Genomic DNA, 198704 nt, shown 5'->3' with positions numbered 1-198704 from the left:
TAACACCACAGTGTGGTGGCGATAGCGAGAAGGATACACCTGTAACCATGCCGAACACAGAAGTTAAGCTTCTTAGCGCCGATTGTAGTGAGGGGTTGCCCCTTGTGAGAGTAGGACGTCGCCACGCTGATGTTATTCCGGCATAGCTCAGTTGGTAGTAGCGCATGACTGTTAATCATGATGTCGTAGGTTCGAGTCCTACTGCCGGAGTAAAAGTAGATGTAAGAAATATCATACTGTAGGCAAAAGTATCAGTTTCCTCTTTACTAAGAGTGTAGACTGATACTTTTGTCTATTTTTGTATAATAAAAAATATGAAGACATATGATCCCACTGCCAAGTGACCAATTTTTTCAGATTCATTTCGGCAAAAACAAGCATCGTATGCACCTGATTTTTTTCTAAGCCTCGATACCTGATGCAACGCATTCCATGCTTTTTCCCATAAAACGAAAAAAGATGAGCAGGAAGTCAAGATAGAAGTCAGCTTTGAAATCTATTTCAAACAAGTTTCTGGTGGACCTGTGGCTTATCCTGTAGAAGATTACAATTATCTTTTTAATGGGGGTAAAACTGTAGAAGTTTTTGCAGGTGTTGCTATTACATGTTGTGATCATTTTTTTTATCATTACTAAAGAAATCAGAACAGATCTCATTGAAAAAGTTGAACAATTTCACCTTGTCCCAGTTAAGTTTTCGTATTCGTGAATATACACAAATGCTTTCAATGGTCGCTATGCGAATTGCTTAAACAATCGATCCGTAAAGAAGTAGGTGTGTTATTCTTAGCACCAGGAATCTTAGGTGTAGTCCATGTCTTGTTCGGGTTACAAATGTTTGGTCTATTCATGCAAAATCCATACAAAAATATTTAGGTGCCATTTACGATCTTCTTCGAATTGTATTTCATCTACTATGTATTGACGACATGGTTATATACAAGAATTGTATTACAAGACAAAAATAAGTAGGTATCATTTTGCTAATATGAACAAATATCAAGACCAATCAGAATTTGGCTTAAGAATTTTTTACCCTAAATACTGACAATTAAAATTTTTACATTTGTCAGTGTAACTTAAATTTATTTTCTACTTGCAAATGCCTCTTATCTAAAAATTAGCATCGTGTTTGTTAACTAGAAATTTGTTAAACTTTTTAATGAAACTTCAATTTAACCAATGAAATTAGAATAAAGGAAAGGTTATACTAATATCTTATTGTCATTTGAAAAATTAGCATATACGGCCATAGTAAGGCAAAAAAGAAATATTACAAAAAATAAAAAGGGTCTTTGTAACATTAACCAAAGTGTTACAAAAGATTCTTTTTGTTTTAAATAAATTACGGAATGCTTTCACGCACAGATCAACAAACTATTAGGTGAGAAAAACGATATTTACTATAAAAGAAACATAGTATAACGAAAATTTGGTTTATTTTAACAGTAATGAGGTTAAAAAGGCTGGCTGCTAAATGGCAACAATTAAAGAAGTTTTTTAAAACAATGGTATCGGTTAAATCGCATCCTTAAGTCTTTAAGCAATTTAAGATTGTTAGTGTAACTTGTTACTTAAAATGTAACAAGTTTTCTTTAAATGATTTTGATTTCTAAAGTTTTAAATCCGCTTTCATAAATCTCAAAAGACGCTTATTCTAAATATGTCAGATATATTACTCGAGTAAAAGACAGATTAATTAAAAATTTCGAAGGAGCGTTAATTATGCAGAAAAGAGATTTTATCGATACAAATGATTTTACAAAAGAAGAAATCGATTACTTGATCAAATTAGGATTAAAAATCAAAAAAAGTATTAAGTATGGTCATTACCCATTACTACTTAAAAATAAAACACTAGGGATGATTTTTGAACAGTCTTCCACTCGAACCCGTGTTTCCTTTGAAACCGCAATGGAACAATTAGGAGGACACGCCCAATATTTAGCACCTGGTCAAATACAACTAGGAGGACATGAAAGTCTTGGTGATACTGCACGAGTATTATCACGTTTAGTAGATATATTAATGGCTCGAGTTGAACGTCATGAATCAGTGGTTTCGTTGGCAAAGAACGCAACAATTCCAGTTATTAATGGTATGAGCGATTACAACCATCCTACGCAAGAACTAGGCGATATTATTACGATGACTGAACATTTACCAAAAGGAAAAAAATTATCTGATTGTAAAATTGTTTTTGTTGGAGATGCAACGCAAGTTTGTGTATCTACCATGTTTATGGCAACAAAAATGGGAATGGATTTTGTTCAATACGGACCAGAGGGATTCCAAATTAAAGAAGAAGCATTAGAAATAGGGAAGGAAAATGCAAAAAAATCAGGAGGAAGCGTGCAGATCACAGAAGATGTTAATGTGGCTCTTAAAGATGCGGACTTTGTCTATACGGATGTGTGGTATGGCTTATATGAAGCGGAATTATCTGAAGAAGAACGGATGAATATTTTCTATCCAACCTACCAAGTAAATAATGAATTGATGAAAAAAGCTTCACCACATGCAAAATTTTTGCACTGCTTACCAGCAACACGCGGCGAAGAAGTTACAGATGAAGTGTTAGATGGTGAACAATCTATCGTATTAGATGAAGCAGAAAATCGATTAACAGCTATGCGGGCTTTATTAGTTTATTTTTTGAATCCATATTTGGATTATGCCGATCAAGCTTTAGCAGAAAAATTTGATGGGGAATTGCAATGTATGCTGAAACCTAAACGTCAATTAGAACGAAGAGATTAGCAAGAACTTGCTTAAGCAGTAGAAGAGTCGTGTAAATCTTTTACTAATTCATAGAGAGTAAAAAATTTACACGTACTTTTCATAAAAGGCTCATCGAAAGGAGCACAATAATGAAAGAAAAAAAGAGATTCCGTTTATTTGATGCAGTATTGATGGCCGTTGTAGTTATCTTAGTAGTAGAGTCGGCAGCACCAGCTGCTGCAATCGGCTCTTCGCAATTTTTTTGGTGGGGTTTATTATTGATATTATTTTTCTTACCTTACGGATTAATATCAGCTGAACTTGGCACGACATATGACGGCGAAGGAGGGATTTATGACTGGGTTAAAAAAGCTTATGGAAGAAAGTGGGGTGCTAGAGTCGCTTGGTTTTACTGGATTAATTTTCCTATTTGGATGGCGAGTCTTGCCGTTTTATTTCAAGAAGTATTAACTCAAATTTTTCAATTAAATTTTAGTACACCTCTACTGATTATGTTGCAGTTGGTATTTGTCTGGATTGTTACGATAATTAGCTGTTACCCTGTTAGTGATAGTAAGTGGATCTTAAATATCGCTGCATTTGCGAAAGTGGCAATCATGATATGTCTTGGTGTTTTAGGTATCTATCATGCATTAACAAAAGGAATGGCTAATAACTTTTCTGGAACAGCTTTGTTACCTAAACTAGATATTCAAAATTTTAGTTTTTTATCTGTTATCTTGTTTAATTTTTTAGGATTTGAAGTGGTCACTACTCTAGCAAATGAAATGGATAACCCTAAAAAACAAATTCCACAAGCTATTATTTATGGTGGTGTTTTGATCGCCTTTTTCTATTTGTTTGCTGCATTTGGAATGGGAGCGGCGGTACCAGCAGATCAATTATCTGCTTCTGGAGGATTAATTGACAGCTTTATTTTGCTTGTTGGGGGATTGAATCCTTTTGTTGTATTAATCGGTATTCTCTTCATGTATACGCTGGCAGCAAACTTGATTTCTTGGTCCTTAGGAGTAAATTATGTCGCTTTGTATGCTGCGAAAAATCATGATATGCCTCTAATTTTCGCTAAAAAAAGTCAAAAGAATGATATGCCAGTAGGAGCTTCTGTCATTAATGGTATTATTGCTTCACTTCTAATTGTTATTGCACCCTTTATCCCAAATGAGAATATTTTTTGGGCATTTTTCTCACTAAATGTAGTAGCGTTGTTACTTTCTTATATTATGATGTTTCCAGCATTCTTGAAGTTAAGAAAAATCGATTCTCATGTTGTTCGTCCATTTAAAGTCCCTGGACCCAATTGGTTGTTAAAATTAATGACGATTATCCCAATGTTGTTGCTAATCGCGACACTGCTTTTTTCTGTAGTTCCTCTAGATTCGAGTTCTTCAGAGATAAATACTAAAATACCCGTGTTGCTCGGAACAATTTTTGCCTTTGTTATTGGTGAAATCGTGATTCACTATTCGTCAAAAGAAAAAAAAGATAAGGGAGTGCTTACTGATGAAAACAATTGATAGTTCACCTAAAAAAGATCATTTTAGAATGCCCGGAGAATTTTCGGTGCATGAAGGAGTATATATGTTGTGGCCACAACGTCCTGATAATTGGCGAGATGGAGGAAAACCAGCCCAGCGAGCTTTCGTAGAGGTTGCTAGAGCGATTGCCAATTTTGAACCTGTTACAATGGGCGTGAATTCGGATCAATATGATAATGCTCGCCACATGCTTCCCGAACATATACGGGTGGTAGAAATTGCTAGTAATGATTCATGGGTTCGAGATTGTGGTCCTACTTTTGTTACAAATAGTCAAGGAAAAGTTCGAGGTGTGGATTGGACATTCAATGCTTGGGGCGGGCTGGAAGATGGACTTTATTTTCCTTGGGATCAAGATGATCAAGTTGCACAAAAAATTTGTGAAATTGAATGGAAGGACCGTTATCGTTTAGATAATTTTGTTTTGGAAGGGGGATCTATCCATGTTGATGGAGAAGGTACATTAATTACCACAGAAGAGTGCTTATTATCAAAAGGACGCAATCCACAGCTATCAAAAGAACAAATTGAAAATATTCTAGGAGAGTATCTAAATATTGAGAAGGTAATTTGGTTAAAGCACGGAATTTATTTAGATGAAACGAATGGCCATGTAGATAATATTGTTAATTTTGTAGCACCTGGTGAAGTCGTTTTAGCTTGGACAGATGATAAGCAGGATCCACAATATGAAATTTCTAAAGAGTGTCTAGAAATTCTGGAAAACTCCGTAGATGCAAAAGGTCGAAATATTCATGTAACAAAATTGCATGTGCCTAAGCCTATACTGATTAACGAAAAAGAAAGTCATGGAGTAGATACTATAAATGGTACACTCCCACGTCAAAAAGGAGATCGTTTAGCGGCAAGTTATGTAAATTACTATACAGCCAATGGAGGAGTTATTTATCCATTATTTGATGATCCAATGGACGAAAAGGCAAAGGAAACATTGCAATCCTTATATCCTGATCGTAAAATTGTGGGTGTTTATGCTCGAGAGATCTTATTAGGTGGAGGAAATATTCATTGTATCACGCAACAAATCCCTAAAGGAGAAAACGTGTTATGACAAAGAAAATAGTTGTGGCATTAGGGGGTAATGCAATATTAACAAATGATCCTACGGCCATAGGACAACAAAAGACTTTAGCTGAAACAGCTCAGTCATTAGCTGCTCTAGTTGAAAAAGGCTACAAGCTACTTATTACTCATGGTAACGGGCCTCAAGTAGGTAACTTATTATTACAACAAAAAGCTGGAGCAACCCAAACGAATCCAGCCATGCCACTTGATACCAACGTTGCTATGACTCAAGGCAGCATAGGATATTGGCTAGCACAGGCATTAACGAATGAATTAAAGAAGCGTGGTATAGAAAAATCCATAGTAGGATTGTTCACTCAAGTTATTGTTTCTGAAGAAGACCCAGAATTTGAACAGCCTACTAAACCAATTGGACCATTTATCACGAAAGAACAGGCTGAAAAAGAAATGAGAAGGACCGATTCTATCTTCAAAGAAGATGCAGGAAGAGGATGGCGTAAAGTAGTGGCTTCTCCTAAACCTATAGATATAGTTGAATCAAAAGTTATAAAAACGCTAGTTGATTCAGATGTAATTGTAATTGCAGGAGGAGGTGGAGGTATTCCGGTAATTCAAACTGGTGAAGGCCTAAGAGGTAAAGAAGCTGTGATAGATAAAGATTTTGCTTCTGAAAAACTTGCTGAAATCATTGATGCAAATGAACTGATTATCTTAACTGGTGTGGCAAATGTTGCTGTCCATTTTAATACACCGCAACAAAAAGAACTGAAAAAAATTGATATCGAGACGTTAGAAAAATACAAAGATAATGGTGAATTTGCTCCAGGCAGTATGTTGCCAAAAGTGGAAGCTGCCTTAGAATTTGTTAAGAAAAAACCTAATGCGCAAGCTGTAATTACTTCTTTAGAAAATTTAGATAAATTACTAAAAGAAAATGCTGGCACAATTATTTACAGCTCGCAAAATTTAGAACAAAAAAGTCACTTAGTAGATATAGTATCATATGAGTAACAAAAAGTAACTGTGCGAAATAGAACATCTAGTTGTTTCTATTTCGCTTTTTTAATCCTATTATAGATATACTTAAAATGTTATAGTATGTTTAAGACAATACCTTAAAATTTAGTTGATTACTAAAATGTTGGTTTATTTAAAGGAGGAGCATTTATGTTAGAGTCGTCACCAAAAAAAGATGGATTTCAATTGGCACCAGAGTGGACTTTTCATAAAGAATGCTATTTGATTTGGCCAGAACGTCCAGATAACTGGCGCTTAGGGGGGAAACCTGCACAAAAAGCATACGCTGAAGTCGCTGAAGTAATTGCACGATTTGAAAATGTAACTATGCTCGTTTCGCATCAACAATTCTTGAATGCACGTTATCAATTATCTGAAAAAATACGTGTACTAGAAGTAAGTAATAACGATGCATGGATAAAAGACACGGGACCATTATATGTTATGAATTCTTTGGGACAAGTACGTGGTGTCGATTTTCGATTTAATGCTTGGGGCGGTTTGTTAGATGGGTTATTTTTTCCGTGGGATCAAGATGATTTGTTAGCTCAAAAAATTTGTGAACAGGAGAGAATTGAATATTACCAATTACAAGAGTTTGTTTTAGAAGGTTGCTCAATACATACAGATGGGGAAGGAACGCTTTTTGCAACAGAAGAATGCTTGTTCTCAGAAGGACGTAACCCTCAATTAGATAAAGAATCAATTGAAAAAATTCTAAAAGAGTATTGTGGCATAGAAAAAATCGTTTGGTTTCCTCGAGGTTTTTTCTTGGATGAAACAAACGGTGATATCGATAATTTAATCAATGTTGTACGGCCTGGTGAAATTATTTTGAGTTGGTGTGAACAACCAAATGATCCAATGTACGAAATCGTCAGAGAAGCAGAAGAAGTATTGATGAAAGAAAAAGACGCAAAAGGAAGAAGCTTCATTATACACAAGATAGAATTACCGAAACCTTTATATATTACAGAGGAAGAGGCTGCTGGTGTTGATCCAGTAAATGGTATGTTGCCTCGATTTTCCGGTGATCGATTGATTGCTTCTTATGTAAGCTATTATACAGCAAATGGTGGTATTATTTTTCCACTTTTTGAGGACCCAAATGATAAAAAAGCAGAATTACTATTAAAAAAAATATACCCAGAACATGAAATTATTGGTGTAATGGCTCGTGAAATTTTACTTGGTGGAGGAAATATTCACTGTGTTGCTCAAGGAGTACCTCAATAAGAAAGGAGAGATAGGCAATGGATTTTTTTGAAATAGCCAATAGTCATATTTCAGAACTGACTAAGAATGAACAAATTCTTTTTGATTATGTCATCAATAACCTAGAAAACATTAAAGGTAAAAGTATCCGCGAAGTTGCTGATGATTGTTTTGTTTCAACAACCACTTTTCTGCGTTTTGTCAGAAAGCTAGGATTTTCTGGATTTAGTGAATTTACTACTGTTATTAAATATACTTTGCTTTATAAAACTCCGTTTCCCGAGAGTTCACCTTTTGTCGTTAGCCAGAAAGACTATCGCGAAGAGTATTTAAAAAATTTAGTCGAATCTGTTCGCGTAATAGATACAGATAAAGTGAAATTAATTGTAGAACAACTACAAAAGCAGCCTAAAATTTTTTTATTTGCTAAAGGATTGAGTAAAGAAATTATGCGTTATATACAATACTTGTATAATACAGCCGGTTTTTTTGTAATTTTTCCTGAAGATCATCAAACTCGTTCTATTGCACAAAAGCAAGTTAAAAAGAATGATATAGCCTTTATATTTAGTTACAGAGGTGAAGATTTAGAGTTGATCGAAACAATTCGAAAAATAAAGGAACAAGAGCATCCTTTAATCGTTTCAATTACTGGAGCAGATAATAACTTAATACAAAATTTTAGTGATATTAATCTTTATTTGTTTACAGATGAAATCAGCTTGAATCATCTAGATATTACGTCACATATCTCAATGATTGCATTAATGGAATTAATTTTGTACCAATTTATCGAAAGTAGTGGAACAGACACTTACCATCTTGTTTTTCGCTGAATGTTTTAATAGATTTGATGAGAAGTAGTCTATTCTGCTTTCCTCGTAATATTATATTCATAGGAAATGATGTACCACAATATGTGTGAGATACTTTAAAAATGTAATTTACAAGCAATGAAAACGTTGACTAAGCAAAGGAAATATAGTATATTTTCTTTGTAAGAAGAGAAAAAAGAACTTGAGATAGCGACGCAGTTATCTCTAGAGTTATGTTACTGATAAATCAGGCAGAACTCAGAACTAATATCAAGTAAAGCTTTGTGATCAAAAGCTTATTTGATATTGGATCTGAGTTCTTTTTTCTGGAAAGGAGCAACTAATGAAAGTTAAAAAGATTATCAATAACAATGTAGCTTTAATTGAACGGGGAGGAAATGAAGCAATTATCTATATGACAGGAATTTCTTTCAAAAAAAAGGTTGGCCAACGAATTGATGATTCCGAAATTGAAAAAACATATGTTTTAGATTCAAAAGACCGTTTAGAACATTTTAGCTATTTGTTGTCACATTCTGATGATAGACTGCTCTCTATAATCAACGAGCTCGTTAGTTATGGAGAAAAGGAAATCGGTAAAAAAGCAAATGATTATCTTTATTTAGCTTTATTAGATCATCTCTCCTTCGCATTGAAACGCTCAGAGAAAGGACAATATCTTAGAAGTCCGCTTTTTTGGGAAGTTAAAAAGTTTTATCCAGTTTATTACAAAATCGGTTTGGAAGCTTTAAAAATGATAAAGAAATATTTTGATCATTCCTTTCCCACAGATGAAGCTGTTTCAATTGCCTTACACTTTGTTAATCTTCAAGAAAATCAGGTCAATTTTGATGAACAGATAGAAGATATGGAGACACTAAGAGACATGTTGAATATTATCAAATATCATTTTAGTTTATCTATTGACGAAGAGAGCATCAACTACATGAGGCTAGTGACACATTTACAGTACTTTATTGAACGATTAAGAAAAAAACAAGCATACGTTGAAAATGAATCTCAGTTATTTGAACAAGTAAAAAAACTATATCCTAAAGCATATACAGCTGTAGAAAAGATAGAAATATATGTAAAGGGAAAGTTCAACACCTATTTATCTCAAGATGAATACACTTATTTGATGATTCATGTTAATCGCGTAGCGGAAAGAGGCGACAATAATGGATAAATATCATGATTTTAACAAAAATATTATTGAACTTGTTGGAGGAAAAGAAAATATAGAGGCAGTAGTTCACTGTATGACACGGTTGCGTTTTACTCTTATCGATAAAACGAAAGCGCAAACAAATAAGCTTAAAAACTTAGACGGTGTGATTGATGTAGTTAGCAATAACGTTGCTTATCAAATCATCATAGGTACACATGTTAACGATGTATATAAAGAATTGATGACGCAATTGGAACTATCCCCAAAAACTACTTTAGAAGAGCAAAGTGGGAAAAAAAATCCAATAAAAGCAGCATTAGATGTCATATCGGAGTCTATGACACCGATACTTGAGCCTATTATTTGTGCTGGATTACTTGCTGCTGTTTTATCCATTGCTTCTTTAACTGGGATAATCTCACCAGACAGTTCAACCTATCAGATTTTTGATGCTTTGCGGTCTGCTGTATTTTATTTTCTACCTATTTTAATGGCTATGAGCTGCGCAAAACGATTAGGAGCAAGTCCTTATTTAGCAGTAGCACTTGCTGCTACTATACTTTCAAGTTCTATCAATGATGTGAAAGGACTGGAGTTATTTGGTATTGGGTTACCGCAAATTACGTATTCTAATAGTTTTATCCCTATTTTACTAGCTATCTGGTTTATGGGGTACGTAACTAAAGTAGTTAAAAGAGTTATACCTAACACACTCCAATACTTTTTAACCCCTTTGTTCGTAATGTTAATTACTTTACCGGCAACGTTGTTGGTTTTTGGGCCTTTAGGATTTTATATAGGAGAAGGAATCATTGGCTTTTTTAATCTACTGATGAAATATGTAGGTAGTTGGTTTGTCATGATGTTATACTCTGCTCTTCAACCATTTATTATCATGTTGGGCGCGGGAAACTTTATCATGCCGGTTGTAGCTTCTCTAATTGCAGCAAATGGGTATGACCCTGCCTTTATATCTTCATGTACAATTTCAGATATTGCTGTTGGAGGCGCAATGCTAGGGTATTTCTTAAGAGCTCGGAACTTAAAACAAAAACAATTATTTGGGACAGTAACACTTTCTGCAGTACTTGGTGTGACTGAACCTGCTATCTATGGTGTCTTTGTTAAATACCGTCGGCCATTTGTTGCAGTAATGATTGGAGGAGGACTCGGTGGATTATTTGCTGGTTTGACTGGTGTTAAAGCTTATTCTGTTGCTTGGGGATTATTTGGCCTCCCAGCGTATATAGGTGAAGGAGACTTCATGAACTTCTGGTTTATGTTAGCGGCAGTCGTGATTAGTTTTGCTGGTTCAGCTGTAGCTGCTTATCTCTTAGGCGTTCCTACACAAGAAGAGGATCAGGAGACAATCAACCATGTAGTAGCTGAAAAGGGGAAAGATAAAAATCTGCGAACTTCTTCATTAGGGAATGTAGTAAAAGGAGAAGTTATTTCTTTAAATGAAGTTAAAGATCAAGCTTTTTCAACAGGAGCATTAGGAAAAGGAATCGCAATCAAACCAACAGGTACACATCTTTATTCTCCAGTAGATGGTGAGATCACGGTAGTTTTTCCTACGAATCATGCAATAGGTATCCAATCACAAGATGGAATTGAAATACTGATCCATATTGGGATCGATACAGTAGAGTTAGAGGGGAAATATTTTAATTTAAATATAAAACAAGGAGATAAAATTCAAAGAGGACAACTCCTTGGAACAGTAGACTTTGATAAAATACAAGAAGCTGGTTATGATACATCTACTATTGTAGTTGTCACGAATACCGATAGTTATTTAGACGTCATCCCTTCAAATTCAGAACAAGTAATAAAAACAAATAATCTACTAAACGTCATTTTATAGAAGGTGAAAAAATGAAATTGAAAAAGAATTTTTTATGGGGTGGAAGTATTGCTGCACATCAATGTGAAGGAGCCTGGCAGGAGGGAGGAAAAGGACCAGCTATCATGGACTATGTCAGACAAGGAAGCTATCAGGTCCCACGCCAAATCGATATAATGATTTCTTCTGAAGCTACGTATCCCTCACATATGGGTATTGATTTTTATCATCAATACAAGTCAGATATTCGTCTGTTTAGTGAAATGGGATTTACAGCATTAAGATTATCAATAGACTGGTCTCGTATCTTTCCTAATGGAGATGATGAGCAGCCGAATCAAGAAGGAATCACGTATTATATAGATGTTGTGGATACGTTGTTGTCTTATGACATTGAGCCAATTGTAACATTATATCACTTCGAGATGCCAAAAAATTTAGTTCAAAAGTATGGTTCATGGACCAATCGAAAAGTAATTGAACTTTATTTGAAATTTTGTCAAACCATGTTTGAATCTTTAAAAGGAAAAGTCCACTATTGGGTTACGTTTAATGAAATGAATCATATTGATCCTCAAACAGAAGCCACAGATATTTTTACGTATATTATCGCAGGTTTGAAGTATTCTGAACTCGAAAATAAATCTCAGACATTGGCTGAGATCGGATACAATATGACAGTGGCTAGCTGTTCGGCAATAGTTTTAGGAAAAAAAATAGATCCAGAAAACAAGATTGGTTGCGTATTTGGAATCGAACCTGTTTATCCAGTAGATTGCAATCCCACAAATGTGATGAATGCTTTTAAACAGATGGATCGAGATTTCTATCAAATAGATGCTATGTGTACAGGCAAGTTTCCAGAGTATAAAATCAATGAATATGCAGACCAAGGAATAAAGTTGACCATAACAGAGGATGATAAATATATGTTTTCTAAAGGAACACTTGACTTTATTGGTATGAACTATTACGCATCATCTGTTGCGAAGTACGAAGGAGCGGCTGAAGAAAAGAGTGCCTTATTTGGCGGTCTTCAAAACCCGTATCTTGTGACTAGTAAATGGGGGTGGACCATTGATCCGATGGGATTACGATATCTGCTGAATTACACTTATAGAAAATATGGTCTCCCTATCATAATTACAGAAAATGGATTAGGTGCCATAGATGATTTGACAGATGATAAAAACATACACGATGAATATCGCATCGAATACTTAAAACAGCATATTCAACAAATGAAGATTGCAATCGAAAAAGATCAGGTGGATTGCTTTGGGTATCTCACGTGGGCACCCATAGATTTAGTAAGTGCTACAACAGGCGAAATGAAAAAAAGATATGGGTTTATCTATGTGGACAAAGACGATGAAGGAAATGGCACCTTAGAAAGGTACAAAAAGGACTCTTTTTATTGGTACAAAGAAGTGATTGGTTCCAATGGAGATATTTTGTAATACCTGTCTAACATAGAAGGAGTTATATTCATATAATAAGTAGTTAGCTTAGAGTAATATTACTAAAGGACCAAAGTTCTATCTTAAAAAAATAACTATCTTTAATATATAAAATCAACAAATCATAACCACCCTTTAAAAAAGAGGGGGGCAGGGTGTAGACAAAAGTATCAGTCTACACTCTGAGATGTAAGAAATATCATAAGATATTTCTTACATCTTTTTGTTTTGAGCAGGACTTTAGATAATTTTATTAATATATGCTAGCATGCTTTTGTAAATAAAAGAAAGAGGGCGTTTGAATATGTATCTTAAAATTACGGATCAAGCACAAGAAAGATTACAAAAATATATTGATGAAGGCGCGACAGTTATTTTGGATTTAGATGATGGTGTGGGTGAATATTCTAAAATGGGTGTTTGCTCTTTAGATACTAGTTTCCGTTTACTTCTTCTTGATAAAGAACAAGGAAAAAATGATTATAAACTCCAATTAGATAGTGATATTGGGGAAGTTTATATCAAAGATTATTCAAAAATGTACATGGATGAACACATGACTCTTTCTTTAGATCCACGTCTAGGTGTATTTACTCTTGAAAGTCCAAGTGGTTCTTTAGACAGCCATGTACAATTAGTCGATCTACGACCAGAAAAATTCTCTGGTATGAAACAATAATTTTCTCCTCATTGATCCATGATCCATAAAACTAGTCTCAATCGAGCTACATTGAAAAACAAGACAACATTCTTAACTTGGTAAATAAAAAAGACGACACATTTTGTCGTCTTTTTTATTGATTAGCTATTTTTGATAAATGATCGCATAGCTTGTGCCGTTATTTCTGGCTTTTCTCTATTCAATTCCTATTTTCCGTTTTCGATAAACAGGAGACGGCTATTAGCTGAAACTTTATATAACTGTTTTGCTCCAGGCTTGTTTGCATAATCTTTTGTACCGCATAAAATCAATTTAGGAAGTCGTGATGTACGAAGCTGTTTTTTGCAATCTAATGTTTTAAGTAAACGAAGTAGGGTAAGGCTTTGCTTTTTAGACCAACCTAATTTTTTAAACATTTTAAAAGGTACGTAGTAAAAATAAACATTCTAGAAAATAAGCAATAAGCGATTAGGAGATTCAAATTGTGGATCAATTAAATCGATGGAGTACTCGGGGGCACTGAAACATCCATAAAGCAAGTAGCCCCGCTATCGATTGTCAACAGAGTCACTTACTTTAATGTGATTCCATTAATTTGTAGAATAAATGAACTTTCACTCTACTACGATGGTCATCCTGAAAGAATTATCAACATCGGAAGACCTAACATTTCCTTTCCCAAACCAAATTGATATACAACAAACTCATAACTTCTCGGATCACTTGGCGCTTTGAAAGAAATCTTTCCATTTTGTGGAGTAATTTTATTAGTTTTAGAATCTTTCGATAACCGAATAGGCAAGTTAGAAAGACCATTTAGTTCAATTTGCTTGTTTCCTAATAAGACAACAAGGAAGTATTCCTATAATCCCTCAATACTTGGACCAACTAAGAAGTTTAATTCAACCATTTCTCCTATTGATACATTCAAATAAGGACTTGGATTATTTATTAACTCACTTTTAGAATCTGTAACATTTAATCCATATTAAAGTATTCGCAGATTAACTGAAAAAGTCGTTTTTTCTTTATTTAAAATAAAAACAGTTTTGTGGGATTTTCGTGGCATAAAATAAAAAACAGCGCAGACACATTGTTAAACCAACATGTTGCACTGTTTAAGGAAGCCACTTGCCGGGCTTGAACCGGCGACCTCTTCCTTACCATGGAAGCGCTCTACCAGCTGAGCTAAAGCGGCATTATCATTAATACAAATAATAGGATAACGAATATTAATGTATTTGTCAATATGTTTTTTATCAAAAAAATGTGTTTTTGTACTAATGAAACAATTCTTAGAAAAAAGTAAAAATAACAAAAAATGCTAACGGTTTCTTCTAGAATATAGTAAAAAAATTCAAAAAAAGTATTGCGTTATTTGAAAGAAATTGATATTATATTCATGTACTTGATTCCGGCATAGCTCAGTTGGTAGTAGCGCATGACTGTTAATCATGATGTCGTAGGTTCGAGTCCTACTGCCGGAGTAAATAAAGCTTATGCAAAGAAAAAGAAATCCAATCACTTGGGTTTCTTTTTCTTTTATTATTATGATGAATCAAGCTTTCTGTTTTTGTCACGTATGTTGTAAGCTTTACGAGAGAGTAGAGTTGGCTACTCATAATCAACCATACTTCCCATCATCGCTAAATACGAAATAAATCAGCATTCCTACACCAATCAAAGCACAAGCTGCACCAAGAAAAGGGATGATATTCCCAAAGTTTTCTGTATTCATAAGTATGCCACCACCCACAAACAAAAAGCCGCCAGCAATCAGGTTTTTCATTTTATTCATTCTCCTTTCTTATGTTATAGTAGTTCCTTCTTTCAATGAGTATTTTGAAAGCTATCTTATTGTATGATGTTCTTCTAGGCCTCTTCTTTATTATACAGGCCATTTTCGTTATCTCATAGAAATATTCCTTTTTATCTGAAAATTATTGTATACCATATGATATTTTTCTTCATGAAGTTGTAAGTATATTCTCATTCAAATGAAAATTTCATCATAGAAGAGATTGTATTTCTAAATTCTTAAGAGTAAAATACGAAGTGTAACTTGGATTTGGAAGGATGATTGGATGAAAGCTATTACACCGGATATGACAACAAAATTTGACAAACAGTTTCAAGCAAATAACAAACAGCAGGCATTGCAGCGGGCTGTCGTGAAGAACGGGATTACTGCTTCTGCTGAAAATATTTCAGCACATGTGGCGAATACACCAGTATTTTCTATTGATTTGGCTACAGGAAAAGTGGCTAATCAGATGCAATCGGGCCGTTGCTGGATGTTTGCTGCATTGAATACGTTCCGTCACAAAATGCTGAATCAATTCCATTTAAAAGAGTTTGAATTATCACAAAATTACACTTTTTTCTGGGATAAATATGAAAAGGCAAATTACTTCTATGAAAACATCATTGCAACTGGAAAAGAGGCTATTGATAGCCGAAAAGTGGCTTTCTTGCTAACTACTCCTCAACAAGATGGCGGTCAATGGGATATGATCGTTTCATTATTCCAAAAATACGGTGTTGTGCCCAAATCGGTAATGCCGGAAAGTGCGAATAGTTCAAATTCTCGAGATTTGAATAACTATTTGAACAAACTACTGCGTAAAGATGCAGTTGTGTTACGCGAAATGGTTGCTCAAGGAGAAACATTAGACGCTATTGAAGAAAAAAAAGAAGAAATGCTAGAAAGTATTTATAACTTCTTAGCCATCTCATTAGGAACACCTCCAAAAGAATTCGATTTTGAGTACCGCGATGAAGAACAGAACTATCATCTTGACCGAGGACTGACACCACAAATTTTTTATGATAAATACATCGGTGTAAAATTAGATGATTATGTTAGTGTGATCAATGCACCAACAAAAGACAAACCATTCAATCGTTCTTATACAGTAGAGATGCTAGGGAATGTCGTTGGTGGGAAAGAAGTTAAATACCTGAATGTTGATATGGAAACTTTCAAAAAATTAGCGATTGCTCAGCTTGAACAAGGAGAATCTGTATGGTTTGGTTGTGATGTAGGACAATCTTCTACTAGAACCAGTGGCATCATGGCCTTAGATGCTTATTCGATGGATGATCTATTCGATACGGATTTCACAATGACTAAAGCTGAACGTTTGGATTTTGGTGAAAGTTTGATGACCCATGCGATGGTATTGACTGGCGTTGATTTAGTGGACGGACAATCAACAAAATGGAAAGTCGAAAACAGCTGGGGCGAAAAAGTTGGAAAGAACGGTTTCTTCGTTATGAGTGATGCCTGGATGGACGAATATACGTACCAAATCGTTGTCAGAAAAGATTTGTTGATGAAAGAGCAACTAAATGCGTTCAATGAAGAACCAATTGTGCTAGCTCCATGGGATCCAATGGGTGCTTTAGCATAGGTAAATAGTTCAATAAAGAGTATGCATTATAGATAAAAAAGAGCTGGCTTAAGTCAGCTCTTTTTTATCTATAAAGTCCATCTCCTGCTTTTTATGGTCTCTGTGCTATAATTCTAAATAAAGGGATGAGGATTGGAAATAATCCTTTTATCATGAAACAAGTATGATGACAAAATAGAATAAAATTGGGAGTAGGGGGGAAAGTCATGGATATCCAAACTGTTTTATCTGATCTGAAACTAAATGGGAAAGTGATTCCAGTTGTTGGCGGCGATGTGAATCAAACTTATCGTATAAAAACAGAGCAGCGTGCTTATTTTTTGAAAATCCATCCGAATGTAAAAAAAGGTTTTTTTGAAGCAGAAGTAGACGGGTTAAAAGAGCTAGCTGCATTCGTACGTGTACCAGATACGTACATGCTGGGTGAAACAAGTGAAGGCGCTTATTTGTTAATGGAATGGATCGAGCCGGGAAAAGGAGATCAACGAGATCTTGCTGCAGCTTTAGCTAATCTCCATCAGCAAACAGCGCCGCAATTTGGTTTTCGAAAAGATAACTATCTAGGTACACTTATTCAGAAAAATTCTTTTGAAGAAGATTGGTGGATTTTTTTCTTTAAAAATCGGCTTGAAGCCCAGATTTCTTTAGCAGAAGAAACGAATCGTTGGAATGTACAGCGGCAAGAAAAGTATCTGCGATTTAAAGAACGAGTATTGAGATCGGTTGAACCCAAAAAGATCACTCCACGCCTCTTGCACGGAGACCTGTGGAGTGGTAATGTGTTCTTTGACCAGCAAGGACAACCAATTTTTGTCGATCCGGCTGTTTCTTATGGGAATCGGGAACAAGATATCGCAATGAGTCAATTATTCGGCGGTTTCCGACCGGAATTTTTAGATGCCTATCAAACTATATTTCCATTAGAAGAGGGATGGGAAGATCGACTGCCGATTTACCAGTTATATTATCTTTTGGCACATTTGAATATGTTTGGAGAAAGTTACGGTTCCCAAGTAGATCAATTACTAGAAAGTTTTTAAGAGGAGGGCGTGTTTTTGGCAAAGAAATATACCAAAAAGCATGAAGTTTCATATTATGAGTGTGACATCAATCAAACGATGACATTTCCTTCGATGTTAGGAGTAGTTATCAAAACATCTGAAGATCAAAGCGACCAGTTGGGAAGAGGCAGTGAATTCGTCAATAGCTTTGGACTGACTTGGGTCATCACGAATTATTCTATGGAGATTAAACGTTTACCTAGAGTCGGTGAAGTAATTTCAGTAACGACTCAAGCCATGGAGTACAATAAGTTTTTCTGTTATCGGAACTTCTGGATCCATGATGAAGATGGGGAAGAATTAGTCAAAATAGAATCTGTTTTTGTATTGATGGATTTTGTGAATCGAAAAATGAGCAGTGTTAATGAAGAGATCATTGCTCCTTTTGAGAGTGAGAAAATCAAGAAAATCAAGCGTCAGGAAAAAATTGAAAAGATTGATTCGGGCTTCATGCTGCCATATCGTGTTCGTTTTTATGATATCGATAGTAATCAGCATGTTAATAATGCGATGTATTTTAATTGGATCATTGATGTATTGGGATATGACTTTTTGACTACGCATGTTCCAGAAAAAGTAATTATTCGATTTGATAAAGAAGTAGAGTACGGGAATGAGATCGAAAGCCATTTTGAACAAGTCCCAATTGAAAATGGTGTCAAAACAAAACATGAAATCCGAATGCAAGAACAGCTGTATTGTGAAGCCAATATTCTATGGAAAAATAAATAAAAAAGAGGTTGTGACAGAAATGGTCAGCTTCAAGAAATAAGAAGAAGTTTACGAAAATTGTTTCTCAAATTTTTGTAAAATTTCGGCTTAGTTTTCGAAGAAGCTACTTTTGTCACAGCCTCTCTTTTTTAAGTTTAGCTATCAGATATTGATGTTTAGTTTTGGATAAACGAAATCAATTCTTCACCCGTCAAACCATAGTTTACGGCAATCAATAGTTTTAAACGTGCTTTTTGACTATTGATACTGTTGCAGAAAATAATCCCCATTTCTTCTAGTTCTTTTCCTCCGCCTTCATAATCATAAACAGGCTCTGCGATTCCATTGAAACAACGAGAAACAAGTACTACAGGGATTTTTTGGACAAGGAGCTTTTCTAAAGCTGCTAGGGCTTGAGGAGGGAGATTTCCGGCACCTAAAGCTTCAATGACTAGACCGTCTACTTTCGTATGGGCGATTGCTTCCAATAAGTCTCCTTGCATCCCAGCATATGCTTTAACAATTGGGATAGTCCCATTTACAGCGGAAATATCCAGCCGCTTTGTTTCTAAAAGTTCTTGTAAGAATAAGATTCGATTCTTAGTTACTAAACCGATTGGTCCCAATGTAGGCGTTCGGAAAGTAGCAACATTTGTGGTGTGGGTCTTTGTCACGTAGCGTGCAGAATGGATCTCATCGTTCATGACAACTAATACACCCTTATCTACCGCTTCTTCACAGCTTGCGACGCGAATAGCACTTTCAAAATTATAGAGGCCGTCACTTCCAAGTTCGTTACTTGAACGCATTGCCCCAGTCAAAACAATTGGTAATTTGTCACCAATCGTTGTATCAAGAAAAAAGGCAGTTTCTTCTAATGTATCCGTACCATGTGTAATCACCACTCCGAATATACCTGATTCATAAGCGGACAAGATACGTTCTTTTAATACCAACATGTGAGAAGGCATGATGTGTGGTGAGGGAAGATTGAAGATATCTTCAACTAAGAGTTCCACATGCTCAGGTATCGTGATTTCTGCATCTAATAACGGATTTGCCACATCAGGACTAACACCGCCAGTGAGCATGTTTTCTTTCATGGCGATCGTTCCGCCGGTGTGCAGTACAAGTATTTTTTTCATTTTACAGACTTCCTTACGAATAATTTTGCATAGCCGTTAAATCTTATTGTATACTATATAAAAGAGTTTTGCTATCAGTGAAGAATAACAATAGCCAGACTTATTATAAAAAAGCTGCCCTTACTTAAACGAAGAAGACTCGACCTTGACCTCTTAATGCACGGAGTATTTGGTTGAGTTTCTTTTACAAAAAAGCAGTCAAGGGAAAACAATTACGAAGGTGGTCGAAAATGATCAGAATCGGATTAACATCGTTTAAAGAACATGACAAATTAACTGGCAAAAAGAATAACACTCTGTATGAATATGCCGGATTTCTACCCTTAGTGGAATTAGATACTGCTTATTATGGGATTCCTCGAAAGTCCTCTGTTGAGAATTGGATAAACGAAGTACCTGAATCTTTTCGCTTTGTAGTCAAAGTCTATCAAGGAATCAGCGGTCAAGGAGATTGGAAGCCTTATTATCAGACCGAAGAAGAGATGATTACGCATTTTTTAGATGTCATGTCGCCAATGGTAGAAGCTGGAAAGCTTTTTTGCTTTTTAATTCAATTCCCCTCTTCATTCAAATGTACAAAAGAAAATGTCCAATACTTGCGCAAACTTAGAAAGTGGTTTGAGAGTTATCCTGTTGCCGTAGAATTGCGGGATTATTCTTGGTACAGCGATGAATTTCTTGAACGTACGAGAAACTTTATGTCTCGAGCCGCTTTTTCTTTAGCCATCATCGATGAGCCGCAGCTGCTGAATACAACGATCCCTTTTGATCCATTTGTAACCAATCCGAACTTTGCTCTCTTTCGATTCCATGGCAGGAATGCTCAGGGATGGCAAGCAAATGATAAAGATTGGCGCAAAAAAAGAACATTGTATCGTTATTCAGAAAAAGAACTGCAAGAACTAGCACGTGAAGTCAAAGCAGTTGATTCTAAGACAAAAGAGATAGGTGTGATTTTTAATAACAATTCTGGTGGGGATGCGGCTGAAAATGCATTAGCACTGCAAAAAATATTAAATATCAAGCCGGATGGACTTAATCCAACTCAAATGGATCTGTTTTAAAGGCTTATTTTATTCATGAAAGGGGCGAAGTCTATGATCAAAGCTATTTTTTTTGATATTGACGGAACATTGGTCACCAATCGTTCAAAAGCATTGGAATCAACAAAACAAGCAATTAATTATGCTCGGAAAAACGGCATTTTATGCGGTGTAGCAACGGGTCGCAGCCCAATAAAGATCAAAGAAATCATTGATGAATTGGAATTAGATATGTATGTCGTGTATAATGGCCAACTGGTTTTTACTGCAGATCGAACGATTATCGACCACCCTTTTGAACAAAAAGTATTGGAACATATTGTTGAATTTGCAGATGAGAACCATCGACAAATCGTTTTTGGTGCGAGAAATCGGCTAGATGGATCAACGACGATGCTATTAGGACAATCGATTTTTATCAAGCGGCTAGTCAGCTTTTTACCGCGTAAATTCCCGGTACGTCTGATGAAAAAAATCCTCCAGCTTTTTAGCCCTCACCGGCAAAAGGACCGTTATGAAACATTAGAGATATTAAAAGAACCAATTTACCAATGTATACTGCTTAGTCCGGAGTCAGAACAGAAAAAGTTAGAACATCTATTTCCTGAGTGTACCTTCCAACGTTCAAATACGTATACTGTAGATATCATCCCAAAAGGTGGTTCAAAATTGCTAGGCATCCAAGCTTTCGCAAATGCTGTCGGAATCGAGATGGAAGAAATCATGGCATTCGGCGACCATTACAATGATATCGAGATGCTGAAAGGTGTAGGAATTGGAGTGGCCATGGGAAATGCTCAGAACGAAGTAAAACATGCCGCAGATTTTGTGACCCAATCAAATGAAGAAGATGGCATATACGAAGGATTAAAACACTTTGGTCTGATTTATTAGTCAATGAAAGAAGGAAAACATTAGTATGGAATCAGAGACACCTTTTCAAAAAGTAGAAGCATTTCACAAAATTTTTGATCCAAGAAGACCAGAAATCCCCACAGCTTTTACTGCGATGGAGGCTCATACACGTGCTGCATTCAAAATGGAAGAACTTGTTGAATTTGTTGCAGCTACCTCACCAAGTAAAGAACAACTACATGAAGCTGTTACTCTGCTACACGAAGCATTAGATAAAGCAGAAGAAAAAATACTTGATAAGACAGAGTGGGGAAGTGACCCACTGATTGAACAAGTAGATGCACTGACAGATATCCTTTACTTTACTTATGGTTCTTTTTCATTATTGGGAATAGCGCCTGATCGAATATTTGATATCGTCCATCAGGCAAATATGGGAAAATTGTTTCCAGATGGAAAACCTCATTATGATCCTGTAACAAATAAAGTATTGAAACCTGAGAACTGGCAGATAGAGTACGCGCCAGAGCCTAAAATCGCGGCAGAAATCCAACGACAGATTCAAGAAGCTCTTGCTGGGAAAAGCTCTGCTGATAGGAGTGCATGCACAAACGAAAGAGAGTGATCAGTACTTCACTATTTTTGTTATCTTTATACGATGAAAAACAAAAGATTTTCGTTTAAGTTAGTGAATGCATGAAAATAGTATGCTATAATCTAGAATAGATGTCTTTTGCACGAGAGACGTATTATTTGGATTTATGCCAAGCAGAACGCCATCTGTTGCATAAAAAGATGCATACTGAAAACGGAGGAACCATAAATGGGAAATAATGTTATCATCGGAATCGTCATTGCAATCATTATAGTCGCCATTGTCGTCTTTTTGGTTAGTTACTTGATGAAGAAAAAAAACCAAGATCGATTGGATGCCTTAGAAAAACGCAAGGAAGAATTATTTGACTTGCCAGTGATTGAAGAAGTCGATGATGTAAAAAAAATGCATCTGGTTGGGCAAAGCCAAAATACCTTTCGTGAATGGAGTCAAAAGTGGAATGACATATCTACTTCCTCATTCGCTGAATTAGAAAGTCAAATTTTTGAAGTGGAAAACCTCAATGAAAGTTTTCGGTTCTTAAAAGGAAAAAAAGCAGTTGTTGAAGCAGAAGCAACAATGGACCAAATGGAGAAACAAGTAACGGAAATCCGTGAAGGTCTGAAGGAATTGCGAGAAACAGAAGAACGCAACTCATTAGCTGTCCAGCAGGCGCTTGATGTCTATGAAGAACTGAAAGAAAAAGTCAGAGAAGACGAGCATGAATATGGACCAGCTCTTTTTGAATTGCAAAAACAGATCAAGATGATCGAAAAAGAATTTACGCAATTCGTGACTTTAAATACTTCCGGCGATCCTGTAGAGGCCCGCGAGGTTTTAGATAAAGCAGAAAAACATACGTATGAAGTGGAAGCTCTGATGAAAAAAATTCCACCACTGTATGAAGATCTCCATACGACTTTCCCTGAACAACTTGAAGAAATCAGTGATACTTATGAGAAATTAATGGAAGAACAATATGTATTCCCTGAAGAAGATCTTGCTGAAGATATCGCAAAAGTAAGTCGAAGAATTGAAAATTCATTAGCCAATCTTGAAAAAACAGAAGTTGAAACGGTCGAATTCGAAAACCGAGAAACAGCTGATTTGATTGATTCGCTATATGACATCTTAGAACGGGAAATGGAAGCTCAGAGATATGTAAAAACTAACCAATCAACGATTGCAGAGTATATCAAACATACAACGAAGAATAACCGTCAATTATTGATTGAGTTGGATCACACCGCTCAAAGCTATACATTGAATCACAATGAAATTGGTCGTGTACGAGGTTTCCAAACTGAAGTGGAAGAAATGGAACGTCAAAATGAACAGATGATTCCACAGATTCGCCAACACGAAATCCCTTATTCAGAAGTGCGTACGTTCTATAAAACAGTCTTCAAGGTCTTAGAAGATATCGAAACGCAACAAGTAGAGATCGACGACTCATTACATGAATTGAGAAAAGGCGAAAAAGAAGCGCAAGAAAAGATCGATACATTCGAATTTAAATTGCGTAGCTTGAAACGTTTTGTAGAGAAACAACGTTTGCCTGGCTTGCCGAATGATTACCTAGAATTCTTTTTTGTTGCTACTGATCGTATTGAAGAACTAAGTGTTGTCTTGAATAAAATTCGAGTAAACATGGAGGAAGTCAATCGTTTAGTTGCTCTATGCGAAGAAGATCTAGAATTATTAGATAAGAAGACACATGATCTAGTAGATGCAGCAGCACTAACGGAGCAAATGCTCCAATATGCAAACCGTTATCGTCATACACACGAAGAAGTGCGAGAAGCAATTGATAAAAGTTACTATTTATTCAATAAAGAATATCATTATCAAGAAGCATTAGACGAAATTGGTACAGCATTAGAGCGAGTAGAACCAGGTGCTTTCAAACGTATCGAAGATTTTTATTTTAATCATCCAGACTTAGTATAAAGCAAAAAAGCAGCAATCATGCAAGAACAAGACAACCATCCGTCTTGTTCTTGTCTTTTTTTATGTCTATCCGAAGGACGAAACAAGTGAAAATTCCACCTGCTCTTGAAAGCACCTTGGACAACCGTTATAATAGAAAAGAATTTCAAAAAAGAGGGGTTTCTTATGATATATTTTGATAACAGTGCAACGACCCCAATCTTTCCGCAAAGCTTAGATGCATACGTAAAAACCAGTCAGCGGATTATTGGGAATCCATCAAGTCTTCATGATTTGGGCAATCAAGCTAATCGGTTGTTGCAGCAAGCAAGAAAGCAGATCGCTGATTTGATCCATGCAGAACCAGAAGAAATCTTTTTTACTTCAGGAGGAACAGAAGGAGATAATTGGGTATTAAAAGGAACGATGATTGAAAAAAGAGAGTATGGGAATCATATGATCATTTCAGGAATCGAACATCCGGCAGTCAGTGAGACGGCCGAACAATTAAAAGAATTAGGAATCGAAGTAAGTATCGCCCCAGTAGATAAACGCGGTTTTGTACGTGTTGACGAATTGAAAAAATTAATAAGAAAAGAGACAGTTTTGGTCTCTGTTATGGCTGTGAATAATGAAGTAGGATCGATTCAGCCCATCCAAGAAATCAGTGATCTTTTGGATGATTTCCCTAAAATTCATTTCCATGTAGATGCTGTTCAGGCAATCGGAAAAGTACCATTCTCGCAATGGTTGACAGGGAGAGTGGATTTTGCAACATTTTCAGCCCATAAATTCCATGGCCCACGGGGAACTGGTTTCATTTATTGGAAAAAGGGTCGTCGTTTAGCGCCATTACTGACAGGTGGAGGACAGGAAAGAAATCAGCGAAGTGGGACAGAAAATGTTCCAGGTATTGTGGCTATGGCTAAAGCTTTACGTTTATCATTAGAGATAAAGGAACAAAAATCTGAGCAGACACAACGCTTAAAAGAAGCTTTGATCCATGCGCTGAAGTCGTATGATAAAGTGACGATCTTTTCAGAAGGAACCGACTATGCGCCGCATATTTTATGTTTTGCTCTAAAAGGAATTCGTGGTGAAGTTCTCGTCCATGCATTAGAGGAAAAACAAATATTTGTTTCTACTACTAGTGCCTGCTCCTCACGTAAACATATGGCAAGCAGTACATTGCATGCGATGCATGTACCAAATGATTTGGCTACATCTGCTATTCGAATCAGCCTAGATGAAAATAATTCATTAGCAGAAGTGGAGCAATTTATGATTATTTTCAAGCAGCTTTATAAGAAATTTTCTGCAATCAATTAAAAGAGGAGTGTTCTTGTGAAATACAGTGAAATTATGGTCCGTTATGGAGAGCTTTCGACAAAAGGAAAGAATCGAAAAAGCTTTATCATGCAACTAGCACAAAATGTCAGACAAGCTTTGAAAGAATTTCCAGAAATCAAAATCCATGCTGATCGCGACCGGATGCATCTTTTGTTGAATGGTGCAGACAGTCAGCTAGTTATTCCAAAACTAGCAAAAATATTTGGGATCCAAAATTTTTCTCCGAGTATTCGGGTAGAAAAAGATGTCGAAGTTTTGAAACAAGCTGTTCAAGACATCATGAAAGAAATTTATACAGGGAAAGAAACATTTAAAATTATCGCTAAAAGAAGCGATCACCAATTTGAATTGACAAGTAATGAATTGAATCAAACATTAGGCAATGCTGTTTTTGATATTTTCCCTCATATCCAAGTTCAAATGCGTCAGCCCGATATTCCATTACGTGTAGAGATTCGTCGTGACGGCGCTTATCTGTCGTATGAAACGATCAAAGGAGCTGGCGGGTTGCCTGTAGGAACAAGCGGAAAAGGAATGCTCATGCTTTCTGGCGGGATTGATTCTCCTGTTGCAGGATATTTTGCAATGAAGCGGGGAGTGGAAATCGAAGCTGTTCATTTTGCTAGTCCGCCGTATACAAGTGAACAAGCACTGCAAAAAGCAAAAGACTTAACAGCGAAACTAGCACCTTATGTAGGAACAATCCATTTTATTGAAGTGCCATTTACCGAGATTCAAGAAGAAATCAAAAAATCAGTGCCACAAGGATATTGGATGACGATCACTCGTCGAATGATGTTGCGGTTGACCGATGAAATTCGCCGTATTCGTCATGGTCTAGTTATTTTGAATGGCGAATCATTAGGTCAAGTGGCTTCACAAACCTTGCAAAGTATGGTGGCTATCAATGAAGTAACGAATACGCCAATCATTCGGCCTGTAGCGACAATGGATAAACTTGAAATCATTGAAGTAGCAGAACAGATCGATACATTTAATCTTTCTATCCAGCCTTTTGAAGACTGCTGTACGATTTTTGCTCCTCCACAGCCAAAAACACGCCCTCAACTGGAAAAGGTCCATCAATATGAAGAGCGTTTAGCAATAGATGAAATGATCCAACGAGCACTAGCTGGCTTGAAGATGGAAGAGATACAAGCAGAATCTTCTAATGAAAAAACTGAAGAATTTTCAGAATTGCTATAGGTTGTGAAATCAGTGTTTTTACCTGAGTATTAGAGAAACAAAACGGAAAAATAGCTCCATATATTTTACCGTTTTTGAACTAATGTCGAAGATTAGCTGATAAATGATAAAAAAGAGAATTTTCCATGAAATAGCGACCCAAATAGTTAATTTTTGGGTCGTTTTATTTGTCTCATACCCTTTTCCTTCCTACCTGTAACCTTGCTCCCGGGTTAGAAACATGTTACACTAAATATGTGAAATTATTAACAAGGAGCGTCGTTATGCGAGAAAAAACAGATACACTGCCAAAAGCAACTGCGAAAAGGTTACCTTTATATTTACGCTATTTAAAGATGCTGGATGACTCAGGCATAAGTAGAATCAAATCAAATGAGTTCAGCGAAATCACCCAAATTCCTTCTGCAACGATCCGCAGAGACTTCTCGCAATTAGGCGAGCTAGGCAGAAGCGGATATGGCTATGATGTCCCTTTCCTTATCGATGTATTCAATAATATCCTTAATACTAAAGAAGAAAAACGAATCGCATTAGTCGGATACGGAAATCTTGGCAAAGCATTGAAACACAACAATTTTAGAAGAAATGAAAATCTAAATATCGTGTGCGTCTTTGATAATGATCCAGCACTGATCAATCAAGTAATTGATGGAGAGATGATCTATCCGATTGATCGTTTCGCGGAGATAGCCAAAGCAAAAAATGTGACAGTAGCAATCTCTACGGTACCAAGTAAATATTCACAATCTGCTATTGATGAAATTGTCAAAGGGAATGTAACCGCTATCCTTAACTTTGCACCTGACCGAGTAACTGTCCCAGCTTATGTCAATGTTCAATACATTGATTTGACAACCGAGTTACAGACGCTTATTTACTTTGATGAGAATTACTCAGAAGTTTTTTCTTAGGAAAATTTGAGTAGGCTTATTGATCTTGCGAGGATCCATTGTAATTCTTTCAAAAATTTTTTAATACTAAATGAAGTGGTTTTTTCACGACCACTTGTTGACTAAAAAAAAAAACCATTGTAGAATGAAGCATAACGCTGAACAAGAGGAGTAACTGGCACATTCATTCTTAGAGAGAGAACTATCTGCTGAAAGGTTCTCAATGACAACCAGTGAAGGTAGCTTGGGAGTTTCTGTCTTGAATGGAGTAGAGATAGACGAGTCGTGATCGTTAACTCACTGGAGAGGCAATAATGATTGATTATTGCAATTTAGGTGGTACCGCGTAAATCATACGTCCTAAAATACGAAAGTATTTTAGGACGTTTTTTAGTTTAAAGGAGGAAAACAGCATGACGGAAGAAAATAACCTATCAACAAAATATAACTCGCAAGAAGTTGAAGCTGGACGTTATCAGCATTGGTTAGAACAAGATTTGTTTAAACCGAGCGGAGATAAAAAAGCAAAACCTTATTCAATCGTGATCCCACCCCCAAATGTTACCGGAAAGCTTCATTTAGGGCATGCTTGGGATACGACCTTGCAAGATATGCTGATTCGTCAAAAGAGAATGCAAGGATATGATACTTTATGGTTGCCTGGTATGGACCATGCAGGAATCGCGACACAAGCAAAGGTAGAAGCAAAGCTTAGAGAGCAAGGAATTTCTCGCTATGATCTAGGTCGTGAAAAGTTCATCGATCAAGTGTGGGAATGGAAAGAAGAGTATGCAAACCATATCCGTGAACAGTGGGCTAAAATGGGCTTATCTTTAGATTACAGCAGAGAACGTTTTACATTAGATGACGGATTATCTGAAGCAGTACGTAAAGTTTTTGTTACCTTATATGAAAAAGGGTTGATCTATCGCGGTGAATACATCATCAATTGGGACCCTCAAGCACGAACAGCTCTATCTGATATCGAAGTTATTCATAAAGACATCGAAGGCGCCTTTTACCATATGAGCTATGAACTGGCAGATGGATCAGGCGTAGTAGAAATTGCGACGACTCGGCCAGAAACGATGTTGGGAGATACGGCGATTGCTGTTCACCCAGAAGACGAGCGTTATCAAGCGCTGATCGGCAAAAAAGTGATTCTACCTTTAGTCAATAAAGAAATCCCAATCATTGCAGATGAATATGTAGATATGGAGTTTGGGACAGGTGTAGTAAAAATCACTCCAGCACATGATCCAAACGACTTTGAGGTAGGTAATCGTCATGATCTCCCACGAGTGAATGTGATGGATGATGATGGCACGATGAATGAACTAGCAGGAAAATATGCTGGAATGGATCGTTTCGCTGCTCGTAAAGCAATCGTGCAAGATCTAAAAGAAATCGGCCGATTGATCAAAATCGATACGATGGTCCATAGTGTGGGACATTCCGAGCGGACAGGTGTCGTTGTCGAACCTCGATTGTCTACTCAATGGTTTGTAAAAATGGCGCCGTTAGCAAAAAAAGCCATTGATAACCAAGAAACAGATCAAGCAGTGGAATTCTTCCCTCCAAGATTCAATCAAACATTTTTACGTTGGATGGAAAATGTCCATGACTGGGTAATTTCACGACAATTATGGTGGGGACATCAAATCCCTGCATGGTATCACAAAGAAACAGGTGAAATGTATGTAGGGATGGAAGCACCAGCTGATAGTGAAAACTGGGTCCAAGATCCGGATGTTTTAGACACTTGGTTTAGTTCAGCATTGTGGCCTTTTTCAACGATGGGCTGGCCAGACACGGAAAGCGAAGATTATAAGCGGTACTTCCCTACTAGCACCTTAGTAACTGGTTATGACATCATTTTCTTCTGGGTAAGCCGAATGATCTTCCAAAGTTTGGAATTTACTGGCGAACGACCATTTGAGAATGTCTTGATCCATGGATTGATTCGTGACGAACAAGGGCGGAAGATGAGTAAATCATTAGGTAATGGGATCGATCCGATGGAAGTAATCGAAAAGTATGGAGCAGATGCTCTTCGTTGGTTCTTATCGAATGGTTCTGCACCAGGGCAAGATGTTCGCTTCAGCTATGAAAAAATGGATGCTTCATGGAACTTTATCAATAAAATCTGGAATGCTTCACGTTTCGTTATCATGAATATCGAAGGTATGACCGTAGAAGAGATCGATTTATCTGGAGAAAAATCAGTGGCTGACCGTTGGATTCTTACTCGTTTGAACGAAACAGTCGCACGTGTAACTGAATTATTTGATCGTTTTGAATTTGGTGAAGCCGGTAGACAACTGTATAACTTTATCTGGGATGATTTTTGTGACTGGTATATCGAAATGAGCAAAGAAGTACTTTATGGAGATGATGCTGTTTCAAAACAAACAACACGTAGTATCCTAGTCCATACCTTGGATCAGATTTTGCGTTTGTTGCATCCAATCATGCCATTCGTCACAGAAGAAATATGGGAACATATTCCTCATCAAGGAAATTCTCTAGTAGTAGCAGAATATCCTGTGGTACGTCCAGAGTTTGACGATGAAACTGCTTCTAAAGGAATGGAAGTATTGAAGGAATTGATTCGAGCCGTTCGAAATATTCGTTCAGAAGTGAATACACCATTGTCTAAACCAATCACGTTATTAATCAAAACAAACGATGCTAAAATCGATCAATTTTTAGTTGAAAATACAAGCTACATCGAACGCTTCTGCAACCCAGAAGAGTTGACGATATCAAGTGAGATCACTGCACCAGATCTAGCGATGTCAGCTGTTCTGACAGGTGCAGAAATCTTCTTGCCGTTAGCAGGATTAATCAATATCGAAGAGGAAATCAAACGATTAGAAAAAGAACTGGAAAAATGGACAAGCGAAGTGAAACGTGTCCAAGGAAAACTTTCTAATGAACGGTTTGTTTCTAATGCGCCGGAAGAAGTAGTAGAGGCAGAACGTGCAAAAGAAAAAGATTATTTAGAGAAGCAAACGGCTGTCAAAGAACGAATCGAAAGTTTGCGTACTATTCAATAAAAGCGGGGAACACCACTTATTCCGAATAAGGGGATGTGACATGATTATTGTCGCATCCTCTTTTTTAGTCTACTCTGATTACTTAGAAAAAAGAGCGATTTATCATGTATCCGGAGCAGATTTTTCTCTCTATCGTCCTTTTATTTTTCTTATGTCTTCTATTTGTTATAATAAAAGAGAAATGGGGGAATTGTTGATGACGATTGAAGAAGCAATAGAATGGATCCATAGTCGATTACCATTTGGTTCACGTCCTGGTCTTGACCGAGTCGAAGCTTTATTAGAAGTGGTAGGTCATCCGGAGAGGAAAGTAAAAACGATCCATATCGCTGGAACAAACGGAAAAGGGTCTACTGTAGCCTATTTGAGAAGCCTATTAGAAGAAGCTGGTCTGATAGTTGGAACGTTTACTTCACCTTATATCGAAACGTTCAATGAACGGATTGCAATCAATGGCAAAAGTATCCCAGACAATGACTTGATCCAGCTTGTAAAAAAATATCAGCCGCTGATCAAACAACTTGATCAATTTGAAGCAGTAGCTGGTATCACTGAATTTGAGACATTAACAGCCATGGCATTTGATTATTTTTTGATGAAGAAAGTAGACGTAGCGATTATTGAAGTGGGCTTAGGTGGCTTATTGGATTCTACCAATGTAGCTGTACCGATGCTAACTGGAATAACAACGATTGGGCTTGATCATACCGAGATACTTGGAGAGACGATTGAAGAAATCGCTGCGCAAAAAGCAGGAATCATCAAACAAGGCGTTCCAGTTGTCACAGGAAACATCGGCCCAGAAGCTTTTAATGTCATCAAACAAACAGCTAAAGAAAAAAATGCGATGCTTTATGTATACGGGGAAAATTATAAAATAAACTATCTGCATCCTGATGAGACTTGGGGAGAAGTATTTGAATTCTTTAATGAAGCAGGGAAAATCCCTCAACTAACCACGCCGCTTTTAGGGCAACATCAAGCTGAAAATGCAGGAGTAGCCATCGAATTGTATTTTGTTTACTGTCAATTGGAAAAGCTGCCTTTCCGAGAAAAAGATGTTTTGAAGGGGTTGAAGAAATCTCGATGGCCAGGAAGAATGGAGCGTTTGAGTAACGAGCCATTAGTTGTTTTAGATGGTGCCCATAATACGCATGCAATGAACCGGCTTGTTGAGAATTTGAAAAAAGAATTCAAAGGATATCAAATCAACATTTTGTTTTCCGCCTTACGAACTAAAAATGTTAGAGAAATGCTAGAACGACTGCAACAAGTACCAAATGTCCATATTTATTTGACGACCTTTGAACATCCAAAAGCCATCGAATTAAGTGAAGTATCAGATTTAGCAAGTGAGAGAGTATCAATCGTTTCATTGTGGCAATTCGGATTAGCAGATATATTGGAAAAGATGACAAATGAAGATGTATTAGTTGTGACCGGTTCGCTTTATTTCATTTCAGAAGTTCGTCATTTATTAATACAATTAGGAGGAGACCATGAAGTATAATGCAGTGATTTTTGATATGGATGGTTTATTGTTTGACACAGAGTTAGTATATTACGAGGCTTCACAAGTAGTAGCAGATAGGATGGGTTTTCCATATGATAAAGACCTGTATTTAAAATTCTTAGGTGTTTCCGATGAAGAAGTGTGGGCGAATTATCATATGATTTTTGCGGAATTCGGTAAAACAAGCGTACAAAGATTCATAGACGATTCATACCAGGAAACGCTTGAGCGCTTTTCAAAAGGAGCCGTACAAATGAAGCCCGGTGTGTTGGAACTCCTCTCTTTTTTAGAAGAACATCAGATTCCCAAAGTTGTCGCTTCCAGTAACCAACGAGCTGTCATTGAACTTTTATTGAAGAAGAACAATCTGTTTGAACGATTTGAGACGATTGTTTCCGCAGAGAATGTCCAACGAGCAAAACCAGATCCGGAAATTTTTTTATTAGCCAATCAGAAATTAGGTACAGCTAAGAAAGAAACATTGATTTTAGAAGATTCACAAAATGGTATTTTAGCAGCTTCTGCGGCTGAGATCCCTGTAGTCATGGTTCCAGATTTGCTTCCGCCTTCCCAAGAATTGATCAAAAAAACGGCTGGGGTCGTTTCTTCTTTGCATGAAATCCCTGCATTGATAAAATAAAAATCCATCTCTTTTCGTATCTTATTTTAGAAAAGATAGAAAGGAGATGTTTTTTTGGAAAAACGATTGATCAAAGAAGTACCAACTAGCTCTTTACCAAGGGAACGTATGGAAATTTATGGAGCTGAAGCTTTATCGGATCAGGAGCTTTTAGCAATTTTACTGCGTACTGGTCAGCACCCTCATAGTGTGATGTCGATTGCCGGCAATCTGTTAAAAACGTTTGGAGGATTGGCTTCTTTACGACAGGCTACTTTGCATGAGTTAGAAGAGATTCGAGGGATAGAACGTGTGAAAGCAATCGAAATCAAAGCCTTGATCGAGTTAGGCCGCCGCATTCAGACGGACCAAGAAAGAGCATCTCCCGCCATTCGTACTAGCTATGAACTGGCACAACAATTGATTCTGGAAATGAAAGATCACAAACAGGAACATTTGATTTGTATTTATTTGGACACGAAGAATCAAGTGATCTTAAAAAAGACAGTGTTCATCGGTTCGCTGAATCAGTCAGTCGCTCATCCTAGAGAAATATTCCATTATGCCGTACGTTACTGCGCGGCAAGAATCGTTTTAGCACATAATCATCCTTCTGGTAATGTTATTCCATCACAACAGGATATGAATTTTACTAAAAGGATACAAAAGTGCGGAGAAATGATGGGTATCACTGTACTGGATCATTTGATCATCGGACGTAAACGATATTTTAGTTTGAGAGAAGAAGGATTAATGGAAGAGAAGTAAGTTGCTTTCTTGCAAAAAAAATGAAGCAAGTGTACAATTATATTGTAATTTTGTTTGGGAATAGAAGTTGAAACATCTGTTGCACCTCTATCGTACACGAGCAATGTTACAATTTAAATAAGTGCTTTTGGCACGAGGAGGATATTATTATGGAAAACGGAACAGTAAAATGGTTCAACGCTGAAAAAGGATTTGGATTTATCTCACGTGAAGATGGAAGCGACGTATTCGTACACTTCTCTGCTATCCAAGGTGACGGATTCAAAACATTAGAAGAAGGTCAAGCAGTGACTTTTGACGTTGAAGAATCAGACCGTGGCCCACAAGCTGCAAACGTTGTAAAAGCTTAATTTTATCTGTAAATCAAATTGATGGTAGGCATCAATTTTTACGAGAGAACAAAGCGAGTAACAAAAATACCTGCCACAAGAGGAAATTTCTCTTGTGGCAGGTATTTTTTGTATGAAAAAGTAAATAAATTTTAAGAGGTTGTGAAAAAGCTGCCCTGTATCAAGCAATAAGAACAGCCAAATAAAAACAACTTGTCCTGTTTTCCGTTCGGTTTCTCTTATACTCAGGTCAGGGCACTAATTTCACACCCTCTTACTTATTCTTCATCTGGTGTCATGACCATCGGTAAAATCATTGGATGTCTTTCTGTACGTTCGAATAAGAATGGCTGAAGTGCGCCAGTCATCGCTTCTTTCAATTTATATTCTGAACAGTCAGGTCCATTTAAACATTCTCTTAAAGCATGGAATAAGATTCGCTGAGCTTCATTGATCATTTCTCCTGATTCTCGCATGTAGACAAATCCACGAGAGAGAATATCTGGACCAGCCAAGATTTCTTTTTTCTTGATATCTACTGTTGCAACAGCTAATACAAGACCTTCTTCTGAAAGCAAGTGACGGTCACGTAAAACGACATTACCGATATCGCCGATCCCGCTACCATCGATATACACATCTCCAGCCACAAAATGCCCAGCAGGACGTGCAGAATCGCTAGTTAACGCTAAAACATCGCCATTTTCCATGATGAAGCAGTTTTCTGCAGGAACACCTACATCTTGTGCTAGAGAAGCATGGACTTTCAGCATGCGGAATTCTCCATGGACAGGGATAAAATATTTTGGTTTCATCAAGCGAAGCATCAATTTTTGTTCTTCTTGTCCACCGTGACCGGAAGTATGGATGTTATTGATTTTTCCATGGATTACTTCTGCGCCAGCTTCAGACAGCAAGTTGATCAAATGATTGACACTTGTTGTATTACCAGGGATAGGTGAACTTGAAAAGATCACTGTATCGTCTGGCTGGATTTGGATTTGACGGTGGGTACCATTTGCAATACGGCTCAAAGCGGCCATCGCTTCCCCTTGAGAACCTGTACATAGGATCATCGTTTCGTTAGCAGGCAAGCGATTGATTTCATGTGCATCTACAAATGTGCCGTCTGGAACTTTGATATATCCTAAACGTTGGCCATTGACAATGGCATTTTCCATGCTACGTCCGAAAACAGCGATTTTACGACCAGTCGCCACAGCGGCATCTGCTGCTTGCTGCAAACGGAAGATATTAGAAGCAAAGCTGGCAAAAATAATACGACCTTCGATTTTTGAAAAGATCTTCAAGATAGAATGACCAATCGTTTTTTCTGATTTAGTAAATGTTGGAATCTCAGCATTTGTACTATCAGATAAAAGGCACAAGACACCTTCTTCCCCGATACGAGCCATTTTATGCAAGTTTGCTGGTTCGCCGACGGGAGTGAAATCAAACTTGAAGTCTCCAGTCGCTACGATATTACCAGAAGGTGTTTTTACCACGATCCCTAATGCGTCTGGGATACTATGAGTCGTTCTGAAAAAGCTGACAGAAGTTTTTCTAAAACGAATAATCGTATCTTCATTGATTTCATGAAGCTCTGCCTCTCGAAGCAAGCCATGCTCATCTAATTTGTTCGTGATCAACGCTAATGCGAGAGGACCAGCATAGATAGGAATATTTGCTTGTTTTAGCAAGTAGGGTATTCCGCCGATGTGGTCTTCATGTCCGTGAGTAATCACTAGGGCTTTTACTTTGTGCAAGTTTTGTATGATGTAGCTGTAGTCGGGAATGACATAGTCAATTCCAAGTAGATCGTCTTCCGGGAACTTGATCCCGGCATCAATCAAAATGATTTCATCTTGGAATTGTACCCCATACGTATTTTTCCCGATTTCACCTAATCCACCAATAGCAAAGACGCCTGTCTCATTATTTTTGATGGAAAGTTTCATATTAAAACTCCACTAATGAGAAATCAGCATTTTCTTTTTCGTATTCTAGATGACTTCCTTCTAGAAGTTGAACGAATTCAATATTGTATGGGGTATTTTCTTCCACACGTTGGCGAGCGTCTACATCGCTTTTTGCCTCAATGTAAAGAGATTTTGTTTCTTCCCGTTTAGGGTTACGTACTTTTGTTTCTTGATAATAAACTTTATAGATCATTGTTTTGTCTCCTTTATCTGCGTAAAGCAGTGATTTAGCTAGTTGATTTTTTTAGACAACACAAAACGAGGGGACAAGCCACCTAGTTTTTCATATGCTTTGACTAGAATACTGGATTCGAGTCAAAGAGACAAGCCTCGTTTTTGCTCATCTGTTCGGATATTTTTTCAACCGTACCTTCTGTATAAAAAATATACAACAATTAATTGTTATTCTAGCATAAAACAGCAAATAAGTATAGAAATCAACTAGATTGAAAGAAAAAATCAACGTTTATCATTTTACTATAATCATAATGACTTTTTTATGAGAGAAGTGTTCTATTAATAGGTTCGTTGTGCTATCATTTTTAGTAATGAAAATGTAACAAAAGATTAAAAGGAGATGAGAAAGTGAAACTAATGTGGCATTATACCATGCGTTATAAGAAATTCTTGTTTTTCAATTTTATATGCGTATTCGGTTTTATTTTGATTGAATTAGGACTTCCTACGATTTTAGCACGTATGATTGATGTAGGAATCCGCAATGATGATTTTGATTATGTGAAACAGCAAGGGATATTTATGATCGTTATTACCGTAATCGGTATTATTTTGAATATCTTGTTAGGTTATTTTGGTTCGAGGATCACGACCAATATCGTAGCAGATATTCGAGATGACTTGTTCGAAAAGATCCAAAGCTATTCGCATCAGGAGTACGAAAATTTAGGCGTATCTTCCTTGATCACTCGTACAACAAATGATGCTTATCAGATCATGTTGTTCCTGCAAAATATTTTACGTATCGGTTTCATGGCGCCGATGATGTTCGTTGTCAGTTTGTACATGGTCATGCGTACAAGTGTGACACTCAGCTTGTATGTAGTAGGCGCATTGCCTTTGCTATTATTGGCGGTCGTAGCGATTGCTAAGGTGTCTGAGCCGTTATCTAAAAAACAACAAAAAAACTTAGATAAAATCAATAGTATCTTGCGGGAAAACCTTTCAGGATTGCGTGTGATTCGTGCCTTCGTCAATGAAAAGTTTGAAGAAAAACGCTTTGCTGTAGTCAATGAGAATTATGCTGCTAGTTCGAAAAGCTTGTTCCGTTTGATGGCTGTTGCACAACCAGGTTTTTATTTCTTATTTAATATCGTGATGGTATTGATCATTTGGAGCGGGGCAGTGCAAATCGATGCTGGCGAACTTCGGGTAGGAGATTTGATTGCATTTATCGAGTATATATTCCATGCCTTATTCTCATTCATGTTATTTGCCAGTGTGTTCATGATGTATCCAAGAGCAGCCGTTTCAGCTGGACGTATCCAAGAGGCACTAGATGCCAAACCTTCTATTGTAGAAGATCCAAATGGTATATCAGATACGAAGACTAAAGGGTATATCGAATTTCAAAATGTAACATTTGCTTATCCAGGCCATTCGCAAGAGCCAGTGATTCGAAATGTCAGTTTTACAGCCTCTCCAGGAGAAACCGTTGCTTTTATTGGAAGTACCGGTAGCGGAAAATCTACGTTGATTCAATTGATTCCTCGCTTTTATGATGTGAGTGAAGGAAAGATCTTGGTCGACGGAGTAGACGTGAGAGATTATCGGTTAAGCAAGTTGCGAGACAAGATTGGATTTATTCCGCAAAAAGCGCTGCTATTTACTGGAACGATTGCCGATAATTTGCGATACGGGAAAGAAGATGCCACACAAGAAGAAATGGAACGTGCAGCTGAGATTGCTCAAGCTTCAGAATTCATTTCTCGAAAACCAGATGGATTTGACGAACATTTATCAGAAGGTGGTTCCAATTTTTCAGGCGGACAAAAACAACGATTGGCAATAGCCAGAGCCATCATACGCCGTCCGGAAATCTATATTTTTGATGACAGCTTTTCTGCATTAGATTATCAAACGGATGCGAAGTTACGTGCTCGTCTGAAAAAAGAAACAACAGAGTCTACTGTATTGATCGTAGCACAACGTGTGGGAACGATCATGCATGCAGATAAGATCATCGTATTAAATGAAGGAGAAGTCGTCGGTATGGGGACACATCGGGAGTTATTGGAAAAATGCCCGATTTATTATGATATTGCCGCTTCTCAATTATCAAAGGAGGAACTAGCATGAAAAAAACCTTTTCTTCCTTAAAACGTTTAGCTCGATATATCAGACCGTATCGTGGGACTTTTCTTCTAGTGATCCTATTTACAGTTCTGACAGTGGCTTTCAACGTGGCTTTGCCATATGTTACAGGACTTCCTACTACAGAAATCAGTCGTAATATTGCCAATGGCGAATCAATCAATTTTTCTTATATATTCAAATGTCTTATTTGGATCACAGTGGTCGGAATAGGGTATTGTATTTCGCAATTGCTTTCTGGGGTTTTGATGACAAATGTCGTTCAAAGTGCCATGCATGATTTGCGAAGAGACATAGAAGAAAAAATCAATCGTCTTCCGGTTTCTTATTTCGATAAAAACCAGCAAGGAAATATTTTGTCTCGTGTGACGAATGATGTAGATGCAGTCAGCGGTGCTTTACAACAAGCTTTTATTGGTATCGTAAATGCGATATTGGGAATTACGTTGGCTGCAGCAATGATGTTTTATATCCAGCCGATGATGGCGCTGATCTCTATGATCATGATTCCAACATCGTTCTGGATCTCCAAACGAGTGATCAATGCTTCGCAGAAATATTTTCAAAGCATGCAGAATTCGCTTGGTGAGCTAAACGGCTACGTTCAAGAAAATATGACAGGTTTCAGTGTATTGAAAGTATACGGACGCGAAAAAGAAACATTGGAAGGATTCAAAAAAGTAAATCATAGCTTGAAATACTTTGGGTTCCGCGCAGCGTTCATTTCTGGGTTGATGATGCCATTAGTCCAACTAACTGCCTATGCTACTTATATTGGTATGGCTGTTCTAGGAAGTTTCTATGTTATTACTGGAGCAATCGTTGTTGGTCAACTTCAGGCGTTCATCCAATATATTTGGCAAATCAGCCAGCCGATGGGGAACGTGACACAATTGTCTTCTGTTTTGCAAAGTGCATCAGCGGCAACAAAACGTGTATTCGAGATTTTAGATGAGCCAGAAGAAAAAGAAAACAAAGTAGATGTTTCACTGCCAGAAACGATTTTAGGAGATGTGACATTCGATCATGTCGATTTTGCGTATGATCCGAAGAAACCATTGATTCAAGATTTGAACTTTGAAGTGAAAGCAGGTCAAACCGTGGCTGTCGTCGGTCCAACCGGTGCCGGCAAGACGACCTTGATCAATCTATTGATGCGTTTTTATGACGTAGACAAAGGAGCTATCAGGATCGACGGGATTGATACCAAATCAATGAGCCGTAGTGATGTCCGTTCCCTGTTTGGTATGGTCTTACAAGATGCATGGCTCTATCAAGGAACGATTGCCGATAATATCCGTTTTGGAAAGCTTGATGCGACAGATTATGAAGTAGTAGATGCTGCAAAAACAGCAAACGTAGACCATTTTATCCGGACAATGCCAGATGGATATGAGATGGCCATCAATGCTGAGGGAGACAATGTGTCTTTAGGACAAAAACAGTTGCTGACGATTGCCCGAGCAGTGGTTTCAGATCCTAAAATTTTGATTTTGGATGAAGCGACAAGTTCAGTAGACACTCGTTTAGAAGCGTTGATTCAAAAAGCGATGGATCGCGTGATGGAGGGGCGGACAAGTTTTGTCATTGCTCACCGTTTATCGACGATACGCGATGCAGATCTGATTCTAGTGATGGACCAAGGTCAGATCATTGAAAAAGGAACACATGAGAGTTTATTGGCACAAGGCGGATTTTATGAAAAACTGTATAACAGCCAATTTGCTGAGGAAGCAGGATAAATCATAGAAGGATAAAACAGTTTGAAACTTATTTTTTGTTCTCCTTTCTTGATAATGGTAAAGTAAGGTTATCAAAAAAAGTGAGGGCACGGAGATGGAACAGTTTTTAAATGAAAAAATCACTGAAGCCAAAAGAGAAATTGATCGTTTAACGCACGTCTGTCAGACAAAACCATTTGATTCAGCTGATTTTTTTGAAAATGAGTTTCAAATCGAACGCTTGGCAGCACAAATCGAAGTGTACGAATTAGTTTTGAAGAAAGTAATAGAAGAAAATATAGAGGTACAATAAACAGGTAAAACGTCAGTTTACCAGATAGCGCAAATAGGCATCTGGACTGAGCAGGTTTTACCTGTTTTTTTCTTATAAAATAAATATATGCTATGATACATTTATTCAATAGGATTAGTTTCTACAAAAAAACGAAAGGAGAAAATAGAGATGGAACGGTTTATAGCATCAAATGCTACAGTGATTGGTGACGTGACATTGTCAGAAGATGTGACGATCTGGTATCAAGCAGTTTTACGCGGGGACAGTAATTGGATAAAAGTAGGACAAAGAACGAATATCCAAGATGGTACAATCGTCCATGTCGATCATGATGCACCTGTAGATATTGCGGAGAATGTGACGGTAGGACATCAGTGTATGCTACACGGCTGTACAATCGAAAAAGGGGCGCTGATCGGGATGGGAACCACGATATTGAATCATGCGGTTATTGGTGAGAATAGTTTGATTGGTGCTGGATCATTAGTAACAGAAGGAAAAGTTATTCCTCCTAATGTCTTGGCTTTTGGTCGTCCAGCTAAAGTGATCCGCCCTTTGACAAAAGAAGAAATACAAAAAAACAAAGAAAACATCCAGCATTATGTCGAAATAGGTCGGATGCATGCGCAAGGAAAATTCAAGGAGAAAAGATAGGCAGTAGCATCCATAAAAATAAAAAAAGGATGGTCAGTTTGAGCTGGCCATCCTTTTTTATTTGGTTTAGATAAGAAGTCTTAAAAAACTTCCTTTGAAACAGATTAATTTAATGAAGAACTGTTTTCCATGACTTCATCGATCAATCCATATGCTTTTGCTTGTTCAGCTGTCATATAGTTGTCACGGTCTGTATCTTTTTCAATCACTTCAAGCGGTTGGCCAGTGCGTTCAGCTAAAATTTTGTTTAAGCGTTCGCGTGTTTGTAAAATATGACGTGCCGCAATTTCGATTTCAGTTGCTTGACCTTGAGCGCCGCCAAGAGGTTGATGGATCATGATCTCAGCATTTGGTAAAGCAAATCGTTTCCCTTTTGTACCAGCTGTCAGCAAGAAGCTTCCCATTGAAGCAGCCATACCCATAACGATTGTTTGGACATCTGCTTTGACAAAGTTCATTGTGTCGTAGATAGCCATACCTGCTGTAACTGAACCACCAGGAGAATTGATATAAAGATAGATATCTTTTTCAGAATCTTGAGCATCTAAGAAAAGCAATTGGGCGATGATCGAATTAGCAAGATCATCAGTTACTTGACCGCTTAACATGATGATACGGTCTTTCAATAAACGTGAGTAGATATCGTAAGCTCTTTCGCCTCGTGATGATTGTTCAATGACTGTAGGAATTAAATTCATAATAGAGTTCCTCCTTGGTTTCGTTTAGAAATAGTGTACCATAATTTAGTTTCTAATACCTAAAAAGTAGTATACATTTTTGGTCAAAAAAGGTCAAATAAAAAACTTAGGCAAATTAGTCGCATAAACCTGCTTTATGGTATGATAAGCAGAGAAGCAAAACAAGGAGGAACAACAGATTGATAGTTGGTATTACCGGTCTTATCGGCGTGTTGACGGGTGCTGTAGTTGTCTATATCGGCATGATACTGCAAATGCGTCACTTGGAAAATAAAGAACAGCGTAGACGTGAATTGGAATTGAAAGTCAAAGAAATCGAGACGCTGAACCAATTAAATAAAAAGATCAACGAGATCTTGCAAAAACGGACGACGCTGATGGAAGAATATGTCAGCTTTGATGCATTCGATGATTGTTATATCACGATTGACGATTTTGCGTATCTCCAATCATTTTCAGCGCAGAATAGTTTTTATCTGCCAAATTATATTTTAGATGAGCTGTTTAAGAACATCTCCCATCGAAAAGTGATTTTATCTCCAGATGAAACAATGAAGATTGGTGGATATGCTTATAAAGGCGGACGCGTGATTTTAGAGAATTTTACGGATAGTTTGACTGAAATGATCAATGAAAAAAAAGCACAGTTGAAGACTATGACGCGCCAGCCGATTGGTTTCTTCTCGAAAGATGATGTTTGGAGCTGATATTTTGAAGTATTGCCGTTGCACATGAGAGCGTGGCAATGCTTTCTTTTTTTCTTAATGATACAATAGAACTGAACGGAGTGAAGAAAGATGTTACAAATCTATGCTCATCGCGGAAGCAGCGGTACCCACCCAGAAAATACCCTTCCTGCATTTGCAGAAGCTGTACGAGTAGGTGCAGATGGTATCGAACTAGATGTTCATCTAAGCAAAGATGGTTATTTGATCGTTATGCATGACGAAGAAGTGGATCGGACGACTAACGGTAAAGGGCTGATTCGAGAAAAAACATTGGAAGAACTCAAAAAATTGAATGCAGGAGGCAAATTCAGCAAAGAATTTCCAGCAGCTAAAGTCCCTGAATTGAAAGAAGTTTTAGGACTGCTTCTCCAAAAAAATTACCGAGGGATGCTAATGATCGAAATTAAAACTGATCAGTATGAATATCCCGGTATCGAAGAAAAATTAGCCGAAACATTAAAAAGCAGAGATTGGCCTTTTCAACATGCATATTGCAGCTTTCATTTGGCTTCTTTGGAAAAAATCGCGTTATTGGAACCAGAGATACAGTTGGACTTATTGATGAGTACTTCTGATAAAAAGATCCAACTAGCAGCAGAAACCCCTTATATAGAAGGAGTACATCCAAAAAATACTTGGTTGTTCGAACATCCAGGCCAAGCAGCTGATTTTCCAAAAGCAATTCGTGCATGGACGATCAACGATGAAGAAGAAATGGCCAAATGTCAAAAACTCAAAATAGATGGAATAATAACTGATTTTCCGGAGAAAGCTCTTCGGTGGAAACAAACAACGAAAAGTAGGTAAAATATGGAAAAAGTATTAGTGATCGTCGGTCCGACAGCAGTCGGTAAAACAGCGCTAAGTGTGGAACTCGCACAACTATTTGGTGGAGAGATCATCAGCGGTGATTCATTGCAAATCTATAAAAATCTGGATATCGGTACAGCAAAAATCAAAGAAGAAGAGATGAATGATGTTCCGCATCATTTGATTGATGTGATCGAACCTACTCAACGTTACTCAGCCGCTGATTTTCAGCATTCAGGTCGACAATTGATTACTGAGATTGCGAATCGAGAGCATCTACCTATCATAGCTGGTGGCACGGGTCTGTATATCCAATCCCTTCTATACGATTACCAGTTAGGGGCGACAGAAGAAGCGAATCCTGAGATTAGAAAAAAGTATGAAACGTTAGCCGAGACAATTGGTTCCCAAGCGTTATGGAATCAGTTGAAAGAAAAAGACCCGGCAGCTGCTGAGAAAATCCACTGGAACAATCAACGCAAAGTGATAAGAGCTCTGGAAGTTTTGGAGACGACAGGGCATAGTATCACGGCACCTAAAGAAGAGCCAAAGCGATTATATGATTACCTCATGATTGGGTTAGATACGAAGCGTGATATCCTGTATGATCGAATCAATCACAGAGTCGATTTGATGCTAGCAGAAGGCTTGGTAGCAGAAGCACGTAAGGTATATGAGCTTGGAGAAGTCCAAGCCAGTCAAGGAATTGGATATAAAGAATTTTTCCCTTATTTTGAAGGGAAAGAAACATTGGAAGAAGCAACAGAACAAGTCAAACTACATTCGAGAAGATACGCGAAACGTCAGTTAACGTGGTTTCGTAACCGTTTGGATGCACAGTGGTTTGATCTTATAAGTGAGCCAAATCAAAAAAGTCAGATTGAGCAAACAATCAAAAAATGGCTGGAGGCGGAATAAAATGGAAGAAAAAGTGATCATCGTAGGGGTAGAAACCGAAGCAAACCAGCGTTACTTTTCAGAGTCAATGGAAGAGCTAGTTCAGCTGACGAACACCGCATCAGGAGAAGTCGTATTCACAATTACACAGAAAAGACCACAAGTAGATCGGCAAACGATTATCGGTAAAGGGAAAGTACAAGAATTAGTTCAACAAGCAGATGCGCATGAAGCGGATTTGATCATCTTTAACCATGAGCTGACTCCGAGACAGAGCCAACTGATTACGGATGCTGTTGGCCTTCCGGTGATTGATCGAGTACAGCTGATCCTAGATATTTTTGCGATGCGTGCTCGTTCGAAAGAAGGAAAGCTGCAAGTTGAACTTGCTCAGTTAGAATATCTTCTGCCTCGTTTAGTGGGGCAAGGGAAAACATTGTCTCGTCTTGGTGGTGGGATTGGAACAAGAGGACCAGGTGAAACAAAGTTAGAAACAGACCGTCGACATATACGGAATAAAATTTTTGCTGTTAAGAAAGAATTGAAAGAAGTAGAAGCCCATCGAGAGCGCAACCGTCAAAAAAGAAAAAACAGTGAGATTTTTCAGATTGGTCTTATAGGCTACACGAATGCTGGGAAATCAACCATCTTGAATTTATTGACACAAGCGGATACTTATTCAAAAGACCAGTTGTTTGCAACGTTAGATCCATTGACTAAAAGATGGCGTTTTGCTGAAGGATTTGAGATTACAGTAACAGATACCGTCGGGTTCATCCAAGATCTGCCTACGCAACTGATCGATGCTTTCCATTCTACACTAGAAGAAAGTCAGAATATGGATCTTTTGTTGCATGTAGTCGATGCCAGTTCTCCAGATCGCATTTTACAGGAGCAGACTGTACTAAAATTGATGGATGAATTGAATATGAAAGAAATGCCGATACTGACTGTTTACAATAAGGCAGACCAGATTGATCCAGCGATGTTTACGCCCACATTATTCCCTAATGTCTTGATTTCTGCTCAAACGAAAGAAGGGAAGACGGCATTGATCGAAGCAATCAAACGTCAACTGATGGAACTGATGACACCTTATACACTGTCTGTGCCAAGCAATGAAGGACAGAAATTAAGTGAGTTGAGAAGACAAACGATGGTTTTGGACGAAGCCTACATGGAAGAATCAAACGAGTATGAAGTGAGAGGCTTTGCAAAAAATGATTCAAAATGGTTGAGAAAAAGCAAATAAAATTTTGTTTTTTTACAATAAAAATCACTGGGAAAGAATAGCATAGTACAATAAAAGTAAAAGGTATCTGGTACGAAAATCAACTAGATACCTTTTTTTGCGTTCATGTTTTTTGTTATTTTATAAAAAAATAGAGGTCTCATGTTAGAAAACCTAACATATGCAGTTGACAATATTTTTTTTAATTGGTACACTTTAGCCAACTTATAAAACGAAAGGGGACGTCTGATGGGAGAAAAGGAATTGCGCCGATCTATGTCCGTATTTCCAATTGGTACAGTTATGAAGCTGACTGATTTGTCTGCTCGGCAAATTCGTTACTATGAAGAACAAGATTTAGTTCATCCGGAACGAAGTGAAGGAAATCGCCGCATGTATTCGTTGAATGATATCGATATGCTGCTTGAGATCAAAGATTATCTTTCAGACGGGTTAAACATGGCTGGGATCAAACGTGTATACGAAATGGCACAGGCGAAAAAACAAGAAGCAAAAAGCAAGAAGCCGTTGACAGATCATGACGTTCGACAAATTTTTCGTGATGAGATTTTGGCGCAAGGTGGGTTAAGCAAAACAGGTCATTATCAGTCGCAAGGATTGCAAAGACAATTCTTTGACTGAATAAATTAAAAAAGGAAGAGGGATACCATGGTAAAGAAACAGATAACAGGTGAAGAGATCAAACGAATCATTGAGGAAGAAAACGTACGATTTTTACGATTGATGTTCACAGACATCTTAGGTACGATCAAAAATGTAGAAGTTCCAGTTAGTCAGATCGATAAAGTGTTAGAAAACAAAATGATGTTTGACGGTTCTTCGATTGAAGGATTTGTTCGAATTGAAGAAAGCGATATGTATTTGTATCCAGATCTCTCCACTTGGATGATCTTCCCATGGGAAAGTGCTCATGGAAAAGTTGCTCGTTTAATTTGTGATATCTATAATCCGGATGGGACACCGTTTGCCGGCGATCCTCGCGGGAATTTGAAACGAGCATTGAAAGACATGCGCGACCTTGGTTTTACCTCTTTCAATTTAGGACCTGAACCAGAATTCTTCTTATTTAAATTAGATGAAGACGGTGGAATCACGACGACCTTGAATGATAAAGGTGGTTATTTTGATTTTGCACCAACAGATTTAGGTGAAAATTGCCGCCGAGACATCGTGTTGGAATTAGAAAGCTTAGGCTTTGAAGTGGAAGCTTCACATCATGAAGTAGCGCCAGGACAGCATGAAATTGACTTTAAATATGCAGATGTGGTAGATGCTTGTGATAATATCCAAACCTTCAAGCTCGTTGTCAAAACGATTGCACGCAAGCACGGACTTCACGCAACTTTCATGCCGAAACCGTTATTTGGAATCAATGGTTCTGGTATGCATTGCAATATGTCTTTGTTCAATGATGAAGGTAATGTCTTCTATGATAAAGACGGTGAATTGGAACTAAGTGAAACAGCGTATCATTTCTTAGGCGGGTTGCTGAAACATGCTCGTGCCTATACAGCCGTTTGCAATCCAACAGTCAATTCTTATAAACGTCTCGTTCCAGGTTATGAAGCGCCTGTTTATGTCGCATGGAGCGGTCGTAATCGTTCGCCATTAGTACGTGTACCAGAATCTCGCGGTTTATCCACACGTTTGGAATTGCGTTCAGTTGATCCATCTGCAAACCCATACTTGGCAATGGCAGTGTTGTTGCAAGCAGGACTAGACGGTATCCGTAATCAGATCACACCGCCAGCCGCTGTTGACCGTAACATTTATGTCATGGATGAGGAAGAAAGAGAAGCTGCACATATCCAAGACTTACCTTCAACTATCCATAATGCTATCAAGGAATTACGTAAGGATAATGTAATGATTGATGCATTAGGACAACATATCTTCTCAAATTTTGTTGAAGCAAAACGTCTCGAATGGGCGGCATTCAGACAAACTGTTTCCGAGTGGGAAAGAGAACAATATCTAGAACTTTATTAAAACAGGAATAACGTGAATTAGAGGTTGTGAAATCAGCGTTTTGACCTGAGTATTAGAGAAACAAACGGCAAAATAGTTCCTCATATTTTGCCGTTTTTTGAGCTAATACCGAGGGTCAGCTGATTGAACACCGTTTAGTGGAGAGGTTGTGAAAAAGACGTTTAGTTTCGAGTATTAAGAAAAATTTTGTGAAAATGGTTCCTCAAATTTTTGCATAAATTTGGCTTAATACCGAGAAACTGGCTTTTGAACACCGTTTATCAAGAGGTCGTAAGCCTGCCGTTTAACTCTGAGTCACAAGGAACAATTTCCAAAAACAGCTTTTCATGTTTGCTGGATATTGTGACTTGTGAGCGAGGAGTTGGCAGGAGAACACCATTTATTTAGAAATAAGGGGGGGCACGACGTTTGTCGCCCTCCTTATTTTTTTATCTATTGTTTCACTTGAAATTTTTCAGTAAGATTTCCTGATTTGTTTAAGTTTAACGTTAGCCATGTTTATCTCAAGCCTACTATGTGGGTTAAATTTTTTTGCACTCATAAAGGACTTAAGAAATAATTTCTCAAAGGATACCGAAAAAGAAAAATTGTAAGCGGATAGTCTTCATTTGAGTACTTGACTTTCCCTCAGTCAGCTTGTATTATACACCTTGGGCACCCTTTTAAAGGGTCAGAAGTTTACAGAAATTTCGGCTCCCTATTCTTATTGAAGAATAGGGAGCTTTGTTTATTTTCTGAGACTTTTCCTGCACATAAATTAAAAAGGAGTTTTTGAACTTATGACAAAATATATTTTTGTGACCGGCGGTGTCGTTTCATCAATCGGAAAAGGGATTGTTGCAGCTTCTTTAGGACGCTTATTGAAAAACCGCGGCTTAAAAGTAACTATCCAAAAATTTGATCCATACATCAATGTGGATCCAGGGACGATGAGCCCATATCAGCACGGAGAAGTATTCGTAACAGATGATGGTGCTGAAACAGATTTGGATCTGGGCCACTACGAACGTTTTATTGACATCAATTTGAACAAATACTCCAACGTGACGACAGGAAAAATCTATTCTGAAGTTTTGCGTAAAGAACGTAAGGGCGAATACTTGGGAGCAACAGTTCAAGTTATTCCTCATATTACAAATGAGATCAAAGAAAAAATCATGCGAGCAGCTAAAATGACTGATTCAGATGTGATCATTACAGAAGTAGGAGGAACAGTAGGGGATATAGAATCTTTGCCATTCCTTGAAGCACTTCGTCAAATGAAAGCAGATGTCGGTACAGATAATGTTATGTATATCCATACAACATTGATCCCTTACTTGAAAGCTGCTGGAGAAATGAAAACTAAACCAACACAGCACAGTGTAAAAGAGCTACGCGGTTTAGGTATCCAACCGAATATTTTGGTGGTACGTACAGAGCAACCTGTTTCTCAAAGCGTGAAAAACAAATTGGCACAATTTTGTGATGTCGAGCCAGAAGCAGTCATCGAGTCGCCAGATGTAGATACACTTTACTCCATCCCGTTAGTTTTACAAGCACAAGGAATGGATCAAATCGTTTGCGACCATTTGAAACTAGATACACCAGAAGCAGACATGACAGAATGGAAAGAATTAGAAGAACGTGTCTTGAACTTGAAGAAAAAAGTACGGATCGCACTTGTCGGTAAATACGTCGAGTTACCAGATGCATATATCTCAGTAGTTGAAGCGTTGAAACATTCTGGATTCGCCTATAATTCAGATATCGAGATCGATTGGATCAAAGCACAAGAATTAACGAGAGAAAATGTAGAAGAACGTTTGAAAGATGCAGATGGAATCTTAGTTCCTGGCGGTTTCGGCGATCGCGGAGTAGAAGGGAAAATCGAAGCGATTCGTTATGCTCGCGAAAATGACGTTCCGTTTTTAGGGATTTGTCTTGGTATGCAGATGGCTTGTGTCGAATTTGCACGTAACGTCGTTGGGTTGGAAGATGCGGCATCAGCTGAAACGAATCCAGATACAGCAAACAACATTATTGATTTAATGGCTGACCAGGAAAACATCGAGAATTTGGGTGGAACTTTACGCCTTGGATTATACCCATGTAAAATCAAAAAAGGAACGAAGACGGCTGAAGCATATGATGGAGCTGATGTTGTGCAAGAACGCCACCGTCACCGCTATGAGTTCAACAACAAATATCGTCAAATGTTTGAAGAACAAGGGTTAGTCTTTTCAGGTGTCTCACCAGATAACCGTTTAGTAGAAATCGTAGAACTGCCAGAGAAGAAATTCTTTGTGGGATGCCAATTCCACCCAGAATTGATTTCTCGTCCAAATCGTCCGCAAAAATTAATCAAAGCATTTGTCGGAGCATCATTAGCAGATCATGAAACAAAATAATTTTTTAGCTTGATAGAAAGAGAAAAGCAGCAAGAGAAGGGGATAAGCAATTTTCTTGTCACTTTTCTCTTTTTCTGATTTGTTATTATTTATAGGAAAAAAGATAGGAAGTAAAAGACTTTTTTTGAGTAAAGAGCGATTAAGCATTTTATTTTTTGCAAAAAACTTCTTGAAAATTTTCATTTTCATTGATTTTAGTAGAAAACTACCGAAATGTTTGGTAAAATAGGGTCGTTGGTTAAGAATTGTCTTAACAAATTTAGTTTTACAAAACTTAGGAGGAATTTTATTATGCCAGTAGTATCAGGAGCTGAATTTTTAAAAGCTGCTCGTAAAGGCGGTTACGCTGTCGGCGGGTTCAACACAAACAACTTGGAATGGACTCAAGCAATTCTTGAAGCGGCTGAAGCAAAACAAGCACCAGTACTTATCCAAACATCAATGGGTGCAGCTAAATACATGGGTGGTTACAAAATCTGTAAAGATTTGATCACTGATTTAGTTGAAGCAATGAACATCACTGTTCCAGTTGCTATCCACTTAGACCATGGTGACTACGAAGCTGCTTTGGAATGTATCGAACTAGGCTATACTTCAGTAATGTTCGATGGTTCACATCTACCATTCGAAGAAAACTTGAAATTAGCTAAAGACGTTGTTGAAAAAGCACACGCAAAAGGTATCTCAGTTGAATGTGAAGTTGGTTCAATCGGCGGAGAAGAAGACGGAATCATCGGTAACGGCGAATTAGCTGACATCGAAGAATGCAAACAAATGGTTGCTACAGGTATCGACTACTTAGCTTGCGGTATCGGTAACATCCACGGTCAATATCCAGAAAACTGGAAAGGATTAGCATTTGACCACTTACAAGCAATTGCTGATGCTGTAGGTCCAGACATGCCTTTAGTATTACATGGCGGATCAGGTATTCCTCAAGATCAAATCGAAAAAGCTATCTCAATGGGTATCTCAAAAGTAAATGTTAACACTGAATTCCAATTATCATTTGCTGCAGCTACTCGTAAATATATCGAAGCTGGTAAAGATAAAGAAGGTAAAGGATTCGACCCTCGTAAATTATTAGCTCCAGGTAAAGCAGCAATCGTTGAAGATGCGAAAGCTCATATCGACTGGTTTGGTTCAGCTAACAAAGCGTAAGCATCCACATAACAGATACGATGTATAGGAATGGAGAACGACTTTTGAAGTCGTTCTCCATTCTTTTTTACTTAAAACGGCAGACCATGCTCGTTTCTTTTTTTTATCTATGATAAAATACAAGCATATCCATGAAAAAAGATTAATAAACAAGGTGGAAACAGATGAAAAAAATCGTAATCAAAGGAAACCAACCTTTAGCTGGTGAAGTAACGATCAGCGGTGCAAAAAATAGTGCAGTCGCATTGATTCCAGCTGCAATCTTAGCTGATTCCCCAGTGATTTTGGAAGGTGTGCCGGACATACAAGATGTTCATTCATTAATTGAAATATTAGAGATCATGGGCGCAACGGTCCATTTTTCCAACAACATATTAGAAATTGACCCGCGGGAAATCGTATCGGTTCCGATGCCGCACGGAAAAATCAATAGTTTGCGTGCGTCTTATTATTTTATGGGAACACTGCTTGGTAAATTTGGCGAAGCGGTAGTAGGCCTGCCTGGAGGCTGTTATTTAGGTCCTAGACCGATTGATTTACACGTCAAAGGATTTGAAGCTCTAGGTGCTGAAGTGACAAATGAACATGGTGCCATGTATTTACGGGCAAAAAATGAAGGGTTGCATGGCAATCGGATTTTTATGGACGTGGTTTCAGTCGGAGCTACAATCAATGTGATGTTAGCTGCTGTAAAAGCAAAGGGACAGACAGTAATTGAAAACGCTGCACGAGAACCGGAAATCATCGACGTGGCAACTTTACTGAATAATATGGGGGCAAAAGTTCGAGGAGCGGGTACAGATGTGATCCGTATCGAAGGAGTCGAAGCATTACATGGCTGTCGTCATTTCATGATTCCTGACCGTATCGAAGCAGGAACCTATCTGGCATTAGCAGCTGCAGCAGGAAAAGGTATCAAAGTGAAAAATGTGATTTTTGAACATTTGGAAAGTTTTATAGCAAAATTGCAGGAAATTGGCGTCCATATGAAAATCAGCGAAGATGAAATCGAAGTTTACCCCTCAAAAGAATTAAAAGCCGCAAATATCATGACCTATCCTTATCCAGGATTTGCCACAGATCTGCAGCAACCACTCACTGCGTTGCTATTGATGACCGTAGGCACTTCAGAAATCATCGATACGATCTATGCGAAACGGGTGAATCACGTGCCTGAATTAGCTCGAATGGGCGCTGATATTACCGTGGAAGGAAATATGATCATCGTGAATGGTCCAAATAAACTTCACGGGACAGAAGTCGTGGCTTCCGATCTTCGGGCAGGTGCTTGTTTAGTGATTGCCGGACTATTAGCAGAAGGAACAACGACGATTTATAACGTAGATTATATCTTACGCGGTTATGATCATATTATCGAGAAACTAACAGCCTTAGGGGCATCAATCGAAATGATAGAGGAAGTGGGAGCTGAATGAGCGATTATTTGACAATGGCAGAACTAGAGAACAAAACGTTAAAAGAAGTTTATAGTTATGCCAAAGAATTTAAAATTCCTTATTACAGTAAGATGAACAAAAAGGAATTATCTCTAGCTGTGATTCGTGCACAAGCTGAGAAACAAGGATTTTATTATATGGAAGGGATATTAGATATCGTTGGTCAAGATGGTTACGGTTTTTTACGGCCAATTAACTATGGACCAAGTGCAGAAGATATCTATATTTCTGCCTCACAAATCAGACGATTCAGTTTGAGAAATGGGGACAAAGTGGCAGGAAAAGCCCGTCCACCTAAAGAATCGGAACGTTATTATGGTTTGATGCACGTGGAAAGCGTTAATGGAAAAGATCCGGAAGAAGCAAAAGAACGTCCGCATTTTCCAGCCTTAACACCTCTTTATCCGCAAAGACAGCTTCAACTGGAAACAACACCGCAAAGACTATCTACCCGAATGATCGATATCTTCTCTCCAATCGGTTTTGGTCAGCGTGGATTGATCGTCGCACCACCAAAAGCAGGGAAAACTTCTGTATTAAAAGAAATCGCAAATGGTATCACCGAAAACTATCCGGAAGTAGAATTGATCGTTCTACTGATTGATGAACGTCCGGAAGAAGTAACGGATTTAGAACGAAGCGTGAAAGGCGACGTGGTATCTTCTACATTTGATCTGCAGCCGCAAAACCATACTCGAGTTTCTGAATTAGTATTGGAACGCGCCATGCGTTTGGTCGAAGATAAACGAGATGTCGTTATCTTGATGGATAGTATTACTAGACTTGCTCGGGCCTATAACTTAGTCGTTCCACCAAGCGGACGTACATTGAGTGGCGGGATTGACCCAGCCGCATTGTATAAACCTAAGAAGTTTTTCGGGGCGGCAAGAAACATCGAAGAAGGTGGCAGTTTGACGATTTTAGCGACCGCTTTAGTCGATACAGGAAGCCGCATGGATGACGTGATCTATGAAGAATTCAAAGGAACTGGAAATCTAGAATTACAACTTTCACGCGAGTTATCCGAACGTCGGATCTTCCCAGCCATCGATATCAAAAAATCAGGTACCCGAAAAGAAGAATTATTGATGCCAAGTGAAGAACTAGAAGAAATTTGGAAACTTCGAAAAAATATGACTGGAGATTCATTAGAATATACGGAACAACTGATCCGCTTTTTGCGTAAAACAAAAAACAATCAGCAATTTTTCAAAGAATTTCAAGATGTCTCCTTTGGTAAAAAAAATCCGACCAGAAATCTGAAAAGATAATTGCAACCTTGACTGAAACATGTTAAGATGTTAATGTTGTAAATCGACAAATCAACTCTGGTTCAGCAAATGGAGCAGGGCAAAGGAGCGAAAAAATCATGAAAGAAAACATCCATCCAGATTACCACCCAGTAGTATTCATGGATTCAACAACTGGTTTCAAATTCTTGTCAGGTTCAACAAAAACTTCACAAGAAACAGTTGAATGGGAAGACGGTAATACATACCCAGTCATCCGTGTCGAAGTAACTTCTGACTCACATCCATTCTACACTGGACGTCAAAAATTCACACAAGCAGACGGACGTGTGGACCGTTTCAACAAAAAATACGGTCTCAAAGACGCAAACGCTGCGGAATAATAAAAACGCTGATAACTCAACGTTTAGCAGACTATCCGATAGGGATAGTCTGTTTTTTTCGTTTTTGACCATAATGAATAGATGGATATCGTTACTCAAAAATGGGTGGGATACAGTAAATTTTTTCGAATTTTATTAAATCAAATTTAAATTCATTGATTAAACTATCCATCTCTAATAATTCTAGTCCTTGTAAAATTTTCATTATTCGTTTTCGTCCTTTGATGCTATCTCCTTCTATATGACAGATTAATGCCTTATAAAATTGAATGGATATCTGAGTATCTTTTGCAAACAATAATCTATGATGAGTAGCTTCAAATTTTTGTAAGTATTGTTTAGAAAAGTGAATATTTTTGCGTTCTAACATTAAAAGGAAAGCATTATTATAAAGACTGGATAATATCGGATGAAATATTTCAAAATCGTTGTATTTTTCAATTTTGCGTTCGATTTCTGTAAGCCTTTGGGAAATATAGTTTGTATCAAAAAGAAACAGTAATGAGCTAAAACTGATCATTTCAAATCTTCCCCACTCATTTACTTTTTCTAAATAATTGGCAAAGTGATCCAGGTGTTCTTTATCATTTTTATTCAGCTTACGTTTTTCTATGGGCAGAGTATACCAATCAAAAGTTTTTATGATTAAATAGTTGCGAATATCAACAATGTCTCGTGTAGTATTTGCTTTTTTTCGAATGATTTCTAAAGTATACTTCCGTGATCCTCTATTCTCTCTAGTAGCTTTAATAAAATCTTTTATCTTTTTATTTTTCTTTCGTATGCTATCAAGCTCTAGATATAAGACAAATTCATCCATGGTTATATTCAATTTATCAAGAAATTCCAATAAAATAACAAAAGGTATGCTATTTTTTCCAGTTTCATATCTAGATAATGTATTTCTTGTTGTTATATTGTGAGCTAAATTTTTTTGAGAGATACCTCTTTCTACACGCAACTTCTTAAGCAATTCCCCGCTATCCATATCACCGCTCCGTTCTTTTATAATTGTTATGCGCAAATTAATCACAAAATGAAAATAATACGTATTTTTAATCATAATAACATAGTAGATAAAATAAAAACACGGGAGGTGTGTATTTAATATTGAAAATCGGAGATAGGTTGTTACTTGGATGGTGGATAGATTGTCGATCGATTATTTATCCCAGTTCTAAATGTTTCTGCAAGCAAAGTAGTTAATTCTAAGACAACAAATGAAAAAATGATTTCAGATTTTACGGATGAAAAATTAGATATATTCACGAAGTTGTTTGATATTACGGAAACTACAAAGTTAGTAAGTACAATAGTAACTAATGATATGAAGTCAAGATTTCAAATGAATTACGCAATAGAAATATGATTATTCATGTACCAAAAAGCTCGTTGGATTTAACAAACGCAAAAGTTCTACAAGTTACAGAAAATTCAAAGGATTTATATACGATCACGGTGCCCATAGTAGATGATGATTATAATTTATTTAGTAATTTGACGGTTACTTACAGTCAGAATGGAGAAAATGAAGGATATCAAGAAACTATTATTAGTCGAGGGTTGAACAATAAAATTCAAATTGAATCTTATGTAAACGGTAAATTGATGAAATCTGATTTACTTAATGAAGAGTTTTTATCTAACGAGCAAATTAAGAAGGACATGCAAAATGTATAAAAGCAAGGAGTTTTGTTACCTCAGAGTAGAGGTGTTGCTGCTAAAATTGCTTGTATTGTTGTTGTTCTTGGTATTAGTAAATACGTTGCGACTATCATTGCAGGAGCTTGTGTTGCTCCGTGCCCAGCTATACAAGTTATTTGTGCTGCTTGTATTGGAGGTTTTGCAGCTTTAGGCACTGGGACGATGAGTTTCGTAGTGGCTTGTTTTAAACTTTGATTGGATTGATGAGATGTGAAAAAGTCGATTAAAACTAGCAGAATAATTATATCGTTTCTATGTCTCTTTGTAGTAGCATTCTCGTTGATTTTTTTTCAAACAGGCAGATTTGGTATGAATAATATTCTACCTGTGATAAAGACAGAAATGTTAAAATCAAAGCTTGAAGGTTCTGATACTTTTTTATTATATGTAGGTAGACCGACTTGTATTCAATGCCAAGAAATCGAACCTACCGAACCTACCCTTCGGAACATATTAAAAAGTGTAGAAATAAAAGCCAGCTACTATAGAACTGATATAGCTCGAAACGAAGATGAAAAGAGCTTAGAGGAAGTAGCTGAAAAGCTTGATTTAACTGTAGTACCCTCATTATTAATCATTTCTAAAGGTGTTTTAGTTGATAGATTAGATGGTGTTTACACTGAAAAAGCTATTTCTGAATTTTTAGAAAATAATAAAACTATTTTTGAGGAGGATGCATAGTTGTTTATCCCTATATATAGCATGATACTTCTAGGCTTATTTTTAGTATTTTGTCTTTACGCTCTGAAAATACTTCAAAAAAATAATGATGATACGCGACGACAAATAGCACAATTAAGAAAAGATATTGAGTTGATCTTGGAAAAAATTAGGGAAAATAATTAAAATGGTGGATTTACGTTACTTAGATAATTATTCTAAGCGAGTGTTTTTGTTAGCGGTTTCGTTTGTCTCTGGATGCTTTATCAGTCCTAGCGAATTAAAATTAAGTAATTTCAATTTTCGTACATTGACAAATGAGTGCGAGAACAAATTTATTTTTAGCTTATTTACGGATAGTCAAACTATTGATAGGTTATCCAAAGCATATGGACAAAAGTATCTAAACTTGGATTTTCTTGAAAATCAAGGGAAAACTTCATGGTGTGCAGCATACGCTACTACAAATAGCATTAGGGGTGTTAGGAGTGAAGTATAAAAAAATTTCTTCTCTTATTCTAGTAACAATATTATTATGTACGGCTTGTTCTTCTCCCGCTAGTCAACCGAAGAAAAAAGAACTAGAATTATCAAAGGAAGAATGGGAGCAGCTAACTTTTTTTTGTGGAGAATGGGTATATATGGGAGATGAATCAATGTGGACAATCAACGTTGATAAACATTCAATAGACATTTCGTATGATAAACACCAGTTTAATGGTGCTTTCACAGGCATAAAAGTAAATGATGGGTTGACGATATATTGTGAAGATAATCAATGGGCCTACACATTGGATAAGAGAGATGATGAGCGGATATTCGTTATACGCAGTAAGCTAGATTCTGGAACGACTTCAAATGCGATGGGAATAGAGTTAACGAAAAAGCCAAGAAATTAGAATAATTATAAATGAGAGCAAATTCAAGAGTTTGCTATAAGACAAGTGATAAAAACACCATATATTAACGAAATGAAGAGGGGGTATTTCGAAGTAAAAAACCATTTACCTAAAATTAGAAGCTAAGCTTTCCTTTCAAGGAAGGCTTTTTGTTTTGTTATAGAATTGCGATTGTTTATGAGCTGAATCGTTCATTTTGATGACTGAAACACTAGGATGATGGGTCTTTTTCCTCTGTTCATTCATAATATTGAACGGTACAGCTAGCGATGCTATACTGACCTCAGTTCCAAGAAAACGTTAACATTTTTTGTGGGGGAGAGGTTTTATATGAGGTTTGATCAATTGATCGCAGAAGAACTGATTGTTTTCGATCCATCGATAGATTCAAAAGGATCATTATTTGAGCGAATAGGGGATGTGTTGGAAAAAACAAATAAGGTAAGAAATGTTCAAAAAGTCGTTAAGGCACTATTCAAACGAGAGGAGGAGATCTCCACAGGGATAGAAGATGGATTTGGGATTCCCCATGCAAAAAGCAAGTATGTGACAAAACCAGCGCTGTGTTTTTTTCATACAGCCAAATTAACGGACTATAGCGGGATAGACGGAATGCCAATTGAATATATTTTTGCCATCGTAGTTCCTGAAAAATCAGCAGATATGCATCTAGAGATTCTCAGCACACTCTCCAGACGATTGATGAATGCAGATTTTAGAAAGGGAATAAAAGAAGCCACTACGCCAGCAGATATCATCAGACAGATTAGTCAAGAATGAAAATAGTAGAGTCTTTGTCCGAGTAGCGATAGTAAAGAAAAAGGAGGAAAACAACCATGAAAATCGTTGGTGTAACTGCTTGTCCAACTGGAATTGCTCATACTTATATGTCGGCAGAAAAATTAGAAGTAACAGCAAGAAATCTAAACCATCAAGCAAAATTCGAAACACAAGGTGTAAAAACAGAAAATCAGTTATCTGAACAAGAAATCAAAGAGGCAGATGCAATCATTCTTGCAGTAGATAAAGAAATCGAATTGGACCGATTTGCCGGGAAAAAAGTAAAGCGTGTCTCTACAAGCCGAGCAATCAAAGAACCGCAAGTAGTGATAGACGAAGCATTGAGAAATATTGGCGTATTCGTTGTGTCTAATGAAAAAGAACAAGTTGCAAATGAGAAAAAGCCGACAATCTATAATCATTTCATGAATGGTGTGAATTACATGCTTCCATTTGTGATCGCAGGCGGAATCATCATCGCACTGAGTTTTGCCTTTGGGATTACAGCGGCTGATCCCAACTCAGCAGACTATAATGTGTTAGCAGCTGCATTTTCAAGGATCGGAGGAGATACAGCGTTTGCCATGATGGTTCCTGCGTTAGGCGCGGGGATTGCTACATCGATTGCTGGAAAAGCTGGTTTTGCCCCAGGAATTGTTGCCGGATTACTGGCCTCTACAGGTGGTTCAGGTTTTCTTGGCGGAATGATTGGCGGCGTGATAGCAGGGTATATCTGTGATTTTCTGGCAAATAAAATCAGCGTAAAAAAAGAATTTTCTGCTATTTATCAGCTGATTGTCGTTCCCCTTTTATCGATCTTAATAATTGGGCTGTTAATGGTATTTGTGATTGAACAACCAATCACATGGGTGTTGGATGCTTTGACAAATTGGCTGAATAGCTTGGGAAATACATCCGGGCTATTGTTCGGATTACTTATCGGTATCATGATGGCAGCTGATATGGGTGGGCCGATCAATAAATCGATTTCGACTTTCTCAATCGGTTTGATGTCAGCTGGGGTAAATGCACCGATTGCTGCCTGTATGGCTGCAGGAATGACGCCTCCCCTAGGTATTGCTTTAGCCACTTTATTATTCAAACATAAATTTACTAAAGAAGAACGGACTTCAGGACAATCATGCTGGATTTTAGGCGCTTCGTATATTACAGAAGGTGCTATACCGTTTGCGGTATCTGACCCGATCCGCGTGATACCTAGTTTGATGACAGGTTCAGCAGTTGCTGCAGGGATTTCCATGGCAGCAGGAGTAACTTCAATGGCACCTCATGGAGGAATTTGGGTGATGCTAATTCCAAATGTCATGAACAATTTACCTATGTATGTCTTGGCAATTGCAGCAGGTACAGTCACTACAGCCTTTATGCTTGGACTATTGAAAAAAACAGTGAAAGAGAAAAAACAAGACAAGTGGACGAAAAATGAAAATCTAACAAATGAGGTGGAAGCGTAATGTTATATACAATGAAAGAGTTATTGAAAGTGGCTAAAGAGAATCAATTTGCAGTACCAGCCTTCAATATTTGTAGCTATGATATGATGAAAGCAATCATCGAAGAAGCAGAGAGATTAGAAGCACCAGTAATCTTAGAAATTCATCCTGATGAAATCGCCTATTTGAGTGATGAATTTGTTGCGGCAGTAAGAGCCTATGCTTATACAAGTAAACTGCCGATCGTTATCCACTTAGATCATGGCGGTACGATAGAAGATGTCTTACGGGCGATTCGAAACGGCTATTCTTCCGTGATGATTGATGCGTCTTTGAAATCATTCGACGACAATGTACAGATTACGAAAAAAGTGGTTGCGTTAGCTCATGCGGTAAATGTCTCAGTGGAAGCTGAGCTTGGAACGATTGGGAATAATGGTTCTGCTGAAGGGGGTGCTGAAACAATTATTTATACAGATCCTGATCAAGCGAAGATTTTTGTGAAAGAAACAGGAATCGATACACTTGCTGTAGCAATTGGAACAGCGCATGGCTTGTATCCGAAAAATAGAACTCCAAAATTAAATATCGACTTACTGAAAGAATTGAACCAACAAATCAATCTTCCATTTGTTTTGCATGGCGGTTCAGGTAATCCGGACGCAGAAGTCAGCGAAGCTGTAAAATACGGAGTTGCCAAAGTGAATTTGAGCTCAGATCTTAAAAGTGTCTTTTTCAATGCTTTGAGAGAAATATTGAGTGAACATCCATCGATGTACGAGCCGAATGCAATTTATCCAGCAGCTAATAAAAAGGTACAAGAAGTAGTCAAACATAAAATGGAAATTTTGAACACAGTAGGCAAGGCTAGTTTATACTAAAAATAAAAATGTGTAATCAAAAGGGTGTGACAATAGTCTTGTCATACCCTCTTTTGGATACATGATGTTCAGAAGTAGTTTTTTCGAAAAGTTTCTTCTTACTTCTTGAAGCCAATCACTTCTGTCACAACCTCTTTTTTCCTGTTACTATATAAAGTAAATGGGGTGATTTTATGTTGAATGAAGTGGAGAATAGACAGCAGGAGATTGTGAATTATCTAAAAAACAATCAATTTGCAAGAGTCATCGATTTGATCGAGTTAGTAAATTATAGCGAAGCCACGATTAAACGTGACCTTGTTTTTCTGGAAAAAAGTGGATTGATCCGTAGAGTTCGCGGTGGCGCCATGCTTGTTGACAATCGAAAAATTGACGTGCCTTACCTGATGAAGATCACCAAATTAGAAGAAGAAACAGAAAAACGTAAGATTGCAGATACAGCTTCTTCTTTGATTCGAGATGATATGGTCTTGTTCTTGGATTCCAGTACAACCTCTTTACATTTAGTCCGAAACTTAGCAAGATTTGATGGTTTGCAGATTATTACGAATGGCATAGTCACAGCTGCTATGTTGAGTGAATACACAACGGCAAAAGTATCTGTACTGGGTGGGGCAATTGTTCCGAAACGAGCAACAATCAACGGTTCAAAAGCTTATAATGATGCATTGTCATATTATGCGGATTTAGCGGTAATCAGTTGTCGCGGGCTAGATTTCAGCCAAGGAGTAACAGAAACTCATGAAGGAGAGGCAATGGTCAAAAAAGCTTTTAGAAAACAAGCAGACCGGCTTGCCGTTTTAGTTACACAGCAAAAAATTGCACATAAATTCATGCATCAAGCCATTGCTTTTCATGAAATCGATTATCTGGTGACAAGTAACGAACTGGCAAAAGAACAGTATGAGAAAGTAAAGGAACACCATATCGAATGTCTGTATGGATGAATTATTGCGTGAATATTCTAAGGTGTTTTCCCATTTTTTCATTTTCTTAGATAGGACCTTATCTTTGCTCACTTCTCTTAGCCGATGGTATAATAATGAAAAGGTTATCTTGTTAGATAATCTTACTTTTTTATCCAGGAGAAAGGAGTGCAGAAAATGAAACATGTGAAGGCGTTGGTAGTGAAGGCAATCATGATCTGGGCAATTCTGTGGGTCGTGCTGACCGGTTTATACGGTGTTAGCTTTATGGATTCAACGATTGTTGGAGTAATTATCGTAGTGATGATCTATGTGCTAGGGGATCTGTTGATCTTACGTAAAGTAGGGAACATCGCAGCGACGATCGCAGATGCTGGTTCAGCTGCAGTTATCTTGTGGCTCTATCTATACTTTATGAATGATACAGTCGATATTTGGATGAAAGTCTTGGTTCCTGCTCTATTGATCGGTGTGGCAGAATGGTTCTTCCACAAGTGGTTGTTAAGTCAAGGAATCGTACCAGACGAACGAAAAATGGAATAAAGCATCAGTTGTTTTTATCAAAAAACCGCTCAGATCATTTTCAGATCTGAACGGTTTTTTTATCTATTCATCAAGATCAAATTTCATTTTTCAATGATTCAATCAATTCGCCCTCTGCTTCATGACTATGTTTTCGGCCATTAGCGAGATAGAGCGCTGTACATATCAATGGAATGACTCCGGCAATCACATACAATCCTCTAAATGAAGTAAGAGATTTTAGCATCCCCATCAAATAAGGACCAACCCCTAAGCCTAGGTCTAAACCAATAAAGTAGGTAGACAAAGCAATACTGATGCGGTGTTCTTTTACGATCTTCAAACAGACAGCTTGTCCATTTGACATGAACGTACCATAACCTAAGCCGACTAATGCTCCAGAAATAAGCAATGTCACACTATTTGTCGTTACACTCAGTAAAAATAATCCTGCTGTTAAGAATAAATAGCTAGGATACATCACGTATTGTTCTCCTTTGACATCGAAAATCCTTCCAGTCAATGGACGTGTAAATGTGATGACCAAAGCATATACGACGAAGAAAAATGACCCAGCAGCAACTAAGTGGATTACTTTTGTATAAGAAGATAAAAATGATAAAACACTTGAATAAGAAAGACCCATCAAAAAGGCGATTCCTGTAATGAAAAGTGCTTTCTTTTCAATAAAACTATTGATATTCCATGAACGAAGAGATATTTTTTGTTCTTCAGATAATGGAATATTTTTTACAGGAAAGACAAGGCAGGCAATCGTAACAAAGAAGACCAGTACAATTGAAAACCAAATAATGAAACGAAAGTCAGTCATGTTCAGCAAAATCATTCCTAAAAATGGTCCAACAGCGGCAGCTAAACTAGTACTTAATCCGTAATAATTGATGCCTTCCCCTTTTTTAGATGCAGGGATATATGCAGTAACGATAGCATTTGTAGCTGTAGAAACTGTACCGTAACCAAATCCATTCAAGAATCGAACTAAATACAATGCCCCGATAGTTGGTGTATAAAGATAAGCTAATGTTGTCAGAAGATAGAAAATCGCGCCGCCTCTTAAGGTAAACTTCCGACCAAATAGTTCTAACTGTTTCCCCATGAATAAGCGTGCCAGCAATGTTCCGATGATATATATTCCAGAAGCAAAACCTGCTTGGCTCAAGCTGGCGTGTAATGTGTCTTGCGCAATGACTGCCATGATGACCATCAACAGATAATAAATCAGGTAGACGATAAAATTGATCAATGTGATTCCGATAAAATATTTATTAAATAATTTCTTTTCCATGTATGTTATACATTCCCCTTAAGCTGAATATGCTTTTAATTTTTGTATTTGAACTTCTACATCGTGATAATTGGATGGATAGCGATCAACAAGTTGGCGAATAAATAAATCCCGTGTAGACATAAACAGGTTTAAAAATTCTTCGCATTCGTTTGTTGGATTCTCATCCACTGCTTTGATCAATTCGATCGAGTTTTGATACGCATCATTTAAAAAGACTAAAGAAGCTTTCATGTCAAATCTTGTTTGATACGCTGTTTCTAATCGATTAATGATTGTGTTCATCCAGTAATTCATGTTTTTTCCCTCTATTCTTAAAAAATTTTACTTCTGCAGTATAACGAATAAAAAAAAGGAAAAAAATCGCATAAGTGATAGAAAAAGGTACTTAACAAATGTTAATATCATTAGTAAAATACCTTTGGACTTTAAAAAGTTTTAAAGTACTGTATGATCTTTTTAGATGAAAGTTTGGATGGGGGAGCATCATTGGATAGTAGAGTCTTAAAGGAATATTTGGATAAAAATGATTTTCCGATAATACGCAAAGGATATCATAAATATTTGACATTCGAAGGGATGGAAGATTCCCATACGTATATCTTGAAAGAGGGAACGGTAAAAGCAAGTGTTATTTCAAATGATGGGAGAGAATTTAACCTTCGCTATATCAAAGATCTTGAAATCGTCTCTCTTTTAAAAGACGAATATTCACAATTCATCGATTCGCCGTATAATATTCGAGTTGAATCAGAATATGCAGAGTTTTATCGAATCAATCGTGTGCGATTTTGGCAAAATATCAACCAAGATCCAAAGCTGCAACACTATGTAAAAGAGTATTACCGCTATCGCTTGCTTTATTCGATGAAAAAAATGCAACAAATGCTGTTAAATGGAAAACTGGGAGCTGTTTGTACGCAACTTTACGAATTATATGATTTATTCGGTGTGCGAACAGAAGAGGGGATGTTGATCGATTTTTCGATCACAAATGAAGAAATCGCCAAATTTTGTGGTATTTCAACTGCTAGCAGTGTGAACAGAATTTTAAAGCAGTTGAAAAAAGATGGTATTATCACAGTGAAAGATCATCATATCGTTATTTTGAATATGGACTTGTTAGAAGACAATATTATCTTTTGATGAACAAAGAGGTTGTAAAAAAGCTGTTCTGCATCAAGTAATAAGAACAGCCAAGTAAAAACAGTTCCTAATGTTTTTACTTGGCTGGACTTATTACCGCGGATGCAAGCTTTTGAACACCGTTTATTCGCAACAAAAGGGCTGTGACAAAAATCGTGTCACAGCCCTTTTGTTGCGAACATTCATTTAGCTATTTTTAGAAACTTCTTCCGCCACCGCCAAAAGTCCCGCCACCGCTAGAGTGGGTAGTACTTCCGCCACCGCCGCTTCCAGGAGGTGGGCTTTTGGGGATTCTTCTTGTCGTGACAAAAGAATTTGTCAGACGATCGGTTTTTTCAGTTAATTTGATACTGGATTTTTCTCGGAACGGATATTTGTAGATGCCTGATTTCAATTGATAACGCGAAACAGTCACAAAATAAAAGACAAGACTAAGGATAAGAGCCAAAACAACAGCAATGATGATTTCCACTGTCGTCAAAACTTTATAGCGTGTGATTTTGCCAGTTTCTTCATCTACACGATAATGTCCCCCTGGAACTCCGTCTTCCACATATGTGGCTGATTTAGACAAGTACGCTTTTGCAGCATCGTAGTAGGCAGCATTCGTCATCTGATCATAAACATCATCTAAGATCGAATCGATTCTACTGTCAGTCAAATAATCGATCATATTACCAGAAGTCGAAATGTAGATTTCACGCTGTCCCATATCCAATAGCAAAACTGAGCCATTTTGATCATTTCCGACTGCCTTTCTTAAGTAATTATCGGCAAAGTCTCTTGGTTCTTCTGAATTAGAAGTAGTTGTGACGATCAAGACTCGTCCCTTGATTTTTTCATTCAGCTTTTCTGCCTGTTGTTCCAAAGATTGGATTTGATCTGTAGTGAACAACCCAGCCTCGTCATTTACCGTCGCTGTATCCGCATGAGTAGCCACTGGCCAACTAACACTTACTAGCAAAAGAAAGAACAAAAAGAATTTTTTCATCATATCAAGTAACCTCCGATCAGAAAGAGGATCGCTAATCCAACGAAAATCCCAAGAGCAGTCAGTCCTAATTTTTTCTGGCTAATCGGCAGGACACCGCTGACTTTTCCTGTTTGTCCATTCATTGCATAGTAGTAGACTTTTTTACTTGAGTCATTGCTTCGATAAGTAACGAGCCATACCGGCAACAATACGTAATTATTTACTTCATTTGTGATTGAAGCAGAGGTTCGGACACCTGTCAATGTTGTATACCCATTGGCAGTATCTTTTAACAGCTTCTCTGAATAGTCTTTTAATTCAGATTGGATTTGCGATTTGATTGCCTCGTATTCGATATCTCTTTTTTCTGCTTGGAACCCGGCTAAATACTGGCTTTTAAAATCAATTGCTTTATCTAACGGGAAAGGTTGCACACCTTCGACCATCTTTTGTTGCGTATTTTTTGATAAGGCATTTTTTACTAGTTCTTTAAAAGAAAGTTTGCCTGCTCTTGAAACAGCAAATTGCTTCGTTTCTGTGTATTCGATGTCACCTATTCGCCAAATGCGGATAACGGTGCCGTTTGCCTGCATTGTGCCATCTACTTCAGCATCTGTAGCCCAATAAGGGAAATATACACCCGTCAGCTTATCGATTTGGTCTTTATTGAAAAAAGCTTTTGGAACAAACCATTTTTTCTTGGTCCAAGCGAGAAATCTATTGATTGCTTCTTCTTTCTCGACAGCAAAAGGAAGTACTTTGTTTGGCAAGAATTCTCCGCTTAAACGTCCCGATAGTACGACGGGATTATGGCAGTAGTAACAATAAGTCGCAGCAGTGGTCGCATCGGTTACAATCTCTGCACCACAGTTGGGACAAAGGAAAAGATCCATCGCTACAGTATTACCTGCAGCTTCGTCCGCTGTATCTGAAAAACCGCCTGCCTCGTCAAACGCTTTGCGCTCGGCTTCACTCATGTCGGTAAGCTGTTCTTGGGCTGTAAAAGTAAAATCTTCTGTAGGCGAAGGTTCTTCTTTGTTCTCTTCGCCAGCCATACGCGCTTCTTTTTGCTTCTGCTCATATTGGCTGACTTCTTCTTCGGTATAGATATTCAGGCAGTATTCGCAATGAAATTTTTGGTCTTTAGGATCAAAAGTCAACGGACCGCCGCAATTAGGACATTTATGTGTCAGAACATCCATCAGCTGCACACCTTTCTCAATAAATTAATCAACGGGGATTCCTTTAAACGGTTTGCCGCAGTTTGGACAGAATTTAGGGATACCGTTGGAAAGATCCACAATTTCGTTACATTCGCTGCAACGCATCTGTAGCTTAGGCTGAGCGTTTTCTACTGGTTTGGCAGCGCCACAGTTGGAACAGAATTTTCCGGAATTTTCTGTCCCACAGACTGGACACGTCCAAGTATCTGCATTCCCTTGTGCGGCTTGTTGATTTTGTTTTTCAGCTTGTTGCTTGATTTGTTCTTGGTTGTTTTGAGCCGCTTGGGAAAGGTAAGAGCCATTTGCATTCATTCCCATACCTACGCCCATAAAGCCAGTCATTGCTCCTGCTTCATTTTTTCCGGCTGCTTCCATTCCACGGGCAATGGAACCTTGCACGTATCCTTCACGTACGCTAGGATCACCTAGCATTGCCCCTTCGTTACGCATATTGATTAGTTTCACAGAATCATCTGTGTAAGAAATGCTGGCCACAGCGACAGAGACGATCTCCATCCCTCGCAACTCGCGCCAAGAATCATCCAATGCAGTATCCATGTATTTGCTTAACTCCAAACTCTTAGATGGTACATAAGAAATCCGTTGTCCATCCGCAGACATCTGATTGATTGCTGATTGCAATGCTGTTAGGAATTCAGCTAAGTATTGCTCGTTGATATCATTGATTTCTACTTGTGTTTTGTTTTTAGGAATTGCGTTTGTATAAAATAAAATCGGGTCAACGACATGAATAGAATAAGTACCATGTGCCCGTAAGAATAATTCTGCGTTATAGAAATTATCAAAGTAGTTCAATGGCGCACTCGTACCGAATTTGATTCCCTTTATTTCTTGGAGGTTAATATAAAAAACTTGTTGTTTCTGCGGTGTAACGCCACCAAATTTAAATCGGTCAAATGTTTCAGCAATTGCTTCTTTTAGTGTTCCGTTGAACATGGAAGGAGCTGCGTCATTTTTAATGGTGTAATACCCTTCCTCAGCGGTATAATCGATGATTTTTCCACCATCGACTAAAAGCATCATCATGTTTGGATAGACATGGACGACTGTTCCGTCTGTCAAAACATCTTCTGTTCCTTTACGATTGGAGCCACGTTTGTCATCTTTGCGAACTTTGACACCTTTCGTCATAACCGTTGTATCACTCATATTGTCTGGTTCGATGACTTCTAGCCATTGATCTGCCAGACCGCCGCCGACCATACTTGTTGCTGCTTTGATAAGACCCATAAAAAATTCCTCCTCTGATTCAGCTAATGCCAAACAATTATTGTTTATTTATTATACCATAGGAAGAAGTGAAACTTCTCGGACTAGAGACGGAATTGAAATGGAAACTTGCGTATTGATTAAATACCTGAAAAAGCCGAGAAGGATAGTAGTTTTTTTACCCAATATCACGTATAATAAGAGATAGTGAATTTTTTAAAAAAGGGGGATCCTTATGGCATATCAAGCACTTTATCGAGTCTGGCGTTCGCAGCGTTTCGAAGACATCGTTGGACAAAAAGCTGTGACACAGACACTAAAAAATGCTATTGTTTCCCACAAAACCTCACATGCCTATTTGTTTACAGGACCCAGAGGAACCGGAAAGACAAGTGCAGCAAAGATTTTCGCAAAAGCAATCAACTGTCCGAACAGTAAAGACGGTGAACCATGCAACGAATGCGAAATGTGTCGATCAATCACTGCTGGTACGCAAGAAGATGTGATCGAAATCGATGCTGCCAGCAATAATGGAGTCGAAGAAATCCGATTTATCCGTGATCGGGCAAATTATGCGCCTACAAAGGCAGCGTACAAAGTGTACATTATTGATGAGGTACATATGCTTTCAACAGGAGCTTTCAATGCCTTGTTGAAAACATTGGAAGAGCCAAAAGAAAGTGTCATATTCATCTTAGCAACGACCGAACCTCACAAAATACCAGCTACGATCATTTCACGAACCCAACGATTTGATTTTAAACGGATCAATACGGCAGATATTGTCGAACATCTTGAATTTATCTTAAAAGAATCGACTATCAGCTATGAACCAGCTGCATTGAATGTGATTGCCCGTTCCGCAGAAGGCGGGATGCGGGATGCATTGAGTATTCTTGATCAGGCAATCTCATTTAGTGAAGGAACGATTACTTTAGATGATGCCATGCAAGTAACAGGCAGCTTGACAGACGAAATGATGGACAGCTACTTGAGTGCTTGCGTGAAAAAAGAAGTACCAGAAGCATTGGAAGCGTTGAATCAAATTCTCGCAGCCGGCAAAGAATCACGTCGCTTTCTAGAGGATATGTTACAATACTGCCGTGATCTGCTGATGTATCAGCAAGCGCCCAATCTAGTTGAAGAACAATCAAGTACGATCAGAAGTACATTTACAGAATTGGCACAAACTGTTTCAGCGGATCAGCTATTTTCAATGATAAAGATTTTGAGCGATACACAAAATGAAATCCGATTTACTAATAGTGCCGCTATTTATTTGGAAGTCGCTACAGTCAAACTCGCACAGCTACCGTCTGCTTCTGTTCCTTCAGCAAAAATGGCATTAGCAGATGATCAGATCGTAAAACAGCTGCAACAAGAGATCAAGGAACTGAGAAACGAAATCAAAGAACTTCGTAGTAACACAGGAACTACGAATATAAAAGTACAGCCAGTACAGCAGACGAATCACAAAAAACAAACAAGTACGTATCGGGTACCGACGGAACGGGTATATAAAGTTCTGCGGGAAGCGACAAGACAGCATCTGAACCAAGTAAAAGAAGTATGGGAAGATTTGCTGATGAGCCTCTCTGTCACTCAGCGGGCAATGCTTAAAGCAAGTGAACCAGTTGCAGCTGGCCCTACAGGATTAGTGATTGCATTTGATTATGAGATTGTTTGTCAAAGAGCAGCAAACGACGAAGAACTGCAGCTTTCGGTACACAATAATTTAAGCCGAATGATCAAAGACTATGCGCCTGATCCGGTTTATATCACAAGAGAAAGTTGGCCGGAACTTCGAAAAAATTATTTGACGCAAGCACAAGAAGAGGGAACAGAAAATTCTTTTGCTTCTGAAGAATCAGAAGGAGAAATCGAATTACTCCCTCAAGAACAGGAAGTACCAGAAGAAACACTTGTAGTAAAAGCAGAGGAACTTTTTGGTTCCGAGGCTGTTACAGTAGTAGATGATTAAGAAAAAAGGAGTAGATAATTATGATGCGTGGAATGGGCAATATGCAAGGCATGATGAAACAAGTACAAAAAATGCAAAAAGAAATGGCGGAAGCACAAGAGCTGCTAAATAAAACAGAATTTACAGGTAAAGCCACTAATGAATTGGTCAAAGCCGTGTTTACAGGTGATCGCCGCATGAAGGATATCCAAATCAATGAAGAAGTCGTTGATCCTGATGATATTGAGATGCTTCAAGATCTTGTCGTAATGGCAGTCAATGACGCAATCACACAAATTGATGTGGAAACTGAGAAAAAATTAGGGAAATACGCAAAAGGGTTACCAGGATTTTAGTTTTAAACTGAAGGAGTAATGAATATGCAATATCCAGAACCAATTGCGAAACTGATCGACAGCTATATGAAACTTCCAGGAATCGGCCAGAAAACAGCGACAAGACTCGCGTTTTATACAATCGATATGAAAGATGAAGTAGTGAATGAATTTGCTAAATCTTTGTTAAGTGTAAAACGAGATTTACACTTTTGCAGTGTCTGCGGAAACATCACAGAAGAAGATCCTTGCGAAATATGTAGAAACCCTTCACGTGATCGCAGCATTATCCTAGTGGTCGAAGAGCCGAAAGATGTAATGGCGATGGAAAAAATGCGGGAATATCACGGACTTTATCATGTACTCCATGGTGTGTTATCACCGATGGAAGGGACAGGTCCAGAAGATATCAATATTTCTTCGCTGCTGCAGCGGCTGCATGATGCAGATGTAAAAGAAGTGATCATCGCAACAAATGCGACAACAGAAGGAGAAGCAACAGCAATGTATCTCTCACGTCTAATTAAACCAGCCGGTATCAAAGTAACACGTTTAGCACATGGGTTGTCTGTAGGCTCTGATATCGAGTACGCAGATGAAGTCACGTTATTGAAAGCTGTCGAAGGAAGACGCGAGTTATAAATTTCTAATTAAATGTTTTTTCAGATACAATATAGAAGCAGCATAAGAGATGGGGGCAACAATGTGAACGGACTATTTATTACAATCGAGGGGCCTGATGGTGCAGGAAAAACCAGCATCTTGAATGAACTTTTCCCTCTTTTGAAAGAAGTAGCAAAAACAGAAATCATTCAAACAAGAGAACCGGGAGGCATCCCGATTGCTGAAGAGATTCGAGCGGTGATCCTGGATCCAAAAAATGATCGGATGGATGAACGCACGGAAGCACTACTTTATGCGGCGGCAAGAAGACAGCATCTAGTCGAAAAGGTCTTGCCTGCTCTGGCAAAAGGGAAAATCGTTTTATGCGACAGATTTGTCGACAGTTCTCTTGCTTATCAAGGTGCAGGCCGACGCATCGGTGTTACCGAGATTGCTCGGTTGAATGAGTTTGCTACAGAAGGTACTACGCCAGATTTTACCCTTTATCTTGACGTAGATTCAGACACCGGATTAAGAAGAATCAAGAAAAACAGACAAAACCAAATCGACCGTTTAGATTCGGAAGGTTTGGAATTCCACCAGCGTGTACGACATGCTTACTTAAAGCTGGCAGAAGAGAATCCGGAAAGAATCCACAAAGTTGATGCAAGAAAAAGCTTTGAAGAAGTGCTGCAAACAAGTTATCATACAATTATTGAACAATATCCGCAATTTTTTGAAAACTAGGAAGGTGAACGTTTATGAAAATTATTTTAGCGATTATCCAAGACAAAGACAGCAACCGTTTATCAAATGAATTGATTGATGCAAATATCCGTGCCACAAAATTATCATCGACAGGCGGCTTCCTTAAGGCTGGAAACAGCACGTTTATCGTGGGTATTGAAGATGATCGAGTAGAAGAAGCATTGGAAATCATCAAAAAAACGTGTGAATCAAGAAAACAATTTGTATCTACACCTGTTACATTGGATATTTCGATGGATGGGGGCGTCCCTTATCCAGTAGAAGTAGAAGTAGGCGGTGCAACAGTCTTCGTCTTACCTGTTGAAGGATTCCATCAATTTTAGGAGGAGCTGAGCTATGAATCAAGAAATAAACTTGGCTCAAATGCAACCGATCGTGTATCAGCAGCTTCAACGGAGTTTTGAGCATGGGCGTCTCGCTCATGCTTATCTTTTTGAAGGAGAAAAAGGAACAGGAAAACATGAAGTAGGTGTGTGGCTCGCACAGCACCTGTTCTGTACCCAAATGGAAGACAATCAGCCTTGCGGAAAATGCAACAATTGTCAGCGGATCGAAAAGAAAGAACATCCAGATGTTCTGGTTATCGAACCGGACGGACAAACAATCAAAGTTGACCAGATCAGACGTTTGCAGACGGAATTCAGTCGCAGCGGATATGAATCAAGAAAAAAGGTTTTTTTGATTAAAGAAGCTGAAAAAATGAATAGCAGTGCGGCAAACAGTCTGTTGAAATTTTTGGAAGAACCACCGGGAGATTTTTTAGCGGTATTAGAGACAGACGCAGTAGGAAGGATTCTCCCTACTATTCAATCCCGTTGTCAAGTGCTGCATTTTCAAGAACTTTCAAAAGAAGCATTGATCCATCGATTGCAAGAAGAGCAGATTCCATTAGAAAAATCAAAACTTTTGGCTTTCTTAACAAACAGTTTAGGAAAAGCAGTTGAAATCTCTCAAGATGAATGGTTTAATGATGCTAAGGACTTGATTTATCAATGGTTCGTTTACTTGCAAAAGCAAGACACTCAAGCCTTTATCTATGTCCAAAAAAAATTAGTGAAATCATTTAAAGAAAAAACACAGCAGTTTACAGGATTATCTGTCCTGATGTTTTATTATCAGGAAGCACAGCGTCAAGCAGTAGCGAAAGGCGAATATGGCAAAGTGAAACAGATAAACCAGATAATTGAACGAATATTGATCGCAGAGCAGAAACTACGTAGCAATGTCGGTTTTCAAGCTGTTGCGGAACAGTTCGTTTTGCAGACGATTTTTTAGCTTGCCGCAGAGGACGAGAATCAAGGAGGATGGAAATGGTAGAAGTAGTAGGTGTCCGATATAGAGATGCAGGTCATATCTATTATTTTGCACCAGGAGACTCTGAATATATTTATAATGACAAGGTATTAGTCGAATCTCAGCAATCCTTACATATTGCTACTGTTGTCCTTCCTAAAAAAGAGATTGATCCCAATGACCTTCCTGAAGCTATTCGTCCAATCTTGCATAAAGCATCAAAAGCTGAACTAGAAAAAGACAAAAAAAATAAAGAAGATGCGCGTGATGCATTGCAAATCGCAAAAGAAAAAGTGCAGTTGCGTGAGCTGGAAATGAAAATAATCAAAGCTGAATATACATTTGATCGAAACAAACTGATTTTTTCTTTTACGGCGGACGGGCGAATCGACTTTAGAGAATTGGTAAAGGATCTAGCCGCTGTATTTCGTACTCGTATTGAGCTTCGACAAATTGGTGTACGCGATGAAGCGAAGATAATAGGCGGAATTGGTCCATGTGGGCGTCCATTATGCTGTTCTTCTTTTTTAGGCGATTTCGTGCCCGTATCGATCAAAATGGCAAAAGATCAAAGCTTATCTTTGAACCCAACAAAAATTTCCGGTTTATGCGGACGCTTGATGTGCTGTCTACAATATGAGAGCGAAGAATACGAGACAGCAAAAAAAGAACTCCCTGACTTTGGAAAAGTAATTGTTACACCTGATGGTAAAGGGAAAGTCGTAGGGTTGAATCTGCTTAGCCGTATCGTTAGTATTCGGCTGACTGGACGGGAAAATCCTGTCGAATATGAATGGGATGAATTGAAAGAATTTATCCAAGTAGGTGAGATAAATGGATAAGAGATCATTATACGACGGATTGAATCAGTTAGAATCAGAGTTGAGAAATACATTAACAGAACTTGTTGAAATGAAGCATGCTTTGCATGAAATCGTAGAAAAAAATACGACTTTGGAGATGGAAAATCAACGTTTGCGAGAACATCTTCGGGAATTGAACCAAGTTGCACAAGCTCCAGCTGAAAATGTGAAGCAAGAACTTTCCAAGTCTCGTATGAATCTTGAAAAAATTTATGAAGAAGGCTTCCATGTCTGCTACGATTTATATGGATCAAGACGGGACAATGACGAGCCTTGTGCGTTTTGTCTAGAAGTGATCTATCGCGAAAGCGGTCGATGATCAATAACAAGAGGAGACTGGAGCGGAGAAAGACTGCTCCAGTTTTTTTATTAAGGAGATTGTGACAGATGTATAATCAAAAAAGTTTCAAAGGAAATCCAGTATACGGGAATTTATATCTTGTACCGACGCCAATCGGAAATCTAGAAGATATGAGCTACAGAAGTGTTCGTATGCTACAAGAAGCAGACCTTATCGCAAGCGAAGATACGCGTAATACACAAAAATTATTGAATCACTTCGAGATTCATACGCCCCAAAAAAGTTTACATGAACATAATTATAAAGAACGTGTCCCTCAATTGATTGCTTTGTTAAAAGAAGGAAAAACGATTGCTCAAGTCAGTGACGCAGGAATGCCTTCCATCAGCGATCCTGGACATGAGCTAGTTTTAGCCTGCATAAAAGAAGGGATTTCTGTGATCTCTATCCCAGGACCTACAGCTGGGATGACGGCTTTGATTGCTTCAGGGCTAGTGCCTCAACCATTTTTATTTTATGGCTTCCTTCCACGCAAGAAAAAAGAACAGAAAGAAACATTGGAAAAGCTAAAAGAACAAACAGCTACGCTGATTTTCTATGAGTCACCTTATCGGATCACAGCTACGTTGACGAATTTCTTAGACATTTTTGGTAATCGCCAAGTCGTTTTGTGTCGAGAATTGACAAAGATCCATGAAGAATACCTTAGAGGAAGTACAGAAGAACTACTTGCATATATCGAAGAACATCCAGTAAAGGGGGAATGTTGTCTGCTTGTAGAAGGAAATTGGTTTGAAACGACAGGGACAGAAGTGGATGAAGAGCAGGGATCCTTAAAAGAACAAGTAGAAGCAAAGATTGCATCAGGCGAAAAGCCAAATGCTGCTATCAAAGCAGTAGCGCTTAAAAATGGACTGAAAAAACAAGAAGTTTACCGTCAATATCACGAATTAGACTGAAATAGTATAAGTAGTATACAATGAAGCGACAATGTGGAAAACAGCTACTAACTTCTCAAACCTCTTGAACGCGAACTAATGTTCCTGTATAATGGCTAAGAGGTGAGGATGATGGAGCTGCAATTTCCTTTACATAATGATACATCAAGAAAAATCATTCATATCGATATGGATGCTTTTTTCGCTTCTGTTGAAGAACGAGATCATCCTGAGTTTCGTGGGCATCCATTAGTAATTGCTAGACATCCCAGTGACACTGGTGGGCGTGGAGTAGTGACTACGGCAAATTATGAAGCAAGAAAATTCGGAATTCATTCAGCAATGAGTGCACAAAAAGCGTATGAGCTTTGCCCGCAAGCCATCTTTAAGCCTGGCGACCATCATAAATACAGCGAGATTTCCAAACAAGTACGGGAAGTATTCTATCATTATACAGACATTGTAGAACCAGTTAGTATCGATGAAGCGTATCTTGATGTGACCGAAAACAAAATCAATTGCAAGTCAGCCATCAAAATCGCCCGAATGATCCAGGCAGATATTTGGGAAAGAGTCCAGCTAACATGTTCTGCGGGAGTAAGTTACAATAAGTTTTTGGCCAAATTAGCATCAGACTATCAAAAACCTAGAGGGATCACAGTAGTTGCACCTCAAGATGCTGTGCCATTTTTAAAAGCTTTGCCAATTGAAAAATTTCATGGAGTAGGAAAGAAAACTGTACCTAGAATGCATGAGTTAGGGATTTATACAGGAAAAGACCTATATGAATGCACAGAAATGATGTTGATTCGAAATTTTGGAAAAATGGGCTATTCTCTTTATCGTAAAGTGAGAGGAATCCATGATTCTCCAGTAAATGTTACAAGAGAGCGAAAATCTGTGGGAAAAGAGCATACGTATGGACAGCCATTGCAAACGGAGGAAGACGTGCTGGCTCAGTTGCGCCAACTAGCTGAAAAAGTAGAAGAAGCACTGAGAAGAGTCCAAAAACATGGGAAAACAGTGGTTTTGAAGGTCAGGTACACGGATTATTCTACTGTGACCAAAAGAGTGACATTGCCAGAATACATCTATAAAAAAGAAGCGCTCTTTTATCAAGCAAGTCTTATATGGGAGGAAATCTTGGGAGTAGAAAAAGGGATCCGATTGTTAGGAATCACCTTGACGAATCTTGACCCTATGACCTATGAAAATATCGTCCTTCCGTTATGGGGAAATCAAGAAATATAAAAACAGCTTTGAGAGTTGAAAATGGAAATCCGTTTTCTCTCTCAAAGCTGTTTTTATATCAAGTCTTGTTTTTTGATTTGTTCATAGGTTTCTGTTGCATCCGTACATTTTTCCCAAATCATAACTTGGTTGGATTCTAAAGATTTTTGGACATCAATGATTCGCTGGTTGCTGCTTCCGCGAAATTGTAGTTTTAGGTCACGTTTGCTCAATTCAAAGCGTCCGTCAACAAGGATATCGATTTGCGAAAGGAGTTCTAATTTATCTTCTGAATCTTGTAACAATTCATCAAAGGTATAGCCTGTCCATGACCAGATATCTTTTGTCGTACCGAACTCTTTTCGGATACGTCGTACGACTTGCAAACAAACATCTGTATTCAAAAAAGGCTCGCCGCCCAATAAAGTCAGTCCTTGTACGTAATCGTTGCGCAAGTCAGCGATGATTTGTTCTTCTAATTCAGGTGTGAATGGTTTGCCATATCGAAAATTTTGCGCCGCTTTGTTGAAGCAACCTTCGCAGGCGAATAAGCAGCCACTAACGTAAAGACTGTTACGGACACCTTCACCATCGACAAAATTAAACGGTTTGTAGTCAGCAATATAGTTTTGACTGTAGTCTTTTGCTAACCATTCTTTTGGTTTTGGATTTCTCATAAAAAAACTTCTTTCATTTAAGGTTCAAAGATATAGCTATTGAAGATAAAATCTACTCGACCACATAAATAAGAACAAACCGACCTAAATCCATTGTTCAAAAAAAGCTTGTTCTTATTTTGATAGAGAGCGTTCAAAGGTACAAAGCATTGAAAGAGAGTGGTGAAAAAAGACTTGTCACAGCGCCTTATTCTGAATAAACGGTGTTCTCCTACCAACTCCTCGGTCACAAATCACAATATTCATCAAACATGAAAAGCTGTTTTTTGAAATTTTTCCTTGTGACTCGGAGCTGAACGGCAGGCTCACAACCTCTGATTCACGGTGTTCCAGAAGTAGCTTCTTCGGAAATAAGCCGAAATTTCACAAAAATTTGAGAAGCAATTTTCGTAAATTCCTTCTTATTTCTTGAAGCTGACCACTTCTGTCACAACCTCTTTCTTAAACGGTGTTCAATCAGCTGACCTTCGGTATTAGCTCAAAAAACGGTAAAATAGGAGGAGCTATTTTTCCATTTTGTTTCTCTAATACTCAGGTCAGGGCGCTGATTTCACAACCTCTTTCTTAAACGGTGTTCAAAAGCTTGCATCTGCGGTAATAAGCCCAACTAAACGAAAAATAGGAGGAGCTATTTTTGTTTAGCTGTTCTTATTACTTGATGCAGGACAGCTTTTTCACAACCTCATTTCATGTGTTTCACACGTGAGGAAATTTCTTTGTGGCGACCATGTACCATCGGACGAGCTTGTGGATTTCCTAAATAACCACAAGTACGTTTGACTACATCACATGTTTTTGGGTCATGATTTCCACATTCTGGACATTCGAAGCCTCGTTCTGTTGGTTTGAAATCACCTTCAAAACCACATTGATAGCAATGGTCAATTGGCGTATTCGTACCAAGATACCCGATTTTATCATATGCAAAATCCCATACAGCTTCTAAGGCTTTCGGGTTTTGTTGGAGCATAGGGTATTCACAGTAGTGGATGAATCCACCTGAACAATATTTTGGATAATCCTTCTCAAATTCCAATTTTTCAAATGGCGTTGGGTTTTTACGCACATCATAGTGGAAACTGTTTGTATAATATTCTTTATCTGTGATATTTTCGATGATACCAAATTTTTCTGTATCTAAACGACAGAAACGATCAGTCAGACTTTCACTTGGTGTTGAATAGACGCTGAAATGATAACCGTATTCATCACCCCATGCATCCGCATTGGCTTTTAATTCTTTGACGATGTCAAGTGTGAAAGCTTTTGCCTCTGGGTTTGTTTCCCATTCGCCACCGAAGAAAGCTGAAGCAACTTCATATAATCCAATGTAGCCTAATGATACAGTAGCTCGACGGTTTTTGAATAATTCATTGACAGAATCGGTACGTGAAAGACGTTTTCCGAAAGCACCATACATGTATAAGATTGGCGCATTTGCTGGAATGGCTTCTTTACAACGTTCTACACGATAGAGAAGCGCATCTTTCATGATTTCTAAACGGTCAGACAATAGCTGCCAGAATTTGTTCTGATCTCCTTTTGATTCGATCGCGATTCTTGGTAAATTCAATGTAACCACACCTAAATTCATTCGTCCGACATTTACTTCTTGACCATTTTCGTCTTTCCATCCTTGCAAGAATGAACGACAGCCCATAGGTACTTTGAAACTTCCAGTTAATTCGACGATTTTGTCGTAATTCAGAATATCAGGATACATTCGTTTCGTTGCACATTCCAATGCTAGTTGTTTGATGTCGTAATTAGGATCTTCAGGGTTTAAGTTTACACCTTTTTTTAAAGTGAAGATCAGTTTAGGGAAGATAGCTGTTCGCTTTTCACTCCCTAATCCATTGATTCGGATCTGTAAAATCGCTTTTTGGATTTCTCTTTCAAACCAGTTTTCCCCCAAACCAAACCCTAATGAAGTGAAAGGAGTTTGCCCATTTGAAGTAAATAAGGTATTGATTTCATATTCCAAACTTTGCATAGCATCGAAGATATCTTTTTTTGTTTTTGCTTTTGCATATTCTTTTTGGCGTTCTGGCGAATCGATCCATTCTTCCGCGTCTTTTAGATGTTTTTTATAGTTCAATTCTGCAAAAGGAGCCAGCAATTCATCTGTTCGGTCGGCAGAACAGCCACCATATTGACTTGACGCAACATTAGCAATGATCTGTGAGATTTGTGCTGTCGCTGTCTGGATAGATTTTGGTGATTCCACTTCCGCATTTCCAATTTTGAAACCGTTATTCAGCATACCTTTGAAATCAATCAAGCAGCAATTTGTCATCGGTGTGTAAGGATGATAATCCAAATCATGGTAATGGATATCACCTTTTTGATGCGCATTTGCTATATGTGGCGGCAACATTTTCAGTCCGATCGATTTTCCGACGATGCCGGCTGTTAAATCACGCTGTGTATTGAAAACATTACTGTCTTTATTTGCATTTTCATTCACGACAGTCTGGTCTTTGTTGATTAGTTTTTCAATCGAAAAGTTGATATCTGTCGCTTTACTGCGAGCAAAATCCCGTTTTGTACGGTAATTAATATACTCTTCTGCTAATTCATATTCGTTTTTTTCTAATAAGATATGTTCCACGATGTTTTGAATCTCATAGATCTTGACATTTTCAGCAAATCGGCTTTTGATTTCTTGGACAACCAAGTCTGCAATCATTTGGATTTTTTCGTAAGTAAGTGGGGATAATGAGCCGTGAATTTTCTTTTCAGCTTTGATTAGTGCTTCGTTGATCTTTTGTTCATCGAAATCAACATGGCGGCCATCTCGTTTGATAACTTTCATCTGGTGTGCCTCTGGTTGCTGAGTAACGACTGTTTTCTCTTCATAATTTACTTTCATTATCTTCAACTCCTGCTAAATTGTTCTTGTCTATCATAAAACAAAATTTAGGAAGGAGCAACTAATTATCGGCTATATATAGTATTCAATCCGCTGTATAATTGGATTTCTATACTATATGTAGTGTATATTTTATTGTGAAAAAAAGTGAAAACTTGTAGTTGATGGATTTATTTTTTGCATATTTAATTTAGCTGAATAAAATAATTGAATAAAATTTTTTTATTTAGGCTAAGAAAAAGTGACAAAAACATAAGAGCAAATTGTTCGTAGATATGCTACTATGCAAATAAACAGAAATGAAAGAGGAGAAGAAGAATTGGAAAAGATGATCGAAGTGAAACATCTCAGTAAAAGCTACGGTAGCAAACTTTCTCCCGTCAAAGCTTTAGATAATATCTCATTCACAGTAGAAGAAGGCGAATTTGTTGGGATCATGGGTCCAAGCGGTGCAGGCAAGACGACGTTGATGAATATTTTATCCACGATTAATTTGCCTACGATGGGTAGTGTCTTGATCCAAGGAAAAGAAATCACAAAAATGAAAAATAGTGAGCTCAGTGACTTTCGCCGAAAAAAACTAGGATTCATTTTTCAAGAATTCAATTTGATCGATACTTTAAATGCCAAAGACAATATCCTATTGCCCCTAGCAGTTGAACGGATGACTAAGGAAGAGATGGAAAAGAGAGTAAGACACGTAGCTCAATTGTTGAATATAGAAGAACTGCTAAAACGATATCCAGATGAGCTTTCTGTCGGTCAGCGACAACGAATTGCAGCCGCTAGAGCCCTTGTTGTTCAGCCACAAGTAATCTTTGCAGATGAACCAACTGGATCTCTAGATTCGAAGTCGGCCACAGAATTGTTGAATTATTTACAGACTATGAATCAAAAAGAAAAAGCGACAATCTTGTTAGTCACCCATGACCCATATACAGCGAGCTACTGTGACAGAATTTTATTTATTAAAGACGGCGTGATTTTTTCAGAAGTTGTGAGAAGAGGGACAAGAAGAGAATTCTTTGAAAAAGTAATCGACATGCAGGCGACGATTGGTGGAGGAGGAAAAATGAATGCTGTATAAATTAGCCGTCAAAAGCTTTTTTCGGCAGTCCCGAGGGTATCTTGTTTATTTTTTCAGTTTGACTTTATCCGTGATGATTTATTATTCATTCAGCGCAATGACCTATGATCAATCTTTAGTTAGAAGAGCAAGTCCAGATACTTCGATAGATGGCGGATTGAGTTTTGGCGGACTGATCATTACTGTCGTTTTACTTTTTTTCGTATTCAGTGCCAACCGATTTTTTTTGAATAGAAGACAAAAAGAAATAGGTATCTATCAACTTTTTGGTATGAACAAACTACAAATTTCAGGTATATATGTATTGGAAATCATGATAATTGGGTTATTTGCCTGTATTTTTGGGATATTGCTCGGCATTATTTTCTCCAAACTCTTTTCCATGATTTTGGTTCGAATGATGGATATGGATCTTAACAGTCCGTTTTTTATCTCCATTCCATCAGTCGCAGATACTTTATTTGCTTTTTTCATCATCCTTTTAGCAGTATCTGTGTATTCGATATGGAAAATCTGGCGCTACCCGATGATTCGAAGTTTTGGAGAAAAAGAACAAGCAGATAGTTCAACGATGCGTTTCAGAACAAGGCATCGATTACTCGCTGTCATTGGGTTATTGCTTTTAACGAGCGGATATTTTGGGGCTAGTCATTTTAGAGAAATCACTTCATGGATGATCAGTCATCATTACCTTGAGACATTCATTCTCTTTTTGCCTTTTCTGATCTTTTTCATTTGTGTGATTGGTACTTATTTGTTTTTCTGCTATACATTTCGGCTCTTTTTGATCATATTGAGTAAATGGAAGCTCTATTACTATGGGATCAATTTTTTAATAATAGGTAATACACAAGTGCACCTGCTCAAAAGCTGGCGGACGAATTCTCTAATTACAGTCATTCTTGGAATTTCTTTAATGACGATTGGCGGTACGGCTAGTATTTCTACTATTTTATCGTATCAGGAGAAAGTATCCTCCCCGATGGACTATCAGTTTGATGTCGAGACAGAAAAAAAAATCAAGCCTATTCTGGCAGAGGAAGGACAGAAGATAACTAAAGAAATCACCTTGCATTATAAAGTCATAGGTAGTATCTACAGACCAGATCTCGAAGAACCTATGTTTCAAACTGCTAATCTGATCACAGAAACAGAATATCAAGCCTTCAGAAAAGTTAATCCGGATTTGCCAAACGTTTCTTTGAAATCTCCTAACCATACTGTTTTGCTTGATCAAATGCAAACTCTTTTCCGGAATATTTCATTATATGGTTCTAGTATTGGATTGCCAGATAATCAAGAGTTGAAGATTCAACAAATGCTTCCAAGTGTATTAGGTGACGAAACGATGGTATATCTAAGTCCTGTACTAGTCGTGGATGATAACGTTTTTGAAAAAGCAAAAGGTGTAGATTATCAAGTAGTCAATGTGGATGTGTCAGGTGGGAATAATGAAAAGATAGATGAACGACTGAGCAGTGAAATGTCGATAAAGTGGCTCAATGCTATTTATTATTCTTATGATATCGTAAATGGGCGTCTGCAAGGAGAAATTAGTACAAAGAAACTGCCAGATGACAAAATGAAGGAAGCGCAATTTAGTCAAGAAGGTTCTCGGTTGAACTTCTCCTCCAGCTATTCAAAATTGCGTGCAGTCAACCGGCGGATTGGTATCAATATTTTTGTCACACTGTTTGTCGGAATGATCGTCATTATTGCTACTGGCAGTATTCTGACCGTTCGACAATTAGCAGAAGCAGAGGAAGAAAAAGAAAATTATCACCTATTGACTAAACTGGGGATACCACAAAGAAGAATTAGAAGGATGATTTTCGAGCAAAACGCACTTACCTTTTTTCCACCCATGATATTAGGAATCACTCATGCAGTATTTGCAATCAATGTTTTCACTCAGTATATCAAAACTGCCGATTATTGGTTGGCTTATCTTGTCAGTGGCTTATTGATCCTTATCTATCTTTTGCTTTATGTCATTACGAGTCAGTTATATTGTCGGATTATCGAGGAATGACAGGCGGAATAAGACAAGATAATAAAAAGTACTAAATTTTAAACACCGTTTAAAGAAGAGATTGTGAAAAAGCTGTCCTGCATCAAGTAATAAGAAACAGCCAAGCAAAAATAGTTTCCCATGTTTTTGATTTAGCTGGACTTATTACCGCAGATGCAAGCTTTTACACACCGTTTATTTGGAAGAAGAGGTTGTGACACGCTTTTTGTCACAACCTCTTTATTTTTTATATTTTTTAAAATTACTAGAAATTATAAAGAAAAAAGCAGTGTTTTGATGTGCTATTTTTATAAAAGCTATGTGACAAAACTGTTAGTAAAAAAACGGTTTCTGTAAGCTAGACACATGTTTCTTTTTGTCAAAATTCGTTACACTTTGTGTGAGGTTATATGAGGAGGGAATCCAATGAACAAATGGTGGTCTAATCCAAAATTGAATTATTGGGGAAAATTCATCATTCGAACAATTTTTTATAGTGCGGTACTGCTGTTCCTGATCTACCTGTATCACTATAAAAATATTCAAGGAGGAACATTTATCTATAACGAATTTTAGGAGGAAGAGTATGGAAATCAAAACGATTATTGAAGCAGTCGATGATTGGGGAATAAGCGAACCTGATCGAATTGCTTATCAGGCGGATGAGATGCATACTTTTGGAGAATTGAAACAAGCATCAGACGCACTTGCTTATTATTTAGAAGAAAAGGTAGAAGGGGATGGACCAATCGTCGTTTTTGGTAATTTAGAATTTGAGATGATTGTCGCATTTCTAGGAATTGTCAAATCTGGTCATGCCTATTTGCCAATTGAAGAACACACACCCAAAGAACGTATCCTGTCGATCTTTCGGGTGGCTAAACCATCTATGGTCATCAGTATTGGGAATTGGATAGAAGACATTCCTTCTGTTCCTGTCGTAACAAAAGAAGAATTTCAAGAGATCGAGAAGATACCAGTAGAATTTTATCCCAGAAACAGCGTAAAAGGTACAGAAAATTTTTATATTATTTTTACTTCTGGTACTACTGGAGAACCAAAAGGCGTACAAATCAGTCATGATAATCTAGTCAGCTTTGTTCAATGGACGATGGAAGACTTTGGGATCAAGCCTGGGATGCATTTCTTAGCCCAAGCGCCATTTTCTTTTGATTTATCGGTATTTTCTATTTATCCTGCATTAGTTTCTGGTGGAATGCTGAAGCCGTTAAATAAAGCAGTTATTCAAGATTTTCGTCAATTATTCGCGACATTGCCTAACTTGAAGTTGAATGTTTGGGTTTCTACTCCATCTTTTATGGATATTTGCTTGATGGAGCCTACCTTCAATGGAGAAAATGTGCCAGAATTGGACATGTTTTTATTTTGCGGAGAAGAATTGACAAAAAAAACTGCAGAAACGCTACTTGATCGATTCCCAAATGCACGGATATATAATACTTACGGTCCAACAGAAGCAACTGTGGCTATTTCAAGTATTCAGATTGATCAGCACGTACTAGATAAATATGACCGACTACCGATCGGCTATGTAAAAAAAGACACCAAAGTTTCTATTGTCCAAGAAGACAAACTTGTTCCAAAAGGAGAAACTGGTGAAATCATTATTGCAGGACCAAGCGTATCAAAAGGTTACCTGAACAATCCAGAAAAAACAGCAGCTGCGTTCTTTTGTCAAAATGACTTAGCAAGTTACCATACAGGGGATGCAGGAAGGTTGGATGAAGACGGGCTTTTATTTTATGAAGGCCGTATGGATCAGCAAGTCAAATTACATGGTTACCGGATCGAGTTAGGGGATATCGAACATTATCTGTTGCAAGACTCCCGGATCAAACAAGCCGTTGTCGTACCAAAATATCAAGGAACAAAAGTGCAGCAGCTTGTTGCTTTCATCGTATTAGAAAACACAACGAAACAACCGGATTTTCAACTGACCAAATCGATCAAAGAACAATTACTGCAAGTTGTGATGGAGTATATGATTCCTCAGAAGTTCCATTATGTCGATTTGCTGCCTCAGACAGTAAATGGAAAAATTGATCGAAAAAAATTAACAGCTGAGGTGAATCCTGAATGATGTTTCCTCATATGATCCCTTACGCAGAGCCGTTTTATTTTTTTCTTTTAGCCATTGCGCTTATACCAATCGTTCTATCTTTACTGATATGGAAAAAAAGATTACCAATTTATCAATCAGTGGTGACACTTTTCTTTTTATTTGTCAGCTTTGGAGGTACTTATTGGGAACAGGGAGCGGCGCTGATTGGGTATGTTTTTTGGCAGACAATCCTTGTATGGGGCTATTTTGTTCACCGGCAAAGGAAAAATCAAACAGGATGGTTTTACGCCGCCGTTATTTTAGCAATAATTCCACTGTTTTTAACGAAAGTGACTCCTTTTTTTGAACATGGAAAAGCATCGCTACTTGGTTTTTTAGGAATCTCTTATTTAACCTTTAAGTCTGTGCAAATGATCATGGAAATAAGAGATGGCATGATCAAAGTATATAATCCATTTCGTTATATCCAGTTTCTGCTGTTTTTCCCGACAATATCTTCTGGACCCATCGATCGTTATAGGAGATTTGAAAAGGATCAGCTCCATCCACCTGTTCGTGATAAATATGTTGATCTCTTGGGAAAAGGCGTCCAAAATATTTTTGTCGGTTTTTTATATAAGTTCATTATCGGTTATTATTTTGGTCAAGTACTGCTCCCTGCAGTAGGGCGCATCGCATTACAGCATGGTGGGATTTCATGGGCGTTAGTGGGTTACATGTACGTGTATAGCATGTATTTATTTTTTGATTTTGCAGGTTACAGTTTGTTCGCAGTCGGTACAAGCTACATGATGGGGTATCAGACGCCAATCAATTTCAATAAACCATTTTTATCATGGAATATCAAAGAATTCTGGAATCGATGGCATATGACCTTGTCTTTTTGGTTCCGCGATTACGTGTATATGCGGTTGATGTTCTTCATGATGAAGAAAAAAATCTTTAAAAGCAAGATCGTGATGTCAAATATCGGGTATTTCGCTTTGTTTCTTCTAATGGGTGTCTGGCATGGATTGACGTGGTACTACATCGTATACGGTCTGTATCATGCTTGTCTGATCTGTCTGACAGATGCATGGATCCGATTTAAGAAGAAGCATAAAGATCAGTTGCCTTCTAACAAATTTACGCATGGCGTAGCCGTATTTTTGACATTTCAAGCGGTATGTTTCAGCTTCCTGATTTTTTCAGGATTTTTAGATAAACTTTTTTTTAGCTAACGAATAGTGACATATTAATTTATATAACAAAGGAGAAAAGGAAAATGGAAGAACAAATTTTATCAATCTTAGAAGAAATAACAGGAACAGATGAAGTAAGAAAAAATCGTGATATTGATCTATTTGATGAAGGTTTGCTTGATTCTTTAGCATCTGTGCAATTATTAGTCGAGCTAGACGGAGAGTTGGATATCCAAGTCCCAGTCTCTGAATTCGAGCGGGAGGATTGGCGCACACCGAATAAAATCATTCAACAAGCAACTGCATTGAAGGGTTGAGTATGAAAAAGAAACTCTTTGCTATTTTTGGACCTGTTGTTCTCGCTTTTGGTCTGCTTGCCCTATTCTTCACTTCTTCCTATCGAGTAAATATTGATAACCCGGAAGTAATCAAGCGAGCGTCTTCATCTATGTCAGCAAATGTACTAAAGGGCGATGCAATAAAAAACAAAGCTTTGTCTGAAAAACAATATATCCCCTTTTTTGGGTCGAGTGAATTAAGCAGGATCAGTCCATTCCATCCGTCTGTTTTGGCTGAAAAATATGATAGAGGTTATCGTCCTTTCTTGCTAGGAGCGCCGGGAACACAATCATTAAGTCAATATATGATGATGCGATCTGCAGGGGATGATTTGAAAAACAAAAAAGTGGTGTTTATCATCTCGCCTCAATGGTTTGTAAAAGATGGTGTAAAAACAGATTATTTCAACACTTACTATTCTGAACTTCAGACCTATGATTGGTTGTTCTCATTGAAAAAAGTCACATCAGCTGATCGCTATTTAGCTAGAAGACTATTAACTTTTTCAAAAGTAAAAGAGAACGATACGCTGACAGGAATTCTACAAACGATTAAAGAAGGAAAGTTACCTTTACCTGAATCTTTGGATCAGTTGCACAGCCAATGGAACATGTTGAAGCGTGAGGATGAGATATTCAGTGATATCGGTTTGAAAGATCGTCAGCAAAAAATCGATCATGAATCAAAACGATTACCAGACCACTATCAAGAAACAGAATTATCCATTTTGGCAGATGAGATTGGAAAACAAGAAACGACAAATAATCCGTTTGGTTTGAAAAACGATTTTTATACACATCGTATCCGATCCCACGAGCCAGAACTCAAACAGTCACAAAAAAATTGGGATTATCGTTTTTCACCAGAATTTTCTGATTTTCAGCTGATCTTGGATCAATTAGCAAAAAATCATAATGAAGTGTTGTTTATCATTCCACCGGTCAACGAGAAATGGAGCGATTATACCGGACTATCTCAAGAAATGCTACAAGGATTTGCCAAAAAAATCAAATTTCAATTAAATAGCCAAGGATTCAATCGAATAGCTGATTTTGTCAATCAAGCTGGTACCAATTATTTTATGGAAGATACGATCCATTTAGGGTGGAAAGGATGGCTGGCCGCAGATCAACAGATTAGACCGTTTTTAGAAGAAAACCAGCTTCCTAGTAGGTACCATCTCGATGATGCTTTTTTCAGCAAAGCTTGGCAACAACAAGTACCAGATAAACTACGATTAAAATAAATAAAACAGGTGGAGGATATCTGCCTGTTTTATTTATTTTAGAATATTCTGAAATAAACAGTAAAAATACCAAGTTTGCCTGAACAAAAAACAAAAGCAATGGTATAATCACAATATGAATATAGAAATGGGGGAAAACATTTGGATACAAAAGAAGAACAGCTACTAATTGATTTGACTTCTGCAAAAGGAGTACCTGGGAATGAAGAAGAGGTAAGAGAAGTATTCAGAGAATATGCTAAACCATTCGCTGATGATATTTTTTATGACGGATTAGGCAGTGTGATTGCTAAGCATGGCGCTGGCGGAGGACCAAAAGTCTTTATTTCTGGTCATATGGACGAAGTTGGTTTTATGGTAACAAAAATAACCGAAAAAGGCTTCTTGGAGTTCCAAACACTTGGAGGCTGGTGGGGACAAGTGATGCTTGCTCAACAAGTAGAAATCAAAACACGAGAAGGAAAAATCATTCACGGGGTAATTGGTTCAAAACCACCGCATGTTTTAACACCTCAGGTACGAAATAAACCATATGAAATCAAAGATATGTTTATTGATATCGGCGCATCAAACCAAGAAGAAGCCAAAGAGTGGGGCATACGTCCGGGAGATATGGTCACCCCATATATTGAATACAAACGAATGAACGGCAGTAAATATTTACTGGCAAAAGCATGGGATAATCGGATAGGGACAGCTGTTTCTTTGCGAGTATTGGAGAATCTATCTAAAGAAGCACATCCAAATGTTTTATTTGCAGGAAGCGATGTGCAAGAAGAAGTGGGCTTGCGAGGCGCTCGAACAAGCACGCACCTTGTAAATCCAGATATTGCTTTTGCTTTAGATACTGGTACAGCAGGTGATACTCCAGGAATGACACCAAAAGAAGCAGATTCGATTTTAGGAAAAGGTCCACAGATTTTGATTTTTGATGCATCGATGATTCCGCACAAAAAATTATTGAATTTCGTTATCGATGTAGCAGAGGAAATGGCTATCCCATTCCAATATACAGTGATCTCTGGCGGTGGAACGGATGCAGGACAAATGCATTTGACAAGAGACGGTGTTCCTTCTGTAGCCATTACTGTTCCTGTTCGTTATTTGCATTCCCACACATCAGTGATCCATGAAGATGATTATTTGAATACAGTGAAGCTAGTTACTGAGTTAGTGAAACGGCTTGATAGTGAAACAGTTGAACAAATCCGGAGTTATGAATAATGAATAATAAAATGCCTATTTCTGAATATCGAAAAAAAGCGCGAGCTTCTTTAGAGAATCAATGGGGAATCAATGCTTGGCTTGTTTTCTTATCCATATTGTTCACAAGCGTCATACAGAATTTTTTTGACGGTTTCAGTCCTTTTACGGAAGAAAGCATGCAGCAAAACCTATTGAGTTTTCTAGTCAATAATTTGCTTTTATTCGCATTCAACTATGCATTGTTTTATATTGCGTTAGTAGTTGTACGAGGTGGCAGACCAAAAAGCAATCTTCTATTTTCAGTTTTCCAAAAAAAATATTTTGGTTCGATACTTGTCATCAATTTGATTAATTCAATCATCAACTGGTTGCTCAATAGTTTGATCTTTCTGCCCATGTTTTTAATCAGCGGAGTGAGTGCTTATACGCAGTTGCTTTTCAATTCAAGTACGGTACCTACGGATGTCATGCCAGGAGATTTTCTTGATATCAGCTTTGTTTTATCAATGGTAGGGATGATTTTTGTTTCAGCACTTATCATGAGCATCGTTGGCGGATTGTTCCAATTTGCTGCATGGACGAAGTTCGACTATCCTGATTTGTCGGTCGTACAATGCTTAAAATATGGCTGGTTCTTATTGAAAGATAGAATCGGTACGTATATTTTGTTGCAACTATCTTTTATCGGCTGGTATTTGTTAGGGGCAATCGCTTTATTCATCGGTCTTTTGTGGGTCATCGTTTATGTGAATGTATCAGTTGCAGAATTTTATGAACAAGCACGGATTGAAAAAGGTGGTCCAGAAGCCTATTTTGCTTAATCTGTAAGCAGTTCATTCATTAGAAAAATAACTTTTGTGGTAGGATAAATCTTTGAGGGGGAATGTATGATGAAATTAACTGTTTTAGGCTGCTTAGGGGCGTATCCTTATAATAATCAAGGGACAACAGGTTATTTACTTCAATCTGACGGTTTCAACTTGTTGATTGATGCAGGTAGTGCTACGCTGATCAAATTACAAGAACATCTTGATCCACTTGATTTGGATGCTGTGATCCTTAGCCATTATCATCATGATCATATTGCTGACCTTGGTGTATTACAGTATTACTGGCAACTTCATCCCAAGAGAGATCCGGAGACATTGCTTTCAATTTACGGGCACACAAAAGATTCTGTCCACTTTGAAGAATTGACGATGGCGAATGTCTCAAAAGGACATCCTTATTTTGAAGCCGAAGAATTAAAAATTGGTCCTTTTCTGATTACTTTTATGGAAACAATCCATCCAGTAGTATGTTACGCCATGCGAATCGTAGAAGAAGCAACGGGGAAAGTATTCGTATTTACAGGAGATTCAGGTTATTTGGAAAGTTTCGCTGATTTTGCGAAAGAGGCTGATTTGTTTCTAGCAGATACCTATCTATTTGAAGGAAATGAACATCATCATGCACATTTCACTTCAAAAGAAGCTGGAGAACTGGCGAAATCAGCTAACGTAAAGAAACTTGTACTTACCCATCTACCTCAGTTTGGCGACTTAGAACAATTGAAAAATGAAGCGCAAAAAGCAGCAGGTAAAGGGATAGATGTAGAACTTGCTGCAGTTGACAAAGTGTTTGACATTTAGGAGGAAGAACATGATTTTTGTACCAAATGAAAACCACGACCCAAGAATCAATTTAGCAATTGAACAATACTTGTTGCAAGAAATGCCATTAGATGAACCCATTTTGCTCTTTTATATCAATGAACCTTCAATCATCATCGGTAGGAATCAGAACACGATTGAAGAAATCAATCGAGATTATGTGGAAGAACATGGTATTCATGTGGTCCGCCGTCTAAGTGGAGGCGGAGCTGTCTACCATGATTTTGGGAACTTGAACTTTAGTTTTATTATGCCTGATGATGGTGATTCCTTCCGTGATTTTGCGAAAGTAACACAACCAATCATCCAAGCACTTCATGAATTGGGTGTTGCCGGGGCTGAGTTGAAAGGCCGAAATGATTTAGTCATTGATGGTATGAAATTTTCCGGTAATGCGATGTATGCTACCAATGGCCGAATGTTTGCTCATGGAACGATTATGTTCGACTCTGATATCAATGAAGTAGTCAATGCATTAAAAGTAAAAAAAGACAAAATCGAATCAAAAGGAATCAAATCGATCCGTTCTCGTGTGACGAATATCAAACCGTTTCTTCCCGAAGAAAAACAAAAAATGACAACGGAAGAATTTCGTCAAGAAATCTTGTTGAAAATTTTTGGTGTAGAATCAGTAGAGGAAGTAAAAACGTACGAATTGACCGACGAAGATTGGAAAAAAATCAATCGAATCTCTGAAGAATATTACCGAAATTGGGATTGGAATTACGGAAAGTCCCCAGATTTCAATTTCTCTCGTCAAAAACGTTTCTCTATCGGTTCGATCGAAGTCCACTTGAATGTATCAGAAGGAATGATTAAAGAAGCAAAAATCTTTGGTGATTTCTTCGGACTAGGAGATATCTCTGATGTCGAAAAAAAATTGGTGGGACAGAAATATGATAAAGAATCTCTATCAAAAATAGTTGACCAAATTGATGTGAAAAAATATTTTGGTGCGATAGAATCAGAAGAATTGCTTACCTTACTTTATTAAAAACAAAAAGCAGCGGAATCCTTATGTATTGGATCCCACTGCTTTTTTATATAGAATTCGAGTAATTTCGGGAAAGCTGAACAGTGATACGATCAATCAATGTATCTTTTTCCTGCGTTAGTGTTCCAGTGTAACGATCTGCCACATCTTTCATCATCATCAAATCAAAGCGTTCCTGATCATCTAATTCTTCTGTGATACCTCGACTGAATATATTCGTATCATAATGTGCACTATGTTCGCAACAAATGACGAAATGATCCTCTTGCTCATGTATCGACAAATGAATTTTTCGATACAGCGGATTTTCGATGGCATGAGTTTCTCTAAATGAATGCTCTAGGGCATGAATCAAAAGCTGGGCTAGATCATCATCTTTGATAGGAAGCTCCTCAGGAAGTTCTGCTTGGAAGGTGATCTGGATATTCCGTTTAGCAGCTAACTGTTGATAGCGCGCGAAAATCAAATTTGTCATCTGATGATTGCAAAAAGAACACAGCATTTCAAAATTTTTTGCTTCTTCCAAGATTGTTTCCACATATTTTTTTGCTTTTACTTGATCCGTATGCATTAAGTCTTGCAGATTTTCCATTTCCTGAACAAATTCTAAACGAAGCGTATTTACTTCTTGGATATGCTGTCGAAGTTGCTCATAATGCTGTTCCAGCAAATCGTTTTTGATTTTTAAGAAATCTACTTGTCTTCGGTCTTTATCTGTGTTCAGAATGTGGTCAATCAGATTGTAACTGATAATAACAATCAAAATAATAATGAATAAAATCGTAGACCAATTGATCGTCGTTTGATAAATACCTAGTGCTGTTTGGATATAAATCAAGCAGTGGATAATGGCAACCAAGACGATCCAAGGTGTACAAACTACATAAAAACGATTGTTTTTATATGCTTCACCAATGCAGGTAAGCGAAGTGACTAGAGTACTGATAACACTAGCTATATTAGCAATTGGCATCAATTCAGGAAGTTCTGCAGAAGTAAAAGCTGCATAAAGCAGAACACCAGAAAAGATCGAAAGCTGGATTATACAAAAAATCCCATACCATTTTTTATAATAAATCATCCGGCTCCAATAATAGCAGATAATGAAAGCCGAGGTTAGGATAATAAATAAATGAGATAAAAAAGAGTGAACGAATGGTTCAAAAAGGATGCCACTTAAAATATCTTCTGAAACAGCTTCAAATCCTAATGCCAAAGCAAAGCAGCTTAAGATAATCAGCGAGTATTCAAGCCGTTTTTGTTTGTACATCAAGTAGATGGTATAGATAAACGTCCCAATAGCAATGAAAACTGCAATGATCATCGTTAATACTTGCGGTACTGATTGAGAATAGATAAAACCGATTAACGGACCAGTTGTACCTATATAGACTTTCGGTGGCAACCCAGCGTAGTTTTGATAAGGAGATGAGACAGAGACCATCAATTTTTTTCCGATGTAATCTGATGGTAAATCTATCACAGCCAGTGATAATCCAGGGTTGCTTTCTGCGTCGTAATCTTCCCGTTGGTATAAAATGTTTCCGTTTAGATACACAGTAATCCATTGATGATTTCCTTTGATTAGTAAATTTGCTTCATTCAACGGTTTCTCAAGTGTCGTTTCCATAATAAATGTTTCATCTTTGTCTACGGTAGGAATCGTACGAGTGTACTTGCTGTCAAACTTAAAATCAGGATCATCTTTTGAATAGAAAACCCATGAATCTTTTATTTCTTTCATTTGATTACTATCAGCAGGAGAGAAGATAAAATAGAAGAAATAAGCAATCCCTGCTAAAAATAACGCTGATAATATAATTATTATGCTCCATTTTATGCGCATATAGAAAGATTCTTTTTTATTATATATGTTATTAAAAAAAGCCATAAAGGTATTCCTTTCTAAAACTTGTAATTTTAGGGTAAACGTTTTTTTTACTAACGTCAATTATTTATAATGAAAAATGAGATAAAGATGAGGAAATAGAATCAAAAAACGTCGTTGTCATAAAAATGTGTTTTTACAGTTATAATTTGTAAAAAATTTATCGTTATTATATGATTAAGAAGGATTGAAGAAAGAAAGGAGTTGAAAACGATGCCTGATTACAAAAAAATAACTTTTGTTAGTTCTGTAACGCTGATTATATTTTTAATACTTATTCTTCTCGTCGTCTTGGTTCCCCGAATTTTTGGATTGACTCCTTATATTATTGAGGATAGAGAAATGAACCCATATTATGCACAAGGAAATCTGATATATGTACGACCAAAAAATACAGATGAGATTTTAGTCGGAGATATTATTACATATTATGAAAATTCAGGTAAAAAAATCTCGACACGTCGCGTAATAGCCATTGAAAACAACTACAACGACTTTTATACAAAAGCTGACACACGGACTTATATCGAGCCTGGAGTAGTAAAAAAGAGAAATATTATCGGTAGTCCAATCTTCCAGATTCCATATATTGGTCTGGTCCTTTCCAAAACAGCATTTGCATGGATCCAGGGGTTATTCTTTACGATTGCTTTTTGCTTAACAGGAATCACAGCTTGGAATACTTTTGTAGAGTTGAAGAAGAAGCGGAGACGAACACAGAAATTTTTGTGAGAATGTTGAAAAAGACAAATATATTCAAGAGATACCATTACTCTTCTGAACGAGTGATACGGAAAATACTCATACAGCTTGTAGATTCAGCTAGTTGTTCGTATAATGTGTAAAGAGGAGGAGTAGTATGCGCAATGAAATGATGCATCGTCCTGTAGTCAAAGAAGAACTATTGGACTTTATGCGTACCCAGCAAAAAAAATTACCGGGTGAGCTAGGGAAATTGGAAGAAGAAGCTCATGTAGCAGAAGTACCGGTTATTCCCCACGAAACAGTTGTATTTTTGAAATTTTTACTTGGACAGATTCAGCCTGAACGAATCTTAGAGATCGGTGCAGCTATCGGTTTTTCATCAAGTGTCATGGCGACAACAATCGGAGAAAATGCTCATGTTACGACCATTGATCGTTTCGATGTCATGATCGAGAAAGCGAAAAAAAACTATGAACGTCTAGGATTGACAGATAAAGTAACCTTGCTTGAAGGGCAAGCCGCAGATATTTTGCCTGAGTTGTCTGGTCCATATGACTTTATTTTTATGGATAGTGCAAAATCAAAATATATTGAATTTTTACCTGAATGTTTGCGTTTGTTACGAAAAGGTGGCGTTTTGATGGTAGATGATATTTTCCAAGGAGGGACGATCTTGCTCCCTGATGAAGAGATTCCTCGTGGCAAACGAGCTATCCATCGTAAATTAAATGAATTCCTTCGTGTCGTGATGAACCATCCTGATTTGACATCGACCATCTTACCACTAGGCGATGGTGTAATCTTAATGACAAAAGAAGCAGAAGAAATCGATTTGTGATACATGATTATGACAATCAGTAAGTGATTGATTATATCAAAGAATCCATCTAAATTTGATGTGAAAGAGACTGTATTTGTAAAACAACTGAAGGAAATAGTGAATAGATTGAAATAAACAGGAGTAAGCATGAAGACAATGCAACTCCTGTTTTCGACTGATAACCTTAGAATAGATGGAAGCGAATGTTTCTTTTCAAAGGATTGATTTGGTAGTTGAATTAAAATAATTGGCTATTTGCTAATTAAATAACTATTTCGTATTGACAGAAGCAATATAATTATCTATAATTATTGATGTTCCGCTGATTCCTGTCATAGTAGCTCAGCTGGATAGAGCATCCGCCTTCTAAGCGGACGGTCGGGGGTTCGAATCCCTCCTGTGACGCTAAAAAACCGTTAGAAACTGAGGTTTCTAACGGTTTTTCTTTGTTTTTTGTGCCAATATTGTTTGTTTTCAAAGGCAAATAAAATAAAAAAAACATCTTTATCTAGTACAATTATAGGAAGTAAAAATAAAATCCATCAGAAAGAGGAAGCAAATATGTCAATATTATCAAAAATTTTAGTCACTCTAGTGGCCATCGAATTTTTTTATATCATGTACATCGAAACAGTAAGAACTGATTCCGATACGACAAGCAGAGTTTTTAAAATGAATAAAGAAGAATTAAGCAGAAAATCTGTTCAAACATTATTTAAGAATCAAGGAGTATACAATGGACTATTAGGGGTGGGACTACTTTACGGAGCTTACCTTTCTTCCGCACCTAAAGAAATTACAAGTATGCTGTTGCTATCAATTTTTATTGTTGCATTGTATGGAAGTCTGACTAGCGATCGCTGGATTTTACTAAAACAAGGTGGGTTAGCTCTGTTGGCCTTGCTTTCTATTTTCTTCTAAATGTAGAAAAACAAGGATCTATTGGACAGGAAACTTTGTGAAAAATATTACTTTTTCTCATGAAATATGCTATTCTAATGAATGGTATTTTAGAAAATTTCATGAAAAGGAGTTAGATAGGTGTTCAAAAATTATGTTTTATCACTAAAAAAAGAATTTTTAGGTTATGATCTTTCAAGATTTCAGAAAGATCTTTTGGCTGGAATCACAGTAGCTGCTGTAGCATTGCCTTTAGCCTTGGCTTTTGGGGTATCAAGCGGAGCCGATGCATCCGCAGGTTTGATTACGGCTATCATTGCCGGTCTCGTTATTGGCGGTTTATCAGGCGGTTTTTATCAAATATCAGGTCCGACAGGTGCAATGGCAGCTATTCTAATGTCCATTGCGGCAACAAAGGGAATGCAAGGTGTGTTGCTTGCTACTTTTTTGGCAGGTCTATTTTTACTTGCAGCAGGGCTTTTCCGATTAGGAACACTAACTTCTTTTATCCCAGCACCAGTAATCACAGGATTTACTTCAGGTATTGCTATTATTATTGCATTAGGTCAGATCGATAATTTGTTTGGTGTTCATTCGGAAGGTACAAATGTTATTGAAAAGCTAAGTAGTTATCAGACACTAGGTTTTCCAATAAACATAGCATCTTTGATTATGGGAGGACTAGTCATTTTAGGGATGTTCATCTATCCGAAAAAATGGGCGAAACGAATGCCTAGTTCGCTGTTGGCCATCATTTTAGCAACAGTAGTTACGCTACTGTGTCATTTACCAGTAGCCACTGTTGGTAACATCCCACAAACACTGATCAGCAGTAATCGCTTGGGCTTGGGAGATTTTAGCTTTTCTGCCTTGCAACAAGTAGCCGTTCCGGCCATTAGCATTGCTCTGTTAGGGATGATTGAGAGCTTATTATGTGGTGCTTCTGCTGGTCGAATGGCGAATAAATCATTAGACAGTAACCAAGAATTAGTGGCACAAGGGGCGGGAAATCTATTGCTTCCTTTTTTTGGCGGGATTCCTGCTACTGCAGCCATTGCTCGTACAAGTGTGGCCATCAAATCTGGCGCACAAACCAGATTAGCTGGCATGATCCATGCAGTTGTCTTGTTGCTTTCCATGCTTGTTTTTGCGCCAGTGATGTCACAGATTCCGATGCCGGCACTTGCAGGTGTTTTGATCGTGACGGCTTGGCGTATGAATGAATGGAGAACGATTAAGGAGCTATTTGTTCATAAATATTGGTCAGCTATTCTATTGTTTGTTCTTACAATGATTTGTACAGTCATCTTTGATTTAAGTATTGCTATTGTAATTGGGATTATCGGCGGTTGTGTATTTTTTGTTGTAAAAAGTGCGGCTATCACGATTTCATTAGAAACAATCGATTGGCAAAGAATGGGGCTGCCAGAAACGGAAAAGCTGAATAATTGGACAGTAGTGTACATCAGCGGTCCGCTGTTTTTCATGTCTTCAGAGAAACTAAAAAATAAATTGGAAGAACTAAACCATCACGACGGTGTCATCTTCTCCATGCGTGGCGTACCAAGTATTGATTTGACGGCACGCGCAGTTTTTGATGAATTTCAAGAAAAAGCAGAACAGAGAGGGCAAACGATTATCTATACTTCCTTGCAGCCGGAAGTAGAAAAACAACTTTCTCACTTATGGGAATATACATCCACACATCAACATCAAACAGTTGCTCATGCGTTGACAGCATTGCATGCGAAATATACTGCAATGAGCCATTAAAACAATGAAAAAGAACAGACAAGACTGTAAACTAACAATTTCACCGTCTTGTCTGTTCTTTTTAATCTTGTTGTAAAAGTGAAGCTAGTACTTGCCAATCTTGATGGATAACAGGTACAAGGGAACGATTATAGAAAATAGCTGCTGGATGAAAAAGTGGAAGGATACGGTAGTTTTTTTCTGACCATTCGTAGGCATCTTTTTGTTTTGTTAGCTGTAAGACGGGACCTGTATAGAGTTGACCATGGTTTTTGGTAACAGTATATTCTTTACCAAGTAATCGTTGCAGGCCAATATTTCCAAGTGTCGCAATTAATTTTGGCTGGACTTCCATCAGTTCGTAATCCAGTATCGGTGCGTGTGCAAATACTTCGGATCGCGTAGGTGTACGATTTGGATAAACAGTTTCTGTGTGTTGTGTCCGTTTATTGATCCGGTGAGTCACGCGATACGGGCGACTCCGTACAGCACTGGTGATATAGACATCTTCTCGTGTTAAACCAGTGGAAGAAAGTGCCTGCATCAATTCTTTTCCAGCTTGTCCGCTAAAAGGGATGTGTGTATCAATCTCTGTTTTCCCTGGGGCTTCTCCTACAAGCATTAATTTAGGATGAAGAGGTCCTTGCCCAGCGACAAACCCTTCTACAGGACGGCCGTTCATCCTTAAAGAAGCCTCTTGTATCAATTCTGTTGGGTATTCCATTTGTGCTCCTCCTTTTTCTTTTATTATAAGAAGAAAAGAAACGCAATGCGACTATTTTATTTGGCAGAAACGAAGAGGAAAGAAAAGCAGGAGAACGATTGTTTAAATCTTTATTTCATTTTTTGAATTTAAATTTAGTTGACGAACAGCGGCTGTTCTGGTAAGCTAGTACTGTTGTAATTGTGGACTCCACAGCTACAACCGCTCAGAACAAGTAATAAGCACAGCAGATGCTGTCACTTCGGATGGCGAGTCTAAGTATATCAGAAGGAGGTGCTTTATAGCATGTACGCAATTATTAAAACTGGTGGTAAACAAGTAAAAGTTGAAGTTGGACAAGCAATCTATGTTGAAAAACTTGACGTTGAAGCAGGAGAAAAAGTTGTTTTTGACGAAGTTATCTTAGTAGGTGGCGAATCTACAAAAGTAGGCGCTCCAACTGTTGCAGGTGCAACTGTTGAAGGTACTGTTGAAAAACACGGCAAACAAAAGAAAGTCGTTACTTTCAAATACAAACCTAAAAAACATTCACACCGCAAACAAGGTCATCGTCAACCATATACAAAAGTGGTTATCGACGCGATCAACGCTTAATCAGCGTTTGAGAAAGAAGGCCTATATATGATCAAAGGAACATTTAAGCGAAATGACGCAGGTCAGATCGTTTCATTCACTTTGACCGGGCATGCTGATGCTGGTCCTTATGGAAGTGATATCGTTTGTGCAGGTGTTTCTGCGTTAGCGATCAGCACTGTCAACGGGATTGCCTCATTAGCCGGTTTTGAACCGATTGTTGAAATGAATGAAGAAGAAGGCGGTTATCTTTATACCGAAGTCACTTCAGGAATGACACAAGAACAAAACAATATTGCTGAGATTCTATTAGAAAATCTTTTATTAGGTTTACAATCAATAGAAGCTGAAAACTCAGAATATATCCAAATTAAAACAATCAATGATAAATAGGAGGTGCAGACCATGTTGTTATCTATGAATCTACAATTATTTGCCCACAAAAAAGGTGGCGGTTCTACATCTAACGGCCGTGACTCAGAATCAAAACGTCTAGGTGCTAAACGCGCTGATGGACAAACAGTTACAGGTGGATCAATTCTTTACCGTCAACGCGGTACAAAAATCTATCCAGGTGTAAACGTGGGTATCGGTGGAGACGACACTTTATTTGCAAAAGTTGATGGCGTAGTACGTTTCGAACGTAAAGGCCGTAACAAAAAACAAGTGTCTGTTTATCCAGTAGCTCAAGAAGCTTAATTGAATCTTGCGATTAAAGAGGTTGTGACAAGACTTTTGTCACAGCCTCTTCTTTGTTTATAAAAATAAAAGTTGTAATGAAGGATGCGAAGGTTACCATGTCTTTTTACGCTTAATATTTTTTTGCCATCTTGTAATCAGAATGTTTTGATAACGATTGTTTTTATTAATGAAAGCGATATTGTTTGCTATCAGCAGCATCATTGTAGGATAAATAGTGTTCTTTTTCTTGTTTCCAATATAAAAATGGAATTGATATTTTGTGTTCTTTTATCTTCATTACGCTTGTCCCTTCGCTTGTTGTCAACGAAACAAAATCAGGTAAATAGTTGACGAAACGGAAATAAATACATAGTATTATGTTTTGAAGCCTAAGAACAACAGTCTATAGAAAAGGAGCGATACCATTGGCAAAACGCATGGACCGAATTTATATGTATGTCAAAGAAAAAACCGCTCATTTAACAAAGGCAGAATATGACCAAGGAGTAACGACACAAGAAATTGCTGAAGTGTTAGGAATCCAACGAACGAATAGCAGTAAGGATCTGAATCAGCTAGTGCGCGAAGGAAAATTGATAAAGACAGATGGACGACCAGTACGTTACATATATCAAACACTCGCTACGCACGTAAAGCCAGCTGCAAAACATGTGGTCAGTTACAAAGAAACGCCGGTCTCTGAAGAAAAAAATACGCTCCAGATAGATACTAAGGATATCTTTGCAAAAATCATTGGAGCTAATGGTAGCATGAAAAACTCAGTGGAACAGGCAAAAGCTGCGATCTTGTATCCGCCAAGAGGATTAAATTGCTTGATTACAGGACCTACCGGATCAGGAAAGACTTATTTTGCGCACGCGATGTATCATTTTGCTAAAGCACATCATGTAATAGATGAGGAAACGGAACTGATTGTTTTCAATTGTGCTGATTACGCGAATAACCCTGAGCTTTTGATGAGCCATTTATTTGGGTATGCAAAAGGAGCCTTTACAGGTGCAGATGAAGAAAAAATGGGAATTATCGATCAAGCGGATGGTGGTATGCTATTTCTGGATGAAATTCACCGATTGCCTCCAGAAGGCCAAGAAATGATCTTTTACTTTATGGATCACGGGACTTACAGTCGACTTGGAGAAACAACGAAATCTCATGAAGCAAATGTACGAATCGTAGGTGCGACCACAGAAGATCCAGGCTCTTCGCTATTGGAAACTTTTGTTCGGCGTATCCCAATTAATATCAAACTTCCGGCTTTTGAAAAACGTCCTGCAAATGAGAAAGTCGATTTAGTAAAAATTATGATTGCCCACGAAGCGAACCGCACGCAACGAAAGATCTCTTTGACAGAAGATGTAGCAAAAGCACTGATTGGCAGTGTGACTTATGGGAATATAGGTCAATTGAAGTCGAATATCCAGTTAGTATGCGCACGAGGATTTCTAAATCATATGCAATCTCCCGAAATATCGATTACGATTGATGATTTGACAGAAGGGATTCGTAGCGGATTGATTCAATTAGCAAGCAACCGCAGTGCAATGGCAGAGCTTTCTAAAATATTGGAGCCAAAGATAACTGTAGCACCAAACGATACGATCATGAAAATCCAATCAGACTCCTATGAATTACCTTATAATCTATATGATATTATCGGAGATAAAGCAGCTTTGCTGAAGTCGGATGGGTTGGACCAAGAAGCAATCAATCACTTTATTTCTACAGATATCAACATCCATCTGAAGTCTTTTTATAAAGACCATGGGTTTTCTTTTAATGCAGATAGCAAATTAGCAGAATTTGTAGATCCAAAAATCATAGAAGTGACCAATCAGATTTATGTAATGGTCAAAAGATCTTTACCGTATGAGTTTCAGCAAAACTTTATTTATGCTATGAGCTTGCATATCAGTTCGTTTTTGAAAAAGATCAATTTAGGAGAAGAACGGCATACGAATGATAATATCCGTGAGATGGCATTTGATTTTCCAGATGAATATGCTGTTGCGAAAGAAGTGCGTAGTTATATAGAAACGTATTTTCAAGTGGATATTCCAGAAAGTGAAGACTACTACTTGACTGTTCTACTCGTCTCGTTACGGGCGAACCAAGCAAGCGGCAGAATCGGTGTAGTCGTTGCGGCTCACGGAAACAGTACAGCAAGCAGTATGGTTCAAGTTGTCCAACAGTTGTTAGATGCAGAGAACGTACGAGCAGTAGACATGCCGTTGGATATGGATCCGAAAACAGCTTTAGACCGAATTGAACGCAATGTACAAGAAGTAGATGAAGGAAGCGGGGTCATACTATTAGTGGATATGGGGTCCCTCGCCTCATTTAATTCACAAATTCAGCGAGACACTGGGATACCTGTACGTACCGTTGACATGGTAACGACTTCTCTAGTTTTGGAAACCGTACGAAAGGTCTCTGTATTAGGGACAGATTTAGATATGTTGCATGAATCGTTGAAGAATTTTCGAGGCTACGCAGAAATATCTTCTGTAGAACCTGTCCAGGAAACAAAACCTATCCATAAGAAAAAAGCTGTTTTGGCCATTTGTGCATCTGGCGAAGGTACAGCGCAAAGAATCAAAGAATTGATCGAACGAGCGGTAAATAAGCGTCAAGAAACAGAATTAGAAGTTCTAGCTTTGTCGATTGTGGAAGTGAAAGAAGAATTGCCAGTTATCCAAAAAGAATATCAGATCATAGCAACTACTGGAATTACTGATTTGAATATCCAAGCACCATTTATTCCTTTAGAGCGCTTCATTGATCAAAATATCGAAGTCATTTTAGATCAGTTGCTTATGGAATCAGAAATGGAAGAAACTGAATTCGTCTCGCTAGATGAAGAGACAGCTAAAAAAACATGTGTTGAGTTTATCTCTGAGAACTTCATCTTTATCAATGGTAGTAAACTAATCGATCCAATGTGGCAATTTTCTACACAAATCTCTCAGACGATGGGAATTGGCAATGAAGAATATGGCTTTAAGATCAACTTAGTGATGCACACAGCAGGAATGATCGAACGGATTATTCGAAATGAAACGTTGACGGTGGAAGAAAACGAATTGACGAATACAATGAGTGATCCTCTTTATAATCAATTAACAGCCTCGGTTGTCCTGCTAGAAGATAAGATAAAAGTAAAAGTGCCAATAGAAGAAATGTATTATCTGCTACGTCTAGTGCATAATCAGCTAGATAAAAAAGAATACACTATGCCTTAAATACACAAAAACGATACACTTTTATAGTGTATCGTTTTTGTGTATTGGTTAAGAATCCTTTAAATTCAATTAGTGTATCGTAAAAAAGTTGGCACGCTTTTTGCTTATAATAGTGTGTGCTAGGAGGTGGTTGTTCACACAGAAATGATAGGGGTTTCTGTGAAGTAGTGAGGAAGAAGGAGTTTTGCAGATGGATATTCGATTGGCACGTATAGATGATCGTTTAATCCACGGGCAAGTCGCAACAGTTTGGTCGAAGCAAACAGGTGTTGAACGTATCATTGTGATCAGCGATGTAGTTGCTCAAGATAAATTGAGAAAGTTTCTATTAAAAGAAGCTGCACCGCCGGGAATCACAGCAAATGTAATAACCGTGCAGAAAATGATTCAAATCTATCATAGTGGACTATTATCACGAGCGAAAGTGATGCTTTTATTCACCAATCCCCAAGATGTTGAAGCGGTTGTCCGCTGCGGTGTACAGTTGAAGTCGTTGAATATCGGCGGTATGAGTTTTACTGAAGGCAAATCAATGATTACCAATTTTGTTTCAGTAAATCAACAAGATATTGATTCCTTTCGTTACTTGAACAGTCAAGAAGTGGAGTTAGAGATTCGAAAAGTACCTGCTGACAGGAAAATCCTTTTGATGGAACTACTAGCGAAAATCAAAAAGGTGTAACAAAAATGGTTGTTGGAAAAGGTCAAATAATTCTGTTGTAATGGTTAGCAATTATTAATATTTTTGAATTTGTTACAACAAAAGTAAATAGGAGGTATAAATATGGTAGGGATTATCCTAGCAAGTCATGGACAATTTGCTGAAGGAATCTTACAATCCGGTTCAATGATCTTTGGCGAACAAGAAAACGTCAAAGCCGTGATTTTGAAACCAAGTGAAGGTCCAGATGACTTGAGAGCCAAATTGGAAGAAGCGGTTGCTTCTTTTGATAATCAAGACGAAGTGTTATTCTTAGTTGATTTATGGGGTGGAACACCGTTCAATCAATCAAACACATTATTCGAAGAGCACAAAGATAAATGGGCAATCGTCAGCGGTTTGAATTTGCCAATGTTGATTGAAGCCTATGCATCACGCTTTTCAATGGAATCTGCTCATGAAATTGCAGCGCATATCATTGAAACAGCAAAAGATGGTGTAAAAGTGAAACCGGAAGAATTAGAACCGGCAGAAGCACCGAAAGCAGCAGTTGAAGACGCACAACCTAAAGGAGCACTTCCAGAAGGAACTGTGGTCGGAGACGGGAAAATCAAATATGTATTAGCTCGTGTTGACTCACGTCTGTTACATGGACAAGTTGCGACAGCTTGGACAAAAGCAGTGCAACCAAACCGTATTATCGTTGTTTCAGATGCAGTATCAAAGGATGATCTGCGTAAGAGACTAATCGAACAAGCTGCTCCTCCAGGTGTAAAAGCAAATGTTATTCCTATTAGCAAAATGATCGAAGTCGCAAAAGACCCTCGTTTTGGAAATACCAAAGCATTGCTTTTATTTGAAAATCCTGAAGACGTATTGACAGCTGTTGAAGGTGGCGTGGACATCAAAGAATTAAATGTTGGGTCAATGGCGCATTCAGTTGGTAAAGTCGTTGTAAGTAAAGTATTGTCTATGGGACAAGAAGATGTTGAAGCGTTTGAGAAGCTTGAACAAAAAGGTGTGAAATTCGATGTACGTAAAGTACCTAATGATTCACGCGATAACATGGATGACATTTTGAAAAAAGCAAAAGCTGAATTAGCAAAAGCGTAATAAATAATATTAAAATTTATAGGAGGCTTATCATGTCTATTATTTCAATAATTTTAGTCGTATTAGTTGCCTTTCTAGCTGGTATGGAAGGTATTCTTGATGAATTTCAATTTCATCAACCACTAGTGGCATGTACATTGATCGGTTTAGTTACCGGAAACCTCGAAGCTGGTATCGTACTTGGCGGTACGCTTCAAATGATCGCTTTAGGTTGGGCAAATATCGGTGCCGCTGTAGCACCAGATGCTGCATTAGCATCAGTAGCATCAGCAATTATTTTAGTTTTAGGTGGACAAGGTGTTAAAGGTGTTCCTTCTGCGATCGCGATTGCCGTTCCTTTGGCTGTTGCAGGGTTGTTCTTAACAATGATCGTACGTACAATCGCTGTTCCAATCGTTCATTTGATGGATGCAGCTGCTGAAGAAGGAAACATCCGTACGGTTGAAATGTGGCACATCATTGCTGTATGTTTACAAGGGGTTCGTATCGCGGTCCCAGCAGCAGCATTGCTATTTATCCCAGCACAAACTGTGCAATCATTCCTTGAATCAATGCCAGCATGGTTAACAGATGGTATGGCTATCGGTGGGGGAATGGTCGTAGCTGTAGGTTACGCTTTGGTAATCAACATGATGGCTACAAAAGAAGTATGGCCATTCTTCATTATCGGTTTCGTTGTAGCTGCAATTTCTCAATTAACATTGATTGCTCTAGGTGCTTTAGGTGTTGCATTAGCTCTTATTTACTTGAACCTTTCTAAAATGGGTGGTTCATCAAATAATGGAGGCGGAAGCAACTCTGGTGACCCTTTAGGCGACATTTTGAATGACTATTAATCTTGAAGGAGGAAAATAAAATGGCAGAAGAAAAAATCAAATTATCAAAAAAAGATCGTTTAGCTGTTGCATGGCGCTCTACCTTCATTCAAGGTTCATGGAACTACGAACGTATGCAAAACGGTGGCTGGGCATTTTCTATGATTCCAGCAATCAAAAAATTATACAAAACAAAAGAAGAACGTTCTGCAGCATTGAAACGTCACTTGGAATTCTTTAATACACACCCATACATTGCTTCTCCAATTTTAGGGGTTACATTGGCACTGGAAGAAGAACGTGCGAATGGCGCACCTGTTGATGATGTAGCGATTCAAGGGGTTAAAGTAGGTATGATGGGTCCTTTAGCTGGTGTTGGTGACCCAGTGTTCTGGTTTACAGTACGTCCAATGCTAGGTGCACTAGGTGCTTCATTAGCTATGGGAGGAAATATCCTTGGACCAATCATCTTCTTCTTAGGTTGGAACATTATTCGTTGGGCATTCATGTGGTATACACAAGAATTCGGCTACAGAGCTGGTTCTAAAATTACGGATGACCTTTCTGGCGGATTATTACAAGACGTAACAAAAGGTGCTTCTATTTTAGGGATGTTCGTATTAGCTGCCTTGGTACAAAGATGGGTATCAATCAAATTCTTACCAGTTGTATCAACTGTAAAATTAGATAAAGGTGCTTACATCGAATGGGATAAATTACCTTCAGGTGGTGAAGGAATCAAGAGTGCATTTGAACAAGTTAATAATGGCTTAGCCCTTTCTCCTGAAAAGGTAACAACGTTACAAGACAACTTAGACCAATTGATTCCTGGTTTAGCTGCATTAGGATTAACATTGTTCTGTATGTGGTTGCTTAAGAAAAAAGTTTCTCCAATCGTTATTATCCTTGGCTTATTCGTAGTCGGTGTTGTAGGACACGTCATCGGACTTTTATAATCCATAAAAATATAGCTCGGGCGTTGTCCCGAGCTTTTTTTATATAGTATACTGTGAATAAACAGATATTTGGAGGGAGAAAATGGTTCAATCAATCAATACAAAAGTAGACTTAGTAATTGACGCTACTTCATTTACGGGGCTGACAGATTACGGACAAATCATGATAGGCGATAATGGCTTTGAATTTTACCATGCGCGAGATAGACGCAAATATATCCAAATTCCATGGGAAGAAGTGGATTATGTACTAGCATCGGTTATGCTAAAAGGAAAATGGATTCCTCGATATGCCATTCAAACGAAAAAAAATGGTACATACACATTTTCTTCCAAAGAACCTAAAAAAGTACTTCGTGCGATCAGAGAATATGTAGATGAAGATAGAATGGTACAGTCATTGAGTTTCTTTGATGTAGTGAAACGTGGTATCCGTAGCATGTTTAAACGCAAATAAAAAATAAAGAAAACTTCTAAGGGGAGGTTTTCTTTATTTTTTTACTTTGCAGAAGAAAATATGAAATAGCAGAACCAATTATTTGTCCCCTTTAAATCCCTTATGCTAAAATTGATTAGCAAAGAAGGAGGTTATATTATGAGTTGGTTATGGACATTGATTGTTGGAGCTGTGATCGGAGCGATTGCAGGTGCAATCACCAGCAAAGGAAATTCGATGGGCTGTATCACGAATATCATTGCTGGATTAGTTGGTTCAAGTATTGGACAAGCGATTTTCGGCGAATGGGGACCAAAAGCTGCAGGTATGGCACTTATTCCATCTATTTTAGGCGCAGTGATTTTGGTAGCAGTTGTCTCGTTTTTCTTTGGAAAACGGTCATAAGTTTTTTACAAAATAGTAAACTAAAAGGAGTTGCAGCGAGACTGTGACTCCTTTTTGGCTTTCTTTCTTTAAAAGAAAAAGAAGTTTTCCGGAAATTTTTATTTAACTGTCGTGTACGAAGAAAAGTTTGCTATAATAGAAAAAAGCGTGCAAAGAAAGAGGGAGTTTCATTATGATGCTACGTGTAGAAAAATTGCGCAAAAAAATGCAAGAAGAAAATTTGGATTCATTTTTGGTTACCAGTCCGTACAATCTTCGTTACTTAACGAACTTTACAGGTACGACAGGATTAGCTGTTATTACTTTGGAAAAAGCATTTTTTATTACTGATTTTCGTTATACCGAGCAGGCGGCAGCGCAGGCTCAAGGGTTTGAAATTATTAAAAATGTCGGACCTATTTTTGATGAGGTAGCAAACTTAGTACGCAAAGAAGAACTGCACTCATTAGCTTTTGAGGAAACAACAGTCTCATTTTTAGAATATTCGGTTTTAGAAGAAATCATCGATGCGGAATTAGTACCTGTTTCACAGATGATTGAAGAACTTAGAGAAGTGAAAGATGAAGAAGAAATCGCCATTATCGAAAAAGCATGTAATATTGCGGATATGGCTTATGATCACATCCTGAAAATGATCCAACCGGGCATGACTGAGATTGAAGTCGCAAATCAACTAGACTTTTATATGCGTTCTCTTGGCGCTTCAGGTGTTTCTTTTGATACGATCGTTGCTAGCGGATTGCGTTCGGCTATGCCGCATGGTGTAGCAAGCAAGAAACTCATCGAAGAAGGTGACTTGATCACGTTGGATTTTGGCTGCTATTACGAAGGATATGTTTCTGATATGACACGTACATTCGCTATTGGTGATCCTGGAGAAAAATTAAAAGAAATATATCAAGTAGTTCTAGATGCGCAATTAGCGGTTATTGATGCTGCGAAACCAGGAATGACTGGTGTACAATTAGACGCAGTTGCTAGAGATTATATTTCAAAACATGGTTACGGTGAAGCATTTGGACATTCTACAGGACATGGGATCGGTCTGGAGATCCACGAAGGACCGAATGTTTCTTCTCGTGCGGAAAAACAATTTGTACCAGGAAATGTAATTACTGACGAGCCAGGGATCTACTTACCAGGAATCGGTGGGGTACGTATTGAGGACGATTTGCTGATCACAGAAGATGGCAATCGTGTATTGACTCGTTCACCAAAAGAATTGATCATCTTATAGTCTCGTCCATAAAAGAAGTAAGCGTAAAAATCAGTGTTCACAGACTTTGTTATAGAAAATCGCTTGATTTAATGATACACTATAGAAGAACTTTTAAGCTGTAAGAGATAATAAAGTTGGATATTTTCTCCAATTCATAGCAATTTGCAGCTGATCGGCGGCAGTTTTTTTACCAAATGATCATTATAGCCGCATCATAGAGAATTCGGATGTATCTCGTGCTTAGGCAAAGGGAGGAATAAATAAATGGCAGATGAAAAAAATTTGATTTTAAACGCAAACCAAGATTTGGGAGAGATCGTGATTGCTCCTGAAGTCATCGAAGTAATCATCGGGATTGCTGCTTCTAAAGTAGAAGGCGTATATGGAATGCGCGGAACTTTTGCCAGCAATGTCACTGAATTATTAGGACGAGCAGCTCACGGAAAAGGTGTTTACTTGGCAAATGAGGAAGATGGCTTGAAAGTAGATCTTTACTGCTACCTGGAATATGGTGTTTCAGTTCCTAAAGTTGCAATGGAAATGCAAGAACGGGTTAGCCAGCAAGTCCTTTTCATGACAGATATCGATCTAGCTGAAGTCAATATCCATGTAGTAGCTGTTGTTCCTGAAAAATTAGAACAACCAACAATCGAAGAACTTTTTGAAGACGAAGAGGAAGAGAATGAATAAAGAATTATCAAGACACGAGATTCGGGAGATGGCATTGCAGGCTTTATTTCCGTTAGACTTCAATGCAGACCTAACAAAAGAAGATGCGATTTTCAACGCAATCGAATTAGACCACCGCGACATGATCAATGAAGATGAATCAGAGTTTGTTCCTGTTTATCTTGATACGCTAGTTGGCGGTGTCTGTGCAAAAAAAGATGAATTGGATAAAGTGATCGAAAAACATTTGAAAAACAATTGGCATATCAATCGGATCTCAAAAATGGATTTGGTGATCTTGCGTATCGCGATTTTTGAAATGACTTATGTGACAGATGTACCAGCGGCTGTTGCTTTAAATGAAGCAATTGAGTTGGCAAAAACATTTAGTGATGACCGTTCGCGTAAATTCGTCAACGGTGTTTTATCCAATGTATTAAAAGAATTAGAAGCTGGGGCGTAAGTCCTAGCTTTTTTCTGTGAATCATCATAAACCTGTTATAAATCGGGAAAATTCTATGGTAGAATGAAAACACAAAAAATATCTGGGAGTGGTTAGATGGCAGAATTGATTAACGGAAAAGAATTAGCTGAAAAAATGCAGGCAGACATTGCTGAAAAAATCCAAAAATTGAAAGATAATGGTATCCATCCCGGATTAGTTGTTTTATTGGTAGGGGAAAATCCAGCCAGTCAAATCTATGTAAGAAATAAAGAACGCGTAGCAAAAGAAATCGGAATCCATTCATCAGTAGAGCGTTATCCTGAGACGATTTCTGAAAACGAACTACTTGCAGAAATCGAAAAATACAATCAAGATCCTAGATTTCATGGTATATTGGTTCAATTACCATTGCCAAAGCATATAGATGAAGAAAAGATCCTGTTAGCTATCCGTCCTGAAAAAGACGTAGACGGTTTTCATCCAATGAATTTAGGCAGACTCCTTGCGGGTAAACCGGACAAGATTCCTTGTACGCCATATGGCATCATGAAAATGTTTGAAGCTTATTCTATCGATCCGGCGGGTAAACGAGCAGTAGTTATCGGACGAAGCAATATCGTCGGTAAACCGATGGCTCAGCTGCTCTTGATGGCAGATGCAACTGTTACTGTTGCTCATTCTAAAACCGAAAATCTGGCTGAACTGGCACAAGAAGCAGATATCTTAGTCGTAGCAATAGGACGTGGACATTTTGTCACAAAAGAATTCGTAAAACCAGGTGCTGTAGTGATCGATGTAGGGATGAACCGTGATGCTAACGGTAAGCTGATCGGTGATGTGAAATTTGATGAAGTGGAGCCTATTGCAGGCTGGATCACTCCTGTGCCAAAGGGTGTAGGGCCAATGACTATCACAATGCTGATGTATCAAACCGTAAAATCTGCCGAAGCTTTTGGAGCAGGTGAATAAATGGCACAAGAATATTTAACTGTCACTACATTAACGAGGTATTTGAAACGTAAATTTGATGCCGATCCTTATTTAGAACGGGTATATTTAACCGGTGAAATATCGAATTTCCGTTTACGCGCCAATGCCCATCAATATTTCAGCTTAAAAGATGATCATGCAAAAATATCTGCTATTATGTTCAAAGGTGCATTCCAAAAATTACGATTCCAGCCAAAAGAAGGAATGAAAGTCCTTGTTGTTGGGCGTATTTCACTCTATGAAGCGGGAGGTTCGTATCAAATCTATGTAGAGCACATGGAGCCTGATGGAATAGGTGCTTTATATCAAGAATTGGAAGAACGAAAAGAAAAGCTGATGAAGGAAGGCCTTTTTCAAGGTCCTAAAAAAATGTTGCCGCGTTTCCCAAAGCGAATCGCGATTCTTACCAGTCCAAGCGGAGCGGTTATACGCGATATCATCACGACGGTGAAAAGAAGGTATCCAATTGTCCAATTGGTTTTGTTCCCAACCGTTGTACAAGGGAATCAAGCAGCGGACAATGTTGTCAAAAATATCCGACGAGTAGAAGAGATGGGCGATTTTGATACAATGATCATTGGTCGTGGGGGCGGATCGATTGAGGATTTGTGGCCGTTTAATGAAGAACGGGTTGCTCGAGCGATTTATCAAGCCAATACGCCGGTGATCTCATCTGTGGGACATGAAACAGATACCACGATCGCTGATTTAGTAGCAGATGTTCGGGCTGCTACTCCAACAGCAGCTGCAGAATTAGCTGTTCCTGTTTTGTCAGAAGAGTTGATGCGCATTCAAGAACGGCAAGCTAGATTGCAGCAGGCGTTTGTACGCCAGATCCAGCGCAAACAAGAACGGTTCGAGCGTGCTCGACGTTCCTATGTCTTTCGGCAGCCTGAAAGATTGTATGAAGGTCAGACCATCAAATTAGATCAATTGAAACAGCGATTATATCAAGCTACACAGCAGATTTATCATGCAAAAGAAAAGCAAACGATCGCGTTAAGCCACCAATTGGAACAAGTGGCTCCGCTTTATCGAGTCAAAGCAGCCCGCCAAGAAACTGCTTATCTAGAAAAACGTTTAGAAGAGAAAATCCAACAATATATGAAACAACAGCAGCAGCGTTTTGCTCAAGCTGTTCAATCTCTTGATTTGTTGAGTCCATTGAAAATCATGGGAAGAGGCTACAGCTATACGACGTTAAATGATCAAGTAGTAAAAAGTGTCTCCGAGATTCATCAAGGGGATTTGCTGACAATCCATTATCAAGATGGAATCGTTAAAGGACAAGTACAAGAGATAGATAAAGGAGAATAAGAATATGGAAAATCCAACTTTTGAAGAGTCACTGCAAGAATTAGAAAAAATCGTCATGCAGCTAGAACAAGGAGACGTTCCATTAGAATCAGCTCTAGATTCGTTTAAACGAGGAATGGAATTAAGCAAACATTGCCAAGATACCTTAGCTAAAGCAGAAGAAACTTTGACGAAAATGATGACAGAATCAAATGAAGAAGTTGATTTTGACGGAAACGAGGAAAGCTGAGATGAGATTAACTGACTTTTCAGCTATTCATCTACCTGCTGTAGAAAAAGAAATCTTGTCTTTTTTAGATGAACATACGACGGATAGAGCACTCTGTGATGCGATGACTTATTCAGTGAAAGCAGGTGGAAAAAGAATCCGTCCCTTATTACTTTTAGCGGCCGTTGCTTCCTTTGATGAGCCTATCGATGTTCCCGTCTATCAAGTAGCAGCTGCTTTAGAAATGGTGCATACGTATTCCTTGATCCACGATGATTTGCCTGCGATGGACAATGATGATCTTCGAAGGGGAAAACCTACCAATCACAAAGTATTCGGCGAAGCGTTAGCTATATTGGCTGGAGATGGTTTACTGACAGGCGCATTCCAGCTGATCAGTATGGCACACTTGGGTCATTCTCCTAAGCTTCTGTTGCTTCAGCAATTAGCTGTTTGTGCGGGGTCACAAGGTATGGTGGCTGGACAAGCTGCAGATATCGAAGGAGAATCAAAAAAGCTTTCATTAGAGGAATTAGCATTAATTCATGAAAGAAAGACAGGACGTTTGATTCGTTATGCCTTGCTAGCTGGAGGTATATTAGCGAAGCAACCTGAAGAAATCTTATTGCTACTTCAACGATTAGCCGAACATTTAGGTTTGGCTTTCCAGATAAGAGATGATCTACTTGATGTGATTGGTACAACGAAAACGTTAGGGAAAACAGCTGGCAAAGATGAACGTATGGAAAAAAACACTTACCCGCGTTTATTAGGACTAGAAAAGACACATGAGGCGTTGGAGATTGAGTTGTTATCCGCTAATAAGATCATAGACAAATTAGAAGAGGACGTTTTTTCTTTTGATGGCGGGCTGATGCGCCAGATGATCAAGCAATTTGATGTGGAGAAATGAGGGAAAGAATGGAAAAAGAACGCGTAGATGTATTAGCGGTCAAACAAGGATTATTTGAAACAAGAGAACAAGCCAAACGTTCAGTTATGGCTGGTTTGATTTACAACGAAAAAAACGAGCGGTTTGATAAACCGGGAGAAAAAATTCCAGTAAGTAGTGAATTAAGAGTCAAAGGTAAAAAACTTCCTTATGTTTCTCGGGGTGGATTAAAATTAGAAAAAGCGCTCAAAGCATTTGATCTATCTGTTGAAGGAAAAACATTGTTAGATATCGGTGCTTCCACTGGCGGATTTACTGATGCAGCTTTGCAAAATGGCGCTAAAATGAGTTATGCTTTAGATGTCGGTTACAATCAGCTAGCTTGGAAAATCAGACAAGATCCTAGAGTCGTCGTAATGGAAAGAGTGAATTTTCGTTATGCAAAACCCGAAGACTTTACCTTAGGGATTCCAGAAGTTGCTGTCATCGATGTTTCTTTTATTTCACTAAAACTGATGCTGCCTCCATTACATGCTATTTTAAAAGAAGAGGGAGAAGTGATTGCCTTAATCAAACCCCAATTCGAAGCAGGCAGAGAAGCTGTAGGGAAAAACGGAATTGTTCGTGACGCACAGACCCATCAAAAAGTTTTAGAAGACATTTTGTCATTTGCGGCACAAGGTGGATATGATGTGCTGGAAGTAAGTTATTCTCCAATCACGGGGGGAGAAGGAAATATCGAGTTCTTGGCTCACTTGAGGAAGGTACCTGAAAGCGGCACGATCAATCCAGCTATTAATATGGCAGAAGTAGTTTCAAACGCACACGAACAGTTTGACCATAAATAAATTGTAACTGTGAAAATCAAGTGAGAAGTATGCGGATTCTTCTTTATTATACCAAGGAAATAAGCTATCATTGGTTAAGAAGAATAAGCTAAGGAGCGAAGACGTAATGAGAAAAAAAGATCGGCATCGTTTGATTACTCGATTGTTGAGTGAGCAAGATATCCGAAAGCAGGAAGAATTTGTTGAAATCCTGAAAAGCAAAGGAATATCTGTTACTCAAGCTACGATTTCCAGAGATATAAAGGAACTAAAACTGATTAAGGTACCGGCCTCAGATGGCGGCTACCGTTATAGTATACCAGCTGAAACAAATGAAGATGTAAATACTAAATTGGAAAAACTGTTAAAAGACGCTTTCGTAGCAGTTGACCAAATGGAAAAATTTGTTACTTTGAAAACTTTGCCGGGGAATGCTTCGGCAGCAGCGAATTTGATCGATAAGCGCTACAAGAAAGAATTATTTTCGATTATCAATGATGACGATAATGTTTTGATGATTACACGAACTGAAGACCAGGCAGTTTTACTAAAGAAAGACTTCCTGCATTACCTTTAAGTTGAGGAGCGAATGTGATGCTACAAGAAATCAGTATTACTAACTTTGCGATTATTCCGGAATTGCGGCTTTCTTTTCACGAAGGAATGACCGCGCTGACCGGAGAGACTGGTGCGGGTAAATCCATCATTATTGATGCTTTAGGTTTGTTAGCAGGAGGAAGAGGTTCAAGCGATTATATACGTCAAGGCGCAGAAAAATGCATTCTTGAAGGATTGTTTGAACTTCCGAAACAAGAAGGATTCTCTGAATTGATGGTTGAATTAGGTATCGAAACGGATGAAGACATTCTGATCGTTCGACGAGATATGTCCTTGACTGGAAAAAATGTTTGCCGAGTGAATGGTCACATCATCACGCTAGCTAATCTAAGGAAAATCGGCAGTTATTTAGTGGATATCCAAGGGCAAAACGAACATCAGGAACTGCTCCAGCCTGAATCACATCTTGCTTTATTGGATCGTTTTGGAGATGCAGCTTTCCAACAGAAGAAAAAGAGTTATCAGCAAGAATATACCTCTTATCGTGAGCTGGAAAAAAGGGTACGAAAAGTGCAGCAAAATGAAAAATCCTATGTTCAGAGAATAGATATGCTCCATTTCCAGCAAGAAGAAATAGCTGCTGCTGATTTGCAAGTCGGAGAAGAAGAGAAATTAAAAGAAGAAAGAGAAAAACTTAGCAATTATCAAAAAATTGCTGATGGATTAGCTGCAGGCTACGGAGCACTGACGAATAATGAACAAAACAGTGTAGATGGCGTTGGCTTGACCGTTGCAGAATTGCAAGGGATCGCACATCTAGATGTGGAGTATGAAGCAATTTATGAAAATATCCAAAGTGCTTACTATTTGTTACAAGATGCAATCGGAGACATGAGTCGTCAAATCGATTTGTTGGAGTTAGATGAGAACCGTTTAGAAGAAGTGACTCAACGTTTAGAATTAATCCGACAGTTGAAACGCAAATATGGCGAATCCATTGAGTCGATATTGGCTTACTATGACGAAATCACCGAAGAGCTAGCTTCTTCTGATTTTTCAGAAGGTCAATTGGACAAAATGAAAGAGGAACTAGAGCAAAAAGAGCTTCTACTTCAGCAACAAGCCGCAGATCTTCATGAAGCGCGTAAAAAAATCGCAAAAGAATTGGAAAAATCCATTCTGCATGAATTAAAAAGTCTGTATATGGAAAACACTGAGTTTGAAGTACGTTTCTTAAAAGAAGAAAACAGACAATTGAATCATGATGGGTTTGACCAAATCGAATTCTACATTACGACCAATCCAGGAGAGCCGCTGAAGCCTTTAGTGAAAGTCGCTTCTGGTGGCGAATTATCTCGGATGTTACTGGCTTTGAAAACTATTTTTTCTTCTGAGCAAGGTGTGACAAGTATTATCTTTGATGAAGTGGATACAGGTGTAAGTGGAAGAGTTGCACAAGCCATCGCGGATAAAATTTCTCAAATATCGAAATACTCTCAAGTTTTGTGCATCACTCATCTACCGCAAGTCGCCGCAGTCGCCGACTATCAATATTATATCGTGAAAGCAGTGATTGATGGTCGTACGCAAACTTCTGTTTCAGAATTGAAAACAAAAGAAAGAGAAGAAGAAATTGCACGCATGCTAGCTGGAAGTGAGATTACAAAACTGACACTCGAACATGCAAAAGAACTATTGCAACTCGCAAGAAGGACCTGATCCACCTCGTAGTGGTTCAGGTCCTTTTTAGCAGCTGATAGCTATATTTTATTTTTTACATGACACTCATGACAGCAGTCAAGACAACAGACCCAATCGTTAAAATCAGCATCGTCCAAATGACAAATTTTGTTACTTTAGCAAAAGTACTTGTTTGTTTTTTTTCACGCATTGTTTTCAACCTCGTAATTAATTAGTTAATCCAAGTGTACAATCTTTTTGTCTTTTCTACAAGAGGTCTTTTTTATAAAAACTTCCCTTTTTTTAAATAATAGGTAGTTACGATACAAATAAATAATGTTAATAGGACTAGCCAGATAAACGCATCATCTCTTTCAGCAATGGGTAGCTTGATGTTCATCCCATAGATACTTCCGACGATTGTTGGTATAGTTAATATAATCGTTAAAGAAGTTAAAATTTTCATAATATTATTCAAATTATTCGATACAATTGCTGAAAAAGTCTGATTCATTTGTTCTACTAGTTTTAATTGAATGCGAGAAGTAGTCATTGCTTGCTCTGTTTCTACCAATACATCACGCAGATGGTTTTTCAACGCATGATTTTCTTGGAAAAGTTTATTTTGTGCTAATTCTTTCAATGCATCTAAATTAGCAGAAGTCGCTTCTCTGAAATAAACAAGGCTTTTTTGGATATCCATGATTTGATAAAGTTGTTTGTTTTCAGTTGATACTTGAAGTTTGGCTTCCAAAGTATCGCATTGAGATTGAAGCGTAGCTAAATAACTGTTATAAGACAGTGTAACCTGCCAGATGAATTGAAAGAAGATATTGAGATTGGGTGAAACATCGCTTTTTGGAAAGGTTTGACTAAAGACTTTCTTTAAAAATAGTGGTTCATGATTCGTAATTGTGATAAGCTTCTTTTTGGGCGTCAAAATGATAGAGAGCGGGTATGTATCCACTTGAAAATAACCGCTAGGACTTGTTTTAGCAAACGGATATTGTAACAATAATAACGCTGGTTTTGTCAACTTTGATTGATTGAATTCTTCTGTACGGGAATTTTCTGCATCGTCCAATATGGAAGTGATGTAATCTGACGGAATTTCAAATTGATGTGTCAGCTGATGAATCTCTTCTTGATTGGGACGTTCTACACAATACCAGATCGTTTGGTCAGTTTCCTTTCCGGTATTACGCAGTTTCTCATTATCTAATGTAAAATATTTGATCATGATTTTCCTCCTGTTGCCTGTTTCTTTTATTATAACGGATAGGGGATTGGAATACATGGAATGTGTTTGTAAGATATAGAATATAACTGCATAAATTTAAATAAAATGAAACAGTTGTGTAAAGTATATACAGTATACTTGAAGCAACGATAAAAAAGGAGTTTACGTTCATGGGCACATTCACACCACTTATCTTGTTTTGGTATATTTACCCGGTAATCGTTTTGTTTGGTTGCCAATTTCTTGTAAAATTATTTTCGTTAAATCGTCGTTTTAAAATAAAAGCCCCTGATTTGGCGATTCCTTTTTTGTGGGGCGGTATGCATGCGTTGTCTAGAAACACAGCGACAATTTCTATCCTGCCGTTTTTCTTTATTTCTGTTTTACTAATGGGCATCTGTATTGCTGTTTTTCAAGCATATTATTATGAAGAAATCATTTATCCGCGTTATTTCAAGATGACTTGGCGTTTGGTATTTCTGCTGACGATCGTCTTGTACGCGGTCTTGATCATTGTGAATATACTTTCTTACCTATGAAAAAAGCAGAAAAGCTGTAAAAAGTCTTTTAAAAGGCTTTTTGCAGCTTGATTCTTAAAAAAATGTTTACGAATAAAAAAAGTTGTTCCCGGATTTCCTAGAAAAGGTGGTAGAAAGTGGGGGATTGTGGTAGACTAATTTTAGTTAGTGGAGGAATGGGGGGCTTTCAATGTTGATGGGTGAATTCCAACATAATATTGATGCAAAAGGACGTTTAATCGTTCCCTCAAAACTTCGTGAAGAACTTGGCGAAAAGTTTGTTCTGACACGCGGATTGGATGGTTGTCTTTTCGGCTATCCGATGAGCGAATGGGAAAATCTGGAAGCTAAGCTGAACGAAATGCCGTTGGCTAAAAAAGACGCACGTACATTTGTGCGATTCTTCTATTCGGCTGCCACTGAATGCGAACTTGATAAACAAGGACGGATCAATATACCAAGCACGTTAAGAAATTATGCAGCTTTGACAAAAGGGTGCGTAATCATCGGCGTATCTAACCGAATTGAAATTTGGGATGAGACACGATGGGAAGATTTTTCTGCAGAAGCAGAAGAGAATTTTGACGAAATTGCTGAAAATATGATTGATTTCGGACTATAAGAATAGGAAGAGGCTGACTAATGACTGAAACATTTCAACACTATACAGTCATGTTGAAAGAAACGGTAGATGGATTGAACATCAAACCGGATGGCGTTTATGTAGACTGTACACTCGGCGGTGCCGGACATAGTGAATATTTATTGAGCCAACTAAGTTCTAAAGGGCACCTGTATGCGTTTGACCAAGATCAAAAAGCAATCGATCACGCCAAGCTGCGTTTAGCTTCTTATGTCGAACAAGGGATGGTCACATTTATCAAAGCGAATTTCAGAGAATTAGAAGAACGCTTGAGTGAGTATGTAGATAAGGTAGATGGTATTTTGTATGACTTAGGGGTTTCCTCTCCTCAACTAGATGAAGCAGAACGTGGATTTAGTTATCATCAAGATGCACCCTTGGATATGCGTATGGATCAGTCAGCTCCTTTAACCGCTTATCACGTAATTAATGAATATTCCTACCATGAATTAGTAAAGATTTTCTTCCGCTATGGCGAGGAGAAATTTTCCAAACAAATTGCTCGTGAAATCGAACGAGTACGAAAAACAAAACCAATCCAAACAACTGGTGAGCTTGTCGAAATCATTAAACAAGTCATCCCAGCTCCCGCAAGAAGAAAAGGCGGGCATCCTGCAAAAAGAATTTTTCAAGCTGTGCGGATTGCAGTAAATGACGAACTTGGTGCCGAAGAGGCCTCTTTAGAACAGGCAATCCGGTTATTGAAAGTCAATGGAAGAATCAGTGTGATCACATTCCACTCATTAGAAGACAGAATTGTCAAAAGTATGTTTAAAGAATATAGTACGGTTCAAGATTTACCACCGGGACTTCCTGTCATACCTGATGAATTTCAACCGGAACTGAAAGTCATTACTCGTAAACCAATCCTTCCTTCAGAGGAAGAGTTAGCAGAAAACAATCGATCACGCAGTGCAAAGTTACGTATTGCAGAAAAAATAAGAATGAAAGAGGAGTAGAATGATGGCAGAATTAAAGAAAATGCAAGAGTACGAATATGATTTACCTGAATTGGTGGATCAGCCAGAACAACAAATGCCAGATTCTTCTTCGAATCAAGAAATCATTCTTCCACAATCACCAGCAAAACGATTGAAGCAGATTTCTGCTTTGGAAAAAATTGCTGTGGCAAGCGTGGCGATTGCTATTGTTGCTTTGTGTGTTTTAACAGTCATGTTGCGTACAAATATCAGCGGAGCTGAAAAAGAAATCACATCAATACAAACAGAAATCAAGGATAAAAAGCAAGAAAAAACGAGTTTAGAACAAGAAAAAAATGAACTTTCTCGTACTGAACGGATTAAACAAATCGCAGAAGAAAAAGGATTGTCTATTAATGACGACAATTTAAGGAAAGTGAAGTAAATGAGTCTTAAAAATAAAATTCGGCGGTTTATGGAAAAGAAAAATCTAAATCCGATGAACAATCGCAAAAAAGTAGGTATCATTTTATTTGCTACGAGTATTGGATTGTTCTTTTTATTTGCCGTCCGTTTCTCGTATATCGTTATTGGAGGTCATGTTGCTGGTACCTCATTAGCTGAAAAAACAAAACAGTTGTACCAAGGAAGTGAAGTAGTAAAAGCAAAAAGAGGAACGATTTATGATCGTAACGGTGTGGCGCTCGCAGAAGATGCCTCCTCTTATTCAATTAAAGCGATACTCTCAAAAACATATACTTCTGGGGATAAAAAGCTGTATGTCGAAGAAAAGAATTTTGATAAAATAGCAGAAATCCTGCATAAGAATCTTTCTATAGACAAAAAAGATGCACTGAATATTTTAGAAGACGGCGCAAAAAAAGAGCTGTATCAAGTTGAATTTGGTAGCTATGGGAAAAATATCTCCCAAGAAACCAAGCAAAACATCGAAGCAGATATGAAAAAAGAAGGTGTCGCTGGTCTTTACTTTGTCGACCATCAGGCTCGGATGTATCCAAATGGCGTCTTTTCTTCTCATTTTATCGGATATGCAGTTCCAGACAAAGATGAGAATGGCTTAGTTGGTAAACTAGGTTTGGAGTCTGCTTACAATGATATTTTGAGCGGTAAAGATGGTAAGATTATTTATCAAAAAGATAATTTTCAAAATCCTCTGCCAGGTACAGTAGCAGAAGAAGAAAAAGCTGTTGATGGACAAGATATCTACACGACTTTGGACAGTAGACTACAAAGTTATTTGGAAACACTGATGGATCAAGTAAATGAAGAATATCAACCGGAAGAATTGACAGCAGTCTTGATGAAAGCAAAAACTGGAGAGATTTTGGCGATGGGGCAGCGTCCTACTTTCAATCCCGAAACAATGGAAGGTTTGACTGGAGAAGATGCTATCTGGCGTAATTTCTTGGTACAAGATAGTTATGAGCCAGGATCAACCATGAAAGTTTTCACTACTGCAGCCGCTATCGAAGAAGGAGAATTCAACGAGAATGAAACCTTCCAATCTGGAAAAATCCAAGTAGAAGATGCGACGATCAATGACCATGACTTTGGTGAAAAAGGTGTGCTGACCATGCGTCAAGCTCTTTCATGGTCAAGTAACGTCGGGATGGTCATACTGGAACAGCGATTAGGCGGACGATGGTACAATTATTTACAAAAACTAGGATTTGGACAAAGTACCCATTCTGGATTAGATGACGAAGTAAATGGTGCTTTGCCTACATCAAATATTGTCGACCGAGCAATGAGTGCTTATGGACAAGCAGTAGGTGTGACGAATTTCCAAATGATGAAAGCTTTCACTTCTATTGCGAATAACGGTACAATGATTCAACCTCGATATATCAGCAAAGTAGTGGATCCTCAAACTGGAGAAGAGCGAACAACTCAAACAGAAGTTCTAGGACAACCTTTTTCAAAAGAAACAACAGAAAAAGTCCGTGAATATATGAGAGATGTTGTCGAAAGCGAAAACTACGGTAGTGCTTATGGCGTATATAGTGTACCTGGATACAATGTATCGGCAAAAACCGGAACAGCCCAAATCGCTTCTGATACAGGGGGATACCAAACAGGAGATACAGCCTACCTGTATTCGATTGTGGAGATGGTTCCTTCTGAAGATCCAGACTATGTCTTGTATCTAACAATGAAACACCCTAAGACATATGATCGAATGGCTTTGGCTAAAATCGCAAATCCATTGATGAAACGGGCAATGGATTTTAAAGAAACTGAAGAAGATACGGATACAGAAACCAAAACAGAAAAAGTATCCGTAGCCGATTATCGTAATCTAGAAGCAGATGTTGCAGCAGCGGATGCTCAAAAAAGCGGACTGCAACCTGTCGTTATCGGTAACGGGAAAAAAGTACAAAAACAATCTACTGCCAACGGTGATCAGTTGATCTCTGGAGAAAAACTGATTCTATATACTGGCGGCGACAAGCTGATGCCTGATGTAACTGGATGGTCAAAAGCAGATATCATGAAGCTAGGGAAAATCCTTGGTATCGAAGTTAGTTTTGATGGGGATGGTTATTGTGTCAAACAAGAACTTGCTCCATATGAAAAAATCACAAAAGAAAAACTTAATTTTACTTTAGAAGAATAAGAAGAGAAATAGGAGAGAAATGAGCATGGAATGGACACAAGCATTGATTCCCATTGTCAGCAGTTGTGCAATGACGATTGCCGCAATGCCGCTATTTATTGGTTACTTTCAAATGAAAAAGCAAGGTCAGGCGATTCGCGAGGAGGGACCAAAGTGGCACAATATCAAAGCCGGAACTCCTACAATGGGCGGCTTAGTGTTTCTGATCGGCTCTATTTTGACAGGGATTTGGGTTGGAGCTTGGCAAAAACAGCTGACTCCTACTCTTTTCATCTTGCTTTTTGTATTAGCATTATATGGAGTAATTGGTTTTCTTGATGATTTTATAAAGATCTTCAAGAAAAGAAACATGGGGCTGAACTCGAAACAGAAACTGATTGGACAGGTTCTAGGGGGAATCATCTTTTATCTTGTTTACCGTTCTGAAGGCTATCCAGGTGTATTGAATTTCTTTGGGTTGGATCTGCCTTTAGGAATCATTTATGGGGTTTTCGCTATCTTCTGGCTTGTTGGATTTTCAAATGCGGTCAATCTGACGGATGGTATCGATGGATTAGTTGCTGGCTTAGGCAGCATCTCTTTTGCAGCTTACGGTCTGATTGCTTGGCATCAGCATCAGTATGATGTATTAATCATTTGTCTCAGTGTCTTAGGTGGTTTACTTGGATTCTTCGTCTATAACCGGAAACCTGCCAAGATTTTTATGGGAGATGTTGGTTCATTAGCTTTGGGCGGACTTTTAGCGGCTATTTCTATGATGCTGAACCAAGAGTGGACATTGCTTTTGATTGGCTTGATTTATGTTATGGAAACTGCAAGTGTGATGCTTCAAGTTACATCCTTTAAACTTACGGGAAAACGAATTTTTAAAATGTCTCCAATCCACCATCATTTTGAAATGTGCGGATGGTCGGAGTGGAAGATTGATACAGTTTTTTGGTTGATCAGCATTGTGACTTCATTGATCACATTATGGATCGTTTGGTAGGAGATGACAGGAAATGAAAAAAATATCAACATATGAAAATAAAAAAGTGCTTGTCTTAGGACTCGCAAAAAGCGGAGTAAGTGCGGCCAAATTATTACATGAATTGGGCGCACTTGTCACCGTTAATGACGGAAAACCTTTTGATGAAAATCCGGAAGCACAAGAATTGCTTTCTTTAGGGATAAAAGTAATAACAGGCAGTCATCCAATCGAATTACTAGATGAAGAATTTTCGTTGATGGTCAAAAATCCTGGGATTCCCTACAGCCATCCTTTAGTAGCAAAAGCCCAAGAAATGGGTATTCCGGTAATTACGGAAGTGGAGCTAGCTTACGAAGTAGCGGAATGCCCAATTATTGGGATTACAGGAACGAATGGAAAAACCACGACAACAACAATGACTGGACTACTACTGAATGCAGGCGTAGACAAAGGAGTTGCCCGTTTAGCAGGAAATATTGGGTATCCAGCAAGTGGTGTCGCGCAAGAAGCGAAACCAGAAGATAAAATCGTGATGGAGTTATCTAGTTTTCAACTCATGGGAATCACAGATTTCCATCCTCATATAGCGGTGATCACCAATATTTATGAAGCACATATTGATTATCATGGCACAAGAAAAGAATACGTCAAAGCTAAATGGAACCTTCAAAAAAATATGACAGCTGAAGATTATCTGGTTCTTAACTGGAATCAGTCAGAACTACAAGAATTAGCGCAAAGAACAAAAGCACGCGTCCTGCCTTTTTCGACAAAAGAAGTGTTGGAAGACGGTGTGTATGCTGACGATCACGCAATTTATTATAGAAAAGAAAAAATAATGGAAATTTCTGAACTTGGCGTACCAGGTACGCATAATGTAGAAAATGCGCTAGCTGCTATTACTGTAGCAAAATTGTATGGTGTATCAAATGAAGCTATACGACAAACGTTGCATTTATTCCATGGCGTGCCGCATCGTACGCAATATGTAGGAGAGATTCAAGGCAGAAAATTTTATAATGATTCAAAAGCAACCAATATTTTAGCGACTAAAATGGCTCTAAGCGGATTTGAAACGGCTAAGGTCGTGTTATTGGCAGGCGGATTAGATAGAGGAAATACATTTGATGAATTGGTTCCTTCACTAAAAGGAATCAAAGCAATGATCGTATTTGGTCAAACAAAAGAAAAATTGATCGATGCTGGAAAAAAAGCAGGCATCGAAACGATAGTAACAGCCGATTCTGTAGAACAAGCAGTTCCTTTAGCATTAGAAAACAGTACAGATGGTGATGTGATTTTATTATCACCAGCGAATGCCAGCTGGGATCAATACCCTAATTTTGAAACTAGAGGAAACCGATTCATGGAAGCTGTGAATCAATTAAAATAGAAAAAGTAGAAGCGAGCGATAAAAAATGAAAATTTTGGTTACAGGCGGAGGAACGGGAGGACATATTTATCCGGCTCTTGCCTTTGTCAATTATGTGAAGACTCAAGAACCGAATGCTGAATTCATGTATGTGGGAGCAAAACGTGGTCTGGAAAATAAAATTGTCCCTGATACAGGAATGCCTTTCCATACTTTGGAGATTCAAGGCTTTAAACGAAAAATTTCCATGCATAATATCAAGACAATCCGATTGTTTCTTAAGAGTATCCGTCAAGCAAAAAAAATCCTCAGTGATTTTCAACCAGATATCGTTATCGGTACTGGAGGATATGTATCCGGAGCGGTAGTGTATGCTGCATCAAAAATGGGAATTCCAACTATTATCCATGAACAAAACAGTGTACCAGGTGTTACCAATAAATTTTTAAGCCGATATGTGGATCGGATCGCTCTTTCATTCAAAGATGCGGCTCCTTTTTTTCCCGAAAACAAATCAGTCCTTGTAGGTAATCCTCGAGCACAAGAAGTAGCAGATACTAAAAAATCAGATATTTTGAAAACATTTGGGTTGGATCCAGAAAAGAAAACAGTTTTGATTTTTGGCGGCAGTCAAGGAGCACTTAAAATCAATCAAGCGGTATCGGTTTTTTTAAGTGAATATATTCCTTCCTCTTATCAAGTCTTGTATGCTTCAGGAGAAAGATATTATGACGAAATCCTAAATAAAATAAATCCTGAAATACAAAACATTAGTGTCCAGCCTTACATCAAAAACATGGCAGAAGTCATGGCTTCGAGCAATCTGCTAGTGGGACGTGCTGGAGCAACTTCGATCGCAGAATTTACAGCTTTGGGGCTTCCGGCAGTGCTGGTTCCCAGTCCATATGTTACGAATGATCATCAGACTAAAAATGCAATGAGTCTTGTTCATGCAGGAGCAGCAAAAATGATTGCGGATAATGAGCTAACGGGTGAATCACTAAGTCAGACAATTAACGAAATCATGGATGATGAAGAATTGCAAAAGCAAATGTGCCGAGCTTCTAAAGAACAAGGCATCCCTGATGCTTCAAAACGTCTTTATGACGTAGTGAATCAAATAATCAAAAAATAAAGGCGGTGGTCTTAGTGAGTAAGAAAAAAGAACCTAGAAAATTGTCTCATCCGTCTTCTGATGAAAACAATTTGACTCCTTGGCAAAAGGCTAACCGAAAATATCTGGCAGAACAAGGGATGAAAAACCAAGAGCCAAAAAAAGAAGACACACCATTAGACACACCCCTTTCAGATTCTGAAGAAGAAAGAACGGTTCAAGAGGAACAGCAAGAAACAAGCCAGTCAGAAAGCCAGTCCGAGAAAAAAATCGAATTTTTTGAAGAGATCAAGCAAAAGAAAAACGGTGGCCCGTATAACGGTTCTTTTTTGAATCGTCTCCCCAATTTAAAAAGTCAAAGGCATAAAGTACTGTTTCGTCGGTTAGCATTGATTATTACTGTATTGGGCATACCGCTGATTTTTTTGATCTATTATGTTTCTCCTTATAGCAAGCTACAAGCAGTTGCAGTGTCAGGTAATAAGGTAGTCAACAGTCAGGAAATCATCTCTGATACCAAATTGTCATTGGGAGAAAATGTCTGGGGGCAGTATTTCGATCGATCCACTTATATCGAACGGCTAAAAAAAGCACAGCCGAGAATCGAAAAAGCAGCTATACACTTCAAAGGGATAAATGAGTTCGATTTGGATGTGACAGAATATAAAGAAATCGCTTTGATTGCAAAAGATAATCAATACTATCCAGTAATTGAAAATGGAACAGTATTAGATGAAAAAGTAGCAAATCCTACAAAAAATCTCCCTATCTTGGAAGAGTTCAAAGATTCAGCAAAAATCAAAGAATTAACAAAGCAATACAATCAGTTATCATCAGAATTGCAAAAAGCAATCTCTGAAATCAAGTATACACCAAGAGCAAGTAATAAAAACCTGATCCAATTGAACATGAATGATGGCAATCAAGTCATTGTAAATATCAATAATCTTGCGAACCAAATGAAATATTATTCGCAAGTAGCCAAAGACATGGATGAAAAAGGTGTGATCGACATGGAAGTTGGCATCTACTCATATCCTTACAGCAGTACTCAAGAAACGGCAGAATCGGACCAAACGGAAGAAACAACTGGAAGTGAGGAAAACGCGGATCAAACAAATGGGTCAAGTGAAGAGGCAGAAACGCAAGCAGCAGATACACCTGAATCGTCTGATACAAACGGCTCATCTGATTCAAATAATTCAAGTGAAACAAGTCAAATAGAAGACAATCCAAGTACAACTCCGTCAAGTTTAAATGAAAATTGATAAAACAACTTTAAAAAGTAAGAATGTACTTTCTAAAAACCAGTAATTTATGGTAGAATTGAAAGCAGTGAATATATCTATTAATAAGTATATTTTAAAACGGACGCTAGTTGTTCGCTTGTATATGGAATAGTAAGTAGGAGGGAATCCCATTCATGGCAAAAACAGGAATGTATGTAGGCCTTGATATTGGAACGACATCTGTTAAAGTTGTCGTGGCTGAATATATCGACAGCCAAATGAATATTATTGGAGTAGGAAACGCAAAATCAGAAGGGATTAACCGAGGCATTATCGTTGATATCGATAAAACGGTCCAAGCGATACAACGAGCAGTACGACAAGCAGAAGAAAAAGCAGGTATCCAGATCAAAGGCGTAAGTGTCGGTTTGCCAGCAAACATGCTTGAAGTAGAAAATTGCCAGGGAATGATTGCAGTTAACGGAGATTCAAAGGAAATCACCGATGAAGATGTCAGAAATGTGGCTTCTGCTGCCCTTGTTCGTTCAATACCTCCTGAACGTCAAATCGTGTCAATTTTGCCACAAGATTTTACTGTCGATGGATTCGAGGGGATCAAAGACCCTCGTGGAATGATCGGCGTAAGATTAGAAATGTACGGTCTGTTGTTTACCGGACCAAAAACGATCATCCATAACATACGTAAATGCGTGGAAAATGCCGGATTAATCGTCAATGAAATGGTGATTGCTCCTTTAGCGCTGACAGAATCAATTCTTTCTGACGGAGAAAAAGATTTTGGTACGATCGTTATTGATATGGGTGGTGGCCAAACGACAACAGCTGTTATGCATGATAAGCAATTGAAGTTTACCAGTCTCGACCAAGAAGGTGGCGAATTTGTCACTAAAGATATCTCTATTGTATTAAATACGTCTTTTAACAATGCAGAAGCGTTGAAAATAAATTACGGGGATGCATATCCAGAACGGACATCACCAGATGAAGAGTTTCCAGTAGATGTAATTGGCCAGTCAGAACCAGTGAAAGTCGATGAACGCTATTTGTCAGAAATTATTTCAGCTCGTATGGAACAGATTTTCAACAAAGCAAAAGATGCATTGGACCAAATCGAAGCATTAGAGTTGCCAGGTGGCGTCGTATTGACAGGCGGAGCTGCTAGTCTTCCAGGTGTTGTGGACTTGGCGCAAGAAATCTTCGGCGTAAATGTGAAACTGTATGTTCCAAATCACATGGGACTGAGAAACCCGGTATTTACAAATGTAATAAGTATCGTTGATTATTCAGCAAACTTGAGCGAAGTGTATCAATTGGCAAAAATTGCTGTTACAGGTGAGACCTCAGCAGCTCGTCAAATGGTAGTTGAACAAGAAACAACAAACACATATGAAAGCTATGAAGCACCTGAAGAAACAGTCTACGATGAGCCGGAACCAAAAGAATCCGGAGAAAATGTAAAAAATAAAATCAAGGGTTTCTTTACAAATATTTTTGATTAATTCATCCTGGGAGGAATAAGATATGGAATTCTCAATTGATAATAATATCAATGACGGCGCAGTAATCAAAGTCATCGGAGTCGGCGGTGGCGGTGGAAATGCTGTGAACCGAATGATTGAAGAAAACGTCAAAGGTGTTGAATTCATTACGGCCAACACAGACGTGCAAGCATTAAAAAATTCAAAAGCTGAAACAGTTATCCAATTAGGACCAAAATATACTCGTGGTTTAGGGGCTGGTTCTCAACCAGAAGTTGGACAAAAAGCGGCAGAAGAAAGTGAACAATCCTTACGAGAAGCTTTAGACGGTGCAGATATGATTTTCATCACTGCAGGAATGGGTGGAGGAACTGGTACAGGTGCTGCGCCAATCGTTGCAGGGATCGCTAGAGAACTGGGCGCATTGACCGTTGGTGTCGTTACACGTCCGTTCACTTTTGAAGGACCTAAACGTGGCCGTTTTGCTGCAGAAGGTATCGCTCGTTTGAAAGAAAATGTCGATACATTATTGATTATCTCAAATAACCGTTTACTAGAAGTTGTAGATAAAAAGACACCAATGCTTGAAGCTTTCCGTGAAGCAGATAACGTTTTACGTCAAGGTGTACAAGGTATCTCTGACTTGATTACGGCACCAGGTTACGTTAACCTTGACTTTGCTGACGTGAAAACAGTGATGGAAAACCAAGGTACAGCATTGATGGGAATCGGTGTAGCTAGTGGAGAAGATCGCGTAGTAGAAGCAACGAAAAAAGCAATCTCCTCTCCATTGCTTGAAACATCTATTGATGGAGCGGAACAAGTACTTCTTAACATCACAGGCGGTTTGGATATGACATTGTTTGAAGCACAAGATGCTTCAGATATCGTAGCAAATGCAGCAACTGGCGATGTAAATATTATTCTAGGTACATCTATCAATGAAGAAATGGGCGATGAAATCCGCGTGACGGTCATCGCAACAGGTATCGATGAATCAAAAAAGGAGCGCAAGTCTAGCCGTCCAGCTAGACAAGCACAAATGCAATCACCTGCTCAAAAGACTGTATTAGATATGGATCAAGCTAAACCAACTTCTGCAGAAGAAGAAAACAGTTTTGGCGATTGGGATATCAGACGTGAACAAAATGTTCGTCCTAGAGTTGATGATTCCAATTTTGACAATATCGAAAAAAAAGAATTTGATACATTCAACCGCGAAGAAACAAAATCTCATGGCGATGATGAATTAAATACGCCACCGTTTTTCCGTCGTAAAAAATAAAGGAGAGGAAGAGCACATGATTGCTGACAACTTGCAGAAAATCAAGCAAGAAATTCAGGATTCGTGTGCTCTTGTTCATCGTGATCCGAAAGAAGTTACATTAGTAGCTGTAACAAAATCTGTTGAATCAGCTCAAGCTGAAGAATTGGTCAGAGCTGGCGTTATGAATTGTGCAGAAAACCGAGTAGATAAACTATTACAAAAGAAACAAGATTTATTTGATTTTCCCGAAATAAAGTGGCATTTAATTGGTAATTTACAGCGCAGAAAGGTAAAATTGATTGTAAATGAAATTGATTACTTTCATGCGTTGGACAGTTTAAGATTAGCAGAAGAAATCCAGAAGCGGTTAGAAAAAGAATTATCCTGTTTTATTGAAGTAAATGTTTCTGGTGAGGAATCAAAACATGGAATTTCACCAGATGAGCTTTTACCGTTTGTGGAATCTTTAGCTGCCTGCACAAAAATCAAGGTTGTTGGGTTAATGACTATGGCGCCTAAAGAAGCTTCTGATGAGCAAATCCATAAAGTGTTTGGTACGCTGAAAGAATTGCGTGATCTTGTTCAAGCAAAAGGTTATGCCCATGCACCATGTAATGAATTAAGCATGGGGATGAGTCAGGATTTTCAAATTGCGATTGAAGAAGGTGCAACATTTATCCGTGTAGGAACAGCGCTATTCAAAGACGAATAAAGGAGGAACAAAAATGCCGCTTTTAAACAGAGGAGCAATTGCTAATTTTTTCGGATTAGCTGATGAGGAAGAGTACGAATACCAAGATTATCCTGAAACAACAAAAAAGGCTGTACAGCCAACTAAAAAAAATATAACACAGAATCAACCAACTCATTCTGTATCTGCTGCGAATACTCATGAGAAACAAAAAACGGCGACTTCACGTCCTGTAACGCATGAAAGTATTCAGCCGGCTGAAAAGAAAAAAGTAATTGAACTACATCAATCACCTACAAAAACTGTAGCGAAAGAAAGAACAGCTTCAAGAACGTCTACACAACCTAAAGCAAATCTTGCGGGAAAAATCACTGTGATGGAACCAAGAGCTTATTCTGAAGCGATGGCGATTGCTAAACGAATCATCGCTGGTGAAGCAACCTTAGTGAATTTTCATTTAGTGGAAGAAAAGCAAGCGAGAAGAATCGTTGATTTCCTAACAGGAACAGTTTATGCATTAGATGGAGATATCAAACGCGTTGGAGATGAGATTTTTCTTTGTACACCGACAGGGATGGAGATTGACAGTTCAACCGCTCAATCTTTTGCAGATGCGAATTTGTTTGATCTGTAAGAGGAGGAACTACGATTTATATTATTGCGCTATTACTTCATTTAATTCAACGGGCAACCTATTTCTATAGCATTATCTTGATGGTATATGCTTTGCTCTCTTGGTTTCCAGGCGGTTATCAATCAGGATTAGGACGGTTTTTAGCTAAGATCTGTGAACCATATATCAGTTTATTCGATCGTCTGCCTTTAAGGATCGGTCCTTTGGATTTCACGATTTTAGGGGCCATTCTAATCTTGAACTTAGCCGTACAAGGATTAGCACAGATCGTTATATGGATAACTATCCATTTAGTTTATTGATTCAAGCAACAAAATCTTTATTCTCAGAATAGATAGGAGGGGAAAAGTTTGGATGCAAATGTATACCAGCACTTTCGGGCAGATGAACGTACATTTATCGACTCAGTAGGTGATTGGATTGAACAAGTTCAAGGACAATATGCGCCATATCTGACTGAATTTCTTGACCCCAGACAATCCTATATTTTAGAAACACTGATTCGGCAAAGCAGTGATTTGCGTTTCATGTTTTATGGTGGATATGAACAGGCAGAAAGAAAAAGATGTTTGATTTTCCCCGATTATTACGAACCTGTAGAGGAAGATTTTGAAACAGCATTGTATGAAATCCATTATCCTAGCAAATTTGCCAGTCTAAGTCATGGGAAAATCCTTGGGACTTTAGTGGGAACAGGTATCAAACGCTCTTACTTTGGCGATATCATCTCAGATGGCGATCGCTGGCAAGTATTTATTGCAAATGAGGTGGATCATTTTGTTGCTGCACAAGTAACAAAGATTGGAAAAGTTGCTGTACGCTTGGAACCAATCAAATACACAGAAATGATTTTGCCGAAAGACAGCTGGACACAAGAAAGAGGGACTGTTAGTTCTATGCGACTGGACAGTGTGATCTCTGAGATTTATAATATTTCCAGACAGCGGTCCAAGCAGCTGATCGAAGCTGGTAAAGTAAAAGTGAATTGGACAGAAAATACAAGACCTGATTTTGTACTTGAACTATTAGATATTATTTCAGTCAGGGGTTACGGCAGAGTCCAGATCCAAGAACTTGAGGGGAAGACGAAAAAAGAAAAGTACAGGGTGTTGTTCGGTGTATTACGTAAATAAAATAAAAAGGTGGTTTACTCATGGCTTTAACTCCATTAGATATCCAAAATAAGACATTCCCAACAAAAATGCGGGGATATAATCAAGACGAAGTAGATGATTTCTTAGATTTAGTTGTTCGTGACTACGAAGAATTGACTCAAAGAAATCGTGAATTAGAAAAAGCAGTCAAACATTCAGAAGAAAAACTTGAGTATTTCAATGAATTGAAAGATGCATTGAACCAATCGATCATCGTAGCTCAAGACACAGCGGATAAAGTAAAAACAAGTGCAAGTAAAGAATCTGAAGTGATCGTTACTTCTGCACAAAACAAAGCAGATGAGTTAGTTGCGAATGCTGAAAAACGTGCACACCAATTAACAACTGATGCAGAAGAAAAAGCAAGAAAAATCTTGACAGATGCAACAGAAAAAGCAAGACAGCTTGCGACAGAAACAGAAGATCTTAAGAAAAAGACACGAGTGTTCCATCAACGTATCAGCTTGATGCTTGAATCTCAATTGGAACAAGTGAAAAGCCCAGAATGGGACGAAATTTTACAACCATTCTCTAGCTATGTGACTGACAGCCATGAAGTGATCAAAGAAGTTTTAGCAAAACAGCTTGACAACGAAAATGATACTGATGTAAACTCAGACAGAGGAGTCATAGAAGCACCTATGACGGCATTTGATACACAGGCTATCGATATCTCAATCGTACCTGGTGAACATGAAAACGAGTAGAACAGAAAAGCACTTTGTTATTCTTAAAGCGAGCCGATGAGAGTGGAAGATCGGTAAGACACTGCATCGTGAAAGATCCTCTACTTGAGACTGCTTTTCTGAAACTAGAGTAAGAAGCAGCGGCTGACCTCGTTATTGGTCACAGAGAGTTTGCATTAGATAGATGCAACTAAATTTGGGTGGTACCACGGCATGTTCGTCCCTTGCGGCTGAACATGCCTTTTTGTGTCCGAAAAATAAACGAAGGAGTGAATGGTTGAATGAAAATGAAAGAAACCTTGCAATTAGGAAAAACAAAATTCCCTATGCGTGGTAATTTGCCAAACCGAGAAGGCGAATGGCAAAAAGAATGGGAAGAAAATCAAATCTACCAAAAAAGACAAGAATTGAACGAAGGAAAACCTAGCTTTGTTCTTCATGATGGACCTCCTTATGCCAATGGTAATATCCATTTAGGGCACTCACTGAATAAAATCAGTAAAGACATTATCATTCGTTCAAAATCAATGTCTGGCTATCGCGCACCATATGTTCCAGGCTGGGATACACACGGATTGCCAATCGAACAAGTGTTGGCTAATAAAGGCGTGAAACGTAAAGAAATGTCCATGGCAGAATATTTAGAAAAATGTCGTGAATATGCACTTTCCCAAGTAGATAAGCAACGAGAAGATTTCAAACGCCTAGGGGTTGCAGGAGATTGGGAACATCCCTATGTCACATTAGACCCTTCGTATGAAGCTGCACAAGTACGCGTATTTGGTAAAATGGCTGAAAAAGGTTATATTTACAAAGGGTTGAAACCCATTTACTGGTCTCCGTCAAGTGAGTCTTCTTTAGCGGAAGCTGAAATTGAATATAAAGATGTAAAATCTCCATCTATTTTTGTAGCTTTCAATGTCAAAGACGGCAAAGGCATCCTTGATGAAGATACAGCTTTCGTCATTTGGACGACAACACCATGGACATTGCCAGCAAACCAAGGTATTGCTGTAAATCCCAAATTTACGTATGTACTGGTCGAAGCTGATGGCCGTAAGTTTGTTGTAGCAAAAGATTTGCTAGAAACAGTTCAAACAGAAATCGGTTGGGAAAATGTAACGGTTCTAAAAGAATTTGCTGGCCAAGAAATGGAATATATGACTGCAAGTCATCCATTCTATGACCGTGAATCGCTTGTAATTTTAGGTGACCATGTTACTTTAGACGCTGGTACTGGATTAGTCCATACTGCTCCAGGACACGGGGAAGATGACTATATCGCCGGTAGCAAATATAAACTATCTGTAGTGTCACCTGTAGACTCAAAAGGGTTGTTTACAGAAGAAGCTCCTGGATTTGAAGGAATCTTTTATGATAAAGCAAATCCTATGATTACTGATTTATTAAAGGAAAAAGGAGCTTTGCTGAAACTAGATTTCTTTACCCATAGTTATCCTCACGATTGGCGGACGAAAAAACCTGTGATTTATCGTGCAACTCCACAATGGTTTGCATCTATCGATAAATTCCGTCAGAATATTTTGGATGAAGTAGAAAAAGTAGATTGGGTTATCCCATGGGGAAAAACACGTTTATATAATATGATCCGTGATCGCGGCGACTGGGTCATTTCTCGTCAACGTGCATGGGGAGTGCCGCTTCCGATTTTCTATGCTGAAAATGGTGAAGCAATCATCACGCCAGAAACAATCGAACATGTAGCAAAATTATTCGCTGAACATGGATCAATCATCTGGTTTGAAAAAGAAGCAAAAGAACTTCTTCCTGAAGGATTTACTCACCCAGGTTCTCCTAATGGCGAATTTACAAAAGAAAAAGATATCATGGATGTCTGGTTTGATTCTGGTTCTTCTCATGAAGCTGTTTTACGTCAACGACCAGAATTATCATTCCCAGCAGATATGTACTTAGAAGGATCAGACCAATATCGTGGCTGGTTCAACTCAAGTATCACGACAAGTGTGGCTATCAATGGCGTAGCACCATATAAATCAGTTATTTCTCAAGGATTTGCTTTAGATGGCGAAGGCCGTAAGATGAGTAAATCTTTAGGAAATATCATTGCACCAGAAAAAGTGATCAAACAATTTGGTGCAGATATCCTTCGCTTGTGGGTATCTAGTGTCGATTATGAAGCAGATGTTCGTGTATCGATGGATATCTTAAGTCAAGTGGCAGAGGTATATCGTAAGATCAGAAATACGATGCGTTTCTTATTAGCGAATACAGAAGATTTCGATCCTAAAAAAGATACTGTTTCGTACAATGATTTACGCTCTGTAGACAAATACATGACCGTACGATTGAACCAAGTAATCAAAGAAATCAGAGAAGAAGGATATGACAAATATAATTTCATGCATATTTACCGTACAGTTATGAACTTCTTGACTGTTGATCTATCGTCCTTCTACCTGGATTTTGCTAAAGATGTGGTTTATATCGAAGCAGAAGATGATTATCAACGTCGTTGTATGCAAACTGTTTTCTATCAAACAGCTGTAGCTTTGACGAAACTATTGACGCCTATCATTCCACATACGGCGGAAGAAATCTGGTCATTCCTGAAAGAAGAAGAAGCATACGTTCAGTTAAGCGAGTTTCCTGGCTATGAAGAGTTTGCGAACCAAGAGGAATTGATGGACACTTGGGCTGCTTTCATGGATTTCCGTGACAAGGTCTTAAAATCATTGGAAGAAGCAAGAAATAGCAAATTGATTGGTAAATCATTGGAAGCAAAACTAACTGTTTATCCAAAACAACAAGTTCGTGAAATGTTAAAAGCTTTGGATGCAGATATTGCACAATTGCTGATCGTTTCCCCAGACTACTTTGAAGTAATGGAAGCAGATGTACAAGTGCCAGATAATGCTGTGGTATTTGATGATGTTGCTATTACAGTGGAAAAAGCAGACGGAGAAACGTGCGATCGCTGTCGTCAAGTTCGTAAAGATGTAGGAGTAGATGAAAAACTTCCTCATCTATGCGGTCGTTGTGCAAAAATCGTTGAAGCATTCTATCCTGAAGCTGTAGCTGAAGGATTCGAAGAAAAGTAAAATGGAAAAGGGGTTGTGACATGTTTTTTGTCACAACCCCTTTTGTTATCAATCGATTAATTTTCCACGTTCGCGATACCAGTTATCTGGTTGCCAGATCCATTCGAATCCGTCTTTTTCAAGTAATTCGAAAGCTGCTTTAGGCCCCATTGATCCGGCCTTGTAGTTTGGAAAGTCCGGTTGTGTTTGGTCCCAAGCTTTGCGAATGACATCCACGATATGCCAAGATTGAGCGACTTCTTCCCAATGAGAGAAATTCGTTCCATCACCATTCAACGCATCTAGCAGTAATTTTTCGTAAGCTTCTGGGCTATTTTCAACCATTTCTGCACTATTTCGAAATTCTAATTTGATTGGTTCCGTTTCAAACCCTTGACCTACTTCTTTTCCATTCAGGGATAAAGAAAATCCTTCAGTTGGCTGGATATAGATCGTTAGAACATTCGGTGGGAGTGTCGTATCGTCACATGGTTCATCGACAGATGTTTTGAATACATTAACAGGAACCTGTTTGAACACGATATTGATCCGAGTACCTTTTTCAGTCAAACGTTTGCCTGTACGCACATAGAAGGGAACACCAGACCAACGGAAGTTGTCGATAGTGAATTTTCCTGCGACGAAGGTTTCGGTCTCTGATTGAGCATCCACTTTGTCTTCTTCTCGATAACCTTTGAATTGTACGCCATCTAATTCACCTTGAGCATATTGTCCACGAACGAAGTTTTCTAACACTTCTTCTTCGTTGTAGATGCGGATTGCTTTCAATGCTTTGATCTTTTCTGTACGGATTTCTTTTTCGGAAAATGCTACTGGTGGTTCCATTGCAAGTAATGCTACAACTTGCAAAATATGATTTTGCACCATGTCTTTCAGTGCGCCACTATGATCGTAGTAGCCCCCGCGATCTTCTACACCAAGGTTTTCACCAAAAGTGATTTGGATATTATCGATGTAACGATTATTCCATTGAGCCTCAAAAATATTATTGGCAAAACGGATAGCTGAGATGTTTTGGATCATTTCTTTCCCTAAATAATGATCGATCCTGAAAATATCTTGTTCAGGGAATACTTCTCTGATTTGCTGATTCAATTCGAAAGCAGATTGGTAATCCGATCCAAACGGTTTTTCTATAATCAAACGATTGAAGCCATTTTTTGTCATAATGTTTTGTGATTTTAAATGAGAAACGATCGTTCCGAAAAATTGAGGTGCCATGGCCAAATAATAGACGCGATTGCCGTTTAACTGATAGTGTCCATCTAATCGGTCAGACAATTCTTTTAATGTTTGATAATGTGTTGAATCATTTACATCATGGGATTGGTAGTAAAAATGACTAGCAAAAGTAGTTGCTTCTTCATCAGAAGGATTCAATGCACGGATCGTTTCTTTGACAACTTCACGGTAGTGTTCATCGCTCCAAGGACGGCGAGCGGTCCCGATCACGGCAAAATGCTCGCCTAAATTTCCTTTTCTGTAAAGGCGGAACAAAGACGGGTACAATTTACGTTGGGCTAGGTCACCTGTGCCGCCGAATATCGTAAACAATACATTTTTTTCATTAGACATGTAGATACACTCCTTTATATTTTATCGACAAAAATCGTGCTGGCCGCCTTGAAGCTGACGGGTATTTTCTTTCTATCATTTTGGATAGTGATTGGTCCTTCATAAGCTGCGATATCAACGATCTCATACTCTTCGTTGATATTCAGGTCAATTGTGACTAAGTAATCCAACAATTCTTTTTCATCAAGCACTCGTGCGATACGCACTTTTGTACCGACAGGATAAGATTCTAGTGTTTGCCGGCGTTCTTCATGGACGACTTCCTCTTTTTTAGGAATCGATCCTCCATGAGGACAATGTTCAGGATGATTCAAATAGTTTTCTAAATGATCTGCAAGATGTTCCGAAGTCACATGTTCCAATACTTCAGCATCATCGTGGACTTCATTCCAGCTATAGTCTAAATGTTCAACTAAAAAAACTTCCCATAAACGATGTTTGCGAATCAAACTGCTAGCTTTTTGCAGTCCGCTTGCAGTCAATTGTACACCTTGATAAGGGGAATGTTCTACAAGCTCTTCTTTCACAAGTTTAGAAATCATTTCACTGACAGACGCAGCCGAGACATCCAGGCTAGATACGATTTGTTTATTGTTGACTTTCGTTGTATCTCCGCCTAGTTCTAAAATGATTTTCAAATAATCTTCTCGATTTGGTGTCATATTCGATCATCCTTTCATGGTAAAAACCATCATTAGTAAGTGTAACAAAAAAAACGTTAATTGACTATTTTTCTAAATAAAAAACAAAGGATTTTTGGACGTTTTTACAACAAAAAACGAAAGACGAGAAAGAAGACTCATACTTTCGTTTATAGATATATATTGGGAGGTGTCTATTTTTCAGATGTCAACTTATACGAGACATCTGCAGATTCATCATAAAGAGTTTGTTCGGGATAAGAAAAGACAAGATAAAAACCGTATTGATCACGTACGACTAAACGCTGTTCATCTATTTCTACTACAGATGTGCCAAGTGACTGACCGTTGATCAAAAACGTGTAATCAGATGTAATCTGTAATTGTTGTTTTTGCTGGCTATCACTGAAGAACCATGTACCTTGATACCTCGAGAGTCTTTCAGATTTTTCCGCTTGTTTTTTCTTTTTCAAGTAAATCCAACTTGAGAGAACGGCAACGAGTGAACCAAGAAAATAGATCATTTTTTTTATCACCAAATCACTCCTTTATGAGAAAATCATCGTATAGAAACATTCTTCCTTCTTCATTTCATTGTACCGAATAAAAACTAAAATTTCTCTAAGACTTTCGACTGGTTTTTTTACTGTTTTTCCACAAATTATGATAGGATACATAGTAGGAAGACAGGTGACATAATTTGAAGTATCAGCAAGTTGAAACAGCTTTTTTTATTGACCGCCCGAATCGGTTTATTGCACATTGCATGAAAAAAGACGGAGAAATGATTATCGCGCATGTCAAAAATACAGGCAGAGGAAAAGAGGTCCTGATACCGGGCGCTGAAGTGGCTATTGTATTTGCTCCTGGACCTAAAAGGAAAACCGACTATGATCTGATTGCTGTAAAAAAGAAGGGTGATTGGTTCAATATCGATAGTCAATTGCCTAATCAGTTGGCAACTGACGGTATTTTAGACGGCACGATCCTTTTACCAGGATTAACTGGTCCATTTACAGCATGCAAGCGGGAAGTAACTTATCTTCACTCCAAATTTGATATTTATTTGGAGACGGCGGCCGGACAAAAAGCATTTGTTGAAGTCAAAGGTATGACGCTTGAAAATAAAGCAATTGGTGCTTTTCCTGATGCGCCTACACTCAGAGGATTGAAACATGTTGGAAAATTAGCGTATGCCGCACAAGATGGTTATGCCGCTTATGTCTTGTTTATTGCTCAATTCGAACATCTTCATTTCGCAACGATCCATGAAGAAATGCAACCAGCACTAGCTGATATGGTTCGACATGCGCAGCAAAGTGGAGTGCAAATCCTCGCCTATAATTGTCAAGTAACGGCAGATGAGGTAACTGTCAAGCAGGCTATCCCATTTGATGTAGCTATCCCGTTTGAAGATCCTATACAATAGAAAGAAGGTAAAAAAATGATCAACTTAGGTATTATTGGAACAAATTGGATCACTCATCAATTTGTCCAAGCAGCTTTGAGCACAAAAAAATATGAATTGACAGCGGTATATTCTAGACATTTGGAAAAAGCACAGGAATTTGGTTCTCATTATGAAGGGGATATCGAATTTGCAACAGATTTGAAGACTTTTTTCAATATTGCTCATATGGACACTGTTTATATAGCTTCTCCAAATAGTCTTCATTTTAGTCAGACTAAGCAAGCAATTTTGGCAGGTAAAAATGTAATAGTGGAAAAGCCAGCTTTTTCGACGCCAAAAGAAATGGATGAAATCATCCATTTGGCAAATGAACACAATGTGTATTTTTTTGAAGCAGCAAGAAATATCCATGAATCAGGTTTTAAAAAGATTGCCGATTACTTACCATTAAAAGACGAGATAATCGGTGCAAATTTCAGCTATATGAAATATTCTTCGCGTTATGACCAAGTATTAGATGGAGAAGAACCAAATATCTTCTCGACTCATTTCTCAGGTGGTGCATTGATGGATTTAGGTGTTTACCTTGTGTATGCAACTGTCGCTTGGTTTGGAATGCCAAAAGAAGTCCATTATTTCCCAAGAAAGATTTCTACTGGTGTGGATGGTCTTGGATGGGGAATCTTGCGTTATGATACTTTCGATGTATCGATCCAACCAGGTAAAATCGGTGATTCTTATCTGCCATCAGAGATCTATTTTGACTCAGGAACGCTAGTGATGAATGGCGTCAATGCAATCGAACAAGCAGAGTTTCATGATCGGGTACACGAAGAAATCATTGACTTAGCAGTAACAGCTGCAGAAAATCCAATGGCAGATGAAGCAGAGGATTTTGCCAATGTCATGACTCATCCGAAAGATCCAGCTTGGGGATTATTGTATGAAGAGTGGATCGAGCTAGCTAGAAATGTGAACCAAGTGATTTATGATTTAAGAAAAAATGGTGGCATCAAATTCGATGCAGATAATGAGGAAGATTTTTAATGAACGAATTTGTACAAGTATTTCCCGAAAATTGGCAGAAAAATTATGAGAATAAAGGATTTATTACACCTTCTCTTATTCAACAGGCAGTTTTTCAGCCATTAAGCAATAAACAAAGCATAGTAGCCATCTCTCCAACAGGTTCAGGTAAAACACTGGCTTATCTTTGGCCGTTACTACTAAACGTAGAACCAGGTGAAGCAAGTGCGTTGGTTATCTTTGCATCTTCTCAAGAACTAGCTATTCAAGTAGCAGATGTTGCACGTGAATGGGGAAAAGACAAAGAATTGAAAGTCCAATCTTTGGTGGGCGGAGCAAACGTTAAACGACAAATTGAAGGTTTGAAGAAAAAACCAGAAATCTTGATTGGTACACCAGGAAGAATATTGGAATTGATGAAAGCTAAAAAAATAAAAGCACATCAAGTGAAAACAATGGTATTTGATGAAGCAGACCAGCTATTTGATGCGGGGAACAGCCAAATCATTGATCAGATTCTTCATCAAGCTCCGACAGAATATCAGCTAGCCTTTTTTTCAGCAACAGCAGATCGTTCCCTTGAAAGCATTGAAAAAATCACTGGGAAAACGTTTGAGACGATCGACGTGACAGCAGAAGATGATTCTCGAAAAGGCTTGAGACATTACTTTTTACGAGTGCCAATACGAAAGAAAGATGAATATCTAAGACGTCTCACTCACATAGAAGATTTTCAAGGTCTGATTTTCTTTAATCAACTGACTGAATTAGGTGTGATGGAAGAAAAATTGCTGTATAGAGGGGTACCTGTAGGAAGCCTGGCCTCTGATCAAAACAAGCTGCTCCGAAAAGCGGCGCTGGAACAATTCAAAAAGAAAAAGATCAGCGCACTTTTGACCACAGATGTGGCGGCTAGAGGTTTAGATATTACAGGACTTCCTTATGTCGTGAATGCAGAAGTGCCGTTAAGTGAAGAAGCTTACTTGCATCGTTCTGGAAGAACTGGACGAATGGGCAATGAAGGAACAGTGATCACACTCGTACAAGATAACAATTTAAGAGATTTGAAACGACTTTTACGTCCGACAAACATAACACTTGAAGAGATTTTTCTGCACGGAGGAAAGTTACAAACGGATCAACCAATCAAAGAAGATGTAGCTACCGCAGCGAATAACAAGTATAAGAAATCTTTTCCTGGGAAAGAACAAAATCCAGAGCATAACAAAAACAAACTAAGAAAAAAAGTTAAAAATAAATCAAAAAAAGAGAGAAATAAAGGAGCAAGGCGCAAATAAGCGCCTTTTTATGCTATGATTATGAAAACGGGAACAAAATTGGTTGCCAGAGGAGGGATTATGTGAAAGAACGTCAAGAAGAGATCTTGCATCTATTGACAGAAAACCAACAAGGATTGACAGCAAGTGATGTAGCTGAGCGTTTAAATATTGATCGAAGCAATGCAAGCCGATATTTAAGCGAACTGTATAAGGCTCATCATATTGTAAAAACCGCTGGCCGACCAGTCGTTTACTCCTTGCCAACGGAAAAATCAAAATCTGATGAAGTACATGTCGACTCTTCTACACAAGTGACTTTTGAAACGCTCGTTGGAGAAAATGATTCTTTAAAAGTCAGCATACAGCAGGCAAAAGCAGCGATTCTTTATCCGCCGCGGGGGCTGCATACCATTATTTTTGGAGAAACTGGTACAGGGAAGTCGATGTTTGCAGAATGTATGTATCATTTTGCAATCGAATCTGAAATGCTTTCAGCCGATGCGCCATTTGTTTCTTTCAATTGTGCGGATTATGCTCAAAATCCCCAACTGCTCTTTGGACACATCTTTGGGATCAAAAAAGGGGCTTACACAGGAGCAGCGCAAGATAGTCCTGGTTTAATCGCCAAAGCAGACGGCGGTATATTGTTTTTAGATGAGATCCACCGTTTACCGCCGGAAGGGCAGGAAATGCTGTTTACTTTCATCGATAAAGGTATCTATCGTCCACTTGGAGAAAGTGCACAAGTACATGAAGCATCAGTTCAGATCATTGGGGCAACAACTGAATCTTCAGAAAGCTTCTTGACTACCTTCAACCGACGGATCCCTATGGCTATCACCTTGCCAAACCTTGCTTCGCGTTCATTGGATGAGCGTTATGAGATCATCTCTCTTTTTATCAAACAAGAAGCGAACCGTTTGAATCAACGTATCGATATCGAAAAAGAAGCGATTCTTGCCTTTATGCTTTATGATGCGGAAGGGAATATCGGTCAAGTGAAACGAGACCTGAAATTAGTCTGTGCAAAATCTTTTTTACATTACCGAACGCATCATGAGAAAAAGCTAATCATTCGAAAAGAAGAACTTTCCCTTCAAGTACAAAAAGGACTACTGAAAATCAAGGAAATACCAGAACGCCTCGACCGATTCATGGACAGTAAGAGCCAGTATTTGACATTTGAACCAGGGTTTGCTGATGTCGTCTGGTCACAAGATCCAGAAAGAAACATGCAAGTCTACAACGATATTGAGGAAAAAGTTACTTCTCTTTCTGAAACCGGTGTGGAGAACATCGATTTGGAGACGCTCATTTCAAAAGATGTGGATGCTTATTTTCAGACATATGTCAAAGAATTGACTAAAAGTTCAATCCCAAAAGATCTTTTGCCAGATGAAATCTGGCGGTTAACCAATCAATTGTATGATGTGGCTGAAAAACGGTTAGACCGTATTTATAATGAAAAAGCTCGTTTTGCTTTTGCTTTGCATTTGCAAAGTACATTGGATCGTGTGAGAGAAGGACATATGATTGTCCATCCAGATTTGAATAATGTACGAAAAAATTTTAAGAGGGAATTCCAGGTAGCAATCGATCTTTCGACAATCATCGAAGAAGAAGAACAAGTCGAGATTCCTTTTGATGAAATTGGCTTTATCAGTATGTTTCTTTCTATCAATTTAGGAGAAAGTGAGCCCGTTAAAGAAAACAAAGTAGATGTTCTTGTACTGATGCACGGCAGACAGACCGCTTCAAGTATGTTGGAGATGGCGCAAGAACTATTAGGAACAAAAGTAGGGAAAGCTTTTAATATGCCATTGGTTATGGAAGTTCAAACAATGTATGAAGAGGTACTACAATATGTCAAAAATTATCAGGGGCATTTGACGAATGGCTTGCTTTTGTTAACAGATATGGGATCATTAAACACCTTCAGTGATTTGATTTATGAAGAGACTGGCATTCGGACGAAAGCTATCACAATGACAAGTACAATGATTGTGATAGAAGCGATACGGATGGCAAGTGTTGGAAGAAGCTTAGAAGACATCTATCAAAATATTCAGCTCTCCTTTGAATCAATCGTACGTGATCAGTTCAAAGCGGAAAAATCTGAAACTTTACAGCGTAAAAAAGCCGTCATCGTGACATGTTTTACTGGTGAGGGAGTAGCTGCCAAATTGTATCAACGGATTATGCCGGTGATTAATCAAAACAAAGTAGAACTGATCCAGATGCAGTTTTTAGAACGCGAATCATTCAAAAAACACATCGATGCCTTATTGGAAGAATACGAGATCAAAGCAATTGCAGGAACGGTTGACGTTGATTATCAAAATATCCCATTTTTTTCTGCCTATGACGTTTTTGATGATGAAAAATTGAATGTTTTAAAGCGTATAGCTGATGATGAGGTTCCAACAGCTAAAATTGTTGATTCACTTTCAGGATCATTAAGTGATGTCTTTTCTATTGATGAATTGATCCGCTCATTGCAAAAAACAGTTCAGCAGATCCAGACAGATTTGTCGATTATCGTAGAACCAGGAGTAGATACTGGAATCGTCATCCATTTAGCCTTCATGCTAGACGGTTTGATCAAAAAAGAAACACATCGGCAATTTGAGAAACTATCTATTTTCTCAAAAATTTATCGCTTGGAAATGGATATCGTTCGAGCAAACTTGATGGCACTAGAACGAAAATATCAGGTAAAAATTTCAGAAGATGACATCGCGTTTCTTACACAAATGTTTCTTGAAAACAAAATAAAAAAATAAACACACTAATCATACTGTTTACACACTGGATATCAGTGTGCGCACTATATAAAAGAGCTAAAAAGCATGAAAACGCTATTTTAGCTCTTTTTTTCTTGGCATGCTTCTTGCATTATATAAAAGTGTAAAAAAAATAAAAGGAGTGTTAAAAATGGCAAAAAAAACAATTATGTTAGTTTGTTCAGCAGGGATGAGTACGAGTTTATTGGTCACAAAAATGCAAAAAGCAGCAGAAGAAAAAGGAATGGAAGCCGATATTTTTGCTGTTTCTGCCTCAGATGCAGATAATAATTTAGAAACTAAGAATGTCGATGTTTTATTATTAGGTCCTCAAGTACGTTTCATGAAAGCTCAATTCGAACAAAAACTTGCGCCTAAAGGTATTCCGTTAGATGTCATCAATATGCAAGACTATGGCATGATGAATGGAGAAAAAGTACTTGCACAAGCAGAAAATCTAATGAAATAAATCAAGTATGCAGTTGGGGGATAACAACGTGGAAGATCAACAAAATCTAGAAGCCATCATGGGACTCATCATGTTTGGCGGTAATGCAAAGAGCGACGCAATGGAAGCGATTGCGGCTGCTAAAATCGGTGATTTCGAGCTAGCGGATAGAAAAATCGCTGATGCAGAAGAATCACTTATACAAGCACATCATGCACAAACAGACATGTTGACACAAGAAGCACAAGGAAATCATATGCAAGTGACGTTATTGACTGTTCATAGTCAAGATCATTTAATGACGTCTATTGCGTTTACTGATTTAGCAAAAGAAATCATCGAACTTTATCGTCGCGTATACAGCGAATAAATACAACTTCTTTTTTGAACGGAAGAAGAAAAATTTTTGAACGGATTTTTTATTTTGTTATAAAGAGAACTCTCTTTATATAAAAAACTTATAGGAGGAAGTAAAAAATGAACGGACTAACAAGTTGGATGGAGAAATACATCCTGCCGGTTGCCGCAAAAATCGGAGCGCAAAAACATTTAGTTGCTTTGCGCGATGCTTTTATCGGCACACTGCCCGCAACAATGGCGGGATCAGTCGCTGTAATGATCAATGCAATTATTCGAGATTTACCGCAACAGTTTAACAGTACCTACGCTGACAGTTTAGCAGCAGACAAAGGAATCTTTGCCGTATTGAATGTCATCATCGGAATCAATGGTTTTGTCTGGAACGGTACACTAGCAATCGCCGGATTGATTTTTGCCTTTTCTTGGGGGTATAATCTTGCCCGAGCTTATGGAGTAAATGATTTAGCTGGGGGGATCGTTGGTCTAGCTACCTTGATTCAAGGTATTTCCTTTGGTCCAGCATTATCAGCAGCATTAGATGTGAATGTCCCTTCAAATGTCGCAGATGCAATCAATAGTTCTGAGATTGGTGCAACGATTGCAGATGGCACACTGTCAGTTGGATTATGGGGTTGGCTAAAACTAGATCATTTGAATGGAAACGCTTATTTTACAGTTATGATCATGGGAGCAATTTCAGTCATTATTTTTTGTAAATTGATGCTTGCTAACATTACGATCAAAATGCCTGATTCAGTACCACCAGCAGTATCTAAAGCATTTGCAGCCATTTTACCAGCGACGATCGCTTTATACGTCATTGCTATTATCAATTATATCGTAGGTCGTGTAGCTGATGGGCAACTAATCATCGATTTGGTGCAAAAATATATTGCAGAACCATTCCTAGGATTATCCCAAGGGTTGGGAGCGGTATTGATCGTCACAGTGTTTGTTCAAGTATTCTGGTTCTTTGGTATTCATGGACCAAATGTATTGGCACCAGTGCTAGAGGGAATCTGGGGACAAGCACAACTAATCAATATTGATATTTTCCAAAAAGGTTATAACGGAAAAACTGGTACACCAGCCGTGTTAGACGCAATCGAAGATGGAAAAGCTTATATGTGGGTCCGTGGATCGTTCGATGCTTTTGCATGGTTTGGCGGATCAGGTGGAACGATCGTCTTACTGATAGCTATCTTGATTTTCTCTAAACGAGCGGATTATTTAACAGTAGCTAAATTATCCATTGGACCTGGTATTTTCAATATCAACGAGCCAGTGATGTTTGGTCTGCCGATCGTATTGAATGCAATCATGTTCATCCCATTCTTGATTGCTCCAGTAGTTGCGACAGCTATCGGTTGGTTAGCAACTTACTTTGGACTTGTAGCACCAGTTTCGCAACAAGTTACATGGGTAGTACCGCCGTTCTTATTGTCATTCTTAGCAACAGGAGCGGATTGGCGAGCACCAATCGTAACGTTGGTATGTATGGTCGTGACTTTCTTGATTTGGGCACCGTTTGTCATTTCTGCAAACAAAATGGACCCTGCCGCAGGCGAACAACAATAAGATGAATCTGAGGAGCGGGACGCTTTAAGTTTCGTTCCTCATAATGAATTTTCGAGGAGGAACTGAAATGATTTCAATTGCCAGTGCAATGCAACAAGATGCAATCAAAGAATTGTTAGAAGGATACAATGAAGAAGGAATGACATTTACGTTTAAAGAAAAACAAGGAATCAAAATGTTCTTTGAAACAAGTGCAGAAGATCCGGAAGCTGCGGCTAAAAAAGCAAAGGAACTAATCAAAGCACAGCCTTGGGGAACAGTCCTTTATTTTCAGTCAACAGCTGTTTAAGAAAATGGTTCAAAAAGATAGGATGGTTGATATGATAAAAAACGGTTTATTTTTATGTAGTATTGGTTCTTTGATCGTGTTGTATAGTTTGAATCCACATTCGCAAAGGTATGATTTGTATAGTATGGTCACGGGTCTTTTCCTAACAGGATTAGGAATCTACTTCTTCATGAAGGGGAAAAAAAGAGAAGAAGCAAAGGAGAAAAATAACTAATGGAAATCACAAAAAAATTAAATATTCCAGCGTCGTTTTTTTACGATAAAGTTATGGATTCTGTTCTTTTCGATGTACGTAAAGCGACCGGCAAATCAGTGACCAGAAAACAGCTGAAAAATTTGGAGTACGTCAAACAATTCTCGCAAAATAACCGGGCTCGTATAAAAATCGAAGAAGTCATTGAAAACCAGTCTTATAAGTTTCGTACATCGACAACGAAGAATGAATTCGTTGTTCATTATCAAATCAAACCAGTAGACGATTCGACCTGTGAGGTTCATTACACAGAAAAAATGGAGTCTTATGGCATGCTTCAAAAGTTGAATGATATGCTTTTAGGAACAATCTTGATGTACTTTAAGCGGAGACGTTTCAAAAAAATGCTAGAGATGATCGAAGCAACGTATTAAACCAGTGAAAAAATGGTACTATTTAGTTATTGAAAAATGAAGTAAGCTAGAAGAGATTTTTCAGAGGAAGCGAGGTCTTTCCTGAGATTCCTCACTAGCTTTTTTGTAGGAAGGGGCAGCAAAATGACAAAACAAGTAAGAGAGCTAGGGGGATCTTCGATTGAGGAAATGTTTGCTTTAGCCACATATGCATTTAATGGGGCAGATACACCTGAAAGGAGAGAACGTTTTCGTACACTTGCGGAGAATTCCTGGAATTACGGTTTTTTTGATGAGGAGGATCGGCTAACAAGTCAAGTCATGGCGACTCCTTTTCCAGTGAATTTTTACGGACAAGAGTATTTAATGGCCGGTATTGGCTATGTTGCTTCTTATCCTGAAGCAAGGGGACAAGGCGGAATCAATCAGATCATGGAAAAGATCCTTGAAGATTGCCGTGATCGTAAAGTAAGCTTATCTTATCTGGCGCCATTCTCCTATCCCTTCTATCGGCGCTATGGCTATGAACAATCGTTTGATAAAATCAGGTATCAACTAAACAGTCGTGACGTGCCGTTTACCAAAAAAAAATCTGGCAAGATGAAGCGTATGAATTTCGAAGATGCAAAAGCTGCAATCAAACGAATTTATGAACAGATGCCTGAAAACCAACGAGCTGGTCTGAAGCGCGAAGACTGGTGGTATACGTATAAATTCAAGCAAAAAGGTAATTACCAGTTTGCTTTGTATTTTGATGAGATTGGGGAAGCAACGGGCTATGTCGTTTACCAGCTTGCAGCGTCTTCCTTTATTATTGTGGAATGGGGATTTTTGAATCATGATGCCTTTTGCAGTCTTGTCCGCTTTGTAAGTTCCCATAACGGTGCTTTTGAAACATTTGAATATTCATGTGGCTACGGTGGCAATGATCAAAATTATCTATTAGCAAATCCATTTGCTTCTGTAACGATCACACCTTATATGATGGCGAGGATCGTAGATATTTCTTTGTTTTTGGAAAAATATCCATTTAGAAAGAAACAAGCTGCCTTTGCCCTTCAGATAGAAGAAGATCAGTATGCAAAATGGAATGAAGGAATCGTGGAAGTAACGATCAAAAATGGAAAAAACCATCTCTCAAAAGTAGAACAAACAGCATTACCGATCGTTCGCGGAAATATCCAACATATCACACAGCTATTATTAGGATATCGTAAAGTTGAAGAGCTGGTATTCCAAGAGAGGATACAGGTGGCAAAAGAATATGAAGAAACGTTAAGCTCGATCTTGCCACAGCAACAGCCAATCCTTAATGACTATTTTTGATAAAAAAAGGGTGATGACAATATTTTTGTCACCACCCTTTTGTTTTTTCGTTTGGCATTTTAAGGAAAATGTTAAAGTAAATCCTCTTTTTTCGTAAATTTGAATTTTTTGTTTTCTTTTGTTTTAGGGTTTTCTTTTTTGTGGTCTTGGATTGCTTCTTTCGTAATCTTTTCCCGATTTTTTTTAGATGAATCTAAGCGTTCGGCATATACTTTTTCTTTTGGCTTATCATTCATTGGAAAGAACCTCCCTGTATTATTTCATTCTACTCCTAGTTTATCATCTGTTAAGAGCTAGTGGAAACGATTTGCCTAACTTACAAGCTGATTTTTTTAGCAGATAAGCTTGCAAGTAAAAAACAAACAAGCTACAATTGATTTATTGAAATTGTTCCTGTAGCTCAGTAGGATAGAGCAATCGCCTCCTAAGCGATAGGTCGCTGGTTCAATTCCAGTCAGGAACGTACAAATAACCCCTGTATCCTTTGTGATACAGGTTTTTTTATTTTAAAACAACGAAAATTAAATATTTTATAATTAAAAAAACTTCATTTTTTATTGATATAAGGGTATAATTTTTATTGAAGGAAGGTGATAAAAAAACATTTTCATTAAAACGGAAAGTAAAAAATAAAAATAAAAATGAAAGAGGGAGAAAAATTAAAAAAATGGATTCTTAGCGCTACATTGATTATTTTACTTAGGGCTTTCGCAGATGTAAGGGTAATAGAACAAAGTGGTTTTACTGGTAGGCGCGTAGCTTTTCCAATGCTATGAAGCTAGAGCCTTTCTAGTGGGCATAAGTATGTTTAACTTCTTATGCTAATCTGGACACATAATGTACAGGCGCACTACATAGAGAATCACGAAAGTGGGATAGTACTAAGTATAGTTGATACAAACAGCACTTCACAGCTAGAATAATTGGAAAGTCAGAAGTTTTTTGTTCGATTTGAAATACCTAGTTAGTTTGAATAAGTACATAAAGAATCTTCTTATTTAGCACTTAATAAAAAATATAAAAAACATTTAAAAGAGAAATCAAAGGTTTTCTCAATCTTTGATAAAAAAGGAGGAAGTAGAAAATGAAAAAAGCAAAATTGATACTTAGCACAATCGTCTTGACATCTTTAAGTAGTGGGTTTTTAGGGAGTGGGACGGTGGATGCCAGTGCATATAATAATAAAGTTGTTTCGCTTCGAGCTGCTAGTGACACAACGCTTACTGTGTCACGCATACCTTATAATCCTATTCTATATTTTGAAATTGGAATGGAAAATTATAATCAATCTGACTCAACCCAACGTTGGGTAATGGAGTACAATGCAAATGCCGGTGGTTATTATATCCGGGAGCAGATTCCGGGAAGTGTGTATCCTACACAATATATTTGGAGGGATAGCAGGGGAGGAGGCTTTGTGGACTTCTCGAGTAACAGAGAGAATGTAGGGACTCTGTGGAAGTTACATTCAGCCGGACAGAACTCGTTGGGAAATATATTTTTTATAGAAAATATGTCAAGCGGGACCTATTTGAATTGGAGCAGAGGAGGTCATACTGATCTGGGGGTGTTTTCTACTGCATTTGATTGGAATCGTGAGCAAAGATTCATTGTGCAAGTTGAAGGAGAAGTTTAAAAGATAAAATGGAAGTACACTAATACATTCAATCTTTTTGACTTATATCTAGAGAGTGGGGCAATAATCAGATTTTTTTCTGACTATTGTCCCACTCTCTTTTTTATATGTTTTTTTTTATTTTATTTGTGCTAACAAGATTTTGCTCAAGCCCAATCTCCATTACGGAAAATCGGTACTGTAGAACCGTCTTCGCGGATTCCATCGATATCCATCTTGTCAGATCCTACCATGAAATCTACGTGGGTTTGACTTCTATTCAAACCAGCTTCTGCTAATTCCTCGTCGGACATTTCTGTACCGCCTTTCACACTGAAGGCATAAGCAGACCCTAAGGCTAAATGGTTCGATGCGTTTTCATCAAATAATGTATTGAAGAAAATGATACCAGATTGAGAAATAGGGGAAGGGTCGGGAACAAGTGCCACTTCTCCTAGACGACGCGCACCTTCATCGGTATCAAGCAATTTTGCTAAGACATCTTCGCCTTGTTCGGCAGAAAAGTCAACTACTTTTCCATCTTTGAAAGTAAATTTCATACCAGAGATGATCGTACCAGCATAACTTAGCGGTTTTGTGCTTGAAATATACCCATCTACTCGATGACTGTCAGGTGCGGTGAACACTTCTTCTGTTGGCATATTTGCCATGAATTTTTCCCCTCGAGCATTGTAGCTTCCAGCACCTTCCCAAAGATGGTTTTTAGGCAATCCAATGATGATATCCGTACCAGGAGCAGTGTAGTGCAGGGCAGAAAATTGTTCTTGATTCAATTCTTCTGCTTTTTTTGCTAATTTCTCATCGTGTTTTTTCCATGCTAAAACAGGGTCTTCTTCGTAGACACGAGTTGTTTTGAAAATTTGATCCCATAATGCATCCACTTGTTCTTCTTCTGGCAGATCTGGAAAAACTTTTGCTGCCCATTGTTTACCAGCAGCAGCTACAACAGTCCAACTGACTTTATTTGCCTGAGTTGCCTTGCGCAAATTCATTAGTGCTTTACCGGCAGCTGCTTGATAAGATGCTACTCGTTGGCTGTCTACACCGGCAAACGCATCAGGGTCGGCAGAAACGACACTGATCCTGCTTGCTCCTTTTTCAAGCCATTCATCCGCTTGATCGATTTTAGATTGTGGTACATTCTCAATACGATCTGTTGCTGCATGTAAAAGAAATTCTCTTTGAATCTGATCATCCGTCCATTGAACGATGACTTCAGCAGCTCCTAATTTGTAAGCTTCTTGTGTGATCAAGCGAGCAAGGGGTGCTTGGTCCACACTGATCTGTAAAACGACTGTGTGACCTTTTTCTGTGGCCACGCCAGTTTCTGCAATTAAGCGTGCATATTTTTTTAGAAGTTCATTAAAATCGGATAACATAATAAAAATTCCTCCTCACCATTTTTTCTGGTAACTATTAGCATGATACCATTTAATCATGATTCAAACAATGTAGCTTTAAATAAAAAAAGGAGGTTATTTTTTATGGTTGCGTTTCACATTCTATGACACGACTTGCTATTTTAGCTTGTGAAGAAAATCGAAAACTAATTTTGCATATCAAAAAAAACATGTTACAATAAAATTAATCAATGGTGGAAGCGTTATAAAAAAATTGAGGAGATTAAAAAAATATGGCAAGAAAAAAGACGATTACTAAAGAACAGATTTTGGCAGCTGCTTATGAAGTAGCTGCCACCGAGGGATTTACACGATTTACTGCGAGAAACATCGCGAACAAAATGAATTGTTCCACGCAGCCGATCTATCTTGAGTTCATAAATATGGATGATTTGAGACAAGCACTTTTTGAACAAATCTATGATTATTTGCAATACGAAGTGTTTCCAGTTGAGCATACAGGGAATACGATTATCGATCTTGCTTTTAATTATATCCATTTTGCAAGAAGAGAGAAGAAGTTGTATCGTTCACTGTACTTAGAAGAATATGGTGGAGGAAAAGAGATGCAAAATTTCTCTTATACTTACTTTGTGAATACAGTGAAACGGGACCCAACCTATGCGGATCTTTCAGAAGAGCAGATCGAATCCTTGCATAACGGTACATGGATCATAGCTACCGGGATTGCAGCTTTGATGTCTTCAAGCATTATCCATCCAACTGATGAGCAGATTGAAAAAATGATCCAAGACAGCATTGATGCAATCTTGAATCTCAAAGAACCAATCGAAATCGATTGAATATACTCAAGAGTTTCACAAATCAGTAGATAACAAGAGATGTGTCAACATAAGGAAAATTTCGTTTTTCTTACAGCGTATACATTTTTAACTCCCGAAGAACTCTTCCATAAATACAATAAAAGAGCCGTCTAGATTGATTCAATCTGGACGGCTCTTTTATATCTCAAGCATATTAAAGTTTTGCGACTAATTCTTTAGCGAAAGCTTCTAGATTTTCGATATCTTCTTCCTCAGCATTTAAGTCTACTTTTACATTTTCTGCGCCTTTTGATGCGCCTGTTTTTCCAAAAGCAGCATCGAAGTCATCCACTGATTTACAGAATTCATCGTAAAAAGTATCACCAGATCCGCAGACGCCGTAGATCTTTCCTGATAGATCCAACTCTTGCAAGTCTTCATAAAAATCTACAATCTCATCAGGAAGATCGCCATCATCGTATGTATAAGTAGCTACGACGCAAATATCTGCCTCCTCGAATTCATCTGCATCTACTTGGGTACATTCGTTGATTTCGACTTCGATATCCATATTTTCAAATGCTTCTGCAACAATATCGGCGATTTCTTCAGTATTTCCTGTCATGCTAGCATATACGATTTTTGCTAAAGCCATGATGTGCCTCCTTGTTTAAAATTATTTAACAATTATGAATTATACCAAAACATCGTTGAAAAGAAAATAAAACCTAGAGACACATGGGAAATGTCATTTGGCTAAATGTATGCCGCTATGTTAAAATGAGAGAGATTTGTAAAAAGGAGACGAAAATATGATTACTTTAAAATCAGCACGTGAAATTGAAATGATGGCAGAATCTGGCGCTTTATTGGCAGATGTACATAAAAATCTGCGTGATTTTATCAAACCAGGCATAACAAGTTGGGATATTGAGGTATTTGTCAGAAACTATATCGAGAGTCATGGAGGAATCGCTGCGCAAATTGGCTTCGAAGGGTATGAATATGCGACTTGTATCAGTATCAATGACGAAATTTGTCATGGATTTCCTCGGAAAAAACCTTTGAAAAGCGGCGATTTGGTAAAAGTCGATATGTGTATCGATTTGAAAGGCGGCATTTCCGATTCTTGTTGGGCTTATGTAGTGGGAGAATCTACACCTGAGATCGACCGATTGATGGAAGTAACGAAGAAAGCATTGTACATCGGTATTGAGCAAGCACAAGTAGGAAATCGAATCGGCGACATCGGTCATGCGATCCAAACGTATGTAGAAGGTGAAAATCTAGCAATCGTCCGTGATTTTATTGGTCATGGCGTTGGTCCTACGATCCATGAAGAACCAGCCGTTCCTCATTACGGAGAAGCTGGAAAAGGTTTGCGATTGAAAGAAGGTATGGTCATCACGATCGAGCCTATGGTCAATACCGGAACGTGGAAAATGAAAATGGATCCTAATGGCTGGACTGCTTATACAAGAGACGGCGGACTATCTTGCCAATATGAACATACATTGGCTATTACTAAAGATGGCCCTAGAATCTTGACATCACAAGGAGAAGAAGGTACCTATTGATCCAGCCAATCAATAGGTACGGGAGAGGTACATGAAAGTTTGGAACAAAATAAAACAAAATGAAAATCTGATGCGCTTTATCGAGACGACTCAAAAGCGCATCACTGATTCAGAAATGAGTACGACCTCGGTTGTCGTTGCTTATTATTTACTCTTGTCTTTATTTCCATTGATTATTGCTTTTGGTAATATTTTGCCGTTTCTCCACATCGATCAAGAGACTGTACTGACCTATTTACGAGAAGTGATTCCTGAGACCGTTTACCAGTTTATTGGTCCTGCAATCAAGGACCTTTTGACACAAAGTTCAGGCGGTTTGTTATCCGTTTCTGCTTTGGCGGCCTTGTGGTCTGCCAGTCAAAGTATCAACGCTTTACAAATTGCGATGAATAAAGCGTATGGCGTAGAAAATAGAAAAAATTTTTTGATCGTTCGCTTCTTCTCGCTGATCGTAATCGTCTTGTTCATGATTGCCATTAGTGGAGTAACTATCGTTCTTGGTTTAGGACAGCTGATTTTAGATGCGATTCAACCGATTGTACAAATACCTGTAAACTTTATTGATCAGTTCCAAACGTTGAAATGGCCAATCACATTGGTGGCTTTATTTGTCATCATGTTCTTGATTTATTTAATTGTCCCTAATGCTCAATTGAAGTTGAAGACGATTATTCCAGGTACGATCTTCGCTACTGTCGGCTGGATGCTGTTATCACAAGTGTTTAGTATCTATGCCAGATATTTTGCTACGAGGATCAGCGGTTATCAGATCATAGGAAGTTTTATTGTCCTCATGCTTTGGCTTAATTTTGCTGCTACGATCATCATTTTGGGCGGAATCATCAATGCAGTTGTTCAAGAATACGTGACGGGACATCAAATCAAAAAACGTCGAGATCCAAGCCGAAAATGGTTCAATAAATTGAAAGCTAAATTTTCTCATAAAAAAAAGTAGAAACATGAGTTCTTATTGTAAATTTATATCAGTAATTTATAATAATTGTGACTCTTAATTAAAGTAGGTGCCCATATGCTTGTTTCTTTTAGTATGGTTATAAGATTTTTTCTGACAATTTTATTATCACTGATATTAACACCTGTATTTAAAATCATTTCAGTACAAACGGGTATGGTCGACAAACCAAATGAAAGAAGGATAAACAAAGTTCCAATGCCTTCCGCAGGCGGACTGCCCATTTTTATTTCATTTGTTATATCGACTTTATTCTTATTTCGTAAAATCATTCCACAATCGTATATTGTGCCCATCTTGCTCGCTTCTTTGGTGATCATCGTTACAGGAGTACTCGATGACAAATTTGAGCTGACGCCTAAACAAAAGAGTGTAGGGATCTTGCTTGCCTCTCTTATTATTTATTTTGTAGCAGATATACGTATTGATTCCTTTACGCTTCCTTTTATTGGCTATATCCAATTAGGATGGCTTAGTTTCCCTGTAACGATTTTTTGGATCTTCGGTATCACGAACGCAATCAATCTGATTGACGGTTTAGATGGGCTAGCGGCAGGGATTTCATTGATTGGTTTAATCACGATAGGCATCATTGGGTATTTTTTCCTTCATGCTTCCACAGTGTACATCCCGGTCGTTATTTTCTGTCTTGTAGCAAGCATTATCGGATTTTTCCCGTACAATTTTTATCCGGCAAAGATTTATTTAGGCGATACAGGAGCGTTATTCTTAGGGTTCATGATGGCCGTCCTTTCACTACAAGGGCTGAAGAACGTAACTTTTGTTTCGTCAATTTCTCTACTGATCGTCATGGGCGTTCCGGTAACAGATACGTTTTTTGCTATCATTAGAAGAAAAGCAAACCGTGTTTCTTTTTCTACAGCAGATAAAAAACATCTTCATCACCGACTAATCAGTTTAGGATTTACTCATAAAGGTGCCGTCCTGACGATTTATGCGATGGCTTTGATGTTTTCTTTCACAGCTATGGTCATGAATTATACTGGAAGAATCGGAACGATTGTATTGATTATTGCTATGCTATTTGCTGCAATTTTATTATTTGAATTGATTGGTCTGATTAACGAGAAACATCAGTTTATTTTAAAAACATTGCGATTTTTAGGGAATAAAGAGTATCGTACGCAAGTAAAACAGAAATATTTGAAGAAATGGAACCGTCATATAGATGAATAACAAATTAAACCAGCCAATTCTTATTAGTATTGTAACGGCGAACAGTGATAAGATTTTTCGGACACTAGATAATTTTATTTCAACAGTAAAAGATGAAACAGCGATAAAAATTCGGATTTTTGACAACAACTCCCTTCCGGAATATAAAAGCAGACTAAAAGAATATGTGACATATCCGTATATCGAAATCTATTTTCATGATGAAAATTCCGGATTTGGTTATGGACATAATCACAATCTGCTGAACAGCGATTGCCACTATGGCATTATTTGTAATCCAGATATTTTAGTGGATGAAGAAACAGTTACAGCATTGGTGTTGTTACTGAAAGAACATCCCGAATGCGCGATGTTAGCACCTAAGATTCTTAATGAAGATGGGACCACTCAGCACCTCATCCGAGAGCGGCTGGCTGTTTTTGATTATGTTTTGCGCTTTGTGCCTTTCAAATGGGTCAAAAAAAGGTTTGATAAACGGCTGGCTGTCTTTGAATGCCGTGGCTTGCCCACTGATGTTGATAGTTATGTGCGAATGATCTCGGGCAGTTTTATGGTAGCTGATATTGATAAATTTAAAGAGATAAGGGGATTTGATGAGCGTTTCTTCATGTACTTTGAAGATAATGACTTGTGTTTGAGTTTTGAAAAAGCAGGTTACAAATTATTGTACACACCCTTTTATGCAGTCGTCCATTTTTATGGAAAGGGTGCACATCGAAATGCAAAACTTTTTCGTGTGTTTTTGACTTCTATGATGAAATTTTTCAATAAGTGGGGGTGGCGTTTTTTCTGATGAAACCAGAAATAGTAGTAGTAGTCGTGCTCTATCAGCAACTATTCAGCCAATCTCCAACTTATGGACCATTAAGCAAAGCACTTAGCGAAAAGCATATTCAGCTTGTTATTTACGATAATAGTCCTCAAAGACAGCAAAATGAGCTGTTTGAAAAAGAAAACACCATTTACTATCATGATCCGCAAAACCCTGGATTAGTGGCGGCTTATAATTATGCGTTGTCTCAAGCAAATGAAAGAACACGTTGTATCGTTACATTGGATCAGGATACGAGGCTAGTCGACGACTATTTTGAAATCTTGCGTAAAGTAGCTTTTACAGATGAATGTGTTGCTGCAGTTCCGATGATTTTTTCTGGGGGTCGGCAAGTTTCTCCCGTCTATTCGAATCATTATATCAATCGTACAGCACAAGCAGTAGAAGTAGACGGTACGACAGCTGAAAGAATCATGGCAATCAATTCAGGTGTGGCATGGTCTGTCAAATTTCTAAAAAAGATTGGCGGGTTTAATCCTGCTTTTTCTTTAGATTTTTTGGACCATTGGCTGTTTTGGAAAGTGAATCAGTTGGAAAAAACGGTGGAGATACTACCAGTACGACTGGAACATGATCTTTCGGTATTAGACTATGAAAAAGTTTCAAGCAATAGATACCGTTCTATTTTACAAGCAGAAAATCGATTTTATCATGAATATGATCAAAGACATTTATCCAGTCACCGACAACAATTATTGTTAAGAACAGTTAAACAGTTTTTGACCGTCAAAAACCGGCATATCTGGCGGATGACTTTGCGCTCATATGTTAAGAATTGGAAGGTGTGAATTCGTGCGTTCGGTTTGTATAGCTACCTTTAATGGGGGCAGATATTTAAGAGAGCAGTTGGATAGTGTTTTATCTCAGCTTTCAGCAGAAGATGAAGTGATCATTTCAGATGATGGGTCAGTAGATGATACATGGGATATATTGACTGAATACGCAGAAAAAGATAGACGGATAAAGCTTTTTTCAGGACCTCGTCAAGGGTTGATCGCTAATTTTGGCTATGCGATCCAGCAGACGAAAGGAGAGCTAATCTTTTTGGCAGATCAAGATGATGTTTGGTTAGAGACAAAAGTGAAAAAAATCACTGACTATTTTGAACAGCATCCGGATCAGTTAGTAGTCGTTTCAGATTTGATCATTGTGAACAGTAAGCTGCAAGAGATCCATGCTTCCTATTTTTCATTCCGAAATTCCAAAGAAGGATGGGTCAATAATGTGATACGAAGTCATTATATTGGTGCAGGTATGGCTTTTCGCTCTTCGTTGAAATCCGATATTTTGCCGATTCCCTCAGAAGTGCCTATGCATGACATGTGGATCGGTTTGTTGGGAGGAAGGAAGACTGGGTTTCTGAGAGAACCTTTGACACTGTATCGAAGACATGATTTAAATGCGAGTGAGATTGAAACGCATTCTAAATTACGCCAAAAAATTTCCTGGCGTGTTCATCTGATTACGGCGTTGATCAAACGAAAATGGTTTAAACGTTGATAAAAGATGTTTAAATCCTTAATATTTCCATGACAAATATAACGATTGATGAGATAATAGCAAAGTGAAATTTGAAATCAAAAAGGAGAGCATATATCCATGAAGGGAATCATTCTTGCTGGGGGCAGCGGAACACGTCTGTACCCTTTAACAAAGGCAACATCGAAACAATTGATGCCAATTTATGACAAACCAATGATTTATTATCCAATGTCTACTCTGATGTTGGCGGGAATCAAAGAAATTCTGATTATTTCAACGCCACAAGATACACCACGTTTCAAGGAATTATTTGGAAACGGAAATGATTTAGGACTGCAGATCGAATATGCAGTACAAGAAAGTCCAGATGGATTGGCACAAGCGTTTATCATTGGAGAAGAATTTATTGGAGATGATAGTGTCTGCTTGGTATTAGGAGACAATATTTACTATGGTGGCGGTCTGTCTAAAATGTTGCAACGAGCAGCTTCAAAAGATACAGGCGCGACAGTATTTGGCTATCATGTCAATGATCCAGAACGCTTTGGTGTAGTAGAATTTGATGAGAACATGCAAGCTTTGTCGATTGAAGAAAAGCCTGCTCAGCCAAAATCAAATTACGCAGTAACTGGCCTTTATTTTTATGACAATGAGGTGATTTCTATTGCTAAAGGAATCAAACCGTCAGAACGTGGAGAACTAGAAATCACAGATGTCAATAAAGCATATTTGGATAAAGGAAAATTATCTGTAGAACTTATGGGACGCGGATTTGCTTGGCTTGATACAGGAACACATGAATCATTGCTTGAAGCATCTACCTTTATCGAAACGATTGAAAAACGTCAGAATTTAAAAGTGGCTTGTTTGGAAGAAATTGCTTACCGTATGGGCTACATTGATAAAGAACAACTGCTAGCCCTTGCACAGCCTTTGAAAAAAAATCAATACGGTCAATATTTATTGAATTTGGCCGCTGAATAAGGAGTTCCTACAGATGAAAGTAACAGATACAAAATTAACAGATGTAAAAATCGTGGAAATGGATGTCTTTGGCGACCATCGCGGTTTTTTTACAGAAAGCTATTCAAAAGCAAAATTTGCAGAACATGGATTAGATTATGACTTTGTTCAAGACAATCATTCGTTATCTGCTGAAGCTGGTGTTCTTCGCGGGCTTCATTTCCAAAAAGGAGAAGCTGCACAGACAAAATTGATTCGTGTGGTTACTGGAGCAGTTTTAGACGTAGTAGTGGACATCCGCAAAGGCAGCCCGACTTATGGTCAATGGGACGGATTTATCTTATCTGAACATAATCATCGTCAGTTGCTTGTACCTAAAGGATATGCACATGGATTCGTTACTTTAACACCAAACGTGAACTTCCTTTACAAGTGTGATAATTACTATAATGCAGAAGCAGATGGAGGCATCGCATTTGATGATCCAGATTTAGCGATTGATTGGCCAATTGATCCATCAAGAGCGATTATGTCGGAAAAAGATCACCGTCATCCGACATTAAAAGAATTTGAAGCAGAAAATCCATTTGTTTACGGAGAAATCTAAGAATTAAGGAGAAATTTTCTTATGAAAAACATCATTGTTACCGGAGGTGCCGGATTCATCGGCTCTAATTTCGTTCATTACGTGGTAAACAATCATCCAGAAGTGCATGTCACTGTTTTGGATAAACTGACTTATGCAGGAAACAAAGAGAACTTGGCTGGACTTCCTAGCGATCGCGTAGAATTGGTCGTAGGAGATGTTGCAGATGCAGAATTAGTGGACCGTCTAGTAAAAGAAGCGGACGCAGTTGTTCATTACGCGGCAGAATCCCATAACGATAATTCATTAAAAGATCCTTTCCCATTTGTACAAACGAATATCATTGGTACGTATACACTTTTAGAAGCTTGCCGCAAGTATGATGTACGCTATCATCACGTATCTACTGACGAGGTTTACGGAGATCTTCCATTACGTGAAGACCTACCGGGACATGGAGAAGGCGAAGGAGAAAAATTCACTGCCGAAACACCATATAATCCTTCAAGCCCATATTCTTCTACAAAAGCTGGTTCAGATCTGTTAGTAAAAGCGTGGGTACGCTCTTTTGGCTTACGTGCAACTATTTCAAATTGTTCAAACAACTATGGTCCTTACCAGCATATTGAAAAATTTATCCCTCGCCAAGTAACGAATATTTTAAGCGGTATTCGTCCAAAATTATATGGTGAAGGGAAAAATGTTCGTGACTGGATCCATACAAATGATCATTCTTCAGCAGTGTGGTTGATTTTGACAAAAGGCAGAATTGGCGAAACCTACCTGATCGGTGCGGACGGCGAAGAAGATAATAAGACCGTGATGGAATTGATCTTAGAAATGATGGGTCAACCAAAAGACGCATACGACCATGTAAACGACCGTGCAGGGCACGATTTGCGTTATGCAATCGATTCGACAAAATTGCGAGAAGAGCTAGGTTGGCAGCCTGAGTTTACGAACTTCCGTGATGGGTTGGCTGACACGATCAAATGGTACGAAGAACATGAAGACTGGTGGAAAAAAGAAAAAGAGGCCGTTGAAGCAGCATATGCCAAAAATGGACAATAATACAGAGAAAATTTCACTGTATTAATGGAAAAACACATGTGAGGCAGGCGCTCGCCTGTCTCTTTTTTAAAATAAAAATCAAGGAGCGGATAACCATATGTTTTTATTAACTGGAGGAAATGGACAATTAGGTACAGAATTGCGCCATTTATTAGATGAAAAAAATCTGCCATATGTTTCAACAGATGCAAAAGACTTGGATATCACAGATGCTGAGAAAACAATGGCTTATATTACAGAATTGAAACCGGATGTTATTTTCCATTGCGCAGCTTACACAGCAGTAGATAAAGCAGAAGAAGAAGCAAAAGAATTAGATGAGAAAATCAATGTCGATGGCACAAGAAATGTAGCGCTTGCAGCAAAAGCTGTGAATGCTCAATTCGTCTATATCAGTACAGACTATGTCTTCGATGGAAAAAACAAAAATGTAGAGTACGAAGTAGATGACCAAACGAATCCACTAAATGAATATGGTCGTACGAAATTATTAGGTGAAAAAGCAGTAGAAGAGATTTTAGAAGACTATTATATCATACGAACTTCTTGGGTTTTCGGGATTTATGGACACAATTTCGTCTTCACGATGCAACGCCTAGCGGAAACCCGCGACAAACTGACTGTAGTAAATGACCAGTTCGGGCGACCAACTTGGACACGTACTTTGGCAGAATTTATGGTATATGTTATCGAAGAAAAAGCACCATTCGGTATTTATCATTTGTCGAACGAAAATAGCTGTTCTTGGTATGAATTTGCCAAAGAAATATTGAAAGATACAGATGTGGAAGTAGCGCCTGTTACATCGGAAGAATTTCCACAAAAAGCAACGCGTCCGCAGTATTCAGTCATGAGCCTGAAAAAGACAGAAGCGTTAGGATTTGCCATACCAACTTGGCAAGAAGCACTTGCGCAAATGCTGGAAGCTGCCAAAAAAATGAATAAGTAATTTCCTTTTTATCAAATAGAATTTGGAGCATGATATGGAAAAACAAACAAGAAGTGCACGACGAAAAGAAAAACCAAAAGCGAATCAGGCAGATTCGAATTTGGTGCTTGACCTGTTTCTAAAACTCCGATACCTTATTGGTGTTTTAGTCATCGTGGTCATTGTTACTTTTAATTTAAACGGAAGTTCACTTGGTGTTTGGGATAAATATGTGTCGCAAAGAGACGATGGGAAAAAAACTGATGTGATTTTTGGACAGAATCGGGAAGTGCGGTCAGATGAATGGCTGGTGCAGACACCTTTTTACCTCTCACAAGCTGAAGAGGACTTTCCGTTGGTGAACGAAGATTATTCATTGAACGGACAAAACATGATCATTGCGTATAATTCTCCTGTAAAGGATATTACGGTTATCGGAAAACCATTCAACTGGGGATTCTTTTTCCTCGGAAGAGATCGAGGCCTTTCCTTTTATTGGGCGATGAAATTAGTCGTCATGGTCTTGCTTGGATTCGAAGTACTGATGATATTAACGAAGAGAAAAAAAGCATTATCGCTGATTGGCGCATTTGCGCTGACATTTTCTCCCGCAGTCCAGTGGTGGTTCATGCAGCATGTGGGCGATTTGATTTTCTTTACGTTGGGATTGATGACTGCTTTTTATCATTATTTCTATAATCATGATAAAAAATGGCTGCGAACGTTGATGATGCTTTTGGTGGTTATTTTCGGTATTGGGTTTATTTTAGTGATTTACCCAGCCCATCAAGTGATGCTGGCGTACTTGCTGATTTTTTATTTTGTTGGACTGCTTATTTACTACAGCAAGAAAATTTCTTGGGATCTGTTGGATGTAGTGTTGATTGGAGGGGCAGTTTTATTTATTGGCGGAGTCATGGTTCATTTCTGGCTGACGTCAAAAGACGCATTGTTAGCTTCTTTGAATACCTTATATCCAGGAAAACGAGTCAGCACCGGTGGAAAGTGGACGATTGGCGAATTTTTTTCTTTCCTGACAAACTGGAAAATTCCTTTTGAAGACATCAACTATTCGAATAACTCTGAAGTGGCTTTGTTCTACCACTTCTTTCCAACGGTATTCCTAGCCAGTCCATTTGTCTTATTTGGCAAAAAAGATAGTGAACAAAAGTTATTGGGACGTATTTTGATGATTTTTTGTCTGTTTTCTATCTTTTGGATTACCGTTGGATTGCCAAAATGGCTAGCAGAAATTACTCTGCTGTCTTATGTTCCTCCTTTAAGAGCCATCCTTACTTTTAGTTTTGCGGCTTGCCTATTATCAATTTGGTTCATCGCTTATATTTGGAGAGAAGATGTTATTCCTATTTGGTATAAATTCATTTTACTGGCAGTAAACGCATGGTCTTATTTCTATGCAATTACTCATTCGAAGATGGATAATTATTTTTCAGATTTCGAAACCATCGCAGTCGTTGTGTTGGGAACAGTGATTTTAGCTTTTGCATTATTTGGCTGGAGACGCTTGTTTTATCTTGCTTTTGCCGCCGTGATCATCGCATCTGGTTTCTTTGTCAATCCAGTCGTAGAAGGTACTGGAGCGATTTTTGAAAAAACACTGGCAAAAGAAATCCGAAAAATCGATCAACAAGACCCTGGCAAAGTCTGGTTGACTGAAGATGAACTGTATAACTTCACCCCAACTTTGGGTGTGAAATCTTTCAATACAGTCCGCTTTTATCCAGATATGGCTGCATGGAAGAAAATCGATCCAAAAGAAGAATATGAGAAGTATTATAATCGGTATGCTCACACAAGAGCTTTTATCGCTAAGGAAGATACAAAGTTCATTTTAGATCGTCCAGATATGTTCTCGGTCACGTTGAATTTTGAAGACGCAGAAAAGTTAGGGATCAACTATGTAATCAGTAAGCGACCGTTAACTGATTACAATCAGTTATATGAAGCTCAATTCACACAACTATATGGACCGGATAAAGATGGTTATATGATTTTTAAAGTAGAATATCCCGATTATCCAGATGTACCACAAACACAAACTCAGGAAAATCAGCTAGTCTTACAGTAATGGGCTAGCTGAGAATAACCCTGAAGTATTATTAGAAAGGAGAGTGGAGATAATTCAAGCAATCGTACAAAAATTTGTCAACAAAATGAGTGCTGGTTTCTTGCTTTTGCTGCTGACGCTAGTCTTTTCTGTTTGGACAGCAGGATTAAGCTTCCCAGCCACTTTGTTTATATATAACAACAGTTCGCTACTTATCACTTTTAGTGTGGTTATTTTGCTCATTTTAAATGTTTATAAAGCAAAAGGCGTCGATTTTCTTTATCTAGGTGTTGCGCTTGCACTTTTCATTTTCTTTTCTTACTTTCGGGAATTAAGAAATGAGTCTTTATTTGGAGATTTACTGTTTCCTTTGATTATTTTATTTTGTTTAGTAATTAAATGGATTGAGTGGACAAAATGGGATCGCGGGATTTATCTGCTTGTCTTTACGGTCTTCCTCGGAATCACGTTATATCGTGTATTTACAGAGATCCAAGTACCAGAAGGACAAAGCATCTGGGCTCCAGGAAATTCGCTTTCTGATATTTGGATCAATACGAATACAATCGGAAGTTCTTTGATGACTCTTGCTTTATTGATCAGCGGATTTGCCAGTTCTTTTGAACGGTGGTATGTTCGTATCATCGGTGGGATAGCAGTCGTTGCAGCCTTTTTAGGCATTTGGGTCTGTCAATCAAGAGGCGCATTAGTTGCATTGATTGTTTTTGCGATATTGGATCTTTTACCTAAATCATTGATGCGTGTCATTCGTGCGCCGTTTATTGCCTATACGGCTACGATTCTTTTGGCTTTACCGATTTCTTATCTAGCCGCTGTTTCCGAAAAAGTCAATTTGTTTACCGGTCGAGAAGATATTTGGCATAAATTCTATCAGACGCTAGGAGAAAAATCTGAGCAAGTTTTACTAGGGATGAAAACATTCATCTTCCAACGAGGAAACCAATTTTTAGGAAACCACAATAGTTATAATTCTATTTTGAATATCTATGGGTTAATAGGGTTTGGAATTGCTGCTTTGCTGCTTATCCTTTTTATTGGTCGCTTAACGTTGAAAGCAGATTTATCCAACGGGCAGATGACTTTTATCTGGGCTTTTTTTGCGGTGATGATGCAGTCATTTATGGAGGATACATTGACTTCATATCCATGGGTTCCGATTATTTATATCCTGTTGGCTATGTCCGTTCATCGCTATGACGAAACGAAAGTTATGGAAGAATACTATGACATAGAAGAGCCATATGACGACATGAATGCTGGAGATCCAAGTTATGAGGAACAACCAGATAGCGCTCATTCTTCCAGGATCCAACGCTATCATTGATAGGCGCAAAATACGAGAGAGGCTGTGACAACCGTCGCAGCCTTTTTTGGTTTATTGCAATTGTCTAGCATCTTCTGTAAAATAGAAACGTTAGAGAAAATCTTGTATCATAGAAAATTAAGAAATAAATAAGAACGCAGCTCGGTACCAAAAATATGGTAAAATGGCACTTGACTGTAATTCACTGAAATCGCTTGGAGGAACACAAATGTTTAAAGATTTGTATTTATTTATGAAGGACATTTATCAGAACAGAAAATTGCTGCTACAGTTTTCGATCAATGACTTCAAATCAAGATATGCAGGATCGTTTTTAGGGATCTTATGGGCGTTTATCAATCCGTTATTTACTGTATTGATTTATTGGCTGGTATTTGGCGTTGGATTGAAAGCACAAATGATCGATGCAAAATACCCATTTATCGTATATTTAGTTACAGGGATGATTCCTTGGTTCTTCTTCTCTGATGCCTTTGCATCAACTACGGTTGTTTTTCGGGAATATACTTATTTAGTAAAGAAAGTCGTATTCAATATTCGTATCTTGCCCACGACGAAAATCCTATCCAATTTGTACACCCATTTATTTTTCATTCTGATTGGCATAGCTGTTGCGCTTATAAATGGTATATATCCTTCAGCCATGTCTTTACAGCTGATTTACTATCTATTTTGCATGTGTGCTTTCTTGACAGGATTGACTTGGCTGACAGCATCCATCCAACCATTTTTACCAGACATCATGCAATTGATTACGATCGTCTTGCAGTTGATCATGTGGACGTTGCCGATATTATGGAGCCCGAACCAGTTTGACTCAGGTCTTGTAAGCATATTGAAATTAAATCCGCTGTACTATGTTGTTCAAGGCTATCGTGAGTCGTTTTTAAGTGAAGCTTGGTTCTGGGAGCATGGAACATATACTTTGTATTTCTGGGTGTTCACATTAGTAATGTTCGTAATCGGCTCTGCAGTGTTCCGTAGATTGAAACCACATTTTTCAGATGTGCTGTAAGGAGAATAGCTATGACAGAATATGCAATTAGACTAAAAGATATCACAAAATCTTATAATATGTACGCAAAACCGTCGGATCGATTTCGTGAAGCTCTTAATCCTTTTAAGAAATCCTATCATGATGTGTTTTATGCGTTGAAAAACGTGAATGTAGAAATAAAAAAAGGTGAGATGATCGGTTTCGTTGGAGAAAACGGATCCGGAAAATCTACGATGTTGAAAATCATTACAGGGGTACTGACACCAACATCCGGTACGATGGAAATCGAAGGGAAAATCTCTGCTTTGCTAGAACTAGGTTCAGGATTCAATCCTGAGTATTCTGGCTATGAAAATATCTATTTAAATGGGATGGTACTAGGCTTTTCAAGAGAAGAAGTTGATGAAATGGTCGATGATATCATTGAATTTGCTGACATCGGCGACCATATTTATCAACCTGTAAAAACTTATTCAAGTGGGATGTTCGTTCGTCTAGCTTTTGCTGTAGCAATCAATGTGAATCCTGATATTTTGATTGTAGATGAAGCATTGGCAGTAGGAGACCTTGAATTTCAACTAAAATGTATGGAAAAATTTACAGAAATCAAGAACTCGGGAAAGACGATTTTATTCGTTTCTCATGATATCAGTTCGATTCGCCGTTTTTGTGATCGTTCCTATTGGTTGAAAAACGGAGAAGTCGTCGAATATGGCGATACGATGGAAGTAACGACGAATTATGAAAACTTTTTAAAGAAAAAATCAGTTAAAACAGTGGATCGGAATAAAAACCAAGTAGAACGGTTCGCCGCTCCAGATATCGTCGACGTGACGAAAGCGGAATTGTTGGATAAAGACAAAAATCCGGTGGATATGCTGGAACAAGGAGAAAAACTATACGTTAAAGTAACTTATGAAGTAAAAGATGATACAATCAAAAATCCGGTTTTAGGAATTGCGCTACGAACAGTCGACAATTTTTATGTGTGCGGACTCAATACTCTACTAGATGGTATCAAGATTCCTTGGAAAAAAGGAGAGAATATCTTTTATCTGGAGTATGAAAAGTTAGGTTTGTTAGCTGGTGAATATTATTTTGACGTTGCGGTCTTTGAAGAAAATGCAACGGTTCCTTTGGTATATAAGACAAAGTACATGAATTTGTTTGTCAGCGGTTCTTATATCGGAGAAGGCATCGTGGTCTTAGACCATAAATGGGAAGAAGGGACTCATAGCAATGAAATATGATTTTGAAATGGACCTAGATGAACAAAGCAGTGTGGGAAAAATTGCCGCACAGATCAAACCAGGAAGTAAAGTTTTAGAGTTTGGTCCCGGAAACGGCCGATTAACGAAACATTTAATCGGTGCAAAACAATGTGAAGTGAGTATTGTTGAGTTAGATAAGGAATTGTTCGATTTTGTCAGCGAATTTGCTCAAGATGGATTTTATGGTGATATTGAAAGTTTTGAGTGGGCAAACTATTATGCTGGACAGACATTTGATTACGTCTTGTTTGCGGATGTTTTAGAACATTTGGTAGATCCTGGAAAAACATTGAAGAAAGTCAGAGAATTTTTGAATGAAGAAGGAGAGATCCTGATTACATTCCCTAACTTGGCGCATAATTCTGTCATGATCGATTTGTTCAATAACCAATTGCCATGGGCTTCTTATGGTCTCCTAGATGAAACCCATAATTCTTTTTATACTCATGATGGCTTCCAAAAAGTTTTTGAAAAAGCGGGATTATTCATTAATATTGAAGATTACTTGTACTTAGCTGTAGGGGATACAGAATTAAAATCAACTTATGAAGAATTGCCGGAAGCTGTACGCTATGATTTCAAAATGCGACCATTTGGTGAAGTCTACCAATACTTTTTCTCATTGATGAAACATCCAGTAGCACAAAGTTCCATTGCAGAGCCACAAAATTCTAATTATGTAAAAGTGTTAGAAGTAACCCAGCAAACGAAACAAGATGAAACAATCCAACAAATACCATTCAATAATTTCACAGGGGAAAATGAGACACTAAGTTTCCCCGTATCAGAAACAACAGAAAGAATGGTGTTTCGCTTCGCGCAACAACCTAGCTTTATCGAATTCAGCGCAGAAGCTGCCGGAGAAAAACTCACATTTGTCGATTCGAATGCTGTAGTCAAAACAGTAAATGATTGTTATTTGTTTGATGGGAAAGAATTACCAGAGTTCGTTCTAACGGATATTTCTGGGAAAGAAGTGACTATCCATTGTCACTATCGCTTTATCGGGGAATTGACACCAACAATGAAAGAATTGTTGGAAACGATTCGTCCCATGGCTGAAGTCACAAAGCAGCTTTCTGAGAAAAATGATGAATTAGAAAAAGAAAATCATCATCTTCTTGAGGAAAATACAAGACTAGTCCATACGTTAAAAACAACCACAAATCGCTATTGCACATTGTTGGAAAGTGATGAATGGACAATCAAACATAGACTAGGACGACGTAAGAAAGAAACATCGAAAAAAATCCAAGAAAAAGAGCTTTCTATATGTATTGACGAGAAAATCTGGGATGCAGAAACAAAAATATTAAAAATCATCGGTTGGGGAATCGCTAATTCGGATCGCCAGCCATTGTCCTATAAGTTATCAGCTGACCAATCGCCATTTTTCGAAGCAATTCCTGTTTCACGAGAAGAAGTCAATCAAGCAGAACAGCTCGCAAAAGGAACAGAAGCGGGATTTGAATTACGAATCCTTTGCGAGCAAGAACGTTCATTCTTAGTGGAAGCAGTGGCTCAAAATGGCCAATCATGGATCATTGAAATGTAAATAATGATTAACTTATAAAGATAAGGAGTAAACGAATCGTGCAAAAAAAAGAAATTGCCGTATTTATCGATCAAATCACTCGTGAACGGGCCACTGGCGATTTGCTTATTGTGGGCTGGGCAATTGATGAAGTGACCAAAGAAATCCCTACGATAAAGGTAGAAAAAGAAAATGTGATTGCTGAAGCAACACATGTCGTAAGATTGGATATCAATCATTTATATAATCTTGATGTTAAGACCCAAAGCGGTTTTAAGGTACGTTTATCAGGGAAAATGAGAGGAAAAGCAATCTTAGACTTCCAAACAGCGAGACATCAAAATGGCATAGCTGTGAAATTAAACGGTAAATACCCTTATGATGACGGCATTGAATCTTCATGGGAAAGAAAAAAAAGATTACTGAAAAAAGGGATAAATTATGCAAGGACTCATGGCGTAAAAAAAGCGATCCGTCGGGTCAAATTGGAATTGAAGCCAGGATCGATCGACTATGCAGAGTGGATCAGTCGTCATGAGAAACCTGATCTGAAAGAGCAAAGGAAAGAAGTACAAGGATTTGCGTACCGTCCATTGATTTCCATACTTATGCCTGTCTATAACGTTGAAATCAAATGGCTCGAAAAATGCATTGATTCGGTACTGGATCAAACGTATGCTCATTGGGAACTATGTATCAGTGATGATGCTTCCACTGATCCAGCTATCCGAAAGTGTCTGGAATCCTATCAAGCAAAAGATGATAGAATCAAAGTCGTTTTCCGACAAGAAAATGGACACATCAGTCTGGCAACTAATTCTGCATTGGAAATGGCAGAAGGAGAGTTTATAGCACTCTTAGATAATGATGATGAATTACCGCCATTTGCATTATATGAAGTGGCAAAAGTGCTAAATGTACATCCAGAACTGGATTTGATCTACAGTGACGAAGATAAAATCGATGCAGACGGCAATCGCTTTGATCCGCACTTCAAAGCAGACTGGTCTCCTGATACATTGATGGGAAATAATTATATCTCTCACTTAGGCGTATATCGAACAAGCATTGTTAAAGAACTTGGCGGTTTCCGTAAAGGCTATGAAGGTTCTCAAGATTATGATTTGGTCCTTCGTGTGACAGAACAAATCCCTGCAGATCATATTTACCACATTGACCGAGTCTTGTATCATTGGCGGACGATCCCAGGGTCAACTGCAAGTAATGGTGAAGCCAAAAGTTATATCTATGATTCCGGAGTGAAAGCATTGACAGATGCCCTGTTTAGAAGGAACATCAAAGGAAGCGTACGTCCTGGCAGAATTTCTGGATTTTATGAGATTACTTATGACGTCTTGCAAGAGGATTTGGTCAGTGTGATCATTCCAACGAAGAATGGCTATGAAGATCTAAAAACTTGTGTAGATTCGATCATCGAAAAAACGTCTTATTCAAATTATGAAATCATTATTGCGGATAATGGAAGTACAGATCCAAAAATGCAAGAATTATTTGCAGAATACAAGCATCAGCTGAAAGACCGCTTTATCGTAGAATTGATTGACATTCCATTCAATTATTCTCGAATCAACAATTTAGCAGCAAAAAAAGCAAACGGCAAATACTTTTTATTCTTGAATAACGATACAGAAGTGATTGAGCCAGATTGGATGACGGCGATGGTTTCTTATGCACAGTTTGATCGAATCGGCTGTGTAGGAGCAAAATTGTTTTATCCAGATGATACGACGCAACATGCAGGAGTATTATTAGGAATCGGTGGTGTTGCAGGACATGCATTGAATAACTATGATCGAACACATTGTGGTTATTTCGGCCGATTGGTCATTGACGTCAATTACTTAGCAGTCACTGCAGCTTGTATGATGGTCAAGGCAGCTGACTTCAATGCTGTTAACGGGTTTGATGAAACATTAGAAGTAGCATTCAACGATGTTGACTTGTGCTTGAAAGTTTATGAACTGGGTCGTTACAATGTCTATGCACATCAAGCGGAATTGTACCATTTCGAATCTAAATCAAGAGGTTATGAAGATACACCAGAAAAACAAAGACGTTTTGCTGGGGAAATCAAAAAAATGCAAGATAAGTGGCCTTCTTATATTGCTCATGACCCATTTTATAACGATAATCTAACTAAAGAAGGAATCGGCGATTTTTCGTTGAGACCTGATTGAGCAAAGAACTGTATTTTCATTTTTATTGATGAAAATACAGTTCTTTTAATTTAATTATATGAATATTGTAACTTGTGACCGAAGAGATGATAGGAAGAACATCCATTCAGTAGGAAGCATGTGATACGGTTTTTGTCCAACTCTCTGTTAGGCAGAAATACACATATAAGCATACAATAGTTGCCTTTTCTAGTTTCTTTTAATTTCTTTTACAATTTGGTTATTCACTAGGTTTTTAAACTTTGCTATGGTAAGATGATAGAGGCATTATTTTATGGTTAGGAGTGTATATATGAATAAAAATGGGGAGTGGAATGCGGCACGCAGGATATTCATTATCATCATGGATGTACTTGTATTGAATGTGTCGATCTATCTTAGCTTTTTGCTGAAGTTCCAAGGAGAAGTCCCAGCAAGAAACTTAGAGACCTTTCAGCATTCAGCAGTTTTTATTTCCATTATCTTTATTGCGTTGAATATTTTGTTAGGAGCTTATGTATTCTATAACCGAATGATCAGTGATATCGTCTTCATTACTGTTATTGGACAGGTGCTGATAGCATTGGGGATCATGGTGGTTACTTTTGCTGGACGTTGGTTTGCATTTCCGCGTGGCGTCATCGTGCTCTCGTTTATACTTGGCACGATATTACTTAGCGTTTATCGGATAGTCGTTTATAAACTATACTTAAGAGTCAGTCGTGATAAGAAAGTACTTATCGTAGGTTTGGAGAAAGATGTCGCACCAGCGATCCAAAACTTTCAATCTAAGAAAAACAACAAACATAAGGTTGAAGCAGTAGTGATCGACAATTATTATGAAAACACAAAAAAATTGATTGATGACATCGATATTGTCTACTTGGCTTCAAAAATCCCAGAAGATGAAAAAATCAATATTTATCAATTAGTGACAAAAAAAGAGAAGAAGCTGTTTTTAAATACAACTTTTGAAAATTTAACGATGATCAATCCGAACATCATGAATTTCGAAGATGAAAGTATCATTGAAGCTTCCGGTTTCAAAATTCAGCCGGAATATGAATTATTCAAACGTCTCTTTGATATCATCGTTTCGCTTATTTTACTGATCCTCGCTTCACCTTTTATGCTAATCACAGCGATTTTGGTAAAAACAACTTCACCTGGACCAATTATTTATAAACAAGTACGTATTACGAAAAATCAAAAGGAATTTTCAATCTATAAATTTCGTTCCATGAGTGCAACAGCTGAAGCAAAATCAGGCCCGGTCTTGGCAAAGAGCAATGATGCACGTGTGACACCAGTAGGCAAATTTATCCGTGCCGTACGTTTTGACGAATTACCTCAAATCTTTAATGTATTGAAAGGCGATATGTCGATCGTCGGACCACGTCCAGAAAGACCATTTTTCGTTGATCAGTTCAATGAAGAAAATCCTTATTATTATTTAAGACACAATGTACGTGCAGGGATTACCGGATATGCACAAGTATACGGAAAATATGTATCAGATTATAATAGTAAACTACGTTTTGATTTGTTGTATATCAAAAAGTATTCCTTACTATTAGATTTAAAGATTTTACTTCAAACAATCAAAATCTTATTTGATAAGATGTCCTCACAAGGACTAGATGAAGATGAAAATATCAGTTCATTAGCAGAAATCGACTTTTCACAAGAGAAAATTTATCGCTAAGCTGGAGGAAAGAAATGAAATGAGCCATCCGATATTTAGTATAATTGTTCCAGTTTATAATGCCGAAGACACGATCGTTCATACTATAGAAGTTTTAAAAAATCTGGCATTTGAAGAATATGAAGTGATTTTGGTCAATGATGGGTCAACTGACAAAACAGAGCAGCTGATTCAGTCAGCTATCCAAGGAGATAGTCATTTTCAACTTTTTACAACCGAAAATCAAGGACCTGGACTTGCTCGAAATGAAGGCATCAAGCAATCTACAGGGAAATATGTATTATTTTTCGATGCAGACGATGAGCCAGTCAAAGAAATTTTGGCAGATTATCAGCAGTTGTTTGAACAGTATCCTGAAGCAGATTTGCTTATCAGTTCTTTTACATTCCGCACGCTAAGCGGGGAAGAAATCATTTCGGAAAAGGACTATCTTGTTCCAGAATACCAATATACAAATCATGAACAGTTCGTGGATGATATGTATCATCTGATGAATCAGCAGTTGATGTATGTGGTTTGGAACAAATGTTACAAGAGGGAAATCTTGATGGAAAAACAGATTCTATTCAAAAATTACAGCAGTTGTGAAGACCGTATCTTCAATTTGAACTATTATGAACATTGTCAGCAAGTAATATTGAATCCAAGAATCGAGTATATCTATCATTTTGAAGGTGGAAAAGGGATAACCAACCAATATAAACCGAATAAATTTGAAACCTTTAAAGAATTTTATGAATTAGCAAATGTCGTGACAAGTGATAAAGACAAACCAGGTATGGCTTCTCTTCTTTTAAAAGGAACAACCTCTGTCATTTTTTCTATTTATGAGAATTCTGAGCGAACTGCTAAAGAAAAAAGAGAAGAAGCTATGCATATCTTGAATGATCCAGCCATCCAAGAAGCTAAAAAGGTTGCATTGACTGATTCCAGCGCGAAAAAAGTAACAAAATGGCTGTATAATTTGCCAGCTCCTCTATTATTATCTGCGGTGAAAGCCGGCAGCTTTGTGGAAGTGAAAATGCCAAGCATCATGGCATTGTTGAAGAGAGTTTATTAAAAAAGTCGGAATAAGGGGTTGTGACTGTCTTTTGTCACAACCCTTTTAAAAACAAAAAATAGCTGTTTATCTATCCTTTTTCAGTCAGTAAAGAAAGAACCACTTGCATAAGATTGAAAACCGCCTCTATTTATGAGAAAATAGGGAAGATTAATAAAAGAATGGTTGAGGCAACTATAATGTACAGTACAGATCCTGAATTAAAAAAAATTCAAAAAGTAAATCTCGAAATGGCACAATACTTTGTAGATTTTTGTAAAAGTCACGATTTGTTGTGTTATTTTTGTGGTGGCGGCGCAATCGGAGCAATTCGACATAAAGGTTTTATCCCATGGGATGATGATTTAGATTTTTTCATGCCTAGAAGGGATTATGATCGCTTAGCTGAATTATGGGAAACCGGCCCACAAAAAGATAAATTTGTTTTATTAAGACCAACTCTGACGAATCACGATCGGAACTCCTTTACAACTATCCGTAACGTCCAAACGACCTTTATTAAAACGTATCAGGAAGATTTAGATATCCCTCATGGTATCCAATTAGATATTTTTCCGTTAGATACTGCACCTGAAAAGCAAGCAGAACGGAAAAAGCAAAAGATATGGGCAATGATCTATGCGCTTTATCGAAGTCAGCAAGTACCGCAAAACCATGGGAAAGCAATGGAATTAGCTGGAAAGTTATTGTTAAATAGCGTATCCGCAAAAACGAAGTATAAAATATGGAGATATGCTGAAAAGCAGATGACCAAATACAATGATAACCCGACGAATTTCGTTACAGAACTTTGTGTCGGTCCACGATATATGGGAAATGTTTATCCTGCAAAAGACTTTGAATCTGCTGTGTGGGTACCATTCGAAGATACAGAGATGCCAGTACCAATTGGCTATGATCATTATTTAAGTCAAGTTTTTGGCGACTATATGCAGCTTCCCCCTGAAAAAGATCAGGTTTCTCACCATGAAGCAGTTTATATTGACCCAGAACATTCATACAAAATGTACAAAGGAAAATATTATTTAACTAAAGGAGCAGAAAAAAAATGATTACAGCTATTATTATTGCCGGCGGTGTCGGTAAACGTATGGGACAAGATATCCCAAAACAGTTCATTACAATTGAAGGTAAACCTATTATTATCTATACGTTAGAATCATTTCAAAAACATCCACAGGTCGATCGGATTTTAGTCGTTTGTAAATCTGGCTGGGAAGAAACGATGTGGGCGTATATCAAAGAATTCAATATTAGCAAAGTCCAATGGGTCATCACAGGGGGATCAAAAGGACAAGAGTCAATCAATAATGGTGTCCAATTTTTGAAAGATTACTCTGAAGACGATGATACGATCATCATCCATGATGGTATCCGTCCACTAGTAGACGAACTGGTATTGTCAGATGTAATCGTTAAATGTAAAGAATTTGGTAATGGCGTAACCTCTCTACCTTACAATGAACAAATTTTTATCAAGAAAACAGAAGAAACGACGGAACAGTATGTCGATCGTAACACATTACGGCGTGTCTCAACTCCACAAGCTTATCAATACGGAAAACTACGGGCAGCATATGACCGAGCAGTGAAAGAAGACATTGGTATGACTGATTCTTCCTATACGAATACCATGATGGTAGATTTAGGAGAAACTTTATATTTTGCTGCTGGTTCTGATAAAAATATCAAATTGACAACAACAGATGATCTAGAATTGTTCAAAGCATATTTAAAAATGAAAGACTAGGAGAAAGATGATGACGTTGATTAAACAACCAATGTACCAAAAAGATTTGGCAAAAGTGATCAATCATACACCAAAAATAAAACAGCTACATGGCAAAACCGTTCTGATGATTGGCGCTTCGGGAATGATCGGCTCTTTTTTGATTGATACGTTGATGGCTGCTAATGAACAACTAGACATCAAAATCAAAGTATATGCTATGGGCAGAAACCGTCAGAAGCTTGAAAAAAGGTTTGCCAGTTATCTTTCCTTAGATACTTTCGAAATTGTTGAAGGTGACGTCACAGAACCCTTACCAAAAGAAATTCAAGCTGACTATTTGATACACGGTGCAAGTAACACACATCCTAAGGCTTACGCAACTGATCCAATCGGTACGATCATGACTAATCTTGCAGGTACAGAGCAAGTATTGAAACATGCAGTAGCAACCCAGCCTGAGAGAGTACTATTTTTATCAACAGTAGAAATCTATGGCGAAAATCGAGGCGATATAGAAAAATTCACAGAAGATTACTGCGGGTATATCGATTGTAATACACTGAGAGCAGGCTACCCTGAAGGAAAAAGAGTCAGTGAATCATTATGCCAAGCCTATATCGCAAAACACGACCTCGACATCGTGATTCCAAGGCTTTGCCGTACGTTTGGTCCGACGATGCTTTTATCCGATACGAAAGCATCCTCACAATTTATTTTAAATGCAGTCGAACAAAAGGATATTGTTTTAAAAAGTGAAGGAAATCAGTATTTTTCGTATGTTTATGTTGGAGATGCTGTTTCTGCTATTCTTCATTTACTGCTTGAAGGAGAAAAAGGAGAGGCGTACAATGTTTCTTCAGAAAACTTTGATTTACGACTAAAAGAATTAGCACAACAGCTAGCTGATATCAGCGGCAAACAAGTAATTTTTGAATTGCCGGATGAGATTGAACAAAAAGGTTTTTCAAAAGCTAGTACAGCGATACTTGATAACAAGAAAATCAAAGAAAATGGTTGGTATCCAATATTTGAATTGAAAGAATCATTGATACACACAGTAGAATTAGTTAAAGGTGAGAAGCAAAATGTGTGAGATTAGTATTATCATGACGGTTTTTAATGTAGAAAAGTATTTAGCTAAAGCAATTGATTCTGTTTTGTTACAAACATTTGCTGACTTTGAGTTAATTCTTGTAGATGACGGATCCTCTGACCGTTCGGGGGAAATATGCGATGAATATCAACAAAGAGACAAGCGCATAAAAGTAATACATCAACCTAATAGTGGTGTCAGCTCAGCCAGAAATACAGGTTTAGAAAATGCACAAGGAAAATTTATCGGTTTTGTTGATAGTGATGATTATATTGAATCTGATATGTATGAATTTCTATATAATAACTTGATTGAAGAAAAAGCGGATTTATCTATCTGCGGAATCTACGATGTTTATGAAGGTAAAGAACCTCAGGCAAAGACACCTGGTCATTACGTATTAACAAAAAACGAAACTGTTAAAATGATATTGGAAGCAAAAGTGATATCTGTCCATCCGGTAAATAAATTATATAAAAAAGAATTATTTAATCATATAAGATATCCAATTGGAAAAATTACGGAAGATGGGGCAGTAATGTTCCATTTGTTAGAAAATGTAGAAAAAGTTGTCGTAGATATGACACCTAAATACTATTATTACCATAGAACGAATAGTATTACGACTTCTCCTTATTCCGAAAAAGATCTGAGTACAATAGAAGCTTGGGAAATGAATGAGAAGTATATTGCAACGAATTATCCTGAATATTCAGATATTGCACATACTAGAGTTTGTTGGGCATATTTCATTGTTTTAGATAAAATAATGATTAGCCATGCAGAGAAAAAAAGTACTGTTACGAAACAAATTGTTGATTTTTTAAGGAAAAACTATACTTTTATACTACGTAGTCCATATTTCACTAGAAACAGAAAAATAGCTGCAACTGTATTGCAGTTGAATGTGAGATTGTATAAGAAACTTGCAATTTTGGAAGATGAGAAATACAAAAGTAAAAATAGTTAGGTGAGTGTGTAAAAAATGGATTCTGTTAAGTTTCATAAATACTCAGAATATAGTAAAAAAGGGTTTATTTTAATATTTGGGATAGCACTGATTATTCGTATCATCAATTACTACAGTCTGATTCCCTCAAAATATGATACCTTGTTGTTTACACTGATTACGGTATGGGCAGCATTAATTACTGCAGTAGATATATTTACTAAGAATTTCAGCTTGAAAAAAGCAGATTACCTGCTTCTAGCTTTCATACTAGCCATACTATTATCCACATTTTTAAACGGTCCTTCCGGAATCGTCGATAATATCAAGTTAGTAATTTGGCAGTTTATTTATCTCTTTGTCGTTTTTCGTATAGGTAGGGAGGACCATTTCAAACAAATCATTCCTATGTTTGAAAAAATATTGCTTGCTTGTTGGAATCTCTTAGCTCTTATCTCTTTAGGAATGTTTGCGTTAAATTATTCCTACGTACAGGAGTTAGATAAATTCTATAATGGGTTTAGAGCAGGATTTGTCGAGAACCGTTTGTATGGTGTTTTTTCTGACCCTAATTTTGCCGGTGCAACTTCTGTAGCAGTTGTTTTTCTTGCTGTAAAGCTATTAATGACGAATAAAAACAAAATGGCAAAAATTTATAGCATAGTTACGATCCTTCTTCAATTTGCTTACATCATTTTATCTGGATCAAGAACAGCAGAGATTGCTTTGGTATTGTGTGCTTATTTTGCTATCTTCTTTATTGTCTATAACCGATTTGGGAAGACGATTGCTTCTAAATTGTTATTGGCAGTAATCTGTGGGGTTATTGGAACTGGAGCTGTTTTAGGAATTGCTGAAGCAGGGAAATATGCTGCCCCTAAATTGATCAATATAACAGCAAGATATGTTCCTAGAAAGTCTGAAAATCCAGATAAAGATCAGAATTCTATCAGTTTAAAACGGGATGATGTTGTAAATAAGGACGATGTGTCTAATAATCGTTTTGCTTTATGGAAAAGTTCGTTTGAGATTTTTCAAAGTAGTCCGCTTGTCGGGAGTTCACCTCGTAATTTGGTTAATTATGCTCAAAAAGAATTACCGAATACGTTCATTGCAACAAAAAAACAAACTTCCCATAATTTTATCTTCTATTTATTAGCAACAACAGGTCTGTTAGGGACTATACCGCTACTTGTATTTCTGGGAATTAAGATTTGGAATACATTGCGACAACTATTTATGCGTACTATAAAAGACTACGATTCGTATGTGTTAAATACCATGGCAGTACTTGCAATTTTGATTTCTGCTATGTTTTTAACAGAACTCGTTTTAGTAAATAAAATAGGAAGTTTTATTTTCTGGTTGTATTTAGGCGGAATTTCTGCATTTGAATACACTAAAGTAAAAGGTGAGTGAATAATGAAATGAAAAAACTAACGAATGAAGATATCCAGCGTATAAGCGTAGATATCTTAGTATATATTGACAAATTATGTAGAGAACACAATATTGATTATTCTATCTTTTACGGGAGTCTGATTGGTGTTGAACGACATAAGGGGTATATTCCGTGGGATGATGATTTAGACATCGTCTTAACAAGGCCCAACTATGAACGACTACTTGAGTTGCTCAAAAAACAAGAAGACTATCTTCTTTTAAGTCCGGAAAATACTGAGAATTATCGTTATGCGTTTGCCAAATTAGTTGATAAGCATACAAAAGCGGTAAGCAAGCAATATTATAATAGTGAGGATGAAAATCTTGGCGTTTATGTCGATATTTTCCCTATTGATGGGTTCCCAACAGATTTGAATGAACGTAAAAAATTTGGTGAACTTTGCGAATTATATCGAGCGAATATGGTTTTTTCTTTGAATCACTCTTATGCTATTTCACGTTCTTGGCTGAAAGCTAAAGCTAAAAGAATTTTATACTATCCAAAATATCGTAAATTACTTCGCCAAGGGGATTATAACTACTGGAAAAATAAATATGAATCTCTAGTAACAAAATATCCGTTTGAAGAAGCAGAATTCTGTGGATATATGGAATTCATCAACATCTATTGGGGTGTTTTTCCAACTGACTGGTTCAAAGAATATGAAGATGTAGAATTTGAAGGACATACTTTTATGGCTATTAAAGAAAGAGATAAATTCTTAACTCTTAGATATGATAACTATATGGAATTACCGCCTGAAGAAGAAAGAGTCACACATCATCCATACGATTTTTATTTTAAGGATTAAGAAGATGAATACGAGGTTTATATAATGAATGAAAAATTAACAACTTCTGTGGTAATGGCTACTTATAATGGTGAAAAGTACATCATAGAGCAATTAAAATCACTTCGTGACCAGACGAAATTAATTGATGAAGTTTTGATTTATGATGATGGCTCTCAAGACAAAACAGCAGATTTAATCCGGAAGTTTATTGAAAAAAATAAGCTGGACAACTGGATATTTAAAGTAAATGAGAAAAATCGCGGATGGCGAGATAACTTCATGGAACTTCTTTCTGCAGCTACCAAGGAAATTATATTTACTTGTGATCAAGATGATATATGGTTACCCGATAAAATCGAAAAAATGTGCGCACCATTTGAGAAAAATAAAAATATCTCAGTTTTGGTTTCTGATTATACAGAAATAATTGAAGAGACAGGTAGTTCTGCTAAATTAAGAAAACTTAAGACTATCGACGAAGATGGTGCATCAAAAGTAGTCTTTCGCTCAGAAAATATTTTATTGAAAAGACCAGGGTGTGTATTTGCCGTAAAAAAAGAATTTGTTCCAAAAGTACAAGAATACTATACCATAGCCGAAAAATCAGCTCATGATTTAGCAATGTGGGGTGCAGCTTTGATTTTTGATCAATTATACTATTTGCCCATACCTACAATTAAATTTAGAAGACATGGGGATAGTTCATTTCAAAAAGAAGTATCTACTGCAAGAAAACAAAATGGAATCTATGATGGTAGGATTAATACATTAAAAAGATTCAATGTTCGTCTAGATTCAGCAAAAATGTTTATGAAGAAGCAGGAATCTATTGAAAATATAGAACAAAAAGAAATGATTATAGATAAGATGAAGAAAGAAAATCTAATGCGAATCAATATTTTAACAAAGAAAAAATTGAGTTCTGTTTTCGCAAATGCATTTCGCTATAAAAATAAATTTAATTATGCTGCTGATTTATACCACGTCTTAAAATTGAATAAAAGTAAGAGGTCATGAGTATGAATGAAAAAGCAAAATCAGTAGTAAAAAATTTATATTATACAGTAGCCGCAAATTTTGCTACATTAGGTATCTCAATCCTACTAAATTTATTCGTGCCAAAATTATTAGGAGTAACTGAGTATAGTTATTGGCAACTATATGTATTTTATTCTTCGTACGTAGGCTTTTTGCATTTTGGATGGATTGACGGTATTTACTTAAAAATAGGCGGGGAAGAGTATAAAGATATCGATAAACGTTCATTAGGTTCGCAATTTTGGTATCTAACGATTTTTGAGTTCTTTGTTTCAATAGCTATAGTTGTTTGGGCTTATTTCTTTATGCCAAACAGTTCCCAATCACTCATTTTAATATTGACAGCTGTCGTTTCAGTGATTACGATTGTTAAAACTTTTATTCTGTATATTTTCCAATCGACGAATCGAATAAAAGAATATGCGCAGCTTTCTCGGAATGATCGATATCTTTATGTCTTATTTATTGCTATTTACTTTGCTTTAGGCGGCAGAGATTTTTATTGGCTGATTATTATGGATATTGCTTCTAAATTAATCGTGACGCTTTGGGGAATGACTCGAGTCAAAGATATGTTGCAAGTCAATATGATGGGTCTAAAAGAACTTGTCCCTGAAATTTTTGATAATATCAACATCGGTAGTAAGTTAATGTTAAGTAGTATTGCTAGCATGCTCATTATTGGAACTATTCGGTTCTTTGTTCAACAACGATGGTCAATCGAAACTTTCGGTAAACTGTCCTTTACGCTGAGTATTTCAAATATGTTCCTAACATTTGTTAATGCAGTAGGAATTGTTATGTTTCCATTACTAAGAAGGACAAATCAGCAAAGGCTACCTGAATTATTTCGTGTTTTACGTGATCTATTTGTTCCATTAACATACGGTTTGCTGTTATTTTACGTTCCAGCAAAAATCGTTTTGACCATGTGGCTACCCGAATATAGGGAAAGTCTGAATTTTATGGGAATCTTGTTTCCGATCGTTATTTATGAAGGAAGAATGTCTTTACTTATTAATACGTATTTAAAGACTTTGCGTAAAGAAAAAACGATATTAATGGTCAACGTGATGACGCTATCCTTTTCGTTAGTGGCTTCATTAGTCATTATATTTGTGATAGGTAACTTGAATTTGGCAGTAGGCTTGATATTGTTGAGTTTAGCGTTTCGCTGTAATTTAGCAGAATATTTTCTTTGTCGTGGAATGAAATTACCTGTTGGATACAGACAGTTGGTAGAAACGATTCTAACGATTGCTTTTATTTTTAGTAACATCTGGTTTGGCGGTGACTTTATTAGTCTAGGTATCTATAGCTTGATTTATGTGATTTATTTGCTATATGTACATCGCAGCTTCCTTGCGAGCTTTGGCGAATTTCGCTTGTTATTAAAAGAACGTTAAGCTATATTGAAATATAAAATAATGCAGAGTAGGTTCGGCTAGAATTTACTCTGCTGTTTTTATATTTTTGAAGCGATTAATTTGTAAAATTCGGCTATCAGTCCATTTAGACTGTGTATTCTTTATATAGTTTTTCCTGGCTAAAAATGGTAAACTAACTGTATTAAGTATGAGAATGCATAATTGGAGTGAAACTTGTGGATACTATATTGATTACTGGCGGAGCTGGTTTTATCGGTTCAACGCTAGCAAATTATTTGGGAAAAGAAAACAAAATCGTAGTAGTCGACGATTTATCAATGGGAAAAAAAGAAAACTTGGATATGGAGAAACAAGTGACTTTCATTGAGGGGGATGTATCAGATCCTCAATTGATGGAAAGAATCATGAAAGAATATCAGTTTGCCTATATTTTTCATCTAGCTGCTGTAGCTAGTGTGGCAGATTCTGTAGAACGGCCTGTAGAAACACATCGTGTAAATTTTGACAGTGCGCTATTATTGCTTGAATTAGCACGAAAATATCAATCTAATTTAAAACGATTAGTATTTAGTTCATCAGCTGCAGTTTATGGTGATGAACCAACACTGCCAAAAAAAGAAGAATCAGTCATCCGTCCATTAACACCATATGCTATCGATAAATTTGCAGCAGAACAATATGTTTTGGATTACTGTCATTTATATGATGTTCCAACAAGTGCTGTCCGATTTTTTAACGTTTATGGCCCAAATCAAAATCCGAACTCTCCATATAGCGGAGTCATTTCGATTCTAGTGGATCGTTACAAAAAACAATTGGCAGGAGAAAAAGCGGAATTTACTTTATTTGGCGATGGGAGTCAGTCTAGAGACTTTGTTTATATAGAAGATGTTATACAAGCACTTTTACTTGTTGCCAAGGAAGAAAAAGCTTTAGGACAGCAATTCAATGTCGGTACAGGAAAAAGCACTACGCTACTTGAATTGATCCATTCAATTGATCAAATCTTAGGAACAGAGCTAGCGCTTAAATATGAAGCGGAGCGTTCAGGGGATATTCGTGATTCCTTAGCGGATATTTCAAAAATTCGTTCTTTAGGCTATCAGCCTAAATTTGATATATTGAGCGGAATGGAACGGTATTTAAAGTCAGAAATCAACTAAAACAAAAACCAGCAAGATGCTGGTTTTTTTGTTTCGACTTAGCTTTTTAAATTAACACCTTCCATCAGTTCATAAATCTGATTTCTTAAATCAGTGGCCGGCAATTTGATGTTTTTATCTGATTGGATATTACTTTCCATAATGATGGCATCTTTAGTGTCTTTTTTCATCGCCACTACTGCATGGAATCGATTGATATTCCCCTGAGCAAGGATATAATCGTTTCCACTGTAAACACCGCCGCTGTAAGGATGTTTATCACCATTATTTTGCCACAATGAGAAAAGTAGTTCTTTTGGTATGATACCGCCAGAAAGAACACTGGTAAAGAATTTGTTCAAGTCATAAACAGACATACTTATGTTTCCTGTACCTAATTCATTTCGGATGTCGGTTTCAGGCTCGATCAATGCTTTTGAATAATCGTCAGTTGCAGACATCTGGTAAGATACAGCATGTTGAGGCGAATTTTTTACATTGTCATAAAAATCTGTATGTTCTAGATGGAGAGGACGAATGATTTCTTTTTTTAGAAGAGTTTCATAAGGCTGATTCGTTAGTTTGATCAATATCCCTGTAAGCAATGTATAATTCAATGGTTCATAATGATACGTATCATAATCAGTAAGTTTCAAATGATGAAGGGCGAACTGAATGATTTCACTATCCGACATAGGTTTGTCGGGAGAAGCAGTTCGATGAAGACCAGAGCGCATATAAAGCATATTTTTGATTGTGATTTGCTGACTTCCAGGAATCTGAGGATAAAATTCTGCTAACTTTGTGTCAAAAGTTAACTTACCAGCTTGGATTTGTTTTAGTATCAGTAAAGCAGTCATTGCTTTTTGAATCGAACCGATTTGATAGTAAATAGAAGGTGAATTCGATTCTTTTACGCGCAGATTTGCATATCCATATCCTTTTTCTAATAGTACGCGATTATTTTTGCGAACATAAATCGAACCGATATAATCTGATTTTTGTAGTAATTGATCAATTTTGCTAGCAAGCCTCTGCTCATCGGGCGTTAAATTGGAAGTAAGTTGTGTTGGCTCCGCTTTATAAGTTTGGGACTGAGGTATTTTTGTTAATTGACCTCCTATAATGATGCCTGTTGAAAAGAAGCTGACAGACAATAATAAAATTACAAGAAAAGAAATAGAAATTTTTTGTTTTTTTCGATGTTTTCCTTTTGACATGTTAATTCCTTTCTATCCATTTTTAACTATTTTTCATTGTAATCCTCAAAAAGAGTATTTGCCACTTACAATTTTGACATAATATTTGGTAAAATAATTCACGGCAGTAGAAATTTCATGTATAATAAACAGAGTTACGAAGATGATAGTAAGGAGGAGTTGTTTTGTCAGGAAACAAACAACACCCAAGTAAAGATAAAAAAGAAGCCAGTAAGGCAGCTACAGCAGATATAATCGACAAGCGGAGAAATCTGCGTAAAAAAGAAGATAAGATTGTGAGGAAGATCATTTTAGTGATTGCTCTTACATTATTAATTATTGGCGGATTTCTTGGATTTACCGTGTATCGTTATGTAGATAGCGGGTTGAAGCCTTTAGATAAATCAGATGACCAATTAGTCCAAGTGGAGATCCCGAGTGGCTCTTCTAACAAGCAGATTGGTGAGATTTTGGAGAAGGACAATATTATTAAAAGCGGGATTGTTTTCAATTATTATACAAAATTTAAAAATTTAACTGGCTTTCAAGCTGGCTATTATCAGTTAGCGCCTAATATGACTCTTGACGAGATTGGCAAACAGCTGCAAGAAGGCGGCACTTCTGAGCCAACAAAAGTTGCAGATGGGAAAATTGCCATTCCAGAAGGGTACGATATCGATCAGATTGCTGAACGGGTAGCGAAGGTAACTGGTAAAGACAAGAAAGAATTTTTAGATTTAGTGAATGATGAGACTTTCTTTAACGAGTTGCACCAAAAATTCCCAGAACTGTTGGAAAGTGCATCTAAAGCTGAGAACACAAAATACCGTTTGGAAGGTTACTTATTCCCAGCCACATATGATTATTACACGAGTACTTCGCTTAAGGATCTAGTGATTGAAATGGTGAACAAGACGAATACGGTCATGCAAAACTATTATTCAGCTATCAAGCAGAAAAATTTGACTGTACAAGAAGTTTTAACTCTAGCTTCTCTAGTTGAAAAAGAAGGCGTAAAAGAAAACGATCGTAAAAACATTGCACAAGTCTTCTTTAACCGAATCAAAGCAAATATGCCACTTCAGTCAGATATCTCTGTTTTATACGCATTAGGTGAACACAAAGAATTAGTGACGTATGAAGATACAGCTGTAGATTCACCATATAATTTGTATACCAATACCGGCTATGGACCTGGACCTTTTGACAATCCAAGCGAAGAGGCTATCAAGGCAGTATTAGAACCAGCAGAAAATGACTATTATTATTTCGTAGCAGATACGAGCACTGGAAATGTTTATTTCGCTAAAACTTATGAAGAACATATGGAATTAGTGGAAAAATATGTAAATAATTCTTAGAAAAACAGGCTCTAGACATTGATCATTTTTAGAAAAACATTTACATTTGAAGAAAAGCGTGGTAATCTTTTTTGGACTATATTCCTCAAAAGATTACCTTTTGCGGTATTTTATCGAAAAAAGGAGACGTTACACATGGTAGAGAAAGTTTATCCAATGACTCTAGAAGGTAAAGAAAAATTAGAAAAAGAATTAGAAGAACTAAAAACAGTCAAACGCGGGGAAATCATTGAACGAATCAAAATTGCCCGCGGTTTCGGAGATCTTTCCGAAAACTCTGAATATGAATCAGCGAAAGATGAACAAGCATTTGTTGAAGGAAGAATCACAACAATTGAAAATATGATTCGTTTTGCTCAAATCATCGATAACGACGGTGTAGATGCAGATGAGGTATCAATTGGTAAAACAGTTACATTCATCGAACTACCAGATGGAGAAGAAGAAGAGTACACGATTGTCGGAAGTGCTGAAGCAGATCCGTTTTCTGGCAAAATTTCCAATGATTCTCCTATTGCGCAAGCATTGATTGGCAAACGTAAAAATGATGAAGTAACTATTGCTACTCCAGGTGGCGATATGTTAGTTAAAATCGTCAAAGTAGAACAAGCGTAGTCTGACTGAAAGATCTAGAGAGTTCATCTTACTGATGATACACTCTAGATCTTTTTCTCTTTGTATATTTCAGATTTCAACAAACGATCTTACATCTAAAGTCCTATAGCCAACAGTTAAAAAAATAGGTATGATGAAATGAGAATGTGTCAGGAGGGAGAAAGAGCGATGAATAGTTCTTGGCGTTTTTTTGTGGTAGTTGAAGCACTACTGCTGTTATTTGCTGTTTGGCAAATCGTAAACAATACTGGACTTTTGCTTTTAGTGATATTCGGTATTTTCAATATATATCTAGCTATGCGCAAACATCCTCGTACTAAATTTCAAAATTTTCAATTGATATTAGGAAGTTTGGTCATTTTTTTTAGCTTAGTCAACAGTCCTGCTTTATGGATGATGGCTGTATTTGCCGTTTTATTTATTGGACTAAAAGGTGTAGAGATTTCAGGAATAGATTTAACCAAAAATGCTTTTTGGCGAAAGAAACAGATCATGATGGTCCAAACAGAGCAATTAAAAACACATAATAATGAGCGGAAAAGACAGCAATTATTCGGTACCCAACGTATTGGAAACGACGTCTATGAATGGGACGATATCAACATCGCCGTCATTTCTGGTGATACTATCATAGATTTGGGCAATACGCTTTTGCCAAAAGATGATAATATTGTGATTGTAAGAAAAGGGATAGGCAGAACACGGATCTTAGTACCTTTGGGCGTAGCCATCCGATTAGAGCATGCGACATTAGTAGGAAATGTCTTGTTTGAAGAAGAGCAATTTTCTTTGAAAAATGAACAAATCAAAATCTACAGCAGTGATTATGATGAAAACCCTCGTAGACTGAAGATTATTACTAATACCTTGATTGGAGATATCGAGGTGATACGAATATGATGGGAAAAATATCCAGAGCGATGCTAGCTGTTTATTCGGGGATTGCGGCTTTCCTTATTATTCTATTTTCACTTTTCACTTATTTTTATGCCAGTAATCAAAGTCATTGGTGGGGAGAATTACTGCGTGCACGTTTATTATATGTTCCGCTTATCTTCCATTTGTTAGCTATTTCCTTAGGTGTAGGATTAATCGTCTTTCTATTATTATCACTTATTCAAAAGACAAAATACGGGAAAATCGAAGAAAAGCTGCGTGCACTCTCTTCTGGCAATTATGAATCCAAATTGTTGCTTCTTCCGATCCCAAGTGCATCGGACGATTTATACATCAAAGATATTGATAAGGAAATCACTAAAATAAAAGAAAAAATGATTGAAGTATCTAGTGAATTACAAATTGTAACGAGCCGTCCCCAATATGTAGATGGACAAACCAAAGAAGAAATTTTAGAATTAGAAAGACATCGATTAGCCCGTGAGCTGCATGATTCAGTTTCGCAACAATTATTTGCAGCAATGATGATGATGTCGGCATTGACGGAGCAAGCAGAAAAAAGCGAGACACCAGAAATGTTCCGCAAGCAGTTGAAAATGGTAGCAGAGATCATCAACGCTTCCCAGTCTGAGATGCGTGCGCTGCTTCTTCATCTGCGTCCAGTCAATTTAGAAGAGAAAAGTTTAAAGCAAGGTATCGAGCAGTTATTGAAGGAATTGCAAAATAAAATCCAGATTTCGCTGAAATGGGATGTAGAAGATGTAAAACTATCTAGTTCCATTGAGGATCACTTGTTCCGAATCGTTCAAGAATTGTTATCAAATACATTAAGACATGCCAAAGCCAATGAATTAGAGGTATATTTGCATAAAATAGACAATAATCTTTTATTGCGTATTATTGACGACGGAACAGGGTTTAATATGAATGAAACGAAAACGGGAAGTTATGGATTGAACAATATCAAAGAACGAGTAGCTGGTATTGGTGGAACAGTAAAAATCATTAGTTTTAAAGGGCAAGGTACAAGTGTAGAAATCAAGGTCCCTTTGATGAAGGAGGCATAGATAAGGATGATAAAAGTTTTATTAGTAGATGACCATGAAATGGTGCGCTTAGGCGTCTCTTCTTATTTATCTATTCAAGAAGACATTGAAGTAATTGGAGAAGCTGAAAATGGACGACAAGGCTATGAGAAGGCGATGACACTTCGACCGGACGTCATTTTAATGGACTTAGTCATGGAAGAAATGGATGGTATCGAATCAACAAAAGCAATCTTAAAAGATTGGCCAGAAGCTAAAATCATTATCGTAACCAGTTTTATTGATGACGAAAAAGTTTATCCTGCCATTGAAGCAGGTGCAGCAGGGTATTTGTTGAAGACTTCTACCGCACATGAAATTGCTGATGCTATAAGGGCAACGCAACGCGGCGAGCGAGTATTAGAACCAGAAGTGACAACAAAAATGATGGAAAAAATGAGTCGGCGAAATGAGCCTGTATTACATGAAGAACTAACGAATCGGGAAAATGAAATTTTAATGCTGATTTCTGAAGGGAAAAGTAATCAGGAAATAGCGGACGAATTGTTCATTACACTGAAAACAGTAAAAACACATGTTTCCAATATATTGGCTAAGCTAGAAGTGGAAGACCGTACACAAGCCGCTATCTATGCATTCAAACATGGTTTGGTGAAATAATGATTTTTTGAGGGAAAGATTTAGCTAATCTACCCTCTTTTTTTACATAAAATAAAGGATTCATCCTGTTTTTAATCTCTTTTTCTGTTCACCAACTGTTCATTTTTCTTTTTTTATAGTTTAATAGTAATAGGAGAAATTTTTATCCGAAAAGCGAAAGAACATGGGAGGAAATTATGAAGAAAAAGTGGATAGGACTATTCTTAAGCCTGTTGTTATTGACAGGATCAGTTGCGCCAAATGCTTATGCTGTTACTCAAAGCAGCACTTCTGATGAGCTAAAAACGGAACATACAACAGAGACTTCCACACAACCAATGAGTGAGTCGACGACCCATGAAAGTACAGACGACTCCTTGCCACAGGACTCAGCTAAGGAAGAAGATTCAGGAGAATATTCAGAAAATAATGAAATAACAGAAAAAATAGAAATCAATAAAAGTAATTTTCCTGATGATCATTTTCGAAATTGGTTGTTGGAAATGATTGATACAGATAAAGATGGTTACTTATCAAATGAATTATTGGAAGTAACACAGTTAAACTTGGAAGGGTTACAGATACAGACACTAGAGGGAGTCAATTTCTTTAAAAATTTAACGAAGATCGAAGTACAAAACAATGAGCTGAAAGAATTAGATGTACACGAATTAAAGAAATTAGCGTATTTAGATGTTTCATCTAACCAACTTTCAAAAATTGATCTTTCCCAAAATAGCGAATTAACGTATTTTAAGGGAGAAAATCAAACGGTTACAAGTATTGCAAACAAAATGGATAATAAATGGGAAATAAATGATGACACGCTGAAACCAGAGAAAGAACAAACGACTTTAGAAACAGAGAAATGGCAGTATGATGGGAGTCACTTTTATTCAAGCGAACAGACTCCATTAAGCTATATTTATGAAGTAGATTTTTCAGACGACGCAGTATTAGAAGAAGCAGCAGAAAAAACATTGACAGTAAAAGTGACGGTCGAATATATGGAACCAGAACAAAAAGAGGCTGATTCTATCGTACCTGATTCATCATCTATAGTATTGAAGAAAGGAGAAACAAAACAACTTGCGTACACGAGTGTCCCCGATGGAAGTATCATATCGGATCCGTTATGGGAATCTTCTGACCCATCAGTAATAGAAGTAGATGAGAACGGTAAAGTAACAGCAAAAGAAGCTGGGGAAGCTAAGGTAGAGTTGAAGAACGCTGAAAAAGTCCTCGGTGAATTCACGGTCATTGTAGAAGCTGAAAAAAATGAATCTCAGACAAAAGAAACAGCACAAACTTCTGACGAAACCACAGATCGTTCACCAATTTATAGACGAAGTGCGTTAGCTGCGACTCCTACGATCACCTATCAAACACATGTCAAAAATATTGGCTGGCAGGAAAATCAAACGAATGGAGCGACTGCTGGAACCACGGGAAGAAATTTATGGATTGAAGCGATTAAACTATCTACTTCTGGTACAGGTGTTACTGGAGATATCGAGTATAGTAGTCACATTAAAAATATAGGTTGGCAAGACTATGTGAAGAACGGAGAAACTTCGGGAACAACTGGAAGAGTCTTGCAAATGGAAGCAATAAAAATTCGGTTAACTGGACAGCTAGCTCAGACATATGATGTTTATTACCGTGTTCATTCAGCAAATTTTGGCTGGTTAGGATGGGCAAAAAATGGTGAAAATGCCGGTACAGCAGGATATGTATATCAAATGGAAGCAATCCAAGTGCAACTTGTCAGAAAAGAGGCTACTGGACCAGTTACAGGCAATGCTTTTATTGAAAAAGGGAAAAATAACCCAGTGATTTCCTACCAGTCTTTTGTTAAAGATCAAGGCTGGCAGGAAAATCAAACAAATGGAGCAACATCTGGAACGACTGGACAGAATTTATGGATCGAAGCAATGAGAATGCAAATTTCAGATACAACACTAACTGGGGATATTGAATACAGTGCGCATGTTAAAAATATTGGCTGGCAAAATTATGTCAAAAATAATGAGATTGCAGGGACCACGGATCGATATGCTCAAATTGAAGCGATGAGAGTACGATTAACAGGACAGTTGAGTCAATATTATAATGTCTATTATCGTGTCCACTCGGCGAATTTTGGCTGGTTAGGATGGGCAAGAAATGGGGAGAATGCAGGAACTGCGGGATTTGTTTATCAAGTTGAAGCTGTTGAAGTCCAATTAGTACCGAAAGGACAAGCAGCTCCGGGTACAGGAACGGCTTTTTACGATAAAAATACTTTACAAAATCCAACCATAAACTACCAAGCACATTTACGAAATATTGGCTGGCAATCTGTTCAAAGCAATGGAAACAATGCGGGGCTGACAGGGCAAAGCGCTAGGATAGAAGCTTTAAGAATCAATGTAGCAAACACGCCACTTCCTGGTGCAGTGGAGTATACAAGTCATGTACAAAATATAGGTTGGCAAAATTATAGTAGAAATAACGAGATTTCGGGAACAACTGGAAGAGCTCTTCATACAGAGGCAGTTCGAATACGTTTGACTGGACAATTAAATCGTTTCTATGACATTTATTACCGAGTCCATTCAGCACGTCTTGGCTGGTTAGATTGGGCAAAAAATGATCAATATGCTGGAACATCTAGATTGAATTTGCCAATGGAAGCAATCCAAGTCGTAATTGTCAAAAAAGGTGCAGCAGCCCCTGGACCAACGACGAATCCTTATCAGACATCTATTAACCATCTATTTGTGATGGGACATGGAGTCAATGATCCTGGTGCTTCTTATAATGGTGTCAATGAGCGTGATTTTACTAGAGGAGAATTGATGCCTCATTTACAAAGATGGGCTGCTCGTTTAACGAGGAATCGGATCACTTTTTATAATACAGCTGCAGATATGTATCAAGATTCTCAACGTATGCAAGGTGCATATACGATTAGCAGTTCATTTTCTTCTGTATCAGAATTTCATTTAGACAGTGGCGTCATTGGGGTTAGCACGGGCGGTCATGTAATCGCTCATCGTAATGGGAACTCATTGACTGCACAAAATTATGCAATCGCCAACGTCATACGAAATTATGTAGGTCTTTGGGGATCGGTACAAAACACAGGAGGGATCAATCTGCGAGCTGACTTACTAAACATGAATGTATTGCAATCAAGAGGGATACCTTACCGTTTAGCTGAGTTAGGCTTCATAACGAATACAAATGATGTAGCAAATATCCGAAATAATATCGATATGATCGCCAAAGGAATTGTAGAGAGTGTGACTGGCGAAAATTTATAGTGAAACAAACTATACAAGAAAGATAGTGGGGAAAGTTTGGGACTGTGACAAAAGTCGTGTCGCAGTCCCTTTTTCTGAATAAACAGTATTCAAGAGACTGCTATCGGTAATAAGGCACGATTTTGTCGTCGCTCAAGGTTGAACGTCTCTTTTACAACCTCTTTTTCCGCAAAAGAATGCTTGCTTTTGTTTTTGTAAAGGCTTTGTTATACTGAGAAAAGAAGATACTAAAGGAGGAAAACGGTGAAACAAAATTTTGCAATTGTAGGTCTTGGACGATTTGGCGGAAGTATCTGCCGAACACTGATCGAAACTGGTCAAGAAGTACTGGCTATTGATAGTAATGAAGATCGGGTCAATGAATATATGAATATAGCCACTCATGCTGTTGTGGCAAATGCACAGGATGAAATGACACTTCGATCATTAGGCATAAGAAATTTCGATCATGTAATTGTCGCTATTGGAGAAGATATTCAAGCCAGTATCTTAGTTACTCTGATGGTAAAGGAAATGGGCGTACCAAATATTTTAGCAAAAGCCCAAAATGAGTATCATGCCAGAGTACTTGAAAAGATCGGAGCTGATCGCGTCGTCCATCCCGAGCGAGACATGGGAATAAGGATTGCGCACAATTTAGTATCAAAGAATATTTTAGATTACCTAGAGTTGTCAGATAAATATTCTTTAGCAGAAATCCGAGTATCCAATCCTAGATTTTTCAATAAAACATTATCTGAATTAAATTTTAGACAACGTTTTGACTTAACAGTAGTTGCAATTCGCAGAGTAGATCAAACGGTGATCGCTTCACCTGCAGCAGATGAATACGTTCGTGAAAACGATAATCTGCTAGTGATTGGTGAGACAGGCGATGTGGATATTTTAGACGATAAGATGAATCAATAGAAAGCAGGTTGTTAGGATGGAATTAACAGTAACGCCAAAAGCACAAAAATGGTTTGAATCAGAAATCGATCTGCCAGAAACTTACGGAATACGTTTTTTTGGAAAAGTCTACGGCAAAACAGAAGTTCATGATGGTTTTTCGATTGGGATGTCAGTGGAACAGCCTGAACATCCTGTCAAGAAAGTGGAAATAGATGGGACACTGTTTTTTATTGAGGATGCAGATGAATGGTTTTTTAAAGGATATGATTTACTTGTAGATTATGATCCAAAACTAGAAGAACCAACCTATCACTTTAAAAAACAATAGAAGCAAGAGGGTGTGACAAGTTGTCACACCCTCTTGCTTAAAATAGGCTGATTCAGCTATCAATATCCTGCAGACAATTTGACTTGATTGGTTTGAAGGTCATGAGTAGCAAGGTAGCTTTTTAGATTAGTTAAAAAAATAGACATTAATTTCTTTTGAAAATCAGGTGTCAAACCTGCAATATGGGACGTGATCAGTACATTGTCCATTTTCCAAAGAGGATGATTTTGTGGTAGAGGCTCCTCCTCAAAAACGTCTAATGCTGCAAAGGAAAGTTGCTGCTTGTTTAATGCTTGTATCAAATCTTGCGTTTTAACAGAAGCGCCACGACCGACATTGATAAATACAGCTTTTGAATCAAAGTGTTCAAATAGGTGTTGATCAAAGAGTCCAGTTGTTTCCTCCGTTAGAGGTAAGATATTGACGACGAAATCTACTTCAGGAAGAACTTCCTGAAGTTGCTTTAAAGAAAAAGTTTTTTCCATTCCTTCTGCTGGATGACCGGATGTATTGATTCCATAGCAAATCATATCCAATGCTTTGACTTTCTTTGCAATCATTTTTCCAATATGGCCAGTTCCAATGATTAATATTTTTTTCCCTTGGATAGGTTGGTAATGGATTGAGGAACCTAACCATTTCATTTCACTCTGTGCCCTTTGTGCTTGGAAAAGACCGCGAGAATAACCTAGAATGATTCCTAATACGTGCTCGGTGATCGATTCACTGTGGATACCACTTCCATTTGAAAGTAAGATATGTTTTTTTGAAAATGCTTCAAGTGGGAGTTGATCAACTCCCGCTGAGATAGACTGTACCCATTTCAAGTTAGAAGAGGCTAATAGTTTTTCTTGATAGTTTGAGTTCCAACCCAAACTGATTTCTACATTTGGTAGATCTTCTGGTTGTAATTCTGTCTTGAAGACATAACCAGGCGCTATAGTATGGATTTCTTCGATAAATTCGTCACGAAATGGACGATCTGCGTAAATGATTCTTTCTGACATAGTTGATTACCCGCCTTTCTTTACTTTAAGTGTAGCGCATATAAGAAGAACTTTGAAGTGCCATGCTTTTTTAGAAATTAATATTGTATAAATAAAAAAGAGTTGTGACAAAAGATGTGTCACAACTCTTTTTCCGAATAAACGGTGTTCCAGAAGTAGCTTCTGCCACAACCTCTAAAAGAGTTTATTGAAGTTGAAATAATAAGTTGTCTGTATTTCTAACTGATCGATATTTTTGACCATCCTTTGACAGCTTGAGCAAAAATAAAGATACCTGCAAAAGCAATAAATGCACTAGTGTCAAAAGAAGGGAGAAAGATCATCAAGAGTGTTGCAATGATAGTCGGTAACGAGATTGAATAAATCAATGTCTTCAAGCAATCAAGGAAAGTAGCTTTTGTTAGTCGAAAGCGTGCATAGAGAAAAGCAGCGATATTGGCAAATAGTAAAGTGATCAGCAGATTCAAGAAACTAGGATAAATCGAAAATAGAAAGGTCAGGGCTTTTACCCAAATCGGTATAGATGCTTCACTTAAGAAGGATCGAAGCTGCTTACCTGTTAAATTTTTTAAAGATTCATTGGTGTAGGGAAGTTCTAACTGATTATTATTCAATAAAGCAGAGGTAGTGCCTGTATTGGGAAGAGCAATGATAAGTTTGTCTTTTAACATCCCGACACTAACGAAATTTCCCATCAAATCAGTAGAGATGTCTTGTTCTGTACGTTTTCCCTCTGGATCAAATGTAAAGATAATGGAGTTTGTTTGGTAAATGAAACCTTCTTTTTCTTTTGTTTGAAGCTGTCCGCTTTGGACTGTAAAATCAGGAATGCGGGTAGCAATCTTTTGTCCATCCAATTGAATGTTATTTAAGACTTGAAAAACTTGAAAAGAGATTGGCAGAGCCATAATTACACTCAAAACCAGAAGATAGACAATAGCTTTCCAAAATGGAACGTTTCTCGCCTCCTTAAGGTCTTTGAATCGTATAAAGGAACTGATAATTAATTGTTTTGTTGTCATAAGTACTCCTCATCTAGTAGTGTCATCACTTGCAATTCTAGCGAAGTATCAAGTGAAATACAAGTGCTTTAAGGAAACATCTGAATGATTGGTGAAATATCAAAAAAATGTTATTCTTGATTTAAGATTATCCAATACAAATAAAATGGAGGAATGAATCGTGCATACACAGCCACAGAGATCATCAAAAAAGCTATTTGGGGTAGTGGTGCTGAATGCGGTGATCACTTTATCAGAATTTATTGGAGGGGTTGCGTCGGGAAGTTTGTCTCTTGTTTCAGATGCTTTTCATAACCTTAGTGATACATTAGCAATCATTTTTTCTTATGGAGCACAAAAAATGGCCCAAAAAGAAGCAAATGAAAAGCATACGTACGGTTACCAGCGTTTAGAAATATTGAGTGCGTTCATCAACTCATTCATACTGATCATATTATCTTTGTTCTTAGCTGTTGAAGCATTCAAACGGTTCAATTCCCCAGAAAAGATAAATAGTCATTTGATGCTGATAGTAGCAGTTATCGGATTGCTCGCGAATTTGTTTTCGACGTTATTGTTGAGACAAGAAGCAGACGAAAGTTTGAATATAAAATCTAGTTATCTGCATTTGTTAAGCGATACACTGTCTTCGATAAGTGTGATTATCGGAGCAGTTTTGATTCGATTTTTCGGTATCTATTGGATTGATCCAGTTATTACATTGATCATTTCGATATATATATTGTTAGAAGCGATAATAGTGATTAAAAAAGCTGCGGCTATTTTGATACAAAGTGCGCCTACAATCGACTATGAAAAAATGGAGCAAGAAATCAAAGCAATCGAAGGGGTAAAAGATGTTCATCATGTCCATATTTGGCAGTATAGCGAAAAGATTATTATTTTCGACGGACATATTGATTTTGAAGATCAGCTGCTAAGCGAGATTGAAAAGGCTTATCCGCGTATAACTTCTTTATTAAAATTAAAGTATGGGATTACACATGTAACGATCCAAGCAGAGACACATGTAAAAGACCAAAAAAAATTAATTTTTTTAAATAAAGATGAAAGTTACTGAAAAATAGAGTATGATAAATAAGAATTTCTAATAAGGTAGGTTGGCTCATGAAGCAGTATCGACAAATAAAAGGATATTTAGAAGCAAAGGGATATTGGGAGATACTGGTTTATCTCTTTTTTGGTGGTTTGGCTACGATTGTGAACTTTGTTAGTTTTGCCCTCGCACGCCAATATTTTGATTTAAGTATGGCTCTGTCCAATTCTATTTCATGGTTTTGTTCTGTATTGTTTGCTTTTGTGACGAACAAACTTTGGGTATTCCATTCAAAATCACCGAATTTTACACATGCGCTTATTGAATGTGGTAAGTTCTTCTTTTACCGCATCCTTTCTTACGGGTTGGACATGGGAGCAATGGTGTTATTAATCAATGTCATGAACAGCAATGAATATGTGGCAAAAATTATCACTCAAATTATTGTTATCCTAGCTAATTACATTTTCAGCAAGTTGTTCATTTTCAAAGAAACTGAGGTTTTTGAAGAAGAAGTAGGCCAAGGAGAAAAAGACGACTAGGCATAACTATTGAAGAATTTCCTTCTCTTTGTTACTCTTTGTAATGTAGACATTATAAAGAAAACATTGAGGAGGAATTTTTTTATGACTTACACATTACCAGATTTACCTTATGCATATGACGCATTGGAACCTTATATTGATGAAGAAACGATGCACCTGCATCATGACAAGCATCACAATACTTACGTAACGAATTTAAATGCAGCAATCGAAAAATATCCAGAATTAGGCGAAAAAACAATAGAAGAATTATTATCTGATATGGATGCTGTTCCAACAGATATCAAAACAGCTGTACGCAACAATGGTGGTGGACATGCTAACCATTCATTTTTCTGGGAAATCATGGCACCAAATGCGGGTGGCGAACCTACTGGGGCAATAAAAGAAGCAATTAATGAAGCTTTTGGCGATTTCTCTTCTTTTAAAGAAGAATTCAAAAAAGCAGCAGCTGGACGTTTTGGTTCTGGTTGGGCTTGGCTTGTAATGGAGAATGGGAAATTAGCTATTACCTCTACTGCCAATCAAGATTCTCCATTGATGGAAGGTAAGACACCAATTCTAGGTTTAGATGTTTGGGAACATGCTTACTATTTGAAATATAAAAATGTACGTCCAGACTACATTGCAGCATTCTGGAATGTTATTAATTGGGACGAAGTAAATAAACGTTTCGAAGCAGCAAAATAACTATTTTCTCCATCATATCAGTCTTAAAAATAATTTGGAAAATAAACGAGTGAAAGCTTGCGAGCGTTTTCTAAATTGGGTATAATGTTCTTGCAAGGTTACTTGCAAGAACTTTTTTGGAGGCTATACATTTATGGAACACGGAACAGTTAAATGGTTCAACAATGA

190 protein-coding genes, 5 tRNA genes, 1 rRNA gene, 3 pseudogenes and 2 other annotated features (1 of these 201 only partly in view) are annotated in these 198704 nt (G+C 37.7%); of the genes and pseudogenes, 169 read left to right on the top strand and 30 right to left on the bottom strand.

The window, feature by feature from the left end; genetic code table 11:
- Positions 1–11: 11 nt before the first annotated feature.
- Together rrf and RWU19_RS06615 are read left to right on the top strand one after the other, a co-directional pair.
- Positions 12–127: ribosomal RNA gene (gene rrf / locus RWU19_RS06620) — 5S ribosomal RNA — on the top strand.
- 9 nt (positions 128–136) lie between these two features.
- Positions 137–210: transfer RNA gene (locus RWU19_RS06615), tRNA-Asn, on the top strand.
- Positions 211–329: 119 nt separating this feature from the next.
- Here RWU19_RS06615 and RWU19_RS06610 read toward each other — a convergent pair.
- Positions 330–441 (bottom strand): annotated as a pseudogene (locus tag RWU19_RS06610) (transposase); the annotation flags it as partial.
- Between the two features lie 302 nt (positions 442–743).
- On the opposite strand from RWU19_RS06610, the pseudogene RWU19_RS13970 reads away from it, so the two are divergent.
- The 11 genes and pseudogenes from RWU19_RS13970 to RWU19_RS06555 all read left to right on the top strand — a co-directional run.
- Positions 744–971, top strand: a pseudogene (locus RWU19_RS13970) (ABC transporter permease); the annotation flags it as partial.
- Between the two features lie 753 nt (positions 972–1724).
- Entirely contained in the window at positions 1725–2759 is a 1035-nt protein-coding gene (gene ptcA, locus RWU19_RS06600) for a putrescine carbamoyltransferase (protein WP_002295311.1), read from the top strand.
- A gap of 110 nt (positions 2760–2869) precedes the next feature.
- Positions 2870–4258: an APC family permease gene (locus RWU19_RS06595; protein ID WP_086286536.1), complete on the top strand. Its 1389-nt coding sequence runs from the start codon at positions 2870–2872 to the stop codon at positions 4256–4258.
- Positions 4245–5351, top strand: a complete 1107-nt coding sequence (gene aguA / locus RWU19_RS06590) for an agmatine deiminase (RefSeq protein WP_002328971.1) — start codon at positions 4245–4247, stop codon at positions 5349–5351. Before RWU19_RS06595 ends, aguA (RWU19_RS06590) begins: the two co-directional genes overlap by 14 nt.
- Positions 5348–6337, top strand: a complete 990-nt coding sequence (gene arcC, locus RWU19_RS06585; protein ID WP_070704072.1) for a carbamate kinase — start codon at positions 5348–5350, stop codon at positions 6335–6337. Before aguA (RWU19_RS06590) ends, arcC begins: the two co-directional genes overlap by 4 nt.
- Positions 6338–6493: 156 nt before the next feature.
- The gene (gene aguA, locus RWU19_RS06580) at positions 6494–7579 is read left to right on the top strand and encodes an agmatine deiminase (RefSeq protein WP_123838068.1); all 1086 of its coding nucleotides are present in this window, start codon (positions 6494–6496) and stop codon (positions 7577–7579) included.
- 17 nt (positions 7580–7596) lie between these two features.
- A complete protein-coding gene (locus tag RWU19_RS06575; protein ID WP_070704068.1) occupies positions 7597–8394 on the top strand; it encodes a MurR/RpiR family transcriptional regulator in 798 nt (265 codons plus the stop codon).
- Positions 8395–8716: 322 nt separating this feature from the next.
- Positions 8717–9562, top strand: coding sequence for a PRD domain-containing protein (locus RWU19_RS06570; protein WP_123838069.1), 846 nt, complete (start codon positions 8717–8719; stop codon positions 9560–9562).
- Complete coding sequence (locus RWU19_RS06565; RefSeq protein WP_086286540.1) at positions 9555–11411, top strand: PTS beta-glucoside transporter subunit IIBCA; 1857 nt, start codon at positions 9555–9557, stop codon at positions 11409–11411. Before RWU19_RS06570 ends, RWU19_RS06565 begins: the two co-directional genes overlap by 8 nt.
- 11 nt (positions 11412–11422) lie before the next feature.
- Complete coding sequence (locus RWU19_RS06560) at positions 11423–12850, top strand: family 1 glycosylhydrolase (RefSeq protein ID WP_123838070.1); 1428 nt, start codon at positions 11423–11425, stop codon at positions 12848–12850.
- A gap of 304 nt (positions 12851–13154) precedes the next feature.
- The gene (locus tag RWU19_RS06555) at positions 13155–13529 is read left to right on the top strand and encodes an iron-sulfur cluster biosynthesis family protein (protein ID WP_002310873.1); all 375 of its coding nucleotides are present in this window, start codon (positions 13155–13157) and stop codon (positions 13527–13529) included.
- Positions 13530–13651: 122 nt separating this feature from the next.
- Here RWU19_RS06555 and RWU19_RS06550 read toward each other — a convergent pair.
- Both RWU19_RS06550 and RWU19_RS06545 read right to left on the bottom strand, forming a co-directional pair.
- Positions 13652–14008 (bottom strand): annotated as a pseudogene (locus tag RWU19_RS06550) (alpha/beta fold hydrolase); the annotation flags it as partial.
- 628 nt (positions 14009–14636) lie between these two features.
- Positions 14637–14709: transfer RNA gene (locus RWU19_RS06545), tRNA-Thr, on the bottom strand.
- 215 nt (positions 14710–14924) lie between these two features.
- On the opposite strand from RWU19_RS06545, the gene RWU19_RS06540 reads away from it, so the two are divergent.
- Positions 14925–14998: transfer RNA gene (locus tag RWU19_RS06540), tRNA-Asn, on the top strand.
- Positions 14999–15135: 137 nt separating this feature from the next.
- Here RWU19_RS06540 and RWU19_RS06535 read toward each other — a convergent pair.
- Positions 15136–15300, bottom strand: coding sequence for a hypothetical protein (locus RWU19_RS06535; RefSeq protein WP_002328975.1), 165 nt, complete (start codon positions 15298–15300; stop codon positions 15136–15138).
- 295 nt (positions 15301–15595) lie between these two features.
- Between RWU19_RS06535 and RWU19_RS06530 the strand changes: the two genes are divergently transcribed.
- The 3 genes from RWU19_RS06530 to RWU19_RS06520 all read left to right on the top strand — a co-directional run bounded on the left by RWU19_RS06530 (position 15596) and on the right by RWU19_RS06520 (position 18717).
- Positions 15596–16924 carry an aminopeptidase C gene (locus RWU19_RS06530; RefSeq protein ID WP_123838071.1) on the top strand — a complete coding sequence of 443 codons (1329 nt, stop codon included), beginning with the start codon at positions 15596–15598 and terminating at the stop codon, positions 16922–16924.
- 206 nt (positions 16925–17130) lie between these two features.
- On the top strand, positions 17131–17964 hold the full coding sequence (locus RWU19_RS06525) for a fructosamine kinase family protein (RefSeq protein WP_002315463.1): 834 nt from the start codon (positions 17131–17133) through the stop codon (positions 17962–17964).
- Positions 17965–17979: 15 nt separating this feature from the next.
- Positions 17980–18717 carry an acyl-ACP thioesterase domain-containing protein gene (locus tag RWU19_RS06520; RefSeq protein WP_002315462.1) on the top strand — a complete coding sequence of 246 codons (738 nt, stop codon included), beginning with the start codon at positions 17980–17982 and terminating at the stop codon, positions 18715–18717.
- 155 nt (positions 18718–18872) lie between these two features.
- Here the strand turns inward: RWU19_RS06520 and RWU19_RS06515 are convergent, their stop codons facing one another.
- Complete coding sequence (locus tag RWU19_RS06515; RefSeq protein WP_002314249.1) at positions 18873–19841, bottom strand: asparaginase; 969 nt, start codon at positions 19839–19841, stop codon at positions 18873–18875.
- A gap of 230 nt (positions 19842–20071) precedes the next feature.
- Here RWU19_RS06515 and RWU19_RS06510 point away from each other — a divergent pair, with 230 nt between their 5' ends.
- From RWU19_RS06510 to RWU19_RS06455, 12 genes are all read left to right on the top strand, one after another.
- A complete protein-coding gene (locus tag RWU19_RS06510) occupies positions 20072–20905 on the top strand; it encodes a DUF72 domain-containing protein (RefSeq protein ID WP_002328978.1) in 834 nt (277 codons plus the stop codon).
- A 33-nt stretch (positions 20906–20938) separates the two neighbouring features.
- Positions 20939–21778: a Cof-type HAD-IIB family hydrolase gene (locus tag RWU19_RS06505; protein ID WP_002335498.1), complete on the top strand. Its 840-nt coding sequence runs from the start codon at positions 20939–20941 to the stop codon at positions 21776–21778.
- Between the two features lie 25 nt (positions 21779–21803).
- Positions 21804–22364: an HAD family hydrolase gene (locus RWU19_RS06500; protein WP_123838072.1), complete on the top strand. Its 561-nt coding sequence runs from the start codon at positions 21804–21806 to the stop codon at positions 22362–22364.
- A gap of 198 nt (positions 22365–22562) precedes the next feature.
- Positions 22563–24284: a septation ring formation regulator EzrA gene (locus RWU19_RS06495; protein WP_002310211.1), complete on the top strand. Its 1722-nt coding sequence runs from the start codon at positions 22563–22565 to the stop codon at positions 24282–24284.
- 165 nt (positions 24285–24449) lie between these two features.
- Positions 24450–25592: a cysteine desulfurase family protein gene (locus RWU19_RS06490; RefSeq protein ID WP_123838073.1), complete on the top strand. Its 1143-nt coding sequence runs from the start codon at positions 24450–24452 to the stop codon at positions 25590–25592.
- A 15-nt stretch (positions 25593–25607) separates the two neighbouring features.
- On the top strand, positions 25608–26819 hold the full coding sequence (gene thiI, locus RWU19_RS06485; protein WP_002310213.1) for a tRNA uracil 4-sulfurtransferase ThiI: 1212 nt from the start codon (positions 25608–25610) through the stop codon (positions 26817–26819).
- A 263-nt stretch (positions 26820–27082) separates the two neighbouring features.
- On the top strand, positions 27083–27730 hold the full coding sequence (locus RWU19_RS06480; protein WP_024635635.1) for a redox-sensing transcriptional repressor Rex: 648 nt from the start codon (positions 27083–27085) through the stop codon (positions 27728–27730).
- Between the two features lie 128 nt (positions 27731–27858).
- Positions 27859–28075: a binding site (T-box leader), on the top strand.
- 47 nt (positions 28076–28122) lie between these two features.
- Positions 28123–30768 carry a valine--tRNA ligase gene (locus tag RWU19_RS06475; protein WP_123838074.1) on the top strand — a complete coding sequence of 882 codons (2646 nt, stop codon included), beginning with the start codon at positions 28123–28125 and terminating at the stop codon, positions 30766–30768.
- Positions 30769–30964: 196 nt separating this feature from the next.
- Complete coding sequence (locus RWU19_RS06470; RefSeq protein ID WP_024636474.1) at positions 30965–32278, top strand: bifunctional folylpolyglutamate synthase/dihydrofolate synthase; 1314 nt, start codon at positions 30965–30967, stop codon at positions 32276–32278.
- The gene (locus RWU19_RS06465; protein ID WP_002328985.1) at positions 32268–32921 is read left to right on the top strand and encodes an HAD family hydrolase; all 654 of its coding nucleotides are present in this window, start codon (positions 32268–32270) and stop codon (positions 32919–32921) included. Before RWU19_RS06470 ends, RWU19_RS06465 begins: the two co-directional genes overlap by 11 nt.
- Positions 32922–32975: 54 nt before the next feature.
- A complete protein-coding gene (gene radC, locus RWU19_RS06460; RefSeq protein ID WP_123838075.1) occupies positions 32976–33668 on the top strand; it encodes a RadC family protein in 693 nt (230 codons plus the stop codon).
- A gap of 149 nt (positions 33669–33817) precedes the next feature.
- On the top strand, positions 33818–34018 hold the full coding sequence (locus RWU19_RS06455) for a cold-shock protein (RefSeq protein WP_002294067.1): 201 nt from the start codon (positions 33818–33820) through the stop codon (positions 34016–34018).
- Positions 34019–34275: 257 nt separating this feature from the next.
- Here the strand turns inward: RWU19_RS06455 and rnjA are convergent, their stop codons facing one another.
- A complete protein-coding gene (gene rnjA / locus RWU19_RS06450) occupies positions 34276–35955 on the bottom strand; it encodes a ribonuclease J1 (protein ID WP_002310218.1) in 1680 nt (559 codons plus the stop codon).
- A gap of 1 nt (position 35956) precedes the next feature.
- On the bottom strand, positions 35957–36169 hold the full coding sequence (locus tag RWU19_RS06445; protein ID WP_002287947.1) for a DNA-directed RNA polymerase subunit epsilon: 213 nt from the start codon (positions 36167–36169) through the stop codon (positions 35957–35959).
- Between the two features lie 392 nt (positions 36170–36561).
- On the opposite strand from RWU19_RS06445, the gene efrA reads away from it, so the two are divergent.
- From efrA to RWU19_RS06425, 4 genes are all read left to right on the top strand, one after another.
- On the top strand, positions 36562–38292 hold the full coding sequence (gene efrA / locus RWU19_RS06440; protein ID WP_002314241.1) for a multidrug efflux ABC transporter subunit EfrA: 1731 nt from the start codon (positions 36562–36564) through the stop codon (positions 38290–38292).
- Positions 38289–40049 carry a multidrug efflux ABC transporter subunit EfrB gene (gene efrB / locus RWU19_RS06435; RefSeq protein ID WP_002328987.1) on the top strand — a complete coding sequence of 587 codons (1761 nt, stop codon included), beginning with the start codon at positions 38289–38291 and terminating at the stop codon, positions 40047–40049. The genes efrA and efrB overlap by 4 nt, the downstream gene beginning before the upstream one ends.
- A 94-nt stretch (positions 40050–40143) precedes the next feature.
- Entirely contained in the window at positions 40144–40341 is a 198-nt protein-coding gene (locus RWU19_RS06430) for a hypothetical protein (protein ID WP_002372808.1), read from the top strand.
- A 150-nt stretch (positions 40342–40491) separates the two neighbouring features.
- Positions 40492–40977, top strand: a complete 486-nt coding sequence (locus RWU19_RS06425; protein WP_123838076.1) for a gamma carbonic anhydrase family protein — start codon at positions 40492–40494, stop codon at positions 40975–40977.
- A gap of 104 nt (positions 40978–41081) precedes the next feature.
- Here the strand turns inward: RWU19_RS06425 and clpP are convergent, their stop codons facing one another.
- Positions 41082–41675 (bottom strand): ATP-dependent Clp endopeptidase proteolytic subunit ClpP, encoded by a 594-nt coding sequence (gene clpP, locus RWU19_RS06420; RefSeq protein ID WP_002289402.1) that lies wholly within the window; start codon positions 41673–41675, stop codon positions 41082–41084.
- 179 nt (positions 41676–41854) lie between these two features.
- Here clpP and RWU19_RS06415 point away from each other — a divergent pair, with 179 nt between their 5' ends.
- The 7 genes from RWU19_RS06415 to RWU19_RS06385 all read left to right on the top strand — a co-directional run bounded on the left by RWU19_RS06415 (position 41855) and on the right by RWU19_RS06385 (position 49741).
- A complete protein-coding gene (locus tag RWU19_RS06415) occupies positions 41855–42382 on the top strand; it encodes a hypothetical protein (RefSeq protein ID WP_002289403.1) in 528 nt (175 codons plus the stop codon).
- Positions 42383–42472: 90 nt separating this feature from the next.
- Complete coding sequence (locus RWU19_RS06410) at positions 42473–43210, top strand: glycerophosphodiester phosphodiesterase (protein ID WP_123838077.1); 738 nt, start codon at positions 42473–42475, stop codon at positions 43208–43210.
- Between the two features lie 3 nt (positions 43211–43213).
- On the top strand, positions 43214–44131 hold the full coding sequence (miaA, locus tag RWU19_RS06405; protein WP_123838078.1) for a tRNA (adenosine(37)-N6)-dimethylallyltransferase MiaA: 918 nt from the start codon (positions 43214–43216) through the stop codon (positions 44129–44131).
- Between the two features lies 1 nt (position 44132).
- The gene (gene hflX / locus RWU19_RS06400; protein WP_086286548.1) at positions 44133–45362 is read left to right on the top strand and encodes a GTPase HflX; all 1230 of its coding nucleotides are present in this window, start codon (positions 44133–44135) and stop codon (positions 45360–45362) included.
- Between the two features lie 228 nt (positions 45363–45590).
- Entirely contained in the window at positions 45591–45983 is a 393-nt protein-coding gene (locus RWU19_RS06395; RefSeq protein ID WP_002290339.1) for a MerR family transcriptional regulator, read from the top strand.
- Between the two features lie 27 nt (positions 45984–46010).
- Entirely contained in the window at positions 46011–47351 is a 1341-nt protein-coding gene (gene glnA / locus RWU19_RS06390; protein WP_002287001.1) for a type I glutamate--ammonia ligase, read from the top strand.
- Positions 47352–48130: 779 nt separating this feature from the next.
- Entirely contained in the window at positions 48131–49741 is a 1611-nt protein-coding gene (locus tag RWU19_RS06385; protein ID WP_002310226.1) for a CTP synthase, read from the top strand.
- Here RWU19_RS06385 and RWU19_RS06380 read toward each other — a convergent pair.
- The gene (locus RWU19_RS06380) at positions 49718–49930 is read right to left on the bottom strand and encodes a hypothetical protein (protein WP_080263695.1); all 213 of its coding nucleotides are present in this window, start codon (positions 49928–49930) and stop codon (positions 49718–49720) included. The genes RWU19_RS06385 and RWU19_RS06380 overlap by 24 nt on opposite strands.
- A 102-nt stretch (positions 49931–50032) precedes the next feature.
- Here RWU19_RS06380 and RWU19_RS06375 point away from each other — a divergent pair, with 102 nt between their 5' ends.
- The 4 genes from RWU19_RS06375 (at position 50033) to RWU19_RS06360 (ending at position 53992) form a co-directional block, all read left to right on the top strand.
- A complete protein-coding gene (locus RWU19_RS06375) occupies positions 50033–50902 on the top strand; it encodes a class II fructose-bisphosphate aldolase (protein WP_002290335.1) in 870 nt (289 codons plus the stop codon).
- Between the two features lie 164 nt (positions 50903–51066).
- Positions 51067–52338, top strand: coding sequence for a UDP-N-acetylglucosamine 1-carboxyvinyltransferase (locus RWU19_RS06370; protein ID WP_123838079.1), 1272 nt, complete (start codon positions 51067–51069; stop codon positions 52336–52338).
- The gene (gene rho, locus RWU19_RS06365; protein WP_002290332.1) at positions 52335–53630 is read left to right on the top strand and encodes a transcription termination factor Rho; all 1296 of its coding nucleotides are present in this window, start codon (positions 52335–52337) and stop codon (positions 53628–53630) included. Before RWU19_RS06370 ends, rho begins: the two co-directional genes overlap by 4 nt.
- Positions 53631–53728: 98 nt before the next feature.
- Entirely contained in the window at positions 53729–53992 is a 264-nt protein-coding gene (locus RWU19_RS06360; RefSeq protein ID WP_002290330.1) for a type B 50S ribosomal protein L31, read from the top strand.
- A gap of 91 nt (positions 53993–54083) precedes the next feature.
- Here the strand turns inward: RWU19_RS06360 and RWU19_RS06355 are convergent, their stop codons facing one another.
- Positions 54084–54980, bottom strand: coding sequence for a helix-turn-helix domain-containing protein (locus RWU19_RS06355; RefSeq protein ID WP_002310228.1), 897 nt, complete (start codon positions 54978–54980; stop codon positions 54084–54086).
- Between the two features lie 377 nt (positions 54981–55357).
- On the opposite strand from RWU19_RS06355, the gene RWU19_RS06350 reads away from it, so the two are divergent.
- The 8 genes from RWU19_RS06350 to RWU19_RS06315 all read left to right on the top strand — a co-directional run bounded on the left by RWU19_RS06350 (position 55358) and on the right by RWU19_RS06315 (position 61839).
- On the top strand, positions 55358–55672 hold the full coding sequence (locus RWU19_RS06350) for a hypothetical protein (RefSeq protein WP_002328993.1): 315 nt from the start codon (positions 55358–55360) through the stop codon (positions 55670–55672).
- A gap of 333 nt (positions 55673–56005) precedes the next feature.
- Complete coding sequence (locus RWU19_RS06345; protein WP_123838080.1) at positions 56006–56377, top strand: thioredoxin family protein; 372 nt, start codon at positions 56006–56008, stop codon at positions 56375–56377.
- Between the two features lie 620 nt (positions 56378–56997).
- A complete protein-coding gene (locus RWU19_RS06340; protein ID WP_316032188.1) occupies positions 56998–57255 on the top strand; it encodes a hypothetical protein in 258 nt (85 codons plus the stop codon).
- A 330-nt stretch (positions 57256–57585) separates the two neighbouring features.
- Positions 57586–58035, top strand: coding sequence for a PTS sugar transporter subunit IIA (locus RWU19_RS06335; RefSeq protein ID WP_002372778.1), 450 nt, complete (start codon positions 57586–57588; stop codon positions 58033–58035).
- 56 nt (positions 58036–58091) lie between these two features.
- Complete coding sequence (locus tag RWU19_RS06330; protein ID WP_002328998.1) at positions 58092–59510, top strand: PTS fructose transporter subunit IIC; 1419 nt, start codon at positions 58092–58094, stop codon at positions 59508–59510.
- A complete protein-coding gene (locus tag RWU19_RS06325) occupies positions 59510–60370 on the top strand; it encodes a ketose-bisphosphate aldolase (RefSeq protein ID WP_123838081.1) in 861 nt (286 codons plus the stop codon). Before RWU19_RS06330 ends, RWU19_RS06325 begins: the two co-directional genes overlap by 1 nt.
- Positions 60371–60543: 173 nt before the next feature.
- Positions 60544–61317, top strand: coding sequence for a DeoR/GlpR family DNA-binding transcription regulator (locus RWU19_RS06320; RefSeq protein WP_002372773.1), 774 nt, complete (start codon positions 60544–60546; stop codon positions 61315–61317).
- Between the two features lie 156 nt (positions 61318–61473).
- On the top strand, positions 61474–61839 hold the full coding sequence (locus RWU19_RS06315; RefSeq protein ID WP_047928074.1) for a DUF2512 family protein: 366 nt from the start codon (positions 61474–61476) through the stop codon (positions 61837–61839).
- A gap of 76 nt (positions 61840–61915) precedes the next feature.
- Here the strand turns inward: RWU19_RS06315 and RWU19_RS06310 are convergent, their stop codons facing one another.
- Positions 61916–63124: an MFS transporter gene (locus RWU19_RS06310; protein ID WP_123838082.1), complete on the bottom strand. Its 1209-nt coding sequence runs from the start codon at positions 63122–63124 to the stop codon at positions 61916–61918.
- A gap of 18 nt (positions 63125–63142) precedes the next feature.
- Positions 63143–63421 carry a hypothetical protein gene (locus tag RWU19_RS06305; RefSeq protein WP_002289230.1) on the bottom strand — a complete coding sequence of 93 codons (279 nt, stop codon included), beginning with the start codon at positions 63419–63421 and terminating at the stop codon, positions 63143–63145.
- A gap of 192 nt (positions 63422–63613) precedes the next feature.
- Here RWU19_RS06305 and RWU19_RS06300 point away from each other — a divergent pair, with 192 nt between their 5' ends.
- Positions 63614–64270 (top strand): Crp/Fnr family transcriptional regulator, encoded by a 657-nt coding sequence (locus tag RWU19_RS06300; protein WP_002289231.1) that lies wholly within the window; start codon positions 63614–63616, stop codon positions 64268–64270.
- Between the two features lie 196 nt (positions 64271–64466).
- On the opposite strand, the gene RWU19_RS06295 is transcribed toward RWU19_RS06300, so the two are convergent.
- The 3 genes from RWU19_RS06295 to RWU19_RS06285 are packed head-to-tail and all read right to left on the bottom strand — an operon-like array spanning position 64467 to position 67717.
- The gene (locus tag RWU19_RS06295; RefSeq protein ID WP_002315434.1) at positions 64467–65264 is read right to left on the bottom strand and encodes a TPM domain-containing protein; all 798 of its coding nucleotides are present in this window, start codon (positions 65262–65264) and stop codon (positions 64467–64469) included.
- Positions 65261–66445: a hypothetical protein gene (locus RWU19_RS06290; RefSeq protein WP_002315433.1), complete on the bottom strand. Its 1185-nt coding sequence runs from the start codon at positions 66443–66445 to the stop codon at positions 65261–65263. The genes RWU19_RS06295 and RWU19_RS06290 overlap by 4 nt, the downstream gene beginning before the upstream one ends.
- Positions 66446–66469: 24 nt before the next feature.
- Positions 66470–67717, bottom strand: a complete 1248-nt coding sequence (locus RWU19_RS06285; RefSeq protein WP_002315432.1) for an SPFH domain-containing protein — start codon at positions 67715–67717, stop codon at positions 66470–66472.
- Between the two features lie 214 nt (positions 67718–67931).
- On the opposite strand from RWU19_RS06285, the gene dnaX reads away from it, so the two are divergent.
- From dnaX to dinB, 10 genes are all read left to right on the top strand, one after another.
- Positions 67932–69677 (top strand): DNA polymerase III subunit gamma/tau, encoded by a 1746-nt coding sequence (gene dnaX / locus RWU19_RS06280; protein ID WP_123838083.1) that lies wholly within the window; start codon positions 67932–67934, stop codon positions 69675–69677.
- A gap of 20 nt (positions 69678–69697) precedes the next feature.
- Positions 69698–70012, top strand: a complete 315-nt coding sequence (locus RWU19_RS06275) for a YbaB/EbfC family nucleoid-associated protein (RefSeq protein ID WP_002329006.1) — start codon at positions 69698–69700, stop codon at positions 70010–70012.
- Between the two features lie 24 nt (positions 70013–70036).
- Complete coding sequence (gene recR / locus RWU19_RS06270) at positions 70037–70633, top strand: recombination mediator RecR (protein ID WP_002329007.1); 597 nt, start codon at positions 70037–70039, stop codon at positions 70631–70633.
- A gap of 63 nt (positions 70634–70696) precedes the next feature.
- Entirely contained in the window at positions 70697–71341 is a 645-nt protein-coding gene (gene tmk / locus RWU19_RS06265) for a dTMP kinase (protein ID WP_002292339.1), read from the top strand.
- 14 nt (positions 71342–71355) lie between these two features.
- Positions 71356–71685 (top strand): cyclic-di-AMP receptor, encoded by a 330-nt coding sequence (locus RWU19_RS06260; protein ID WP_002292340.1) that lies wholly within the window; start codon positions 71356–71358, stop codon positions 71683–71685.
- A 13-nt stretch (positions 71686–71698) separates the two neighbouring features.
- Positions 71699–72637 (top strand): DNA polymerase III subunit delta', encoded by a 939-nt coding sequence (holB, locus tag RWU19_RS06255; RefSeq protein WP_002292342.1) that lies wholly within the window; start codon positions 71699–71701, stop codon positions 72635–72637.
- A 35-nt stretch (positions 72638–72672) separates the two neighbouring features.
- Positions 72673–73497, top strand: a complete 825-nt coding sequence (locus RWU19_RS06250; protein WP_002292343.1) for a stage 0 sporulation family protein — start codon at positions 72673–72675, stop codon at positions 73495–73497.
- Positions 73490–73837 carry a DNA replication initiation control protein YabA gene (locus tag RWU19_RS06245; protein ID WP_002288076.1) on the top strand — a complete coding sequence of 116 codons (348 nt, stop codon included), beginning with the start codon at positions 73490–73492 and terminating at the stop codon, positions 73835–73837. The genes RWU19_RS06250 and RWU19_RS06245 overlap by 8 nt, the downstream gene beginning before the upstream one ends.
- A 68-nt stretch (positions 73838–73905) precedes the next feature.
- Positions 73906–74778 (top strand): 16S rRNA (cytidine(1402)-2'-O)-methyltransferase, encoded by an 873-nt coding sequence (rsmI, locus tag RWU19_RS06240; protein ID WP_123838084.1) that lies wholly within the window; start codon positions 73906–73908, stop codon positions 74776–74778.
- Positions 74779–74886: 108 nt separating this feature from the next.
- Positions 74887–76008 carry a DNA polymerase IV gene (dinB, locus tag RWU19_RS06235; RefSeq protein WP_123838085.1) on the top strand — a complete coding sequence of 374 codons (1122 nt, stop codon included), beginning with the start codon at positions 74887–74889 and terminating at the stop codon, positions 76006–76008.
- Positions 76009–76061: 53 nt separating this feature from the next.
- Here dinB and nrdG read toward each other — a convergent pair whose 3' ends face one another.
- Together nrdG and nrdD are read right to left on the bottom strand one after the other, a co-directional pair.
- Positions 76062–76664, bottom strand: coding sequence for an anaerobic ribonucleoside-triphosphate reductase activating protein (gene nrdG / locus RWU19_RS06230; protein ID WP_002292348.1), 603 nt, complete (start codon positions 76662–76664; stop codon positions 76062–76064).
- 682 nt (positions 76665–77346) lie between these two features.
- Complete coding sequence (gene nrdD, locus RWU19_RS06225) at positions 77347–79536, bottom strand: anaerobic ribonucleoside-triphosphate reductase (RefSeq protein ID WP_002292349.1); 2190 nt, start codon at positions 79534–79536, stop codon at positions 77347–77349.
- Between the two features lie 319 nt (positions 79537–79855).
- Here nrdD and RWU19_RS06220 point away from each other — a divergent pair, with 319 nt between their 5' ends.
- The 11 genes from RWU19_RS06220 (at position 79856) to RWU19_RS06170 (ending at position 91335) form a co-directional block, all read left to right on the top strand.
- Positions 79856–80623 carry an ABC transporter ATP-binding protein gene (locus tag RWU19_RS06220; protein ID WP_002310242.1) on the top strand — a complete coding sequence of 256 codons (768 nt, stop codon included), beginning with the start codon at positions 79856–79858 and terminating at the stop codon, positions 80621–80623.
- Positions 80613–82655, top strand: a complete 2043-nt coding sequence (locus RWU19_RS06215) for an ABC transporter permease (protein WP_104764844.1) — start codon at positions 80613–80615, stop codon at positions 82653–82655. Before RWU19_RS06220 ends, RWU19_RS06215 begins: the two co-directional genes overlap by 11 nt.
- A gap of 405 nt (positions 82656–83060) precedes the next feature.
- The gene (locus RWU19_RS06210; protein ID WP_002292353.1) at positions 83061–83210 is read left to right on the top strand and encodes a teichoic acid D-Ala incorporation-associated protein DltX; all 150 of its coding nucleotides are present in this window, start codon (positions 83061–83063) and stop codon (positions 83208–83210) included.
- A 10-nt stretch (positions 83211–83220) separates the two neighbouring features.
- On the top strand, positions 83221–84735 hold the full coding sequence (gene dltA / locus RWU19_RS06205) for a D-alanine--poly(phosphoribitol) ligase subunit DltA (protein WP_123838086.1): 1515 nt from the start codon (positions 83221–83223) through the stop codon (positions 84733–84735).
- Positions 84732–85937, top strand: coding sequence for a D-alanyl-lipoteichoic acid biosynthesis protein DltB (gene dltB, locus RWU19_RS06200; protein ID WP_002329012.1), 1206 nt, complete (start codon positions 84732–84734; stop codon positions 85935–85937). Before dltA ends, dltB begins: the two co-directional genes overlap by 4 nt.
- A 44-nt stretch (positions 85938–85981) precedes the next feature.
- Positions 85982–86215: a D-alanine--poly(phosphoribitol) ligase subunit DltC gene (gene dltC, locus RWU19_RS06195; RefSeq protein WP_002292356.1), complete on the top strand. Its 234-nt coding sequence runs from the start codon at positions 85982–85984 to the stop codon at positions 86213–86215.
- Positions 86216–86217: 2 nt separating this feature from the next.
- Positions 86218–87483 carry a D-alanyl-lipoteichoic acid biosynthesis protein DltD gene (gene dltD, locus RWU19_RS06190; RefSeq protein WP_123838087.1) on the top strand — a complete coding sequence of 422 codons (1266 nt, stop codon included), beginning with the start codon at positions 86218–86220 and terminating at the stop codon, positions 87481–87483.
- Between the two features lie 141 nt (positions 87484–87624).
- Positions 87625–88707, top strand: coding sequence for a M42 family metallopeptidase (locus tag RWU19_RS06185; protein ID WP_002292358.1), 1083 nt, complete (start codon positions 87625–87627; stop codon positions 88705–88707).
- On the top strand, positions 88707–89510 hold the full coding sequence (locus RWU19_RS06180; RefSeq protein ID WP_002292359.1) for a DUF975 family protein: 804 nt from the start codon (positions 88707–88709) through the stop codon (positions 89508–89510). The genes RWU19_RS06185 and RWU19_RS06180 overlap by 1 nt, the downstream gene beginning before the upstream one ends.
- A 69-nt stretch (positions 89511–89579) precedes the next feature.
- Entirely contained in the window at positions 89580–90320 is a 741-nt protein-coding gene (locus RWU19_RS06175) for an MBL fold metallo-hydrolase (RefSeq protein ID WP_016853388.1), read from the top strand.
- A 10-nt stretch (positions 90321–90330) separates the two neighbouring features.
- Complete coding sequence (locus RWU19_RS06170) at positions 90331–91335, top strand: lipoate--protein ligase (protein ID WP_002310251.1); 1005 nt, start codon at positions 90331–90333, stop codon at positions 91333–91335.
- Positions 91336–91381: 46 nt separating this feature from the next.
- Here the strand turns inward: RWU19_RS06170 and RWU19_RS06165 are convergent, their stop codons facing one another.
- Entirely contained in the window at positions 91382–93226 is a 1845-nt protein-coding gene (locus RWU19_RS06165) for a hypothetical protein (RefSeq protein WP_123838088.1), read from the bottom strand.
- Positions 93227–93436: 210 nt separating this feature from the next.
- Here RWU19_RS06165 and RWU19_RS06160 point away from each other — a divergent pair, with 210 nt between their 5' ends.
- The 5 genes from RWU19_RS06160 (at position 93437) to RWU19_RS06140 (ending at position 97421) form a co-directional block, all read left to right on the top strand.
- Positions 93437–93955 (top strand): signal peptidase I, encoded by a 519-nt coding sequence (locus RWU19_RS06160; RefSeq protein ID WP_002292363.1) that lies wholly within the window; start codon positions 93437–93439, stop codon positions 93953–93955.
- A 127-nt stretch (positions 93956–94082) separates the two neighbouring features.
- Positions 94083–94766, top strand: a complete 684-nt coding sequence (locus RWU19_RS06155) for an O-methyltransferase (RefSeq protein ID WP_024635657.1) — start codon at positions 94083–94085, stop codon at positions 94764–94766.
- A 313-nt stretch (positions 94767–95079) separates the two neighbouring features.
- Positions 95080–95153: transfer RNA gene (locus RWU19_RS06150), tRNA-Arg, on the top strand.
- Positions 95154–95309: 156 nt separating this feature from the next.
- Positions 95310–95669, top strand: a complete 360-nt coding sequence (locus tag RWU19_RS06145; RefSeq protein ID WP_002329013.1) for a DUF1304 domain-containing protein — start codon at positions 95310–95312, stop codon at positions 95667–95669.
- A 120-nt stretch (positions 95670–95789) separates the two neighbouring features.
- A complete protein-coding gene (locus RWU19_RS06140; protein ID WP_316002646.1) occupies positions 95790–97421 on the top strand; it encodes a SulP family inorganic anion transporter in 1632 nt (543 codons plus the stop codon).
- Between the two features lie 61 nt (positions 97422–97482).
- Here the strand turns inward: RWU19_RS06140 and RWU19_RS06135 are convergent, their stop codons facing one another.
- Positions 97483–98124, bottom strand: coding sequence for a uracil-DNA glycosylase (locus RWU19_RS06135; protein ID WP_024636500.1), 642 nt, complete (start codon positions 98122–98124; stop codon positions 97483–97485).
- 189 nt (positions 98125–98313) lie between these two features.
- Positions 98314–98390 (top strand) — a sequence feature (ribosomal protein L21 leader region).
- Positions 98391–98409: 19 nt separating this feature from the next.
- Between RWU19_RS06135 and rplU the strand changes: the two genes are divergently transcribed.
- From rplU to recN, 20 genes are all read left to right on the top strand, one after another.
- Positions 98410–98718, top strand: a complete 309-nt coding sequence (gene rplU, locus RWU19_RS06130; RefSeq protein ID WP_002289450.1) for a 50S ribosomal protein L21 — start codon at positions 98410–98412, stop codon at positions 98716–98718.
- A 27-nt stretch (positions 98719–98745) separates the two neighbouring features.
- Positions 98746–99090 (top strand): ribosomal-processing cysteine protease Prp, encoded by a 345-nt coding sequence (locus tag RWU19_RS06125; protein WP_002289451.1) that lies wholly within the window; start codon positions 98746–98748, stop codon positions 99088–99090.
- A 12-nt stretch (positions 99091–99102) separates the two neighbouring features.
- The gene (gene rpmA / locus RWU19_RS06120; protein ID WP_002289452.1) at positions 99103–99396 is read left to right on the top strand and encodes a 50S ribosomal protein L27; all 294 of its coding nucleotides are present in this window, start codon (positions 99103–99105) and stop codon (positions 99394–99396) included.
- Positions 99397–99830: 434 nt separating this feature from the next.
- Entirely contained in the window at positions 99831–102638 is a 2808-nt protein-coding gene (locus RWU19_RS06115; protein ID WP_185022567.1) for a sigma 54-interacting transcriptional regulator, read from the top strand.
- Positions 102639–102828: 190 nt separating this feature from the next.
- The gene (locus RWU19_RS06110; RefSeq protein WP_002289455.1) at positions 102829–103320 is read left to right on the top strand and encodes a mannose/fructose/sorbose PTS transporter subunit IIB; all 492 of its coding nucleotides are present in this window, start codon (positions 102829–102831) and stop codon (positions 103318–103320) included.
- Positions 103321–103422: 102 nt separating this feature from the next.
- Positions 103423–104412, top strand: a complete 990-nt coding sequence (locus tag RWU19_RS06105) for a mannose/fructose/sorbose PTS transporter subunit IIB (protein WP_002289456.1) — start codon at positions 103423–103425, stop codon at positions 104410–104412.
- Positions 104413–104444: 32 nt separating this feature from the next.
- Entirely contained in the window at positions 104445–105248 is an 804-nt protein-coding gene (locus RWU19_RS06100; RefSeq protein ID WP_002310261.1) for a PTS mannose/fructose/sorbose transporter subunit IIC, read from the top strand.
- A 20-nt stretch (positions 105249–105268) separates the two neighbouring features.
- Positions 105269–106183: a PTS system mannose/fructose/sorbose family transporter subunit IID gene (locus RWU19_RS06095; RefSeq protein WP_002310262.1), complete on the top strand. Its 915-nt coding sequence runs from the start codon at positions 105269–105271 to the stop codon at positions 106181–106183.
- Positions 106184–106265: 82 nt separating this feature from the next.
- A complete protein-coding gene (locus RWU19_RS06090) occupies positions 106266–106640 on the top strand; it encodes a DUF956 family protein (protein WP_002286668.1) in 375 nt (124 codons plus the stop codon).
- A gap of 138 nt (positions 106641–106778) precedes the next feature.
- On the top strand, positions 106779–107024 hold the full coding sequence (locus RWU19_RS06085; RefSeq protein WP_002291892.1) for a GlsB/YeaQ/YmgE family stress response membrane protein: 246 nt from the start codon (positions 106779–106781) through the stop codon (positions 107022–107024).
- Positions 107025–107196: 172 nt separating this feature from the next.
- Positions 107197–108261: a M24 family metallopeptidase gene (locus tag RWU19_RS06080; protein WP_123838041.1), complete on the top strand. Its 1065-nt coding sequence runs from the start codon at positions 107197–107199 to the stop codon at positions 108259–108261.
- A 246-nt stretch (positions 108262–108507) separates the two neighbouring features.
- Positions 108508–108933 carry an Asp23/Gls24 family envelope stress response protein gene (locus tag RWU19_RS06075; protein ID WP_002291889.1) on the top strand — a complete coding sequence of 142 codons (426 nt, stop codon included), beginning with the start codon at positions 108508–108510 and terminating at the stop codon, positions 108931–108933.
- The gene (gene nusB, locus RWU19_RS06070; RefSeq protein WP_002286662.1) at positions 108926–109375 is read left to right on the top strand and encodes a transcription antitermination factor NusB; all 450 of its coding nucleotides are present in this window, start codon (positions 108926–108928) and stop codon (positions 109373–109375) included. Before RWU19_RS06075 ends, nusB begins: the two co-directional genes overlap by 8 nt.
- A gap of 96 nt (positions 109376–109471) precedes the next feature.
- A complete protein-coding gene (locus RWU19_RS06065) occupies positions 109472–110326 on the top strand; it encodes a bifunctional methylenetetrahydrofolate dehydrogenase/methenyltetrahydrofolate cyclohydrolase (RefSeq protein WP_002291887.1) in 855 nt (284 codons plus the stop codon).
- Positions 110327–111664 carry an exodeoxyribonuclease VII large subunit gene (gene xseA / locus RWU19_RS06060; RefSeq protein WP_002315413.1) on the top strand — a complete coding sequence of 446 codons (1338 nt, stop codon included), beginning with the start codon at positions 110327–110329 and terminating at the stop codon, positions 111662–111664.
- A gap of 4 nt (positions 111665–111668) precedes the next feature.
- On the top strand, positions 111669–111893 hold the full coding sequence (locus RWU19_RS06055) for an exodeoxyribonuclease VII small subunit (protein ID WP_002286657.1): 225 nt from the start codon (positions 111669–111671) through the stop codon (positions 111891–111893).
- Between the two features lies 1 nt (position 111894).
- Positions 111895–112785 carry a polyprenyl synthetase family protein gene (locus tag RWU19_RS06050; protein ID WP_123838042.1) on the top strand — a complete coding sequence of 297 codons (891 nt, stop codon included), beginning with the start codon at positions 111895–111897 and terminating at the stop codon, positions 112783–112785.
- A gap of 8 nt (positions 112786–112793) precedes the next feature.
- Complete coding sequence (locus tag RWU19_RS06045; RefSeq protein WP_024634769.1) at positions 112794–113612, top strand: TlyA family RNA methyltransferase; 819 nt, start codon at positions 112794–112796, stop codon at positions 113610–113612.
- Positions 113613–113718: 106 nt separating this feature from the next.
- Positions 113719–114168, top strand: coding sequence for an arginine repressor (locus RWU19_RS06040; protein ID WP_002291879.1), 450 nt, complete (start codon positions 113719–113721; stop codon positions 114166–114168).
- Between the two features lie 17 nt (positions 114169–114185).
- On the top strand, positions 114186–115868 hold the full coding sequence (gene recN, locus RWU19_RS06035; RefSeq protein WP_123838043.1) for a DNA repair protein RecN: 1683 nt from the start codon (positions 114186–114188) through the stop codon (positions 115866–115868).
- A 55-nt stretch (positions 115869–115923) separates the two neighbouring features.
- Here recN and RWU19_RS06030 read toward each other — a convergent pair whose 3' ends face one another.
- Together RWU19_RS06030 and RWU19_RS06025 are read right to left on the bottom strand one after the other, a co-directional pair.
- On the bottom strand, positions 115924–116040 hold the full coding sequence (locus RWU19_RS06030; protein ID WP_002291876.1) for a DUF4044 domain-containing protein: 117 nt from the start codon (positions 116038–116040) through the stop codon (positions 115924–115926).
- Positions 116041–116112: 72 nt separating this feature from the next.
- On the bottom strand, positions 116113–117069 hold the full coding sequence (locus RWU19_RS06025; RefSeq protein ID WP_010733369.1) for a magnesium transporter CorA family protein: 957 nt from the start codon (positions 117067–117069) through the stop codon (positions 116113–116115).
- A 170-nt stretch (positions 117070–117239) separates the two neighbouring features.
- Here RWU19_RS06025 and RWU19_RS06020 point away from each other — a divergent pair, with 170 nt between their 5' ends.
- From RWU19_RS06020 to ileS, 17 genes are all read left to right on the top strand, one after another.
- Positions 117240–117608: a DUF3397 domain-containing protein gene (locus tag RWU19_RS06020; RefSeq protein WP_002291871.1), complete on the top strand. Its 369-nt coding sequence runs from the start codon at positions 117240–117242 to the stop codon at positions 117606–117608.
- A 169-nt stretch (positions 117609–117777) separates the two neighbouring features.
- Entirely contained in the window at positions 117778–118209 is a 432-nt protein-coding gene (gene mraZ / locus RWU19_RS06015) for a division/cell wall cluster transcriptional repressor MraZ (RefSeq protein ID WP_002291870.1), read from the top strand.
- Between the two features lie 20 nt (positions 118210–118229).
- Complete coding sequence (gene rsmH, locus RWU19_RS06010; protein WP_002291868.1) at positions 118230–119189, top strand: 16S rRNA (cytosine(1402)-N(4))-methyltransferase RsmH; 960 nt, start codon at positions 118230–118232, stop codon at positions 119187–119189.
- Positions 119190–119193: 4 nt separating this feature from the next.
- Entirely contained in the window at positions 119194–119595 is a 402-nt protein-coding gene (ftsL, locus tag RWU19_RS06005; RefSeq protein WP_002291866.1) for a cell division protein FtsL, read from the top strand.
- Entirely contained in the window at positions 119596–121788 is a 2193-nt protein-coding gene (locus RWU19_RS06000; protein WP_002310275.1) for a penicillin-binding transpeptidase domain-containing protein, read from the top strand.
- Between the two features lie 25 nt (positions 121789–121813).
- Entirely contained in the window at positions 121814–122776 is a 963-nt protein-coding gene (gene mraY, locus RWU19_RS05995; protein WP_002291862.1) for a phospho-N-acetylmuramoyl-pentapeptide-transferase, read from the top strand.
- A gap of 13 nt (positions 122777–122789) precedes the next feature.
- On the top strand, positions 122790–124151 hold the full coding sequence (murD, locus tag RWU19_RS05990) for a UDP-N-acetylmuramoyl-L-alanine--D-glutamate ligase (RefSeq protein ID WP_002315409.1): 1362 nt from the start codon (positions 122790–122792) through the stop codon (positions 124149–124151).
- Positions 124152–124176: 25 nt separating this feature from the next.
- Entirely contained in the window at positions 124177–125265 is a 1089-nt protein-coding gene (gene murG, locus RWU19_RS05985; RefSeq protein WP_123838044.1) for an undecaprenyldiphospho-muramoylpentapeptide beta-N-acetylglucosaminyltransferase, read from the top strand.
- 14 nt (positions 125266–125279) lie between these two features.
- A complete protein-coding gene (locus RWU19_RS05980; RefSeq protein ID WP_047929900.1) occupies positions 125280–126512 on the top strand; it encodes a cell division protein FtsQ/DivIB in 1233 nt (410 codons plus the stop codon).
- Positions 126513–126667: 155 nt separating this feature from the next.
- The gene (ftsA, locus tag RWU19_RS05975; protein WP_123838045.1) at positions 126668–127993 is read left to right on the top strand and encodes a cell division protein FtsA; all 1326 of its coding nucleotides are present in this window, start codon (positions 126668–126670) and stop codon (positions 127991–127993) included.
- Positions 127994–128015: 22 nt separating this feature from the next.
- Positions 128016–129257 (top strand): cell division protein FtsZ, encoded by a 1242-nt coding sequence (gene ftsZ, locus RWU19_RS05970; protein ID WP_002291854.1) that lies wholly within the window; start codon positions 128016–128018, stop codon positions 129255–129257.
- A 16-nt stretch (positions 129258–129273) separates the two neighbouring features.
- Positions 129274–129951, top strand: coding sequence for a YggS family pyridoxal phosphate-dependent enzyme (locus RWU19_RS05965; RefSeq protein ID WP_002310280.1), 678 nt, complete (start codon positions 129274–129276; stop codon positions 129949–129951).
- Between the two features lie 13 nt (positions 129952–129964).
- On the top strand, positions 129965–130564 hold the full coding sequence (locus tag RWU19_RS05960) for a cell division protein SepF (protein WP_002291852.1): 600 nt from the start codon (positions 129965–129967) through the stop codon (positions 130562–130564).
- Between the two features lie 23 nt (positions 130565–130587).
- Positions 130588–130866 (top strand): YggT family protein, encoded by a 279-nt coding sequence (locus RWU19_RS05955; protein ID WP_375730960.1) that lies wholly within the window; start codon positions 130588–130590, stop codon positions 130864–130866.
- 48 nt (positions 130867–130914) lie between these two features.
- Complete coding sequence (locus RWU19_RS05950; RefSeq protein ID WP_010733377.1) at positions 130915–131697, top strand: RNA-binding protein; 783 nt, start codon at positions 130915–130917, stop codon at positions 131695–131697.
- Positions 131698–131717: 20 nt separating this feature from the next.
- Entirely contained in the window at positions 131718–132425 is a 708-nt protein-coding gene (locus RWU19_RS05945; RefSeq protein ID WP_123838047.1) for a DivIVA domain-containing protein, read from the top strand.
- 260 nt (positions 132426–132685) lie between these two features.
- A complete protein-coding gene (gene ileS / locus RWU19_RS05940) occupies positions 132686–135484 on the top strand; it encodes an isoleucine--tRNA ligase (RefSeq protein WP_024634776.1) in 2799 nt (932 codons plus the stop codon).
- A 48-nt stretch (positions 135485–135532) separates the two neighbouring features.
- Here the strand turns inward: ileS and zwf are convergent, their stop codons facing one another.
- The 3 genes from zwf to RWU19_RS05925 form a co-directional block, all read right to left on the bottom strand.
- Positions 135533–137059, bottom strand: a complete 1527-nt coding sequence (zwf, locus tag RWU19_RS05935) for a glucose-6-phosphate dehydrogenase (protein WP_002291842.1) — start codon at positions 137057–137059, stop codon at positions 135533–135535.
- A gap of 14 nt (positions 137060–137073) precedes the next feature.
- The gene (locus RWU19_RS05930) at positions 137074–137721 is read right to left on the bottom strand and encodes a metal-dependent transcriptional regulator (protein WP_002286616.1); all 648 of its coding nucleotides are present in this window, start codon (positions 137719–137721) and stop codon (positions 137074–137076) included.
- 173 nt (positions 137722–137894) lie between these two features.
- Positions 137895–138224 (bottom strand): DUF4828 domain-containing protein, encoded by a 330-nt coding sequence (locus RWU19_RS05925; protein WP_002375263.1) that lies wholly within the window; start codon positions 138222–138224, stop codon positions 137895–137897.
- A 176-nt stretch (positions 138225–138400) separates the two neighbouring features.
- Between RWU19_RS05925 and sfsA the strand changes: the two genes are divergently transcribed.
- From sfsA to eis, 11 genes are all read left to right on the top strand, one after another.
- The gene (gene sfsA, locus RWU19_RS05920; protein ID WP_316002647.1) at positions 138401–139129 is read left to right on the top strand and encodes a DNA/RNA nuclease SfsA; all 729 of its coding nucleotides are present in this window, start codon (positions 138401–138403) and stop codon (positions 139127–139129) included.
- A gap of 15 nt (positions 139130–139144) precedes the next feature.
- Positions 139145–140158, top strand: a complete 1014-nt coding sequence (locus tag RWU19_RS05915; RefSeq protein WP_002315401.1) for a Gfo/Idh/MocA family protein — start codon at positions 139145–139147, stop codon at positions 140156–140158.
- Complete coding sequence (locus RWU19_RS05910) at positions 140158–141435, top strand: DEAD/DEAH box helicase (RefSeq protein WP_123838048.1); 1278 nt, start codon at positions 140158–140160, stop codon at positions 141433–141435. Before RWU19_RS05915 ends, RWU19_RS05910 begins: the two co-directional genes overlap by 1 nt.
- 62 nt (positions 141436–141497) lie before the next feature.
- Entirely contained in the window at positions 141498–144200 is a 2703-nt protein-coding gene (locus tag RWU19_RS05905; RefSeq protein WP_010733382.1) for a sigma 54-interacting transcriptional regulator, read from the top strand.
- A gap of 151 nt (positions 144201–144351) precedes the next feature.
- Positions 144352–144669: a PTS sugar transporter subunit IIB gene (locus RWU19_RS05900; protein WP_123838049.1), complete on the top strand. Its 318-nt coding sequence runs from the start codon at positions 144352–144354 to the stop codon at positions 144667–144669.
- A 28-nt stretch (positions 144670–144697) separates the two neighbouring features.
- On the top strand, positions 144698–145018 hold the full coding sequence (locus RWU19_RS05895; RefSeq protein WP_002286604.1) for a PTS lactose/cellobiose transporter subunit IIA: 321 nt from the start codon (positions 144698–144700) through the stop codon (positions 145016–145018).
- A 107-nt stretch (positions 145019–145125) separates the two neighbouring features.
- Entirely contained in the window at positions 145126–146586 is a 1461-nt protein-coding gene (locus RWU19_RS05890) for a PTS sugar transporter subunit IIC (protein WP_002292902.1), read from the top strand.
- 67 nt (positions 146587–146653) lie between these two features.
- Entirely contained in the window at positions 146654–146875 is a 222-nt protein-coding gene (locus RWU19_RS05885) for a hypothetical protein (RefSeq protein ID WP_002292901.1), read from the top strand.
- Positions 146876–146906: 31 nt separating this feature from the next.
- A complete protein-coding gene (locus RWU19_RS05880; RefSeq protein ID WP_002286596.1) occupies positions 146907–147089 on the top strand; it encodes a DUF3188 domain-containing protein in 183 nt (60 codons plus the stop codon).
- A complete protein-coding gene (locus RWU19_RS05875) occupies positions 147089–147502 on the top strand; it encodes a DUF3284 domain-containing protein (protein WP_002315398.1) in 414 nt (137 codons plus the stop codon). The genes RWU19_RS05880 and RWU19_RS05875 overlap by 1 nt, the downstream gene beginning before the upstream one ends.
- A 123-nt stretch (positions 147503–147625) precedes the next feature.
- Positions 147626–148807 carry an enhanced intracellular survival protein Eis gene (gene eis / locus RWU19_RS05870; RefSeq protein WP_123838050.1) on the top strand — a complete coding sequence of 394 codons (1182 nt, stop codon included), beginning with the start codon at positions 147626–147628 and terminating at the stop codon, positions 148805–148807.
- A 71-nt stretch (positions 148808–148878) separates the two neighbouring features.
- Here eis and RWU19_RS05865 read toward each other — a convergent pair whose 3' ends face one another.
- A complete protein-coding gene (locus RWU19_RS05865) occupies positions 148879–149043 on the bottom strand; it encodes a hypothetical protein (protein WP_002286676.1) in 165 nt (54 codons plus the stop codon).
- A gap of 153 nt (positions 149044–149196) precedes the next feature.
- Between RWU19_RS05865 and RWU19_RS05860 the strand changes: the two genes are divergently transcribed.
- Both RWU19_RS05860 and RWU19_RS05855 read left to right on the top strand, forming a co-directional pair.
- Positions 149197–149270: transfer RNA gene (locus RWU19_RS05860), tRNA-Arg, on the top strand.
- Between the two features lie 621 nt (positions 149271–149891).
- Entirely contained in the window at positions 149892–150443 is a 552-nt protein-coding gene (locus RWU19_RS05855; protein WP_086286568.1) for a hypothetical protein, read from the top strand.
- Between the two features lie 146 nt (positions 150444–150589).
- Here RWU19_RS05855 and RWU19_RS05850 read toward each other — a convergent pair whose 3' ends face one another.
- Positions 150590–151822: an aminopeptidase gene (locus tag RWU19_RS05850; RefSeq protein WP_002315342.1), complete on the bottom strand. Its 1233-nt coding sequence runs from the start codon at positions 151820–151822 to the stop codon at positions 150590–150592.
- Between the two features lie 254 nt (positions 151823–152076).
- On the opposite strand from RWU19_RS05850, the gene RWU19_RS05845 reads away from it, so the two are divergent.
- Positions 152077–152646: a TetR/AcrR family transcriptional regulator gene (locus tag RWU19_RS05845; RefSeq protein ID WP_123838051.1), complete on the top strand. Its 570-nt coding sequence runs from the start codon at positions 152077–152079 to the stop codon at positions 152644–152646.
- A 175-nt stretch (positions 152647–152821) separates the two neighbouring features.
- On the opposite strand, the gene RWU19_RS05840 is transcribed toward RWU19_RS05845, so the two are convergent.
- Positions 152822–153262, bottom strand: coding sequence for a flavodoxin (locus RWU19_RS05840; protein WP_002292892.1), 441 nt, complete (start codon positions 153260–153262; stop codon positions 152822–152824).
- 157 nt (positions 153263–153419) lie between these two features.
- Here RWU19_RS05840 and map point away from each other — a divergent pair, with 157 nt between their 5' ends.
- The 27 genes from map (at position 153420) to RWU19_RS05705 (ending at position 183973) form a co-directional block, all read left to right on the top strand.
- Entirely contained in the window at positions 153420–154184 is a 765-nt protein-coding gene (map, locus tag RWU19_RS05835; RefSeq protein ID WP_002292891.1) for a type I methionyl aminopeptidase, read from the top strand.
- Between the two features lie 31 nt (positions 154185–154215).
- Positions 154216–155139: a YihY/virulence factor BrkB family protein gene (locus tag RWU19_RS05830; protein WP_002292890.1), complete on the top strand. Its 924-nt coding sequence runs from the start codon at positions 154216–154218 to the stop codon at positions 155137–155139.
- Between the two features lie 75 nt (positions 155140–155214).
- Positions 155215–156354, top strand: coding sequence for an MraY family glycosyltransferase (locus tag RWU19_RS05825; protein WP_002329034.1), 1140 nt, complete (start codon positions 155215–155217; stop codon positions 156352–156354).
- Positions 156347–157147 (top strand): glycosyltransferase, encoded by an 801-nt coding sequence (locus RWU19_RS05820; RefSeq protein ID WP_002315339.1) that lies wholly within the window; start codon positions 156347–156349, stop codon positions 157145–157147. Before RWU19_RS05825 ends, RWU19_RS05820 begins: the two co-directional genes overlap by 8 nt.
- Positions 157147–157974, top strand: a complete 828-nt coding sequence (locus RWU19_RS05815) for a glycosyltransferase (protein WP_123838052.1) — start codon at positions 157147–157149, stop codon at positions 157972–157974. The genes RWU19_RS05820 and RWU19_RS05815 overlap by 1 nt, the downstream gene beginning before the upstream one ends.
- Positions 157952–158686 carry a glycosyltransferase family 2 protein gene (locus tag RWU19_RS05810; RefSeq protein ID WP_123838053.1) on the top strand — a complete coding sequence of 245 codons (735 nt, stop codon included), beginning with the start codon at positions 157952–157954 and terminating at the stop codon, positions 158684–158686. The genes RWU19_RS05815 and RWU19_RS05810 overlap by 23 nt, the downstream gene beginning before the upstream one ends.
- A gap of 99 nt (positions 158687–158785) precedes the next feature.
- Positions 158786–159652 (top strand): glucose-1-phosphate thymidylyltransferase RfbA, encoded by an 867-nt coding sequence (gene rfbA / locus RWU19_RS05805; protein WP_002286449.1) that lies wholly within the window; start codon positions 158786–158788, stop codon positions 159650–159652.
- 13 nt (positions 159653–159665) lie between these two features.
- Positions 159666–160238 (top strand): dTDP-4-dehydrorhamnose 3,5-epimerase, encoded by a 573-nt coding sequence (gene rfbC, locus RWU19_RS05800; protein ID WP_002292883.1) that lies wholly within the window; start codon positions 159666–159668, stop codon positions 160236–160238.
- Positions 160239–160259: 21 nt separating this feature from the next.
- Positions 160260–161288, top strand: a complete 1029-nt coding sequence (gene rfbB, locus RWU19_RS05795) for a dTDP-glucose 4,6-dehydratase (RefSeq protein WP_002292882.1) — start codon at positions 160260–160262, stop codon at positions 161286–161288.
- Positions 161289–161385: 97 nt separating this feature from the next.
- Positions 161386–162237, top strand: a complete 852-nt coding sequence (gene rfbD, locus RWU19_RS05790; RefSeq protein ID WP_002315336.1) for a dTDP-4-dehydrorhamnose reductase — start codon at positions 161386–161388, stop codon at positions 162235–162237.
- A 34-nt stretch (positions 162238–162271) separates the two neighbouring features.
- A complete protein-coding gene (locus RWU19_RS05785) occupies positions 162272–164305 on the top strand; it encodes a hypothetical protein (RefSeq protein WP_024634787.1) in 2034 nt (677 codons plus the stop codon).
- A gap of 43 nt (positions 164306–164348) precedes the next feature.
- Complete coding sequence (locus RWU19_RS05780; RefSeq protein ID WP_123838054.1) at positions 164349–165629, top strand: EpaQ family protein; 1281 nt, start codon at positions 164349–164351, stop codon at positions 165627–165629.
- A gap of 208 nt (positions 165630–165837) precedes the next feature.
- Complete coding sequence (locus RWU19_RS05775) at positions 165838–166644, top strand: ABC transporter permease (protein ID WP_002289081.1); 807 nt, start codon at positions 165838–165840, stop codon at positions 166642–166644.
- A gap of 11 nt (positions 166645–166655) precedes the next feature.
- Positions 166656–167876 carry an ABC transporter ATP-binding protein gene (locus RWU19_RS05770; protein WP_002289079.1) on the top strand — a complete coding sequence of 407 codons (1221 nt, stop codon included), beginning with the start codon at positions 166656–166658 and terminating at the stop codon, positions 167874–167876.
- Positions 167866–169452: a class I SAM-dependent methyltransferase gene (locus RWU19_RS05765; protein ID WP_123838056.1), complete on the top strand. Its 1587-nt coding sequence runs from the start codon at positions 167866–167868 to the stop codon at positions 169450–169452. Before RWU19_RS05770 ends, RWU19_RS05765 begins: the two co-directional genes overlap by 11 nt.
- Positions 169453–169490: 38 nt before the next feature.
- Positions 169491–171629 (top strand): glycosyltransferase family 2 protein, encoded by a 2139-nt coding sequence (locus RWU19_RS05760; RefSeq protein WP_123838057.1) that lies wholly within the window; start codon positions 169491–169493, stop codon positions 171627–171629.
- A gap of 292 nt (positions 171630–171921) precedes the next feature.
- A complete protein-coding gene (locus RWU19_RS05755; protein WP_002322621.1) occupies positions 171922–173313 on the top strand; it encodes a sugar transferase in 1392 nt (463 codons plus the stop codon).
- A gap of 19 nt (positions 173314–173332) precedes the next feature.
- Positions 173333–174373 carry a glycosyltransferase family 2 protein gene (locus RWU19_RS05750; RefSeq protein ID WP_123838058.1) on the top strand — a complete coding sequence of 347 codons (1041 nt, stop codon included), beginning with the start codon at positions 173333–173335 and terminating at the stop codon, positions 174371–174373.
- Positions 174374–174552: 179 nt separating this feature from the next.
- Positions 174553–175425: a phosphorylcholine transferase LicD gene (locus RWU19_RS05745; RefSeq protein WP_002314203.1), complete on the top strand. Its 873-nt coding sequence runs from the start codon at positions 174553–174555 to the stop codon at positions 175423–175425.
- The gene (locus RWU19_RS05740) at positions 175422–176123 is read left to right on the top strand and encodes a 2-C-methyl-D-erythritol 4-phosphate cytidylyltransferase (protein ID WP_002310302.1); all 702 of its coding nucleotides are present in this window, start codon (positions 175422–175424) and stop codon (positions 176121–176123) included. Before RWU19_RS05745 ends, RWU19_RS05740 begins: the two co-directional genes overlap by 4 nt.
- Positions 176124–176130: 7 nt before the next feature.
- Positions 176131–177198: an NAD-dependent epimerase/dehydratase family protein gene (locus RWU19_RS05735; RefSeq protein WP_086286573.1), complete on the top strand. Its 1068-nt coding sequence runs from the start codon at positions 176131–176133 to the stop codon at positions 177196–177198.
- Positions 177191–178168, top strand: coding sequence for a glycosyltransferase family 2 protein (locus RWU19_RS05730; protein ID WP_002339636.1), 978 nt, complete (start codon positions 177191–177193; stop codon positions 178166–178168). The genes RWU19_RS05735 and RWU19_RS05730 overlap by 8 nt, the downstream gene beginning before the upstream one ends.
- A gap of 15 nt (positions 178169–178183) precedes the next feature.
- Positions 178184–179566: an O-antigen ligase family protein gene (locus RWU19_RS05725; protein WP_002339637.1), complete on the top strand. Its 1383-nt coding sequence runs from the start codon at positions 178184–178186 to the stop codon at positions 179564–179566.
- 8 nt (positions 179567–179574) lie between these two features.
- Positions 179575–180402 carry a phosphorylcholine transferase LicD gene (locus RWU19_RS05720; protein ID WP_002339638.1) on the top strand — a complete coding sequence of 276 codons (828 nt, stop codon included), beginning with the start codon at positions 179575–179577 and terminating at the stop codon, positions 180400–180402.
- Positions 180403–180426: 24 nt separating this feature from the next.
- The gene (locus tag RWU19_RS05715) at positions 180427–181401 is read left to right on the top strand and encodes a glycosyltransferase (RefSeq protein WP_002339639.1); all 975 of its coding nucleotides are present in this window, start codon (positions 180427–180429) and stop codon (positions 181399–181401) included.
- Positions 181402–181403: 2 nt separating this feature from the next.
- Positions 181404–182828 (top strand): lipopolysaccharide biosynthesis protein, encoded by a 1425-nt coding sequence (locus tag RWU19_RS05710; protein WP_002346324.1) that lies wholly within the window; start codon positions 181404–181406, stop codon positions 182826–182828.
- 197 nt (positions 182829–183025) lie between these two features.
- A complete protein-coding gene (locus tag RWU19_RS05705) occupies positions 183026–183973 on the top strand; it encodes an NAD-dependent epimerase/dehydratase family protein (RefSeq protein ID WP_123838059.1) in 948 nt (315 codons plus the stop codon).
- A gap of 38 nt (positions 183974–184011) precedes the next feature.
- Here RWU19_RS05705 and RWU19_RS05700 read toward each other — a convergent pair whose 3' ends face one another.
- The gene (locus tag RWU19_RS05700) at positions 184012–185172 is read right to left on the bottom strand and encodes a serine hydrolase domain-containing protein (protein ID WP_123838060.1); all 1161 of its coding nucleotides are present in this window, start codon (positions 185170–185172) and stop codon (positions 184012–184014) included.
- A gap of 164 nt (positions 185173–185336) precedes the next feature.
- Between RWU19_RS05700 and mltG the strand changes: the two genes are divergently transcribed.
- From mltG to RWU19_RS05660, 8 genes are all read left to right on the top strand, one after another.
- Positions 185337–186512 carry an endolytic transglycosylase MltG gene (gene mltG, locus RWU19_RS05695; protein ID WP_002289159.1) on the top strand — a complete coding sequence of 392 codons (1176 nt, stop codon included), beginning with the start codon at positions 185337–185339 and terminating at the stop codon, positions 186510–186512.
- Between the two features lie 135 nt (positions 186513–186647).
- Positions 186648–187127, top strand: a complete 480-nt coding sequence (greA, locus tag RWU19_RS05690; protein WP_002289156.1) for a transcription elongation factor GreA — start codon at positions 186648–186650, stop codon at positions 187125–187127.
- A gap of 168 nt (positions 187128–187295) precedes the next feature.
- On the top strand, positions 187296–188027 hold the full coding sequence (gene liaF / locus RWU19_RS05685; protein WP_316002702.1) for a cell wall-active antibiotics response protein LiaF: 732 nt from the start codon (positions 187296–187298) through the stop codon (positions 188025–188027).
- Positions 188024–189091, top strand: coding sequence for a two-component system sensor histidine kinase LiaS (gene liaS / locus RWU19_RS05680; protein WP_002289154.1), 1068 nt, complete (start codon positions 188024–188026; stop codon positions 189089–189091). The genes liaF and liaS overlap by 4 nt, the downstream gene beginning before the upstream one ends.
- Positions 189092–189097: 6 nt before the next feature.
- On the top strand, positions 189098–189730 hold the full coding sequence (locus RWU19_RS05675; protein ID WP_002289153.1) for a response regulator transcription factor: 633 nt from the start codon (positions 189098–189100) through the stop codon (positions 189728–189730).
- Between the two features lie 176 nt (positions 189731–189906).
- Positions 189907–193017: an N-acetylmuramoyl-L-alanine amidase gene (locus tag RWU19_RS05670; RefSeq protein ID WP_123838061.1), complete on the top strand. Its 3111-nt coding sequence runs from the start codon at positions 189907–189909 to the stop codon at positions 193015–193017.
- 243 nt (positions 193018–193260) lie between these two features.
- Positions 193261–193926, top strand: a complete 666-nt coding sequence (locus RWU19_RS05665; protein WP_316002703.1) for a TrkA family potassium uptake protein — start codon at positions 193261–193263, stop codon at positions 193924–193926.
- A 16-nt stretch (positions 193927–193942) separates the two neighbouring features.
- Positions 193943–194236, top strand: a complete 294-nt coding sequence (locus RWU19_RS05660; protein WP_002292868.1) for a HesB/YadR/YfhF family protein — start codon at positions 193943–193945, stop codon at positions 194234–194236.
- A gap of 59 nt (positions 194237–194295) precedes the next feature.
- Here RWU19_RS05660 and RWU19_RS05655 read toward each other — a convergent pair whose 3' ends face one another.
- Both RWU19_RS05655 and RWU19_RS05650 read right to left on the bottom strand, forming a co-directional pair.
- Positions 194296–195243 carry a phosphoglycerate dehydrogenase gene (locus tag RWU19_RS05655; protein ID WP_123838062.1) on the bottom strand — a complete coding sequence of 316 codons (948 nt, stop codon included), beginning with the start codon at positions 195241–195243 and terminating at the stop codon, positions 194296–194298.
- 218 nt (positions 195244–195461) lie between these two features.
- The gene (locus RWU19_RS05650) at positions 195462–196265 is read right to left on the bottom strand and encodes a DUF1189 domain-containing protein (RefSeq protein ID WP_123838063.1); all 804 of its coding nucleotides are present in this window, start codon (positions 196263–196265) and stop codon (positions 195462–195464) included.
- Positions 196266–196425: 160 nt separating this feature from the next.
- On the opposite strand from RWU19_RS05650, the gene RWU19_RS05645 reads away from it, so the two are divergent.
- The 4 genes from RWU19_RS05645 to RWU19_RS05630 form a co-directional block, all read left to right on the top strand.
- On the top strand, positions 196426–197325 hold the full coding sequence (locus tag RWU19_RS05645; RefSeq protein ID WP_123838064.1) for a cation diffusion facilitator family transporter: 900 nt from the start codon (positions 196426–196428) through the stop codon (positions 197323–197325).
- Between the two features lie 47 nt (positions 197326–197372).
- Positions 197373–197843, top strand: a complete 471-nt coding sequence (locus RWU19_RS05640) for a GtrA family protein (RefSeq protein WP_002310319.1) — start codon at positions 197373–197375, stop codon at positions 197841–197843.
- Between the two features lie 84 nt (positions 197844–197927).
- The gene (locus RWU19_RS05635) at positions 197928–198536 is read left to right on the top strand and encodes a superoxide dismutase (RefSeq protein ID WP_002341254.1); all 609 of its coding nucleotides are present in this window, start codon (positions 197928–197930) and stop codon (positions 198534–198536) included.
- Between the two features lie 133 nt (positions 198537–198669).
- A protein-coding gene (locus tag RWU19_RS05630) for a cold-shock protein (protein ID WP_002292860.1) crosses the window boundary here: on the top strand, positions 198670–198704 show its beginning. The gene runs 166 nt beyond the window's last position; 35 of the gene's 201 nt are visible here — the first part of the coding sequence; its start codon is at positions 198670–198672; its stop codon lies off the right edge, out of view.

Origin of the sequence: Enterococcus sp. 2STP (assembly GCF_032465635.1) — a bacterium.
Taxonomy (GTDB): Bacteria; Bacillota; Bacilli; order Lactobacillales; family Enterococcaceae; genus Enterococcus_B; species Enterococcus_B lactis.
The sequence above is the reverse complement of the archived record's forward strand: the minus strand, read 5'-3'. Positions and strand labels throughout refer to the sequence as shown.

Bases quoted from the DNA above. Each gene is read 5' to 3' on its own strand.
- RWU19_RS05930 (WP_002286616.1), bottom strand. From the start codon at position 137,721: ATGACACCAAATCGAGAAGATTATTTGAAAATCATTTTAGAACTAGGC.
- ftsZ (WP_002291854.1), top strand. From the start codon at position 128,016: ATGGAATTCTCAATTGATAATAATATCAATGACGGCGCAGTAATCAAA.
- dltA (WP_123838086.1), top strand. From the start codon at position 83,221: ATGGAAATCAAAACGATTATTGAAGCAGTCGATGATTGGGGAATAAGC.
- hflX (WP_086286548.1), top strand. From the start codon at position 44,133: ATGGAAGAAAAAGTGATCATCGTAGGGGTAGAAACCGAAGCAAACCAG.
- RWU19_RS05635 (WP_002341254.1), top strand. From the start codon at position 197,928: ATGACTTACACATTACCAGATTTACCTTATGCATATGACGCATTGGAA.
- RWU19_RS06320 (WP_002372773.1), top strand. From the start codon at position 60,544: ATGTTGAATGAAGTGGAGAATAGACAGCAGGAGATTGTGAATTATCTA.
- RWU19_RS06350 (WP_002328993.1), top strand. From the start codon at position 55,358: ATGATTATTCATGTACCAAAAAGCTCGTTGGATTTAACAAACGCAAAA.
- RWU19_RS06315 (WP_047928074.1), top strand. From the start codon at position 61,474: ATGAAACATGTGAAGGCGTTGGTAGTGAAGGCAATCATGATCTGGGCA.
- RWU19_RS05845 (WP_123838051.1), top strand. From the start codon at position 152,077: ATGGCAAGAAAAAAGACGATTACTAAAGAACAGATTTTGGCAGCTGCT.
- RWU19_RS05840 (WP_002292892.1), bottom strand. From the start codon at position 153,262: ATGGCTTTAGCAAAAATCGTATATGCTAGCATGACAGGAAATACTGAA.
- RWU19_RS06325 (WP_123838081.1), top strand. From the start codon at position 59,510: ATGTTATATACAATGAAAGAGTTATTGAAAGTGGCTAAAGAGAATCAA.
- eis (WP_123838050.1), top strand. From the start codon at position 147,626: ATGACAAAACAAGTAAGAGAGCTAGGGGGATCTTCGATTGAGGAAATG.
- RWU19_RS06395 (WP_002290339.1), top strand. From the start codon at position 45,591: ATGGGAGAAAAGGAATTGCGCCGATCTATGTCCGTATTTCCAATTGGT.
- RWU19_RS06500 (WP_123838072.1), top strand. From the start codon at position 21,804: ATGGAATCAGAGACACCTTTTCAAAAAGTAGAAGCATTTCACAAAATT.
- rplU (WP_002289450.1), top strand. From the start codon at position 98,410: ATGTACGCAATTATTAAAACTGGTGGTAAACAAGTAAAAGTTGAAGTT.
- RWU19_RS05830 (WP_002292890.1), top strand. From the start codon at position 154,216: ATGAAAGTTTGGAACAAAATAAAACAAAATGAAAATCTGATGCGCTTT.
- RWU19_RS05770 (WP_002289079.1), top strand. From the start codon at position 166,656: ATGACAGAATATGCAATTAGACTAAAAGATATCACAAAATCTTATAAT.
- RWU19_RS06305 (WP_002289230.1), bottom strand. From the start codon at position 63,421: ATGAATTACTGGATGAACACAATCATTAATCGATTAGAAACAGCGTAT.
- RWU19_RS06165 (WP_123838088.1), bottom strand. From the start codon at position 93,226: ATGGCTTTTTTTAATAACATATATAATAAAAAAGAATCTTTCTATATG.
- RWU19_RS06495 (WP_002310211.1), top strand. From the start codon at position 22,563: ATGGGAAATAATGTTATCATCGGAATCGTCATTGCAATCATTATAGTC.
- dltD (WP_123838087.1), top strand. From the start codon at position 86,218: ATGAAAAAGAAACTCTTTGCTATTTTTGGACCTGTTGTTCTCGCTTTT.
- RWU19_RS06090 (WP_002286668.1), top strand. From the start codon at position 106,266: ATGGTTCAATCAATCAATACAAAAGTAGACTTAGTAATTGACGCTACT.
- RWU19_RS05785 (WP_024634787.1), top strand. From the start codon at position 162,272: ATGGAAAAACAAACAAGAAGTGCACGACGAAAAGAAAAACCAAAAGCG.
- dltC (WP_002292356.1), top strand. From the start codon at position 85,982: ATGGAAGAACAAATTTTATCAATCTTAGAAGAAATAACAGGAACAGAT.
- RWU19_RS06125 (WP_002289451.1), top strand. From the start codon at position 98,746: ATGATCAAAGGAACATTTAAGCGAAATGACGCAGGTCAGATCGTTTCA.
- RWU19_RS06155 (WP_024635657.1), top strand. From the start codon at position 94,083: ATGCGCAATGAAATGATGCATCGTCCTGTAGTCAAAGAAGAACTATTG.
- RWU19_RS06515 (WP_002314249.1), bottom strand. From the start codon at position 19,841: ATGAAAAAAATACTTGTACTGCACACCGGCGGAACGATCGCCATGAAA.
- mraY (WP_002291862.1), top strand. From the start codon at position 121,814: ATGGAATGGACACAAGCATTGATTCCCATTGTCAGCAGTTGTGCAATG.
- RWU19_RS05900 (WP_123838049.1), top strand. From the start codon at position 144,352: ATGGCAAAAAAAACAATTATGTTAGTTTGTTCAGCAGGGATGAGTACG.
- nrdD (WP_002292349.1), bottom strand. From the start codon at position 79,536: ATGAAAGTAAATTATGAAGAGAAAACAGTCGTTACTCAGCAACCAGAG.
- RWU19_RS06570 (WP_123838069.1), top strand. From the start codon at position 8,717: ATGAAAGTTAAAAAGATTATCAATAACAATGTAGCTTTAATTGAACGG.
- rfbD (WP_002315336.1), top strand. From the start codon at position 161,386: ATGTTTTTATTAACTGGAGGAAATGGACAATTAGGTACAGAATTGCGC.
- RWU19_RS05815 (WP_123838052.1), top strand. From the start codon at position 157,147: ATGAAACCAGAAATAGTAGTAGTAGTCGTGCTCTATCAGCAACTATTC.
- RWU19_RS06595 (WP_086286536.1), top strand. From the start codon at position 2,870: ATGAAAGAAAAAAAGAGATTCCGTTTATTTGATGCAGTATTGATGGCC.
- murD (WP_002315409.1), top strand. From the start codon at position 122,790: ATGAAAAAAATATCAACATATGAAAATAAAAAAGTGCTTGTCTTAGGA.
- rnjA (WP_002310218.1), bottom strand. From the start codon at position 35,955: ATGAAACTTTCCATCAAAAATAATGAGACAGGCGTCTTTGCTATTGGT.
- RWU19_RS06245 (WP_002288076.1), top strand. From the start codon at position 73,490: ATGGATAAGAGATCATTATACGACGGATTGAATCAGTTAGAATCAGAG.
- RWU19_RS06025 (WP_010733369.1), bottom strand. From the start codon at position 117,069: ATGATCAAATATTTTACATTAGATAATGAGAAACTGCGTAATACCGGA.
- RWU19_RS05765 (WP_123838056.1), top strand. From the start codon at position 167,866: ATGAAATATGATTTTGAAATGGACCTAGATGAACAAAGCAGTGTGGGA.
- RWU19_RS05755 (WP_002322621.1), top strand. From the start codon at position 171,922: ATGAATAAAAATGGGGAGTGGAATGCGGCACGCAGGATATTCATTATC.
- RWU19_RS05675 (WP_002289153.1), top strand. From the start codon at position 189,098: ATGATAAAAGTTTTATTAGTAGATGACCATGAAATGGTGCGCTTAGGC.
- RWU19_RS06535 (WP_002328975.1), bottom strand. From the start codon at position 15,300: ATGAAAAACCTGATTGCTGGCGGCTTTTTGTTTGTGGGTGGTGGCATA.
- RWU19_RS06480 (WP_024635635.1), top strand. From the start codon at position 27,083: ATGCGAGAAAAAACAGATACACTGCCAAAAGCAACTGCGAAAAGGTTA.
- glnA (WP_002287001.1), top strand. From the start codon at position 46,011: ATGGTAAAGAAACAGATAACAGGTGAAGAGATCAAACGAATCATTGAG.
- RWU19_RS05655 (WP_123838062.1), bottom strand. From the start codon at position 195,243: ATGTCAGAAAGAATCATTTACGCAGATCGTCCATTTCGTGACGAATTT.
- RWU19_RS06170 (WP_002310251.1), top strand. From the start codon at position 90,331: ATGATTTTTGTACCAAATGAAAACCACGACCCAAGAATCAATTTAGCA.
- RWU19_RS06075 (WP_002291889.1), top strand. From the start codon at position 108,508: ATGGCAGATGAAAAAAATTTGATTTTAAACGCAAACCAAGATTTGGGA.
- RWU19_RS06575 (WP_070704068.1), top strand. From the start codon at position 7,597: ATGGATTTTTTTGAAATAGCCAATAGTCATATTTCAGAACTGACTAAG.
- RWU19_RS06430 (WP_002372808.1), top strand. From the start codon at position 40,144: ATGGAACAGTTTTTAAATGAAAAAATCACTGAAGCCAAAAGAGAAATT.
- RWU19_RS06050 (WP_123838042.1), top strand. From the start codon at position 111,895: ATGAGATTAACTGACTTTTCAGCTATTCATCTACCTGCTGTAGAAAAA.
- ftsA (WP_123838045.1), top strand. From the start codon at position 126,668: ATGGCAAAAACAGGAATGTATGTAGGCCTTGATATTGGAACGACATCT.
- RWU19_RS06560 (WP_123838070.1), top strand. From the start codon at position 11,423: ATGAAATTGAAAAAGAATTTTTTATGGGGTGGAAGTATTGCTGCACAT.
- RWU19_RS06030 (WP_002291876.1), bottom strand. From the start codon at position 116,040: ATGCGTGAAAAAAAACAAACAAGTACTTTTGCTAAAGTAACAAAATTT.
- RWU19_RS06380 (WP_080263695.1), bottom strand. From the start codon at position 49,930: ATGAAAATGAAAATTTTCAAGAAGTTTTTTGCAAAAAATAAAATGCTT.
- RWU19_RS06175 (WP_016853388.1), top strand. From the start codon at position 89,580: ATGAAATTAACTGTTTTAGGCTGCTTAGGGGCGTATCCTTATAATAAT.
- RWU19_RS06145 (WP_002329013.1), top strand. From the start codon at position 95,310: ATGTCAATATTATCAAAAATTTTAGTCACTCTAGTGGCCATCGAATTT.
- efrB (WP_002328987.1), top strand. From the start codon at position 38,289: ATGAAAAAAACCTTTTCTTCCTTAAAACGTTTAGCTCGATATATCAGA.
- RWU19_RS06285 (WP_002315432.1), bottom strand. From the start codon at position 67,717: ATGGGTCTTATCAAAGCAGCAACAAGTATGGTCGGCGGCGGTCTGGCA.
- miaA (WP_123838078.1), top strand. From the start codon at position 43,214: ATGGAAAAAGTATTAGTGATCGTCGGTCCGACAGCAGTCGGTAAAACA.
- RWU19_RS05945 (WP_123838047.1), top strand. From the start codon at position 131,718: ATGGCTTTAACTCCATTAGATATCCAAAATAAGACATTCCCAACAAAA.
- ileS (WP_024634776.1), top strand. From the start codon at position 132,686: ATGAAAATGAAAGAAACCTTGCAATTAGGAAAAACAAAATTCCCTATG.
- greA (WP_002289156.1), top strand. From the start codon at position 186,648: ATGGTAGAGAAAGTTTATCCAATGACTCTAGAAGGTAAAGAAAAATTA.
- RWU19_RS06340 (WP_316032188.1), top strand. From the start codon at position 56,998: ATGGGAGATGAATCAATGTGGACAATCAACGTTGATAAACATTCAATA.
- RWU19_RS06330 (WP_002328998.1), top strand. From the start codon at position 58,092: ATGAAAATCGTTGGTGTAACTGCTTGTCCAACTGGAATTGCTCATACT.
- RWU19_RS06215 (WP_104764844.1), top strand. From the start codon at position 80,613: ATGCTGTATAAATTAGCCGTCAAAAGCTTTTTTCGGCAGTCCCGAGGG.
- RWU19_RS06335 (WP_002372778.1), top strand. From the start codon at position 57,586: ATGAGGTTTGATCAATTGATCGCAGAAGAACTGATTGTTTTCGATCCA.
- ftsL (WP_002291866.1), top strand. From the start codon at position 119,194: ATGGCAGAATTAAAGAAAATGCAAGAGTACGAATATGATTTACCTGAA.
- RWU19_RS06055 (WP_002286657.1), top strand. From the start codon at position 111,669: ATGGAAAATCCAACTTTTGAAGAGTCACTGCAAGAATTAGAAAAAATC.
- rfbA (WP_002286449.1), top strand. From the start codon at position 158,786: ATGAAGGGAATCATTCTTGCTGGGGGCAGCGGAACACGTCTGTACCCT.
- map (WP_002292891.1), top strand. From the start codon at position 153,420: ATGATTACTTTAAAATCAGCACGTGAAATTGAAATGATGGCAGAATCT.
- RWU19_RS06345 (WP_123838080.1), top strand. From the start codon at position 56,006: ATGAATAATATTCTACCTGTGATAAAGACAGAAATGTTAAAATCAAAG.
- murG (WP_123838044.1), top strand. From the start codon at position 124,177: ATGAAAATTTTGGTTACAGGCGGAGGAACGGGAGGACATATTTATCCG.
- RWU19_RS05710 (WP_002346324.1), top strand. From the start codon at position 181,404: ATGAATGAAAAAGCAAAATCAGTAGTAAAAAATTTATATTATACAGTA.
- RWU19_RS06425 (WP_123838076.1), top strand. From the start codon at position 40,492: ATGGAACGGTTTATAGCATCAAATGCTACAGTGATTGGTGACGTGACA.
- RWU19_RS05745 (WP_002314203.1), top strand. From the start codon at position 174,553: ATGTACAGTACAGATCCTGAATTAAAAAAAATTCAAAAAGTAAATCTC.
- RWU19_RS06445 (WP_002287947.1), bottom strand. From the start codon at position 36,169: ATGATCTATAAAGTTTATTATCAAGAAACAAAAGTACGTAACCCTAAA.
- RWU19_RS06530 (WP_123838071.1), top strand. From the start codon at position 15,596: ATGAAAGCTATTACACCGGATATGACAACAAAATTTGACAAACAGTTT.
- liaS (WP_002289154.1), top strand. From the start codon at position 188,024: ATGATGGGAAAAATATCCAGAGCGATGCTAGCTGTTTATTCGGGGATT.
- RWU19_RS06410 (WP_123838077.1), top strand. From the start codon at position 42,473: ATGTTACAAATCTATGCTCATCGCGGAAGCAGCGGTACCCACCCAGAA.
- RWU19_RS06210 (WP_002292353.1), top strand. From the start codon at position 83,061: ATGAACAAATGGTGGTCTAATCCAAAATTGAATTATTGGGGAAAATTC.
- RWU19_RS06110 (WP_002289455.1), top strand. From the start codon at position 102,829: ATGGATATTCGATTGGCACGTATAGATGATCGTTTAATCCACGGGCAA.
- RWU19_RS05810 (WP_123838053.1), top strand. From the start codon at position 157,952: ATGTTAAGAATTGGAAGGTGTGAATTCGTGCGTTCGGTTTGTATAGCT.
- RWU19_RS05825 (WP_002329034.1), top strand. From the start codon at position 155,215: ATGCTTGTTTCTTTTAGTATGGTTATAAGATTTTTTCTGACAATTTTA.
- RWU19_RS05735 (WP_086286573.1), top strand. From the start codon at position 176,131: ATGATGACGTTGATTAAACAACCAATGTACCAAAAAGATTTGGCAAAA.
- RWU19_RS06370 (WP_123838079.1), top strand. From the start codon at position 51,067: ATGAAAAAAATCGTAATCAAAGGAAACCAACCTTTAGCTGGTGAAGTA.
- RWU19_RS05650 (WP_123838063.1), bottom strand. From the start codon at position 196,265: ATGACAACAAAACAATTAATTATCAGTTCCTTTATACGATTCAAAGAC.
- RWU19_RS06375 (WP_002290335.1), top strand. From the start codon at position 50,033: ATGCCAGTAGTATCAGGAGCTGAATTTTTAAAAGCTGCTCGTAAAGGC.
- RWU19_RS06105 (WP_002289456.1), top strand. From the start codon at position 103,423: ATGGTAGGGATTATCCTAGCAAGTCATGGACAATTTGCTGAAGGAATC.
- RWU19_RS05730 (WP_002339636.1), top strand. From the start codon at position 177,191: ATGTGTGAGATTAGTATTATCATGACGGTTTTTAATGTAGAAAAGTAT.
- RWU19_RS06290 (WP_002315433.1), bottom strand. From the start codon at position 66,445: ATGGATGTTCTGACACATAAATGTCCTAATTGCGGCGGTCCGTTGACT.
- rho (WP_002290332.1), top strand. From the start codon at position 52,335: ATGAGCGATTATTTGACAATGGCAGAACTAGAGAACAAAACGTTAAAA.
- RWU19_RS06080 (WP_123838041.1), top strand. From the start codon at position 107,197: ATGATGCTACGTGTAGAAAAATTGCGCAAAAAAATGCAAGAAGAAAAT.
- RWU19_RS05720 (WP_002339638.1), top strand. From the start codon at position 179,575: ATGAAAAAACTAACGAATGAAGATATCCAGCGTATAAGCGTAGATATC.
- RWU19_RS06475 (WP_123838074.1), top strand. From the start codon at position 28,123: ATGACGGAAGAAAATAACCTATCAACAAAATATAACTCGCAAGAAGTT.
- RWU19_RS06525 (WP_002315463.1), top strand. From the start codon at position 17,131: ATGGATATCCAAACTGTTTTATCTGATCTGAAACTAAATGGGAAAGTG.
- RWU19_RS06360 (WP_002290330.1), top strand. From the start codon at position 53,729: ATGAAAGAAAACATCCATCCAGATTACCACCCAGTAGTATTCATGGAT.
- RWU19_RS06260 (WP_002292340.1), top strand. From the start codon at position 71,356: ATGAAAATTATTTTAGCGATTATCCAAGACAAAGACAGCAACCGTTTA.
- RWU19_RS06065 (WP_002291887.1), top strand. From the start codon at position 109,472: ATGGCAGAATTGATTAACGGAAAAGAATTAGCTGAAAAAATGCAGGCA.
- ptcA (WP_002295311.1), top strand. From the start codon at position 1,725: ATGCAGAAAAGAGATTTTATCGATACAAATGATTTTACAAAAGAAGAA.
- RWU19_RS06310 (WP_123838082.1), bottom strand. From the start codon at position 63,124: ATGGAAAAGAAATTATTTAATAAATATTTTATCGGAATCACATTGATC.
- RWU19_RS06510 (WP_002328978.1), top strand. From the start codon at position 20,072: ATGATCAGAATCGGATTAACATCGTTTAAAGAACATGACAAATTAACT.
- RWU19_RS05670 (WP_123838061.1), top strand. From the start codon at position 189,907: ATGAAGAAAAAGTGGATAGGACTATTCTTAAGCCTGTTGTTATTGACA.
- RWU19_RS06470 (WP_024636474.1), top strand. From the start codon at position 30,965: ATGACGATTGAAGAAGCAATAGAATGGATCCATAGTCGATTACCATTT.
- arcC (WP_070704072.1), top strand. From the start codon at position 5,348: ATGACAAAGAAAATAGTTGTGGCATTAGGGGGTAATGCAATATTAACA.
- RWU19_RS06085 (WP_002291892.1), top strand. From the start codon at position 106,779: ATGAGTTGGTTATGGACATTGATTGTTGGAGCTGTGATCGGAGCGATT.
- dinB (WP_123838085.1), top strand. From the start codon at position 74,887: ATGATGGAGCTGCAATTTCCTTTACATAATGATACATCAAGAAAAATC.
- dltB (WP_002329012.1), top strand. From the start codon at position 84,732: ATGATGTTTCCTCATATGATCCCTTACGCAGAGCCGTTTTATTTTTTT.
- RWU19_RS05820 (WP_002315339.1), top strand. From the start codon at position 156,347: ATGAATAACAAATTAAACCAGCCAATTCTTATTAGTATTGTAACGGCG.
- RWU19_RS05885 (WP_002292901.1), top strand. From the start codon at position 146,654: ATGATTTCAATTGCCAGTGCAATGCAACAAGATGCAATCAAAGAATTG.
- RWU19_RS05740 (WP_002310302.1), top strand. From the start codon at position 175,422: ATGATTACAGCTATTATTATTGCCGGCGGTGTCGGTAAACGTATGGGA.
- RWU19_RS06095 (WP_002310262.1), top strand. From the start codon at position 105,269: ATGGCAGAAGAAAAAATCAAATTATCAAAAAAAGATCGTTTAGCTGTT.
- RWU19_RS05960 (WP_002291852.1), top strand. From the start codon at position 129,965: ATGCCGCTTTTAAACAGAGGAGCAATTGCTAATTTTTTCGGATTAGCT.
- RWU19_RS05850 (WP_002315342.1), bottom strand. From the start codon at position 151,822: ATGTTATCCGATTTTAATGAACTTCTAAAAAAATATGCACGCTTAATT.
- RWU19_RS06275 (WP_002329006.1), top strand. From the start codon at position 69,698: ATGATGCGTGGAATGGGCAATATGCAAGGCATGATGAAACAAGTACAA.
- RWU19_RS05725 (WP_002339637.1), top strand. From the start codon at position 178,184: ATGGATTCTGTTAAGTTTCATAAATACTCAGAATATAGTAAAAAAGGG.
- RWU19_RS05715 (WP_002339639.1), top strand. From the start codon at position 180,427: ATGAATGAAAAATTAACAACTTCTGTGGTAATGGCTACTTATAATGGT.
- RWU19_RS06465 (WP_002328985.1), top strand. From the start codon at position 32,268: ATGAAGTATAATGCAGTGATTTTTGATATGGATGGTTTATTGTTTGAC.
- RWU19_RS06565 (WP_086286540.1), top strand. From the start codon at position 9,555: ATGGATAAATATCATGATTTTAACAAAAATATTATTGAACTTGTTGGA.
- holB (WP_002292342.1), top strand. From the start codon at position 71,699: ATGAATCAAGAAATAAACTTGGCTCAAATGCAACCGATCGTGTATCAG.
- aguA (WP_002328971.1), top strand. From the start codon at position 4,245: ATGAAAACAATTGATAGTTCACCTAAAAAAGATCATTTTAGAATGCCC.
- RWU19_RS06505 (WP_002335498.1), top strand. From the start codon at position 20,939: ATGATCAAAGCTATTTTTTTTGATATTGACGGAACATTGGTCACCAAT.
- RWU19_RS05855 (WP_086286568.1), top strand. From the start codon at position 149,892: ATGAAAAAAGCAAAATTGATACTTAGCACAATCGTCTTGACATCTTTA.
- RWU19_RS06000 (WP_002310275.1), top strand. From the start codon at position 119,596: ATGAGTCTTAAAAATAAAATTCGGCGGTTTATGGAAAAGAAAAATCTA.
- recR (WP_002329007.1), top strand. From the start codon at position 70,037: ATGCAATATCCAGAACCAATTGCGAAACTGATCGACAGCTATATGAAA.
- nrdG (WP_002292348.1), bottom strand. From the start codon at position 76,664: ATGAGAAATCCAAAACCAAAAGAATGGTTAGCAAAAGACTACAGTCAA.
- RWU19_RS05915 (WP_002315401.1), top strand. From the start codon at position 139,145: ATGATCAACTTAGGTATTATTGGAACAAATTGGATCACTCATCAATTT.
- RWU19_RS06555 (WP_002310873.1), top strand. From the start codon at position 13,155: ATGTATCTTAAAATTACGGATCAAGCACAAGAAAGATTACAAAAATAT.
- RWU19_RS06385 (WP_002310226.1), top strand. From the start codon at position 48,131: ATGACAAAATATATTTTTGTGACCGGCGGTGTCGTTTCATCAATCGGA.
- RWU19_RS06100 (WP_002310261.1), top strand. From the start codon at position 104,445: ATGTCTATTATTTCAATAATTTTAGTCGTATTAGTTGCCTTTCTAGCT.
- aguA (WP_123838068.1), top strand. From the start codon at position 6,494: ATGTTAGAGTCGTCACCAAAAAAAGATGGATTTCAATTGGCACCAGAG.
- RWU19_RS05880 (WP_002286596.1), top strand. From the start codon at position 146,907: ATGATAAAAAACGGTTTATTTTTATGTAGTATTGGTTCTTTGATCGTG.
- clpP (WP_002289402.1), bottom strand. From the start codon at position 41,675: ATGAATTTAATTCCTACAGTCATTGAACAATCATCACGAGGCGAAAGA.
- RWU19_RS05775 (WP_002289081.1), top strand. From the start codon at position 165,838: ATGTTTAAAGATTTGTATTTATTTATGAAGGACATTTATCAGAACAGA.
- RWU19_RS05660 (WP_002292868.1), top strand. From the start codon at position 193,943: ATGGAATTAACAGTAACGCCAAAAGCACAAAAATGGTTTGAATCAGAA.
- rfbB (WP_002292882.1), top strand. From the start codon at position 160,260: ATGAAAAACATCATTGTTACCGGAGGTGCCGGATTCATCGGCTCTAAT.
- RWU19_RS05925 (WP_002375263.1), bottom strand. From the start codon at position 138,224: ATGATCTATTTTCTTGGTTCACTCGTTGCCGTTCTCTCAAGTTGGATT.
- RWU19_RS06115 (WP_185022567.1), top strand. From the start codon at position 99,831: ATGTATGTCAAAGAAAAAACCGCTCATTTAACAAAGGCAGAATATGAC.
- RWU19_RS06045 (WP_024634769.1), top strand. From the start codon at position 112,794: ATGGAAAAAGAACGCGTAGATGTATTAGCGGTCAAACAAGGATTATTT.
- dnaX (WP_123838083.1), top strand. From the start codon at position 67,932: ATGGCATATCAAGCACTTTATCGAGTCTGGCGTTCGCAGCGTTTCGAA.
- RWU19_RS06020 (WP_002291871.1), top strand. From the start codon at position 117,240: ATGGGCACATTCACACCACTTATCTTGTTTTGGTATATTTACCCGGTA.
- RWU19_RS06250 (WP_002292343.1), top strand. From the start codon at position 72,673: ATGGTAGAAGTAGTAGGTGTCCGATATAGAGATGCAGGTCATATCTAT.
- rsmI (WP_123838084.1), top strand. From the start codon at position 73,906: ATGTATAATCAAAAAAGTTTCAAAGGAAATCCAGTATACGGGAATTTA.
- RWU19_RS06160 (WP_002292363.1), top strand. From the start codon at position 93,437: ATGCCTGATTACAAAAAAATAACTTTTGTTAGTTCTGTAACGCTGATT.
- recN (WP_123838043.1), top strand. From the start codon at position 114,186: ATGCTACAAGAAATCAGTATTACTAACTTTGCGATTATTCCGGAATTG.
- rsmH (WP_002291868.1), top strand. From the start codon at position 118,230: ATGACTGAAACATTTCAACACTATACAGTCATGTTGAAAGAAACGGTA.
- RWU19_RS06355 (WP_002310228.1), bottom strand. From the start codon at position 54,980: ATGGATAGCGGGGAATTGCTTAAGAAGTTGCGTGTAGAAAGAGGTATC.
- RWU19_RS06455 (WP_002294067.1), top strand. From the start codon at position 33,818: ATGGAAAACGGAACAGTAAAATGGTTCAACGCTGAAAAAGGATTTGGA.
- xseA (WP_002315413.1), top strand. From the start codon at position 110,327: ATGGCACAAGAATATTTAACTGTCACTACATTAACGAGGTATTTGAAA.
- RWU19_RS05700 (WP_123838060.1), bottom strand. From the start codon at position 185,172: ATGTCAAAAGGAAAACATCGAAAAAAACAAAAAATTTCTATTTCTTTT.
- RWU19_RS06180 (WP_002292359.1), top strand. From the start codon at position 88,707: ATGAATAATAAAATGCCTATTTCTGAATATCGAAAAAAAGCGCGAGCT.
- RWU19_RS05965 (WP_002310280.1), top strand. From the start codon at position 129,274: ATGATTGCTGACAACTTGCAGAAAATCAAGCAAGAAATTCAGGATTCG.
- RWU19_RS05890 (WP_002292902.1), top strand. From the start codon at position 145,126: ATGAACGGACTAACAAGTTGGATGGAGAAATACATCCTGCCGGTTGCC.
- RWU19_RS05910 (WP_123838048.1), top strand. From the start codon at position 140,158: ATGAACGAATTTGTACAAGTATTTCCCGAAAATTGGCAGAAAAATTAT.
- rfbC (WP_002292883.1), top strand. From the start codon at position 159,666: ATGAAAGTAACAGATACAAAATTAACAGATGTAAAAATCGTGGAAATG.
- RWU19_RS05640 (WP_002310319.1), top strand. From the start codon at position 197,373: ATGAAGCAGTATCGACAAATAAAAGGATATTTAGAAGCAAAGGGATAT.
- mraZ (WP_002291870.1), top strand. From the start codon at position 117,778: ATGTTGATGGGTGAATTCCAACATAATATTGATGCAAAAGGACGTTTA.
- RWU19_RS05750 (WP_123838058.1), top strand. From the start codon at position 173,333: ATGAGCCATCCGATATTTAGTATAATTGTTCCAGTTTATAATGCCGAA.
- RWU19_RS06295 (WP_002315434.1), bottom strand. From the start codon at position 65,264: ATGATGAAAAAATTCTTTTTGTTCTTTCTTTTGCTAGTAAGTGTTAGT.
- nusB (WP_002286662.1), top strand. From the start codon at position 108,926: ATGAATAAAGAATTATCAAGACACGAGATTCGGGAGATGGCATTGCAG.
- RWU19_RS06135 (WP_024636500.1), bottom strand. From the start codon at position 98,124: ATGGAATACCCAACAGAATTGATACAAGAGGCTTCTTTAAGGATGAAC.
- RWU19_RS06490 (WP_123838073.1), top strand. From the start codon at position 24,450: ATGATATATTTTGATAACAGTGCAACGACCCCAATCTTTCCGCAAAGC.
- zwf (WP_002291842.1), bottom strand. From the start codon at position 137,059: ATGTCTAATGAAAAAAATGTATTGTTTACGATATTCGGCGGCACAGGT.
- RWU19_RS05865 (WP_002286676.1), bottom strand. From the start codon at position 149,043: ATGAATGATAAGCCAAAAGAAAAAGTATATGCCGAACGCTTAGATTCA.
- rpmA (WP_002289452.1), top strand. From the start codon at position 99,103: ATGTTGTTATCTATGAATCTACAATTATTTGCCCACAAAAAAGGTGGC.
- RWU19_RS05875 (WP_002315398.1), top strand. From the start codon at position 147,089: ATGGAAATCACAAAAAAATTAAATATTCCAGCGTCGTTTTTTTACGAT.
- RWU19_RS06040 (WP_002291879.1), top strand. From the start codon at position 113,719: ATGAGAAAAAAAGATCGGCATCGTTTGATTACTCGATTGTTGAGTGAG.
- liaF (WP_316002702.1), top strand. From the start codon at position 187,296: ATGAATAGTTCTTGGCGTTTTTTTGTGGTAGTTGAAGCACTACTGCTG.